Genomic DNA, 201,676 nt, shown 5'->3' with positions numbered 1-201,676 from the left:
CAACCAAAATTAGTGTGCCAATGAAGCAGAAGCGTTGCATGATGAACCCCGGCTTCTTGGAGCAAGTCTTGTTAGCTGGATTTAAGTTGGCGGCTAAATTCTAACCATTCATGCGGACGCCCTGTACATAGGCTTCTCATATAATCAGCCTTATGATGAATATAAAATGGATTTTTAATGCTTGCCGTACCGCTTCCCTTTATAGCATCTTTGCTATTTATCATTACCGCCCTATTAATGCGCCCCAAAAGTAACTGGCTAAAGTCTGGAGTATTTTGGTTCAGTATACTTTGTGCAGCGATGACCACTGTCGTCGGATTAAGGTGGACATTTGATATTGCTTTATTACGCTGCGTTCAACCTATTCTCGGTGCGATGTTACCTGTCGCAGCCTGGCTTTGCTTTTCTAAAACTCAGCACGTAAATACTAAATATCTCCACTGGCTTGGTCCTATTATTGTCGCAATTGCTTCCATCAATCCATCACGAGTTTGGTTAGTCGCTATTGATATTGTTTTGATTTGTCTTTATTTAGCCTACGGACTCTTGCTCATAAAAGAATCATTAAAAATACCAACCCATGTCCGCCTCAATCAAATTACCACGGTTTTATTTGCTCAAAGAGCTGCGGGATTTTTGTTACTAATGTCAGCTCTGATTGATGGCATGATCAGTTATGATTTAATTCGTAACAGTGCAGCGCACATCAATCTTATTTTATCCTTTAGCTATCTCGCCCTGATCGCAGGAATCGTCACAACGGTAACTATCGCTAGTCAGCATACCGTGGTTGAGGCAACAAATAACGCGATAACACAGCCCTCACTAACAGAAATAAAATCATCCTCGTTATCAATGAGTAAGCAAGAAGCAACACAGATTTGTGACAAGCTCAGCCACTTACTCACAGAAAAAGAACTGTATAAGGATGTTGATTTAACTCTAGCGCGGCTCTCAAAGCGGCTCGGAGTTCCAGCGAAGCCACTTTCTCAAGCAATCAATCAGGTGTACGGAGAAAATATATCTAGAGTGATCAATTCATTTAGAATAGAGCATGCTAAATCACTGCTCTTAACCAGTAATATGTCGATCACCGAAGTTTATTTAGCGTCAGGGTTTCAAACTAAATCCAATTTCCATCGTGAGTTTTCACGTATCACAGGGCAAACGCCCAGTGGCTACCGAAGTTCATTGTCATAATGACTCTCAAGCCGTTCTTAAACATATCAAGCTTAATCTACGGTCTTTGCCCAAGAAATAAGAAAATATCAGCAAATATGCTTTGATGAAGGGCGCTGCGCGTTATGCCTCTTCCATCTTTACAAATGATACCGTCACCTTGCACTTCTTCTTCAAGTAAATGGATTGCACCAGGCTTGCAAATGGGTAAAAAACTAAAATGCATCGCTTGCTCATACACTTTATAACGCCGTGATAGTAGCGGTATGTGTTCAGCTAAAAAACCTGACTCTTGAGTTTGAGGGAGATCACCAATATCAATGCCAGCCGCCAAAATCAAAACAGGTGTTTTTATTTTATGAAGACTAGAGGAGGAAAAACTGCGCGCCAAACCTAAATCTAAGCTGATTACTTGCTTAATACGCTCATCGTGTAACCTTGCTGACAAAGGTTCATTGGGTTGTGACTCGGCCAATCCTAGCTCTTTTGCCAACCCACAAGTTCTAGGGTTTGGGTACAAAAGACATTGCTGATGAAAAAAAGCGCGATCTACCTGAGCACCAACCAGTTGTAACACGGTCCAGCCACCTAAAGAATGGCCTATCGCAGTCACATTCGTACGATCAATCACGCCGGACCACTGCTCATCAGACAATAAATAATCAAGCAGCCGACTTAAATCCTTCGGTCTTTGCCACCATTGCGCCGCTTGTTGAGGAGATGAATCAAGTGTCGTTGTTCCAGGGTGATCAACCGCTGCAACAACATAACCCTGCTCAACCAACTTCACCGCTAGCCAATGCTGGTTTCGCCAGTTACCTCGATAACCATGAGAAAGCATCACCAAAGGGGCAGAAGCGGTATTTACTGCACCATTTTCTATCACTGGATTACCTTGAAAAACTGGATTATCAGCAATCAAAGTGATTTGATTGGACGGCTTAGCTGGGTACCAGATGGATATAGATAAGGGCCTTTCTAAAGATTGGCTGATAACCTTTTGTTGGAAGCCAATTTCTGTAGCCGCAATACTTGATGGTAACATCAGTACCAGAGTAATAAATGAACAAAACCAACGCATAATCCGCTCCTTTATAAATGATAATCTTCAGAGCTAGATTCTGATATCGCGCTTTCTAATGCGTCCTAAATCCGGTTTTAGGACCTAAAAAATAAACCAAACCTAACCAAAGTTGGCACCAGTCACACAAAAATAAACAAACAAGAAGCTTATTACATCTTGGGCGTGATTTTTATCACTTACAACAGGTAAGCATATCCTTACCATTCAGATAACGAATCAATGTGTCTTATCTGTCTGTATCGTTTAAATCGGTTTTGTTTTGATTTTGAATAGACAGTTACTCTATGGTGTGAATAATGAAAAAAATGCGACTTACTCCGACCGCTTTGCTGCTCAGTAGCGCACTGCTCTTGGGCTGTAATCAGGATATCGATACCATGGCAACACCTGAAAAAACGCTTAAAATTGCTACCTATAATCTCTCTTTTGACCGTAACACCTTTGCAGAACTGGTCACTGAAATGCAGGTCGAACCTGCTCAGCAGCAAGCTTTGGTTGAAGCTTACTTAGCGGGCAAGATTGATCAAAAAGACAAGAAATTAGCGCAAAACGTTATCCAGATCCGCAATGTCGCGGCGGTTATTCAACACAATCGCCCTGATGTATTGATGATGGCGGAATTTAATAATGATGGCACTGGTGAAGATACTTCGGCGCTGATCGGCTTTCAAAACAATTATTTATCTGTCGCGCAAAGCCGACAAGGCGCGGGAGGCGAGCCCGATCTAGAGCCAATTGATTATCCGTTTGCTAAAGCTTACGCCACTAATACCGGGCTATTGAGTGAGTTTGATTTAGATAACAATGGCCAAAAAGGTCTGTTGCCAGGCGATGCTTGGGGATTTGGTTTTTATCACGGCCAATACGCGTTTGCTTTACTGTCTAAGTACCCGATTGATGCGAGCCAAACGCGCACCTTCCAGCACTTTAAATGGAAAGATATGCCCAATGCTGACATTCCTGCCATTACTATTTGTGATGGTTCACAAAATATCCCTCAGGGCATGGTGTGCGGTGACCCTTGGTATAGTGATGCAGAGTGGCAACAGGTACGTTTATCGTCTAAAAACCATGTAGATGCGCCGATTATTATTCCAACGGCCGATGGGGAGCAAGTGATCCATTTACTGATGTCTCATCCGACGCCTCCGGTCTTTGACCCTGGTAAAAATCAGCAACAAAACGCAGCAGAAGTGCAGTTTTGGCACCATTACATACAAAATCAGCCCTATTTTTATGATGATGCTGGTAAGACTGGCGGATTAGCCAACAATGAGAAGTTTGTCATCATGGGCGATTTAAATCTCGACCCGGTCGCCGGTGATGGGCTCAGTGAAATAATGCAAGCACTGCATGCCGATCCGTTACTCAATCAAAAGGTGACTCAAGGGACGCTTTACCCAAGTAGCCTTGGTGCCGCTGAATTTGCTGCGCAGCGATCATTAACTCATCCCCATCCGCAGCGAATCACGTCCACTTTTGGCTTAGGCGTTGATTATGCTCTGCCTTCGGCCAACTTAACGGTTATTGATTCCGGTGTGTATTGGCCAGCGTCTGATCAAGTGGGCTATCGTTTAATGAATGACTCGCGTTTGGGCCGTTATGGAGACGGTAAAGATGTCTCTTCCGACCATCGCCTAATATGGGTTGAAGTGAAGTTATAGGATATCCCAATTGTTTGGGGATAAGAAAAGAGGCTCTATTTAGAGCCTCAATCAAGCGAGTTTAGCCAACCGCAGGAAAATCTAAAATGCTGGTGGCGACTGAGAAATAGATAATAACTCCGACCGCATCGGCAATAGTGGTAACCAGTGGCGCACTGGCCGATGCCGGATCAAACTTAAGTTTACTGAGAATAAATGGCAGTGACATCCCCACCAGCGATCCAACCACCACCACAATTTGCATGGTTAGCGCTACGACTAGAGCAATTTCTGGACCGCCGCGCCATAAACCAAGCAGCGAGACGGCAATCGCCATAGTGATACCCAGTAAACCGGCGATAAACAGTTCTTTAGCCAGCATTTTCGCCCAGTCTTTACCAATCACTTCACCGGTTGCGATAGCTCGAACCATCAAGGTTGCCGACTGCGCCCCGGCGTTACCACTACTACCAATCAATAATGGCAAGAAAAAGACCAGCGCAACGTAGGCTTGAATCGTATCTTCAAAATAGGCGATCCCCGCTCCGGAAAAGAGATTACCGAACACCAGCAAAACTAACCAAAACACGCGCTTACGATACATCAATCCAACGGAAGCATCTTTTAGGTTACCGGAGAAGTCAACCGCGGCAGATTTGTGAATCGAGCGATCGGCCTCTTCTTCTGCAACGTCCATCGCATCATCATAAGTCACAATACCGACCATGCGATTTTGTTGATCCAAGACCGGAAGAGCGAGTAAGTCATATTTACTGATCGCTTGCGCGGCGACATTTTGCGCTTCATCCACCCGCACGAAGATCAGCACTTGAGTCATGATTTTGCCAACCGTTAGACTTGGCTCAGAAATCATCAAATCACGCAGGGAAACCGTACCTTGCAGATGCATTTGTTCATCAACAACGTAAGCTTGATAAATGGTTTCTCGCTCACTGGCAATTTTCCGTAGTTGGTTGATGGCTTCTTCAACGGTTTGATGGGCATCGAGCGTCGCGAAATCCGAGGTCATTAATGCCCCGACGCTCTCCTCTGGATAAGAGACTAAACGCTGAATATCACGCCGATCTTCCGCATCCATTTGTTGTAAAACTTGATGCTGAAACTCGGGCTCTAATTGGGTCAGTAAATCGGCGCGTTCATCATGGGGCATGAGCTCTGTCATTTGTGCGAGCTCTTGCGCATTAAGCTCTTCGGCGAGCTTTTCTTGCCAGCGCAAGGAAAAATACCCAAATAGAGCCGCTTGTTTTTCTAACGAAATCAGCAGTAATAATTGTCCCGCTTCTTTAGCAGTTAAACTTTGATTATCCAGTAATTCGGTGAGGGCTTCTGCGCAGTCAGCCAGTGGGTGCTCTTCAACAAAGCGTTCCATAGCCTCGGCATTTTGACTGATGTGCAGCGCCATGAGGTCTTGAGTCATAATATTGATTGACATCTAAATACTCTTTTCGTTGTCATGTGAGCATGAATCAACGTCATTATTGTTTTATCTTATGACATGCTCTTTGCTCTAGCGACTAAAGATATTGAGAGATAAAATAATAATGGGATGAATAGCATGCAAATGGCTGATTTTAGCACAGTTATAAGACAACTAGAGCGAAGAGAAAGAAAAAATCAGGCTATTCTGACTGCGCGCTAAGAAAATAGACGTCGACAAAATAGCCTGATGAACGTTGTAAATGACAAAGTCGCTTCACTTATCCAGACGACAGCGAGTTAAGCTTCCACAACTTGCCAACTCGCCAGAGAAACGGTCGGCTCTAAACTTAATCGACCAATCACCCGTTCGATGTGTGAATCGGTCCGCTGTGTTGCCATCACCGAAGAGATGACACGTACCTGAGTCTGTTTATCTTGGATTAAGGTTTCACTTTCTAGCTTTTGTAATTGCAAAGCCCCCGAAGAGACGCCTTGCAATAATAAAGCTCGAACATGCGCTTCATCACTCTCTAAACAAACCACTTCCAAACGGTATTGCCACCAGCATTCCGCTTGTTGAACGGACTCGACGGGGCGATGGTTTATAAACCTGACTAACGGGCGTAATAGGGTATTGGTGGCCAAAATAACAATCGTCACCGCAACCGCGCCTGACCACTGATTGGCACCAATCATCACTCCTATCGCGGCAGAGCACCACAAAGTAGCCGCGGTATTTAAGCCGCGAATATTGGCTCCTTCTTTCATTATGACGCCGGCACCGAGAAAACCGATACCTGAGACCACCTGCGCTGCCACGCGTGTTGGACTGGCATCGCCATCAACCATCATCGACATCAGAGTAAAGCTTGCGGCTCCAAGGGACACTAAAGCATTCGTTCTTAGCCCTGCCATACGTTGATGCCATTGACGCTCAAGCCCAACCATGGCACCTAAACCTGCAGCTAACATGAGCGGCAGAATAAAATCAAACATTTCCCACATGGTTTGCTCTCCTTGCTAGGACTATGAAGCCTTGACAAACGTTAGCAATGCCAAAGCTCCCAGCCTATCAACCCACTTAAACCGTTGGTGGGAAATCCAAAATCATGGTTGCTACGGAGAAGTAAATGATGACTCCCACCGCATCAGCAATCGTAGTGATCAATGGCGCACTAGCGGAAGCAGGATCAAACTTCAGTTTGCTAAGAACAAACGGCAGTGACATACCAACAACCGAGCCAACAATCACCACAATTTGCATGGTAATTGCCACGACTAAAGCAATCTCTGGCCCGCCGCGCCATAAACCAAGCATCGACACAGCTGCGGCCATGGTTACGCCGAGTAGCCCCGCTATCATCACCTCTCTACCGAGCATTTTGGCCCAATCTTTACCAATTACTTCTCCGGTAGCCAGTGCCCGCACCATCAAGGTGGCTGACTGAGAGCCCGCATTACCGCCACTGTCGATAAGTAGCGGTAAGAAGAAGACCAACGCCACATAGGCATGGATGGTATCTTCAAAATGGGCAATCCCTGCGCCAGAAAAAAGGTTACCGAACACCAGCAAGACTAACCAAAAGACCCGTTTACGGTACATTAATCCCACTGAGGCTTCTTTTAAATTACCCGTGAAATCGACCGCTGCCGATTTGTGCATATGGCGATCAGCTTCTTCTTCAGCCACATCCATCGCATCATCATAAGTTACAATACCCACTAAGCGATTTTGTCCATCGACAACGGGTAAAGCGAGTAAATCATATTTACTGATCGCTTGTGCCGCGACGTTTTGATCTTCATCGACTCGGACAAAAATCAACACTCGGGTCATGATCTTGCCCACAGTTGAGCTGGGTTCTGAAATCACCAAATCGCGTAGTGACACCGTACCTTGTAAACGCTGCTGCTCATCGACCACATAAGCCTGATAGATGGTTTCGGTTTGCTTAGCAATGCTGCGCAATTTTTGCATCGCTTGTTCAACCGTATAATCAGCAGAGAGCACAGCAAAATCAGAGGTCATCACCGCACCGACACTCTCCTCTGGATAAGCAACCAGCCTTTGAATGTCGGAACGCTCCTCGCTATCCATTTGATCCAACACTTGCTGCTGAAGCTCGGGCTCCAACTGAGTCAATAAATCGGCTCGTTCATCGTGTGGCATCAGCTCAGCTAATTGAGTAAGAAGCTGAGCATCCATTTGCTCAGCCAACTTTTCTTGCCACGTTAAACTAAAATAACCAAACAGAGCCACTTGCTTTTCTAATGGCAGTAAAGCGAGCAGTTGGCATACCTCTTGTTCCGTTAATTGTTGCTCAGTTAATAACTGCGCAAAAGCTTCAGCACAGTCCGCCAAAGGATGTTGGTCGATAAAACGTAGCATCGCGGCTTGATTATGGCTGATGTGCAGTGCCAACAGCTCTTGAGTCATGATAGAAACAGACATCGTGCTCTTCCCTTAGTGCTTCCAAAAACGCATAAAACGCTTCCAGCCAGATGATGTTTCAGCCACACCTTGATCATTAAGTTCAAGTTGGTGACGAATGATCGCGCGGGCAGCGTTTAATTCCAATACTCCCACAACACGGTGGCGGCTATCCAAAATTGGTAGCACGGGCCATTGGCTTTTTCTCAGTTGTAATGCGGCTGGATAAGCTTCGCTTAAGGCAAAAGTATAATGATTAGCCCCTTGTACCAGCGCTGTGACAGGCTGAGTTTTATCAGCACATAATAAACGGCTAATAGACACCAAACCTTGGAACTCAGCGCGATCATTAATCAACGCAATAACATGAACGGAAGAAGAAAACAGCGGGCTCGCTTTGAGCATGGTGATCACTTCTTGCACCTGTAATTGGTCACTAACACAGAAAAAATCACGCTTAGCGTGGCTTAATACTGCGCGTTGCACTGGGGTACGGGCTTTTTTTACATCAGCGATGTAATGCGTACGAAAAACTGTCATCTTTGTCTCTCCTGAGTTGGGCTCAGGACAAAGAAACCTGGTGATCGCAACCACAAATTTTGCCTAAACGAAAAACGCTTAGCGCAACAATGGGTTTGCGAAGCACGACGTGTCGGCTCACAATATGTGAGCATCAGTCATAGGTTACGCACGGGCAAACGTTGCCTTACTGCGCAAAGTATTAACGTATGGAATTAACGATGGAAGGAAAGAGTTCGCTTTGCCAAGGGTAGTTACCGCCTGACAACAGCTAAAGAGAATTTAGCGACAGGCTAGCAAGAAACCGTTGGTATTTTCGAACCATCGAAAAGACCATACTGTGATATTCGACTACTCGACGAGTCCATAGGTTTCTATTGTACCTCGATAAATTAAAAGGGATCGGTTGTTACTCGGCTTAACGCTTAAAGTATAGCGTTAAATTGCATCAACCGGGTTATTTTTCGCGCTAAATATTATTGATCAACCAATTGAAAGTCAATTTAAAATTGAGCGCGAACGGATTTTTTTACCATTTATCTCAAACCAGCAACAACGATTCTCTTGGGAGGAAGGCCGACTAACGCAACGTCTCTTGATTGACACCGAGGTTCTCACCTAGCCACATCACTTGATGTTCACTATGATCATGCCAATCATCACCAGAAACAGGATGAATCAAGACACTCAAAGGGCCACGCGCATTATCCAGCCAATCAATAAAGGATTTTTGCTGTTCAGAAAAATGAATTTCAAACATCGGTTTGCGATGGGGGCCAACCAAACGCGGGACCAAGGGAAAGATGGCACTAATCTGCTCGCGGCATTCAGCAATGATGGTTTGCTGCAAAGCATAAGCGAATGGCTGTTGAGATAAATCAAAATAAACATGAGCGTGATACATCATTCACTCCTTTTCGAAGTAGGACAAGTTCTCACTATTATACGGGGCGTAGCGATGAAACCTAGCCTGAGTTTTTCAGCAACTTGGTTAAGATTTTTGAACGATCAGATTGATTCATCGTTACTCGCCAGTGCATATCACTACAGAGTAAGCAGCCATCGCTAATCGTATCGATTAATCAGCTCGATAAACTTGCCCTTTTAACCATTCAATGAAAATCGCCGTGGTTTCTGTTTGATTATGAACAATAAAGTAATAACCAGCGTTCGCGGCTATTGGCTCAAATGGCGTGACTAATTTGCCCTGTTCTAATTCATTACTCAGTAGAGCCAGCCTTGCCATCGCGATACCAACGCCCGCCTCAGCCGCCGACATGGCCATGTCGGTTCGATTAAAAAAATGGCCTTGATGCGTCGCCAATTCAATGCCCATTTCCGAAGCCCAGTACAACCACTCATAATCTCGCGCCGCTTTTGCCCATGGCATCGCATCATGCAACAAAACGACCTCGCGCCACGCCGATGGGCGACGTTCATGTGTGATTAAATCAGGATGAGCCGCCAGATAAGCTGGGCTCATCACTGGTAATAAATACTCTTCCAATAATAATTCTGCGTTGGCTTTAGAATAAGGAAACGGCCCGTAGTCAATCGCCAGATCAAAATCGCGCCGATCGCTATCTACCAATGCTCCTTCCGCGAAGGTTTGAATTTGAATATCAGGATGATGACGATAAAAGTCTTCCAGCCGCGGCACCAACCATTTAAAAGCAAATGATGGGGTGAGTTTTAAACGTATCTCACGTCGATTGGCTCGTTGGTTAAGATGCTCAATTGTACTGTCAATATCTTGTAAGCTACGTTGAACAACCACTAACAAGGTTTGCCCCGCTTCGGTCAACCGCACCCCTCGCGAGTGCCGTTCAAAAAGACTAAAACCTAATTGCGCTTCAAGCTGCAATAATTGTTGGCTAATCGCGCCCGTCGTAATGTGCAAACTTTTGGCCGCACTACTGAAACTGGTATGATGAGCAACCTGTACAAAGGTATGTAATCCAGCAAGGTAAGTATTCTTTAACATGGCTATGGCTTTTAGAAAAACTAAACACTGATGATAATTTTTATCGATTGTTAACAAAAGGTAAAGCAAAGAAACTACTTACGTTGTTAATTTGGAGGTTGTCATGGAAATTATTGTTTTAGGTAGTGGTGTGATTGGTTTAACCAGTGCTTGGTATTTATCACAAGCAGGACACAGTGTAACGGTTATCGACCGTCAAGCCAGAAGTGCAGAAGAAACCAGTTTTGCTAACGCAGGGCAAGTTTCCTACGGTTATTCTTCGCCTTGGGCCGCTCCTGGTGTACCGCAAAAAGCCATTAAATGGCTACTGGAGAAACACGCCCCTCTGAAAATTAAACCATCACTTGATCCAAAATTACTCAATTGGACAACCCAAATGCTGGCGAACTGCCAGTTATCTCGTTATCAAATCAATAAAGCTCGCATGTTATCGATTGCCAATCATAGCCGAGAGTGTTTGATTGAGTTGAATAAAAACTACGATATTCAATATCAAGGCCGCCAAAAAGGTACCTTGCAAGTGTTTCGGAAACAAAAACAATTGCAAGCAGTTGAAAAGGACATGCAGTTGCTGGAAGAAAGTGGTACTCGTTTCGAACTGCTGGATGTCGCTGGCTGTTTAAAACAAGAGCCAGGATTAACGCCCGTTCAAGATAAACTGGTTGGTGGCCTGTATTTACCCGATGACGAAACTGGTGACTGTTATCTGTTTTGCCAACAATTAACCGAGTTAGCAAAATCAAAAGGGGTACGCTTTGAGTTTAATACTCAAGTGCAAGGCTTACTAAGCGAAGGCAATAAGATCACTGGTGTCAAAACCGATAAGGGATTACTTAAAGCCGATGCTTATGTGGTTGCGATGGGCAGCTACTCTCCGGCGCTACTCAAACCATTTGGCATTGATCTCCCCGTTTATCCAGTAAAAGGATACTCATTAACCGTACCGATCCGTGACGCCGATTTTGCTCCGCAATCTACTGTAATGGATGAAACCTATAAGGTTGCCCTAACCCGCTTTGATGAGCGTATTCGCGTCGCTGGAACGGCTGAATTAGCGGGTTTTGACCCTTCAATTCCCGAAGCGCGTAAAGCCACGATTGAAATGGTGGTGAAGGATCTCTTCCCTCAAGGCGGTTATTTCGAACAAGCGGAATTTTGGACCGGTTTTCGCCCGATGACTCCTGATGGCACACCGATCATCGGTGCAACTAAGCTCGACAATCTTTATACTAACACTGGTCATGGCACATTAGGCTGGACGATGGCTTGTGGCTCAGCAAGTTTGCTGGCTGATATTATCAGCCAACGTCCAAGTAAAATAAAAACCAGTGAACTCAACGTGTCTCGCTACGGTCAGGCAGTATCATAAGACCATTAGCGTCTAATCAATCCGTATTTTCAGCTCCTCTCTGGCTCAACACCCTTATGGTGTATGAGCCATTTTTGTTTAGCGTCTATCACCTCCGCACGAAACATCACTAAAAATTAACATGTTAAGAATATTTATGTGATCAAAGCCACGCAAACACACAAGAAAGAAAAAACCATTTAACAAAATAGTTACAAGAGATTTAAGATGTGGATGCAAAACAAACACAACAATTCGTTAACAGGGAAACTTTCATGCAGTCATTTGTTGATTTTATTAATGGAATAATTTGGAGCCCAGCCCTAGTGTATTTATGTCTTGGCGCTGGTTTGTTCTACTCAATCAATACTCGCTTTGTACAAGTTCGTCATTTCACCGAAATGTGGCGCTTGTTACTGTCAGGTAAAAGCTCATCAAAAGGAATATCTTCTTTTCAGGCATTGGCGGTATCTTTATCCGGTCGAGTCGGGACAGGTAATATCGCTGGTGTCGCTGCTGCGATTGGTTTTGGTGGGCCAGGCGCAGTATTTTGGATGTGGATGGTGGCCTTTTTTGGTGCTGCCACCGCGTATGCAGAGTCGACCTTAGCGCAAATTTATAAAGAAGAAGACAAAGATACTGGTCAGTTCCGTGGTGGACCGGCTTATTACATTGAAAAAGCCATGGGTCAAAAATGGTATGCGTGGATCTTTGCCATTGCGACTATTTTAGCCTGTGGGGTTTTACTGCCAGGTATTCAATCGAACAGTATCGGTAATGCGGTTGAAATGGCGTTTGGCTCTGGAGACATGGTCGAAACAGCCATGGGCACCTTTAGTTTTGCGAAGATCTTTACCGGTGCATTAATCTGTATTGTGCTGGCTTTCATTATTTTCGGTGGCGTTAAGCGTATTGCTCAATTTACTCAGTTTGTCGTTCCTTTTATGGCTCTGGCTTACGTTATCCTCGCCTTTATCATCATTCTTTTAAATATCACTCAAGTTCCCGCAATCTTCATTATGATCATTGGTGATGCTTTCACTCCTATGGCTGGCTTTGGTGCTGCTATCGGTTGGGGGGTGATGCGTGGCGTATATTCTAATGAAGCAGGTCAAGGCACAGGGCCTCATGCTGCAGCTGCAGCGAGTGTCCAACACCCAGTGCAACAAGGATTAGTTCAGTCATTTTCTGTCTATATTGATACTTTACTGGTTTGTTCAGCCACTGCTTTCATGATTCTCATCACCGGTGCTTATAATGTTCACGGTGCTGAGGGGATGATACTGCAAAATTTACCAGCCGACATTGCTGCTAACAGCCCAGCCTTTACTCAAATGGCGATTGAAACCACCCTACCAGGGATTGGTAAGCCATTCGTTGCTATGGCACTGTTCTTCTTCTCGTTTACCACGATTTTAGCTTATTACTATATCGCAGAGACTAACATTGCCTACATTCGCCGTACCTTCAAAATCAGTAGTGCTATGTTTTTGCTTAAAGTGGCCATGGTTGCTGTGGTGTTCTACGGTAGTATCAACACGGCTAACCTTGCATGGGCGCTCGGCGACGTTGGTGTAGGGCTAATGGCATGGCTCAATATTGTTGGTATTTTAATTATCTTCTTTTTGGCTAAACCGACCATCGTGGCGCTAAAAGATTATGAAGAACAACAAAAGCAAGGCGTTGAAGAATTTACTTTCAACCCCGTCAAGCTTGGCATTAAAAATGCCACTTATTGGGAAGAGAAATACCTACGTAAAACCGGCCAAGCTCCCACCGCTGAGCCTGAAGGTAAAACAACCGAGCTGCCAAGTACCTAAATAATAAGGCCGCTTTGTAAACACAACTTGCTGTATATAAAAACAAAAAACAGTACCAAGGGTTAGCGATTGCTAACCCTTTTTTGATCTATGACTACAGTTTACTAAATAAAAGAAAAATCTATTATCAATAACATCGACACGGTGCCCTCTAGCTAACTAGATTAATAATTTAATTTTGAGGACAATCACAAAATTTAAAACCAAGAACAAAACAACATACTATCCAATCGTTCTGTTGATAGGGATCATCATTATTCATATCAAGTCAGGAGAAGATAAGCTCATCTTTTGATAATACAGAGCTTGACTATGACAAATCCTATCGAACATGAAAGAAAAGTAACTTGGGGAAGTTATCTAGCCCTAACGTTTGCAGTCGTTTTTTTCTCTGGACTGCTTCAGTCTAACGAATGGTACAGCGTATTTGACTTTACTACCCTCAATGGCTCATTTGGTAAAGTCGCCTATAGTGTTACGGAAACAGCAGAAGGGATGCAAACTGTATCAACTTCTTTTCGTGGCAATGGAGGAAGTGGCGCTCGAGATGGATTCATCTTTGCACTTTCACTCATTCCTACCGTGATGTTTGCCTTGGGTATGATTAATGTCCTTGAACAATACGGCGCTCTCGATGCCGCTCGAAAACTATTAACTCCCCTATTACGCCCCTTGATGAGTATTCCAGGTAATACTGGATTAGCACTCATAGCCTCCTTGCAAAGTACTGATGCTGGCGCGGCAATGACTCGTAAGTTAAAAGACGAGGGGCGAATAACTAAGCGAGAAACCGATATCTTCACGATGTTCCAATTCACAGCCGGTGCAACGATTGTTAACTTCTTTTCCTCGGGGGCGGTACTCTTCACTTTAACCCTCGCTGACGGTTCTTTGGCGGTGACCTCTTCAATTGGCTTAGCCGTTGCAGTCATGTTTATCTTTAAAATTATCGGAGCCAATGTTTTCCGAGTTTATCTCAATATTACCGAAGGCAAAGAATCACCACCGACTACCCCTCATCAAGCACAAGCGGAGAGCAAATAATGAATAATCCATCTGAAGTTCAATCATCAACCACAAAAAAACCGATGATCACTGATGTTTTCGTTGAAGGTGCTAAAAAAGGCTGGGTAATTGCGACCACATCAACCGTCCCTAATGTATTAATGGCTTTTGTGATCATCAAAGCATTACAAATAACAGGAGCACTAGATCTGATTGGTATTTTATTTTCACCCATCATGGCTATTTTCGGCTTACCAGGTGAAGCGGCAGCAGTATTAATTGGCGCTTGGATGTCTATGGGAGGAGCCGTTGGCGTTGTTATCACTCTCTTTGATCAGGGTATTTTAAATGGTGCCCACATCGCTATTTTAGCCCCAGCTATTTATTTGATGGGTTCACAAGTCCAGTATATTGGTCGAATTATGGGCCCTATTGGCACTGAAGGTCGTTACATTCCAGTGATGATTATCATCTCCATTCTTAATGCATTTGGTGCCATGTTAGTCATGAATTTATTTGTTTAGGAGACAAAAATGTCATTTTCTTTAGAAGAATATCTCAATGAACTTCGCCCACTGATAAACGTTGACTGCGGAACTTACACTCTAGATGGTATTGAATTTATAGCTGAACAATTCGAGAACAAGTTTCTACAGTTAGCCGGTTGGCAAGTGAAACGGATTGATTGTGACAGAGCTGGGGTCGGTTTAGAAATTCGTAACAAACCTGAATCAGAGCTTATCGATGTAATGCTAATTGGCCATATGGATACCGTATTCCCTCCAGGCACCGCAGCTCAACGCCCCATGACACTCGATAGTCAAAAAGCCTATGGTCCCGGCGTATCAGACATGAAGTCTGGACTACTCAATATCGTTTATGCAATACGCAACCTTAGCCAGAGCGCCTTAGATAAATTGTCTATTTGTATTTGCATGAACCCAGATGAAGAAACCGGATCTTTATATTCTCATCTATGGATACAAAATAGTGCCAAAAAAGCTCGCTATGTTTTGGTTGCTGAAGCTGCTCGTGCTGATGGTAGCCTAGTGAAAGCACGCAAAGGGATGGCACGGTATAAAATCGAGTTTTCAGGCATTGCCGCTCATGCTGGTAATGAGCCAGAAAAAGGTCGCAGTGCTATCACGGAAATGGCTCATTGGATTTTAGCAATCAATCAAATGACCAACTTATCTTCAGGAACCACTTTGAATGTCGGCGTTGTGTCTGGAGGGACAGGCGCGAATATCGTACCAGATCACGCACAAGCTATTGTTGATATCCGCTTTTGGAACAATCAAGAATACGATGATATTAATCATCAGTTAATCAGCATGATAGAGCAACCATACCTTGATGGGATTAAAATTTCTTTACATCGTGAGGCCTATAAACCCGCGATGATTCCGAGCGATGAAACCCAATCATTCATGAATATCGTCGAGCAAGTAGGAAGTGAAATCGGTCTAGTTATTAATTGGCAAGCAGTGGGTGGCGGTTCCGATGCCAATGCCACAGCAATTTTAGGCATTCCAACGTTAGATGGATTTGGTCCAATTGGTGCTGGATTCCACAGCGAAGATGAATATCTCTTACTGGACTCCATTGAACCTCGGATAAAACTCTTGATCAACCTACTGGAGAGATTAGCACAGTAACCATTGTGATAACTCAAGCCGAAATCTAGAACCTGAGATTGCCAGGAAAATAATCCCATGATCATCAATATTGATGAGCATGGCTGTCGGTTAAAAATAACAAAGAAAGGTCGCTTGTGATAAAAACCGAGCACAAGATAAACTGCCCCATAACCCCGCTTTATAAGGATTTACATGGATGTTTAAAGTACTGCTCACCGGCTTTGAGCCTTTTGGAGAGGATAGCCTTAACCCATCGCAGGCATTACTCAACGCAAAAGAACAGCTACACGTAACAGGGGTCGAGGTGATAGGTTGTGTTCTGCCCGTGGTCCGTTATCAAGCCGCTGAAGTTGCCATCAATGCAATTAAGACCCATCAACCCGATTTAGTCTTGATGTTCGGGCAAGCCAGTGGACGTGCCGCCATTACACCTGAGCGAGTAGCCATTAATCTTGATGACTACCGGATAGCCGATAATGCTGGTCATCAACCGATCGATGAAGCCATTATTGCCGATGGACCAGCGGCGTACTTTACTACCCTGCCGGTCAAAGCCATGGTGGAGGATTTACAGCAAGCAGGGATCGCCGCCGAAGTATCCTACTCGGCAGGAACCTTTGTCTGTAATCATCTATTTTATGCTGTTCAGCATTATTTAGCTCAAAAGGATATTCGCAGCGGTTTTATCCATGTTCCGCCGTTGCCAGAACAAGTTCCAGTGACTAATCCATCATTACCCAGCTTAGGATTAGAACCGCTCATAGCAGCCGTACGAGTCATGATTCAAACTTGTTATCACAGCAAACAAGACAGGCAAATCATCGGTGGAAGTGTGTGCTGATGGCCATAAAACGCAAAAAGCTGGCCTGAGCCAGCTTTGATGGACCATATTAGATTTAAGCGCTAACTGGCTCAGCGACCACCGCCGCTTTACGCTTAGCACCAATCGGTAATACGGTTCGGCCATATTCATTATTGATCACTTGCGCCATAGCAAAATAAATTGCGCTCGCACCGCAGAAAATACCTTCAAAACCAGCAATCGTACCAATCAGCTCACTACCGGTAAAATCACGCAGCGCCAGTAAAGCAAACAAGATAGTTAACGAACCAAACACCACTTGTTTAGCGACTGGGTAGCACAGTGAACCAATAAACATAAAACCAGTAAAAATGCCCCACAACGTTAAATACCAGCCCATAAAATGAGCCGGACTGGCTGGCAGTCCCATATATGGCATCACTAATAGACCGACTAAAGTTAACCAAAATAAACCGTATGAGGTAAACGCAGTGGTACCAAAAGTATCGCCACGCTTAAAACACATGATGCCAACAATCACTTGGCTAAGGCCACCATAAAAGATCCCCATTGCCAAAATCATTGAATCAATAGGAAAGAAACCAGCATTATGGATATTAAGTAGAATTGTTGTCATACCAAAACCCATCAAGCCAAGCGGCGCAGGGTTAGCAAGTTGCGTCGACATTCACATTACCTTCAAAAATGTTAATAACAATTACGCGCGAAGTTTAGTGAACAAGTCGTCAAAAAGGAAAAACCATTAATGAAAACTTAGATTACACTTATACACTTTTTGTTACATGTAAAAATAGATAGCCAAAGTCCTTGAAATAAAAGGTTATTGGGTAAGTAAGTGCGTTTCCATGAACATAGCTATACGATGTGATGTGTGATGTGATAAGTACCAACGAACGTAGCCACTTCAAGTAGTAAGGGATGATATCCCTGATTTCCCTGATTACTCAGAGACGGGCAGTCAAGGATGGAGCTGACGTCTAATCATCGACCAGTCTCCGTCCTCAATTCATGACCGAGAATAACTCAGCTTAAGTCATTTTAGCCCTCTGGTTCGGCGGCTTGAGCTGAGGATGATCCGCGAGTTAGCAAGGTAAAGCAAGCTTGTGCAATTAATACAAACGTAAACGGCAGTGCCCCTGCGATGGCTATCTGTTTATTGAGATCAACATCGTTAATCGTAACCAAGGCAATCGCTAAAGTGACCACAATCACTGACCAACTGATCTTACTGGTCAAACGTTGATCATTGGTCAGCATGCCAGCGGCATAGATAGCCGAATCAGCACTTGAAATAACAAACGTTAGTAACAATACCAGCGCCACTATCGCTAATAGATTGCTCGCAGGAAGATGAGAGAAAAACACGAATAAGCCTTTGGTGTAATCATCACTCACTGCTGTGATGACTTCTTGTAGATAAAGACTATCGAATATTGCACCAGCAAAGCCAGAGAACCACAAAACAGAAGCAAGTGTAGGGATCAGCACGGTACAACACAAAAATTGTCGAATACTTCGTCCGCGGCTAATGCGAGCAATAAATGGCCCAACAAACGGCGTCCACGCTATCCACCAAACCAGATAAATCACCGTCCAATTTTGACTCCAGCTTTTATTTTCTCCCAGAGCACCGAACGAGACTTGCGGCAGAATGTTGATATAGGTGACTAAAGAACTCAATAGGCGCTGAATAACCGCTAAGGTATCAACATAAACAAACACCACGGCAAATAAAATCAACATCAACAAAACGTTAAAACGGCTGAGTTGCTTAATACCTTTTTGTAAGCCTAACGCACTTGATGCAGTAAATAACACGCCAAGCAAGACCGTCAAGCCAATCCGCAATACGGTTAAATCCCCTTGATAACCACTAACACTACGTATCCCTTGCTCAACCAGTGCCATGGTATTAGCCAACACACCAGCAATCCCAAATAAAATCGCCAATACTGCAATTAGGTCAATGCTGGATAACCACCCCGCTTTATTGTGACCAACAAATGACGCACTGACTCGCATCGGTCTTTTTTGTACATAAGCCAGCCATGCCATCATCAAGCCAGCGAGGGCATACAAACTCCAAGCATGAATTCCCCAGTGAAAATAAGTTAAGGCTAAAGCGAGATCTTTTTGATCGCCTTGATAATCGATACTTGGCAGATGATTAAAATGGAAAATCGGCTCCGCAACGCCCCAAAAAATCAATCCCGAACCCATCCCGGTGGTAAAGAGCATGATTAACCACGTCGTAAAAGAAAACTCTGGCTGACCATCACCGAGTGTTTTTTTACCGATTGGACTAAAACAAAGTACGACACACAAGACAACAGCCAAGCTGGAAAGGAGGATAATTTGATCGTCAAACTGCTCAATACTCCATTGGGTTAATTGAGCAAGTTTAGCCACGCTGATGCTAGGAAAAGCGACAAAAAAAACCGCAATCAAAGCGGCAAAAAAAATCAGGCGGTGGGAAGGTTGTGGTAAAAAAGTCATGAATATCAGGTATCAGTCAGTCAATCGGCATAACCTAATACGCAATTAATCCGCTAATAGGTCATCAGAAACCATTGTTAAGTACGATCCCAAAACCATGCTGAGAATATACAAAAACCGTGGCATATGTTGACCTAGCTTAACACAATTTATTTTCATTTTTGCAACCTTGATGCTCCTCTCCTGCCTTTTGTCGAGAAAAGCAGCAGGCAATATGAGTTAATCTATATCACCTGCTGCTTTAAAGATAACGCTATTTATCTAGGGCTGTGTAATCGCCATCCAAGGATCACCCGCTGTTGGTACATCACCTTGCGACCACCATTTCGCCTGATACACCACTCCTTGATAAGTTACACGATCACCAGCATAGTAAACCTTACTGGCTTGCCATAGCTCAGTTCCTTCAACCGGTGGTTCATCTGGCTGTTCAGGCTCGGTTGACTCTAATTGTTCCACCACCCGCACTTTAGGCCAACTGGCGTGAGACTGATAATAGTTGGTCACACACTTTTCATAATCGCCTTCAACCAGAGCTGAATAGGCGGTTTGAAAGCCAACTAAATTACACTCAAAAGAGTAACCACCGGGACGATCAGGATAATAACGCCAATTACCATCCCAATTGGTGTAAAGGACATCCGTTGCACCATTCAAATTTAAACTGCCATAAGGCGTTTGTTGCCAACAAGTATTCAGCTCATCAGTTTCAATCGGGATCTGATAATGCTCAGCCAAACCTTCCCAATAACGAATCCGGTTAACCGGCTGACCTTTATCTTTATTTTGCTCGCCACACTCAATTCCACCATTAATGACATTGATGGTGGTACCAAATCCATAACCAATTCCTGCATCGATTTCACGTTGAGAAGGCGTCCAAGTACGGTCGATAACGTGCAACATTGCTGGTTTAGGTGCTTGAGGGGTTAAAAAGAACCAAATCGCAGAAGCAAGGTTAAGCCAAGAGTCCGCGACTAATCCGGGATTATTCAATAATACAGAAGCATCCCCATCAAACATCACTTCTGAAAAAGCACCGTAGTTAAAATGATAAGAAAGCTGTTTGGCACCGCGACCAAAATAACCTTGTCCATCACCACAAGGCCATTTCCGGTTTTGCCAGTCATTTTGTCCACATCCTGTGGTATAACCAAGTTGCCCTTCCGACCAGCCCATTTCCCGAACATGGACAAGCGCTTGCTGCCACTCTTCCAGTCCGAGTGGATTATCAGAAATATTATCTTTCGCAATATGGCCCCCGGTCTCTTGAGCAAAATGTGCAAAAGCCGTGATCACCGACTTTTTACAAATAGCATCGGCATCACGTCCATCATCATAATCACCACAAAAGGCGGGGAACTTGCCGATGGCTCTTAAAAATCGGGTATAGGTGTATTCAGGTGCGGCCATATGAGTGAGGAAATTCCACTCATGTTCAGGAAAAACCCGTTCCACCCGTTTCACATTGTCTGGATTACTCACCAACCCCGGCTCAATACTGTCGACTAAACTATTAGGTGCTGTTCGTAAAGCCTGTGACCAAATCGCATACATAGGATCCGCCGCTTTTTGCTGCTCAATGGCTTGTAACTCCACGCGAGATACCACGTATCCGGAGCTATCGAGAGGATCGACTTGAATCGTCATTGCATAGCTTGGGAGTGCACAAATAAGACTCACCCAACAGGCCGTTTTATTGAGTATGAACATGAAAAAAAATCCCTCTTATTGATAAACGCCACTTTAGGATAGAGGCTATTCATCTGCTTTTAAGCAAAAACAAACGATGATAAGAAGGTTTTGCGAGGCACTAGCGATCATCCTGCGCCTATGTTGCATGGTGACATTTTTCTTGGAAGCGCCACGACAAATGTGGCCCAATAAAAAACCTCAGGCAGAACCTGAGGTTTGATAAACAGTAAACTCAAAAAACCAATACTGGGAAATCATTCCCACTCGAATATCAATGAGCAGAAAATAAATCTATATAACAGCTAGTTAGAAAGGTGACTCTTTTCAATACCATCATCGATACCATGCGCAGAATTTTTTTGATTTTTTTCGTCTCATCGACGTTTTAGTTCAGTTTTGGCCCAGGCTGACGATTCTGCCATGTCACGACGAAGCTCTTGTTTCTCTTCATCAGTAAGCACTCGCGGGCTCGATGCAACTCTATCCACCTTGTAACTCCAACTTGTCGTTGTACATTTTAGATAGCGTATCAAAACATGAGTTACCAGCAAGGAACCTTAAGCGTATTTTTAGATTATTTTTCATACACATCTTGAAAACCATTAGCATTGACCAAATAGTGTACAGTGAGGAATGACCTCATCATAAACAAGGATAAAATTATGGGTTTGAAACCAGGGCCAAAACCAATAGCCAAGTCGACCGGCAAGCCAGATCAACGTCGACGTGATAACAAAAAAACGCCAGGCAACACTCCGGGCCTAAAGCCGAGTAAATCCTCGACCAAGTAATTCATCCCTAATGCCGAGTCAGTGTAAGTGGTACTGACTCTTGTTTTAAATATTTTTGCACCAAAACAACTTCTAACACTACAGCTTTGACGCGATACAGTTGTCGTCAGTAACCAACTTTGCGCAATAATCAATCATGCCCCAAGTCAAATAAAGGGCTTTTAATACAACCGCTTAAAAAGGGGAACCAAAAATAGATCAATAAATAAATGTCAAACTCTAGCGTCTATACGCGCTCTAACACCTATTGATTGAGAGTATGATATGCTATGTATGGAGTAGTGTATTGATTTCAAATAAGTAATATTTTGCTAAGGGGTGGCATAGTGAGCATTCTTGTTGACAGAGTTCGCATCAGCGGATTTAGAGGTATATCGAATTTAGAACTTTCATTACCGAAAACGGCTGTTCTTATTGGTATGAACAATGCCGGTAAAACTTCAGTAATCAAAGCATTACAGCTATCCCTTGGCGACTACTCTCGCTACCTTACCGATGAAGACTTCCATATAGATTCGAATGATAAACGCTCCGATGCAATTGTCATAGATATCAGGATTATTCCTGTAGATACTTCGGGAAAAAGAGAGACAATATTCGACGATATATGGTTAGAGGAATTTGGAGAGAAGATTCAACAAGAAGCAGCTGGGAATCAGTTTTTTGCAATGAGAACAATCGCTACTCAGGATACAGTACGAGGTGGTTTCCAGATCGAAAGGTACTCTTTAGAGCAATGGGTTGCAGAAAACTGGATAAATGAATCCGTTGCAAATAAAAATAAAATAAGAAACCGTATACGCTCTATGCCATATGTACCCATAGATGCTCAGCGAGATTTACATAATGAGTTGAAAGAGCGCTCTTCATTTGTTGGAAAGGTATTATCAAGCGTTGAGTACAACCCTGAGGATGTCGAAGCACTCGAGGAACTTATATCAGAAGTAAACCAACAAGCCATAGATAAAAGTCAACCGCTAACAACTTTAAAAGGACATCTAGACTCTCTGAGTCAGTCTTTTGATGGCAAAGGAAAAGCAGAACTGTCACCATTTCCTAAAAAAATTAGAGATCTATCTAAAAGATTCAGCATCCATTTCGGAGAAGAAGGCGGCAACTCATATTCAATGGAGTATCACGGCATGGGTACTCGAAGTTGGGCATCAATGCTTACAGTAAAAGCAATGGTTGAGCTGATGGCAAAAAGTCATGAAAACGAAGCCGAACCATTTTTTCCAATAATAGCAGCAGAAGAACCCGAGGCTCACCTTCATGTTAATGCTCAGAGAACACTATTTCAGCAATTATCTGAGATTGATGGTCAAGTTATCGTAAGTACACACTCACCATACCTCGCATCTATGTCTGAACTTTCTGATCTAAGAGGATTATATCGGTCAAGGGGAGCTATATATTCAACCCAATTAATTAGTGGCTTAGATAAAGAAGATATAAATATCTTACGTAGAGAGGTTATGAGAGTCCGTGGCGATATACTATTTTCCAAGGCTATAATCCTTTTCGAAGGTGTTTCCGAAGAACAACTAATACCCGCAATGTTTGAGAAATACTTTGGCTACTCACCTTTCTCTGTTGGAATAAGTTGTATAAGTGTTGCTGGGAAAAATTATAAGCCATTTTTGAAAATGGCGTGCAGTTTTGCTATACCAGTGTTTATCGTTAGTGATAATGACGGAACAACAAAAGATGAAGTTGAATCTCAATTAAATAAAGTTCGAAACGAAACATCTATAAAGCTGACCGCAGATCAATTCGGCATTAGTTACTTAAATGAAGGGAATGATATTGAGGCTGAACTTGTTAGCCTCGATATGCGCGAAGAAATTAACCGTGCAATGGTACTTGCCGAAACTAGAGGCCGTGATATACCAGGCTGGGTAGCCGCAAAAACTCAAGAAATCTCATCATTAGATTCAAATCAAATTATTGAAAAAATGAGGGGTTCAAAAGCTTCTTACGCTGGTTTTTTATCCGAAGTTATCTCTTCCAATCCAAATGGTAAGCAGTCTGAACAACTAATTCCTCAAGCAGTTATCGATGCGTTTAATAAAGTTAAGGAGTGGGCACTAAATGATTAATCTTTCATCCGCACAATCAGAAGTTGTACAAGCTCCTATTAATTCTGCACTTCAAGTTTTAGCGTCCGCAGGTTCTGGAAAAACTAGGGTTTTAACAGAAAGAGTTCGTTTTCTACTAAATAGCTCCCCCAAAGGAAGTGTAATAGCCTTAACTTTTACTAATAAAGCAGCTGAAGAAATGCAGCAACGTCTGTCAAACTGTGATTTGGCAGAGAATAGGACTTGGATATCTACAGTTCATTCAGTAGCACAGCGTATTTTAGAACAATATGGGCATACTATTGGCTTACCAAGTGAACTACATATTTATGAGAGAGATAAAGATCGTATGGAGGTCTTTCTCCAGTCATTACGTGAAGATGGCATCGATATCGATAATTACCTTAATGTTTCCGACCAAAAAGAATTGAAGAGCAGAGAGCAAGTTCTATCTAATTACATGGAAGCTTTTTCGATTATAAAAAGAGAGTTGATGACGGAGGATGAAGCCAATAATCGATTTTCAAATAACGTAAGTATATGGAAGTACTTTGAAGACTATCAACGAGCTTTGTTAAACAGTAATGGCATTGATTTTGATGATATTCTTGTTTACGCACATAGAATATTATTAACGCAAGATTGGGTTGGTAAGATATATAGAGCAAAATATAAATACGTTTGTGTTGATGAAGCTCAAGACCTTAACAGAGCTCAGTATGAGTTTATTAAGGCCTTTTGTGGCGATCAGATAAAAAGCGTGATGATGGTTGGTGACCCTCATCAAATGATTTATGGATTTAATGGTTCATCATCAGATTATTTAACAAAATACTTTGTTAACGATTTTTCTCCTCTCAGATTAGAACTAAAAGAGAACTATAGAAGTACAAAAGCTGTTATTGAAGTTGCAAATAGGCTTAAGCCAGGAACACAAACTGTAAATAATTTAGCACTGAACGGTATATTTCAAATTCAACGATTAAGTGATGAGCATGAAGAAGCTCAATGGATAGTTGATAGTATCAATAACCTATTAAACCTAAAGAACCATCCTGAGATCGAAGGCGAGATATCGCTGAATAGAATTGTAGTTATAGCTAGAAATAGATTTGTATTCAAAAAGCTTGAAGAAGTTCTTGTTGGCGAGAATATTGACTATCATCTAAGAAAGAGCGAAAGAGGGAATGAACCAACATCATTATTTGGTAAAGTTCTAGATTACTCTATAAGACTAAAATTAAACTTCAAAGATTGGGTTGATGGAAACAAGCTTTGTAAAATTTTAGACGTAGAAGCTCCTAATAACTGGGATAATAAAGAAATTCTAACATCCCTATCAGAAAAGGTAATATCTGGAAAATTAAATAATAAAGATCTACTACATCTAGTTTTGAAAGAAGTTTCTTCTCTTGATGTATCCGATCCTAATATACGAAAACTTGTCAGAGATTTGGGAGAAAAAATACAAGATATTGCAAAAAAAGAAAGTAATAATAGTGCTCAAATTGAGGATCTAAAACTAAGCATGGAGGAATTAGATGAGTTCCGACATTCTTGGACAAAATTCAAGAAAAAGGGGTTGGGAGAAACATTATTAGCATATAGAAATGCTGTATCTCTTGGACAAATAACAGAAGAACATGAAAAAATAGGATTAACATTAAGCACAGTTCATACAATGAAAGGTCTAGAGAAAGACATTGTATTTCTCATGGGAATGTGTGAAGGCGTTTTTCCCGATTACAGAGCAAACTCCGAAAAGAAAGTAAATGAAGAACGAAATAGTGCATTTGTTGCTGTAACAAGGGCTAAAAGATGGCTTTATGTAAGCTATCCTCAATATAGATTAATGCCTTGGGGAGATACAAAATACCAAGCGCCATCTAGGTTTATTACAGAAATGCAAGGATCGTGAACATATTGGCGACTGGATCTTGGTCGATGAGCTCTAGGACGGCCAGTCTGATAGCTGCCTGGTGAATTGCTTGCTGAACTTCGATATTATGTGTGGTTGCCATGTGTCACATCTCTAACAGGTAGTATGTGAAAATGCGGGCCGGTGCACCATCACCGGCCTGTGTGCTTTCTAACTACTTGTGTCGGCCAAACGGCCAGCGTCTCATTTTGTCGATTTGATCGACCGATCTCGTCATGTCCTTGCAAGCACGCCCGGCCAACCTGTTTTGGAATACCTCCATTTTGTCGGCAATAGCTTTCATCTTCGGGCCGTGTCCGATATTGTGATGCTGCCCAAAAAATAGAAGGGCAGCATCACAATGAAAACAAATAAAAATGCCAGTCAGTAATACTGACTGGCATTTTTATTTTATAAGGACTTGGTTAGTTTTTACAACTAAGCCTATTCCCACTCAATAGTCGCGGGTGGCTTACCGGAGATGTCATACACCACGCGAGAAATGCCACTCACTTCATTGATAATGCGGTTGGAAACCTTACCCAAGAAGTCATAAGGCAAGTGAGCCCAATGGGCAGTCATGAAATCGATCGTTTCTACTGCGCGTAGTGATACAACCCAGTCGTATTTACGGCCATCACCCATAACACCAACAGAGCGCACTGGTAAGAAAACGGTAAACGCTTGCGACACTTTATTGTACAAATCCGCATTGTGCAGCTCTTCAATAAAGATAGCGTCAGCACGACGTAGCAAATCGCAATACTCTTTCTTCACTTCACCGAGGACTCGCACGCCAAGACCTGGACCTGGGAATGGGTGGCGGTATAGCATGTCGTAAGGTAGACCTAACTCAAGACCAATTTTGCGCACTTCGTCTTTAAACAGTTCACGCAGTGGTTCGACTAAGCCCATTTCCATATCATCTGGTAAACCACCGACGTTATGGTGTGATTTAATCACATGCGCTTTACCGGTCTTAGAGGCGGCTGACTCAATCACATCCGGATAAATCGTGCCTTGCGCTAACCATTTAGCGTTTTTCAATTTCTTGGCTTGCTCATCAAAAACATCAACAAACACATGTCCGATCGTCTTACGCTTTTCTTCTGGATCGGCTTTGCCTTCTAAGGCGGCGAGGAAACGCTCTTCAGCATCGACTTTGATGATGTTTAGGCCAAATTTATTGCCAAACATATCCATCACTTGCTGACCTTCGTTCAAGCGCAGCAAGCCATTATCGACAAACACACAAGTCAGACGTTCACCAATCGCGCGGTGTACCAGCATAGCGACAACCGATGAGTCAACGCCACCAGATAAGCCAAGGATCACTTCATCATCACCGACTTGCTCTTTAATCCGAGCAATCGCATCTTCAATGATCGATTCAGACGTCCATAAACGTTCACAACCACAAATATCGAGTACGAAATTCTCGAGCATTTTGAGGCCATGTTTGGTGTGCGTCACTTCTGGATGGAACTGAACTCCGTAGTATTTTTTCTCTTCATTGGCCATGGCTGCGTATGGGCAGGTCTCGGTTTCACCAATTTTTACGAAGTCGGCTGGAATTTCCACCACTTTATCACCGTGGCTCATCCACACATCTTGAATCGCTTCAAGATCGTTAAATAACGCCGATTGACCAGAAACCGTAACTTGCGCATAGCCAAACTCGCGCTCGGTAGAGGTCGCTACGCGGCCACCCAACTGCTCAGCCATCGTTTGCATGCCATAGCACACACCGAATACTGGCACGCCTGAATCAAATACATATTGAGGCGCGCGTGGCGAATTAAGCTCAGTTACGCTTTCAGGACCACCAGACAGAATAATGCCGTCTGGGTTAAATTCGCGAATGTCCGCTTCTTCGACATCCCAGCTCCACAACTCACAGTAAACACCAATTTCACGTACACGGCGTGCAACTAATTGAGTGTATTGTGAACCAAAGTCTAAAATAAGGATTCGTTGATCATGAATGTTCTTGGTCATAGTTAAGCAGTCTTATCAGCTAAATTAAGAAACGGAGGCGAGTCTACTCGCCTCTCAGAATGGCATCAAGGAAAAAAGCAAACGTTTACGTTTAGCTCATTCGATAGTTAGGTGCTTCTTTAGAAATTTGTACGTCATGAACATGAGACTCTTTCATGCCGGCTCCAGAGATACGAACAAATTGTGCTTGAGTACGCAAGGTTTCAATATCTGGTGAGCCAGTTAAGCCCATGCATGAACGTAAACCGCCCATCTGCTGATGAACAATCTCTTTTAATAGACCTTTGTAAGCGATACGACCTTCAATACCCTCAGGGACTAATTTATCTGCCGCATTATCGGTTTGGAAATAACGATCAGAAGAGCCTTTTGACATCGCACCTAAAGAACCCATGCCACGATAAGCTTTGTAAGAACGGCCTTGATAGAGAATAACCTCTCCTGGGGCTTCTTCGGTGCCAGCAAACATTGAACCCACCATGACACAAGATGCGCCTGCAGCAATCGCTTTAGAAATATCGCCCGAGAAGCGAATACCACCATCAGCAATCACAGGAATGCCATATTGATTAGCCACTTCAGCAGCATCAGCAATCGCGGTGACTTGCGGAACGCCCACACCAGTAACGATACGCGTAGTACAGATAGAACCTGGGCCAATACCAACTTTAACCGCACTAACACCCGCTTCAATCAGTGCTCGGGCACCTTCGGCGGTCGCCACGTTGCCACCAATAATATCAAGATCAGGGTAAGCGGCGCGTGTTTCACGAATCCGTTGCAATACGCCTTCTGAATGGCCATGAGACGAGTCAATCAGCAGTACATCAACACCGGCTTCTACTAACGCTTTAACGCGCTCTTCATTTCCCGGAGCAGCACCAACGGCAGCGCCGACTCGTAGACGTCCTTGAGAATCTTTGCATGCATGAGGTTTACTTTCTGCTTTGTGGAAATCTTTCGCGGTGATCATGCCTTTTAATTGAAACTCATCATTAACAACCAGAATTTTCTCAACGCGCGCTTTATGCATCCGCTCTTGAACTTCTTGGCCTGAAGCACCCTCTTTCACCGTCGCCAGACGATCTTTCGGTGTCATTACATCAGAAACCAACTTGGTTAAGTCAGTAACAAAACGCACATCGCGCCCAGTAATGATCCCAACCAGTTCATTATTTTCAGACACCACTGGGAAGCCGGCAAAACCGTGTTTCTCGGTCAATGCCATGACATCAGCAATCGTTGCTTGAGGACGAACGGTGACAGGATGAGTAACCACGCCGGCTTCAAAGATTTTTACTTGGTGAACTTGTTCCGCTTGCTGTTCTATCGACATATTTTTATGAATAAAACCAAGGCCACCTTCTTGTGCAAGTGCGATTGCTAGGCGAGCTTCTGTTACTGTATCCATAGACGCAGAAATCATAGGGATGTTTAGCGTAATGTTTTTGGTAAGTCGAGTGCGAAGATCGGCTGTATTGGGGAGGACAGTAGAGTGTGCAGGGACGAGGAGAACATCGTCGAAGGTCAGAGCTTCTTTAGCAATTCTTAGCATTTGCAATATCTCACAACGTGAAGGTTAAGAGTAATAAATCGCTTTATCGTTTCGCATAATAAAGAGATTTAGATTTGATATTGCGGACGGATTATACGCCCAGAGCAATCGCTTGACCACTCATTTTTTCATTTTTAATTTGCAATCCCCCCCTTGATATGTATTATATTGCCGCTAATTTCCATACTTATGTCTGGCCAAATTAGCGGTGCCCTCCTTGACTAATCCAAATATCTACACGGTTTCTCGTCTTAATGCTGAAGTCAGATTGTTACTTGAAAATGAAATGGGCATCGTCTGGCTGATCGGTGAGATTTCTAACTTCTCTGCGCCGGTATCCGGTCATTGGTACTTGACCCTGAAAGACAGTCGCGCTCAAGTCAAATGCGCGATGTTCAAAGGTAATAACCGTTCCGTTTCTTTTAAGCCCCAAAATGGCCAACAAGTGTTAGTCAAAGCTAGGCTCTCTTTGTATGAGCCTCGTGGTGATTATCAAATTATCATTGAAAGTATGCAGCCTGAAGGCGACGGACGGCTACAACAAGAGTTTGAACAACTCAAAATGCAACTGGCCGCAGAAGGGTTATTTGCGCAATCACTCAAAAAACCACTTCCCGAACACCCGCGCTGTGTGGGCGTGATCACCTCAAAAACCGGAGCTGCTCTGCACGATATTTTGCAGGTGCTGAAACGCCGCGATCCAAGCCTACCGATCATTATTTACCCGACCATCGTCCAAGGTAATGAAGCGGCGATAAGTATCGCTCAAGCGATTGGTTGTGCGAATTCTCGCGCTGAATGTGATGTGTTGATTGTCGGCCGCGGCGGCGGTTCACTGGAAGATCTCTGGTGTTTTAACCATGAAATTGTGGCGAGAACGATAGCGGCAAGTCAAATCCCGATCATCAGTGCAGTCGGCCATGAAGTGGATGTCACTATTGCTGATTTTGTTGCCGATATGCGCGCGCCAACGCCGTCTGCTGCAGCTGAACTGGTAAGTCGAGACAATAGCAATAAAAAACAGTCATTTAATCAAAAACAACACCAACTCACCAATAGCATTCGCTATTACTTTGCCCAGCAAAAAAATCAGTTACAACAGTTGCAACACCGATTGGATAAACAACACCCAGCTCACCGTTTGCAGCGACAGCGTCAACAATTGGATGAACTCACCTTACAATTGACACAAGCGATGCAACGGCGTTTGATGTTATTAGCCAAAGGCGTCAGCCAACAGCAGTATCGCTTACAGCTTCGCTCTCCAGAAAAACAACTCAGTGCACAAAAGCATCAGTTGATGATGAGCCAACATCAGTTGCGTAAAGCAATGGAGCGTCAATTACTCGACGCACAGCATCGTTATGCCCGCTTAGTCGATAAACTCAATACCGTCAGTCCACTCGCCACCCTCTCGCGTGGCTACTCAATTACCCAAAATGAACGCGGTGAAGTGATCCACAGTAAAGACCAAGTCCAAACTGATGAAGTGATTGTTACCCGCTTAGCACAGGGTGACATTCGTTCTACTGTTAATTAATCACCATCAACAACCAGTGAGCTTGTTACTTTAGCTTTGCGAATTCAATCTGAACACGTGATTTAGACTTAAGTTCGTTGCACGAATGACAAAAATAATTCGCCGCACCACAAGCCTGAAGCTTTTCTAAAGCTGCGCTACAATCTGGGCAGTGAGCTATTTTTGTATAATTTACATCACACGACGCACAGTAATAACGACCATTCCAGACCAATTCATGCGAGCATTGTGGACAACATGTTTCCATTGCAGGTTTCCTTACTGATAACGATTACTTTACCAAGACGCTACATCACCGGCAGAGCCTAAACCGTCGATTAATCCAACGCGATACTCCGACTAGTTGACAAAAAAGGTCAACAAAGGCGGCACACACCACTGCGGCTTCAAGTAGAAAAAGGGATGGCCTAGAACAGTATAAGGCAAAAAGACACCGAGCCCCTCTTCTTCAAATCGCAAGGCCCTAGCGATCATACCGCCAAGTACTCGATAGAACAAATGGGCCATTGGTGATTTCAGCAGATCTGTCTATTTACATAAAATCACGTGAATCGTTCCACTTGCTGTGCTTTGGGATCTATCATGGATCTTTTGCTTTATCTACCTTGATCAGCGATCTACCGTAAAAAGAACATTTATATCACCACACACCGAAAGCATAAGTTACATATTCTGCATTTGGATTTTAAACAGATTAAAAATCTAAAATAAACCTCAAAAACCTAAATTTGAAAAATTTAATAAAATGATCATTATCACTAATTCGTCCTTATAAGATCCTCTTTTAAGCATAGTATAACGCCATACTCAAAGAGGAAGCGTTAACTCATCCATCAAAAAACGACAAAATACAATGACGAAAAGGGATAAAAAAAGCCCAAGCTAACAGCTTGGGCTTTTTATAATATGTCGACCTAGGTCTATTTTCGACGATCTTTCACCATGGTCATTAAACGCTTACGTTTACGTTCTTGAGATAACGTCAACTTGCTCACTTTGTTCTCAAATGGGTTTTCACTACTTTGGAACTGAATACGAATTGGCGTACCCATGATTTCTAATGATTTACGGTAATAATTCATTAGATAGCGCTTATAGGAATGGGGCAGTTCATTAACCTGGTTACCATGAATAACGATGATCGGTGGGTTATAACCACCTGCGTGAGCGTACTTCAGTTTAACGCGTCGACCACGAATCAGTGGTGGCTGGTGATCATCGGTTGCCATTTTCATGATACGAGTTAATACCGAGGTTCCCACTCGTGTCGTGGCAGAACGATACGCTTCTTGTACCGACTCAAAAAGGTGACCAACTCCGGTACCATGCAGCGCCGAGATAAAATGAATACGAGCAAAATCAACAAATCCTAAGCGGCGATCCAACTCTTTTTTCACACGCTCTTTGATATCATTGCTCAAGCCATCCCATTTGTTGATCGCAATGACCACCGAACGTCCAGCATTTAAAGTAAAACCGAGTAGGCTTAAATCTTGATCAGAGATATTTTCACGAGCATCGATCACTAATAGCACAACGTTAGCATCTTCTATCGCTTTAAGCGTTTTAACAACAGAAAATTTTTCTACCGTTTCATTGATACTTTTACGACGACGCACGCCCGCGGTATCGATCAAGACATACTCACGATCGTCACGCTGCATTGGAATATAAATCGAGTCACGTGTGGTGCCGGGCATATCATAAACCACAACCCGTTCTTCACCTAAAATACGGTTAGTGAGCGTTGATTTACCTACATTAGGTCGACCGATAATAGCCAGTTTAATCGGTTGATCTTGTAACCTTTTGAATTCTGCTTCCGCTTCTTCTTCAGTGTATTCCAACTGCTCGGGCTCATCAGTATCAACAAACTCCGTCAGATCTTCTAGATTCTGTAGCTCTTCGTTCATCTGCTCTGCGAGCGGATTCAACGCGCGATCGATAAGAACAGCAACGCCTCGACCATGAGCTGCGGCAATTTGGTACATCTGCGATCCCATCCCGAGCTGCCAAAATTCAGCGCAGGCCGCATCAGCATCAATACCATCGACTTTATTCACAACCAAAATCGCGTTTTTCTCAATACGACGCAAATGCTGAGCAATGGCTTCATCGGCAGAAGTTAACCCAGCACGACCATCAACCATGAACAAGACGACGTCCGCTTCGTCGATCGCCGCCAATGATTGCTGAGCCATTTTAGTTTCAACGCCTTCTTCTGTGCCATCAATACCACCGGTATCAATCACGATGAATTCGTTTTCACCTAATTTTGCTTGGCCATATTTTCTGTCGCGGGTTAAACCGGGGAAGTCCGCTACCAGTGCATCTCGTGTACGGGTGAGTCGGTTAAATAGCGTCGATTTACCTACATTTGGACGCCCAACAAGAGCAACAACAGGTATCATAACAACCTCAATAATAATTCTTTCTTATGTAATTATACTCAAATGATTTTGCTACTCGGTACAAAAGTTTAGTATGACAAACACATTTGGGTATACAAACTCAAGGTTTATTGCAGCAAAACGGCCCCTAGCTGTATACAGCCAGGAGCCGAATGTGAATTATATCACGATTTATTGAGTGATAGTCAGTTTCTTTATTTTACCATCTCGCGAGACAATCAAGTAGCCATCGTCAAGTGCAAGAGGACCGACTGCAAAACCGCTTTTACTGACGAATTGCTGAGCCACAAATTCGCCGCTATTGCGATCCAACCAGTGAAGGTATCCCTCACTATCACCAATAACTAGGTAACCATCAATCAATTTAGGCGCCGTTAACAGTCGGTGCTGTAGCTGATTATTCTGCCATAGTTCCGTCCCGCTACGTGCATCAACGGCAACGACATGATCTTTATCAGTAACTAAAAACAGACGGCGGCCATCGCTGACCATATCCGTCGTTGACGAATAATTGCGTTTCCATACCGCACTACCTGAACGCAAATCAATTGAAATTAACTGCCCATTAAAACCGATGGCGTACAAGTTAGCTCCAATGATCAATGGCGCAGCATCAACATCAACTAAGCGATCAATTTCGGTTGCGCCTTGCGGTTGACCTATCGGCTGTTGCCAAATTAATTGACCACGTTCAATAATCGCGGCGGCAAGACGACCGTTAGACGTTCCCCAAAAAACACCACCAGAAGCGGTAACAGGCCGACTATCACCACGTAGGGTTAAGCTGGGTACTTCGGTACTGATGGTCCATTTTTGAGCGCCATTAGTACTGTCTAACGCAAGCAATATGCCTCGACTGGTATTCACAATCACTAAGTTACTGTCTGTGGCAACCGAAGCCAGTACTTCACCGGCTACATCGACACGCCAATTCAGCTCGCCCGTTTCGGCATCTAAAGCCAGGACTTGACCGTTTTCACTGCCGATAAACAGCTGATTGTAAGCGGCAACAATGCCCCCAGATAAACGCGCTGGCATATCTTGTCTTACATTAACACGCCATAATGTTTTCCCGTCATTGGGATCAAGGGCTTTGACTTCGCCATCACGACTAGCAACAAACACTTTACCATAAGCGTATTCAGGAGTCAGATTAGAGAAAAAATGACCGACTCCCCGACCAACCGAGTTACTCCAAATGGGTTGCGGTGTAAACTCACTACTCACACTAGGTAGCGGAGCCATAATGATATTTTCTTCTTCCCCAGCACATCCGCCTAACAAACCGATTACGGCCGCAGACAAAAGCACTTTGTTGAATATTTTTTTCATCAACAGATGCCCTTATCTGGCTAGATCATCGAGTTTCAGCTGTAATGTTTGGCTAGCATTACTCGATTGTTGAGCTTGTGAATAGGCTGCATAAGCCGCGTCTTTATCTCCTTTACGGAGTGCAATATCACCACGTAATTCAGCAACACGTGCAGCCCAACTTGCCTCAGTAATCGTTGTTAATTCAGCCAGCGCGGCATCAAATTGCTGCTGCTCAGCCTGCAAACGTGCAATACGAAATGCAATGACTGGGGTTAATGCTGCGTCTTTCGTCGACTTCTTAGCCCATTCAAGTTGCGCTAACGCCTCATCTAACTGCCCGGCATCGGCTTGTGCTTTAGCAAGCTGCATCGCCGCTAAAACAGCGTATTCTGATTTCTGATGATTATCGATAAAATGCTGTAAATCTGACTCAGCTTGCGCCCCTTTAGCTGAAAAGTTAGCGATAGCTTTGCTATACGTTTCAGACGTTGTTTCTTGACCCGTCGTAGTTGAATGCTGGTAATAACGCCATCCAAACAAACCGCCAAGACCAAGTACCGCACCAAGGAGAACAGCTTTACCATTCTCTTTCCACCAATCTTTTATCGCTTCAACTTGTTGTTCTTCGGTATCGTAGAGTTCCACTTCCTGTCCTCTTAAATAAGAAATCTCAAAAACATGCGTTTAAACGAGATGAGCCAATTGGCTAGCAATATCAGTTTGAGATAACGTGATTTGTTGACCACCAAGTAAATCTTTTAGTACTACCGTCTTTTCAGCGATCTCGTTTTCACCAAGTACCAGAGCGACCGCAGCACCAACTTTATCTGCACGTTTAAATTGTTTTTTGAAGTTACCACCACCACAGTGGTTCATCACACGTAAACCCGGAACTTGCTCACGCAGTTGCTCAGCGAGTTTCATTCCAGCCATGGTGGTACCTTCACCCGCCGTGACAATATAAACGTCTACGCTACGCCGCACCTCTGTATTACCTAAGGTTTCCATCATCAATACCAGACGCTCAAGCCCCATCGCAAAACCAACTGCCGGAGTCGCTTTCCCTCCGAGCTGTTCAACTAAACCATCATAGCGGCCACCGCCACACACAGTGCCCTGAGAGCCTAAGCTTTCTGTTATCCATTCAAAAACCGTTCGATTGTAATAATCTAATCCACGCACTAAACGTTGATTAACGGTGTATTCGATACCTGCCGCGTCAAGAAGTTCACACAAACCGCTAAAATGTTGTTTCGATTCGGCATCTAAGTAATCAGCCAATTCGGGCGCATCGCCAAGTATCGCTTGAACGTCTGGATTTTTACTGTCAAGTACACGCAATGGATTGGTATACATGCGGCGTTTGCAATCTTCATCCAATACATCTTGATGTTGTTCTAAATACTCAATCAACGCGCTGCGATAATCGGCGCGAGCCGCTAATGAACCAATCGAATTCAGCTCTAGTCGCACATGCTCAGCAATACCAAGTTCACGCCATAGACGTGCTGTCATCATGATCAGCTCGGCATCAACATCTGGGCCATCGATACCAAATACTTCAACGCCACATTGGTGGAACTGACGATAGCGACCTTTCTGAGGACGCTCATGACGGAACATTGGTCCGATATACCATAAACGCTGCTCTTGGTTATACAGCAGGCCATGTTCAATTCCTGCACGAACGCAACCGGCTGTTCCTTCAGGACGAAGGCTTAAGCTATCGCCATTACGGTCAGCAAAGGTGTACATCTCTTTTTCAACCACATCGGTCACTTCACCAATAGCGCGGCTAAAAAGTGGCGTCATTTCCACGATGGGCATACGCACTTCGCTATAGCCATAGGCACTAACGACATTTTTAACTGCGTTCTCCACTTTTTGCCAAAGTGGAGATTGAGTCGGGAGGCAGTCGTTCATGCCTCGAATTGCTTGAATAGTCTTTGCCAAAATATTTACCGTAATATTATGAGGTTAATCTTGCTCGATTTGCTGAATAGCAATACGATTTTTCGTGTCTAACTGAGCTGCTTTTGAACGGATTCTAGCTTCGAGCTGAGCAACGAGATCGTCATTATCAAAGCGCTCTTTCTGACGAACACCATCTTCATAGAAAGCACTTTTTTTATTACTGCCAGCCAATCCTAAGTGGGAGACTTCTGCCTCACCAGGGCCGTTGACGACACAACCAATGATCGAGACATCCATTGGGGTTAACACATCTTCCAAACGCTGCTCAAGTGCGTTAACCGTACTGATCACATCAAATTCCTGACGAGAACAACTTGGACAAGCGATAAAGTTGATCCCACGAGAGCGAATGCGCAGTGATTTCAGAATATCAAAACCGACTTTAATCTCTTCAACAGGATCGGCCGCTAAAGAAATCCGTAGCGTATCACCGATACCTTCAGCCAACAGCATCCCTAAACCAACTGCCGATTTAACTGAACCCGCTCGGGCACCACCCGCTTCGGTGATCCCTAAATGAAGAGGTTGATCGATTTGTTTGGCCAATAATCGATAGGAATCCACTGCCAGAAAAACATCCGAAGCTTTAACACTGACTTTGAACTGATCGAAGTTTAGCCTGTCGAGAATATCGACATGGCGCATCGCAGATTCAACCAGAGCTTCAGGTGTCGGTTCACCATATTTAAGCTGAAGGTCTTTTTCTAATGAACCACCATTAACGCCGATTCGAATCGGAATGCCTTTATCACGGGCGCAATCGACTACCGAGCGGATCCGAGCTTCATTACCGATATTACCAGGGTTAATCCGTAAACAATCAACACCATACTCGGCCACTTTTAAAGCGATTCGATAGTCAAAATGAATATCTGCCACTAAAGGAATCGAGACCTGTTGCTTAATTAACTTAAATGCTTCGGCAGCATCCATAGTAGGAACCGAGACACGGACAATATCGGCCCCGACTTTCTCCAACGCTTTTATTTGAGCGACGGTCGCAGCCACATCTGTGGTTCTGGTGTTAGTCATGGATTGTACGGCGATAGGCGCGCCATCGCCAATAGGTACGTTACCCACATAAATACGTGTAGAGGGGCGACGCTTAATAGGAGACTTGTGTTGCATAATTTCGTCTAAGGTAAGGTGAATCTAGCTACTCTGCCTGAAGTATACCCAGAAAGGTCGACAGGTTCACTCGCAAATGTGACAGAAACACCTTCTGGTGCTCCAAGAATGACACTAATCGGGGTTTCACCACGCACATTGATTGATTGGCCGGCTTTTTTAACGCCGGTAGACAGCGTTTTGCCAGTGGCATCTTTAACTTGAATCCAACAATCAGCGCTAAAAGTCATGCTGAGCAAATTACTCTCGTCAGCGTTGACCGGCGTATTTTCGGTGGTAGCTGGTGTGATGGATGGCTCCGCTTCTAAGATAGGCTCAACCCGACTATCGTTGACGGGGGACTCTTCCTCTTCTGCTTGCTCAACCGCTGATACCTCATTACCAACAGTCAGGTCACTCACCGTCGGTAGCTGATCCAAAATAGGATCGGCCGACGCAGACTGCGGATTGGTTTGCTCAGTAATCAATGAACTACGCTCACTCGATGAAGTGAGATTATTGTGTTGGTTATTCTGCCACCACCACAGTGATGACATACCAATAATCACCAATACAATAACCCAAGTAATCAGCATGATACGACTATCGTGTTGAGCTCTTTTATTCTTCCTAGAAAAGCTCTGCATTCTCTGTTCTTGTGGGCCAGTAACATAATGTACTTCGTAAGATTCAACGACTTCAGCAACTGAGAGTCCGACGGCTTTAGCATAAGAACGCAGATAACCACGAGTAAAGGTTGCCACCAAATCAGAATCAAATTGGTTATCTTCAATGTTACGAATAATCGCCACCCGCAACCGTAAGCGATCAGCCACTTGCTTTTGACTCAATCCTAAAGCTTCTCGTTTGAGCTTAAGCAGTGTGCCGGGTTGTTGAACGTTCGGCGTTTCTTCAACGATGGTCTCTTGTTGTGTATTCATCCGCGCTATCAATCTCTTTTATTCGTGTTCGAGCCGAAGCCTACGCTGTTATTTTTGTCTCTATTCGTTAGTCGCGTTTAGGTTCTCAGGGCTCCAACAGGGAAAATGGTTTCATCCAATTCACTTAAGTTTCGATAATACTAACTTCCAGACTAATTTTGCTTATACAGCGAGGAAATTGCATTATCACTCATCAAGTAAGTTGGATATCACGTTTGTTCGATTCGACCGCTACATCGAATGGGCTCTAATTAAATCATTCTAATGGATCTTAGGCGGTAAACAACATTGATTTGAAAAAGAAATTACAGCTAGGTCAAGATTTTTCGTTAAATTGACATAAAAAAGCCATAATTTGCCACTGTGAGCTAAGAATCCTACTATGCATCAAAACACCTTACGCAGCCTGTTTCAGTTAATAGCATGATTCTATCAAGGTGCTCGATGACCGATAAAAACTGAGCATCTATTGGCTTATAAACTCAAAATGTAATTCGACTTGTTTAGCCGTTTTCTCTTAACAATAACGCCAGCGAAAAGGCTGGCGTTATTAAAAAGGTTTATAAGGTTTTTACGGGAATAATCTGCTCAGGCTGCTGCTTTAATTTCGTCCGTTTGGTTCTGTCTATCACATCACCAACTAACTGACCGCAGGCAGCATCAATATCATCACCACGCGTTTTACGTATTGTCACGGTATGCTCATATTGCATTAAGGTTTTCTGAAAACGATCAATGCGTGAATTACTGGGTTTTTTATACGGTGAACCTGGATAAGGATTAAACGGGATCAGGTTAATTTTACAAGGCGTCCCTTTCATCAACTGAGCCAGCTCATGCGCATGTTCAGTGCCATCATTCACATGATCCAACAAAACATATTCGACGGTTACTTTACCGCGATTGGCGTTAGAAGAGGCAATATAACGGCGCACTGAAGCAAGAAAATCTTGAATATCCCAGCGATCATTAATCGGCATAATTTCGCTGCGTAGTTTATCGTTAGGTGCATGAAGTGAAATCGCTAATGCCACGTCAATTTGCCCGGTCATTTGATCTAAACCAGAAACGACACCTGAAGTAGAGACCGTCACACGACGTTTCGACAAACCAAAACCGAGGTCATCAAGCATAAGTTCTAACGCAGGAATGAGGTTTTTCATATTGAGCAACGGCTCACCCATGCCCATCATTACCACGTTGGTGATCGGACGGCGGCCTGTTTCTTTTTCCAAACCAATTTCACGTGCTGCACGCCAAACCTGACCAATAATTTCCGAAACGCGTAAATTACGGTTAAACCCTTGCTGAGCGGTTGAACAAAACTTACATTCCAGCGCACAACCAACTTGTGAAGAGACACACAATGTGGCGCGATCTTCCTCGGGAATATAGACGGTTTCGACATCTTGATCTCCGACTCGCATTGCCCATTTAATCGTGCCATCACTGGAGTATTGAGCATCGGAAACGTAAGGCGCTCGAATCTCACAGTGAGTCTGTAATTTCTCACGTAGGTTTTTGTTAATGTTGGTCATTTTTTCGAAGTCATCACAACCGAAGTGATAAATCCACTTCATGATTTGATCAGCTCGAAACGCTTTTTCACCCAATTCTTCTGCGAAATAAGTACGTAAGCCTTTGCGATCAAAATCGAGCAGATTGACTTTTTCAGTGGTCATGTGGCCTCTCCAAGATGGAACTAGAATTAAGGGCGCGAATTGTACAGCCTTTATTCAATGACAACAAGCACAGTAAAACCCTGAATTTTTTGCGACATTATTGGGATAGGAAAGCGGTTCTAGTCGATGATTAATCCCTGATGAGGCAGGACTCATCAGGGGTCACCAATAAACACGGTGATTAACTATTTACCTTCAGCTTAACGCTTACTTTATACCGTGGTAAAAGCCATCCAGCTCTGAGTCTTGATGGTGCCATTTGGGTTATACGGCAACTCACTCACTGCGTGGGCAAATTTCAGCGTCGGGAAAAAAGAACTCAATTTCACGAGCAGCCGAAATAGGACTATCGCTGCCGTGTACAGAGTTATAACGCATACTCAGCGCGTAATCAGCGCGTATCGTGCCACATGCCGCTTCTTCCGGATTAGTTTTACCCATTAATTCACGATAACGAGCAATCGCATTTTCTCCCTCTAACACTTGGACCATGATCGGACCTGATGTCATAAAGGCTTTTAGATCATTAAAGAACGCTTTTCCTTCATGCTCAGCATAAAAACCGCTCGCTTGATCCTCGGTTAAATGAACCATTTTTGCCGCGATAATTCTCAATCCCGCTTTTTCTATACGATGGTAAATCTCGCCGATTAAGTTACGCTTTACTGCGTCAGGTTTGATAATTGAAAATGTTCTTTCAAGAGCCATAAGATGTCCTTTTTGGATTTTGATAGTAAATAGTAAGGCTAATTGATACGTACTCCAATCGCTTGCTGCTACCTTTAGCGACAGATGAGTCACTCCCTAACCACATAGATAACCATGTCATAGGAGCTACTCAACGCCGTCAATACCGCTGTAATAGCAAAAAAGAGTACAAAACGGGGCAATCAACGCTGCCCCTTGGTTACTTATTATTTGGCCTGATCTAATAAAATACGCGCAACGGTCTTAACGCCCATCGCTGTTGCCCCAGCGGCCCATTTATCACTGGCGGATTTACGATACGTTCCCGCGCAATCGACATGTAGCCAGCCTTGCTGGTAATCGTCAACAAAGTAGGATAAGAAAGCCGCTGCCGTACTTGCACCCGGTGAATAATCACCAGAACAAATATTGGAGAGATCAGCAAAGTTCGAGGGCAACATATCACGGTGAAAATCAGCTAATGGCAGTGCCCATAATCCCTCATTTTCCTCTTTAGCCGCATCGAGCGCTTGTTGACTCAAAGCTTCATCAAAACTCAGTAATGCATGATAGTCATTACCTAACGCATTTTTTGCAGCTCCCGTTAACGTTGCACAATCGATGATCAATTGTGGTTTTTGCTCTGAAGCGTAAATCAAACCATCAGCTAAGACTAACCGCCCTTCGGCGTCAGTATTCATAATTTCAACGGTTTTGCCGTTTTTATAGGTGATCACATCACCCAATTTTAATGCACGGCCAGATACCATGTTCTCAGCACAGCACAAAATGAGCTTAACGCGTTTATTCAAACCGCGCATGATAGCCAGCCCCAGGGCTCCGGTGATGGTTCCTGCTCCGCCCATATCCGCTTTCATCGAAGACATAAAATTAGACGGTTTTAAACTATAGCCACCAGAGTCAAAGGTAATGCCTTTGCCAACTAAGCAGGCAAATACAGGAGCATTATCATCGCCCGTTGGGTTGTAGTCTAATTGCAACATGGCAGAAGTGCGCTCAGAACCTCGACCTACCGCATAAATGCCTTCCCAATTTTCCGTCAATAGGTCTTTATCTTTTACAATTCGATAAGAGACGTGATCCGGAGCTAGTGACTTAATAAACTCGGCAGCCATGGTCGCTAATTGACGAGGAGCCACTTCTTCAGCACTTTTATTGATAATATCGCGTGTCCAATCCGCCGCTTTAATCCGTGCTTCAAGTTCAGTTTGATCAGCGCTGGCTAACGACTCCCACTGTAAGGTATTTTTCTTTTTAGGATCACGATAACCTTGGTGAAATGCCCAAATCGTTTCTAAGGTCCATGCTGAACCAGATAAATGTAACGAACGCAATCCTTGGCCATCTAATTTACGTGCTGCACGCTGAATGGCATTGAGATCATTCTCTTTCGATAAATGAATGGTCGCGCCCTGCTCTGAGAATGAGACGAGGGCTTTTTCTCCCCACTGAGGCTGGGCTGACTCTAGACTAATAAATACAGGCATCTGTGTAGACATGGTTTCTCCTTGTCCTATATGGTGTGGCCCTAATAGATATATTCCTTTGTTCCGTTACACTACCGCGCGATTACCGCTCTTGTAACGAGTTGAGAATAACTACTCTCGGATATATCTGAATCACAACGAATAATCAACCTAACGATGTTAACATTTTGTCGCGTAAAAATACCCACTGGATAAAAAAACGGACCATGAGGTCCGCTTATTTTGCTTAAAATTGTTAACTCAACACTGATTTGATGGCTCGCTGCCTACTATAGGCATTGAGCTTTCTTTGTGCATTTGCCACAAAGGCGACATATTACGCAATTGAGTCACTGCGCTACGAATATGTTCAATCGCATAATCTATTTCATCTTCGGTCGTAAAACGGCCAAATGAAAAACGAAGCGAGCTGTGTGCTAATTCATCATCCAAACCCAGCGCACGCAATACATAAGAAGGCTCTAAGCTAGCCGACGTACAAGCACTGCCTGAAGAGACCGCAAGATCTTTCAGGGCCATTAACAACGATTCGCCTTCGACAAAAGCAAAACCGAGATTAAGGTTATGAGGAACACGCTGCTCTAAATCACCGTTAATACTCACAGCTTCGATATCTTGTATGCCATTAAGTAAACGGTCACGTAAAGTTTTAGCATGTTGATAATCATGCTCCATCTCTTGTTTAGCGATGTTAAACGCTTCTCCCATCCCAACAATTTGATGGGTCGCCAGTGTTCCTGAGCGGAAACCGCGCTCATGACCACCACCATGCATCTGTGCTTCAAGATAAATACGCGGCTTGCGACGCACAAAGAGAGCCCCAATACCTTTAGGGCCATAAATTTTATGCGCTGAGAGTGAGATAAGATCGACTTTCATTGCTTGTACATCGATCTCAACTTTGCCCGCGGATTGAGCCGCATCAACGTGAAAGATGATATTTCGCTCACGACACAGCTCACCAATCGCAGTGATATCCTGAATCACACCAATTTCATTGTTGACATGCATCACCGACACTAGCACGGTATCATCACGCATGGCGGCTTGTAATTGATTTATATCGATCAATCCACGACGGTCAGGCTGAAGATACGTCACCTCAAAACCTTCCTGTTCTAGCTGGCGAGTAGTATCTAATACTGCTTTATGCTCAGTTTGACAGGTGATGATGTGCTTACCTTGTTTAGCATAAAAGTGCGCCGCACCTTTAATCGCCAAGTTATTCGACTCTGTTGCCCCTGAAGTAAAAACAATTTCACGCGGATCGGCATTAATAAGTTCAGCAACTTGTTCACGCGCCGTATCCACCGCTTCTTCTGCCTGCCAGCCATAACGATGCGATCGAGAAGCAGGATTACCAAACGTCCCATCCATCGTCATATGCTGAATCATCTTTTCGGCCACGCGCGGATCAACCGGACAGGTGGCCGAATAGTCTAAATAAATAGGCAGTTTCATTTTTTATTTTACTCCAGTGTAAACATTGCCGCTATGAGCGAACGTTAAGACCAAAGGAGGCTGCACCAATAGTGACAGATTGAGAATGCTTATTGCCATTCCCTTGGTTCGCCGCAAGGTTCATACCTTGACGGTCAGAAATTTGTAAGACTTCGTTATCAACCATCAACTCACCGAGTGTGATGTTATTTAAGAAGTCGCTAATACGTGAGCTGAGGTCACACCATAACGTGTGAGTAAGACAACGAGTGCCACCTTGGCAATCACCTTTACCATGGCATTTCGTCGCATCGACAGATTCATCCACCGCCGCGATAACCGTACCAATAGAAATGGTACTCGCTTCTGCGCCTAAACGATAACCACCGCCAGGACCACGAACACTAGCAACCAAGCCCGCTTTACGTAATTTAGAAAATAGCTGCTCTAGATAAGACAGGGAAATACCTTGTCGCTCTGAAATGTCCGCTAGAGGTACTGGGTTTTGCTGCGAATTTAGCGCCACATCTAACATGGCGGTTACCGCGTATCTTCCTTTAGATGTTAATCTCATATTACACCATATCCACATCGATTATGTGGTTGAGATTCTTCCATACCCGACTAATTCAGTCAAGTATTTAATTGACTGAATTAGTCGGGTATTTAACCTTAAATTAATCAGGTGATTAGCGACAATTAAGGCAGGCGCATTTTTTTCTCTACTGCAGTCAATACGCCACGTAAGATATTAATTTCTTGCGCTTCAGGGCGAGCTCGGCTGAATAATCGACGGAGCTTGTTCATTACCTGCCCTGGCTGTGAAGGGGAAATAAACTCACTTTCCAACAACACTCGCTCTAGATGCTGATAAAATCGGTCCAGTTCTTGATGACGAGGATAGTCCACCACTGTCGGTGATGAAAACTCACTCTGTTGATGTGTTAAATGAGCAACGCGAATCTCGTAACATAACGTTTGCACGGCCATCGCTAAGTTTAATGAGCTGTATTCGGGGTTAGCAGGAATGCATACATGATAATGACAAAGCTGTAACTCTTCATTGGTTAAGCCTGTTCTTTCACGACCAAATACTACCGCAACAGGATGGGTTTGACCTTCAATCGCAAATTGTTCGCCACACTGACGAGGATCAAGCATCGGCCACTCTAATGTACGTGAACGGGCGCTGCTACCAACGACTAACCCACACTCAGCAACCGCTTCACTCAGCGTGCTGACGATCTGCGCATTTAACGCAATATCACTGGCACCCGCAGCTAACGCGATTGCTTGAGCATCTACTGCGCATTCAGGTGCGACTAATACCATCTGACTTAGGCCCATCACTTTCATCGCTCTAGCCGCTGAACCAATGTTGCCTGAATGTGATGTGCCCACTAAAACGATTTTAACATTGTCTAACATGACGTTAATTTACCATCAATCTATCGCTAATCTCGCCGTCGATGATGACACTCGTTGATTCGCGTTGACGAGCGAGTCCATCTTAACTTTAACGGTATTAAATTGGCTTGAAGGGTTGGCTAAGTAACTCGAGAATAATCCATACAAAAACGGTTACTTGGCGTTCGTTGTTCGATAATAACATAAAGAAAAATGAAATGATCAGGCCCGTTGTCGGCCGAACCATTAAGCGAGCAAAAAATAACCACTTCCTTTTTGGTATGATTTTGCTATAATCCGCTCCGCTTTTTTCGTTCTTTAACATCCGTTGGGAAACTCGTATGCATCCAATGCTAAACATTGCTATTCGCGCTGCGCGAAAAGCAGGTAATCATATTGCTAAATCTCTAGAAAACGCTGACAAAATTGAATCCTTTCAAAAAGGAAGCAATGACTTTGTTACTAATGTCGACAAAGAAGCGGAAGCGCTAATCATTGCTACCATCCAAAGCTCTTACCCTGAGCACTGCATTATTGCCGAAGAAGGCGGTCTTATCGAAGGTAAAGATAAAGACGTACAATGGATCATCGACCCACTGGATGGAACCAATAACTTCGTGAAAGGTATCCCTCATTTTGCGGTATCGATTGCCGTAAGAATGAACGGTCGCACCGAAGTTGCCTGTGTTTATGACCCAATGTTAAATGAACTATTTACTGCTCAACGCGGCTCTGGTGCTCAATTAAACAATGGTCGTATTCGCGTTAAGCCATTGAAAGATCTGCAAGGGGCTATCCTTGCGACTGGTTTCCCATTTAAGCAAAAACAACATTCTGAGTCTTACCTAAAAATTATTTCTTCTTTGTTTGTTGAGTGCGCTGATTTTCGTCGTACTGGCTCAGCCGCCTTAGATTTATGTTATTTAGCGTCTAACCGTGTCGATGGCTACTTTGAGTTAGGTCTTAAACCATGGGATATGGCGGCAGGCGAACTGATCGCTCGTGAAGCAGGCGCAATTCTGGCCGATTTTGCTGGCGGTACTAATTACATGCAATCAGGCAATATTGTCGGCTCAAGCCCACGTGGTGTAAAAGCGATTTTGCAACACATCCGTGAAAACGGAAACAGTGCGATTTTTAAATAACCGTTCTATTGTCAAACAATCAGCATGGCACCAATCATCCATGCTCGCTTGATAAAAAAAACCGCTGAATATTCAGCGGTTTTTTTGTTACTGGTGAAGACGAATCTCACTGTCACCTGTCAACCTTAAGCTAAGGCAACTCATCCAACTCAGCACCCTCTTTTTCTATAGGTGCTGGAATAAGATGCTCACGGGTAATACCAAGCTTTAACGCTAACGCCGAAGCAACGTAGATAGAAGAGTAAGTACCTACCGTGATCCCCAACAGTAATGCGGTAGCAAAACCATGGATATTCGCACCACCTTGGACAAATAATGCGATCACCACAAACAAGGTCGTACCTGAAGTAATTAACGTCCGACTCAGCGTTTGCGTAATAGAGCTATTCATTACTTCCGCTGAATCGCCTTTACGCAACTTACGGAAATTCTCACGAATACGGTCAAAGACCACTATCGTATCGTTCAACGAATAGCCGACCACCGTTAGTAAAGCGGCCACGATCGTTAAATCAATTTCGATTTGCAGTAACGAGAAAATACCTAGGGTGATGATTACGTCGTGAGCTAGAGATAATACGGCTCCAGAGGCTAAACGCCATTCAAAACGCATTGAAACGTAAAGCAAAATACAGATGAGTGAGGCTAAAATTGCTAAGCCTCCCGCTTCTGCCAGCTCATCACCAACGTTAGGACCAACAAACTCGATCCGGCGCATCTCAACGCTTTCACCCGTTCCCTCTTTGATGGCATTCAGAATTTGGTTACCGAGCGTTTCTCCAGCGACCCCTTCACGAGGACGCAAACGGACCATTACATCACGTGCTGAACCAAAGTTTTGTACTGTTGCATCACCAAATCCACGCTCATCAAGAGCATGGCGAATTTTCTCCAGATTCGCAGGCTCAGCAAAACCCACTTCTATCAGTGTTCCGCCAGTGAAGTCCAATCCCCAGTTTAACCATTTGGTGGATAAGGTAAAAATTGACGCGCCAATCATCAATAGCGATAAGACAAACGTAAACTTTGACCAACGCATAAAGTCGATCGTTTTCTCTGCTTTCAGAATTTGATACATAATGATTCCTAGCCTTAGATCGACAATTTATTAATACGTTTCCCGCCATACAGCAGGTTAACCACACAACGCGTACCGATAATCGCGGTAAACATCGACGTTAAGATACCAATCGATAAAGTAACAGCGAAGCCTTTGATCGCACCAGTACCCACCGCAAACAAAATAATCGCCGTGATCAGCGTCGTGATATTCGCATCAGCAATGGTACTAAACGCATTGGCGTAACCTTGGTGGATCGCTTGTTGCGGATTACGACCTTCACGTAGCTCTTCACGAATACGTTCAAAAATCAGCACGTTAGCATCTACCGCCATACCAACTGTTAACACAATACCGGCAATGCCGGGTAAGGTCATGGTTGCTCCGGGAATCATCGACATAATGCCGATAATCAACACTAAGTTGGTCAACAAGGCTAAGTTAGCAATCAAGCCAAACGTACGATAGTAGAGTGCAGTAAAGATCATCACCGCAAACAAACCCCAGATACAAGCTTGAATACCCATGTCGATATTCTGTTGTCCCATTGACGGGCCAATCGTCCGCTCTTCAACGATCGAAATCGGTGCGATTAATGCGCCTGCACGTAGCAATAACGCTAAATTTTGAGCCTCAGCCGCCGAGTTGATGCCGGTGATTCGGAAATTACGCCCCAATGCTGACTGAATCGTCGCTTGGTTGATGACTTCTTCATGCTTTTCTAAAATCACTCGGCCATCGTCGGTTCTTTCACCACTGTCTCGATATTCAGCAAATACCGTTGCCATCAGCTTACCAATATTATTTCTTGAGAAAGCCGACATCTTACTGCCACCTTCACTATCAAGAGAAATATTGACCTGTGGGCGACCGTATTCGTCGGCACTTGAACTGGCGTCAGTAATACTTGAACCACCCAAAATGACTCGACGTTTTAAAACAACAGGACGACCATCGCGATCCAGTTTAATTTCACTACCTGCAGGCACTCGACCTGCCGCTGCGGCAGCCAGATCAGCCGTAGCGTCGACTTCACGAAACTCAAGGGTTGCCGTCGCACCTAAAATTTCTTTCGCACGTGCAGTATCCTGTACGCCAGGTAATTCAACCACAATCCGACTCGCACCTTGACGCTGCACTAAAGGTTCTGCAACCCCTAATTCATTGACACGATTGCGTAAAATAGTGATATTTTGCTCAACCGCGTAGTTGCGAATCTCTTGTAAACGGGCGTCTGTAAATTTGGCTACCAAGAGGAAGCGCCCATCACGATCAGAAGCGGTAAAATTCATATCACGATGATTCGCCTCTAATAGACGGCGAGTTTCTTCAAGCTGAGCGGCATCGCGTAAAATGATCTCGACGGAATCCGCTTGACTACGGATCGCACGGTAGCGGATCTTCTCATCGCGCAATTCACTACGAAAAGCTTCTTCTTGTTGGCTGACTAATCGCTCCATTGCCGCGTCCATGTCCACTTCCATTAAAAAGTGAACTCCGCCGCGTAAATCAAGGCCAAGTTTCATCGGCGCTGCGCCAATGGATTCTAGCCAACGAGGAGTAGAAGGCGCTAAGTTCAGCGCAACAATGGTGTCATTGCCTAAAGCTTCATTAATGATGTCACGAGCACTGATTTGGGTATCAGTGTCATTAAAACGCACCAAAATGGAGCCATTTTCGAAAGCAATGGATTTATGAGAGAGTTGCGCTTTATCGAGCGCTTCAGTGACAGCATCCAGCGTTGACATATCTACAGAGGCGCCACGCGCCCCTGTAACTTGAATAGCCGGATCTTCACCGTAAAGATTAGGAAGTGCGTATAAAGCAGAAATGGTAATGGCAAACACAACCATTAAGTACTTCCATAACGGATAACGGTTTAGCACAGCGAGGATCCTCTAGCTGTTTTACAAAGATTTAAGTGTACCTTTTGGTAACACGGCAGAAACGAAGTCTTTTTTGATCACAACTTCATTATTGTTGTTCAATTCAACAGAGATAAAATCGTTATCATCAGCGATTTTAGTGATTCTTCCCACTAAACCACCACTGGTTAAGACTTCATCACCTTTCGCCATTGAGGCCATTAGACTTTTATGCTCTTTCACTCGTTTAGACTGTGGGCGATAAATCATAAAATAGAAAATTACCGCAAACATGCCAAGCATGATCAGCATTTCGAAACCACCACCCTGTGATGCACCTTCACCTGCTGCGTGCGCTACAGAAATTAGACTCATTGAGAAACGTCCTCTAAGTTATTGTTTGTAATATTTGTAGGTATTGGGCCGCACTAAGACAAATTCAAGCCATGAATAGACCCTTCAGGATAAATCCATCTCAGTGCTTGCCATTACGCTTGTTCGATTTGTAGCGGCGGCACTTCGCGTTGACGGCGTGCGTAAAACGCTTCTACAAATTGATCAAAGCGATCTTCGTCTATCGCTTTACGAATACTTTCCATCAATCGTTGGTAATAACGTAGATTGTGAATAGTATTCAGACGAGCGCCAAGAATCTCATTACAACGATCCAAATGGTGCAAGTACGACTTAGAATAATTTTTGCAAGTGTAACAGTCACAGTGCGGATCCAGTGGTGTTGTATCTGTTTTATGTACTGCATTACGGATCTTGATCACACCACCGGTCACAAATAGGTGTCCGTTACGAGCATTTCGTGTTGGCATCACACAGTCAAACATATCGACGCCACGACGCACACCTTCTACCAAATCTTCTGGCTTACCCACGCCCATTAAGTAGCGAGGCTTATCTTCAGGCAGCTGAGGGCAGGTGTGTTCTAAAATACGATGCATATCGGGCTTGGGCTCTCCAACCGCAAGGCCACCGACCGCATAACCATCAAAACCGATTTGTGTTAGTCCTTTCACTGACTCATCACGTAAATCTTCGTATACGCCACCCTGAACAATGCCAAACAGTGAATTGGTATTGTTGAGCTTATCAAAATGGTCACGAGAGCGCTGCGCCCAACGTAATGACATTTGCATCGATTTTTTTGCTTCTTCATGCGTCGCAGGGTAAGGCGTACATTCATCGAAAATCATTACGATATCTGAACCTAAATCTTTTTGGATTTCCATCGATTTTTCAGCATCCATAAAGATTTTGTCACCATTTACAGGGTTGCGAAAATGCACGCCCTCTTCGGTGATTTTGCGAATTTCGCCCAAACTGAAGACTTGGAAACCACCAGAGTCAGTCAGAATCGGGCCTTGCCAATTCATAAAGTCGTGCAAATCACCATGCATTTTCATCACTTCTTGGCCTGGACGCAGCCAAAGATGAAAGGTGTTACCCAGCAAAATTTCAGCACCCGTTTCTTTAACTTCTTCCGGAGTCATGCCCTTTACTGTGCCATAAGTACCAACGGGCATAAAGGCCGGGGTTTGTACAGTGCCACGTTCAAAGGTCAACTGACCTCGACGCGCATTGCCATTTTTCTTTTTCAGTTCAAACGTTAACTTCACAAAGCCTCCAATGTCAGAGAAACAGTCTGACGATATTAAGGGATCAAGCTTAAGCCTGATTTTTTTCAATAAACATCGCATCACCATAGCTGAAGAAGCGATATTTCTGCTCTACCGCATGCTGATAAGCAGCCATAGTGTGCTCATAACCAGCAAAGGCACTGACTAACATAATCAGCGTCGACTCTGGTAGATGAAAATTGGTGATCAATGCATCAATCAATTGATATTGATAACCAGGGAAAATAAAAATATCCGTGTCACCAAAAAAAGGCGCTAACGCTATGCCTTTCGCAAGTGCATCTTGCGCTGCACTCTCTAAAGAACGCACCGAGGTTGTCCCAACCGCAATCACTCTGCCACCACGAGCCTTGGTCGCTGCAATTGCCGCAACCACTTCTTCTGGTACTTCAACGTATTCAGCATGCATATGGTGATCATGAATATTTTCCACGCGCACAGGTTGGAAAGTACCCGCGCCGACATGCAAAGTCACATAGGCAAACTCAACGCCTTTAGCTTGAATTTGATCCAATAATGCTTGGTCAAAATGTAGCCCTGCTGTTGGTGCGGCAACGGCGCCCGGCTTTTGATTATAAACCGTTTGATAACGCTCTTTATCGGTTTCTTCATCGGGGCGATCAATGTATGGCGGCAAAGGCATATGACCAATATGGTTTAAGATTTCCAAAACCGTTTGCTGGGCATTAAATCGAATCTCAAACAAGGCATCATGGCGTGCAACCATGGTCGCTAAATATTGGTCCTGCTCACCCAGATACAGTTCCGTCCCCGGTTTAGGCGGCTTGGAACAACGAACATGCGCTAAAATAGAGTGCTCATCGAGCATACGCTCAACCAACACTTCTAATTTACCACCACTGGCTTTACGACCAAATAAACGAGCGGGGATAACACGAGTATTGTTAAAGACTAATAAGTCTCCTGGCTCAATATAATGCAACACATCGGTAAATGTGCCATCAACCCGTTCACCGGTGGTGCCATTTAATCGCAGTAACCGACTATCAGTGCGCTGCGCTTTCGGGTAACGAGCGATTAGCTCATCTGGGAGGTCAAAGTGAAAATCTGAAACTTGCATGGCTCTTTCTTAGTTATTGATAAGGTTAGCGACGGTTCATTTCGCGGCGCAACAGTATATACCCAAGCTCCGGCAAGATACAGGATTGTCAGCAGCTAGGATACGTTCCATCGATTAAGGATTGTAATCAAAAGTGACTTAGCGGCTTCTCTGTTGCGATTACCAGTAAAAGCTGACTTAACTCTCAGATATTAACCACAAACAAACCTATACTAAATATCAACAGACCGCGCGCCACGTTACGTTCATTGGCCAGTTAAACTTGGTTACCGATCATCGAAAGGAAAAGGAGTTGGTTATGATCAAAGTTGAAGACATGATGACTCGCAACCCACATACTTTGTTGCGTACCCACACAATAGCCGACGCCCGAAATATGATGGAAGCATTAGATATTCGTCATATTCCTATTGTCGATGCCAATCGCCGGTTATTAGGCATTATTACTCATCGCGATGTATTGGCAGCACAAGAGTCGAGTCTATACAACAAAATTACCGATACCTCACATACCGAAACGACCCCTTTGTATGAGGTCATGCACACGGGCGTCATGTCGGTCGCTCCACAAGCCGGCCTAAAAGAAAGTGCTATCTACATGCAACGGCATAAAGTTGGCTGTTTACCGGTAGTCAACAAAGGCGAGTTGGTCGGGATCATTACCGATAGCGACTTCGTCGCTATTGCGATCAACTTGCTAGAATTACAAGAAAACAGCGAGCCCGACGAAGTCGATACGGATAACGACTTTGAGCAAGACGTTTTGTAACTGGTCAATAGCTAGCCGATAGAATAGATAAATAAAAAGAGCATGGTGATCAATACCCTTGCTCTTTTTAGTTTTGAGATAACTTGCTATCACTCAGACAATTGATTGATGCGATAAATTTATTAAAGTTGCAGTTGTCCCCTGCAACTTTACGTCATCAGATTATCACCATGCAGAAGTTAGAACTGCTCTTCTTCGGTTGAACCGGTTAGCGCAGTGACTGACGATTGACCACCTTGAATCGTATTGGTCATTTTATCAAAATAACCCGTGCCCACTTCTTGTTGGTGAGCCACAAACGTATAGCCTTTCTCGGCGGCGGCAAACTCTTTACGCTGAACCATTTCAACATAATGACGCATGCCTTCACCTTGAGCATAGGCATGAGCAAGTTCAAACATGTTAAACCACATGTTATGAATGCCAGCTAAAGTGATAAATTGGTATTTGTAGCCCATATTCGCTAATTCTTGCTGGAATTTGGCGATCGTTTCGGCATCCAGGTTTTTCTCCCAGTTAAACGATGGCGAGCAGTTATAAGCCAAGAGTTGATCAGGGTACTGAGCATGAATCGCTTCAGCAAACTGTCGCGCTTCTTCTAAATCGGGTTTAGCGGTTTCACACCAGATTAAGTCGGCGTAAGGAGCGTAAGCCAAACCACGAGAAATCGCTTGATCGATCCCAGCACGAACACGATAGAAACCTTCAGCGGTACGCTCACCAACAATAAAGTCAGCATCATATGGATCACAATCCGACGTTAATAGATCCGCGGCGTTAGCATCGGTTCGAGCAATCACCAGCGTGGTTGTTCCAGCAACATCAGCAGCCAGACGCGCAGCCACCAATTTTTGCACCGCTTCTTGAGAAGGAACCAGTACCTTGCCGCCCATGTGACCACATTTTTTCACCGACGCTAATTGGTCTTCAAAATGAACCCCTGCCGCACCGGCTTCAATCATCGATTTCATCAGTTCATAAGCATTCAGGACACCGCCAAACCCCGCCTCTGCGTCAGCGACTATTGGTAAAAAGTAATCGATACCCCCTTCATCTTGTGGAGATTTGCCATTTGACCATTGAATTTGATCAGCGCGACGAAACGCATTATTAATGCGTTTAATAACGCTAGGAACCGAATCGACCGGATAGAGCGATTGATCAGGATACATCGTCCCAGCGGTATTATTGTCCGCCGCGACTTGCCAACCTGAAAGGTAAATCGCTTCGATACCAGCCTTAGCTTGTTGGACGGCTTGTCCTCCCGTCAAAGCACCAAGACAGTTAACGTAGCCTTTTTTAGCACTACCGTTTACCAGTTCCCATAATTTATCTGCACCACGCTGGGCGATGGTATTGGCTGGGGTGACTGAGCCCCGTAAATTAACGACATCTTCTGCACTGTATGTCCGCTTAACGTGTTTCCAACGTGGATTCGTTGCCCAATCTTTTTCTAGTGCTTCGATTTGCTGGCGGCGAGTTAATGTCATGTTCTGTCCCTCTTATCATTGGTTTCGCGTGGCTGATGGCACACGCCGATATTGTCCTTTTCGCCACTCACTTCGATTCAGTGAGCTTTGAAGTTCGGTTTCACGTTACTGTTATTTATTATTGGTTAAGACCGTTCTACGCCAAATAGTCGTAGCCCGGGATGGTTAAAAAGTTACCGAGGTCGTCACTGGTGGTGAGACGTTCAATCAATTCAGCTGCTTCGGTAAACCGCCCCTGATCAAAGCGTGCTTGCCCAACTTCAGCTTTAACGACTTCAATTTCTTGAGCTAAGTAATCACGAAATAACGTTTTCGTGACTACTTGTCCGTTATCTAAGGTTTTACCGTGCTGAATCCATTGCCAAATTGAAGCGCGAGAGATCTCTGCGGTCGCTGCATCTTCCATCAAACCATAAATTGGTACACAGCCATTACCAGAAATCCACGCTTCGACGTATTGCAAAGCAACACGAATATTGTGTCGCATGCCTTGCTCGCTCCGCGGGCCATCACAAGGAGCAAGCAGCGCTTCTGCACGGATTGGCGCATCCGATAAGCGAGTCACATCCAATTGATTACGACGCTCACCCAGCACTTGATTGAAGACCTCCATAGCAGTATCCGCTAATCCGGGATGAGCGACCCAAGTTCCATCATGGCCATTCATCGCTTCCAGCATTTTGTCATGACGGATTTTTTCCAGTACTTGAGCGTTAAGCGCAGGATCTTTGGCAGGAATAAAGGCCGCCATGCCTCCCATGGCAAATGCGCCGCGTCGGTGGCAGGTATAGATCAATAAACGTGAGTAAGCATTCAAAAATGGCTTATCCATCGTCACGACTTGACGGTCAGGCAATACGCGATCAGGGTGTTTTTTCAACGTTTTAATGTAGCTAAAGATATAATCCCAGCGGCCACAGTTGAGCCCCACAATGTGTTCTTTAAGAGCAAAGAGGATTTCATCCATCTGAAACACCGCAGGCAGAGTCTCAATCAACACCGTCGCTTTTATCGTCCCGGTCTCTAAACCAAAATAATCTTCGGTAAAATGGAAGACATCACTCCACCATTGCGCTTCTTGATAAGCTTGGAGTTTTGGTAAATAGAAATAAGGACCACTGCCTTTTTTCAATAACGCTTTATAGTTATTGAAAAAATACAAAGCGAAATCAAATAAAGCCCCGGGAATCGCTTGCTCAGCAAATAGGACATGCTTCTCTTGTAAATGCAGCCCTCGAACTCGACAAATCAACACGGCTGGATCTTCTTTAAGTTGATAGACCTTATCGTTATCTGGATTACGATAACTGATGGTGCCATTCACCGCATCGCGCAAATTCACTTGTCCATCGAGCAGCTTATCCCAAGCGGGTGACATCGAATCTTCAAAATCGGCCATGAAGACTTTAACGTTGGCATTGAGTGCATTGATGACCATTTTACGATCCGTTGGACCGGTAATTTCTACTCTTCGATCTTGCAGATCATTAGGAATACCAAGGATTTTCCAGCTGCCTTCACGAATATCGATGGTTTGCTCTAAAAAATCAGGCAGGTGACCTTGATCAATACGCTGCTGTTGCTGTTCGCGCTCATTGAGTAACGTATTCACTCGCGACGCAAAATGACGACACAGCTCAGCTAAAAAGGTTTGGGCTTCAACAGAGAAAATGGTGCTATGTTCCGAGGATAGAGCCCCATTAACAACTAATTGATCGTGATGCTTAGCGTTTTCAATGGCTGATGACGATTTATCGGGGGTTTGAGCAAGCATGGCATCCTTCCTTAGAGGCTATCTTTACATGTCATTTGTAAATTTAGAACTACAAAAAACACAGTAAGTATATAACAATAATATTGGCGAGTTGTGTTTATAAGCCTGACTTAATCCATCAATGGGTCAAAGGTAAGTCAGCACGATACAAACCAATAAACTCAAGACAAACATTACCCTATAAGCCATTACAATTAAAGAGCGAAAGTTAACACATCGTTAAATTCAACGTTTTATTCCGTTTCAAACTATCGTTTATTATTGGCTTAAAAAATGTAATTTATTACGTAATAAAATTACATTAAAAATTAACCTTGAAAGTCGTTTAAAACAGCCGTTCGATAATTAAATCGATCAGCGATATCGTATTTTCAGGGTTCAAGCAGGATAGATAACCGAATGTTGAAACAATGGAATGGGGAAAAGATGTAAAATTAACCATGTGAAGTTTTACTATTTTATGAAAGCTTCAAAACTTTATCGCTGTAAAATTTGACAAAAAAAGATTCACTAGCAGAGTTAAACTCTGTTTAATTAATAAAAAATGGCAAATAAAACTAGAAAAACCGCAAATATACAGAACAGCCAAACGGCTTAACATCATTATGCTCTCCAAACGACTTGGCGCTATTAACCGCTAGCAAGCAAGCCACTGGCAAATTTATCTGGAAAAAACGTCACCAATGCCAATGAGAGCCAAAACTCGCTCTCACTGGCTCCATGAACATAGATAAATGATGGAGTTAGAGTAAACAAACGTCGCTAATATCACAGCAACTTCCAAAACGAAGAGTGTATCGCCGCCATCGTCCCTCCCTTATTTTGTCCTGAGAGGGCGTTATAATAGCTGCGCCACGACTTCAGCAAGCTGTTCGAAAGTTGGCTGACGAGATGAACCGGGACGCCATACCACACCAATTTCTCGATAAGCCTGCTGACCGGGAGGATCAATAATCACTAAGTTTTGATTGTCTAACAGACCATGTTCAATCGCCATTTGCGGAATAAAGGTCATACCTAATCCGTTGGCCACCATTTGTACTAAGGTATGTAAACTGGTTGCCATAAAAGGATTGATTTTTTCTTTATCGGTTAACTTACAGGCAGATACCGCATGTTCAGTTAAGCAGTGCTCATGCTCTAATAAAAATACCGATTCATTAGGCAGATCATCATAAGTGATAGGTACTCGAATACGGTCCGCCTGCTGACGGCTAATCACCATCCTAAAAGGATCTCGACCAACGATTCGACTCATCATCTGACCGATGTCCATCGGTAAGGCGAGAATTAATACATCGAGCTCTCCGACTCGCAAGGCGTTTAATAGATTAGCGGTCGTATCTTCGCGTAATAATAAGTGTAACTTAGGATAACGTTGGTTAAGCTCTTGCACCAAATCACACAATAAAAAAGGCGCGATCGTCGGAATGCAGCCTAGTTTAAGCTGTCCTTCCATTGGTCCATTTTGACACTGCTGACCTAACTCCAGCAGATCTTTACCTTTCGCCAGTAATTCACGCCCTCCCTTTACCACTTGTTCTCCGGCATAAGTAAAAACCAACGGGCTTTTTTTGTCCGATTTCTCATATAAAGGGCAACCAATCAGAGTCTGCAAATTTTGAATGCCTTTACTCAGTGTCGATTGGCTAACAAAACAGCGTTCAGCCGCTTCACTAAAATGCCGTGTTTCATATAACGTAATCAAATAATGTAGCTGCTTTAAGCTTGGCCATTTATTCATCGTATTCTCTTTATTCTCCACTCAAATAGCTTAAAGCGCGATTTCTCGTACCGAGTAAATTCAGCCACCAATTCTTATCGCTTTTTTCGATTAACTTAATCTATTTAATTCGCTTTTTTCTATGCTACATGGTGTACTATAGTTTGTCTCGTTTAAATGGACTTGATAAAACATGCTGTTTTATCAAGCATTAACCATCATCTTAGGAGCAAAAAAATGGTACTCGTAGGTCGTCAAGCCCCTGATTTTACTGCTGCAGCTGTTCTTGGTAACGGTGAAATCGTTGAAAACTTCAACTTTGCACAGTTTACAAAAGGTAAGAAAGCCGTTGTTTTCTTCTACCCTCTTGATTTCACTTTCGTTTGTCCTTCAGAGCTTATCGCTTTTGACAAGCGTTTTGAAGATTTCCAAGCTAAAGGCGTTGAAGTGATCGGTGTTTCTATCGATTCACAATTCTCACACAACGCATGGCGTAATACTCCGGTAGAAAACGGCGGTATCGGCCAAGTTAAATACCCATTGGTTGCAGATATCAAACACGAAATCGTTAAAGCTTACGATGTCGAGCATCCAGAAGCGGGTGTTGCATTCCGTGGTTCATTCCTGATTGATGAAGAAGGCCTAGTTCGTCACCAAGTGGTTAACGATCTGCCTCTAGGTCGTAACATTGATGAAATGCTACGTATGGTAGATGCACTTAACTTCCACCAAAAGCACGGTGAAGTTTGCCCTGCGCAATGGGAAGAAGGTAAAGCAGGCATGAAAGCCTCTAGTGAAGGCGTAGCTGCATTCCTATCTGAGCATGCTGGTGATCTAGGTAAGAAATAAGTTAATAGGCCACTACCGGCCTATTAATGGCTCGCGCTCAACTCGAGCCACACGGATAAAGGTTGGACACAATAAAAAGCGTTTAACGCATAAGCCAATCAGTCATAAGTAAAGTCATCAAAGCCCAAAGCCACTGGTTTTGGGCTTTTTTCATTCATGTCATCCTCAATAAACGCCAATTCCTAAGCACTCTAAATCACTCACTCACGCTATTTAAGGAAAGGTAAAAAGCTTAACTTTACCTCTATTTCAGACCTTAGGTTAACAGACGCTATCGCGGCAGACTGATAAAATCAGCATCAACAACTCAAACCGTTTAAGTGAGAGATCATCATGAATTATGAACTTGAAGTCTGCATTGATAATATCGAATCGCTGCATTATGCCATTCAAGGAGGCGCGACGCGTATCGAACTTTGCTCAGCGTTAGCGTTAGGAGGGCTAACCCCCAGCTATGGCATGATGAAGCAAAGTGCTCGTCTATCGATTATTCCGGTGTATGCCATGATACGCCCACGCCAAGGCGATTTTTTGTATGACCACGATGACATCACCATGATGTTAGATGACATTGATGCTGCAGCCGAAGCTAAGCTCCAAGGTGTCGTCATTGGGGCCTTAACCGCACAGGGGGAGATAGACGAATCACAGGTCAAACAACTGGTTACCCGTGCTCAGCAACATGGTTTAGGTGTGACGTTCCATCGAGCAATTGATCAATGTCGGGATTTTCGTCAGGCGCTTGAACTCTTAATTGATTTAGGATGTGAGCGAGTACTTACCTCAGGGCAAGCACCTCAAGTAGAACAAGGTATCTCTACATTGGCAGACATGGTCTCCCTTGCCAAAGGCAGAATTCGCATTATGGCAGGCGCAGGATTAACCGCGAATAATGTGACGCGGATTATTCAACAAACTGGGGTACAGGAAGTCCACTTATCAGGTAAAAGCGTACGGCCCAGTCACATGCAGCTCAAATCCGCTGCCGCAAAAATGGGCCAAGCGGACGTGGATGATTTTATGATCCCGGTAACGAATCCAACCGCGATTGCTCAAGTTGCTGAACAATTGAGGAGCTTGGTTTAGCGCAACGCATCGTCTATCGATTGTTTGCCCAAGTGACGAACATCTTTACCTTTTACAAAGTAAATAATGTATTCACAAATATTTTGGCAGCGATCACCGACCCGTTCAATAGCACGAGCCGACCACATTACTTGCAAAATGTGCGGTATATTTTTCGGGTCTTCCATCATATAGGTCATTAATTGACGGATCACCGCTTCGTATTCTTGGTCTAATTTATCATCTTGTTTATGCAACGCCGCCGCCGCGACCACATCCATGCGAGCGAAAGCATCTAAGACTTGATGCAGCATGGCGATGGCTTGACGGCAGAGTGGCTCTAATGAGACTTGAAAGCGACGTTCTTTATCGGCAGGGCTTTCTATTGCGATATAGGCCATTTTAGTCGCGACGTCACCAATGCGTTCTAAATCGGTAATGGTTTTAATGATGGCCATAATCAAACGCAAATCTTTGGCCGTCGGCTGGCGCTTAGCGATGATTCGCGTGCACGCTTCATCGATTGACACTTCCATTTCATTGACTTGATGGTCATCTCGAACCACTTTGCGTGCCAACTCGATATCTTCTTTGTGCAGCGCCTGCATCGCCAAAGAGAGTTGCTGTTCCACCAACCCTCCCATGGTCAGTACATGGGTTCGAATCGATTCAAGTTCGACATTAAATTGTCCTGAAATATGTCGGCCTAACTGCATCATGCCATCCTATTTTTTGCTATTTGATTAGCCATATCGACCAGTAATGTAGTCTTCGGTCTGTTTTTTCAATGGAGAAGTAAAAATAGAATCTGTATCTGCATATTCGATCAACTTTCCCATATGAATAAAAGCCGTATGGTCACTGACTCGCGCCGCTTGCTGCATATTGTGCGTCACTATCACCACGGTATATTGTTTTTTTAACTCATGAATCAATTCTTCAATGGTTAAGGTTGAAATAGGGTCCAACGCGGAGGTAGGTTCATCCAACAACAATACCTCGGGTTCAATCGCTATCGCTCTCGCAATAACCAAGCGTTGCTGCTGTCCACCGGATAATCCAAATGCATTTTCGTGCAAACGATGTTTTACCTCATCCCACAAGGCCGCCGCTCGTAATGAATACTCTGCCGCGTCATCGAGTGTCCGACTGTTTTTTATACCTTGTAAGCGTAGACCATAGACCACATTCTCATAAATGGATTTAGGAAAAGGATTGGGGCGCTGAAAGACCATCCCGACTCGGCGTCGCAACGTCGGCACATCGACATCACTGTCATAGACATTTTTACCATGCAATTTCACGGCACCTTCAACTCGACAACCATCGACTAAATCGTTCATTCGATTAATACAGCGTAATAACGTCGACTTACCACAACCTGAAGGACCAATAAATGCCGTCACCTGCCCTTTGGGAATACGCATCGAAATTCCATTTAAAGCACGAGTCTGTTGGTAATACAAACTGAGTTCTTCAATAGTAATCGCGGTTTGCTGATCCGTTAAATGATGAACATCTAAGGGAGGCTGATAACCTAATGTTTGCTCAACAGAAAACATATTTAATCTTGTCCTAAGGTTCGGTATTTTTCACGCAAGTTATTGCGAATATGAATGGCGGTTAAGTTCAACATCACGACCACGGTCACCAGTAAAAAGGCCGTGGCATACACTAAGGGGCGAGCAGCTTCAATATTGGTGGTTTGAAAACCAACATCGTAAATGTGAAATCCCAAATGCATAAACTTGCGCTCTAGATGTACAAAAGGAAACTCGCTATCGACAGGTAAATTCGAGGCTAGCTTAACCGCACCGACTAACATCAAAGGAGCCACTTCGCCAGCGGCGCGAGCAATCGCAAGAATCAGCCCAGTAATCATCGCTGGACTGGCCATCGGCAGCACTATCCGCCAAATGGTTTCAAACTGCGTTGCTCCTAAGGCTAATGAACCATAACGCACTGATGGCGGAATGCGTGTTAACCCCTCTTCGGTGGTGACGATCACCACCGGTAAGGTAAGCACCGCTAACGTTAATGCCGCCCACAATAATCCCGGCGTACCAAAGGTGGGGGCTGGTAAACTATCGGCATAAAACACATTATCAATACTTGCGCCAATCGTATACACAAAAAAGCCCAGCCCAAATACCCCATAAACAATCGATGGCACACCCGCAAGGTTGATCACCGCGACACGAATTAAACGCGTAAAGGCGTTGTCTTTAGCATATTCATGCAGGTAAACCGCAGCAATAACACCCAGTGGCATCACAATCACAGACATGATCAATACCAACAATACGGTGCCAAAAATGGCGGGAAAGACCCCACCTTCAGAATTCGAGTCGCGAGGCGAGTCGGATAAAAAATCCCACAAGTGCTTCAGCCAGCGAATCACTTTCTCGGCATGGGTCATTTCATTGGGATACCAATAATCGAGCACCTGACTCATTGGGATACCAATCGTATCACCAGCCATATCTTGCAATAAGAGTCGCTGATCATCCAATGTTGCCCTTAAGCTTTCTAATCGTTGCTCAGCTTCGGCCAGCTCACTCACCCATTGCTGCTCTTTTTGCTGGCGCTCTGTACGCTGGTTAGGGGTTTGTTTTAAAGAACTGGGATCTGAGAGACGAAGCGTCGTTAACTGATGAGCCAGTTCACGAATGCGCGGTCGAACTTGCTGCTCGATCTCCGCTCTTATCTGCTGAGTCTGCCCAAAAACGGTTGCTAACCACTGAGAGGGACTTAAAGGCTGCTCTTGACTGATGAGTGTCGATTCAAAACCAATCAGCTTACCATAAAACTGCCCATCATGGGTTCGTTGCAAGACGACCCAACCATGAGCAAGGGTCGCCGGTGACAATTTAATATCAAGAATCGACAAAAAATCAGCCTGATAAATGTCTCGATTAGCCACCTTAATGTTTAATCGTTGCACGTGGCCTTGCGCAATCGCGTCTTCAGGTAGGCTTATTCCCATCTCAAGAAGATGATTGACCGTCACCTTTTCTCGAGCATAGAGCTGCCCAACTAAAGTATGACCATCTTCAGTTTGCCATTGATAGAGCGGCGCTGGCCAAAAATAAATTAATCCTTTCCAGCCAATTAATAACAATAAGCCTAATACAGAGATCAAACTGATGCTAACGGCGCCAGCCGTCAGCCAAATCCAAGGAGAGCCAGATTGAAATTGCTGGGTCAGTTTCATTTACGTGCTCCCGATTACAATGAACGATATTTGGCGCGTAAGCGCTGACGCACCCACTCGGCAAAGGAGTTAACGATAAAAGTAAAGACAAACAACAATAACGCCGCTAAAAACAGCACTCGATAATGAGAGCTCCCCACCGCAGACTCAGGTAGTTCAATCGCAATATTCGCTGAAATGGTGCGCATGCCTTGTAAAATATTCCAATCGAGAATAGGCGTATTCCCTGTTGCCATCAGTACGATCATGGTTTCGCCAACGGCTCGCCCCAACCCCATCATGATTGCCGAAAAAATTCCTGGGCTGGCGGTCAATAACACTACATGGGTTAAGGTTTGCCATCCAGTCGCCCCAAGAGCCAATGAACCATCCGATAAATGCTTCGGAACCGAAAAAATCGCATCTTCAGCAATGGTAAAAATCGTTGGGATCACGGCAAATCCCATCGCAATCCCCACAATTAACGCATTACGCTGATCAAAACCAATGTCTCTTTGATCCAAAAAGAGCAGTACATCTCCGGCAAACAAGACTTGTTCGATGAGATGACTAAAAGAGAGCGTCAATGCCATGATAACGATCATTAATGGCACTAAGATCAGTGCTTGCCAACCGGAAATGTCATACCCCAAATAACGTTTAGGTAACCAAGACCAGATAACACCAATGATTAACGTCGAGATGGGTAAACCGATTAAAAGTGTGACTACCGCTGCTAAATTGTTTTCTACAATAGGGGCAAACCATAGCCCAGCGAGAAAGCCAATGATCACCGTCGGAAGCGCCTCCATCAATTCAATGGTCGGCTTCACCACTCGACGCATCGCGGGTTTCATAAAATAAGCGGTATAAATAGCGGCAAACACCGCTATCGGCACGGCAAATAGCATGGCATAGAAAGCCGCTTTCAATGTACCAAACGCAATCGGCACTAAACTTAATTTAGGTTCAAACTGCTCATTCGCCGCGGTTGACTGCCACACAAACTGCGGCTCTGGATAGCCTTCATACCAGACTTTTTTCCATAGTGCCGAAAAGGAAATCTCAGGATGAGGATTATCCAATTCAATGACCTGAACGATTCCATCGTCCCAAGTAGCAATATAACGCTCGTTATTCGACATCACCGCTAGCGTCGGCGCTTTAGGAAAAACCCGCTCAAACAACACCAGCTTTTCACTGGTGGTATAATGACTTTGTAGCGTGCCATTAGGATAAAAAGTATAAAAACCTTTACGCTGAGTATCCGTGAGCAAAAGCTGAATAGACGGTGCCAGCTGAAAATCACGAATCGACTGCAACTGGCGTTGACCTTGCTGTAAAACATCAAACCATTGACTGACAACGCCATTCTCGTAAGTAACCAGCAAAGAATAAGCACCGGATAACAAGGTCATATTCGTCACTAAGCGCTGCGGCTGGCCGCGACTAAGATCCACTTGTTCACGCAGACGATACGCTTCACCATCACGCTGAATAACCGCCAATTGCGAGCCGGTACGTAAGTAAATCGTCTGGCCATCTGGAGTAATAAGCAGTTGATCCAGTTGCGCGTACCGAGTCGGTAATACCGTTTCTGCCATGGCTAAAGGCGCTTGTCGCGCCAGCCAACGAATCATCACCCGTTGGTCAGCCAAATAACTGACCGTATAAAGATAGTCAGCCGTTAGCGCAAAGTTGAACTGCTCAATCACCGCTTCCTCTGGTGCTGCAACCAGCGTAGATTCGGTGCTTAATGACTCCAGCACAGGGGTAAACTCTCGTCGCTGTTGAGTTATTGAATAATCAAACCGAGGACGAAAAAGATGCACCTGATGCGCAGCATCCAAAACCGCATACCACCCGTCTTGTGCCGTACTGGCTTCTATTTTAACAGGAACAAAAGACAAAGGCTGTCGCCATAACGGCTGATCACTCGGTTGCTTTAGCGCCCAAAATTCCGCTTCACCATATTGATCGACCACGAACAGATGCTCACCATAATCATCCATCGCCAGTACCTGAGGCTGCACAGAAGAAATCGGCTGTTTAGCAAAGTTGGCATCAAGCTTGGCATCTGCAAAAAGTGGTAGGGTGACCAACGCCAAATAAACAAAAATTAAAATCAGAGCCGCTAAGACTCCAACCCCGCCACAGGTTACCGCAAAGCGAACGCAACGATCTTTCAAGCGTCGTTTATGATCTCGTTGCTGTAATGAAAATTCACTGTGGGGCATCAATTCACTCTATCCTTGTTATCTTGAGGGGGCGGCCGAGCTTAGAAAGCGGTAGTGACCAACAGCACGGAGAGTAAGAATAAGATCGCGAGCGCAAGAAGCGCATCAGAATAACCAGCCGCTTAACTATGTGAAGCGTTTCATACTTTATGGTGCTACAGGGTATACTATTTCAAATACGTGACGGTTATATTACAGCGCAGATAAGCAACTGAAAACAAAACCACTCTATATCAACTCAATTTGTAATAATTATGTCATATCATCGCTTTAGTTTGCACAATGATCATTGCGACTGGCTTATCTACAAATAACGTCAATCGTCAGATAGACGGCAGTCCGTCGCCATGAGTATAGATAAACGATGTGATTGAGATGACGTAAATTATAAACTAGGCAACAGATAAGCATGGCGGAAACAGACGCATCATCTCGTCAAGGTTTTCGAGCTTAAGCAAAAGAAAGGAATCCATGAGTACCGAAAAGTTGTACATCGACAAAGAATTAAGTTGGCTTTCGTTTAATGAGCGTGTGTTGCAAGAAGCGGCAGATAAAACGGTACCATTGATTGAAAGAATTCGTTTTTTAGGTATTTTTTCTAATAACTTAGATGAATTCTATAAAGTCCGTTTTGCCGATGTCAAACGGCGGATTTTAATCAACCGTGAACAAGGCGTAAAAGATAGCTCCAAGCATCTACTGAGTAAAATGCAGAGCAAAGCGTTTAAACTGAACCAAGATTTTGATCGTCTATACAGTGAATTGATTGTCGAAATGGCCCGGCGACGGATTTTTTTAGTCAATGAGAGCCAACTCGATCCCTTACAGCAAAAGTGGATCAGTAAATATTTTCATAAAGAGGTGTTACCCCATATTACTCCGCTATTGCTGCGTGATGATATTGATGTATTGCAATTTCTTAAAGATGAGTACGCTTACATTGCCGTTGAGCTTAAAAAAGACCAGCAATCAAGCTATGCCCTGCTCGAGATCCCAACCGATCACTTACCTCGCTTTGTCATGTTACCTGAGCAAAAAGGCAAAGGACGCAAGACCATTATTTTGCTCGACAATATTATTCGTTACTGTTTAGATGATATTTTCCGTGGCTTTTTTGATTACGACACGCTTCACGGCTACGCAATAAAAATGACTCGAGATGCAGAGTACGATTTACGCCGCGAAGTTGAGTACAGTTTACTCGAACAATTATCAGAAGGCTTAAGTCAGCGACTGACCGCGATGCCCGTGCGTTTTATCTACGAACATGATATGCCTGAAGCCATGCTGACGTTTTTATGTGAAAAACTCAAAATTTCTTATTATGATAGTCTGCTTCCCGGTGGTCGTTATCACAACTTTAAAGACTTTATCGCGTTTCCCAATGTTGGGCGCGATTACTTAGAAAACCGTACATTACCACCTCTCAAATGTGCTGATTTCGATGGTTACTTAAACGCCTTTGATGCCATTCGTAGCCAAGACATCTTACTCCACTACCCTTACCATCGCTTTGAGCATATCACCGAGTTAGTGCGCCAAGCCTCGTTTGATCCCAAAGTGATCAGCATTAAAATCAACATTTATCGGGTAGCTAAAAACTCTAAATTGATGAATTCGTTGATCGATGCAGTGCATAACGGTAAACGTGTCGTCGTGGTCGTCGAGCTGCAAGCGCGTTTTGATGAAGAAGCCAATATCGAATGGTCCCGGATCCTCACTGAAGCGGGCGTTGACGTGATTTTTGGTATCCCAGGAATGAAAATTCATGCCAAGTTACTGTTGATTACTCGTCGAGAAGAGAGTGAATTAGTGCGCTATGCACATATTGGTACCGGGAATTTCCATGAAAAAACCGCACGGATTTATACTGACTTTTCTTTACTCACCGCCGATCATGAACTCACCAATGAAGTGCGTAGTGTGTTTGCGTATATTGAAAATCCATTTCGCCCGATTAAATTTACTCACTTACTGGTTTCACCGCGAAATAGCCGTACCCAGTTGTATCGATTGATTGATAGTGAAATTGCCAATGCCCGTAACGGTAAGAAGGCTGAAATCATAGTTAAAGTGAATAATTTGGTTGATAAAGGATTGATCAATAAACTCTATGGTGCGAGCAGTGCGGGCGTTAAAATAAAAATGATCATTCGCGGTATGTGTTCATTAGTTCCCGGTGTTGCAGGAGTCAGTGATAACATTAGTATTATTAGTATTGTTGATCGTTTCTTAGAGCATCCACGAGTACTGATCACCCATAACGATGGCGACCCTTTAGTCTATATCTCTTCGGCTGACTGGATGACACGTAACCTCGATCATCGGATTGAAGTAACCACACCCATTCGTAGCCCACGTTTAAAACAACGGATCATCGATATCATTAATCTCCAGTTTACCGATACCGTCAAAGCTCGAGTTATCGATAAAGAGATGAGTAACCGTTACGTCAAACGCGGCAATCGGAAAAAAATACGTTCACAATTGGCTATTTACGACTACCTTAAACAAATAGAAAAAGAAACACGCAAACCCAAAGGAAACCTTGAGCCACATGAAAACCCACTCTGAGATCTCTTCTCCAGACAGTAGCGAATCGACCAGCCGAGAAATCGCGGCGATTGATCTTGGCTCAAATAGCTTCCATATGGTGGTCGCAAAAGTCGTTGAACAAGATTTACAACTGATCAGCCGCCATAAACAACGGGTGCATTTGGCATTAGGCTTAGATGAACAAAAAAATCTGGATCACGCCTCCATTGAGCGAGGGTTAGCCTGTTTAGCCATGTTTGCCGAGCGGCTCCAAGGGTTCAAAGTCGAGAATGTCCGTATCGCGGCCACCCACACCTTACGTCAAGCTAATAACGCTCACCTTTTCTTACAACGAGCGTTAGAGGTGATGCCTTTTCCTATCGAAATTATTCCTGGCAGTGAAGAGGCGCGATTGATTTATCTTGGTGTAGCTCATACTCAACCGCAAGCAGACTCTATGCTGGTCGTCGATATTGGCGGTGGAAGTACGGAGCTGATCATCGGTAAAGGCTTTGAAGCTGAATTGGTTAACAGCAAACAGATGGGCTGTGTCAGTTACACTGAACGCTTTTTTACCAATGATAAACTGTCCAAGAAAAAGTTTGCTCAAGCGATTTTATCGGCGGAACAAAAACTCGAGTCCATGGCCAGTAAATATCGTAAAAAAGGCTGGCAGCGTGCGTTTGGCTCATCCGGTACCGTCAAAGCTATCCATGAAGTATTGATTGGCTTAGGCTACGACGATGGCGTGATCACCCAAGAACGGCTACATAAATTAGTCGATAAGCTGTGTGAGTCTAATCAAATTGCGGATATTCAATTAACCGGACTGACTGATGATCGTAAACCGGTCTTTCCTGCCGGAGTCGCCATCTTAACCGGTGTCTTTAATGCATTAAAGATCAAGGAAATGCATTTTTCCGATGGCGCATTGCGCGAAGGCTTACTGTATGAAATGGAAGATAGGTTCAAGTACGACGATGTCCGTTTACGCACGACAGAAAACTTAGCGGTCAAACACTTCGTTGATTTAGAGCACGCGGCAAAAGTGAAGGGCTACGCTAAAGAGTTTTTGAGTCAAGTTAATGACGAATTAGGACTCAAAGCCAACAGTGATTTATTTGCGCTACTAGAATGGGCTGCGCTACTCCACGAAGTTGGCCTTAGCATCAGCTTACAAGCCTTTCATCGTCACTCCGCTTACATCTTACAGCACACCAATATGCCAGGGTTTAACAGTGAACAACAAAGGGTGCTCGCGACGCTGGTTCGCTTTCAACGTAAAGCTCTGAAGCTTGGTGAAATGAGCGATTTCTATCTCTATAAGAAAAAACACATCATCGGTCTTATCCGCGTGTTACGGTTAGCGATTGTCCTAAATGGACAGCGCAATGATGATCCACTTCCCGAGATTCGCTTAAGTGCCAAAGAAGATCGGTGGCAATTAACATGCAGTGATCCAGCTTGGCTTGAAAACAACAAACTGCTGCACATCGATTTACTCAGTGAACAAGCCTATTGGCATAAAGTTGGTTGGACGTTAACGTTTTAAATCAAGCCGGTCAAAGCCTAGATTTTACTGCTGGCATGCGCGGTAAACCCGGATCACTGAATCCCCACTTTGGCCAATTCTTGCTGCGCGACCTCAGCAGAAATGGCTAAGTAACCTTCTTTGCTAACCAGATCTTGTCCCTGCTTAGAAAAGATAAAACGCACAAATTCTCTTTCCAGCGGCATTAATGGCCGCCCTGGGTGTTTGTTAACGTACAAATACAGATAACGAGATAAAGGGTATTCACCAGACAAAATATTATCGTGTGAGGGATAAACGTAATCTCGTCCTTGGCGAGCAATCGGGACCAGTTTCACTCCAGAAACACGATAGCCTACCCCAGAATAGCCTAATGCATTAATCGATGAAGCGACCGACTGCACCACAGAGGCTGAACCCGGCTGTTGATTGACATGGGCTTTAAAATCACCGCCACACAACGCGGTTTGCTTAAAATAGCCGTACGTTCCCGATACCGAATTACGTCCAAACAACTGCATGCGTCGCTGTGCCCACGAGTAATCTAGACCTAATTGTGACCAACGGTTGATCGATTCTGTGGCCCCGCAACGTAACGTTACTGAAAAAATCTGATCGAGCTCGGTAAAATTTAACCCCTCGATGGGATTATCTCGATGAGCAAACACACCAATCGCATCAATCGCAATCCGTAACTCAGTCGGCTTGTAGCCATGGGTGCGTTCAAACGCTTCAATCTCTCGTAGACGCATTGGTCGACTCATCGGTCCAAATTGCGCTGTTTCTTCCGTTAAAGCTGGAGGTGCCGTCGATGAGCCTGATGCTTGTACTTGAGCATTAACATTAGGATACAGCTCATTAAACGCTTCTGCCCAAAGTGTTGTCAGCCCGGCAAGAGTATCCGAGCCCACAGAAAGGACACTCCCCGATATACCCGGTACGCGATGATAATCGGCGAGTGATTGCGAAGCTCCTGAGCTGAACGGAAAACTCGCCATCATCACCATCAACCAACGTCTTAATTGCATTTCACCACCAAACGTTTCGGTAACACAAACGAGAAACAGCTCCCAACGCCAACTTCACTGCGAATATCTAAATGGCTATCGTGATGGGAAAGCGCATGTTTGACAATCGCCAACCCCAGACCACTACCACCGGTATCGCGTGATCGCGCTTTATCCACTCGATAAAAACGCTCGGTTAAGCGATGCAAATGCTGAGCCGCAATCCCTTCACCACGGTCTTCCACTTCAAACAACGCCCCTTGTTCAGTATTTTGCCAGCGAACCTGAATCTCTGCGCCCGCTGGGGTATATTTCACGGCGTTATAAACTAAATTAGAAATAGCGCTACGCAGTTGGTCTTCATCGGCTAAGACTTTAAGCTGTTTATCCACAGTAAAACGAATCTGATGAGCCTGTTCACCACTTAAACTTAACGCTTCTTTTTCTAACACCTCAAGCATCGCTGGGACATCAACTTCTTCATCCAACTCATGAATGGGCGAAGCCTCAATTTTCGATAAGGTGAGCAATTGATTAACTAAACTCGACATCCGATTCAACTGCTCGGTCATCACTCCGTGGGCTTTCGGCCACATTGGACCGAGTAGCAGATCTGGGTCTTCCGTCATTTCTAAGTAACCTTGCAGAACCGTCATTGGCGTGCGTAACTCATGCGATACATTAGCAAAAAAATTTCGTCTCATGCCTTCAAGCTGCTTCACCTGAGTCACATCACGTACGACCATTAAATGTTCACCTTCGGTATACGGCACGATACGTAGCTCTAAAGATCGCTCAACATTCAATGGCGAGTGCATGGTCAACGGTTCTGAAAAATCATTTTTCTGCAGATAATTGATAAAACCTGGCGTGCGGATCAAATTGGAAATCGGTTGTCCAGCATCATCGGGCCAACGAAATCCCAACAAATACTGGGCTAAGCGGTTACACCAAACGATATTGCCTTCTGCGCGAAACACCACCACCGCATCAGGTAACGATTCTGCACCATTACGAAAACGGCGAATTAAATTGGTGAGCTCTTTGCGCTTTTTGCGTTGCCGCTGCTGCAAACGATAAATACCATTAAACAGCGACTCCCAATTCCCTGAACCAGAAGGGGGTGTTAAGCGCTTTTCATCCCACAACCAAGCCGAAAATCGCACTTGATTATGCAAATGCCAAACCAGCTGTAATGCCGTTGCCGCTAACAGCAACCAAGGCATATGCCCAAATACCCAGCCAACAATCAGCCAGGGAAGGTAAAAAAAAGCCAGCTCCCAGGCCAGCTTTTTCCAAGTTAATCGTTCAACCATAATACTCCACAACGGGCCGACTTAAGCTTTGGTTGAAAACCGGTAGCCAGCGCCACGCACGGTTTGAATCAGCTTATCATGCCCGGCATCTTCTAAAGCTTTACGCAAGCGGCGAATGTGCACATCAACCGTACGATCTTCAACATAGACATTGGTGCCCCAGATGTTATTCAGCAGTTGCTCTCGACTGTATACGCGCTCTTGGTGAGTCATAAAAAAGTGCAGCATCTTAAACTCGGTCGGTCCCATCTCTAGCGCCATATCATCAGCGGTCACTCGGTGAGATACGGGATCCAATTTTAAACCTTGCACGTCAATGACATCTTCTAATGAGGTAGGAGTAACACGGCGAATAACCGCTTTTAAACGCGCAATCAACTCTTTCGGTGAAAACGGTTTAGTGATGTAATCATCCGCTCCTACTTCTAAACCACGCACTTTATCTTCTTCTTCACCCCGAGCGGTCAGCATGACAACCGGAATGTTACGTGTTAACTCTTCACGTTTCATGTGTTTGATAAAGTTAATCCCGCTACCGCCGGGTAGCATCCAATCGAGCAAAACAAGATCGGGGAAAGGTTCAGCGAGCTTAGTCACCGCGCTATCATAATCTTCAGCTTCCACTGCTTGATAGCCTTTTTGTTCAAGCACAAAACACAACATTTCACGAATGGGTGCTTCATCCTCAACGACCAGAATCCTTCTAGACATAATTGAATAACCTTTGTTATTAATCAACGCTATGCATTATGGGAAATGATTATGACACTTTTGTGACCTTTGCAAACTAATTTTCATATAAAGTTCACGCTTGTGTACGGTTTACGAGGTGATTAGCGTGACCAAACTCCGCTAACCAATCGTCATTTCGTGTCGTAAGAGTATAAGACATTAATCGTCAATTCCCCTATCATAGACGAATTGTGAACAACCAAAAGAAGCGCACTATGTGGTTTAAAAATTGTATGGTGTATCGCGTCAATCGTGATATTCCCTTTAATGCGGATCAACTGGAAACTCAACTAACGGAATTTCGTTTTAGCCCTTGCTCTAGTCAAGACAAACAGAAGTTTGGCTGGGTGCATGCCCTTGGTAAACATGGCGATATGATGACGCATGTTAGTGATGGACGAATACTGATTTGCGCCAAAAAAGAAGAAAAAATGCTCCCAGCATCGGTGATCAAAGAGTCTTTGAATGCCAAAGTCGACACCATTGAGACGCAAGAAGGTCGACCACTCAAGAAAAAAGAGAAAGAGACCTTAAAAGAAGAAGTCATGATTGATTTGCTGCCGCGAGCCTTCACTCGTAGCCATTATACCTATGTATTGATCATGCCTAAAGAAGGGTTAATTCTGGTCGATGCTAGCAGCTATAAAAAAGCCGAAGATGTTCTGGCTCTGCTGCGCAAAACCATGGGCAGCTTACCCGTTGTACCAGCAATTCCTGAAGTCGCGGTCGAAACCACATTGACTCAATGGGTCAAGGACGGCAACGTACCACAAGGCTTTACGCTCTTAGAAGAAGCAGAGTTAAAATCCACCTTAGAAGATGGCGCAACCATCCGTTGTAAAAAGCAAGAGCTGACCAGTGATGAAATCATCAGTCATATTGCCGCTAATAAAGTGGTGACTAAGTTAGCGCTCAACTGGCAAGAGCGGATCAGTTTCATCCTCGCCGAAGATTGCAGCTTAAAGCGTTTGGCATTTAGTGATGAGCTCAAAGACCAAAACGAAGATATTCCAAGAGAAGACCAAGCGGCGCGATTCGATGCGGATTTATCGTTAATGTGTGGTGAATTTTCTGCTCTATTACCTAACTTATTTGATGTATTAGGCGGCTTACCGTCAAACGACGCCTAACGGCCTATTCAGGCTGGTATCTCCAGCCTGAATCCTTTCTCTTCATCCTTCCACGACAAGACCAAGACGCCAAGGAATAATAACCTGAAAAAGAGTATGGTCACCGCTTACCTTTTGACGTAAAATTTGCGCCCTTTCCAATACCATGAGGTGGTATTGGCCTGACTTGAAATCAGATTGAGAAGCTAATAATGAGTACAACATCCCATTTCGTCCCTGAGCTACTGTCACCTGCCGGTAGTCTAAAAAATATGCGTTATGCCTTTGCTTACGGCGCAGATGCTGTTTATGCCGGCCAACCGCGTTACAGCCTACGCGTACGTAATAACGAGTTTAACCACGAAAATCTGCAAATCGGCATTAACGAAGCGCATGCACTGGGTAAAAAATTCTATGTGGTGTGTAATATTCAGCCACACAACTCAAAATTAAAAACCTTTATTCGCGATTTAAAACCGGTTATCGACATGGGACCGGATGCATTAATTATGTCCGATCCCGGCCTGATCATGATGGTACGTGAAGCGTTTCCTGAGATGGCGATTCATTTGTCAGTACAAGCTAATGCGGTTAACTGGGCAACGGTTAAGTTTTGGTCAACCCAAGGTGTCGAACGCGTAATATTATCTCGCGAGCTGTCACTAGAAGAGATCGAAGAAATTCGCCAACAATGCCCAGAGACTGAGCTAGAGATCTTTGTTCATGGCGCACTGTGCATGGCCTATTCGGGCCGCTGTTTATTATCAGGCTACATGAATAAACGAGACCCGAACCAAGGTACTTGCACCAACGCTTGCCGCTGGGAATACAAAGTAGAGAAAGCACAAGAAGATGCCTCAGGGCAAATTGTCGAACAGTTCGATCCAAGCGCCGCCCAAGCGATTGAAGTACAAACAGAGCGTCCCGATAACACCTTAGGATTAGGTAAACCGATTGATGATGTCGTGCTGTTGTCTGAAAGCCACCGCCCTGAAGAAAAAATGGCCGCGTTTGAAGATGAACATGGTACCTATATCATGAACTCAAAAGACTTACGCGCCGTTCAACACGTTGAACGTTTAACCAAAATGGGCGTTCACTCGCTCAAAATTGAAGGTCGTACTAAGTCATTCTATTACTGCGCCCGAACGGCTCAAGTTTATCGTAAAGCGATTGATGATGCCGTCGCTGGCAGACCATTTGATGACAGCCTAATGGGCACCTTAGAAAGCCTCGCGCATCGCGGCTATACCGAAGGTTTCCTACGTCGTCATACTCATGATAGCTACCAAAACTATGACTATGGTTACTCTGTCTCCGATAGTCAGCAATTTGTCGGTGAGTTTACCGGTAAACGCCGTGGTGATTTAGTTGAAGTGGAAGTGAAGAACAAGTTCTGTGTCGGTGACAGTCTTGAGTTGATGACCCCTAAAGGCAATATCATTTTTACTCTTGAAATGATGGAAAACCGCAAGTCGCAAGCCATTGATGATGCAAAAGGTAATGGTCACTTCGTGTTTATTCCTATGCCTGAAGACTTAGATCTTGAGTACGCGTTATTAATGCGTAACCTCAATGCCGGTCAAGATACTCGCAACCCAACAGGCAAATAATCATGGCACTATTGATCACAGACAAATGCACCAACTGTGATATGTGTGAACCAGAGTGTCCAAACGGCGCCATTTCGATGGGTGAATACGTTTATGAGATTAACCCAGATTTATGTACCGAGTGCAAAGGACACTATGATCAACCGACCTGTCAGTCGGTGTGTCCGATCAATAACTGTATTATTACGGATCCTCAACACATTGAAAGCGAAGAACAACTGCTAGAAAAATTTGTTATCCTTCAAGGATTAGCTTAGCTATTTTTTTAGTGGTTGCTTGATAAAAAAATCCGCCAGTGAAGGCGGATTTTTATTACTGATTAATTCAACTTATTTACTTAGCGACGGCGACGGAACCACCCTGCCAAGCCGATTAACATCAATCCAAACAAGCCCGCGCTTCCTGCTGAACCGCCAGTACGGTCATACTCAGGGATAACGCGCTCTGGTTGTAGCCCTTGTTGACGACGAACTTCAACTGGGAAGCTAACACGGCTATTGTCTACTACCTGATTAGCTTCACCACGAACTAAATGCATATGTAATGCATAATCGTCACCAGCAGGGATACCAAACAAGCTAACGTCTACGACTTGTTGACCATCTTTACTTAGCGTTGGCTGTGGAATACGAGCCAGTTGTGGTTCACGTAAACCATCGAACTGAATCATTACTTTATCGCCTTCTTTAGCTGTTTCAGGCATTAATAAAGGCACATCAATTCGGCTGTTGTTGATGGTTAATAGTACCGGACGCTGCTGACCACGTAAACTTTCACGTTCTGCCACTTTATAATCAAGAACCAGCAACACTGGATCATGATCCGATGAGCGATAATGAGTTACCGTCATTTGACCATTATTATTATGGTGGAAGTTCTGCCAATGACTACCTTTATGTGGACGGCCATTATTTTGCTTACTGTAATCAAACAGAGGTGATTCGATACTATTAATGCGCCAGTCTATGGCATCAACCAATCGATTACGCAATGATGGCGAGATTAACGCATGGTCAAGTGAACCTAACTCATCGTTAAACGAATAACTCCAGCTCTTTGGACGCTCAAATTTAACGTCTTTATAAGGCACAGCATTGATATAACCAAAAGTACGGTCAATACGTTTACCACTTAAATCGCTAAATTGCGGACGATCACCAATATAAGTATAACGACCGGCATAAACAGCTTTATTCGTTGGGTTTTCAGTTAACACCAACATTGGGTCTTCCATCGCATACGAGTTTAAATCACCAAGAATAACTTTATCACCAGGAATTTTATCAAGCTGCTTACCAAGCTCATAAGCGGCGGCCACTCGGAAGTTCTCACATTGACCTTGGAAATCAGAATCAGGCAAGGAATCACCAGGACTGAAACTAGCAACATCTACTCCATCCCAATCATCAATACAGTTAGAACCTTTTGATTTTAGGTGGTTGGCAGAAACCGTTAACTGTTTACCTGTGTTATGCACCAAGAACGTCGCGGTTAGAGCATCGCGTTGGAAAGCACGGCCGCTACTTAGTGGACGTCCCTGGCTATCAATAAAGACCTCACCAGTTTTAGGATCGGTAATCGATGGCGCATTCTGATTTGGTAAACGAATAACTTGGCTATCCGTCAAGGTTACTCGGCTTGGGCGATAAATAATTGCGTTAGTAATGGCATCAGTACCAACATGGTCATGATGGTCAAACACTAGATCGTTATTCGAGTCAATCGCAATAAAGCTGTAACGATTTTGGATTGAATCGCGGTAAAAACGATGTGAATAACGATCGCGGGTGTACTTCTTGTTCAGCTCGTCTACTAGTTGAGCAATAGCAGAGCGAGTACCAAAGCCGTTATTTTCCATTTCTAACAAACCAACGATATCGGCATCCATACGATACAATGCTTCAACCACTTTCGCTTGCTGTAATTCGAACTCTTCCATATCAAACGCACCACGATTATTACCATGACGATTTGGATCACCACCAAATGGTGAGTTGAAATAGTTAAGTACGTTTTTCGAACCCAAGACTAATGGGAAATGTCCTTGATCATGACGCTGATAACGATGCTGACCAATGCTATTTTGATTCCCATTTTCTGGAATCTTGTTTAATTTCAATGTTTCTAGCTTACCATCAACTTCAATTTTATACTCTGGATGGCTAGTACGTCGAATATCATTACGCTTGAAGTTCTTGCTCGTTACTGAAGTATCAGATTCAGGGATCACCAGACGATATTCATCACGGGTAAACACCAGCATACCTGTGATATCCATCACTGAGTCATTCACTAAGATGACATTCTGGTTCGGTTTATCTTTAAACGCTGGGAAATAAGGAATTTCCCCATCTCGAGCACTGCGATCGCTTTCAACAAATAGACGGCGGCGCTGATTCTCTTTAGCAGCTTCTTGAGACTCTTCACTACCGGCTACATGTAACTGGTTCGGCTGCATATTCACACGCTCATAAGCCAGTACCATATTTTGTCTAAACGAGCCAAAGTCAAAAGTAAAGGTGCGGCTGACACGCATATCTTGCTTGCCATCCTGATCAGGATTAACGTCATCAGGCAGCTTAATCAACATACCTTCGTGACGCTCTAGGGTACGGCTGAAATCTAACCGGCGCTCATCCCCCTCACCCACGTAATCACTGTCATTAATTTGCAGCGGAGTAATTCTGACCGGGTTATTCTCAGAAACAACATCATATTCACTAATAAAGTTATTTGGCACACCACTGGCAAGAAGACGAGTCATTCCCCAATATTCTTGTACATGCGCTTCAAAACAGATTTCTTTACCGATGAAATTAGGTGTCATACCCGATGTATCCATACGAACAAAGATACCATCTGAACCTTTTCCATCTCCCGCGTGTTTATCTTGTAAATAAACGCCGCGCCAATCTCCCACACCTTGAGAGTATTGGGCTATTACGCCTGTTACTTTATAAGGTTTAGAGCTCCAAAAACCATTGTCAACATAAGGGGACGATTCGCCTTCACCTTGTATTTGACGAATAGTCTTTCTTTCCGCAGTAGACAGTTCACACACACCTGGTACTGGTTCTGGCTCTGGTAAATCAGCAGCATCTTCACCATATAAGGTGCGATCCCCTAGCCCTTCATAAGTAAAAGGTTGATATTCATGCCAATCTGTTGAACGGTATTCTTTTTGTGGCGTTGCATCAGGTAAACGATGGAATGTTCGACGATAACCCCAGCCATTGGTACTATTATTCTGACCTGGGACTAATTGTACTAACCCCACCACATCATGAATATTAGCGACAGCCGTATCAGCATCCGTAGTCATTATTGGCGCAATAAAGACTTTATCATCGCCATTAAACTGTAAACTATGAGTCACCGTCATCGCATTTGGATCAAGCGCATTTTTTAGATCATCGGTAGAGCCTGCATGATAAATCACCAATGACTGCCTAGGTGGTAAGGTACGACCATTCAGTACATCAGCTTGATTAAATAATGGACCTCCAGCATTGGTTGCTCCAACCGTATATAATGCCGTGTTTTCAAATGTATGAGCAGTGGTGTCACTGGTATTAAGAATCTCAATAGCCTTACTATTTCCCAACCCCATCACATAGCGGGAAATAACAATATCATTAATATCTGCCCACGCTGAAGCACTGAGAGTCAATGCAATCGAGGCAGTTAAGGTCTTTAATTTTATGTTCATTTATACTGTCCTTGTGAGCACATTAGAAGAAGACTGTCGCTTTGGCATAACTGCGATAATGCGAGTCACCAATATTGGCTTCAATTTCAATCACAGAAGAACGGGTAGGCTTATAGCGCACACCAACGGTTTGCCAAGTACGGCGTTTACCCCAGCTATCCCAACGATCAACATCGCCATCCCAAAATTCATCAAATTTGTCCCACTTTTGGTATTCTTCATAGTTCACTGAACCAATTAAATCCCATTGCGGAGTCAAACTGTATTGCAGGGAAACAAGACCACCATGGTTTTTCAGTTCTTGGTAATCATTGAATTGATAAACGGCTGGTTGGTCACCAACGGCTTCTTTGATTAGAGTGCGACGCTGAGCTTCATCTTGGTATTCAATAAAACCGTTAATGCCGAGCAAAATATCTGAAGTGATCGCGTAACGTAAGCCGATACCATATAAGGTTTTTTCACCCACTCGCGCTTCACCGCCAGAACCATTACGCTTTTCAGCGCCAAATACCACAGACAAAGGATCAGAGAAATAGCCCACATAGCCATTGACTGTGTTACCTAAAGGGGTACCAGAGGAACTTTCAGCACGATAACTGTAAGAGACACCGACACGGATCAAGTCAAAGTAGTGCCCTTCATACTTGATAGTACGAGATTGATCACCTGCTTCTTTTGTTTCCGCCCCACCTTCAATGGTTAAATCACCAAAAGCATCATAATCATCAAAGGCAGTATCATTCAGGCCTATTTCAATATTATGTTGCGGAGAAATACGGTAACCCAGCCACACTTTATCTACTTCAGTGACCATCTCACCATTACCACCAGGCCAGTTTTCACGCAAATAATCCAACTCCAGACGATAGTGAATACCCCCGACCTGACCTTTGGCTCCTAATGTAGCAAAACTATCATCAATGAAGGATTCATCAGCATTAAATTGGTTAAATTTAGCTTTATTGCCAAAATAACCACCAACACCGACTTCACCAAACACATCCATATAATCACCATTATCCGCGGTATAAACACGAGCTGCATGGCCCGAAGCTGATAATGCTAAAAACACGGCGGACAGCGCTAAAGGTAACGCTGATTTTCGAGAAACTAATACTCGCATGCCATTTTCCTTGCTGTTGTTATATAACCCATTTATAGTGAGGTAAGTCACTTAATCATTAAAATTATACATAAAGCAACATTATGATTTTGTGACATGGCACTCGATGAATCTATTGATTTTAAGTAACTTTTCTATTGCTATAAAATAATCAATGTTAATACATAAGGTTACAAAAAAAACCGCCTTAAATAGCTTGAACAGGATTTGTTAAAGATTTGAGTTAGCTCTCAAAATCACACTATTCCGTAACTAATCGCAAACGTTTGCCATTGATTGAATTGGTTTTTATCAAGGAAAAAACGAAAAAAGGAGAGTTTAGTTCAATCAATGAAACGAAGTTCAAATAAAAAGCCCCTAGGGATAAACCTAGGGGCTAAAGCATGAAGAGTAGAGGTTAACGAAAAACTCGTTTAGGGATACATGCCTTTACCAAATAAATTAAAGACTCGCGCTACACCTTGGGTGAAGATCATCGGTTCAGTGAGAATGGCTAAACATAAGCAATCTTGACCTGCATCGGTTTGTGGTGCATGACAAATAGAAGCATCACGTTGGATAAAATCCCCCACCTCGTAATGGCCTTCTTCATCGCTAAATCCACCATGTAAAACCAAGGTAGATTCGATGCCCTTGTGGGTGTGTTGTGGCACACTCACTGCCTGATTAATGTACATTAAACTCATGCGCACTTTATCTTCACTATGTAAAGGAAGTGAATAAACCTTACCACCAAAATTGCGCCATTTAGTCTCGGCTGGGATCAAACGTCGCAGAGCAGCAGGAATCGCAATCGATTTACCATTAACCTCAATGGTCACCGGTAAAGATTCTGAGACCGATACTGGCGCACTTGGCACTGGGGTCGTAATAATCTCTGCCAGCATACCAGTCCAATCATCGGTCGATAACTCTTGCTCTAGCGCAGCCAGTTGCTCGCCTTGTTGCTCTTCAAATTGTTTAACCACTTGACGACAGTGAGCACACAACTCAAGATGAGTCGCCAGAGCGATTCCATGACAAGCATCAACATTGCCTTTGGCATACGCTTCAAGTAATGATAATTCTGGATGATAACTCATAACGGCTCCGCATCGATCGAGGTTCTTAGTTTTTCTACAGCTAACCGTAGACGTGATTTGACGGTCCCAAGAGGAATATCAAACATTTCCGCGACTTGTTGGTGCGGTAAATCTTCTAAATACACAGCTCTTACGACTTTTTGCTGTGATTCTGGTAGTAAATCAAGAAACTTAACCACTTGCTCTTTCAGTCTTTCATGCTCTGGAGAATAGTGGTCGATTAAATCTGGCGGACAGTAATCGGTTGGCCAAATATCATCAGCAAGCACGTGCAACTCCCTTCCCTTTTGCTTGCGCATTAAGTCGTAGCAGAGGTTACGTGCAATCGTGTAGACCCATGTTGACAGAGAGCTTTTCTGACTATCGAACAAATGCGATTTTTGCCATAACGCCGCCATCGTTTCTTGAACAATTTCCATCGCAACCTGCTCATTACCTAACTGCTTAATCACAAACTGTTTAAGACGGGGAGAAAAAAAGTGGAACACGACACCAAAAGCGGCTTTATCCTGTTGCTGCACTTTTTCCATACAATCAGCCCAATCATCACGGGTAAAGGTTTGTGGATTTTGACTCGTCATAGGATACCTGTCCTTGCAAAACCTCGGCTTGAGATTTCTCCCCAATCACTCATATTACGTAAGTAAAGTCATCGTGGATCACTGACTGAGTAATGATGGAGATTTCAATACCTAGAGAAAGATTCATTATATACCCAAATGGCTGAGACAGGCAGAGTAGACTCGTGTTTGTCCTATGCGACTCTTATCCCTAAAAAGTTAAACGTGATTATTAAATCATCCACACAATAAAAGAAAGCGATAGCTTTGCACTATCCCTGACCAGAACAATCATCATAGATTTCAATCGTCTGTGTAAGAAAAGACAATGCCGGATAACAGCTCTCATGATCGACCAAGCCCTCCCACTGAGCTTTTGATAAGGGGAGAATCTCCAACCAACGCTGAGCGACCCAACTCGCATCATCAAAAAAACGATGTGAATACAGTTGCCCCACTTGCGGAAACTGTTGGTAAATTTGCTGTAACTGCTCACTCAATAATAAGTGGTGGTCAGACAAAGGTGTGGTGGGCCAGTTAGTTAACCAACGGACGGTAGCTTTGCGTAACCCATCCGATTCACTGCGTACTTGTTCAATAAAAAAACGTTTAATGCCAACAACGGTGACCCCTAATAAACCATCGTCTACGGTTTCAAAATCAACAATCTTAACCCAAGTACCGAGGTACGAAAGCTGGTGACGTTTGTCTGCAGATTTATTATCCAATAAACAGACACCAAATCCGCTATTGGCTTTGCTGCATTCCGCAATCATTCGTTTGTATCTAGGTTCAAAAATGCGTAACTTCATTTTACCTTCCGGCAATACAACCGAACTCAATGGAAAAAGCATAATTTCTTGCATTATTCCTCCCTCTATTTTTACTGATGCTTCTCCTGTTTACGAAATAGACAGTTAATGGATCACTTACCGACTTTGTTGCTTTTGTGAGTGGTTTAATCCTTCCGATAATAACAAGCCAAGTTCGCATTAATAATGCAAAAAAAATGAAAAAACACATTCTGGTTAATAAAAAAAAACAAAATAGTGTGACAGAAGTCAACATAACTGAGTTTTTCGCACTTTATTTCACTTTTAATTAAGAGATATATCGCTATTATGCCCAGCAATTAGCAAGGACAACATTCAGCCTTGTAAGTTCACTCAACAAAGAGAGTTCCCCTATGCGTAAATCACTTTTAGCTCTTGGCCTCATGGCTGCTACTTCTGCTCCTGTTATTGCTGCTGACTATTCTGACGGAGATATTCATAAAAACGATTATAAATGGATGCAGTTTAACTTGATGGGGGCATTCGACGAACTGCCAGGCAAATCAAGCCACGATTACTTAGAGATGGAATTTGGTGGTCGCTCAGGTATTTTTGACCTGTATGGTTATGTCGACGTATTCAATCTTGCTAGTAAATCAAACAGCGATAAAGCTGGCGCTCCAAAAATCTTTATGAAATTTGCGCCACGTATGTCTCTCGATGGATTAGCGGGTAAAGATCTCTCTTTTGGCCCAGTACAAGAGCTTTACATTGCTTCTCTATTTGAATGGGATGGAACTGATTACAAAACTAATCAATACTCTGTAAATAACCAAAAAATCGGTCTTGGTTCTGATGTGATGGTGCCATGGCTAGGTAAAGTTGGCGTTAACCTTTATGCAACTTATCAAGGTAATCAAAAAGATTGGAACGGTTTCCAAATTTCAACTAACTGGTTTAAACCTTTCTACTTTTTTGAAAATGGCTCATTTGTCTCTTACCAAGGTTACATTGATTACCAATTTGGCATGAAAGAGGAATATTCATCTTCAAGCAATGGTGGAGCAATGTTTAACGGTATTTACTGGCATTCCGATCGCTTCGCGGTTGGTTATGGTTTGAAAGGCTATAAAGATGTTTACGGTCTAAAAGACGGTGGAAACGCAGGAAAAACCACTGGCTTTGGCCACTACGTAGCCGTGACCTACAAATTCTAATCGTTTTTTATTCAATATCGTATATAGGGAGAAGCATTAGCTTCTCCCTTTTTTCATTGAGTCGTACTGATTTTTTTGACGGTATCGAGCAAAAAATAAAAAGCGGTCCTTCATCTAAAGAACCGCTTTAATAATCACAAATGTTTGCTTAACCAAGATAACGATTAATTAACTCGATTCAACGTCACGACTGGGTAATCCAACGCTTCCAATACAGGTTGTTGTTCTGCGATATACTTAACCACAGCACGCGCATCAGTATTACACACGACATTATCCGCCTTACAATTGAGTTCATGGCCTTGATAGCGTACTTGATAACGCCCAGCGGCTTCTTCAATGTGACTGACTGGGAAAGCGGTCAAATTACCATCGACATAAGCAAAATCGACTCGACCAGATTGCTCTTTTTGTGCTTCAAATAATGGTGTCCAACCATCATTACCGGTCGCGTTGTAGCTATTCATCGCCACATTGTAGATTTTATTATCCTCTAATGGGCTCCAGATTGGCTCATTCAATGTACCGGTATTAACTTCAATTAAACTGAGAGTCCCTGCTTGGTGTTGAACGGTTTCATCAAACACATAACGCAAGTTACCCCCATACGGGAATTTCCCTGCATGAGCGGTAGGCGGCAACGTTTCACTGACGGTTTTCGCGATCAACGCTTTAATTACCGAACCTTTCACTGGCACAATCGACATAAAGTTAGCAAAAGGCAACATTTCTAACGTCACGTCCCCTTCACGGTATTCCCCTTCAGCAATATTGGTGCGAATGCCACCGGCTCCGGTCAGTGCAAAGTCGGCTTTCATTCCTGTCAATCGCACGACTTCATCGCTCGCCGCCCAATAATATTGTCCCAATGCGACAATCGGTGCGACTCGCGAGCCGTGTTGATCAGAGTTATTATCGCCTGGTCGACGAGCATGGCGAATTTCCTGTGGCACATTGGCGATCACATCACCATACGCTTTCTCAACCGCAGGCTTGTATTGTCTATCGATATGAGCACGCAATGCGGCTTCTTCGGCGGCTACTGCAATGTTACGCTGACGCTCAATAAAACGGAGGGCTTTACTGCGTTCATCGTCGCTAAAGGCACTCTCTTGCTGACGATTAGCTTGATGATAAAACTCGTCGTTGGTCAGCAAAGTATTATGGCCAGCACACGAAATCAGTTCGCCGTCACTATCAAACGCGACCGTCGTTTTACCAATCGCTTGCGCAAACTCTCCGGCTTGAACGACACAAGTTTTACTGGTGCCATTCGGGTTAGTGACTAACTGAGCATAAATACCGTTATTGCCCAAACCTAGATTGGTAAAATCACCCAACAGTGAGTGAGAGTGACCACCAACAATCAAATCAATCCCATTCACTTTACTGGCAATGTCTAAATCAATCGCATTACCGACGTGGGTGACGGCAATGATGTTCTTAATACCCAGTGCTTGCAGTTCATCAACGGTCGCTTGCGCAGATTTAACCATATCAAAAAATTGAACGTCTCCAGTATTCGGAGCAATATTAGGCATATCATCCAATGCTAATCCGAAAACCCCTACCAACGGCTTATCGGTTGGTAATTGGCTCATATCATCAAAACGCTGTTTCGTATAACCATCGAACGCGTACACGACATAAGGTTTTAGATTGGTTTGATCTTTTAAATCTTTATCTAAACTAGTATCAATATTGGCAGCAAGAACGGGAAAGTTGATCCGATCTAAAAATGCATTCAGTTTTTGGTTATTTAAATCAAATTCATGGTTACCTAGCGCCATAGCGTCGATACCCATTCGGCTCAGAATATCCGCATTCATCAGCCCTTCATTCAATTTAAAGTACGCGCTACCCTGCCACGCATCACCGCCATGTAAAAACAGCATGCTTTGATTGTTTTTTTCAGCTTGTTCACGGTAGGTATTGGCTTTGGATAAAATGCGTGGATGGCCGCCAAATTCGTTGTACACACGCTGTTGATTGATATAAAAGCTTGAACGAACCGCATCAAAACTGGAGTGGGTATCATTAATATGGGCAATAGTCAGTTCAAAGGCCGCTTGTTCGGCACTCTCTTTATCTGTTTGACTGCATCCTAATAACGCCAGAGTGATAGTACTGGCGAGTATGGCATATTTAAATTGCATAAACTTATTTCCTTATTTCGCTTAAAGTCACAGAGCCGCTGTAATTTACCGGAAAAAACATTAAAATTCCGTGATATCGCAGGGATTATTTAGTTCAGCCATTCTATTCAAGGTTTGAATAAATGATTAATTGGTCCACTAGCGCTGCTTGCCGATTCGTTTTTTATCGCCATCATCGGCTACTATAAGCAAACAAGCATCATCCGCCCTAACTACAGGTAAACTTGATGAATATCGTCATACTAGGTCCCGGCTCAATAGGACGTTTATGGGCTTATCAATTACATAAAGCTGGCCATCAAGTCGCCTTATGGGGAACCCAGCCAGCGGGAGAGCGTTGCCTTATTCTGGATGATCTGCCGCCGATCACTCTCGCTTATAATCAACCAGCGACTCTTGAACAGGCTGACTTACTGCTCGTTTGTGTTAAAGCGTGGCAAGTAGAAACCGCCTTGCTTCCTTTGCTCGATAAGCTTGCTCCACAAACTATATTACTGTTTATTCATAATGGGATGGGGGCACTCGACACACTCACAGAGCCGCTCTCTGATCACCCACTATTGATGGCAACCACCACTCATGGGGCGTTAAAACAGGGCGCACATCATGTTATGCATACCGGACAAGGCACCACCCAATTAGGCGCCGTCAACGCTCAAGGCGAGCGCTGTGATTTTTTGGTTGATGTCCTCAACCATGCTTTACCGCACGTTTTATGGACAGACAATATTCGCTATGCCTTATGGCACAAGCTAGCAATTAACTGCGCGATTAATCCACTCACAGCAATCGAGAACTGTCGCAATGGGCAGTTAGCGGACGCTAACTATCGACCATTACTCAATCAGTTAATTAATGAACTGGTGAGCGTTATGCGAGCCGAACAAGTGCCAATCGAACTACAACAACTCACCGAATCTATTGATCGAGTTATTGAGGCAACAAGTCAAAATTACTCATCAATGCAACAAGATGTTGCCCATCAAAGGCCAACCGAGATAGACTTTATTACTGGTTATGTCATAAAAAAAGCGGCTCAACACAGTTTAGCCGTACCAGTCAACCAGAGCCTTTATCAACATATTCATTCACTACAACAACGTTGGATACCTTAATGACCAAACGTATATTAGTTCCTATCGCTCCCGGAACCGAAGAAATGGAAGCAATAACGATTATTGATATTTTGGTTCGAGCCAACTATGAAGTGGTCGTTGCCAGTGCCGATTTTTCTGGCCAACTGACAATGAAAGCCTCACGCGGCGTGACCTTAACCGCTGATTGTAAGTTAGTGGATGTTGCGGATGAAGAATTTGCAGCGGTGGTATTACCGGGCGGCCTTGGCGGAGCGGAGGTATTTCGCGACAGCACCTTACTGGTGGAAATCGTCAAACAGCAGAAATACGATGGCCGTTTAGTCGCGGCGATTTGTGCAACCCCTGCCGTGATGTTAGAACATCACCAACTCTATCCAAAGGCGATCATGACTTGTCATCCCAGCTTACAAGAACGTATCCCAGAGCAACGCTGGCGCAATCGTCGTGTCACCTTTGATGTTAATCACAATCTCTTAACCAGCCAAGGGCCAGGCACAGCACTGGAGTTTGCGATTGAAATTATTGCTCAACTTTCAGGCAAACAACGAGCTAAAGAAGTTGCGCTCCCCCTGATCCCACTGCCGCAATTGCATTATGATAAACAGGAAGAAGCATAGCCTTAGGCAATTTCTGTGCGTATTTTCTCGACAATCGCTTTCAGGCCATTACCACGAGAAGGGCTGAGATGGTCAAGTAATCCCAAATCGGAAAAATACGCATCCATATCAAAAGCCACTATCTGCTCACCAGTTTTGGCGTTTAATGCGGCTAAAACCACAGCAATCAAGCCACGTACGATACGCGCATCGGAATCGGCGAAAAATAACCAGCCATCCTGTTCATCTTGCTCGCTGACTAACCAGACCTGACTTTCACATCCTGCGACAACGGCTTGATCACTTTTTAAGCTCTCCTCCATAACAGGCAATTGCTTACCCCAGAGGATCAGCTGCCGATAGCGCGCTTCCCAACCTTGTAATGACCGCATAGTGGCAAGAATGTGCGCATCAGTAATAGTGAGACCAAACGGATGGTTAGGCAAACTGGACATCAATAATATCTCCGCAACGAATGATGAGTTAAAGGTCTCGACACTGCAGCAACTGACTCAATTGCTGCAGATATTTACGCTGAATGTTTCTGGATAAGTTTATCAATGATCCGGGCAACCGCGACAAAACCAAAGGTTGCGGTGACCACAGTTGCAGCGCCAAATCCAGTAGCACAATCCATACGCTTAGGCCCTTCCGCGCTTGATTTAGCGGCGCACACCGTACCATCGGCTTGAGGATATTTAAGTTGCTCGGTAGAAAAAACACACTCAATGGCAAATTTACGTGCTGGATTAGTTGGAAAATGATGATCACGACGCAAGCGATCTTTCAGCTTTTTCGCTAAAGGATCTTGAATGGTTTTCGTTAAATCAGCGACTTTAATCTGGGTCGGATCGGTCTGACCTCCAGCACCACCAATAGTAATCACTTTGATTTTATTACGGCGACAATAAGCCAACAGAGAGGCTTTAGCGGATAAACTATCAATCGCATCTAAGACATAGTCCATCTGGTTATTAAGGTACTGAGCTTGATTGTCCGAGTCGATGAAGTCATCAATCAAATTGACCTTACAGTCAGGGTTGATCAATGTCACTCGTTCAGCCATGACATCTATTTTGCTTTTGCCTATCGTGCCCGTCATTGCATGGATTTGACGATTAATATTGGTCACACAAACATCATCCATATCGATCAATGTCAGCTCGCCGATACCAGAGCGAGCCAGAGCTTCCACAGCCCATGAACCAACACCACCAATCCCAATTACGCACACATGAGCGGCACGGAGGATCTCCACTTGTCTATCACCGTACAAGCGGCGAGTTCCGCCAAAACGCTGATTGTAATTGTCTGAGGCAGGCGTATCGAGTTCACGCATAACAAGCATCCACACTGTATAAAAGAGGCAAAAAGAAAGAGTGCGATTTATACGCACTCTTGATAAAAAAGTCTAGGCTGTGTCGTGTTATTGTCGTTTTTCAGGTGGCAAAGCCCAAGGCGCTTGTGTCGCTGAGTTCTCTAACCCCAGCTTCCATACCCGGCCAAAGTGCTTGTAATGCCCCGCTTCAATACCAGCGCGATACCCCATGCCATGATACAAATCGAGGTGATTTTGTTTCACAGCGCCGCCAGTATCAAGCACGATCAATAAACGCAATTGATGCACCCCTGACCAGCTTCCATCGGCATTCAATAAAGGAACTTCAGCTAAAATAGGCGTGCCCATCGGTAAAATAGTGCGATCCCCTGCTACCGCAGCCATCGGTAATAGAGGGATACCCGCGCTACCCGTGACAGGTGCGGCAGCACTGGGGCGGAAAAAAACATAAGAAGGATTTTGCTCTAATAACTCGCGTACCGTCGGCTCATCATTCGCCAGAACCCACTCTTTAATCGCTTTTAACGACATATTGGCGCGCTCAACCAAACCTCGTTCAATTAAAATACGGCCAATACTGACATAGGCTTTATTATTTTTACCGGCATAAGCAAAGTATTCGAGCGTGTCATCATCTTCAAAATGAACAAAACCGCTGCCTTGCACTTCCATAATAAACGGATCAATCAAGTTGGCGGCATAACCAATTTCTAAGCCTTGCCCAGCGAGTGCACCAGCGTAGATTTCTGCTCGGGTTGGACAGTTATCGCTACAATCCGGTAGAGCGTACACCGGATAACGATAGACTTCATCGGCGGTATGGCGCAGTTCCATTACTGGTGAAAAATAGCCCGTAAAAAGAACATTACCTCGTTTATCGCCTCCGCCCATTTGCGCGGTTTGCACACCAAATTGCGCCAGATCAGCGGGATCGCCGCTTTGCATCGCCCACTCATTAAGCTTTTCATACAAAGGTTGATAGATCGCCGCCATAGAAGGAGAATTAATCACCACTTGCTCACTTTGTGCGGCAAACTTAGAAAAATCACGCGGGGTATTGGAATGGAGCTGCTCAACCTGATTTAAGATATGAGGAAATTGATCATCAGTATATTGTTGCGCGCGGTCGGTCGGCTGAGCACAGCCAAACAGAAGCGCTAACGTAGCACAAGAAAATAATCGTTTTATCACTGGGAGTTATCCATGTTGGGTTTCATCAAAAAGCATGACAAACTCCACAGTGAAGCGCAATGGCTGAATTGTTAACGAAGTTTTTTTTGATGCTTTCCTGACAATTGAAATGTCGGGTTATAATGCGCTTTGGAGACTAGCCGCATTTCTGTGTATTCATCATTGAGCATCCGATATTCCATCTTTTGATCGCCGATATAAAAACTCAAATGCCGCCCGTTAAAGTCATAATGGGTTGTCACCATACGTCCATCAATCATAATCGCATCCGCTTGGACATAAATTCTTTGCGCGGCATACGGCGCGACATTCTGCTCTATCCACAATCCATAAATATCACTTTTTGATGGTGAAAAAGAGTCTGCTAGGCGATTAAACACTTGGCTATACAGCAAAATAACCACCGAGACGCCCAGTACTACCGCGAGGATTAAGATTCGCTCTAACCATTTTTTATTACGGGTTGAATTCGTGTTCACTTTCTTATTCTCTCATCATCAATGAGTGATTCCAAACCTAACCAATAAGAGTCTCTCGTTCATCACTTCCCTTGGAGATGTTAGCGTAGAACTACGTAACGACACCCCAAGAGATGGCTAAATCTTTTTATTGACTAAACCCATAACAAATAATCTCCCTATTATCGATAAAACCGCTTGTTAATAGGTGAATAAAAAGTCATTATTTAGACATATTTAAACACTTCGGTATGATAAAGTGAAAATTCGTAGCACAGCCTTAGTCAAAGGATTTAGACAATCCGCGCCTTATGTTAACGCTCATCGCGGTAAAACCATGGTGGTCATGATTGGCGGCGAGGCAATAGCAGATAAAAACTTCGCTAATATTATTAGCGATTTAGCCTTACTGCATAGCCTTGGCGTTAAAATAGTATTGGTTCACGGTGCTCGTCCACAAATCAATCAAATTTTGCAGACTCACCAACGAACCACCCCCTACCATAAAGGTATTCGCGTGACTGACGAAGAAGCGTTAAGGTTGGTTATGCAAGCCGCTGGACAATTACAACTAGCGATTACTGCTCAATTATCCATGAGTCTCAACAATACGCCAATGGCTGGCACCCAACTTAACGTCGTAAGTGGTAATTTTGTTATCTCTCAACCATTAGGTATAGACGATGGTGTTGACTATTGCCACAGCGGTCGTATTCGTCGCATCGATATTGACAGTATTAATCGTACCCTTGAGCATGGATCGATTGTGTTACTGGGGCCTATCGCCAGCTCAGTCACTGGCGAATGTTTTAATCTGTTATCCGAAGAGGTCGCGACTCAAGTCGCGATTCGCCTTAAAGCCGATAAGTTAATCGGTTTTTGCTCTGAACAAGGCATTATTGATGAGCAGGGCAATGCGATTGCCGAGCTGTTACCCAATGAAGTCGAACACATTGTCGAGCGTTTAGAGTCATGTCCTGTTGCAAAAAGTGAGGACCCAACAGGGACCTTACGTTTTCTGCGCGCGGCGATTGCCGCTTGTCGAGCTGGCGTACCACGCAGCCATTTGATCAGCTACAAAGACGATGGCGCACTGATTCAAGAATTGTTCTCTTTTGATGGCATTGGAACTCAAGTAGTGATGGCGAGTGCCGAACAAGTCCGTCAGGCGAGCATTGATGATATTGGTGGTATTTTTGATTTGATTCGTCCATTGGAAGAGCAAGGCATTCTCGTGCGCCGCTCTCGCGAACAACTCGAACAAGAAGTTCATAAATTTACCATTATTGAAAAAGATCGCTTACTGATCGGCTGCGCCGCTCTTTACCCCTATCCTGATGAAAAAATGGCAGAAATGGCTTGTGTGGCTATTCACCCTGAATACCGTGATGGCAATCGAGGGTTACTGTTACTCAACCATATGAAACATCAAGCAAAACAAATGGGTATTCAACGTTTATTTGTATTAACTACCCACAGCTTACATTGGTTTAGAGAACAAGGCTTTATTGAGGTCGGGGTCGAATCCCTCCCAGTGGCTAAACAAAGTTTATATAACTACCAACGTCGCTCAAAGATTTTAGTCTTGCGTTTATAGTCCAAGAATAGCCAAGGTACGGCGCGCCCCAAAAAATAGCAACGAACTGCATATTCATTGCACAGTAAATGAACGCTTTATTTCTGTGTAGATTATGGGTAGAATCCGCCTCCTGATGAGATCTGTACAATTAATATACAGATCTCGTCCATACCCTCAATGCTTCAGGAAACCAATGCTTGAGGGTACGACCTAACCATCGGTATGCAAGGATTGCTTTTACGACCACACGTACTTAAGAGCAACAATTGATGAAAACTGTTATTTGTAACTCATTACAAAGCTTTTGGGATATGGCCGATAACCAGTTCCTTGAAGGTCACGCGGTACACTGCGTATTTCCAACCAGCGACCAACTTCGTGCTTTTATCCTGAGCTCTCAAAGCCGCTATAAAATCAAAAACATTACCTTTACTCATGCCTTTTAGCGCGTTCGGCTTACCCTTTATGATGCAGATTGTGGACGGTAAGCCTAGGGTCTATTGACCTTTCGCGATAACGGATTAAGAGACGGTTAATTTAGCCACTAAACCACTGGCACGCTCCGTTTTTAACTGAACCGCGCGTTTCATGATCGGTAAATCACTCAAGAGAATTAATCGTTTTTTCGCACGAGTTACTCCAGTGTAGATCAACTCGCGAGTTAATATCGGACTAAAATCAGGCGGTAAAATCAGTAACGTTAGGTCAAATTCACTGCCCTGGGATTTATGTATGGTCATGGCATAGGCGGTTTCATGTTCAGGGACGCGGCTCGGTAAAATCGCCTTTACACTGCCATCCGGTAATTCAAAATAGACCTTCAAACGGGGTTCGTCTTCACTCCTGTCTAATATGCATAAACCAATATCGCCATTGTATAAACCTAAGCTGTGATCATTACGAGTGACCATCACGGGTCGGCCGTGATACCAAAGCTCATCTTGCAGATCAATCAAGCGACGCGCCGCGAGTGCTCGCTCGATGCGTTGATTTAAGCCATTCACCCCAAAATCCCCTTCACGGACTGCGCACAAAACACGACACTGATTGAAACAATCCAGCGCCGCTTTCGCTTGTTGGGCCTGCGTTTCTGACGCAGCGCTAGAGGGATCAATCATAACGCGCTCAAGACGACGTAAATAGTGACCATACTCTTCAACCACTGTTTGCAACATCTGATTATACTGGTCGCTGGTGAGTGGATGATGAGTAATGTCGCCATAATTCCGTTTTAATACCTCATCGACCGCGCTCGATTGGCCACGATTGATCGCTTTAGCCAACTGACCAATACCAGAGCGTACATCAAAGCGATAGCTTTTTTGCAACATGCATAAGCTGTCAGCGATAGGGTTGACGTTCGCTTGCGAATGTCCGGTGAACCCTTGATAGCCGGTTAATGCCGACAGTTGTTCACTTTGCGAACGACTGTATCCTAAGGCCAAAAACGAACAGATATCCCCCAACACCGCCCCTGCTTCCACAGACGCTAATTGATCTTTATCGCCTAATAAAATTAAACGGGCGTGTTTAGGCAGCGCTTCGATCAGTTTCACCATCATGGGTAAGTCCACCATCGAAGCTTCATCCACCACTAAAATATCAAGATGCAGCGGGTTGCGCTGATGGTGACGAAATTCCACGCTGTGAGGGAGCGGACCGAGTAATCGATGTAACGTACTTGATTCACTAGGGATCGCGGCTTTTAGCGCCGGCTCAACCGCTAACTCAGCCACGGCTTTACCAATCGACTCTGTTAAACGTGCTGCAGCTTTGCCAGTCGGCGCAACAAGCTTAATACTAGGCATGCTACCGTTTTGCTGAGCTTGAGCGATTAACGCGGCGAGTAATTTGGTTACCGTGGTGGTTTTTCCCGTCCCCGGCCCTCCGGATATCACCGCAAAACGACGCGTAAGCGCCACCGCGGCCGCCACTTTCTGCCAATTAATACAAGCCTGTTGCGGGATCAGCGTATCTAAGTGGATCAGATCTTTCACGTGACGAGCTGCGCTGACTACAGAATCAATCGCACTCCAATCCAATTCTTGCGGACTCACCACATCCAGAAAGTCACACACCAGCTGTTGGCGAGTTAATGGGGTCGCCGTGGCGGACTGTGCCAGCAAAGCCTCAAGCAACCGATGGTATTGACGAGCAAATAAGCCATCGAGCAATGCTTTCAGCTTTTGGACATCAGTAGGCTTTAAGCTCATTGGTGACCCAAAGCTGAGTAAACGCTGCGCTAAGGTCACTTCATAGTACCAATAACGATGCAGATAAAGACGCTGACCATCAAACATTAACGGGACCGCTTCCCCTTGCTGACCAACCAAACTCGAACGCTGCAAAACCCCAAGCCAATCGATGGCTTGCAACTGCTGATTAACCACCAGCGCCGCATCACCAAATAAACCTAACTTGGCACTGAAATCAGCCGGAGTTAAGAGTAATGATTCAGTAGCGGTTGCCTGTTCACGAAACAGTGGCAAGCAAATATGCCCTTTAGCTAACTCTGCGCTGACCAGCGCGGCAATAAAACCGAGCGCTTGGCTATCTTCATCGCCTAATTGAGACCTGCTTTTTTGAGCAATAAATCGCGCAAATTGATAATCCAGTTGGCGTAGCGCCCCCTTTTCGGCTAAGGGTTCCAGTAGTGTCATTAGTGAACCAGTCATAAATCCAACTCCATTTGTCCAGCGTTCGTCGCTCGGACATGAGTGGCTTCTCCATCCATCAATCTGTCCATCTCATCCAGCAGTTCACTACTTGGTTTATTAAAGAAAATACCGTGTTCAGACTGACCATCAATACCGCGTAAAAACAGATAATACACACCGCCAAAATGACGCTGATAATCATAATCGGCGAGACGACTACGCAAAAATCGATGCAGCGCTAATGCATAAAGCTGATATTGCAGATCATAACGATGCTCGACCATCGCCGCTCTTAAACGCTCACCATGATAAGCACCGATCTCATCTCCGAGATGATTGGATTTCCAATCCAACAAATAATATTTACCTTGATGTTCAAATACCAAATCAATAAAACCTTTGAGCATGCCTTGTACAGGATAAAACCCCAGTTCCCCAGCCTTAGCGGACAAGGGATCATAGCGTTGAATTATTCGATTTAAAGCGGGAGCGCTCAGCACTTCGACCGGTAATAAAAACTCCATTTCCACCAATCGTTGTTGGGCGGTTTTTTGATTCAAGCGTAATGCTTTTCCATCGAGCGGCGTAGCTAATACGGTATCAACTAACTGTTGTAAAACCGGTAACCACTCAAGCTCAATGTGCTCTCGTTCCATCAATTCAATGATTCGTTGCTGATTCTCATCGCTGCTGGCCGATTCGGTAAACTCAACCTCTTCAAACAAACTGTGTAAAAAGGTTCCCGGTGTCGCGCCGCGGGGAAAAGTAAAAATAGAGCGTTCTGGTTCCAGTAATAGAGCTTGATGCTGTTCATCGCCCGAATCGATATCAAAACCGGATATTTCCAAGCTCGCCTCATCATAAGCCAGCTTGCTCGAATGTTTTACCAACGCCGAGTAACTGGTCAAACGCCAATGGCGATCGATATGCCTATGCAAAGTCTGAGCTTTCAAGATCGGTTTCTCGGCCATCAACGCCGTGAAAGGTTCGCTCTGTGGTGGCGGAGGAGCGGTGACCACAATAGCATCGCTTACTTGCGCGTTAAGCGCCGAATGGAGTTCGGCAATACCCGCCTCTTGACCATTTTGCAGTAAATAACCAATCGCACTTAAGTGAACGCCTGTCGGCTCTTTAGTCGAGCGGCCATTACGCAGCGGTGCCAAGCCAATAAAACAACCATACACCGCGCGAGTCAAGGCTACGTAGATCAAGCGCAGGTCTTCAGCCAGCCGTTCTTTATCCGCTTGCTCAAGCGCTGCCGAGCTGTCAGTAATATCGAGCACGGTTTGATCGTTGACTGAATCATAATACTTACCTTCGCTGGCCTCTCGATAGCCAGCCACAAATGGCAAAAAGACTAAGTCATACTCCAATCCCTTCGATTTATGAATGGTGACGATTTGTACTAAGTTTTGTTCCGACTCTAAACGTTGAATCTGTTCATCTCGACCGCCGATCCCTTGCTCGGCATCACTGATCGACTGAGCCAACCAACGCAACAGGCCGTGATCACTCTCTATCTCTTGTCGTGCCTGCTGAAGTAGCTCACCGATGTGCATGAAATCCGTCAGTAAACGATCGCCATTCTGCTCTTCCAACCAACGTTCGGCGAGATGACGCTTACTCATCACACTGCGCAGCATCGGCAATACACCACGTTCAATCCACAGTTGTCGATAGGCTTTAAACTCATTGACTGCGTTTTCCCAAACCACTTCGTCATTGTTGAGTGCATCTAGGCTGGCAGCATCGAAAGCAAATAAGGGCGATGCTAAACAGGCGCGTAAAGTACGATCATCGTCTGGGGTTAATACCGCTTGCAATAGGCGTTGGAGATCCTGCGCGACATCACTGCTAAAAACGCTATCACGATTTGAAAGATAAACACTGGCAATCCCTTGTTCGGCGAGCGCTTGTTTGATCATCCGCCCTTCGTTACCCGTACGCACTAACACAGCAATATCGCCAGCTTGAACTATTTTTTGGCCTTTGCCCGTTTCAAAATACGCTTGATGGTGCTGCGCCGCACTCAAAATGGTTTGAATGTGACTCGCACACGCTTTAGCCATACAGGATAGATATTCATTTTTTGGAAGTGGCTTATCGGCCTCTTGCAGCCAGTAAGTTAATGCCGGTTGACTCTGCCCGTTAAGTAACCATTGTCGCTTATCCGCATTCGGGCTAGCGGCAACAGGCAAAAACGGAATGTCTTGATCATACATAAAAGGGCTAGCAGATGAGCTAAATAACTGGTTAACCGCGCTCACCATCTGCGCACTAGAGCGCCAGTTAGTGCCTAACGTGTAATGCGCACTGACCTGCTGACGAGCTTTGATGTACGTGAAAATATCCGCCCCCCGAAAACCATAAATTGCCTGTTTCGGGTCGCCAATCATCAATAAACCACACTCTGCTTTGGGGAGATAAATTCGGCTGAAAATGCTGTATTGCAGCGGATCGGTATCTTGAAACTCATCAATCATCGCCACTGGATAAAGTGTGCGAATCCGCTCAGTCAGTAAACCAAGCTGATCGTGATCAATCGCCGCCGATAACTGAGTTAACAGATCATCAAACGATAACCACTGTTTTTGCGCTTTGGCTTCAGCGAGCCGATCTCGACAATGGAGGATCGCGTGGGCCAATAATGGCGCAGCTAAACTGATCGGCGTTTGTAAAAACTGCTCAATAATCGTAAACAGAGCATGTTGGGGGGGATTGCCTTTTTTAGCTTTAGCCTCCAGCGCACTTTGAGCAAAGTCTGATAATTCACTGGGTAAATCGAACTGATGGTGAGGCTGATTTGCCCACACATTCAACAACTCTAGCCGTGTTAATAGCGCTTTTTTAGTCGCGGCATGTAAATCAGAGTCTTGAATCGATGAAGGGAGATCGCGACATGACGCCAACCATTGCTGTTTCAAATCAGCAATCCGTGATAAGCCATCGTGATAAAGTGCCGTTAAATCACCCTTCATGGCTTCAACCGATAGCGTTAGCGGAGCCCCCGTTAAATAACCACCAATTTTATCCAATAAGGCTTGTGGCGAAGGCCACAAACGACGGACTTCGGCCACCAGGTTCAATGGTAATGGATAAAACTGACGACGCCAATAATCGGCCACGACTTGCGCTTTCAACTGGCTTTCATCGGTGACAAATTCGTTACTAAATCGGCTTCCTGATTCAAAGGCATTTTGCGTCAGCATCCGCTGACAAAAACCATGAATCGTATAAACGGCGGCTTCATCCATTTGTCGTTCGGCTTGCAGTAATACTTTTGCGACCCCAGGTCGATCGGCATAATCGGCCAACAAACCTTGAATGACGGGATCATCACTAGCACCACGTAAAAAAGCGATTCGCGCCTGATGGATCCGCTGACGAATGCGATCGCGCAATTCAGCGGTTGCCGCTTCGGTAAACGTCACCACCAAAATTTGATCAACCGTCAGCGGCGTTGGATGACGAGTGTCTGCATTGCCATGGCCCAGCAGCAAACGTAAATATAAAGCCGCAATGGTAAAGGTTTTTCCAGTTCCCGCCGATGCTTCAATCAATCGCGCGCCATGCAATGGAAAAGTAAGCGGATCTAACGGTGTCACCACCGCTGGTGAAGAGATACTCATAACTCGTTAACCTTTGAATGCACAGGTGTGTACCAGCACACCGATGTAAGACGAAACCCCAATAACGATCTAAACGTAAGCTGGCTTTGCATCATCCGATTAATGCTCAACATCTGCCGCTTGCTGAGCCGCAAGTCTGGGTCCTTGAATGACTAAACTGGCCAATAACCGGACTTGCTCAGCTAACTCTTCATGCCATTGTGGCCAAATACGCGCAATATAAACATTACTGCCTTCACCACGAGTCATATAGCCATCATGAAAAGTCTCCGCCATTTTTTTCAATGATTTTTCGCGATCATCGACCCACTTTCCACGGCTAAACCCCGCTTCAATACTGGCTAATGCGGTATTAGGAAAATACGCCAACGGTTCGGTCATGCCTTGATAAAATAAACGCACTAACTCCGTCAGTAATGCCTTGGCGTGATCGGCATCCGCGATGGGGGGATAAACCCAATGCTGCACGCCTTGTTTGCGATCGTAACCAATCACATGAGTCGGTTTATTGATTCCCATTGCGGCAAGAGCAAGATGATCGATCCACGCCGCGAGATAATGCTGAGCACGAATCGCACCACTGCGATAACGCATTAATCCAGCTTGATAATTCTTAGTCAGCCAGCCAGTCAGTTGAACCGATTTGCCCTCACCGAATAAATCAAAACGCAGATTGATCTCTTGATCATCAAGTGGTGAGTGACATAAGAAACCGATTTTCTCCGCTAGCGCTTGAGCTTGAGCACGATTGGTCTCAAATTCTAACTCGCCAAAGGCACCGATCGGTAATTTACCCTGCGCCCGCTGCTCAACCAATACACGTTCAATCGCATGATCAGAATTCGGCTGCTCAAGAAAAACATCAAGGAGTTGATCGCGTAATTGATAACTCTCTAGCCCATCCAAAGTAAAAGGCTCTGCATCTTCCATCACTGGCTGCGGTGCTTCAAAGGTGACTTTCAGTCGGCGATTAAAAAAGTATTGCACTGGCAAACGCCAAAAACGTTGTAGCTCTACAAGCTCTAAATTCAGAGGATATGTTGCCTCAATTAAGTAATCACTGAGCGCACGATTAAATTCACCACGGGATTGTCCCTGACGATTAGCCGCAGGTAGCCACTCTTTAGCGTAACTGCCGGGTTGGGTCAAAAATGCGTCTGGACTGAACGGGACCATGGCATGAGTTGTGGTTAACGCATCAACCAATCGTTCCGCCGACCGATCACTGCTCAACGATTGATCGCCCTGCAAGCAGTAATTTTGTTGGCAATACTCCATTAACTCTGCGACTAAAACTGAAGGGACACGTTCAGTATTGTCTTGAATCGAACGACCAACGTAACTGATGTACAACGTTTTTTGTGCCGAGAGCAACGCCTCTAAAAATAGGTAGCGATCATCATCTCTCCGCGAGCGATCCCCCGCTCGGGGACGTCCATTGATTAAATCAAAACCATCTTTCGGCATGGTTCGCGGATACACGCCATCGTTCATGCCCAATAAACACACCGTTTTAAAGGGGATCGATCGCATCGGCATTAAGGTACAAAAGTTCACTTGTCCTGCCAAAAAGCGCTGGCTGACTCGTGTACCTAATAATTTGTTGCGTAGATACTGGATGATGATACTCGGTGCCAGTGCTTGATCGTATTTAGCATCCGCCAGTTGTTGTTTTAATTGCGCTAAGGTATCGCGAATCGATTTCAGCGCCAGCTCACCTTGCAGATCAACCACAAAAAAGTCGTCCAGTAGAGCCCCTAACAGCGCTCGCCACTGTTCAATACTCTGAGTGTTGGCGAGCCGCTCACGGTAATCACTCACTCGCTGAATAAAATGCGCCAATTTGCCCGCCAGCTCCGCATTCAATCCTTGCACTTCATTGTAAGGCGCTAAAGCCAGTTCGCCTTGCTCAAATAAGCCCGCAGAGGGCGGCATGGCATAACCGAGTAACATCCGCTCAACGCCAAATTGCCAAGTATTTTGTTCGGTTGGCGGCAGTTCAAATTGATCTGCCGTGCGAGCATTTAGCCCCCAGCGAATCCCAGACGCTTCTACCCATAATTTTGCTTGCGCGAACTCTTGCTCATTAAGCGCAAACTTAGCCATCATCGCTGGCGTTTCGAGTAACTCCAGTAACTCTGAGGCTAAGCAACGTGATTCTGGCAAACTAACCAAATGCATAAATGCACTTAAGATAGGACTTTCTTGATCGGCTGTGCGATCTGAAATGGCATAAGGGATATAACGCTCACCAGGCGCATTGCCAAATACGGCGCTAATCGCTGGACTATAGGCATTGATATCCGCCACCATAACAATAATGTCACGCGGTTTTAAATCTGGATCAGCATCAAACATGGCCAGCAGTTGATCGTGCAAGACTTCCACTTCTCGCATTGGACTATGGCAGACATGAAGCGAGAGAGAAAAATCATCAACCTCGATGACCTGTTTGTGCAGGCTATTATCAAGTTGCTGATCATCTTGATGTTCTTCTAAATGCAAAATATCCGCTTGCAGATGATGCAGTAAACTATCCCGAGCAGGGGCCATAAACAGCTCCAGCTCTTCGCAATCCAATAGCGACAGCAAATAGAGATTATCACGGCCCAATTTGCCCATCGAGGCTAATAAACCATTGCCGACCGAAGCTTCGTTATGCTGCTCATCAACAAGATTCGCTTCAATGCCTCCTTTCAGTGGCGATCGCTGACTTTCAACGTGGATTGCATTGGCTTGTAACGCTAAAGTTTTACGCTGTCGACTGTCCAGCTTAGCGAGGGTTTTTCGATCGCGAATATCCCCCCAATAGTGCTGACAAGGGTTGGTAAACATTAGGTGGACATCTATCTGCTCACCTAATGCCTTTAGTGCATCAAGATAACGGGGAGGAAGAGAGGCGATACCAAAAATAAATAACCGCTTGGGTAGCAGACGGGTATCTAATGCCCCCTCTGCCAATTGCTCAATAAAGCTTTGATACAGATTGCCACGATGATAATGGGACTGACCTTGATAGACAGTGTCTTGATATAAGGCTTGCCACAATATTGGCTGCCAAGGATGCTCGTCATCGAGTTCTTTAACGACCTCCCCCGCTTCCCACTGAGCGATCCAATCTGGGCGATACACCAAATAACCATCAAAAATATCGGCAATTTTCTCTGCCAATTGGTATAGCTTAGAGTGATCGTCGTCTTGCTCAAGATAGCGTTGCAGGGCAGTGAATTGTGGATGAGTGAGTAGGTTTGGCAGCAGACGCATTAACTTCCACGTCATTGCTTCTTTATTAAATGCACTGCGCTGTGGTACCTCAGGCAAGACTTGGGTAAACATCTCCCAAATAAAACTGGCCGGTAATGGAAACTCAAGATTCGCAGCCACTCCCAGCTCTTTGGCTAACGCCATCTTTAGCCATTGCGACATGCCCGAGCTTTGTACCAAGATTTTTTCTTTGTCAAACGGGTGCGCTAACGGGTCGTTTTTGATCAACTGCACTAACAGCGTTTTGAGGATTTCAACGTTATTCGAATGATAAACGGTAAACACAATGCACTCACACTACTCTGCCCTTAATAAGGGTTGAGAGTAGCATAAGTGCCGTTAACTAGATAATTTTCCTCGGGTCTGTTAACCCTAATGCATGACGATTATCCCGCCTGACCAGCCAATGAACGAGCTGGAAAATAGAACATCAGATAACGCAGCGCTACGTATCCAACCACCACGGTCGCCACAATCAGTTCAAAGCTGGCAAGCGCATGTATCTGCTGTACATAGTGAGGATCGAGATTGACGCTTTCCATCCAATGGGCGGTTTTAAACAGCGCCGTGGCACCAATCACCATTGGAAAGGTAAACGCGGCATAACCTGGGCTAAAAGGTAAACGCAGTAATTGAGTGAACGCGAGGTAAATAATCGCCGTCATCAACACCGCAATACCAAACAGTAAAGCAATGATCACCGGGGAAGGCTCAGCGGTAACCGTTAAATAACCCGCCAAAGAGAGACTCGCTGGCGCTGCCAAGATCGCTAAGGTGGGTTTAGCCGCATCTGGCACTTGATGGGTAAACATAAAACGATAAATCATCATCGGTAGCATCACCGCGTAAGCCAACATACCAAAGATTAAGGTTGCATGAGCAATCGGAGCCAATAGCGGGTTACCAGAAAATGACACGTCAGCCACAATGATCCCCACGGGTGGCACGAACCAACTCGGCACCATATGATGCAGTTCAAACGCTTTAGCACGATGATAAACAAAGCTCACCAAGAAAATGACATGCAGCAACACCGCCAGTAACCACAGTCCATCACCGAAAAATGGTGAAAATTGGCCTACCGAATGAGACACCACCATACACGCCATGGCAAAAGTCGGCACGACGCTGCCCACCACTGGGTGCGCCAAATCTTGGCGGAGTAAATGATTATGCAAGAGAAACTTAAACGCTAAAACAATCAATAACACACTGGCTAGCGCAGCGCCAAGCCACTGACCGTAGCCTTGTAAATTGGCAAGGTTTTCCCAGCTCCAACCTAAACTGGCAATACCTAATGCCAATCCTGCCATGGGAGTGGGCGCTCCCATCACTTTTGTTTTTGCTGCTTGAATCATACTCACCTCAACACGGCTTATTATCGCAATACGCGCATGATACCCTTGCTTAATGTTTGAATATATCTGATTATTTATAACCCGCGTTCGATAAAACTAAACAACCTATGGCCAGCCCGATTTCGCTCAAACAACTCAATGTGTTTATGACCATCACCCAACACAAAACGCTAACCGAAGCCGCAGACGCTCTGTTTCTCTCTAAAGCAGCGGTGAGTTCAGCTTTAGCGGAATTGGAGAAACACTTAGGACATGCGCTGTTTGATCGAGTCAACAACCGGTTAATCCTTAATCAAGAAGGACAAAAACTATTGCCTTTGGCCGATGAATTGCTGGGACGCGCCAAAGATCTGCATCATCTGTTTGATCAGCAAAATACCCTCGCTGGGCAATTACGAATTGGAGCCAGTGATACGATTGGTAACCAGTTAGCGCCTTATTTAATTAGCGCCTTTCGCTCACAATACGATCATCATGCACAAAGCCTATTTATTTCTAATTCAGCACTGATTTGTCAAAAACTGGTCGATTATGAGTTAGACGTTGCTTTAATCGAGGGCAAAACCTTGCATCCTCAATTGATTTCGCGTCAATTTGGTCAAGATGAAATGTGTATTATCTGCGCCCCTGATCATCCGCTCGCCAAAAAATCAACGTTAACGCTCAGCGATTTTGAACAGAGCCAGTGGGTGCTAAGAGAGGCCGGTTCGGGGTCTCGAGAATTTTTTATGCGCGTCGTTGCGCCGCGCATTGAGCAATGGCAAGAGAGTTTTGAGCTCAATACCACCGAAGCATTGATTAACAGTGTCTCAGCTGGATTAGGCCTCGGTTGTTTGTCACAGCTGGCGGCCCACTGCGCGTTACAAGATGGGCGAATCAAGCAACTGACTGTCCCTCTCGATATGCAACGGCGTTTTTGGGTGTTGGTGCATAAAGAAAAGTACCAAAGTCCGCTGTTGAAAAGCTTTATCGCCTTTTGTCATCAATCCAATGCCTAGCCTCTCAGTTTGGTGGCTTCATCTAGACTTTATTGAATAAAAACTGTATAAAAAGCCAGTAATTATTTAGCACAACATAGAGGATGAACCATGGCCGTCATCGTTAAGTACGTGGTGGAGCGCAACGGAGAAGAGAAAATGACTTTTACCTCGAAAGCCGAAGCTGATGCTTATGACAAAATGCTCGATATGGCAGATGAGCTGTTCGAATTATTAGGTAAAAGCGCTCTGATTGAAGATGAAAGTAAACAAGAAGAGTTAGCGCTGTTCTTGGCACAGAACAAAGAAGACGTGCTGGTCGCGCTCGGTGCCAAGCGCAAGCCTACGCCACCGAAAAAACCGAAAGCGGTCGAGAGTGATGACTCTGTCGACGATGCTGCTTAACTGACTCTGACCGCTGCCTAGCAGCGGTTTTTTATCCTAGAAAGGATATCTATCGCTAAAAAGACAGACGATATCGTTCGATGGACGGATAACGTATTGCACCTTTCCTCTGAATAAAACTCTCTTTAAGATAACAATCATCTTACGGTCATTGACCACGAAATTGACACCACCAAAATGGAGAACTCATAATGGCGAATTTTGCCCTAGGCTTTGGTACGGCCACACTCAATCGTGACGGAAAAATCATTGAGGCATTTTTCCCTCATCCAGTTCTAAATCCCAGTGATGATTTAATCAAAGTATTGGCTGATATTTGCAATTATCAATCGGGGAATCAAGTAGTTGAGATCTTACCAGAGCAATGCAGTCAACTGGCTCATGCCTTTGCGACTCATGGTCAAGCGGACAATGCCGCTTTTGCCAGCAAAGCCGCGCTGTCTACTCAACCACTGATTTTGGTGGTGCTCGCTACCGATCAACAACCAAGCTCAATCGCTGAAGGCTTTTTAAAACTACAGCTTATCTCTCATCGTCTCGTGCAACCACACGGCACAGTACTGGATGGTATTTTTGGTCTATTGCATAACATTGCTTGGACCAATGAAGGCCCGATTGATTTACCAGAGCTTGCCGAGCGTCAAATCGAAGCTCGCCTTGCCGGACGTCAATTGAGCGTCGATTGTGTCGATAAGTTTCCGAAAATGGTTGATTACATTGTCCCAACGGGTGTACGTATTGCTGATACTGCTCGCGTTCGCCTTGGCGCACATGTTGGCGAAGGGACGACTGTCATGCATGAAGGTTTTATCAACTTTAATGCGGGTACCACAGGCATCAGCATGGTGGAAGGACGAATTTCCGCTGGGGTTGTTGTCGGCAATGGCTCTGATATTGGTGGTGGTGCGTCAATCATGGGCACCTTATCTGGCGGCGGCAAAGTGGTGGTTTCGATTGGGGAGAACTCACTACTTGGCGCCAACGCCGGTCTTGGTTTCCCACTTGGCGATCGCTGCACGGTAGAGTCAGGGTTGTATGTCACTGCTGGCACCAAAGTCCGCATGCTCGATAACCAAGGTCAAGAAGTTGAGATCATCAAAGCACGCGAGCTAGCAGGTGTCTCTGACCTGTTATTCCGCCGTAATTCGATCACTGGTCAAATCGAGTGTTTAGCCAATAAATCAGCGGTTGAGCTAAACAGTGAGTTGCATAGCAATAACTAAGTCTCATCCAATGAGTTCAACGGCTTAACCCGTTCGATTATCAAAACAAAGGCTAGCGTCAGCTAGCCTTTGTTATTGTACTATTGTTCGCTTATGAACCGAATTAACGGGCAACATTGGCTGGGCTAATCACCACACAAGCGGTTTGCTTTTGCTTACCAAAACCGATGATCTGAGACAGGGCTTTTTTACCAACCGGAACATACGCCGAAGCCATCGCATGCTGTTCAGATTCCGCATGAGGATCGTGGAAAAAGAAAAACTTTTCACTCATGCCACTTAAAATGATCCAGTGAGGTTCTTTTTTACCATCAAATCGATAGGTGCTAATCAACAATAGTACGCAAGCCCCTTGCGTCACCCACGCTTCAAGTTGATCCTGAGTGGGTGGAGCATCAATCATCGCCACATCTTGATGAGCCAGTTGCTCACAAAAATCCAGATGCACTAACTCAATCACCTGTTTTTTATTGAGGTCTCGGACACTATCAATGAAAGGGGTACTTTGTGATTGGCTCCATAACTCGACATGAAAACCTCGTTTCGCTGCTGCTAACGCTAGGCCTTGGCCACTACAGCCACCGTGCCCCGCCGCCATGAAAATCGTCGTCGCTTCTCGCCATAACTGAAGCTCTTGGGTGCGACTCAGTTCAAAAGAGGGTCGTAAACAAGAGAAACTCATCAATAAGCAAGCGGCACCACAGGTGAAGGGTGTGGTTTGTACATAAAGGGGCATCGGTAGCAAAATTTTAGGTCCATGAGGAGTCAAACGTTTTTGCATCCGACGACCATCACATAAATCGTCGTAATAGTGGATCAAACACTTCAAAGTGCGATAACCCATTTTTTCATATAATTTTATTGCTGTTATATTGTCTTCACGAACTTCTAGCCGTAATGTAGTGAAACCTTGATCAAGAGCAGCACGCTCGCATTGTTCAACTAACGTTTGAGCAATCCTCCGTCCTCTGAAATCAGGTTTTACGGCAATCGAATACAACCTTGAGAGCTGTGTACCTTGATGAAATAGTAGCAATGCATATCCAGCTAACTCCGTACCGGAATCGGCGACAAAAATCACCGAATGGCTAGAATGTAAAAAACGCTTCATTTGACGAGGAGAAATTTTATCTCCATCAAACAGCTGTTGTTCTAACGCATTAAGCGCAGCGAGATCAGTACTTTTCGCAAGACGAAAGTCCATACGACGTCCTTACAGGATGAAAAGAGTGGTTGGCAAGATTGTGACTCAATAATAGACCTATTGATTTAGGAAGAATATAGCGATGGCAAACCTTTTAATCGTGACCGATCAGGCCAGTGACTGGCAACAGTATTTCCCTTCAGAACAAGTCGTCAGCGTTGATCAATATTTAGATGCTGACTGGAAAGCTTCACAGCGCAGCGTACAGGTGGTGAACCTTTGTCGCGATTATGATTACATGAGTACGGGATATTACTGCTCTCTGTTAGCTGAAGCCCGTGGACATCGAGTGATCCCACGCGTGATGGCAATTAACGATATTAACCAGCCGTTTTTACTGTCCTCTGGACTCTTAAAACTTAACAAGCTGTGCAAAAATATCGACTCTATCCACTGTAAAATCTACTTTGGACGCACACCAGAAGCTGGTCTAGAAAAACTGGCTCAGCGCCTGTTCGAACAGTTTATGGTGCCAGTAATTGAACTGAAAATGACCAAAATTCAGGGACAATGGCAAATTCACAGTATTGCACCATTCCCTTTTCAAGATCTGCAAGACAGTGAACAAGATTTCTTCATTGAGTCATTAGAGCTGTTCTCAAGTAAAATCTGGCGCAGACCGAAACAAGAGAAGAAGTATCGCTACGATATCGCGATGTTGGTCGATGAAGAGGAGAAAATGCCGCCTTCCGATCCTTCTGCATTGAAGCGTTTTCGCCGCGCCGCCAATCGCTTAGGTATGAACTTAGAATTGATCTCCCCTGATGATTTGTCGCGTTTGGGCGAGTTTGATGGCCTATTCATTCGCGCCACCACTAATATTAGCAACTACACCTATCGCTTTGCGAAAACAGCGGAGAAAATGGGCCTGATCGTGATGGATGATTCAGAATCGATCATGAAATGTACCAATAAGGTATTTTTGACCGAGTTACTGCAACGTAATAAAGTTCCTGCGCCTAAGAGTGTTATCGTACAAGGATTTGATAACGATTGGAAAAGCTACTTGATGGGACAACTGGATTTCCCTATGGTGCTGAAAATCCCCGATGGCGCTTTTTCTCGTGGGGTAGTCAAGGTTCGTAATGAACAAGAGCTTGAAAAAGAAGCCAATGCGCTATTTAGCAAAAGTGCGCTGATCCTAGCTCAAGCTTTTATGCCGACTGATTTTGATTGGCGAATTGGCGTCATGAACCGCCAAGCGATTTATGCCTGTAAATACATGATGAGTCGTGGACACTGGCAAATTTATCAGCACCACAGCAGTGGCCGAGTCTCATCGGGTGGGTTTGAAACCTTCGATTTAAAGCAGGTGCCTAAATCGGTGGTGGATGTGGCGGTAAAAGCGGCAAACTTGATCGGTAGTGGTCTGTATGGCGTCGATCTTAAAGAGATCGATGGACAGGTTTATGTGATTGAAGTCAATGATAACCCGAGCATTGATCATCAAGTTGAAGATGCGATTCTCGGCGATCTGCTCTACGATCGTATCATGACAGAGTTCTTACGCCGTATTCAGATGCGTGGTTTTTAGTTTATTCTGATTCGATGAACACTTTTCCCCAAGTGATGTAGATAACTCATCACTTGGGTTTATTTTATCAAGGACAAGGATTCTCAATGGATTTTCTTCTCGATCATTGGTCTTTTGCCACAACTCCTACGATACAACTCTCTCTGCATCCCCAAAAAATTGAAGCGGACCACTGGTACCACTGCCAACGAGATAAAGCTGGGTTGCGTGAATGGCTAATCGATAATGCTATTCCTCTCTCTATCGTCGATAGTTTACTCGCCGAAGATACTCGACCTCTATTTGAACAGTACGACGAACAGCATTTTCTGCTGATTCTACGAGGGGTTAACCTGAATGATAATGCCGACCCTTCTGATATGCTCAGTGTGCGTATTCTTTATTATCATGGTGCTTTAATCAGCAGCCGTAAAATTTCTTCAAAAACCATCAACTTAATTAGCAATGCTCTACAACAAGGCAATGGACCGAAAAGTCTTGCTGATGTGTTGGTCACTATTATTGATGGCTTAAGCAAAAACATTGATGACTATCTTGATAGCGTCGAAGAGAAAATCACTAGATTCGAAAGTGAGACCGAATTAAGCGATCCCTTAATCCAAACCCATAAAGCACTGTTAAAAATCAAACGCTTTATTAAACCTCAGCAATACGCGCTTGAGGATTATCAAAACTCCAATCTATTGATGGCAAATCATAAGCAATTAAACTTACGACATAGCGTAAATACCATTACTCGGATTAATGAAACCTTAGATTTTTTCCTGAGTGAGTTGGATATTATTAAAGGGGAATTGCGTCAGTATCACGCTGAAAAAATGAATCAAAACACTTACTTATTTTCAGTCATTACGGCAATTTTTCTACCTGCGACATTCCTGACTGGCTTACTTGGGGTCAATGTCGGGGGTATACCAGGCACCGACTCTCCTATCGCTTTTGGGGTCTTTTGTGCTGGTCTGCTTGCTATTTTTGTGATGGAATTTTGGATATTGCGCCGTTTGCGTTTTTTAACCAATTAAATGGGGACTCACTATGTATATTTTCGGTTACGGAAGCTTAATGAACTCAGCTTCGCGTCAACTGACAGGCCAAACCGGACAAGCGATTCCAGCGATTGTTCATGGTTTAGTGCGTTATTGGGGAAAAGTGGATGATAGCTATCTGATTTCACCTTTAGTGGTTAACCCGGGACAAGGCCAAGTGAATGGCGTACTGCTCGAAATCGATGAGGCTGGATTGGCTGAATTTGATCGCCGAGAACGTGGATATCAACGTATCGCACTTTCTCATCAACACATAGACTGTCAGCATCCTCTTAAAACCGATCAAGCGATTTGGGTCTATGTCACCGAACAATATCAGCCCCCTTGTCCACGCAGTCCGATTGTCCAAACTTACGTTGATACCGTGCTCGCCGGGTGTTTGGAAGTTTCTGAGGCGTTTGCTCGCCATTTTGTCGAACATACCTTAGGCTGGCAAGCACCATGGGAAAATGATCGGTCCATGCCTAAATATGGCAACTTAGCCGGTGTCAACGCCACTGACCTTGAACACATCGATCAACTGATTGCTCAGGTTCGTTAAATATTCAATTCGCGCTTGGGACGATGAACAAAATGTGGGAAATATTCATACGCTTTTTTACGCTCGGTTGGATAAGTTTTGGCGGCCCAGCGGCGCATATTGGCTACTTTCGACACACGTTTGTTGAAAAATTGAAGTGGATGAGCGATCAACAATATGGACAGATCGTCGCTTTAAGTCAGTTTTTACCCGGCCCAGGTTCAAGTCAAGTTGGCTTCGCGATCGGCTATCAGAGAGGCGGATTACTGGGCGCTGGTTTAGCCTTTATTGGCTTTACTCTCCCTTCGATCATACTAATGGTATTACTCGCCACTTTCAGCCGCTATTGGCTTGATACATCACAATATGCACTACTGATCCATGGATTAAAACTGCTCGCTGTCGTGGTCGTTGCCGAGGCAACATGGGGGATGTATCAAAACTTTTGCCGAACAAAAACTACCGCCAGCTTAGGTCTGTTTAGTGCGGTCATTTTGTTGTGTTTTCCCGGTATCTTAGCGCAAATCTTGGTCATAATCCTTGCTGCCATCATCGGCATTAAGTGGCTAAAAAATCCTCATCCTACAACCACGTTGACCCCATTTCGTCCAACGTGGTGGCCTTTAGTTTTATTTGTAGCGATTTTATTTGGCCTACCATGGCTAGTCAGCTCCAGTGCGAGTTTAATGTTATTCGAACAATTTTTTCATGCTGGTAGCTTAGTATTTGGTGGCGGCCATGTCGTCATGCCTCTGTTGCAAAATTTGTTAGCCGATCAAATAAGCAGCGATACTTTCCTTACTGGTTATGCCGCCGCTCAAGCGGTACCGGGGCCAATGTTTACACTAGCAACGTATCTGGGTTACTACTTGCTACCCGCATCGCCGATCACCGGTGCCATCATCGCTACCATCGGCGTCTTTTTACCGGGATTTTTACTGCTTTTAGGCGTGCTCAAACACTGGCAAAATCTTGCTAATATTCCCTCCGTTTCAGGTGCTCTCACCGGAGTCAACGCATCTGTAGTCGGATTATTACTCGCTGCTCTTTATCAACCAGTGTTTATCAGTGCAGTATTCAACGCTTGGGACGTTGCTTTACTACTGATCGGTTTATGGTTACTTAAAATTATGAAGTGGCCCATTCTTGGTTTAGTCATGTTCTATTTGTTAACGGCACTTATTCGTGGCGTTTTGTAACAAAAAGAAGTGATTTTTTGCACATCAAACAAGGTGAATTCTAAGGGATCGCCTAGACTTACTAGAGACGATGATGACACCACCGCAAGGAGGGCGCATGAACACGCACCATGAAGGAGAAAAACCCAGCTTCTTTGCTAAAGTGGGCACACTCAACCAACAGTTAACCGATATCCATCAACGGATGCTAACGGTAGAGCCAAATATCGCTCGTATCTCCTTCGCTCTATTCGATGAAGAGAGCAACGAGTTAAAAACTTATGCTCATAGTGATAATCAAGGGAGTGAGCTACTCCATTACTCACTCTCGCTCGATAATCTGCCAAGTTTAAAAGCGTGTGCACAATCTGCTGAAGTTCGCTATCTCAATGATATTTCAGTCGAAGTTAATCATACCACTCCACATAGCCAATGGTTATTTGAACAAGGTTTTCAATCCTCAATGACCTTACCGGTTTACCATGATCAAACGTTCATTGGTTTTATTTTTTTAAATTCAAAACAAAAAAATACCTTTAGTCCAGAAAAATACGCACAACTCAAATCGTTTATCGATATTGTACGTTTTGTCGTCAGTTCAGAATACGATTTGGTTCAATCGCTGCTCAATGCAACCAAAGCCATTAACGCTAAATCACCTGAACACTGGTTAGATTCAAAAGAACATAAAGAACGAATTAGTCGTTATGCGCGTGTCATAGCTCTAGAAGTAGCATCGGTCTACCAATTGGATGATGAAGTAATAGAGAATATTAGCCAGTTTTCTAAATGCCATGATATTGGCAAACTGGCCATTCCGGCAGAATTACTGAATAAACCTTGCTCACTCGGTCAAGATGAAAGGCAGCAGCTCAATCAACACATCGAAAAAGGCATTGAGATCATCAACGATATTATTGATGACATTGGCTCACCAGAACATCCAAGTATCGCCGTACTCAAAGAGATTGTTGCCTACCACCATGAATTTCTTGATGGCAGTGGTTATCCTTATGGCTTAACCCAAGAAGCCATTCCTATCTCCGCTCGTATTATTGCTGTCGCAAATATTTTCGATGCACTAACGAGCCATCGCCCCTACAAACAAGCTTGGTCTGTTCCATTTGCCTTGTTGGAACTAGAAAAAATGGTCGTATCCGGTAAGCTAGATAAACACTGCGTTAACGCGCTGCGTTATCATCAAGATTATTTAAAGCGGGTTAGCGAGACTTATCCAGAACTCGATCCGAAAGATAGAGAACCCCCAGCTTCTTAATTTGAGTAATTTTTGTGAGGTATCACTCTGTTGTCATTAACAAATGTGAGTTAATTAACCTTCATCACTCCTATAGCCATGCTACTATTTACAAAATTTTAACATAAATAGAATAGCCATTGCCTCATACATGGAGTTAGAGAATGAATCCGTTAACAAATCTAAGTCAAACTAAGTGCGCTCTCCCCCCCCCTAATGAAATGATCTTAACTTGGGCGCAAACTCGCCCCAACGACGTTTACTTGAAACAAATTATTAATCGGCAGTTTGTTGAATACACCTTCGCTCAAGTCGCTGATCAAGCACTACGTCTCGTTTCAGCACTACGCGCCTTAGGGGCTGAACCTGGTGATAAAGTGGCGCTTATATCAAAAAACTGCGCCGAGTGGTTTATATGTGATTTAGCAATCATGCTCGGTGACTATGTCAGTGTGCCCATTTTCCCTACTGCCGGCGCTGACACCATTGAATATTGTGCGAGTCATAGTGAAAGTAAAATAATCATTGTCGGTAAATTAGACGACAGTAAAGCCACCGCCCAAGTTTTAGCTAAAATGCCAGAGCTGATCAGTATCGCTCTACCTTACGCTTCAGCACCAGCGTGCCACCATCAATATCTAGACTTAATTGCTCAGTATCCCCCAAGTGAAGAACGGCCTGAACATTATGATGATAAACTGATGTCGATTGTTTATACCTCAGGAACCTCAGGCGTACCAAAAGGTGCCATGCTAACCTACGGTGCTTTTGCTTGGGCAGTACAACAATTGATTGCTCAAATCGGTATTCAAAAAGATGATCGCCTGTTTTCTTATTTGCCTCTCGCACACATCACCGAACGTGTTTACATTCTTGGCACGTCAATTCAAGGTGGTGTTTTAACCGCTTTTCCTGAGTCACTTGATACGTTTATTGAAGATGTGAAAATGCATCGCCCAACGTTGTTTATCTCAGTACCAAGGCTATGGACTTTGTTCCAACAGCGTATTCAAGACAAGCTTCCGCAGAAAAAGCTGAATATTCTGCTCAAAATCCCTTTTATAAATAGCTTAATTAAACGCAAATTAGCGGATGGTTTAGGGTTAGATCAAGCACGAGTCCTTGGTTGTGGCTCAGCCCCAGTCTCTCCTGCCTTGTTAGAGTGGTACCACAGCCTTGGCTTAAATATTACTGAAGCATGGGGAATGACCGAATCATTTGCCTACAGTACGATCAATTACCCCTTCCGGGCCGATAAAATAGGAACGGTTGGCCATGCTGGACCAGGAGTTCGCTTAAAAATTACCGATGACGGTGAGATACTCGTTCATAGTAAAGGGGTATTTTCTGGGTACTACAAAAATGACATTGCTTCCAAAGACGCTTTTGATGCTCAAGGTTGGTTACACACTGGAGATTTAGGTTCAATTGACTCTGATGGTTATCTTACGATCCAAGGACGAATCAAAGATACGTTTAAAACAGCCAAGGGTAAGTTTGTTTCTCCCGTCCCCATTGAGAAAAAATTGTATGAATACAGCCGAGTAGAAATGCTGTGTTTAATTGGCTTAGGGCTGCCAGCGCCGATACTTTTGGTTGTACCGCATAATTTCTCTGATTTTGATCGAGAGCGTTATGAACGCACGACGAAACGCGTTATCGAAAAAATGAATACTAAACTCGAATCTCATGAGCAGATAAAAGGCGTATTGATGATCAAAGATCCGTGGAGCATCGATAATGGTATTCTTACGCCAACACTAAAGATAAAGCGTCATGTCTTAGAGCAAAAATATCATGACGTAGGCCAGAATTGGCCTAAAGACAAACTCGTCGTTTGGGAAGAATAATCACGATATTCTCCCTTTTAGGCCAGTGAAAAACGAGAATAAGAGATTCCAATCCCTCATCTTATCTCTGAAGACTTTGCCCCCAGCACCATTAGTTATGGTTGGGGGTATTTTAGTTCTTCACTTATTTCTTACCCTTTATAATATAAAAACCATAAACAAAACGCCCCGAACAGCATTCACTGTTCGGGGCGTTTTTAGCGCTTAAAGTGAAGAATTATTTCTTCTCTTTTTTCGCTTTAGCTTCAGCAATAACGGTTTCTGCTACGTTAGCTGGACATGGTGCATAGTGTGAGAACTCCATAGAGAACTGACCACGACCAGATGTCATTGTACGTAGAGAACCGATATAACCAAACATTTCAGATAGTGGGATATCCGCTTTAACACGAACACCAGTCACACCAGCTTCTTGGTCTTTGATCATACCACGACGACGGTTCAAGTCACCGATAACGTCACCAACGTGATCGTCTGGAGTGAACACGTCAACTTTCATGATTGGCTCAAGAAGTTGTGGGCCAGCTTTAGGCATTGATTGACGGAATGCACCTTTCGCTGCGATTTCAAATGCAATTGCAGATGAGTCAACGGCGTGGAAGCCACCATCAAACAGTTCAACTTCGACGTCTAAGGTTGGGAAACCAGCAAGAACACCTTCTTGCATCATACCTGCAAAACCTTTCTCAATCGCTGGCCAGAATTCCTTAGGAACGTTACCACCAACAACAGTTGAAGTGAATTTGAAGCCTGAGTTTGGCTCGCCTGGTTTGATACGGTAATCGATCTTACCAAACTGACCAGAACCACCAGACTGTTTCTTATGCGTGTAGCTATCTTCAACAGCTTTCGTGATTGTTTCACGGTAAGCAACTTGAGGAGCACCAACAATAAGATCGATACCGTGCGTACGCTTAAGGATATCTACTTTGATATCTAGGTGAAGTTCACCCATCCCTTTCAGGATAGTTTCGCCAGTCTCTTCGTCTGACTCAACTTGGAATGATGGATCTTCAGAAACCATTTTACCAAGTGCAACACCTAACTTCTCAGAACCACCTTTATCTTTAGGCGCAACCGCGATAGAGATAACTGGGATTGGGAAGATCATTGGCTCAAGAGTACATTCGTGTTTAGGATCACACAGGGTATGACCAGTTTTCACGTTCTTCATACCAACGATAGCAATGATGTCACCCGCTTGCGCAGAGTCGATTTCATTACGGTCATCAGCGTGCATTTCTACCATGCGGCCAATACGTTCAGTTTTACCTGTCGCACTGTTCAAAATGGTATCGCCTTTCTTCAGTTTACCTGAGTAAACACGAACGAAGGTTAATGCACCAAAACGGTCATCCATGATCTTAAACGCAAGAGCACGGAATGGTTCATCAACAGAAACTTTAGCGACTTCGCCAGTGGCTTCACCAGTATCTGGATCAGTTAGCTCTTGTTCATGAACTTCTGTTGGGTTTGGTAGGTAATCTACAACCGCATCAAGGATAAGTTGCATACCTTTGTTTTTGTATGCAGAACCACAGTAAGTTGGGAAGAAAGCAAGTTCACGAGTACCTTTACGGATACAACGTTTGATGTCTTCTAGAGAAGGCTCTTCACCTTCCATGTAAGCCATCATTAGCTCGTCGTCTTGTTCAACAGCCGCTTCAATCAACATTTCACGGTATTCTTCCGCTTGGTCAACTAAATCAGCTGGGATATCCGTTACTTCGTAGTTCTCTGGAAGACCTGAGTCATCCCAGATGTACGCTTTTTGGCTCAGTACGTCAACAACACCTGTGAACTCATCTTCACGACCGATTGGTAGTGTCATGACTAGTGGTGTAGCGCCAAGTACATTTTTGATTTGGCCAACAACGCGGAAGAAGTCTGCGCCCATGCGGTCAAGCTTGTTGACGAAAATCAGACGAGATACTTCTGAATCGTTCGCGTAACGCCAGTTGGTTTCTGATTGAGGTTCAACACCGCCTGAACCACAGAATACACCGATACCGCCGTCAAGAACTTTTAGAGAACGGTATACTTCAACTGTAAAGTCAACGTGCCCAGGAGTATCGATGATGTTAAAACGGTGGTCTTTCCAGAAACAGGTAGTCGCAGCAGACTGGATTGTGATACCACGTTCAGCTTCTTGATCCATGAAGTCCATGGTTGTAGTACCATCGTGGCTGTCGCCCATTTTATGGATTTTACCAGTCAGCTTAAGGATACGCTCCGTGGTAGTGGTTTTACCCGCATCAACGTGCGCGAAAATACCAATATTTCTGTATTTTGATAAATCTGCCATTGTCTTACTCTGTTAATAAGGTATAAAGTGCGCGCAGAGTATAGCATAATCTGTCAAGACTGATACCCCTGCGATCGCTTGCTGAAAAAAAATAGTCAAGGACTACCTGTTGCTGATGAAATATAGGTGATGCCCACACAAGACGCGAGCAAATATCGACAAAACTCTCCGTTTCATCACACCTAATCTTTCGAAAAACACATACGCATTGTTTATTTTGCTATCACAGCTCATCAAAAGCGGCAATCGCTTCGGAAAGTTTTCGCACGCCATGAATTTGCATACCAGAAATCCCGCCCTTGGGCATATTGGCCATTGGAACAATTGCGCGGCTAAATCCATGTTTGAGCGCCTCGTTAAGACGCTCTTGCCCACTCGGCACCGGACGAATTTCCCCAGCTAATCCCACTTCGCCAAAAACCACCACATCTTTAGGTAACGGCTTATCACGAAAGCTAGACAGTAGGGCCATTAACAGGGCGAGGTCTGCACTGGTTTCGGTAACTTTTACGCCGCCAACGACATTGACAAAGACATCTTGGTCGGCCATTTGCAAACCACCATGCTTATGCAATACAGCCAGTAACAAAGAGAGCCTATTTTGCTCTAAGCCAACCGCAACACGACGTGGATTGGCCAATTGAGAGTAATCGACCAATGCTTGAATTTCGACTAAAAGCGGACGGGTACCTTCCCAAACCACCATAACCGAACTGCCTGAGGTCGCTTCTTCACCACGCGACAGGAATATCGCCGAAGGGTTACTGACCTCTTTTAGTCCCTGTCCAGTCATTGCAAACACACCCAGTTCGTTCACCGCACCAAAACGGTTTTTATGACTACGAAGGGTACGAAAACGACTATCAGCGCCCCCATCAAGCAACACCGAACAGTCAATAATATGCTCAAGCACTTTAGGACCAGCAAGAGTACCGTCTTTGGTCACATGACCAACGATAAACACCGCAACATTATTTTGTTTGGCATAGCGAGTTAAGGCCGTCGCCGATTCGCGAACCTGAGCGACACTGCCCGGAGAGGATTGCACATCGGCGACGTGCATAACTTGAATCGAGTCGATAACCATTATTCTCGGTTGCTCTTGCTCGGCAATTTGGCAAATACGATCGACGTTAGTTTCGGAAAGCATTTTCAGGTGTTCTTTGGGTAACCCTAAACGAGCGGCACGCATCGCAACTTGCTGTAATGACTCTTCTCCAGTGACGTATAAAGTTGGCATCTGCGCAGAAAGCAAACACATGGTCTGCAGAAGTAACGTCGATTTACCAGCCCCAGGGCTGCCGCCAATCAGAATAGCAGCCCCTGGTACCACACCTCCGCCTAGTACTCGGTCAAACTCTTTAAAGCCACTGCTAAAACGAGGCACTTCTTGTAAGTTGATTTCGGCTAACGTTTGTACACTCGTTTGCGTAGCATTTCCCGCATAACCGGATAATCGTTCATGGCGAGCAACTTGAGGGGAAGCGGCTAAACGAACTTCAGAAATGGTGTTCCAAGCCCCACATGCATTACATTGACCTTGCCAGCGCGGAAAATCTGCCCCACACTCATTACATACATAGGCTCGTTTTGCTTTAACCATGAATCCTCAATACTTAATTAAAAATGGTAACTTAGCCGCTTGCGCTATCTTAACGAAACGGACAACTGTGCCTACATTTTACTTCGGTTATCGTTAAAGATTAACTGCATGATGCCGATATCATTCAAGAACCTAACTTTAACAGAAAAGTATGCAGCAATCTGACATTCTCTCTTTCACTGAAAAACTCATTCCGGTCTATCGCTCTCCGGACTTTGAGTTCATCCTCTCTCAGATCACGGATGGGCAGCCTGCCTCTGCTAAACTATTGATAAAAATGGAACTCAATCGACTGATGGCGCCGTGTAAAAAAACCATTGATTTACGCAGCCGAGTTGATACTGAGTGTCGAGAATATGAAATCGACGGTTTTAAACACTGGTTAGATGATATTGCATTAAATGATTACCAAAAAGGGGTAAAAAAGTTTTCTGGTTATACTGAAGGGGTTTGGGAAACGGTTTGCAAAGCGCGAATCAGCCAACGGGATAACACCAAAACCGATCAAGCCACTAATAAAGCATCCAAAAGCTTCCAAGCTGAGATCATTAAACTGGGCTATGATTTAAAACGCAAAGAAAATCGCCTCAGCCTAAATAGCCAAGTCTTGATCACTCTTAATAATCAAACCATTCATGCAGTAACACTGGATCTCTCTCCTTCAGGCGCAAAATTTAAAGTACCCGCGGCATTTAACTATAAATCTGGACAAACGTTTAAAGCACAATTTACTGAACTGGAAAAATCGCTCGATATTCCTGGCTTAAATCAACCGATTGAATACCGCATACTGGCTATTGATGATTCCTATGAAAACAATGCGGTGAAATACTTGCGGGCATTACGTATTACTGAGACGACATTAATCGATAACGTGATTGCCGAGTCACTAGCTAGTAATATTAAGAAAAACCGTCACGATAACCAAGATAAAATCATTCGCGCTCGCACCCGTGGCTATGAGCACGTCTATCTCAAACACACAGGCCATTTACCGCTGTTTTTTAGTGGCAACCAACTGAAATTGGTACTGCTGACGGAAAACAATCGTCCTATTTGGCAATACTGGCATGATGAACGAAATCAGCAGAGTTTGGGCAGCTTATTTAATGCTGAACGGATGGGGCTGCTCACACAACCGGGCGTGAAAAATTGCAGTAACGTACTGTACTCGTTTAAACATGAGTATCAGGATAAAACGTTGTTTTTCTCGATGTTCATGCCCGAAGCCTCAGCAGAGCAACGAAAACTGTTCTGGCATATTGGCGCAAAAAAAGACAGTTGGAAAGCGTTCCGTTTATCGGTTTTTGAATTGTCAGCCGAAGAGCGAGCCGAGCTAGCCAACCATTCCGAAGAATTATTAGAGCACTCCAGTCAGCTAACGCATTGTGGGATTTTACAAGAAATTGCCGATATCAGTTCAGCACAAGATTATCTACTGGTAGCAAAACCCCCTCTACCTGGCAGTGAGTTGAATCCTTTTCGTCATAGCCGCCAAGTGATCGGTCAACCGTTAGGAGTGTATTTTGATGCTTGCTCTCGACGTAAAGAACTTCGCTACCGCTTTCGAACGCCCTTACAGCTAAAAGATCAACAGCAAGTATTAGGGGAAGGATTGAGTGTTGATCTCTCTAAACGTGGATTAAATCTGATTCTTAATGCTCCAGTGGCACTCAAAGCTGGTGATAAACTGCAGGTGAATTTTACTGAACTACAACGCTACGATGAAAAGTTACCCTTGGATGCCCTACCTTATCAAGTGGTTCGGATTAGTCCTGAAGGGCGACGTTTACAATTAAAGATTGAAGAGACATCCGCAACCATCAAAAGCATTGCGTTTTTTAATTCTCTTATCGAGCATAATCAAGACAAATTGTTACCGCAAAAAGAGCAGTTACCGAGCCCCTCTCTCTTAGAGGGCTTGCATGATCTGTTGTTAGACAAAATGGTTTGTTCACCGATTTTCGTTGATAAACCTGGCGCGAATTTGCGACCACGAGTGATTGGCGTTAATTTTCCACTACCCGCTCACCTCATGTTATTGGCTAAACTCGGACAAGATGGTTGTTTTTCCCTTGAACCTATCTTTAAAAATCATACCAATACTCTACTCGCTTCGCCGATGAGACGGATTGATGGTGCCGAACCTCAGCATCATGAAATCTATATTGCAGTGGTCAAGTTTGCTGACCGTATTCAGTCGGTAGAATCTTGTTTGAAAAGTGAATTTAGTAGTATCAAAGAACGCATTCAATTTATTCGTAGAGCAAGAGAAACGGGCGAGTTTTATGCATTACGTATTTCTAGCTCGCCGGTATTTGAACCGATGACCACCTTACTGCGCGAAGATCTCAATCAATTACTATTAGTTAGCTTAAACGATGCCAAAGCCTTAGAAAAAGAACTCAGTGCGATTGTCGGTTATTGCGAATTAACCGATATCACGCAAGAGGTGATCACTCGACTGGAACTCACGGACTAAGTCAGAACCCCTGCTCTCTCAGCAAAGCGTGAGTGGGAATCCATCACTCATAGTAAAAATAGATTCCCACTCTGCACTTAAGGCTGACTTTTCCAACTGATCTTTTGCTGTCTAATCAGACCCGCCGAAAGAATACACAATACACCACCTAAGCTTGCAAAACGTACCGCCGTTTGTGCTTTCGCTTCTACTTTGGGTTTCGCATGATAGGCAATCCCGAGTCCGGCCACCTCCATCATCACTAAGTCATTCGCCCCATCTCCTACTGCAACGGTATTATGCAATTCAATCTCAAACTGCTGAGCAAGTTTTAAAACAATCTCTGCTTTAGTTTGCGCTCCTACAATCTCGCCCTTAACTTCGCCACTCAGTTGATTATTGATGATTTCTAATTGATTGGACTGCGCATAATCTAGCGATAACAACTGTTGCAGGTGATCCGAAAAATAGGTAAAGCCACCGGAGGCTATCGCGGTTTTCCAGCCCATCGTTTGTAGGGTGGTGAGTAACTCCGGCAATTCAGGCATCAAGGGTAAATCGTTGCGTACCTTTTCAAGGATTGCCGCATCTGCGCCTTTAAGCTTCGCGACTCGCTGACGTAAACTCTGCTCGAAATCCAGCTCACCTTGCATGGCTCGCTCCGTTACCTGAGCGACCTCATCACCCACCCCCGCTAATTTGGCAATTTCATCAATACACTCAATTTGAATCGCTGTGGAGTCCATATCCAAGACGATCAAGCCGGGTTTGGACAGATCAGGCACTTCATCGATTCGAGCATAATCCAAGTGTAATTGTTGTAGAATAGGTTCTAGCGCAGCGTCGAGCTCTCCCGCCATTAAAGCGACATCATAATTGCCGACTTTCCATGTATCGACTATCACTAATCCTTGACCACTCCATTGCTCAATATCCATAAAATGAGCAGGAGTCAGTGGCTGAGCAAAAATAATCCAATTAGCGTGGGCCTTATCAAGAGCGCTACTCTCTCGCGTTTCTGGGTAGCGATTCAGCAGCGTCGTATGTTTTCTAATTGAGAGGGGTTTTACAGCATCCATGTTTCGCTTCCTTAACTATGATTCCCTGACGTTACCCTATTGCAATTTAAAAACGCAAGTCTCAATATGAGCGAAATGTCATTTTTTAGGTTTACGATCTATGGATAGCTCACTGTTTTCATTTCGTGTCGTCGTGCGCAGCTTAACCGTTGTGCTATTGATGGGCATGTCGGTGTTCACGATTCAAAATAGCGTTGTGATCAGTAAAGGCAATGAGCGCATTCAAGCCAATCAATTAGAAACCTTAACGAAAGTGTTAATCAATCAAGCCTCCCTGTCGGCCAGCAGCATGCTCGCAGAACAAGATCAAGAGCGATTACTGGCACTCACCAATCAACTTGCTCAAGAACGTTTAGTGTTTGATGCGACAATCTATGATGCTGAAGGCGTTAAGCTAGCCGCAAGTGACGGAGCACTCAGTGTTCGAGAGATATTAGGGCTAGATACACCACTACAAACGGCCAGTATTGGCCGTCAACAACTGGTTGAGCCAGTCTTGTATGATGGCAGCGTTATTGGTTTTGTTCGCTTAACGTTTGAAACGGGCCGAGTAACGGCAATTTCTGATCATCACTATCGAAAAAGCGATCGATACATGTATTTAATGTTATTGATGAGCTTTACTGGTGGGGTTTTGATCACTCTCTTGTTGCGTCGTCAATTTAGACCGAAAGAGCAGAAAGTAGAAAATGTGCTGCTTAAGCACGTTTAGCGATTAAACGATCACAATCACCAAAGCGCGAAGATCCCGATGAGTAAAGATAGACTTAACTCATCGGGACAAATGACGCAGAATATAACGTTTAACTGTCTCTATCGAAGCGGTATAACGGGCGTCAAAATCAAGATTAATTAATACCCGGCTTGATCACCAATTAAAATGGAATCTAACGCAATTTCAATCATTTCATTAAAGGTATTTTGACGCTCTTCAGAGGTGGTTTGCTCACCGGTTTTAATATGATCAGAAACCGTGCAGATAGCCAGTGCTTTTGCGCCGTATTCAGCGGCAACGCCATAGATACCAGCCGCTTCCATCTCAACGCCAAGGATGCCATATTTATCCATCACATCGAACATGCTTGGATCTGGAGTGTAAAATAGTTCAGCCGAGAACAGGTTACCGACTTTCACATCAACACCACGAGCTTTCGCCGCTTCTTCTGCCGCTTTAACCATTTTATAATCAGCAATCGCAGCAAAATCATGATCTTTAAAGCGGATACGATTCACTTTTGAATCCGTGCAAGCGCCCATACCAATCACAACATCGCGTAATTTGATCTCTTCATTCACAGCGCCACAGCTACCGACACGAATGATCTTTTTCACACCGTAATCTTTGATGAGTTCAGTCACATAAATCGAGCATGAGGGAATACCCATACCGTGGCCCATCACTGAAACTTTACGACCCTTATAGCTGCCTGTGTAGCCGAACATGTTACGCACATCACATACCTGTACGACATCATCTAAAAAAGTCTCTGCGATGTATTTAGCGCGTAGTGGATCACCTGGCATCAATACAACGTCAGCGAAATCACCCAGTTGAGCATTAATGTGTGGAGTTGCCATGTCTTTTCCTCTTCATCTTGGTGATTGTGTTGCTCAGTCAGTCGAGCAACACAATTGAACAATAGGCTTAGCCTTGCTAATAGCAAGACCAATCATAAAATACAGTCTTCTATTCCAGCACTGCAGGTGATGTTACAAAAATGATTTTCCGTAATCCATTGGTGAGGTCGCAAAATAACTCGCTAAACTCTGACCAATATCAGCAAAGGTTTCACGGCGGCCAAGGCTACCCGGCGCTACTTTTTGACCATAAACGATCACTGGAATGAATTCGCGTGTATGATCGGTGCCAGGCCAAGTAGGATCGCAGCCATGGTCAGCGGTTAAAATCAGTACATCTTGCTCTTGCATCTGCTCTAGAATTTCAGGCAGACGCTGATCAAAATACTCTAATGCTGCCGCGTAACCGGCGACATCTCGGCGGTGACCGTAAGCAGAGTCAAAATCAACAAAGTTAGTGAAGACTATCGTGTTATCACCCGCTTGTTCAATTTGATCTAATGTCGCATCAAACAAGGCAGGAATGCCGTTGGCTTTCACTTTTTTACTGATCCCACAGTTAGCATAAATATCAGCTATCTTACCAATCGAAACCACTTCACCTTGTCGCTCTTCAAGCAGTTTTTGCAATACGGTAGTTGCAGGTGGCTCTAAAGATAAATCACGGCGGTTACCAGTACGAGCAAATTGTCCTTTACCAGGACCGGTAAATGGACGGGCGATCACTCGACCAATGTTATAATCTTCTAACTCTTCACGAGCAATCTGGCACAGTTCAAGCAGGCGGTCTAAGCCGAAAGTCTCTTCATGACAGGCAATCTGAAACACTGAATCCGCTGACGTGTAGAAAATTGGCTTACCTGTCGCCATATGCTCTTCACCCAAATCATCAAGCACTTGAGTACCAGAGGCATGACAATTGCCAAGGAAACCATCCAAACCGGCACGCTTTAAAATGCGGTCGGTTAGCTCAGTAGGAAAACTGTTTTCTTTGTCACTGAAATAGCCCCATTCAAATAGCACTGGTACACCAGCAATTTCCCAGTGTCCCGATGGTGTATCTTTACCAGAAGAAAGTTCAGCAGCGTGTCCGTAAGCGCCAATAATATCTGCGTTTTGATCTAAGCCTGGCGCAAATTGTCCTGTGGCTTCTTTGTGCGCCATTGCTAAGCCTAACTTAGAAAGATTAGGCAAATGTAAAGGCCCTTGGCGATCCGCATTATCCGCTTTACCTTGTTGGCACTGCTGTGCAATGTGACCTAAGGTATCAGCGCCAACATCACCAAACTTTTCAGCGTCTGGAGCGGCGCCAATACCAAATGAATCTAATACTAAAACAAATGCTCTTTTCATTACTTTTCCTCACCGGAGTTACACATCTTCAGGTCGAATTTGACGATAGATTTCCGGAGTTTCTTGATAATTGCCGCCAATCTTAACGGCTTGTTGAAGTGCTTTCGCAGCAATCTCCCACTGTTCTTCATTGCGGGCATGAATCACCGCCAGTGGTTTATTGCTATCAGCTATTTCACCTAAACGAATGAATTGATCAAATCCGACCGCATAGTCAATCGTATCGGTCGCCACTCGGCGTCCGCCGCCCATACTGACGACCGCCATACCAATCGCGCGCGTGTCCATGGCAGAAACTACGCCGGCTTGCTGCGCATAAACGGGTTTTACCACCTCGGCTTTTTCTAAATAACGGTCGTAGTGTTCAACAAAGTCATTAGGGCCACCCAGTCCTGCGACCATTTTACCAAACCGCTCTGCCGCTTGACCGTTATCGAGCACGGTTTGTAATTTAGTGCGCGCTTCTTGAGGATCTTTGGCTAATTTGGCTAACAATAACATCTCGATGCACGAGGCCATGGTCACTTCTAATAAACGCGGGTTGCGATATTCACCGGTTAAGAAACGAACCGCTTCACGAACCTCGAGAGCATTACCGGCTGATGAAGCCAATACTTGATTCATATCGGTTAAAATAGCCGTGGTATTGGTGCCAGCACCGTTCGCCACCGCAACAATCGATTTCGCTAACTCTTCAGACGCTTGATAGGTTGGCATAAATGCGCCTGAACCGACTTTGACGTCCATCACTAAAGCATCTAGGCCTGCTGCGAGCTTTTTCGATAAAATCGATGCGGTAATCAACGAGATATTGTCCACCGTGGCGGTGATATCACGGGTCGCATATACCCGCTTATCCGCTGGTGCTAAATTGCCGGTTTGACCAATGATCGCCACGCCAGCGTGTTTGGTCACCTCACCAAACAGCTCATTACTGGGCATAATGTTGTAGCCGGGGATCGCTTCTAGCTTATCTAGCGTACCGCCGGTGTGCCCCAAGCCTCGCCCAGAGATCATAGGAACGTAGCCACCACAAGCGGCCACCATAGGGCCGAGCATTAATGACGTCACATCGCCAACGCCACCGGTAGAGTGTTTATCCACGATCGGGCCATCAAAATTCATGTGCGCCCAGTCGATAACCATTCCCGAGTCACGCATCGCACAAGTCAATGCGATACGCTCTGGCATGGTCATTTCTTGAAAATAAATGGCCATCGCAAAGGCAGCAATTTGCCCTTCTGAAACGCTATTATCAGCCACACCTTGGATGAAAAAATAAATTTCATCGCGCGTTAAAACTTCACCATCGCGTTTTCTACGAATAATTTCTTGTGGTAAAAATACATTAGATGTAGACATATAAGCCTCCTAGATGCTTTTGCTCATCTTTCAGGCCCTCTTTAAAATCGCATGCCTTAATGGTTAGCACCATTGTTAATTGGACTCACACTTCGCTGTATGAAGTCTTCTGCTTAGTACTTTGCAGATGCTGAAATTATCGAGGGAAAAACAAAGTAAGTAATGCTTAGCACTACTTACTTGCTCGTTAATGATTAATAAGCGCTAGGATCGGCTTGTTGATCGGTCACCTCTAACGCATTTAATAAGTTAGTTAACAGACTCGAAGCGCCGAAGCGATAATGGCGGCTATCAGCCCAACCTTGGCCAAGAATGTCATCCGCCATGGCTAAATATTGCGCAGCATCTTCTGCGGTACGTACGCCACCGGCAGGTTTAAAACCTACCTGTTTCGCAACGCCTAAATCACGGATCACTTCAAGCATCATGCGCGCATACTCAGGTGTCGCATTGACAGGCACTTTACCGGTTGAGGTTTTAATAAAATCCGCACCCGCTTCGATACTGATTTGTGAAGCTTTCTTGATTAAGGCTTCTTGTTTTAACTCACCCGTTTCGATGATGACTTTCAGTAAAATATCACCGCAAGCTTGTTTGCACTGCTTAACCAGTTCAAAACCGACTTGTTCATTGCCAGCAATCAAAGCTCGGTATGGGAATACGACGTCAACCTCATCAGCACCATAAGCAACCGCGGCTTTGGTTTCAGCCACCGCGATGTCAATATCATCATTACCGTGTGGGAAATTGGTGACCGTGGCAATACGAATCTCTGGAGTTCCTTGCTCACGAAGGGTCTTCTTAGCAATAGGAATAAAACGTGGGTAGATACAGATCGCCGCCGTATTACCTACTGGGCTTTTTGCATCATGACAGAGCTGGATCACTTTGGCGTCCGTATCGTCATCATTTAATGTGGTTAAATCCATCAATTTCAGTGCGCGTAGCGCTGCGGCTTTTAAATCGCTCATTTCTATCTCCGATCAATATATTCAATTCATTGACTAGTGAGTAAGACGTCACTCGACATAGTCACAAAATGAACGGACTTGGTTCCTTGAAGACTCGGTGTTTTGCACCAATTGCTATCCCTGTCACCGCACAATGCCAATAAGCTTCATGGCACAACCGTCTGTGATTGCGGTACACAATATTGCTCAAGCAACCACTTGTTGGAAGTTGATGGTTATGCCACAAGCTTCCATTACAATCGATCGCTCTGATGCTCTGCTTCACCCTTGTTCGATAATAAAAACCGTGAATCCATCACTCGTTTTATTGTCACAATATTCGGGGCATATAAAGGCGAACAAGCTGTGATCTACAGTATAACTCTTCGCAACAAAACCCTAGCACAACACTCAGAGCAAACGGTTTGTATCTCAAAATAATCGTTATCATCCATCATGGACAATTCATTTATTAAACTTTCTTAGCGAACCTTATCGTGTGAAAGACAAGGAACTGTGTTTTCTTGGTCAACAAAACAGAAAAACCCCGCAGCAATCTCTTGCTACGGGGTTGTGTTAAATGGCGTCTATATCGTTTTCTTTACTAAATTAGAAAGAAAGGAATAGGCCAGCAATGGTTGCTGCCATCAAGTTAGATAGCGTACCAGCAACCACAGCCTTGATACCCATACGAGCGATATCACCACGGCGTGAAGGAGCCAAGCTACCTAAACCACCCAACAAAATCGCAATTGAAGATAAGTTAGCAAAACCACACAATGCAAAGGAGATGATCGCTTTGGTTTTCTCAGTCAGTACAACTGGTGCTGCATCACTTAGGTACGGTGCAAATTGAGAGTAAGCTACGAATTCGTTAGCAACGGTTTTTAGACCGATAAACTCACCAGCGATAGTCGCTTCCGCCCATGGCACACCCAATAGGAATGCAAGAGGAGCAAAAACAAGACCTAGAATCATCTCTAGTGTCAGCTCTGGCATACCGAACCAACCACCGATACCACCAAGCATACCGTTGATAAGAGCGATCAAACCGATGAAAGCAATCAACATCGCACCAACGTTTAGTGCTAGTTGCAGACCAGCTGAAGCACCGCCTGCCGCCGCATCAATCACGTTAGCTGGTTTATCAGCTTCAGCCGCTTCGATACCTTCGATTTGATCAACCGGTTTATCGGTTTCAGGCATGATGATTTTAGCAAACAGTAGACCACCTGGTGCCGCCATGAATGATGCCGCAACTAAGTATTCAATTGGCACGCCCATTGATGCGTAACCCGCTAGAACACCACCAGCAATAGAAGCTAGACCACCACACATCACCGCAAACAGTTCAGATTGTGTCATCTTAGGTACAAACGGACGTACCACAAGTGGTGCTTCGGTTTGACCAACGAAAATGTTCGCAGCCGCTGACATTGATTCTGCGCGAGAAGTGCCTAATGCTTTCTGTAACGCACCACCTAAAATTCGGATAACCCATTGCATAACGCCGAGGTAATACAGAACTGAGATTAATGCAGAGAAGAAAATAAGTGTTGGTAGTACGCGAAAAGCAAAGATGAAGCCTCCGCCACCAAATACTTCAAACATTTTACCAGAAACTAGGCCACCAAACATAAACTCAGTACCGTTATTACCATAGTTGATAACATTCGACACTGCGTCAGAGAGACCACGAAGGAGTTCTTGACCCCATGGTACATACAAAATGAATGCGCCAAGGGAAAATTGGATAGCAAAAGCACCACCCACGGTTCTGATATTGATAGCTTTACGGTTTGATGAGAGTAATACTGCGATTCCCAGTAATACAACCATTCCGATTAGGCTCATAAACAGGCTCATAGTTTATGGCTTCCTTATAAGTTAGAAGTTAATTAGGTGTTGGCGTGTGGCAAAATAGAGCTCAAAAGCGAAGCGATTATACTTATCTCAACCACAATAAAATAATGCCTTCCTCACACTTTCTTATAAGATTAATAATCCATTCACACACTTATGTGACACGAATCACTATTGATAAACTTATTTGTTACTCTCATCACGCTCATCGGCGGTAGAAAGACCAAACAACCTATGGCTGGTTTGCCAAATAATGGGCGCAATCTGCTCAGGCTCTGTTTGATGTAACCTGGCCAACTCCCGCAGCACCAAAGGCAGTCGTAAAGGACAATTAGCTTGACCTTGATAGCCCAATAGCGGCATATCCGGTGCATCGGTTTCAAGCACTAAGTCTTCAATCGATACCGAAGCAATAGCTTGACGCGTTTTATTGGCTCTTGGATAAGTAATCACACCGCCTACGCCTAATTTAAACCCTAAATCAATAAACTGCTTCGCCTCTTGCCTACTGCCTGAAAACGCGTGTAAAACACCACCTTGGGTAAATTTCATCTGCTTTATCATCTGTATGAGCCGCTGATGGGTTTTACGACTATGAAGAATGACTGGCTTCTGAAAAGCTTGAGCGATGGAAAGCTGTCCAATCAGGAGTGCTTCTTGACGCTCTGCGGGTTGATCAATCAGCGCATCCAAACCACATTCGCCAATCGCCACACAGGCGTGCTGAGCAACCGAAAGCTTATGCTCTAATTGTTGTAATAATTGGGCAGGAGTTGATAAAGGAATAAAATGAGGGTGAATGCCAAGCGCATAGAAAATACAATCTGAGTCGCGTGACACTAACTGCTCAATTCTCGCCCAGCTCTCCGGACTTGTCGATGGAATGAGAAAACGCTCAACGCCTTGCGTTTTAGCTTGAGCTAAGTCGCTGGCTAATGTCGATTCAAAAACAGGTAAGTCCAAGTGACAGTGGGTATCAAATAATTGCACAGTACCATACCTTAAGCGCGCGAATCGGATGAACCATCACGCTCAGTACGACGCGCTGGATCCGCTCGATAAGCCACACAACTGCGCTTTTGTTCGGGCGTTAACCCCATCTGTTGACACCATGCATCGTAGCGAGCCAGTGTCTGTTTTAGCCATTGCCACATGGTTTTTCCCTCTCCAGCGTCTGTGGTTAATGCCATCTATTATTCCACAAGATCATCGTGGCGTTATTGCTCTTCACGCTTAAAGACCAGCTCGGTAGGGCTCGACTCTTGAGGTACAAAGTAATAGCCAGCGATGGTGAAATGGGTCAGCTCTTCAACCGAGGTGACTTGATTATCAATAATATAACGCGCCATCATGCCGCGAGCTTTTTTAGCATAAAAACTGATCACTTTATATTGTCCGTTTTTGGCGTCTTTAAAAATTGGCGTGATCACTTGTGCATCAAGCTGATTGATTTTCACCGCTTTAAAATATTCGTTCGAGGCCAAATTGATCAGCACATTATCGCCTTGTACCTCAATCGCCTGATTGAGCTTTTCAGTAATGATAGAACCCCAAAATTGATACAAATTACTACCACGAGGATTGGCTAATTTGGTGCCCATTTCTAAACGATAAGGCTGCATTAAATCGAGCGGCTTAAGTAAACCATATAAGCCTGATAACATCCGTAGATGCTGCTGAGCAAAACGCAAACTCTCTTCAGATAAGCTTTGCGCATCAAGACCGGTATATACATCACCTTTAAAAGCGAAAATCGCTTGGCGGGCGTTGTCTAAGCTAAACTGCTCACTCCACTGTGCAAAACGAGCGACGTTTAATCCAGCAATCGTATCACTGACTTTCATTAATGCTGAAATATCGTCGGGAGTTAATTGACGACAGACGTCAATCAGCAGCTTGGAGTGCTCGATCAGTTCCGGTTGAGTGTGCTCTTGACTTGGTAAAGGCGATTCATAATCCAGAGTTTTAGCAGGAGAAACCACAATCAGCATTGTTCTATCCTAATATCGTTTTACTTAGAGAGTTGAGCCGTTAGATTAACAAAAAAAGCCACACATTGTCTGCATGGCTTTTTCTATCTTATCCATTGAGCCTAACGATAGGCTTAACTGGCTACCAGCAAAGATGACCCCTCATAACAGGTCATCCTCGGCGATTATTTGCTTTTGCTGTCCCAAATACCATCTTCTAACTGAGATTTCAGCTCTGGGTAATCGTTGGCATCAAAGGTTGGTAACTTACCGGCTTTCAGTTGACGGTTGTAGTCTTTCGCCAATTTAACCACCGTTCCTGAGAGCAGCAAAATCGCAATTAAGTTGACAATCGCCATCAAGCCCATCGTAACATCAGCCATCGACCAAACGGTAGGTAATGTCGCAAGCGAACCGAACATCACCATGCCCAGCACGATCATTCGAAAAACCACCAAGCCTTTTTTATTATTATGCTCAAGGAAAATCAGGTTGGTTTCAGCATAAGAGTAATTGGCAATAATGGAGGTAAAGGCGAAGAAGAAAATCGCTAAGGCAATAAAAATACTTCCCCAATCACCAACTTGTGAACTCAGTGCACGCTGGGTAAGCTCAATACCGGTAATTTCACCGTGAGGAACATACTCTCCAGACATAAGAATGATCGCAACGGTCGCCGAACAGATGACAATCGTATCAACGAAAACCCCAAGCATCTGTACGTATCCTTGTGAGGCTGGATGCGGAGGATAAGGCGTGGCAGAAGCTGCCGCGTTAGGTGCCGAGCCCATGCCCGCTTCGTTCGAAAATAACCCGCGTTTAACACCATGAATCATTGCTTGAGCAATCGCATAGCCTAAGCCACCTGCCGCCGCTTGCTCTAAACCAAACGCGCTTCTAAACACTAAGCTTAGTACTGACGGTAACTTTTCGATGTTTAGGATCACCACGACCATAGCAATCAAAATATAGGCCAAGGCCATGATCGGTACAATCAACTCAGCGGTACGTGCGATCTTACGAATTCCACCAAAAATCACAAACGAAGAGATTAAAACAATCGCGATGCCAACATAAAGCGGATCAAAACCAAAAGCGGTGTGCATCGCACTGGAAATCGAATTGGCTTGCACTGCATTGAACACTAAACCGAAAGCGATGATAAGGAAGATAGAAAACAGCACGCCCATCCAACGCATGCCTAAGCCTTTTTCCATGTAATAAGCGGGACCACCACGATAGTTTCCATCTCTATCACGGGTTTTATACAGCTGAGCTAGAGTACTTTCCGCGAAAGACGTCGCCATACCAAGCATCGCCGTCATCCACATCCAAAAAATGGCACCAGGACCACCTAATGTCAAAGCGACCGCAACCCCCGCCATATTACCGGTACCAACACGAGCCGCTAAGCTGGTGCATAAGGCTTGGAAAGAAGAGATACCAGATTGGTCTGATTTTCGGCTGTTTCTCAATACACTGAACATATGACCGAAATGACGAAACTGGATAAATCCTAAACGGACCGTGAAATAAATCCCTACCCCGACTAAAAGATAAACCAGAATCGATCCCCAAAGCAGGTCGTTCATTAAATTAATTAAGTCTGTCACAAGAACCTCTCTTAGAATGTGTGTTGAGTTGACCAGCCGATCAGCACGAAAAGGTGAATGAGCATCCCAGAAAATAATTCGTATTACGGGAGCCATTAAGCGTGATTCAACACTTTTTAGGTCGTTAAAATAATGCAGTAAATTTTTTGACGGGCGGATAATGCTACCTCAACCAGCAAAAATCAATATGCAACATAACTCATCTTTATGTTATTTTTTACTATAAAGTCACCATTTATTAACACAAACGCGACCATTAAACCCCAAATAAACCAATAAAAAACAAACAAAACACTAACAAAACAGAATAAAAAAACCGCACAAACCTCATGTTGCATAATCCTAATCTCATTGGCTGAGAATCTAGCTATCACAGTGCATGACTGAATTTTTTGTCAGTAAAATGTCATAAAACACAACCAAGCGAGCAATAAATCATCAAGCAGTCAATTGCCAGCGTTAAATGTAACGTTTTATTAACAAGGTTTTTCTGGCAATAAAAACGTTTGCGCGAATCGATTGCGTATTTTTTGTACAGAAAAAAGTTCAAAAATGTGAAAGAACAACGAAAAAAAAGCCGTTCAATCGATAAAAAGTCATAAATGAGAAATGAATCATGGCTAAGATTAAGTTTCATATGCTATACCCAAATCGCAATGAGATGCAGCGCGGACTTACATCATAAAACAAGCTGGTTGATGTAAGATCTTAACTTAAGTGCTGTAACTTCAAGTAGGAAGGGAATATCTAGCATGATGTTTACGATGTAGACCCAACCCACAGGATACCTGCGATAGATGCCGTCCGTTGTGCTCTTTAATGAACGAGTATCTCATCAGCGAAGCTATGGCGGTATGCAGTGGAGAGGGAGAATGACTTATGACAATGAGGCTTGCTTATGGATGACTTGCACTTTGATCAACTACTAGACATGGAAATGACCAAGATTCGCGCTAGCCGCAGTAAACCAGTGAAACGAATGTGGAGAGAAATTGAAGCAATACGGGATAAAAAACGCTTAGAGAAAGAGCTACTTGATATGGATGTCTGCTTGGATCTCGACAGCATAAAACTGTAACTATGTAATAAGGCGCACTGAGCTATTCGGTGCGCCTTATTATTGATGGTCATCTTATTATCTAAATGCACTCTGACTCACTTTTCCTGACTCGCCGAGCCAACTGGGTGAATCGATCAGCGATGGTTTCGCCAAAGACAGGATCATCTTCGTGGCCACTCCAGATAGATTCAACCTGCTGCCAATCTGAAATACTAAAAGCATCTTCAATCAATGGAAAAACCGACTGCTCTTCTAACTCTAGGTGACGCTGCTGCTGTTCAATAAAATCGGTCAATTTTTCGACAAAGACATCTTGAGGCACGACAGCATCTTGCAAAATCATTTCTACGATCAACAAAAATGCTTGCGTCTGCTCAGCCAGCAACTCATGTTCTTGCTCCAAGTTTTCGACCATCGGAGTCGTGGGGTAGTTCTGCTGATAGTAGTGATAAAGCACATTCTCTTTCGGGTGATGAACAGATTGAGAATGAGAGCCTAAATAATCAACAATTTCTTTAATCAGACTATAGTTGATCAGCTGCTCTGTATTGAGCAACTGTAACTTTTCGCGCAGTATGGTGAGTAGACGAGCCATGTACTCATGTTCGCGACGGATCCTTTCTAACATCATGATGAGCCTCCCTGACAGATCGTAAACCAATCGTATTCTTTGGTTTGATTGTTCAGTATAGCTCAAAAAACAGCCAACCCTTCAAGATCTCGCGCTCTCAGACATCCAATTTCGGTTGCCAATCGATAGCTTGCTTACCTTGCTGTTCAAGCAATTGATTCGTCATTGAAAAGTGTTTGCAGCCTAAAAAACCACGATGGGCAGAGAGGGGGGAAGGATGCGGGGCCTCTAAAACATGATGACGCTGACGATCGATCATCTTGCCTTTTTTTTGTGCATGAGCTCCCCATAATAAAAAAACAATCCCTTGTCCGTGTTGATTTAATGCTTCAATAACACGATCAGTAAACATTTCCCAGCCACTGTTGGCATGAGAGTGAGCCTTACCCTGCTCGACAGTTAATACCGTATTGAGTAGAAGAACGCCTTGATCGGCCCAACTTTTTAGGTAGCCATGGGTCGGGATGCTAAACCCTCTGATATCTTGTGCCAGCTCTTTATATATATTCACTAATGAAGGCGGCGTCTTAACTTGTGGTAACACCGAAAAACAAAGACCATGAGCTTGGTTTGGCCCATGGTAAGGATCCTGACCAAGAATCACTACCTTAACATCATGAAATTCCGTTAAACGAAAAGCGTTAAAAACCTCTGTTGCCGGAGGATAAATTACCTTTCCAGACCGTCTTTCTTGTTCAACAAAGGCTAGCGTATTTTTAAAATAGCCTTGCTGTTTTTCATGACCAATAACCTCATGCCAAGTCAATGATTGCCCCATAAAAAAGCCCTATAATATGAATAGTCAGCCCATTGTATACTCAAACGACCTCCGATTGCAGATAGGCAGATCGACTAGATTAATCAAACCGACAACGCTTGGTGATGATAATCCCGTAGTGTTTGAATTTCTTGCGCCCAGATATCAGGATCAATCGTTTCTAAAATCAAAGGGATACCATTAAATCGGCTATCTTGAGCGATATACTCAAAGCATGCCCATCCAATCTCACCTTGCCCTAATGAGTGATGACGATCGACTCGGCTACCCAAGGGGGATTTTGAATCATTAATATGCATGGCACGCAAATAATGCATACCAACGATCTGATCAAAAAGTGCGAAAGTCTGCTCACAATCGGCTTTAGTTCGTAAATCATAACCCGCGGCAAAGGTATGACATGTATCAAGGCAAACACCGACTCTCGATTGATCATCCACTTGTTCGATGATTTCGGCAAGCTGCTCAAAACGCCAACCTAAATTGCTCCCCTGACCGGCCGTGTTTTCAATCACCGCAACAACGTCAGGAACGGCCTGATGAGCTAAGTTTATCGATTGAGCAATATAACGAAGGCATTCACTTTCAGAGATTTGCTTCAAATGACTACCCGGATGAAAATTGAGTAGCGATAATCCTAATTGTCGGCAACGTTGCATCTCATCAATAAACGCCGCTCTTGATTTGGCAAGCTTATCCGCCTCTGGTGCGCCTAAATTAATCAAATAAGAATCATGCGGCAAAATGTGGTCATGGTTAAAACCTAATCGTGCGCAATTGGCTTTAAACACTTTTATCGTCTCGATATCTAAAGGCTTAGCCGCCCATTGGCGCTGATTTTTAGTAAATAAGGCAAAAGCATTCGCTCCTATTTGGTGAGCGCGGATCGGCGCTTGATCAACACCACCAGCAGCAGAGACATGAGCACCAAAATATTTGGTTTTTGAAGGTTCTATCGTACTTGTCATTGAGTCACTTTTTTACTTTCAGTTTTATTTAGATAACTGTCTGATGCTACGTAATACAGGCTAAAAACACACCTAAAAATGTAGTAATTTTACAAGAAAACAAGATTAAAATTTATTTTAAACATTCAAAAAATAAATGAACTCATTGTTTATTATCGACTTATTGATTGAGATCAATTCTACAGCCGATTCAAAAACAAGCAACATTGATGTTTTTTGACCCAAATCAATACTTAAAGTGGGGATATAAGCTATATAATACCCAGCTCAACACGTATTGAAAATTAACACCAATAATGCCACATTCAGTGGGCAAGGAGACAGTAATGATCCAAGGTATCCAAATCACTAAAGCCGCCAATGACGACCTGCTTAATTCTATCTGGCTGATCGATAGCCAAACCAATCAAGCACGCTGCGTTGCGGCAGTCAAAGGCTATGAAGCAGACCAAGTCGTTGCGCTGAGCGAATTTGGCGATTATGAAAGTCGTGAAGTGGCTGTTGAAACCACTCCTCGTATTGAAGGTGGTCAACACCTAAACGTTAACGTACTAAAACGTGAAACGTTAGAAGATGCCGTCGCTAACCCAGAAAAATACCCACAATTAACCATTCGTGTTTCTGGTTATGCGGTGCGTTTTAACTCACTGACGACCGAACAACAACGCGATGTGATTGCACGTACTTTTACTGAATCACTATAATCGTGAGTTGAGTGGTTATCTTGATATGATAACCCTGAATATAAAAACGGCGTTTATGACTATAGACGCCGTTTTCTATTTATTCCGACACGACTTCGCATGACAGTTCAAGCGTAAACTCAATATTACAAAGCCACTAAGCGCGCTTTCAATTGCGCAAAATCCGCATCAAGCTGTTCAGAAAGCAAAGTCATCACGGCATGTTTAGCAAGCGGGGCAGGAAGATCAATATCGCTACCTAAAATATCATCGACCACTTCTTTAAACTTCGCAGGATGCGCGGTACATAAAAATAACCCGGTTTCACCTGGTTGTAATTGCTGAGTTAAGAGGCGATAACCAATCGCGCCATGTGGCTCACACAAATAGCCAAGCTCATTGAGTTCTTGTACCGCTTGAGCGCTTTCATTATCCGAGACTGAGCCTTTACCTAACGTATCTAAACCCCAGCTTTGTAATCGACATAGCTCTTCAATACGTGGCCAGTTGTTCGGCTGACTCACATCCATCGCATTGGCGGTGGTGGCGACGGTTGGTTTCGGATCCCATTTTCCCGTCTCAAGATAACGTGGCACGGTATCATTGGCATTAGTTGCGGCGATAAAACGTTTGACCGGTAACCCCATGGCTTTAGCAAATAAGCCAGCCGTCAAGTTACCAAAATTGCCGCTAGGGACACTGATGACTAAGTTTTCTCGCTCCGCTTTACTAAGCTGAGCAACCGCTTCAAAGTAATAACAAATTTGCGCCATTAAGCGACTAATATTAATCGAGTTGGCTGAATTAAGGCCGATTTGCTGACGCAGATCGGCATCATCAAAGGCTTGCTTGACTAGTGCTTGGCAAGCATCAAAGTCACCGTTTACCGCAATGGTATGAATGTTGCCGCCTAGGGTACAAAATAGCTTTTCTTGTAACGGACTAATTTTTCCTTTCGGGTACAAAATCACCACATTAATGTTAGGCATACCATAAAAAGCATGGGCAACAGCCGCTCCTGTATCACCGGATGTCGCAGTGAGAATAGTAATTTTACCACCATCAGAGACCGCCGCGAGAGATTGAGCCATGAAGCGGCCACCAAAATCTTTAAACGCTAGCGTCGGTCCATGAAAAAGCTCTAATGCATAAATACCTTGGTTGATCGCTTTAATCGGCGCGGGAAATTGGAACGCCTGATTGACCATCTCAGTCACTTTTTCCGCGGCCAGTTCATCACCAATTAACGCAGATAAAATCTTACTGCTACGCGAGATAAAATCTTCATCTAATAGCGCGTCAATATCACTAAATTTAGGTAACTCAGCAGGGAAAAACAACCCCTGATTACGACCTAAGCCTTGGCGAACGGCTTGGGCAAAAGAGACTTGTTGATCATTTTCTTTGATGTTGTACAGCTTCATAATTGACTTCCTGTTACTTGTGATCCTTGCTTGTCTAGACGACAAATATGCACGAATCCTTGTTCATTTTGTAAATAATTTTTTTCAAGCCACTTCGCAACGCGCTCGGCAACGTCTTGCTGCTGACAAATACTAAATAAAGTTGGCCCGCTACCTGAGATCCCCGTGACCAGAGCCCCGGCAGATTTGGCATACTCGCGGGCTTGGCTAAAACCAGGTAACAGTTTTTCACGATATGGCTCAGCAATCACATCTTTGATCATCGTGGCAGCCAATTCCGGTTGCTGAGTATGGCAGGCATGGATAAAGCCAGCCAGATGACGGCCATGAGCAATCACATCTTGACGACGATATTGAGCGGGTAAAATAGCCCGAGCTTCAGCGGTTGAAACTTTGATCCCAGGGTAAGCCATGACCCAAAACCACTGATCAAAACCCGGTACAGGTTGGCTGATTATGCCTTGCTCCTCAATCATCAACTGCAAGCCACCTAAGTAGCATGGTGCGACATTATCATAATGAATGCCACCGGAGATTTTTCCTTCCATTTCCCCCATTAATGCCAGTAATTCAGTCTCGTTCAATGGTTGGCCATGAAAGCGATTTAAGGCATCGAGCGCGGCAACAATTGAACAAGCGCTAGAACCAAGTCCAGATCCAATCGGCATGTTTTTCTCTAGGGTCATCACGAGAGGCTTTACGGCGATCTGCTTGATGGTTAATTCACGAACAAATACCGTCCAACAGTCATAAACAATATTTTGCTCAGGATCGCTAGGCAGTTTATCGACAAAGCGCCCCGCGGTTTTGAGTTCAAAAGGCAGGCTTCCCGCTTGAACGCACACTCGGTCGCCTAATAAACTGCCATCAATCGGAGAGACGGCGGCACCCAGAACATCAAAACCGACGCTCACATTCCCAATCGAGGCTGGCGCGTAAACTACTACACTCATATCACTTGAACTCATCGCTTAAACCCCTAACTTCCAGCCTAATGTCCGCATCACATCGGCAAAAACACCCGCAGCTGTGACCTCAGTACCAGCACCATAGCCACGAAGTACCAACGGGATCGGCTGATAATAACGGCTGTAAAATGCCAGTGCATTCTCACCATCTTTGACCTTAAACATCGGGTCGTTTTCATCAACCATTGCGAGACGAACTTGACAACGCCCAGCGCAAATTTCTGCTACGTAGCGAAGTACATGGCCTTGCTGACGCGCTTGATCAACTAACTGTGCAAAATAGTGGTCAGCTTGGGGTAAACGAGCAATAAACGCTTCGACACTGCCTGAAGTATCAAAACCCGGTGGTAAAGCTGGCTCAACCTCGACATCATTCAGTTCAAGCGCTAAACCAGATTCACGAGCCAAAATTAGTAACTTACGCGCTACATCAATCCCAGACAAATCATCTCGGGGATCCGGCTCAGTAAAGCCTTTCTCTTTGGCTAATAACGTCGCCTGACTAAAAGTCAGTCCCTCATCCAATTTACCAAAAATAAACGAGAGAGAACCGGATAAAATACCGTTAAATTGCTCAAGTTCATCCCCTGCGGCAATCAAGTTTTGTAAATTTTCAATAACCGGTAGACCAGCACCGACGGTAGTTTCATACATTAATTTACGGCGCGACTGACGAGCTACATTACGTAATTGCTGATAGTAAGCCATGCTACCTGTATTGGCTTTTTTATTAGGCGTCACCACATGAAAGCCTGCGGCAAGAAAATCGGCATATTGACTAGCAATCACTTCGCTAGACGTACAATCGACTAATACTGGATTAATAATATGATTGCGTTGAACCAGAGCGGTTAAATTGGCTAAAGAGAAAGCCTCCGTCGCGGCGCTCATTCTGTCTCGCCAATGCTCTAATGGCAGGCCGTCAGCATCGAGTAATAACCCTTTACTATTCGCTAAACCACAGACGCGGATCACGATACCTTTGGCAGCAAGTTTGGTTTGTTGACGATAAATTTGATCCACCAGTTCACCGCCAACACCACCGATGCCAACCACAAACACATCAAGAAAATGTTTTGAGTTAAACAAGTTTTCATGACACGCTTTAATGGCAGGTGAGACTTTATCTTCTGGGATCACTGCAGAAATCGCTCGTTCGGAAGAGCCTTGAGCAATGGCAACAATGTTGACATGTGCTTCGGTTAACGAAGCAAAAAACTGCGCCGCCACGCCACGTGAGGTGCGCATGCCATCACCAACCAATGTAATGATCGACAAATCGTTCATAAACTCAACCGGCTCCAACAAGCCTTCTTTTAGTTCCAACTCAAATGCTTCGGCTAATGCTTGTTGAGCTAACCGTTTATCTTGGGCTTCAATACAAAAGCTAATGCTGTATTCAGAAGACGACTGAGTGATCAAGACAATGGATACCCCAGCAGTAGACATTGCACCGAATACACGACTCGCCATACCAACCATGCCCTTCATACCCGGTCCGGATACGTTAACCATGGTCAAATGATTCAAGGTCGTGATGCCTTTGATCGCCAGTTGATCTTCACCCGTATCTTGACCAATTAATGTCCCCGCCCCTTGCGGATTAAAGCTGTTTTTGATCAAACATGGGATATGGAATTGAGCGATTGGGGCGATAGTTTTGGGGTGCAACACCGAAGCACCAAAATAAGACAACTCCATTGCTTCTTGATAGCTAAGCGACTTGAGTAAGCGAGCATCAGCAACCAAACGAGGGTCACAGTTATACACACCATCAACGTCGGTCCAGATTTCACAACATTCTGCGCGTAAACACGCCGCCAATACTGCCGCAGAATAATCCGATCCATTACGCCCTAAACAAACCAGCTCACCTTTTTTATTACCTGCGGTGAAACCAGGCATGATATGGACATGTTGCTTGGGTAATGGGGACTGTAAAAAGTTTTGTGTCGAAAGTTCAACATCGACCATGGCTTCCAGATAATCACCTTTAGCGATGAGATACTGAACTGGATCAATTAAATTGACCGCTAAACCTTTGGCTTGGATGACCGCTTTCATTAGCTGTATAGAAATACGCTCACCTTTACTGATGATCCGCGCATTCACATTATCAGGACACATGCCTAACAGATGAATACCATGCACAAACTGACGTAGTTGAGTCATAGATTGATCTACTTGTCGATGATAAGCAGCGCCGTCTATCTTGGGGAGCTGAGCTTGAATATCATTAAACAAACGTTGGAATGACTGTTCCAGTTCAAGCACTTGCCTTTCAACATCACCATGACGTAACGCCGTATCGATAATCGCCACTAGCTTATTGGTGGTTTTACCCGGTGCTGAAAGCACAATGGCCACGTCTTCTTGTTGAGCATTGTTAACGATAATATCGGCCGCTCTCAATAGACGTTCAGCATCCGCTAATGATGAACCTCCAAATTTTAATACTCGCATCCCTTTCTCCAAACTCGTCAAAATAATAGGTATAAAAAAAGGCCTGTATCGGTGGGGATACAGGCCTTTTTCTTGTGAAATTTTACGCTCAGCAGCCCGCCCCAACATGCGTAGTGTCGGTGGTAATAATGGTGGTGGTCATTACTAGGCTGAACAATGTCATCACGATGATAAATCACTTTCTGTGGGCGTTTATCTACGTTTACCTTATTTCTTGTTGCAGAGTCAATAAAAAGTTTAACATTCTATGCATTTTAAATAATCATTCGCTCAATAAAGATAAACAAAACCGAGCTTTATCACCCATCCATTAATCATAGAGATAAATTCAAGATAATTTCTCTCTGCAAAGCGGGGAATTTTATGCTTAAATAGTGTTCAACGTGAAACAAAGCTCGGTAACAAGGAGGATACCATGCGCATACTGATCGCTCTATCTGGCTTATGGCTAGCATTAAGCGCCCACGCGGTAACGCTCCCCTCCTTACCTTCTGAGCCCTCCCGCTCTGCGCACACCGTTTTTCTCTACAGTGACCCCAATAGCCAAACTTTCGATAGTTGGGTAATTGATAGTGGCTACGCTTACAATGTCTTTCGTAACGTTGATCTTTATGTCGGTGCGAGGATTAACTCATCAAGCGCCTCAATCAATGGCGCTAGTAATGGCTTTTTAAGCGGTGTGAGTTACAAAGTTAACGAGCGAATCTCGGTTAAGAGTACCCTTTATTCATCGACAAAATACGATGACCAAAAACGTCGCTATGACGCCTTTTCAGCAGAGCTATCAAGTCGCCTACGTCTATCGGAAAACTTAGATTTACACGCCACCCTTGACTATCAAGAATGGCAACAGGGTATTGAGTTCGGTATCGGCTTTCGGTTTTAAGCCAACGTTAGCGATTGCTCAGAGAGTAAAATACCATTCCAATCGGCATACAGATAATCCCCAGGTTGAACCATTTGGTTGTGCAAAGTTAGAGTCACATTGACCTCTCCTGCACCACGCTTGTCAGTTTTAAAGGGCGAGGTACCTAACGCTTTAATCCCTAAATCCATTTGTGACATCGCCACGACATCGCGGATGGCACCATTAATGATCACACCTTCCCAGCCGTTTTCAATTGCCATGATCGCAACTTGATCGCCCATTAAGGCTTTTTGGCAAGAACCATTACCATCAACAACCAAAACTTTACCTTTACCTGGTTGACTGAGAATCTCTTTGACTTTTGAGTTATCATGATAGCAACGTACAGTGACTATCTCTCCCCAAAATGCACTACGCATGCCAAAATTTTGTAGTGGTAGATTAAGTAGCGTAACTTGTGATGGGTACTTATCACACAGATCCGGTGTTATATCGTTCATTGTTCCTCCATGATTCTAATCGCCCAACGACAAGAAGTGGTAACATCGCGAGTAAGTGTATGTGTCTTAATCAGCGCCAATAATAATCAACTTGCTGATCGAGTACTCACACCCACCGCTACCGTTTCAAATCGCAAGGAATAAGTAAATCTGTTACATGACTCGGTTTAAGGTGATGTGATTTTGCTTGATAATGACCCTAAATCGAATCGTTGATGATCAAGGCAAGATTGCAAAATAAGTTGTCCATCTTGTACGTAATAAAGCGCATTTTGCGCAAACTGGCCAGCTAAAACCACCGCGTCAGCGAGAGGCATCACGACCGCAAAACTCTCTTCATACCAACTAAAATCATCATTACCAACGATAACATCGGTCAAATCATAGCCGATTAAAGTTTGCTGTAAACGTCGATTATTTCGCCGATTCTCATCTTCTGACAAGCGAACACTTCGTGGGTTCCATGCGGTAATAATCGCAAAATTCCCTTCAATACTCCTTGTTGGGAACAGCAGCGTGACTTGAGTGTAAGCGTACCATAGGTTTTCATTGATCATCTCTTTTTACATCTCGTTATTACTATTCATATCTGTTACATTGCAACTCTTGATATAAATCAACAAAGTGATTGGAATTAACATTTGGGCGTTGTTAGCATGCTGTTAACATTATAGAATCCGCTCAAAGGCTAATAGAAGTGAAAGGTGATGGATCTTTATAGCAAATACACCAAGGACGGCGGCAGTTGAGGTGATTTTTCAAGATACTTTGATTTATTATCAACATAAAGTTTCTTGTATGTTATGTTTTTGCCTAGAATAAGTTCTATTAGTACAATTTTTTCACAAGTTTAGGTACCGCCAAATGCAAACCCCGCAGATTCTTATCGTTGAAGACGAGCAAGTCACTCGCAACACATTAAAAAGTATTTTTGAAGCAGAGGGATACGCTGTTTTTGAAGCCAGTAACGGTGAAGAGATGCACCAAATACTGTCGGATAATCCCATTAACTTAGTCATCATGGACATTAACCTACCGGGTAAAAACGGCTTACTGCTTGCTCGTGAGCTTCGTGAACAAGCTGATGTTGCGTTAATGTTTTTAACCGGCCGTGATAATGAAGTTGATAAAATTCTAGGCCTTGAAATTGGTGCTGACGATTACATCACCAAACCTTTTAACCCTCGTGAATTGACCATTCGTGCGCGTAACTTATTGAGCCGTTCAATGAATGCCAACGTTGCTCACGAAGAAAAGCGTTCGGTTGAAAAGTATCAATTTAATGGCTGGGTATTGGATATCAATAGTCGTTCTTTGATCAGCCCACATGGTGAAGGTTACAAGCTGCCACGTTCAGAATTCCGTGCTCTGCTTCATTTCTGTGAGAATCCGGGGAAAATTCAAACTCGTGCCGATCTATTGAAGAAAATGACCGGTCGTGAACTTAAGCCTCATGATCGCACCGTTGACGTTACCATCCGTCGTATTCGTAAGCATTTTGAATCGATCTCTGGTACACCAGAAATCATCGCGACCATTCATGGTGAAGGCTATCGCTTCTGTGGCGATATCACTGAGTAAGCGAGTATGTGATTAAAAAAGCCTCGACAGATGATCGAGGCTTTTTTATGGTCATCATACCGAAATCACTGGGTCTACAGGTGCTCGCGAATTTTTTAGAGCAGCCGTTAAGCGAGACATGTATCAATCGCCATATGTATAGATGACGAGATGTTCGAAGCGAAAGACCGCTAGTTTTAAAGTCGACTTTAAAGTCAACAGACCCTAGGTATTCGTTAATAGACTTTATCAATCGAGACTTGATGCTCGACTAACCACGTCTCACCCAAACTGTCTCGTATCCCCAACGCTACACTCACTGAACGGTTAATATCCACCGATAGCGTGCTGTTAAATACCACTTCCCAATTATTTTCACTTGGTGTGCGAAGTTCTAACTCAGAGCCCTCAAGCGACCAGATCTCATCTCCTTGTCTGAACACTAATTGAAACAGGGTTAAATCTGCTGGCAATTGACCTGAAGTTTCTAGCACTAGAGTACCGTTTAAATTGTCGGTGAAATCGAGTTCAGTGGCCCCCTCAGTTAAGGCTATTTTGGGCATCCGATCGGTCCATAAATTACTTTTTAGCTGAATAGCGGTCTGAGAAAATAATGCCGCATTACTTGCCTGCCAATTGACTTGCGGCGACGCTGCACACGCTGACAATAAAAAAGTGAGTATCATTAAGCCATATTTTTTCATGTTATCTCCTTTGCTCTAACCACTGTTTTAACACTTGAATATCATTACGGTATTCATTTTTTATTTCATCGACCCAATCGGTAATATTTTCCCACCATGCTGGCGCATCCGGAGACTGAGCTTTTTGTGCAACACTTTGAATTCGTTTTAAGCCGATTGAGCCTGCTGCACCTTTAATTTTATGAGCCTCAGAGACAATGCCAGCTTGATCTTTCGCCACCATATTAGAATCCAAGACCTCTAAATAACTCGGCATCATTTTTTCAAGCATCTCAACGCTTTCTAACATGGGTTGAGGCCCAACAATATCGAGATAAGAATTTAACATGTCGAGATCGAGCAAACGACCACATAACTCTTGATAGCAAGGCTCTGCAGGATCAACATCAGGGATATTCGTAGCCTCGGCCTGAAATGGCTGCTGAGCAATGACTTTACTGATCACCGCTTGCACCGCTTGCACCGAAAGCGGCTTACTTATCGCATCATCTAATCCTTGGGTTTGATACTGCTGCTTATCTTTCAAGACATTGGCGGTCAACGCAACGAGTGGTGGTAATGAGGAGTAAGTCTCTCGATAAAACTGCGCCACATCAAACCCGGTCATATCCGGCAGTTGGATATCTAAGAAAACCAAATCAAACTGATCGGGCATAAATCGTTGTTTAGCTTCTTCACCGGTCATAGCGACCGTAACCTGATGGCCTAAGCTCTCTAACAGTGAGCGAGCAACCGTGACATTAAGCTCAATATCTTCCACCATAAAGATACGTAAACTTTTTTGTGGAGTTAGGCTTAATTGCGGCTTATCAGGAGGACTCACTAAGGGCACTCGGATAGTCACCGTAAAGGTACTGCCGAAGCCCTCTTCGCTGCTTACCTCGATATCACCAGCCATTAAATTAATTAATTGGCGCGAAACCGCAAGACCAATGCCCGTTCCTACAGCATGGAGGTTATCTTTGCCAGATTTAACCTGGTAATACATGGCAAAGATCTTATCTAATTCATCTTCAGGGATGCCAATACCGGTATCTTCTATTTCCATGGTGATGTCAGCAGAACCTGGATGAATATCCGCACTGACACTCATCACTACGCCACCTTCTTTGGTGAACTTCATGGCGTTACTCATTAAATTCCACAGCACTTGACGCAAGCGTGTTGCATCGACTTCAATCCAAGTCGGCAGCTCGGTTAAACGCTCCAAATCAAAACGCAGTCCTTTTTGCTCTGCCATTAAAGCAGACAGGCTCTCTAGCTCGGCGACAAATTCGACAAAGTTTAAAGGGGCGGGTAACAGCTCTAACTTACGTCGGTCGAATTTATCCATATCAATAATATCGTTAAAAATATGACCCAGCGTAATCGCACTGACTTGAATGGTTTGCATATGCTTACGCTGTTCATCCGTTAGTTGGGTATCAAGTAACATTCGACTTAAACCGACAATACCATTGAGTGGCGTGCGTAATTCATGACTGATGGTCGAAATAAAGGTGGTTTTATCACGGCTGGCTTTTTCTAGCGATTCTTGATGACGCTTACGTTCAGTAATGTCTCGTCCAAAACCCACTAAACCTAGATGACGGCCCTCTTTACTATAAAAAGGCACTTTACGCAGTTCAAAGAAGTGTTTACGTCCATCGGGATATTCAAGCCATTGCTCATAGGTAATGGCTTGATTATTCTTAAATACTTGCTGATCGGTTTCAACTATCGATTGAGCAATCTCCTTACGATACACATCCCAAGGTGTCAGACCGACTAATTGACTTTCCCGTTTCCCGGTTAGCTCTTCCATTGCTCGGTTACAGCCGGAAAATTCACCTTTCGCATTACGGTAATAAATTAAGTCCGGTGAGGCATCGATGAACGAGCGTAATAGTGCGGTACGTTCGGCCAATTCCAACTGCGTTTTCTCTCGTTGATACACTTCGTTTTCCAAATCAACCATCGCCTCTTCACGGGCTTCTTCGGCTTTAATTCGCTCTTCTATCTCCTGATTGAGTTTGACAATATTCTGCTGTAACTGTTGGTTAAGTTCTTGATCTCGCGAGCGCATATCTTTGAGCTTGGAGACTAACTTAGAGAGACGTTGTCGAGACTCTTCCAACTGATCGACCACGACTGATAAGAAATATACCGCCCACGGGGTGATCAATAGTCCAAAAAATACCGAACGTACAATATCAATGTCATCGACAAAACCTTTCAAAACCAGCGTAATTCCGACTTGGACTACCACCGCTAAGGCAACCAACGCTAAAGCCAGTAAAATTGAAAAACGTAAAATACCCAATTTAACAAGTAGATCGACATAGTATTGAGCTAAGTTTTTTATCGGTTTCATTGCAGGTTCCGCATAGATAATGGCCGTGACGCTAAGTGAGTTTCAAAACTGCGGCTCAGCGCTAATCCAACAGCGCTTTCAGATAAAAAGCCTGTGATTAAAAAGACTTAAAGGATAAAGATACCAGCTTCTCAAATCAGGATCTGCAACTATTCTAAGAGTTTGCCTAGCATAACGCAGTAAATTGCGTTTAAAAGTGAGCGGCTTATTTTTTGTTGGTCGGATTAATGTATTGGAAAGGACGCCCAATTAATGAACCTTGCGCGCCATCTTTTGCTAATCGCCGGCCAATCTCAGTCATCGCCAGCCAACGATTCTCACACCAGAGAGGAGCCAACAACGTAGGACGGCGAGCGGCAGAAGAGACTCGATGATAAACCACTTCAGGTGGCGTTAAGCGAATGAGGTGGCTGGCAATCGTGACGTACTCTTCTAATGTTGGCGCAACTAACTTCCCTGCCCGCCACGCTTTGGCCATCGTACTCCCATCAACAATATGCAAACCATGCAACTTGATACCATCTGTTCCCACTTCAACGACTTGCTGTAATGTCGCCACATTATCGCTTGCCGTTTCTTTAGGTAGCCCAACGATTAAATGAGTACAGATTTTAATACCAAGCGCTCTTGCTCTTTGAGCGATCGATTGATAACAATCAAAATCATGACCGCGATTAATGCGCTTTAAAGTACTATTGTTTGCGGTCTGCAAACCCAACTCTAACCAAACTTCAAACCCTTGCTGCACATAATCATGCAACAGTTCCAATACCGCATCCGGGACGCAATCAGGGCGAGTGCCCACACACAAACCGACAATATTGGCACTTTGCAACGCTTGTTGATACATGGCTTTTAACACCTGAACTTCGGCATAAGTGCTGGTATAGGCTTGGAAATAAGCTAAGTATTTATTGGCACGCTGAACTTCACCCGCTCTTTCTTTTAGCTGATCAGCAATACTTTGCTTTTGGGTATGTTCATCTACAAAAGAGGCAACATTACAAAATGTGCATCCGCCTCGACCAATGGTGCCATCTCGATTAGGACAACTAAAGCCACCATGCAACGTCAGTTTATGGACTTTCTCACCATAGCGGCGTTGAAGATCTTGCCCTAATGTGTTTACTAATTGATGCAGTTGCATAACGAATACCCAAGCTGTGAATACAAATAACTCTCACTTCGATCTATGTAATTAAATTACATCGAAAGGAATAAATAGTAAGCGTATGAGATAGATACCGCGTGGTGCAAAATCAATAAACATTCATTAAATCTGCATTTAGCTAACTTTGTTTGAAAAATGTTGCGCTGATTATGCAGAGACTGAGAAAAAGGCGCAAAAAAGACCGAGTTTTTCATTGCATTTACGGCTAACAAAATTGTAGGATAGTTACAGTTTCATGATGATTTTTGTTTGTTTTATTACAAATAAGCTCAAGAAACGTCGGCGATATTCCATTCCTACCTATATAAACCACTATAAAATGTGGTTAAACAGAGGAATATCACTAAGGATTGTTTTTCTCACACTATATATTTCCTGTGAGAGACGGAAGGGATGCGAGTCGGTCAGCATAGATCGATTTAAATGGATAACAATAAGGATAGATGCAGTGCTGGGGCTTGCCTTGGCTTGCTTGTGTCCAACTGAACTGGAAGGATGTATCTATGGTTAATAGAGAACAAAGTTCGCAAGGTCTGTATACGCCAGAACTCGAGCATGACGCTTGCGGCATCGGTTTTGTTGCTCACCTCAAAAACCGTAAATCACACCATGTCGTGACTCAAGCCCTAGATATGCTAGCGCGCATGGAACATCGTGGCGGACAAGGTTGTGACCCCTGTAGCGGTGACGGAGCGGGTATTTTACTGCAGAAACCTCACGAATTCCTCTTAGAGGAAGCGGTAAAACTGGGAATTAAACTACCGTCATTTGACCAATACGGCGTCGGCGTCGTCTTGTTTCCAAGGGATGAGCACAAACGCGCTCAATGTCGTGATATTTTAGAGCGTAATGCTAAGCGCCTTGATCTTGATGTCCTCGGTTATCGTAAACTGCCAACCGACAACAGCATGCTCGGTGCCGATCCACTCAGTACTGAGCCTTATTTTGAACATGTTTTCATCTCAGCCGGTCCAGGAAGTACGCCGCAAGAATTGGAACGCAAACTCTACGTTCTGCGTAACTATACCGTTCGCGTTTGTCTCGAAAGCGTTTCTAATATTGGCGATGATTTTTATATCAACTCGCTCTCCTATAAAACGCTGGTTTATAAAGGTCAGTTAACCACTGAGCAAGTTCCGCAATATTTTCTCGATTTACAAAACCCAACCATGGTTACCGCCTTGGCTCTGGTGCATTCACGTTTTTCCACCAATACCTTCCCAAGATGGCGTTTAGCGCAGCCGTTTCGTTACATTGCCCATAACGGCGAAATCAATACCGTACGCGGTAACTTGAACTGGATGAAAGCACGCGAAGCTATTTTACAATCCAATCTCTTTACCCAAACAGAAATTGATATGCTGCTGCCGGTTTGTCAGGAAGGCGCGTCAGACTCTGCTAACTTTGATATGGTGTTAGAGTTATTGGTGCTATCGGGCCGAACTCTGCCGCACGCATTGATGATGATGATCCCCGAAGCGTGGCAAGAAAATAAAACCATGGATCCCAAGCGTCGTGCCTTTTATCAATATCATGCCAATATCATGGAACCATGGGATGGCCCAGCCTCAGTGTGCTTTACCGATGGCGTACAAGTAGGCGCAACCTTAGATAGAAACGGCCTACGCCCCTCTCGTTATACCGTCACTAAAGACGATTTTTTGATCATGGCCTCTGAATCTGGTGTGGTAGAAATCGATCCCGCTAATGTCGAATATCGTGGTCGCTTACAACCCGGACGCATTTTTGTCGCCGACCTTGAACAAGGGCGAATCATCTCTGATGAAGAAGTCAAAGATGGCATCGCTAACGCGCAGCCTTATGAAAAATGGGTAGAAGATAACTTACTGAGCCTAAAAAAGTTGCCTGAGGCCGATAACGTTCACAGCCAACCGTCACCGGAGCGTCTGCTCCATCGTCAGCAAGCGTTTGGGGTCAGCAGTGAAGAAGTCAACGACATTATCTTTACCTTAGCGGAAACCGGCTATGAGCCTCTTGGCTCAATGGGAGCCGACTGGCCAGTGGCGGTGCTGTCGCATCAGTCTCAGCATCTATCAAACTACTTTAAACAGTTGTTTGCGCAGGTAACCAACCCGCCGATCGATCCGATCCGCGAACGGATGGTCATGTCGCTCAATACCTATATTGGTCGTGATCAAAACCTACTCGCTGAATCTCCGGTTCATTGTCGTAAAGTCGAGCTAGAATCACCGGTGATTTCTAATGCCGAATTAGAAAAACTGCGCGCGATTGATAATGAGCACCTGCAAGCTAAAACACTGGATATTGTTTTTCAAGCCAGTGAAGAGCCAGGCAAACTTGAGCGAGCACTCAAACGCATCTGCCAATACGCTGAAGATGCGGTGATCGATGGCTATTCCATCATTCTCCTTACTGACCGCGCGGTAAATTCTAACCATGCCGCGATTCCAGCGATGCTGGCTGTCGGCGCTGTCCATCATCATCTGATCCGTAAAGGACTACGCTCTAAGTGCGGTATTGTGGTTGAAACTGGGGATGCGCGCGAAACTCACCATTTTGCTACCTTAGTCGGCTATGGTGCCAATGCGGTGAACCCGTATTTAGTGGTCGAAACCATTGTCGATTTGCAGCGTCGCAATAAGCTGGATACTGACGTTGAGGTGAATAAATACTTCGAAAACTATCGTAAAGGGATCAATGCTGGCCTATTGAAAATTTTCTCAAAAATGGGCATCTCAACTTTACAGTCCTACCATGGAGCACAAATCTTTGAAGCCTTAGGGATCAGTAAATCGGTGGTAGACAAATACTTTACTGGTACTGTTACTCGTATTCAGGGCCTAACGTTAGACGATATCGCCAAAGAAGTGGTGGTTCGTCACCGTATTGGCTATCCGATTCGTGAAATCCCGTTACAAATGCTCGATGTCGGCGGTGTCTATCAGTGGAAACAGCGTGGTGAAAAACACCTGTTTAACCCAGAAACCATCCATTTACTGCAACACTCTACCCGTAATAAAGATTATCAACAGTTCAAGCAGTATGCTGCTGCTGTCGATAGCCAAGGGGATAAAGCGGTGACCCTGCGTAGTCAGCTAGATTTTATTAAAAATCCAGCGGGTTCAGTTGCGATTGAAGACGTCGAGCCGGTGTCGAGTATTGTGAAACGCTTTGCCACTGGCGCAATGTCGTTCGGATCGATTTCTCATGAGGCGCACTCAACATTAGCAGTCGCCATGAACCGCCTGGGCGCACGTTCCAATTCTGGTGAAGGGGGTGAAGATCCCGCGCGTTTCGTTCGTAAAGAGAATGGCGATTGGGAACGCTCAGCCATCAAGCAAGTCGCCTCTGGACGCTTTGGGGTTACCTCTTACTATTTGACCAACTGCGACGAAATTCAGATCAAAATGGCACAAGGAGCCAAGCCGGGTGAAGGCGGCCAGCTACCAGGAGATAAAGTCGATGATTGGATTGGCGCAACTCGTCACTCAACGCCAGGGGTCGGCTTAATTTCGCCGCCACCGCATCACGACATCTACTCCATTGAAGATTTGGCGCAGCTGATTTTTGACTTGAAAAACGCCAACCGTAAAGGGCGAGTCAACGTTAAACTGGTCTCTGAAGCCGGCGTGGGCACTATCGCTTCTGGTGTTGCTAAAGCGAAAGCGGATGTAGTGCTGATTGCAGGCCATGACGGCGGCACCGGCGCGTCGCCTATTTCATCGATTCGCCATACCGGCCTACCTTGGGAACTTGGTCTGGCTGAAACTCATCAGACACTACTTAAAAACGGTTTACGTAACCGCATCGTGGTGCAAGCGGATGGGCAGATGAAAACCCCACGCGATATCGCTATCGCCACCTTACTTGGTGCCGAAGAATGGGGCGTTGCTACCGCCGCCTTAGTCGTGGAAGGTTGTATCATGATGCGTAAGTGTCATAAAAACACCTGCCCAGTCGGTATCGCAACTCAAAACAAAACCTTACGTGAACGCTTTGATGGCCGCGTGGAAGATGTGGTTACCTTCTTCCAATATATGGCACAAGGCCTACGGGAAATCATGGCTGAGCTTGGTTTTCGCACCATTGATGAGATGGTAGGGCAAGCGCAAAAACTCAAATTACGTGATGATGTGGGCCACTGGAAGTATAAGAACCTCGACCTTTCTCCCCTACTCTATCTTGAGCCAGCCCGTGAAGGTGATGGTATTTATTGCCAAAGCGCACAAAACCATAACTTGGAGCATGTCCTCGACCGTCAATTAATCCAGTTAGCGAAACCTGCGCTTGAACAAGGCTTAGCGGTTAATGCCAACCTGCCGATCATCAATACCGATCGCAGTACTGGCACCATGCTGTCGAACGAAATTTGTAAAGTCTACCAAGATCAAGGGCTACCTCAGCCTATGACGGTTAAATTTAACGGTAGTGCTGGGCAATCCTTTGGCGCTTTCTTGACCAAAGGAGTCCATTTTGAAGTCGAAGGTGATGCCAACGACTATTGGGGTAAAGGCTTATCAGGCGGTACGTTAGTACTCTATCCTAACCGCAATGCCAGCTTAATTGCCGAAGATAATATCGTGGTTGGTAACGTCTGTTTCTATGGCGCTACCTCTGGTGAGTCTTATATTCGAGGCTTAGCGGGCGAACGCTTCTGCGTGCGTAACTCTGGCGCTAAAGTGGTCGTAGAAGGTGTCGGCGATCATGGCTGTGAGTATATGACGGGCGGTATTGCGGTGATCCTTGGTTCAACCGGACGTAACTTTGCCGCAGGCATGAGTGGCGGTATCGCTTACGTGTGGGATAAAGCCGGTGATTTTTCACAAAAACTCAATCCTGAGCTGGTCGATCTCGACCCTATCGAAGCGGAAGATAAAGCGCTGTTAAAAGATATGCTGACTAAACACGTTCAATTCACAGGAAGTGAAGTGGCACAAACATTCCTCAACAATTTTGAGCAAAGCTTAGCGACAATGATGAAAGTCATGCCTCGTGACTATAAAGCCGTACTTGAAAAACGTAAGGAAGCCGCAGCGGCAATGGAAAAAGCGGAGGCTGTATAATGGGTAAAGCAACTGGATTTTTAGAGTTTGGTCGAGAACTGCCAAAAAAAATCGACCCTGCAGAGCGAATTAAACACAATCATGAGTTTGTGCTCAATAAAGAATTTGGTCACAAAATTAACCAACAAGCAGCTCGCTGTATGGATTGTGGGGTGCCGTTTTGTCATAGCGGCTGCCCGATTGGTAACATCATTCCAGAATTTAATGATGCGGTTTATCGCGATAGTTGGCAAGAAGCCTGGCAAATCTTAAGCTCGACCAATAACTTCCCTGAGTTTACTGGTCGAGTATGCCCAGCGCCTTGTGAAACCTCATGCGTGCTTGGTATTAATCAAGATCCCATCACCATTTGTAATATTGAGAAAACCATTGTTGAACGTGCTTATCAAGAAGGCTATGCCAAGCCCAAAACCCCTCGTGCTCGTACAGGCAAAAAAGTGGCTATTATCGGCTCTGGGCCGGCGGGATTAGCCGCAGCTGAGCAATTAAATAGCGCTGGACATCAGGTGACTGTGTTTGAGCGGGATGAAAAAGTTGGCGGTTTGCTGCGTTTCGGGATCCCTGATTTTAAACTCAGCATGGCCGTGATTGATCGCAAACTCGATCTTATGGCTCAAGCTGGGGTTGAATTTGTGGTTAATGCTCATGTGGGGGTTGATATTAACGCGCAACAGCTACGCCAAGAGTTCGATGCGATTTTGCTGACTGGCGGCTCCACCGTACCACGTGATTTACCGATCCCGGGACGTGATTTGCAAGGCGTTTACTTTGCGATGCAGTTCCTTGGACAAAATAATCGCCGCGCTAACAATATGGATCTTAAAGGTGAAGAGATTCATGCCAAAGGCAAACATGTGGTGGTCATTGGTGGTGGCGATACCGGTTCAGACTGTGTCGGTACGTCCAATCGTCATGGCGCGGCAAGCATTACGCAAGTCGAGATCATGCCAATGCCACCAGAAAAACGTCCAGCCAATATGCCATGGCCACAGTATCCGATGATTTTACGCACATCGACCTCCCATGAAGAAGGCTGCGAAAGACATTGGAATATTCTGACCAAAGAATTTATTGGCAACGAGCAAGGTCAAGTGACTGGGCTACGAATTGCCGATATTGTTTGGCAAGAGGCAGCACCAGGACAACGCCCTGAGTTTCGCGAAGTGGCTGGCACTGAGCGAGTGATAGCTTGTGATATGGCGTTTCTCGCGATGGGCTTTTTACATCCAGAACCACATGGTGTACTCGCGCAATTAGCGATAAAACTTGATGATCGCGGTAACGTGGCAACGGATAATTTTGCCACCAATCAAAAAGGGGTCTTTGCTGCTGGCGACATGCGCACTGGCCAATCACTGGTTGTACGCTGCATCAATGAAGGTCGTGAATCAGCCAGAGCGATTGATGCTTACTTGATGGGCAACACGCATCTTGAATCGATCAATGATTCTTTAATGTTATCGGCGTAAGCGCTTTATCTATACCCAAACAACTTAGCGTTGCAGGTAGGAAAGGGATATCTTAAACGGCTAACACCTTGTGTTAGCCTTTTTTATTGCTAAAAACATCGTCTCATTACTCAACCTTAACGGCCTTAGTCGTCAAACTAGAAAAATCATGACCTTAATAAATCAAAGATCGTCAATCAATCGTATAATTGGTTATCCTCAGCGACAAATATCAGCTATGCTCAAATTTTATTCGCTATAGGAAAATGTCGTGAAGCCATTCATTATTATTGGGTTATCACTCCTTATCATTGCTTGTAGCCGAGGCGTTGCATCGAATATGACCGACCGAACAACCGACCTTTGTGGGAATAAACCCAACTGTGTCTCGACGGAAGAGTCGAGAGAAAAATTTTCTGTGGCACCGTTTATCCTGCGCCCAGGAGTGACCCTTAGCCAAATTGAACGTATTGCATTAACCTTACCCGGCGCTGAAGTCGTTGAAAAAGAAGAGAATTACTTACGAGTGGAATGCACTACACGTGTATTACGCTTTGTCGATGACTTGGAACTTAAACTGCAGCATGATCAGTTAAAAGTTCGTTCAGAGTCTCGAGTTGGCTATAGCGATTTTGGCGTTAATCGCCGTCGAGTTGAAACACTACGTGATAAAATGACGGCTGCTGGTTTGCTACAATAGTCTATTCAGCGGTTTACCTTTCTGCTTCATCTCGATCAAACCTAGCCGAGCATGATAAACTGCAGTGATTTTTATCCAATGAAAAGAGACATGACATGAAAATTGGCATCATCGGCGCGATGCAACAAGAAGTCGCCATCTTAAAAGACGCTCTCGAACAACGCCAAGAAGTCAGTCAAGGTGGCTGCACCTATTACAGCGGTAAGCTGCATGGTGTTGAGGTTATCTTGCTTCAATCTGGGATCGGTAAAGTATCTGCGGCGGTTGGCACCGCATTATTGCTTAATCAATATCAACCAGATGTGGTCATCAACACGGGTTCAGCTGGTGGTTTTGATCCTAGTTTAACCATGGGCGATGTAGTGATCTCTACTGAAGTCCGTCATCATGACGCCGATGTAACCGCTTTTGGTTACGAAATCGGGCAAATGGCTGGTCAGCCCGCTTCATTTCAAGCAGATGAGAAACTCATGTCAATCGCTGAACAAGCTCTGCAAACCATGGACAACAAACATGCGGTTCGTGGCCTAATTTGCACTGGTGATGCCTTTGTCTGCAGCGAAGAAAAACAAAACTTTATCCGTCAACATTTCCCAACCGCAGTAGCGGTCGAAATGGAAGCGGCGGCGATTGCCCAAACCTGCCATCAATTTGGTGTACCTTTTGTCGTGGTACGAGCCATCTCTGATGTCGCTGATAAAGCTTCACCGCTCTCTTTTGATGAGTTTTTGCCGCTAGCCGCGCAAAGCTCTTCAGCGATGGTGCTAAAAATGGTTGAACTACTAAAGTAGCCTGTTGTTCATGGATGAATTATTCAAACCCTTTTATGCCAATGGTGCCCTACTCGTAATGTGGGGCGCTTTGTTATTTCATTGGCTATTGCCGATACCTCACGCTGCCCATCCGATTACCTTATGGCATAAATTTGCCGAAATATTGGCTGACAAAGTTAATAAACCGAGCAATTACCAACAAAGCTTAATTTCCGGCACGCTGGCTTGGCTGCTGATGATTATCCCTACCATTATGCTGTGCGTTGCTTTGCAGCCTTTGGTTTGGCATCCACAACTGTTTGAATTAGCGCTATTGCTGTTAGCTCTCGATTGGCGCAGTGCAGATAAACTTAGCCAGCAGATGAGTCAAGCACTGGCACAACCGGATAAACCGTTAGCTCGCCGTTTATTGGTGCCGTTTGTTAATCGTGAAACGGCGACGCTTTCCCCGGTCGGTTTAGGTAAAGCCAGTGTCGAAACCATCACTATGGGTATTGGCCGTAACCTGATTGGGGTTCTTTTTTGGTATGGATTACTCGGGGGGATCGGCGCATTTATTTATCGTTTAATGGTCGAATTGGCCCGTTGTTGGTCTCCTTCTCGTACTCAATTTCAGCCGTTTGGTTTACCGATCATTCGCGCTGTCGCGTTACTCGATCTTATTCCTCTGCGTTTATTTAGTTTACTGATCCTGATGGGCGATAATGTTAAATATAATTTGACGCAAACGCTCAACCAAAGTCGCTCTTGGCCGTTACCGGGGCCGGGATGGCTACTGTGTGCAGTCGGTAATAAATTACACTTAGCATTGGGCGGGCCAGCGATCTATGGTCAGCAAAAAGCGGTGCGCGCCAAAATTGGCGGGCGCATAGTGCCAGCAAGCCTTCATTTAGCTCAGTTACGCCAACTACTTACCCGTAGATTATGGCTTTGGCTTATTTTACAAAGCGTTATGTTACTGCTCGTTTATCAAGGCGTATAAACATGCCACACCGATTCTTTCTCTTACTTCTGCTCTCTTGGCCTTTTTGCACTCTTTCTGCTGCGGAAAGGATCATTAGCTTAGCTCCCCATGCCACCGAGCTGGTTTTCGCGGCCGGACTAGGGGATAAGCTGATCGCGGTCAGTGACTATAGTGATTATCCTGAATCCGCCAAAACTCTACCTCGAGTCGCCAATTATCAAGGGATCAATATTGAACGGATTCTGACCTTACAACCTGACTTGGTGATCGTTTGGCCTGAAGGCAATGCCATGCGTGAAGTGGAAAAATTGGCTCGTTTAGGCATTCCTTTGTTTTATTCTCATCCTAAAACACTGACTGATATTGCAGATGATATAGAGAAACTCAGTCAATACGCCAGCGATCCAACAAGAGGCATGCAAGCGGCCAATCAGTTTCGTCAGCAGCTTGCTCAACTCGGACAGAAATACGCTCACCTTGATAATGTGCATTATTTTTATCAATTAAGTGAGAAGCCCATCATCACCTTAGCGCAAGGCAGTTGGCCAAGTGAGATTTTCGCTTTTTGTGGGGGGGTGAATATTTTCCAACATAGCCCGTCCCCCTACCCTCAAGTCAGTATTGAACAGGTGCTACTCGCCAAACCAGAAGTCATCTTTACTTCAGAACAAGCGATGGCTCAAGGCACTATGTGGCAGCGCTGGAAAAACCAAATTCCCGCGGTAAAAAAAGGACAGATTACTAGCCTTAATGCTGATTGGCTCAACCGCCAAACCCCAAGATCACTGCTCGCCATTGAGCAAGTTTGCAATTATTTTGCCCAAATAGAAAAGTATTAACTAAAACAGCAAAAGTTGCATACAATGTGCTCCCATTCACTCATCCCAAATTAACAGGGAATGTTAAGCGAGCGACTCAACTTTGGATACTTCACTGCTCTACTTGATTGATATGTTTGGCACTGCGGTGTTTGCGATTTCAGGCGTACTACTTGCGGGGCGATTAAAGATGGACCCTTTCGGTGCGGTGGTTCTAGCCAGTGTCACTGCCATTGGTGGTGGAACCATTCGCGATATGGCGCTAGGCGCGACGCCGGTTTTTTGGATCACTGAGACCACTTATTTATGGGTGATCTTCGCGACCTGCTTATTAACCATGTTGATTGTCCGTCGCCCTAAACGAGTCGCTTGGTGGATACTGCCCGTCTGTGATGCGGTTGGCCTAGCTGTATTTGTCGCTATTGGGGTTGAAAAAGCACTGATCTTCCAAGAATCAGCGTTAATCGCCATCATTATGGGGGTAATCACCGGCTGCGGTGGTGGCATCATCCGTGATGTGCTTGCTCGTGAGATCCCGATGGTATTAAGAAGTGAAGTCTATGCCACCGCCTGTATTGTCGGCGGCATGGTACATACCACCGCACTCGCTTTAGATTATAACAGTTCGAGCGCTTTCCTATGCGGGGTGATTTCAACTCTCGTCATCCGCTTATGCGCCATTCGTTGGCACTTATCACTGCCGACTTTTGCATTGACTAAATAATCCCTCCATCACCAGTCATCATGGCTGGTGATGCTCCATACGCAAGCTTTGTGACTTTAGTAGACGACACCGCGATGGTTCAAGGTTACCATTAGCGACATCTATTCCCATTTGTCATCAACCTATGTTACTCGAAGGCATTGAAACCTTACTGGTGCTCAGCAAAGAAAAAACCATGAGCCGTACCGGTAGCCAACTCTATATCAGCCAATCGGCAGTCAGTAAGCGCATTGCTAACTTAGAAAAAAAACTCGGCAAAAAACTGATTGTTCCCGCGGGCCGACACATCAAATTGACTGCAGATGCCGAGCAATTAATTGCCAGCATTGGCCCTACGTTTAATGAGTTGCATGGTTTAATTTTCGAGCAGAAAACATTGGAAGACAATACGCTGCTGCGCATGGATTGCTCAGAGACTTTAGTCGCGGGTTATCTTGGCCAGACTATGGGGCAACATCGAAAACACGACCCACATTGGGTGATCACCACCAACCACACACCGCGAATTGTCGAAAATGTTCAGTCTGGCAAAGCCACCTTGGGCTTTTGTGCGGGGTATCTGCCCGCCAATCACGGTTTGCTGACTTTTCATTTAGGCGATGAGCCATTTACCGTGATTAGCCAAGCACCTCTGTTCTCACTGCCAAGCGAGCTGATCACTAATGATTTAGCCAATCCCGCCAATACCTACCAAGCGGCCATGCTGCACAAACAAGGTATTCGACCCGCGATGGAGATGGACTCTTACACCGCCGCTGCGCAGCTCGCACTCGGCGGTATGTTACCAGCCCTAGTACCACGTTCGATTGTCAGCACTCTAAAAATTGAGCCCGAGCACTGCTTTGATTTCGCTGAACTTACCGATCTGACTCGGCCAATTCATATTTGTCTGCGCGCCAGCCGCTATCGCAGCATTAGAGTCCAAGCATTGATAACAGCGCTGCATGATGCTGTTCCCAAAGCAGTTTTAACGCCATCAACATAGACATGGTGATCACTAGCGGGCGGATCCAACGCTGACCTTGGCTGATCACCACTTTTGCCCCCATGCGAGCACCGATAAACCCGCCGACCGCCATGGTTAAACCTATCTGCCAAATCGGTAAACCAGCGATTAAGAAGAAGGTCAACGCGGCAATGTTGGAAGTGAAATTGAGTACTTTAGTGCGCGCGGTGGCTTCCACCAATCCAAAATGGCCTAAAGCGACAAAACAGACGGTAAAGATTGAACCTGTACCGGGGCCAAAAAAGCCATCATAAAACCCAACCCCAAACCCGACCGTGAAAGCAAAAGCCGTTTCCGATAAGGGAGCGGAACCGGTATGATTTTTTGTTGCTGGAGCAAGTAGGAAATAGAGCGAGATGGCAATCAATAACACGGGTATTAAACTGGTCAACAAAGAGGCATCAATATATTGCACCGCTTCTGCGCCAAGTGCCGCACCGACAAAAGTACACGCAATCGCCAGGCGCATCGCTTTTAGACTCACTAAGCCTTGGCGGACAAAATAGAAAGTGGCCGAAAAGCTTCCAAAGGAGCTTTGCAGTTTATTGGTCGCCAAGGCTTGAGTCGGAGGAACCCCAGCCGCCAGCAAGGCTGGTAACGTTAGCAAACCACCACCACCAGCCATGGCATCAATAAATCCCGCAACGCCCGCCACTAAAAACAGCAGACCCAATACTTCCAGTGAAAGTTCCATTTCTAATCAACATCTTGAATGACAAAGCTTAACAGTATCACTACTCAAAATATCAAAACAGCGAAACACAAGACAACAACCTATTCCATTTATTCATCGATATAAGCTTGGGAGATCTCTGGGTATTGTAGCTGATAAAAAAGCCCGCTTAATTCAGCGGGCAATGAGGTTGTCTGATAAGCCTTAACGACTTACCTTAATTGTTATTAGGCTAAGCTGGCTTTGACTTGCTCGTGTAACTCTTGCACAGAGATGACCGATGCTTTCGCGTCAGCGGTATGTGACATACAGGTTGCAAATGCCGCATTTAACGTCGTGGTGTAGTTAACTTTTTCAGCTAGAGCACCACGGCGCAATACCTTTGAATCTTCAATCGCTTGACGACCTGCCGCGGTATTGACGATATAGGTGTACTCATTGTTTTTGATTCGATCCAAGATATGCGGACGCCCTTCATGCACCTTATTAACTAGGCGAGGGTTAATCCCTGCTTCACCGAGAATCACCGCCGTACCATGAGTTGCATCTAGCTGATAGCCAAGTTTGATCAACTTAGAAGCTAAATCGACCACGCGCTCTTTATCTTCTTCACGTACCGACAATAACGCACGACCACCATCAGGATACACATTACCACAGCCGAGCTCTGCTTTAGCGTAAGCTTCAGCAAACGTTGCTCCAACACCCATCACTTCGCCAGTGGAGCGCATTTCAGGGCCAAGCAATGGGTCAACACCAGGAAACTTATTAAAGGGCAACACGACTTCTTTGACCGAATAATAAGGAGGAATGATCTCTTTGGTAAAGCCTTGCGACTCAAGTGACTGACCAGCCATAACACGTGCGGCAATTTTTGCCAGCGGTGCGCCGGTAGCTTTGGATACAAACGGAACCGTTCGTGCAGCGCGAGGGTTAACTTCAATCAGGTAAACTTGATTATCTTTCACCGCAAATTGGGTGTTCATCAAACCACGCACGCCCAATTCAAAGGCTAACTTCTCAACTTGTTCACGCATCACATCTTGGATTTCTTGGCTTAGGGTGTAAGCCGGCAGTGAACAAGCAGAATCACCGGAGTGAACACCCGCCTGTTCAATGTGCTCCATGATGCCGCCAATCACGACTCGCTCGCCATCACAAATCGCATCGATATCGACTTCAACCGCATCGTCTAAAAAGCGATCGAGCAGAACCGGTGACTCATTCGATACGCTGACCGCTTCGTTAAAGTAACGACGCAGATCTTGCTCATCATAGACGATTTCCATCGCCCGACCACCAAGCACATAAGAAGGACGCACTACCAACGGGAAGCCAATCTCTCTTGATTTTTCAATCGCCTGTTCCATTGTGGTCACTGTTGCGTTTTCTGGTTGCAGCAACCCTAAACGCTCTACCGCTTGCTGGAAGCGTTCACGATCTTCCGCGCGGTCAATGGCATCTGGGCTAGTACCGATAATCGGCACTCCGGCCGCTTCCAAGGCGCGCGCCAGTTTTAATGGCGTTTGGCCGCCATATTGGACAATAACCCCTTTCGGTTTTTCGACGCGAACAATGGCTAACACATCTTCCAGTGTTACTGGCTCAAAGTAGAGGCGATCTGAGGTATCGTAGTCAGTAGATACAGTTTCAGGGTTACAGTTAACCATGATGGTTTCATAACCATCTTCACGCAGTGCAAGTGAAGCATGAACACAGCAGTAATCAAATTCGATACCTTGACCGATACGGTTTGGACCACCACCGAGCACCATGATTTTTTCTCTGTCGGTCGGCTGCGCTTCACACTCTTCATCATAGGTTGAGTACATGTACGCAGTATCGGATGAGAATTCCGCTGCGCAGGTGTCAACTCGTTTGTAGACCGGATGAATGTTGTATTGATCGCGCAAGCGACGAATTTCACTTTCAGCCACGCCTAATAAAGCCGAGAGACGCGCATCTGCAAAACCTTTGCGTTTCATTTTACGCAGTACATCGGCGTTTAGCCCAGCAAAACCGCCCGCTTTGACGTCTTGTTCCATCTTGACCAGTTCTTCAATTTGCACCAAGAACCAGCGGTCGATATTGGTCAAGTTAAACACTCCATCGACCGATAAACCGGCACGAAATGCATCGGCGATATACCAAATACGCTCAGCGCCCGCTTCTTTCAGTTCATGGCGAATTTTGGTCAATGCGTCAGGTGCATCAAGATCGACCATTTCATCTAAGCCATTCACACCAACTTCTAAGCCACGCAATGCTTTTTGCAGCGATTCTTGTTGGTTACGACCAATCGCCATCACTTCACCGACCGACTTCATCTGTGTGGTTAAGCGATCATTAGCACCAGCGAATTTTTCAAAGTTAAAGCGAGGGATTTTCGTCACAACATAATCAATAGTTGGTTCAAACGACGCTGGGGTCGCACCGCCAGTGATGTCGTTCATCAGCTCATCAAGCGTAAAGCCAACCGCCAATTTAGCCGCTACTTTAGCAATTGGGAAACCGGTGGCTTTTGAAGCCAAAGCCGAAGAGCGAGAAACACGTGGGTTCATCTCGATGATCACCATGCGGCCATCTTTCGGGTTGATACCAAACTGTACGTTCGAACCACCCGTTTCTACACCAATTTCACGCAGTACGGCTAGCGATGCGTTACGCATGATCTGATATTCTTTGTCAGTTAGCGTTTGCGCTGGTGCTACTGTGATCGAGTCACCCGTGTGAATGCCCATTGGGTCAAAGTTTTCAATCGCACAAACGATGATGCAGTTATCGTTTTTATCACGCACCACTTCCATTTCGTACTCTTTCCAACCGATCAGTGATTCATCAATCAACAGCTCGTTGGTTGGCGATAAGTCGAGGCCACGGCGACAAATTTCTTCAAACTCTTCTTTATTGTACGCAATACCACCGCCCGTTCCACCCATGGTAAAAGAAGGGCGAATAATACAAGGAAAGCCGACCATCTCTTGAACGCGGTAAGCTTCTTCCATCGTTTTTGCCGTATCAGCACGAGGACAAGCTAAGCCGATCGATTTCATTGCTTTATCAAAACGAGAGCGGTCTTCGGCTTTATCAATCGCATCAGCGGTTGCGCCAATCATTTCTACGCCGAATTCAGCTAATACGCCGTGTTTTTCTAGCTCCAGCGCACAATTCAATGCAGTTTGACCACCCATGGTTGGTAATACCGCGTCTGGGCGCTCTTTTTCAATGATTTTACGTACCACTTCCCAGTGAATAGGCTCAATGTAAGTCGCATCGGCCATCTCTGGATCAGTCATGATCGTCGCCGGGTTCGAGTTGACGAGAATCACTCGATAGCCTTCTTCACGCAAAGCTTTACAGGCTTGGGCACCAGAGTAGTCAAACTCACAAGCCTGACCAATCACAATCGGGCCTGCACCTAAAATTAGAATACTGTTAATGTCAGTACGTTTTGGCATCGTCTACTACTCCGAATTAGGCTGTGTGCTGTTTAATTAATTCAATGAAATGATCGAAAAGAGGTGCGGCATCGTGGGGACCAGGGCTTGCTTCTGGGTGACCTTGGAAGCTAAACGCAGGTTTATCAATACGATGAATGCCTTGTAAAGAACCATCAAACAGTGATTTGTGTGTTGCGCGCAGCGTATCTGGTAAGCTTGCTTCATCGACAGCAAAGCCATGATTTTGTGCAGTAATCATCACTACGTCACGCTGTAAGTCTTTAACTGGATGGTTGGCACCATGGTGGCCAAATTTCATTTTTACTGTCTGCGCACCAGAAGCCAAGGCTAGAATTTGGTGTCCTAAACAGATCCCAAATACCGGTAATCCCTTCTCTAAGAACACTTTAGTGGCTTCAATTGCATAAGTACACGGAGCTGGGTCACCAGGGCCATTGGATAAGAAAACACCATCAGGCTTCAGTGCCAATACCTCTTCGGCTGAAGTTTGAGCCGGAACAACGGTTAAGCGGCATCCTCGGTCAACCAGCATACGCAGGATGTTACGCTTGGCTCCGAAATCGTAGGCAACGACGTGATAAGGCAGTTCGCTGTGGTCTTTTGCTTCAGGAAGTCCACCTTCCAACGTCCACGAACCTTGTTGCCATGCATACGCTTCTTGTGTTGTAACCTCTTTCGCAAGATCCATTCCTTTTAAGCCAGGGAAATCTTTCGCTTTCGCTAACGCGAACGCTTCATCACAATGCTCACCAGCCATAATGCAGCCATTTTGCGCACCTTTTTCACGTAAAATGCGTGTCAGTTTACGCGTATCAATATCCGCAATACCGAGAATATTTTGTGATTTAAGATAGTCAGAAAGAGAAAGTAGATTACGGAAGTTAGAGGCGATAAGAGGGAGATCGCGAATCACAAGGCCTTGTGCATGAATAGAAGAGGATTCTTCGTCTTCAGAGTTGGTTCCGGTATTACCAATGTGGGGATAAGTGAGAGTAACAATTTGTTGAGAATAGGAAGGATCAGTGAGAATTTCTTGGTACCCCGTCATCGAAGTATTAAAAACAACTTCACCAACGGAAAAACCCTCTGCCCCAATGGACACTCCGTGGAACACTGTCCCATCTTCTAGGACCAACAGTGCTGGTTTACTCAAGACAACCTCCAGAATAAAAATGCATTAAATATAAATTAAATCGCAAATCTGCCTTCCTGTTCGCAGCGATACGTTGCTTGAGGCTATATTAGACAAATTGGCGGTATTCTAAAGTTCACACTAACCCCTGTCAACAATCGTTGATAAATTAAATTTTTATTTATCAGCTTGCCAACAAAACCAACACCAAAGCCATCAAAACAACACTTTTCTCTCCACTTTATGGCTAATAATGATGAAATAAATAAAAACCGTGGAAAATACGCCGTATAAAAAATCACTAAAAAACCAAAAACAAAAGCAAACGATAAACAAAGGACAAAACAAACAAAAATGGAGCCTACAAAACAAAAACCAATCAAAACCTTCATTTTTAGACACTAACAATCAATAAAAAGGCTTTTAGAAAAAGGGAAACACGGGCGTTTAACTTGGGTAAAAAAAATGCGCCAACCTAAGTTAGCGCATAATTATGTAATTAAAGCTCATTCAAATTGAGCACATCGGTCATCGAATAAAGTCCAGCGGGCTTATCGGCTAACCAGATAGCCGCTTTGACGGCCCCATTAGCAAAGGTCATGCGATCGGTCGCTTTATGAGTGATTTCTACTCGCTCACCGATATCGGCAAACATTGCTGTATGTTCACCGACAATATCTCCGGCACGAATTGTGGCAAAACCGATTTCATGACGAGCCCTCTCGCCAGTGATCCCTTCACGTGCATAAACCGCAACATCACTGAGATTATTTCCCATCGCGTGAGCAATCGCTTCTCCCATACCAATCGCCGTTCCAGAGGGAGCATCCACTTTATAGCGATGATGAGCTTCAATGATCTCGATATCGCAATAATCCCCCATCACTTGGGCCGCTTTTTCCAATAACTTAAACACCAAGTTAACCCCAACGCTGTAGTTCGGAGCCATGACTATTGAGACCTGTTGCGCGGCAAGCTTAATTTGCGCTAACTGAGACTCATCAAATCCAGTTGTACCAATGACTAATTTTTTATGGTGTTTTTCGCACAGTTCAATATTGGCTAACGTACTAGAGGGAGCAGTAAAATCAATGATCACATCGAAATCATTCACGGCTTGCTCTAAGTTATCAACTAAAGCAACATCAAAGCGTCCTTCTCCACACAACTCTCCAATATCAACACCGACGAGTGAAGATTCTGGACGCTCAGAACCTGCACCGACGATAGTATTGGGGTTATAATAACTTGCCTTGACGAGATTGCGTCCCATACGACCAGCTGCACCTGCAATCGCAATTCTTATCATTGCTTCTTTCTCCATTTCTCATTCCATGGTTCGCGATAGACGATTTATCCATTGCCCTTAAACTAACAACTATCTTCGATGCTGGCTAGCACTTAGAGTAACTCTTTCATCACTCGCTCAACAATCCCCACATTAGCTTCAGGGAAGGAATGGCAAGCTAATTCATTGATCGCTACCCATTTACCTTGTTGACCTTCTTTACCAAAAGGCTGTCCCTCGAAATGGGTCACCAGCATAAAATCGAACATTAAGGCTTTATCAGGGTAATCAAACTCAAGGTGTTCAAACAAGGCCTGCTCGGTAACTGTGATACCAATCTCTTCATGCAATTCACGACCTAAGGCTTGCTCGATACTTTCACCGGCTTCAACCTTTCCTCCGGGAAACTCCCATAAACCACCTTGATGTTTATCATCAGGACGTTTCGTTATATAAATCTGTGAGCCTTCAGAATTAACAATAATCCCAGCAACGATATGAATGCGTTTCATGCGTTTTCCCATACGATATAGATTTAAAAAAAGAGTCGCCTAAGCGACTCTTTTTACTGGATTAAATAAAATTAATCAATTTTACCGTGGCACTGTTTGTATTTTTTACCACTGCCACAAGGACAAGGTTCGTTACGTCCCACTTTACGCTCTTCACGCACCATCGGATGATGCCCATCGTCTTTGTTTTGGTTATCGCTACTTGCATGTTGCGCTTGAGCACGACGAGCAACTTCTTCTGCTTGAGCAATACGTTGAGCTTCCATACGTTCCACTTCATCTTGCTGTTGCACGCGAACTTTCGACAAAATAGCAATCACATCGGATTTTAGCGAATCAAGCAAACCTTCAAACAGTTCAAACGATTCACGCTTATATTCCTGTTTTGGGTTTTTCTGCGCATAACCACGTAAATGGATCCCTTGACGTAGATGGTCCATAGCTGCGAGATGCTCTTTCCATAACGTGTCCAGTGTTTGCAACATGACTGATTTTTCAAAGTTACGCATGACTGAAACGCCAACCGCTTGCTCTTTCTCTTTGTACACGGTAGCCGCTTGTTCCAGAATCCGTTCACGCAACGCTTCTTCATAAAGCTTATCATCTTCATCTAACCAAGTTTGAATCGGTAGAGAAAGATCAAAGTCATTTTTCAAGCGCTCTTGCAAACCTTCGATATCCCACATTTCTTCTAACGATTGTGGTGGGATGTAGGTATCAATCACCGAGTTAAATACATCAACACGATTGTGTTCAATCATGTCACTGATATCATCGACTTTCATTAGCTCATCACGAAGCTCATAAACCACTTTACGCTGATCATTGGCTACGTCATCGTATTCCAGTAGCTGTTTACGTATATCAAAGTTACGACCTTCAACTTTACGTTGCGCCTTTTCAATTGAGCGAGAGAGCATTTTACTTTCAATCGCTTCGCCTTCATCCATGCCACTCTGAATTAAGCTCGCCATACGATCTGAAGTAAAGATGCGCAGCAAACTGTCTTCCATTGAGAGATAGAAACGCGAAGAACCCGCATCACCTTGACGCCCAGAACGACCACGCAACTGGTTATCAATACGACGAGATTCATGACGCTCGGTACCAATAATATGTAAACCGCCGGAGGCTAAGACTTGATCATGTACTTTCTTCCACTCAGCCTTGATTTGATCAATCTGCTCTTGAGTTGGGTTATCTAACATCTCAACCTGTGCTTGCCAACTCCCACCGAGGACAATATCCGTACCTCGCCCCGCCATGTTGGTTGCAATGGTGACCGCGCCAGGTTTACCTGCATCGGCAACAATTTCTGCTTCTTTCTCATGAAACTTCGCATTCAGCACGTTGTGCTTGATCTTGGCTTTTTTCAGTGCATTAGAAAGTAGCTCTGATTTTTCAATCGAGACCGTACCAACCAGTACCGGCTGACCCTTTTCTACTCGATATTTAATATCTTCAATGATAGCGGCAAACTTTTCTGCTTCGGTGCGATACACTACATCCGGCATATCGTCACGAACCATTGGTTTATTGGTTGGAATAACCACCGTTTCCAAACCATAAATCGACTGAAACTCGAAAGCTTCTGTGTCAGCAGTTCCCGTCATACCAGATAATTTTTCATAGAGACGGAAGTAGTTCTGGAAAGTAATCGAGGCTAAGGTTTGGTTCTCATTTTGAATTTTGACCCCTTCTTTCGCTTCAACGGCTTGATGTAAGCCATCAGACCAACGACGTCCTGGCATCGTTCGTCCGGTATGCTCATCAACAATAACCACTTCACCATCATCGGTAACAATATAATCGACGTTTTTCTCAAATAAGACATGTGCGCGCAGTGCCGCATTCACATGATGCAATAAGCTAATATTGGTCGGAGAATATAAGGTATCCCCTTCTTCCATTAAGCCATTACGAATTAACAACTCCTCAACAAACTCCTGTCCAGTTTCGGTCAGATAAACCTGCTTGGATTTTTCATCCACGGTATAGTGACCATCACCACGATAATCTTCAGAGTCTTCTTTATCTTGCTGTTGGAGATTAGGAATCAGTGTATTAATTCGTGTATATAATTCAGAGCTATCTTCAGCAGGACCAGAGATGATCAATGGCGTACGCGCCTCATCGATTAAGATCGAGTCCACCTCATCCACTACCGCAAAAAAGCGTTCACGTTGAACTCGGTCTTCCATACGGAAAGCCATGTTATCGCGCAAGTAGTCAAAACCGAATTCATTGTTGGTGCCGTAAAGAATATCGGCAAGATAGGCTTGTTTTTTCTCATGAGGTGGCATATTCGGAACGTTAATCCCAACGGTCATGCCCAAAAACTCAAATAAAGCACGGTTGGTTTCCGCATCACGTTTAGCTAAGTAGTCATTGACGGTAACGATATGTACGCCCTTACCCGCTAACGCATTAAGATAAGCGGGTAATGTTGCGGTGAGTGTTTTACCTTCACCAGTACGCATTTCGGCGATTTGACCAGCATTGAGTACCATACCACCAATTAATTGCACATCGAAATGACGCATGCCAAACACACGCTTAGAGGCTTCACGTACCGTAGCAAAGGCTTCGGGTAACAGTTGATCTAACGATTCTCCCTGCTCAATACGCTGACGAAACTCGATAGTTTTCGCTTTTAGCTCATCATCAGAAAGCGCCGTAAATGCAGGTTCAAAGTTATTGATCTCTTTAACAATTTTTCTTAAACGGCGCAAGGTTCGGTCGTTGCGACTGCCAACCACCTTTGTCAGTAGCTTAGTTATCATTTTTTATGTATCTCTCTTTACTTGGATCGTCCCGATCTGCTTTAAATATTTCCAGTCTCTCTCTATCTTCAACTAAGGATACTGAGATAAATCATGTCCCTTGGATATTGTGCTGAAGATGTTTATTTTCAAGACACTAAGCCAATTAAGTCATACTCAGTGTAAGGATTTTTCTCGATAATCATCGATGGTCATAGTACCAAAGGCGTAAGATACCATTTTACTTAATCAGAACGAAGTCTGTTATGGCAACTAAACGCCATTAACATTGTCATCGTGATTCCAATCTCAAGCGGCAAAATGTGATTAAGTCCCCTAGAGGCAACTTATTACCGCCGCTCTTCTAATAGATTGCCGCTTTAGATAACCATAAAACAGGTAGGATACTGTTCAAGATGAGTAAACGACGAATAAATAAAAAAGCCAGACTGAGTCTGGCTTTTTTATTTATTCGTCGTTTATGCGATAACCATATTCGGCTCAGCGAAAGCAACCGGAGATCCTGCTTCTTCTTCGAATGTTGCCCATTCCCACGCTTCTTGGTCAGCCAATAGCGCACGAAGTAACTGGTTATTTAGACCATGTCCTGATTTGTAAGCTCTGAACTCACCGACAATCGCATGGCCACACATGTAAAGATCACCAATGGCATCCAACACTTTATGGGTGACAAATTCGTTAGCAAAACGCAAACCTTCTTCGTTCAGAATACGGTAATCATCAAGCACGATAGCACAATCAAAACTCCCACCGAGGCAGAGGTTTTGAGATTGTAAATATTCGATGTCACGCATAAAACCAAACGTTCGAGCGCGAGAAATCTCTTTTACAAAACCTTGTGAAGAGAAATCAAACACGAGATGTTGCTCGTCACCATCAATCGCTGGATGATTAAACTCGATCTCAAAATCCATTTTAAAGCCATTGTGGGGACGTAACTCTGCCCATTTGTCTTCATCTTGGAAACGTATTGGCTTTTTGATACGAATGAAACGCTTAGGCGCATTCAGTTTTTCAATACCAGCCTGCTGCAATAAATATACAAACGGGCTAGCACTGCCGTCCATAATAGGAATTTCCGGAGCATCTACTTCAACAATAACATTGTCGATTCCCATGCCAGCCAAAGCCGCATTGAGATGCTCAACGGTTGAGATACGAATACCATCGTCATTCACTAATGCTGTACATAGCATAGTATCTCGGACTGATGCTGGATCAGCCGGAAAATCAACAGGTGGATTAATATCAGTACGGCGATAAATAATACCCGTGTTTGCAGCAGCAGGGCGAAGAGTAAGCGTGACTTTACGACCAGAGTGAAGGCCCACTCCAGTTGTTTTCACTATTTCTTTCAGAGTACGTTGTCTGATCATCTACTTGCCTCTATTTCGATGCCACAAAGCTCGACCGATAAAAACCGACCGACATCTTACCAAAATTTTGAACGGTGTCAAATTGTGGCGCTATTTTAATCAGCCTGACGACGTAAAAAAGCCGGAATATCCAAATAACCGCTCTCTTTTTCTGGCTTAGGTGCCGTACTTTGGCCTGCAGAAGAAGCACTACTCGTCGTTGATGCTGACTGAGTTTTCACTTCTACCTTTTCCTGCAAAGGCTGTGCCATTCTCTCTTCCACTTTAGCCGCCGAAGCAACGTTCTGTGGTTGAGCAATGGCGGTGGTTTTCGGTTTGCTACCACCAGCAACCAATGTGATATCTGGCTTTCTCTCGTTACCGATACCGGTTGCTACGACTGTTACACGAATTTCATCGGCCATGTCTGGATCAAGTGAAGTACCAATCACGACTGTCGCATTGTCTGATGCAAAAGCTTTAACCGTGTTACCCACCGTTTCAAACTCATCAAGACGCATATCCAAGCCAGCCGTAATATTAACCAGTACGCCACGAGCTCCTGCTAGATCGATGTCTTCTAGAAGCGGACTTGAGATGGCCATTTCTGCCGCCTCTTCTGCTCTATCTTCACCTCTAGCCACACCGCTCCCCATCATGGCATGACCCATTTCAGACATTACTGTTCTTACATCAGCAAAGTCGACGTTAATCATACCTGGACGAGTAATTAACTCAGCGATGCCTTGTACGGCATTTTTAAGTACGTCGTTCGCGCTGGCAAAGGCTTCAAGTAGGGTAATACCACGACCCAATACTTTGAGCAGCTTCTCGTTAGGGATGGTAATTAAAGAATCAACATGTTTCGATAGTTCTTCAATCCCTTGCTCCGCAAACGCGAGGCGCTTTTTACCTTCAAAGCTAAATGGCTTGGTCACTACAGCAACCGTTAGAATGCCGAGTTCTTTTGCCACTTCTGCAATCACCGGAGCAGCACCAGTTCCAGTACCACCACCCATACCAGCGGCGACAAATACCATATCGGCGCCAGAGAGAATTTCTTTAATTCTTTCTCGATCTTCAAGAGCAGCATCACGACCCACCTGCGGGTTAGCACCCGCGCCGAGTCCTTTAGTAATGTCACCACCAATTTGGATAACCGTACTGACATTGCTTTTACGAAGTGCTTGCGCATCTGTATTGATACTGATGAATTCCACGCCTTCGATGGACTCACGCACCATGTGTTCTACAGCGTTACCGCCACCACCACCCACTCCAACGACTTTGATTACCGCATCGTCAGACATTTCCATCATCGGTTCAAACATGTGTTATCTCCGTTTTTCCTGCTTATCAGGTTAAAACTCTTTTTGTATCCAATTACGCAAGCGGCTGAATAAACTCGATACTGATTGGCGCTTAGGCTCTTGATAATCAGTATCATCACTTATTTGGCTATCTCTTGCGTAATGAAGTAAACCCACCGCCGTAGAATGATACGGCTCTTTTACATAATCGGTTAGACCACTCACTTCGAGCGGTTTCCCCACCCTAACTTGATTACGGAATACTCGCTCTGCACAGTCGACTAATCCTTCAATTTGCGCGGCACCGCCAGTCAATACCACTCCGGCAGCGAGATGGTGTTTAATACCATCTTTGCGCAACTTATCTTGCACCGTGTCGATGATCTGATTCACTAACCCCATTAACTCAGTGTAGCGAGGCTCTATCACTTCCGACAAGGTTTGTCTTTGTAAACTTCGTGAGGGACGTCCACCAACACTCGGAACGTTAACCGTATCATCCTTGCTCACCAGTTCACTTAATGCGCAACCATATTTTACTTTGATCTCTTCAGCATCGCTCACCGGCGTACCAAAAGCAAACGCAATGTCACTCGTCACCGCATTACCAGCATAAGAGAGCACTTCAGTATGTCGTAACGCCCCACCCGTCCAGATAGCAATATCCATGGTACCGGCGCCAATATCGATCACACAGACACCAAGTTCACGCTCATCTTCGGTGATCACCGCATGACTAGCGGCTAATCCTGAATACACTAACTGTTCAACTTTCAGTCCACAACGTTCCACGGCTTTAATAATGTTTCGAGCCATATCGTTGTGACAGGTGATCAGGTGGACGCTCACTTCCATACGAACCCCTGATAATCCTAGTGGATTTTTAATCCCTTCTTGATAATCAATGGTAAATTCTTGAGGAATAACATGTAAAATCCGTTGTTCTTCGCCAATTTTAATCGATTTGGCAGTATGGATTGCTCGATCCATATCGTCTTGGGAGACTTCTTCATCAGAGATGGTTCCCATGCCTTTCTCTATACGGCTTGCAATATGTCGGCCAGATATAGATAAAAAAACGTGACTTATTTGGCATTCTGCCATTAATTCAGCTTGATCGACGGCGCGTTGTACCGATTTGACGACAGATTCCAGATCGTTAACGCCGCCTTTATCCATACCTCGTGATGGGCTACTGCCCGCACCGATGATATTAATTTGACCGTCAGGTAGGATCTCACCGACCAACGCGGACACCGTTGCGGTACCAATATCTAATCCAACTACAATGCTATCATTGGCCGATTTCGTCATTTAAACTCTCTTTGTCACTCTTGCTCTGAGAACCAACCTACTGCGGCACCTGTATCGTATCTGAGATCGATATAACTGACTCGCTCAGCATCTTGACCTAATCGCTTATAAAGTAGGAAAAAACGGGCAATACGCTCATCTAATGACTCTTTACCTAATTCTAAGCGGATACCATTATCCAAAATAATTTGCCAAGCACGGCGCTCATTCAATAGTAGGGAAGAAATATTTAACCCTAACGCTTGAAACTGTGGATTATATTGTCGCCACACAGCGAGTACTTGCGGGCCACTGTCATCGGGGCCATACAATTTAACATACTCTTGTTTTACCGCGGCGATATCGCCATTGAAAACCTTACCTTTATCGTTGAGCAGTGCATTACCATTCCAAATCGCAGCCACTTGATGTTCGGTTAAAAAAACCTTAATGGTGTCTGGCCATTGTTTACGAATAGAAGCATGCGCAACCCAAGGGATCGCTTGTGCTCGGCTCTGTAAAACATCAATATCTTGCGACATAAATGTGCCAATATGGTCTAACTCAGCAAAGGCGCGCTGGACATCGAGTGTCGAAACATAATGTAAATCGCCCTGCAAGACTAATTGGGAAAGGGGCAGACGATGCTCATCCCACATCCAACTGATCGTTGAGTACAACAAAGCGCCTATCAACAGCAGCACCATCAGGAAAAAGCACCCTGAAGCGGTATGCTGTTTCACTTGAGATGAAGTGGATAAGCGACGACTTTCGGTTAACACATGGTTAATCAAAGTCCGATGATCCTGATGTCGACTAGCAATGTGATTCCCTATATCGTTGCTCAATAAAGGTAAAAGCACTGACGTTAACCCTCGAATTATACTGAGCCGATGAAAAGTATCAAATACTCAAGTAAAGAAATCGGTGCTTAATGGTCATTTATTTGCCATAAGTGCTCAGTTATGCAACTTATAGACACTGTTGCATCTGCTCAATATCCAATTTCAGTGCAGCAAGTTGTTTGGCTATTTTACCAATATCACCCGCACCTTGCGTCAATACTAAGTCACCATCTTGCAGAATATTGGCTAAAACTGCAGGTAATGCAGCACTATCTGGAATAAAGATCGGATCTATTTTTCCACGGCGGCGAATCGTTCGGCACAATGAGCGTCCATCAGCTCCAGCGATCGGCTTCTCTCCTGCAGAATAGACATCCAACATCAGTAAAACATCGACCTGCTCAAGTACATGAGCAAAGTCATCGTACAGATCGCGCGTACGGGTGTAACGATGAGGTTGGAAAATCATCACTAAACGTTTTTCTGTCCAACCATTACGAGCAGCCTTAATGGTTACATCAACTTCAGTAGGGTGATGACCATAATCATCCACTAACATAACATGGCCATTACCTGTGGCAAACTCACCTAAGTGGTCAAAACGACGCCCAGTGCCTTGAGTACTCGCCATCGCACGTAAAATCGCATCATCGTCAATATCATCTTCACTGGCAACGGCGATCGCGGCAGCCGCATTTAATGCATTATGTCGACCAGGAATATTTAAGGTAATCGCCAGATCCGCCTTATCTTGGCGCAGCACGGTAAAATGACCTTGCTGACCTTGTTGGTGGTAATCGGCAATCCGCACATCAGCGTCCTCCGAAAATCCATAAGTAATCACATGGCGACAGATACGAGGGATAAGCTCTCTGACTACCGGATCGTCAATGCATAATACCGCTTGGCCATAAAAAGGCAGATTATGTAAAAAATCGACAAACGTCTGCTTAAGGGTTTCAAAATCACCACCATAGGTATCCATATGGTCAGCTTCAATATTAGTAACAATCGTCACCATCGGTTGCAGATGTAAAAACGAAGCATCACTTTCATCCGCTTCAGCAATTAATATCCGACTCGACCCCAAACGTGCATTAGTTCCTGCACTTTTTACCAATCCACCGTTGACAAAAGTCGGGTCCAGACCCGCTTCAGAGTAGATTTGCGTGACTAAAGCCGTCGTCGTAGTTTTGCCATGCGTTCCAGCCACAGCAATACCGTGTCGAAAACGCATTAATTCAGCGAGCATTTCTGCGCGTCGTACGACAGGAATTCGCTTTTCTCGAGCAGCAATGATTTCAGGGTTTTGCTCATTAATTGCCGTTGACACGACAACCACACTTGCTTGCGATACATGTTGTGCTTGATGACCAAGATAAATCGTTGCCCCTTTGTTGGCTAAACGCTCAGTCACCGCATTACTCGATAAATCAGAACCAGTTATATGATAGCCTTCATTGAGTAGCACTTCTGCGATGCCACTCATTCCCGCGCCGCCAATGCCAATAAAATGAATACACTTTACTCGACGCATTTCTGGAACAAGGGCACGAATTTGCGCCAAGTCTTGAGTATGTTTAATTGTCATTGATCATTTCTCATGTTTATCTGCAGTGATGGCGATAATCGCCTCGGCAACCACTTTATCCGCATTCAGCTTAGCCGCTTGTCTGGCTTGCTTAGCCATCGTCAACAATTGTGATCGGTCGAGATTGGCGATGGTACTCGCTAATCGTTCGCTGGTCAGTTCAGGTTGTTCGATCATTAACGCCGCGCCACTTGAAACAAGATGATCCGCATTAAGCGCTTGCTGACGATCTTTATGCATAAAAGGAATAAAAATAGCCGCCACTCCCGCGGCTGACACTTCGGAAACGGTTAACGCACCAGAGCGACAAACGACTAAATCAGCCCATTGATAGGCATCTGCGACATCATCAATAAATTCCGTCACCTCAAACTGAGTACAACCTAAATCTGTGTAAGCTTGCTCGACTTCAGAATGATGATGTTTACCCGCTTGATGGCGTATGTGGTAACCGTCACCCAAGATTGCCATGACCTCTGGCAGGGTTTGATTTAAGACCTGTGCACCTTGACTTCCACCCATGACCAAAATCCGAATCGGACCTTGTCGTTCCGCTAAGCGCTCTGTTGGTTCAGCAATTTGAGTGACATCCGTTCGCACAGGGTTACCCACTACCGAAGCATCACTGAACGCACCAGGAAAAGCTTGGAATACCTTAGTGGCTATTTTCGCTAGCCATTGATTGGTTAAGCCTGCGACAGCATTTTGTTCATGGAGAATCACCGGAATACCCAGCAACCAAGCAGCAATCCCACCAGGTCCACTGACGTAGCCTCCCATTCCCAATACCGCATCAGGCTGCCACGCTTGCAAATGACGGCGCGCTTGGCAAACAGCATTTAAGATTTGCCATGGCGCTTTTAGTAAACGCAATACACCTTGGCCGCGTAACCCTTTAACGCGAATAAAGTCAATCGCAATGCCATGCTTGGGAACCAGTTCAGCTTCCATGCGATCAGCAGTACCTAACCAACGAATCTCCCAACCTTGTTGTTGGAGCTGTTTTGCCACCGCCAAGCCGGGGAACACATGTCCCCCAGTGCCACCAGCCATGACCATTAAACGTTTATTTTTCTTCATGATGTCTATCTTTTCTTCTATCTTGCAAACGACATTCGTGATCAATTCTTAATAAAATCGATACCGCGACGGACATAACAATCAAGCTTGAACCGCCGTAACTGATCAATGGTAGCGTTAGCCCTTTGGTAGGCACCATGCCTGAAGCGGCGCCGACGTTAACTAAGGTTTGAAAAGCAAACCAAATACCAATCCCAAACGCCAAATAACCACCAAATTGCTGATCATGTTCAAAGGCTTTTCGACCAATCAACATCGCCTTAAGTACCAAACTAAAAATCAACATCAGTACTAAACTAACGCCAACAAATCCTAACTCTTCGCCCATTACCGCAAAAACAAAGTCGGTATGGGCTTCCGGTAAATATTCTAATTTTTGAATCGAGTTACCCAGACCTTGGCCCCACCATTCGCCACGACCAAAGGCCATTAAGGATTGAGTGAGCTGATAGCCACTGCCAAAAGGGTCTTCCCACGGGTCAAGAAACGAGGTAACACGACGAATACGATAAGGCTCTGCCGCAATCAAACCAACCACGACTAACACGCCTGCGACGACTAATGCCAAAAATTGAGATAATTTAGCGCCAGCAATAAACAACATGCCAAATAACGTAACTAGCATGACAATCACTGTACCTAAATCTGGTTGCAACAGCAGCAGCACCGCTAACGCGGCAAAGACCATGATCGGTTTCATGAAGCCACCAAAAAAAGTGGCGCGCACTTCATCTTGTTTGCGAACCAAATAGCTAGACATAAAAATAAATAGCGCTAGCTTAGCCACCTCTGCAGGCTGGAGATTAAACAAACCAAGTGGGATCCAGCGTGAGGCCCCATTAACCGATTTACCCGCGACCAAAACCACAATCAGCAATACAAAGGCGAGGGCAAGAAACACCGAGCTATAACGCATCCAACGCTCAACCGGGATCTGCAAAATAATCGCCGATGTCCCCAGAGCTAAAATCAAAAAAATCCCATGCCGAAACATAAAGTGAAAGGGTTGCTCGGTTAAACGAGAGCTGATCGGAAAAGAAGCCGACGTTACCATGACAAGGCCAATCAACATCAATCCTAACGCAAGCCAAACTAACTGCCGATCAAACAGCGCTGTCGGTGACGGTGTTTTTAGCCAATGAACGAAAGCGCTTAGCGTGCTTGAGATGGACACAGAGATTACCTTTTTGTATAGGCGTAGTGTTTAGCTAGCGCCGCGAAAGCGTCTCCCCTAGCCATAAAGTTGTTAAACTGATCAAAGCTGGCACAAGCCGGAGAGAGTAAGACCATATCCCCCGCTTTCAATTGCGGATGAATCTCTTCAAGGATCGCGGATAAACTTGGGTAGTACCGCGCTGAAGGGTGTAATGGCATAAATTGTTGCCCATCAACACCAAAACAGCATAATTTAACGGGTAACGTCGCCAAAATAGGCTTCAAAGGAGTGAAGTCAGCACCTTTTCCTACGCCACCAACCAGCAAATAAAGATCACCGTCTACCGTAAGGCCCGATAAGGCGGCCAAGGTACTGGCTAAATTAGTCGCTTTAGAATCATTGACCCAGCGAATGCCATCATACTCTACAACCAGTTGGCAACGGTGTGTCAATCCAGTGTAAGACTTTAACGCCTCTAATGCGTGGGTATACTCTATATTTAGGGCGTCTAAGAGTGCGAGAGCCGTTAAGGCATTAGCGATATTATGTCGCCCAACAAGGCTCAGTTGAGAAACCGCCAGCACAGGCGTACCTTTAACCGATAAATATTCCTCACCCTGATGTATCTCTAGCGAGTAATCGGCAGAATTTGCTAAACCAACACTGAGTATTGGCCCTGAAAAGTCATCCGGTGACGTTTGTCGATCATCAGCATTAATCACCGCGGTTTTGGCATGATTAAAAATACGTAGCTTGGCTTGGCGATACTCTGCCATTCCAGAGTAGCGATCCATATGATCTTCGGACAAATTTAAAAATGCCGCCGCAGCTATTGATAAATGATCCGTCGTTTCCAACTGAAAGCTCGATAACTCTAAAACATAGAGATCAGCCGCTTCCGCTAATAGATCGAGTGCGGGCACACCAATGTTGCCCCCTACCGCCGTTTTCACGCCCGCCGCTTTCGCCATTACTCCAGTTAAGTCGGTCACCGTACTTTTACCGTTCGATCCAGTAATGGCAATCACTGGCTTATCAACATGCCAAGCAAATAGCTCAATATCACCAACAACAGGAATGCCAGCAGCAAGCGCTTGCTGTATTTCAGGCGTCGCCAATGCAATACCCGGATTGGTGACAATCAAATCCGCGTCGAGTAGCCAGTCCATATGCCAGCCACCACAGTGCAAAGCGACGTCCGGTTGCAAAGACTCTTGACCTGGAGGCGAGAGTCGAGTGTCAATAACCTTAACCTGAAGCGCGGGGTGATAGCGACGTAAATAATTGACCACTGAAAGGCCAGTAATGCCTAGCCCAACCACCACAACTTGCTGAATGTCTTGCCAACGATCCATGACTCTTGCCTCTACGGATTAGCGTACTTTTAAGGTCGCTAGACCAATCAAAACTAGCACAATAGAAATAATCCAAAAACGCACAATCACTCGCGGCTCTGGCCAGCCTTTCAATTCATAGTGATGGTGAATGGGTGCCATTCTAAAAATACGCTGACCACGCAATTTATAGGAACCGACCTGCAAGATAACCGAGATGGTTTCCATCACAAATACCCCGCCCATGATCACCAATAACAGCTCTTGTCTGACCAAAACTGCGATAATACCGAGGGCCCCACCCAAAGCTAATGAGCCGACATCGCCCATAAAAACTTGCGCTGGATAAGTGTTAAACCATAAAAAGCCAAGGCCTGCGCCAACAATGGCGGTACAAACGACAACCAGCTCTGAGGTATAAGGAATATGGGGGATATGCAAATAATTGGCAAAATTGACATTACCGGTTGCCCAAGCAATGACCGCAAAAGCAGCAGCGACTAAGATGGTCGGCATAATCGCTAATCCATCTAATCCATCCGTTAAATTTACCGCGTTACTGGTACCGACAATCACAAAGTAAGTTAATACGATATACAGTAAGCCAAGCTGTGGCATCACATCTTTGAAGAAAGGCACAACTAACTGAGTGGCTGCGGTATCGTGACCATGGGCATAAAGAGCAAAAGCGACCACGAGAGCAATAACCGATTGCCAAAAATACTTCCAACGCGCAATCAAACCATCGCTATTTTTACGTACCACCTTACGATAATCATCAATAAAGCCAATGACTCCAAAACCTAACAGTACCGCCAATACGGCCCAGACATAAGGATTACTTAAATTGGCCCACAGTAACACCGTGATACTGATCGAGGCTAGAATCATCACACCGCCCATGGTTGGCGTACCACGTTTGCTAAAATGCGACTCAGGACCATCATTACGAACCACTTGACCAATTTGCAGCACCTGAAGACGCTTAATTAATCTTGGTCCCATCCAAAGAGATAAACTCAATGCGGTCAAAATACTTACAATGGCCCGAAAGGATAAATATTCAAACAAACGAAAGAATGAAAAATAGGGCTGGAGTAACTCCGCAAGCCAAATAATCATGAGAATTTCTCCTTAAGTGCAGCAACAATCTTACTCATACCTGAACTGTTCGCTCCTTTCACTAACAACACATGAGATTGAGAAGCGCGAACTTCGAGTTGCTGCTCAATAAACGTCAGCATGTCTTGATGCGTTGAGAAGTGCTGTCCCTGACACTGTTGGCTGATCACTCGCGCATCCTCTCCATACGTCAAAACATAGTCAAATTGGAATGGGGCAGCATGTTCACCGACTTGTTGGTGAAGTGCAAGACTTTCTGTACCTAATTCCGCCATATTACCTAAAATTAACCAACGGCAACCGGAGAAAGAGGCCAGCAGTTCAATCGCCGCTTTCATGGCCGGAACGCTTGCGTTATAGCTGTCGTCAATCAGGCGAATCATCGGTGTTAACAGGCTAACGTCAACTCGCCCCTTCACGGCAGATAACTGGGCAAGTCCAACGGCTACCTCTTGTATACTCGCGCCCATCTCCATCGCTAATGCGCTAGCAGCTAGCGCATTACTAACATTATGTTGACCTATAATGCCTAATGTTACGGGCTGTTCACCTTGCGGAGTATGCAAGGTGAAACTGGCTTCTCCCGCTTGATTTAACGCTATTTGCGAGGCAAAAAAGTCAGCGTTCTGCTGGTTAACGGAAAAGGTTTTGACTTGTTTATCGGCCAGTACCTTACTCCATAACTCACCGCCATGGCTATCCAAGTTAACCAGTGCCGTTTTCCCTGGAGCGAGACCTTGATAAATCTCTCCTTTGGCTTGTTTCACGCCATCAATCGAGCCAAAACCTTCCAAATGAGCTGCAGCAACATTATTAACTAACGCGACATATGGCTTAACCAACTGGGTCGTATAGGCAATTTCACCAATATGATTGGCACCCAATTCAATCACTGCAAAATCATCTTCTCGGCTCGAGCGAAGTAAGGTGAGTGGCACACCGATATCATTGTTAAAATTACCGGCGGTATACAACACCTGACCTTTAGCACTTAAAATACTAGCGACCATCTCTTTGACCGTGGTTTTTCCACAGCTTCCAGTAATCGCGATGGTTGGCGTTTGACACTGTTGATGAACCCAACACCCCAGTTGACCTAACGCTTGTTTGGTATTGCTGACGACGATTTGCGCAACGTCCACCGCGAGAGCACGCTCAACCAGCAATGCTTTAGCGCCCGCATCTATCGCTTGCTGCGCAAACTGATGAGCATCAAAACGTTCACCGACTAAAGCGATGAAAAGCCCTTCAGGCTCAATCCGACGCGTGTCGGTTGAAACAGACGAAATAATGCTATCCGCGCCCAGTAATTGACCTTGTACTACGTGGCTGATCGTCGATAATTGAGTGCTGATCATACGGTTAACCCTAAAAGTTGTTGAGCTGACTCTCTGTCAGAATAATGAACGGTTTGATCGGCCAGTACTTGGTAATCCTCATGCCCTTTGCCCGCTAACAAAATAATATCATCGGCATTGGCATGAGTCAGAGCATACTGCAGGGCCTGATAACGATTATGCTCAATGTGCGCTTGAGCATGGCTTAATCCTGCGAGCATATCCTGTACGATAGCGTGCGCAGACTCACTGCGCGGATTATCGTCAGTAAAAATGATTTCATCGGCAAATTGTTCGGCGATCGCGGCCATCATTGGGCGCTTACCGGTATCACGATCACCACCACAACCAAAAATAACCCACAGTTGCCCCGAACAATGAACACGCAAAGCGCAAAGCGCTTTCTCTAACGCATCAGGCGTATGTGCATAATCGACAACCACTTTCGCTTTGCCCGGTGCGCTAAATAGCTCCATCCGTCCTAAGACAGGCGTTAACTGCGGCGCAGTATCCAGCAAAGCTGGCTTGCTAAACCCTAAACTTAATAACGTGGCCAACGAAAGTAGCAGATTACTGGCATTAAACTCACCGATTAAAGGGGCGTGTAAGTGGCCTACTCCCCAACTGCCATCAAAGGCTAAGTGAATACCTTGCTCGGAATAGCTGACCGACGTCGCCCATAAGCAACGTTCTGTCTCCGGCTGTTGATACAATGATACCCCAACTAGCCCCGGCCATTGATGAGTCGCCCATTGTGCACCGACCGGATCATCAACATTCAAGATCGCTTGCTGACAATCATGTTCAGTAAATAATGATTGCTTCGCTTTGGCGTACTCTTGCATCGTACCGTGGTAATCAAGATGGTCGCGACTTAGGTTTGAAAAAACCCCTGCGATAAAGGGGAGAGCTTTGACTCGTCCTTGAACCAAACCATGAGAAGAGACTTCCATGGCGGTATACTCGGCCCCTTGCTCCGCCAGTTGACGTAACGTAGCCTGTACTTCCAATGCATTGCCAGTGGTATTGAGCGCTGGCTGTAATTGATTTAAAAAACCATTGCCTGTGGTGCCCATCACGGCGGCACGCTCTCCCATCAATTCGAGCCATTGAGTGATTAATTGACTGATGGTCGTCTTACCATTGGTTCCGGTTACGGCGATTACTCGGTTAGTATGATCGGCATAGAAACGACCCGCTAATGCCGATAAATGCTCATCCAACGACGCTAAATAGATGATCGGTTTGCTATCGATATCGCTCACCGTACCATGAGGATGCTTTTCATCGGCTTGGGCTAATACGAGATTAGCGCCACGAGCCAACGCATCGGCGATGAACTGTCGCCCATCAACAGCATGTCCGGCAACCGCCACAAACGTATCGCCTGGTTGTATTTTCCGACTATCGAGCTGCAAGTGCTGAATGGTTAACGAATTGAGTTGCGGATCATCAATCTTCATCCATGGTGCAAGCAATGTGGGTAAACCTTGAGTTATCTTCATGTCGATTTCATTTTTTCATTTTGATTTGAATAAACATTAGCGTTGAAAACGATTCTCATCAGGTGCGACATTTAAGATTTGTAACGCCCCTTTGATTATTTCAGCAAACACTGGACCAGCAACAGCGCCACCATAGTAAGTATCCCCTTGCGGCTCATTAACCATGACCACTAGAGCAATACGAGGGTTACTGACAGGAGCGACACCAGCGGTGTAAGCGAAATACTCATCACTGTATCCTCCAGCGACGGCTTTACGTGATGTCCCCGATTTAGCGGCAATCCGATATCCCGGAACGGCAGAACGAACCGCGGTTCCTCCCGGTTGAGTGACGGTTTCAAGCATCTCTAATACTTGTCTGGCGTATTTTTCGTCTACGACTCGCTGAGATAAGTCTTGACGATTACTATCAATCAGATAAATCGGCTGATAGACACCAAGATTGCCTAATGTCGCATAGGCATGCGCCAATTGGATCGGCGTCACCGATAAACCATAACCATAAGCTAATGTGGCAATTTCAAAAGGAGACCAGCGGCGGCGATTAGGGAAAATACCACTGCTTTCTCCGACAAGATTGAGCCCAGAAACCTCACCAAGCCCAACCGCACGATACATATCTAAGGTATCTTCTAAAGGCATATCCAACGCCAGTTTAGCCACACCGATATTACTCGACTTTTGTAAAATCACCTGCAAACTGGCTTTTCCAACCCGAGAAACATCTCGCACTCGGCTCCCACCGACTTGCATGATGCCATTACCCGTATCGATAATGGTATTTTCATCGGCCGTTCCATTCGCTAACGCTGCAAGGACGACAAACGGTTTAACGGTTGACCCTGGCTCAAACGCATCAGTAATCACTCGATTGCGCATTTGAAAACTTTGCCAATCGCTACGATTATTCGGGTTATAAGAGGGTGCATTCACCATCGCTAGCACCGCTCCGGTTTTTACATCAAGCATCACCGCGGAAGCGGAAGTGGCACGATAATCGGCCATTGCTTGTTTTACCGCACGAAACGCAATAGCTTGCAAACGCTGATCAATGGTCAATTGCAGGGGTTTACCTTCTTCCCGCTGTTCGAGGGCAATATTTTCAACCACGCGACCATAACGATCTCTGCGGATAATGCTCTTGCCTGCCTCACCGGTCAGCCATTTATCATAGCTACGTTCAACCCCTTCCAAACCATGACCATCAATCCCGGTCACGCCGATCAGATGTGCACTGACTTCTCCTGCCGGATAGTAACGACGTGATTCTGATTTGAGGCCAACCCCAACCAGTTTAAGCTCGCGAATGTACTTAGCCATTGCCGGACTGACTTGGCGCTGCAAGTAAACAAAACGTCGCGTGCTGTTATCTTGAATTTTTTGCAGCATGGCTTGCCTATCTAGGCCCAACACATCGGCTAATGCGTGCCAACGTTCAAGTTCGTTAAAGCCACCCTCTCTAAAAATCACTAACGGATCCGCCCAGACCGCTTCGACCGGTACGCTCACCGCGAGCGCCTCACCATTTCGATCAGAAATAATCCCACGTGCTGAATGTAAGGTCAGCGCACGAATCGAGCGTAAATCACCTTGTCGGATCAAATTGTCCGGTTCAATCACTTGAATAAATGCGAGCCGAGCAATCAATAAACCAAATATCAGCACCACAAACGAGAGTAATAAATATAAACGCCAGTGGATCAAAACTGGCGGAGTTGACTTGGTCGGTGAGCTAGCGGCTAGCGCTTTTTTGGTCGGCTGTTTACTCATTTAAGCTTAATCACTACTTCTTTATCAGCATCTGGACGCTTCATCTCTAATTCACGGCTGGCGACATCTTGCACTCGACTATGCTCAGACAGCGCTGTCTCTTCTAAAATCAAATTACGCCACTCATTATCCAGATAGTCACGTTGCTGCATGGCCTCATTTTTTTCGGCAATCGCTTGACGAGTATGATGAGTGGTAAATACCACTCCCATCGCAGTGGCAAAAATCATTAATAACAAACACAGAGGCCATCGACCGACGGTAAACAGGTCAATCACAATTAACTTGGCAAGGTTTGGCTTAGAGACAGACATAGTGAATAATTACAACTTTTCTGCAATCCGTAGCACTGAGCTACGAGAACGCGGATTAAGCGCCACTTCGTGATCGCTTGGCTTAATCGCTTTACCGATCGCTTTTAACTTCGCACTACCTAAGGCTTTAATTTGATCTTGCGTGAGTGGTAAACCATGTGGGACATCGGGCCCTTTACTCTCTTTGCGGATAAAGCGCTTAACCATACGATCTTCTAATGAATGGAAACTGATCACCGATAAACGTCCTTGCGACGCTAAAATCGAAGCGGCTCCTTGCAAAGCAATATCAATTTCTTCTAATTCACTGTTAATGTAAATACGGAAAGCTTGAAAAGTCCGGGTCGCGGGGTGTTTTTTTTCTTTAAAACTTTTTGGTGCCGCTTCCGAAATTAACTTCGCTAACTGACTGGTTCGAGTCAGAGGCTCGTTGTCTGGATTGTCACGATGAGCAACGATCGCTTTAGCAATCCGTCTTGCATGCTTATCTTCGCCAAATTCACGAATCACCCAAGTAATATCATCCAATTCTGCGGTTAATAGCCACTGCGCGACCGAAACTCCTGAATTGGGGTCCATACGCATATCCAACGGACCATCTTTCATAAAACTGAATCCGCGTTCAGCATCATCGAGTTGTGGTGATGACACCCCTAAATCAAATAACACGCCATCAACCTGACCCTGCAGGTTATAACGCTGTGCGTATTCTGCAATACCAGAAAAAGGGCCATGAATAATCGTAAACCGTGGATCATCAATTTTACTCGCCTCAGCGATGGCCTGAGGATCACGATCAATACTGTATAAGCGCCCTTCTGGACCTAATTGAGCTAATATAGTGCGGCTATGACCACCTCGGCCAAAAGTCCCATCGATATAAATACCATCCGGTTTGATCGCTAACCCATCGATGGATTCATGAAGCAGTACAGATACGTGTTGGAAAGATTCAGTCATAATATTCTCGTTTCGCTGAACAAAGCGCGATTGATGCTTAGTTAGTGTACCGTTTTCACACTCGACCGCTACCCATAAGCATAGACAGGACGTGACATTGCGCTAAGTTTAATGGTTTTGCTATCAGCTAAGTCAATAAAAAGCAAAAAACCCATCATAACCGCGAAGCTATGATGGGCCTGAAAAGGTGGAGTCGACATATAAGCCGGGTTCTGTTCCGCTTGCGCGGCGGTAGCCATTCCTCTAGGCCAGCAATCGCTCACTGGCTCAAGCAACCTACCCGCCTCCTAACGCGAGCAACGTTATGTGGAAGCCTATTTGGTCTTGCTCCGGGTGGAGTTTACCTTGCTACGAACTGTTGCCAGACGCACGGTGCGCTCTTACCGCACCCTTTCACCCTTACCTGATCCCCAAAGGGCCATCGGCGGTCTTCTCTCTGTTGCACTTGTCGTAGGCTTGCGCCCCCCAGGCATTACCTGGCACCCTGCTCTATGGAGCCCGGACTTTCCTCCCCCTTATCAGTCTCCCTAACACAAGGTTAAGGGACGTCAATAAGGCAGCGGCTACCCAGTCAACTCCGGTCACGGATTCTATAGATAAGCGTAGAGGCTGTCTAGCAACAATCTCTAACCCGTCTATAATTCGACGCAACCGCTCAAAAAGCCAGCATTAACTTAAGTTTTCAAGGCCCCATTTGTACAAGGCATTTTTCTTGACGTTATAGATTTCAGCCGCCAAGGCCGCCGCTTTCTTTAAGGGTAACTCTTTACTTAAAATAGCTAAGCTTCTTAATGCCTCTTCCGGTAACGCTTGATTCGATGTTTCCCTCACACCATGAATCAATAGAACCATCTCTCCGCGTTTGCGGTTTTCATCTTGATTAATCCATTCAATTAACTCACCAAGTGGTAACCCTTGGATGGTTTCAAAGGTTTTGGTCAGCTCACGAGCCAAAACCACCTGGCGATCCGGACCTAAAATTTCCAGCATGTCCTGCAACGATTCGTTGATTCGATGCGGTGATTCATAAAAAATACACGTTCGCTCAACTTTGGCTATTTCTAAAAATTTATCTTTACGCCCTTTGCTTTTCGCCGGCAAAAAACCTTCAAAACTAAACCGATCTGAAGGTAAACCAGAAGCACTCAGTGCCGTAATAACCGCACAAGCACCAGGAAGAGGGACAACTTTAACACCCGCTTGACGACATTGATTGACTAAATGGTAACCTGGATCGCTGATCAGCGGTGTGCCCGCATCTGAAACGAGCGCTATCGACTGACCCGATAATAATTTATCAACTAATGCTTGAGCTTTGTGCTGTTCATTGTGATCATGCAAAGCGAACGTTTTAGTTTGGATATTGAAGTGAGCAAGCAGTTTACCTGTGTGGCGTGTATCTTCAGCGGCGATAACATCGACCTGAGCAAGCACATCAAGGGCACGTTGGGTGATATCACCTAGATTGCCAATTGGCGTCGGGACAATATAGAGGGTTGCTCCCTCTGCGGACACGGTTTTGTTATCTGTCATTTGTTTACCATCACTTCAACGATTAATATAGAGACAATTTTACACGGAATAATGAAAGAACCCATGGCTATGAAAAACCATCAGAGATGCAGTGTAACACGCTTACTCACTCCCGTTGCATTGGCAATCATGCTAGCGGCTTGTTCAACCACACCGTCAGTACCAACGTCTGTACAGATCACCGATAAACCACAGCTATCGGCACAAACCTATTTAATGCGTGCAGATAGCAGCCAAGGCAGCTTACAAAATGATTGGCTCATTATGGCACTCAAAGCTGCCGTTGCCGACAATGATTCCGCACAGGCAGAATTATTGATTCGCCGTATCTCAAAACAAACCTTGAGTGAGACTCAACAGGCAGAGTGGCAACTTGCTCGCGCTCAGTTATCTTTTAATCAACAGCAATACCAAACGGTCTTATCGCGGCTCAGTTTCCCTACGGATTGGCGGTTAGACCCGCGACAATGGCAGAAGTACTATCAGCTGAGGGCTGACAGTTTGCTCGCGCTGGAACGTGCCTTTGACGCGAATCGAGAACTCGTTGGGTTGTATGAACATTCGACGCCTGACCAGCAATCGATGATTGCACAACAAATTTGGCAGAATTTTGATGGGTACTCTAGCTCAACCATTACAACGCTAAGTACTGGAGCGGATGAAGAGATTCTCGATGGTTGGTTACAACTGGCTATCTATGTCAAAACGCTCGGTAGCGATTTACCGCAATTAAAAAATACTTTAGAAAAATGGCTAAAAGAAAACGCCTCACATCCTGCGGCTCGTTACACCCCTCAAACGATCAGTGATATTTTAGCGTTAGATCTCGTTCAACCTACTCACACCGCCTTACTACTGCCACTCAGTGGTCGCTTTGCTAAGCAAGCGGAGCTGATTCGTGACGGCTTTATCATGGCAATGATGAACGATCCTCTGCGCGATCCTAACGCCACCCTGACCATTTTGGACACCAATACTGAAAGCTTAGAAAATGTTGATGCGATTTTGGCAGAAAAACAGGTCGATTTTGTCGTTGGCCCACTGATTAAAAGCGATATCGAAAAGTTACAAGCTTTTCAGAAAAAACGCGGCCAAGCGATCCCAACCTTAGCGCTGAATATTCCGGACAAGATTGAGCCGTCCAGTACAACTTGCTATCTCACACTCTCTCCTGAGCAAGAAGTTGCTCAAGCCGCCAAGTATTTGTTCAGTCAAGGCTACCGATACCCATTAATTTTAGCACCACAGGGTAGCTACGGCGATCGTGTGGTTGAAGCCTTCAATCAAGAATGGCGTCAATACAGTACCAATAAGGTCGCGGTGAACTTATTTGGTGACAAACGACAATTACAACGCAATATCAACAACGTTTTCGGTCTTCAAGCAAGCCAACAGAATATTGCCCAAATGAACTCATTATTGGGTATCAGCTTAGAGAGCCAGCCTCGTAGCCGACGCGATATTGATGCGGTATACATTGCAGCGGGTATTGCTGACCTCACGTTGATCAAACCTTTTATTGAGGTCGCCATTAATCCAGATACCCGTCCTCCTAAGCTGTTTTCTAATTCAAACAGCAACAGCGGAGGTCGTCAATTTGAAGATCTCACCGGGATCACTTATAGCGATATTCCACTGTTGATCGAGTCGGGTAACCCAGTTGCCACTCAAGCGGCTGAACTTTGGCCACGAACGTCCAATGCCGATCGTCGTTTGCAAGCGCTCGGGATGGATGCCTATCAACTGATGTTGGAACTCCCACAGATGAAAGCCGTCAAAGGATATACCATTTCTGGCCAAACTGGTGTGCTTGGTATTGATCAAAACTGTATAGTACAGCGTGAAATTAGTTGGGCGGAGCATGGAGCTCTTTAGTCGCCGAAATACGGGACTGCATTATGAACAAGTGGCGGCAGATTACCTCAGCCGCCACGCACTACGCTTACTGGAAAAAAACTTTACCACTCGCGTTGGCGAAATTGATCTGGTGATGCGCGATGGCTCTTGCTTAGTCTTTGTTGAAGTAAAATATCGTAAAAATCAATCTTACGGCCATGCCGCCGAGATGGTCACTTCGCATAAAAAAACTCGCTTGATCAAAGCTGCGAATTGGTGGATGCTCAAGCACGGACTCAGTGTCGATAATACCGATTTTCGTTTCGATGTCGTGGCCATTCATGACAACGGTCAGCACATTGAGTGGATAAAAAACGCAATAACCCAAGGATAATCAATCAATGCTCGATAGCATTAAAGATAGCTTTACTGAAAGTATTCAAATTCAAATCGCCGCCGCCGAGGCCTTACCAGATGCGATTATGCATGCCGCGCAAGCGATGGTCGTCACGCTACTCAATGGTCAGAAAATCCTCTGCTGTGGTAATGGAGGATCGGCCGCCAATGCTCAGCAGTTTGTCTCTTGTTTACTGAATCGTTTTGAAACTGAGCGCCCCAGCTTACCCGCGATGGCACTCACCGCCGACAATACGACTTTGACCGCTGTCGCCAATGACTACCATTACCAAGAGATTTTCTCTAAACAAGTCCGAGCATTTGGTCAAGCGGGTGATGTACTGCTAGCCATATCTACCAGTGGTAATAGTAAAAACATCATCAAAGCGATGGAGGCCGCGGTGACACGCGATATGACCATTATTGCCTTAACGGGTAAAGATGGTGGAGAAATGGCAGGGTTACTTGGGGAGAATGATGTCGAGATTCGTATTCCTTCCCATCGCACCGCCCGTATTCACGAAGTGCACATGGTCACTTTACACTGTTTATGTGACTTAATTGACCAAGTGTTGTTTCCAGCTCACGAAGAGTAACCCATGAAAAACGCCCGGTTCAACTTATTCGCTCTACTTGCCCTACTGTTTATCTTACCGCTGTCTGGCTGTGCTGGTTTTTTAGTCGCAGGAGCGGCAGCAACGGTTAACATTGCGACAGATCCTCGTTCAACGACTGAACAATGGCAAGATAAAAACCTTGAATTAGAAATCACAGGGTTAAGTAATAAACCGCCTTTCCGTAGTCAAATGCGTATCACGGCCAGCTCATTTCGAGGCACGGTAGTCTTGATTGGTCAATCGCAAACCAATGAGTTACTCGAGCAATTTATTGGCCAAATCGAGCAACTTAAAGGGGTGAACCACTTACACAATCAAGTCAAAATACAAGCGCCGTTAACCGTCGGTCAAGTCAGTAATGACAGTTGGATCACCACCAAGGTCAAATCAGCCTTGTTGGCTAAATCAGAGCTGCGCGGCGTGAAAGTCTCAGTGATCACTGAAAATAGAGAAGTATTTTTGCTCGGTTACGTTACTCAAGAACATGCAGAAATAGCGACTGATGTTGCACGTCATGTATCAGGAGTTAAGCAAGTCATCAAAGCGTTTGAATACGCCGATTAAGCTTAATCAAATAATAAATCGCGCCAATAAAAAAAGCAGCGTCATCGCTGCTTTTTTTATTATCGTATTTTATCATCGAAGGTTATTTGACCACTCGAAGGCTTGGTCTACCTTGAGGTTTTGATGGTTCAGTATCGGTAGGTTGCTCATCAGCACCACTGTCTTGAGCAGCAATAGCACTCTCAGTCACCTGAGTCAGCGTTTGCTGATAAGCCGGCTCTGGTTCAAACATGGTGCCAGCCCCGTTTTCACGGGCATAAATGGCTTGCACCGCATAAAGAGGAACAATCACTAAGTGAGGGCGTCCACCAAAGCGAGCACTGAACGTGACCTCATCATCACCTAACTCTAAATTACCCACCGCGCGAGGAGCGATATTGAGGATGAGCTGTCCATCTTGGACGAACTCCATCGGTACTCGTACCCCTTGCAGAGTCGCATCAACCACAAGGTGTGGTGTTAATTCATTGTCTAACAACCAATCATAAAACGCACGTAGCATGAAAGGTCGACGAGGTGTCATTTTTTCAATATCCATAACACACCGATTAACGCGACAGGCGCATCTCACGCTCAGCTTCTGTCAAAGAGGCTAAGAATGAATCACGCTCAAATACACGATTCATGTAGACTTTTAATTCTTTAGAACCAGGACCAATTAATTCAATACCTAAGACTGGTAAACGCCATAGCAATGGCGCGAGATAGCAGTCAATTAAGCTGAACTCTTCGCTCATGAAGTATTCGTATTCGGCAAATACCGGCGCAAGCGTTAATAAGTCGTTACGCAGTTTATTACGAGCCGCTTCCGCTTCGCTAGCATTACCACGAATCACTTTATCCGCTAATGAATACCAGTTTCTTTCGATACGATAGATCATTAAACGACTATTACCACGAGCGACCGGATAAACTGGCATCAAAGGTGGATGAGGAAAACGCTCATCTAGGTATTCCATAATGATTTTTGAATCGTACAGCGCAAGCTCACGATCAATCAGCGTTGGGACCGACTTATAGGGATTCAGTTCGATAAGTTCAGCAGGCAGATTATCTTCATCAACCAGTTCAACTTCAACACTGACACCTTTTTCAGCCAGCACAATACGTACCTGATGGCTATACATATCAGACGCACTCGAAAATAGAGTCATCACAGAACGTTTATTGGCAGCTACAGCCATGGAGCCCTCCAGCACACACTTACAAGTATAAAAACAATGGAGGCTTAGCCTCCATTGATGATTCGAATAATCAAAAATTAGCATGGCATAATAGCATATTTCGTGCTCATCACGCTAATGTTCTTTCTTAAGCGTAATAACACTCGCCATGTAACCCGCTATTACCGATACAAAAAAGCCCAGCAAATGCTGAGCTTTTCGAACCACAATCCAGCCGAAGCTGAAGGATAATCTTTGAAAAAGATTAACGCTTAGAGAATTGAGGTTTACGACGTGCTTTACGTAGACCAACTTTCTTACGTTCAACGCAACGAGCGTCGCGAGTAACGTAGCCAGCAGCACGTAGTGCAGGACGTAGTGATTCATCGTACTCCATAAGAGCGCGAGTGATACCGTGACGGATAGCACCAGCTTGACCAGAAATACCACCACCTTTAACAGTGATGTATAGGTCAAATTTCTCTGTCATTTCAACAAGCTCAAGTGGTTGTTTAACCACCATGCGCGAAGTTGGACGACCGAAGTATTCATCAAGACTGCGCTTGTTGATTACGATGTTGCCGCTGCCTGGTTTAATAAAAACACGTGCAGCTGAGCTTTTGCGACGGCCAGTGCCGTAGTATTGATTCTCTGCCATTTCCGAAATCCCCAATTAGATGTCTAGTACTTTTGGTTGTTGAGCAGCATGGTTGTGCTCAGCGCCAGCGTAAACTTTCAGCTTACGGTACATAGCACGGCCTAGAGGACCACGTGGAAGCATACCTTTAACCGCTAGTTCAAGAACCATTTCTGGCTTACGATCGATCAGCTTTTCAAAGCTGATTGATTTCAGGCCGCCAGGGAACTCAGTGTGACGGTGGTAGATTTTACCTTTAGCCTTGTTACCAGTTACAGTAACTTTCTCCGCGTTTACAACGATGATGTAATCACCAGTGTCAACGTGTGGAGTATATTCAGCTTTATGTTTGCCACGTAGGCGAGATGCAATTTCACTTGCAAGACGGCCAAGAGTTTTACCTTCAGCGTCTACAACGTACCAGTCGCGTTTTACAGTTTCTGGTTTAGCAACGAAAGTTTTCATGCTAACAATAACCCGTTAATTAAAATTTACACTTAAAGGAGCATTTGCTCCCACTGTCTAAGAGCCCAGACATCACCCCTTCGAGTGGATGGCACTCTGGCCTAAAAGGCCGCAGTAACGGTGGGTTGCAGGATTATAGAGAAGAGAGCGGAAAAAATCACCTTTTTTTGCTTAAAATCACAAAAAACTCTGCCAATCACTATCTCGCTTCGAAAATCAGTCAATAAACAATAAATAGCATTACATAAAGTGAATTAATGAAGGTTCATCGGCATCGGGAATAGTCACCATCAATTTCAATCAACATAATCGCGCAGCGTTTTGGGCTCTTTTTAAGGTAAATGTGCTTTCGCCAAATACTCATGGCTTTGCATTTCAATCAATCTTGACTGACAGCGTTTAAACTCAAAACTTAACCGCTCTCCAGCATAGAGCTCTTCTAACTTCACCTGCGCCGAAATAATCAGTTTGACATGACGCTCATAAAACTCATCCACTAAAGCGATAAATCGACGAGCAGCATCCTCAGTGAGTGGTCCCATCTGAATTACCTCAGCCAGTAAGACGGTATGATAAACACGAGACAGTTCAATATAGTCATTTTGACTACGAGCCGTTTGGCACAATTGAGCAAACGTCGCATACAATACGCCATCACTGGCTTTGACCACTGTTAATTGGCGATGATTGATGGCAATTTGCGTCTGGCACTCTTTATCACTACTCACCAACTGAGCGTAATACTTGTCTAAATTATGCTGCGCTTGTTCATCTAATGGCGAATGATAAATTTCGGCTTGCTGTAGCGTTCGCAAGCGATAATCCACACCACTATCAACATTCAAAATGTGGCAATGCTGCTCAATCAGTGCAATAGCGGGTAAGAAACGAGCCCGCTGCAAACCATTACGATAGAGCTCTGCTGGCGGAATATTCGAGGTTGCAACCAAAACCACACCGCGAGCGAATAGTCCTTGCAATAAAGTGGCTAAGATCATCGCATCGGTAATGTCTGAGACAAAAAATTCATCAAAGCAGATCACGACGGCTTCTTGGCTAAATTTTTCAGCGACCGATTCAAGAGGATCGCTGATTTCGCCCAATTGCTTTAATTCATCATGCACACGATACATAAAACGATGGAAATGGACGCGCATTTTCTTCTCGGTCGGTAAAGCATCAAAAAAGGTATCCATAAGATAGGTTTTCCCTCGCCCGACGCCTCCCCAAAAATACAGCCCCTGAGGTACGGTCATCGTCGGTGATGTAATACCCAGCCATTTTTTCCAACGCGAAGGTCGAACCACCGGTTGATTAATAAATTCACATAACTGATGATGGAGCGCATCCAACGCCTCGACGGCGAGAGCTTGCGCGGCATCGTGTTGAAATCCTGAGCGTTTTAAATCTTGTTCGTATCGCTGTTTCGGTGTCATGATTACTTACTGTATCTCTAAGGAATAAAAACTGCCATCAGGCGCACATGCATTTTGCTTTATCGAATATCACTCTCATAGTAACATGTCACTACAGCATGTGTAACCAACCCGTAAAAAACATGTTAAATAACAACAATAAGGAGTCGTTATGCCTTGGATTTATGCCGTTGTAGGCCTAATAGTGGGGATGGTTGTCGGAGTCGTTATTGCACGCTTGACCGCTGACAACTACAAAAACCAAAAGTCTCTGCAAAAAGAGCTGGATAACGCAAAATTTGCCATGGACCAACAGCGCCAAGAGCTGGCTGATCATTTTGCTCAAACCGCAGAAATGCTTGATACACTCGGCAAAGATTATACCAAGCTCTATCAACATATGGCGAAAACAGCCACGGAGCTACAGCCTAATCTTCCAGAACAAGATAATCCGTTTATGAAAAAAATGGCTCAACATAAAGACAACGAGCCAAAACAAGAACTCGTTGAGCAGCCGCCTAAAGATTATGCACAAGGGGCGACCGGGTTATTAAAAAATGAACCGAAAACCATCCTACGTTCTTCAGATGTTATTCACAGTAAAGTGAATTAAACCTTTTGCTCCCTCCAATAGATTGATCAGGGAGCATGCAATGGGTACTGAAGACTCAATTCGCAACACAATGATGAACTTTGTAAAGGTTTTTAAGTCATAACTTTCACTCAGCCTATTGAAGTTTTTTTGTTCAAGACAAATATTACTTTCATGAAGCATTTATTTACGAGGATTGTTACGATGAAAAAACCTTTGCTTGTTTTAACGGCTCTCTCTTTAAGCTTAAGTTCCCTCATCACACCATTGCAGGTTAATGCGGCATTACCCATCGCAGTACAAGGCCAAACACTGCCTAGCCTGGCTCCGATGCTAGAAACGGTGACACCCGCCGTAGTCAGTATCGCGGTAGAGGGGACTCAAGTTGCTCGCCAGCGTATCCCTGATCAATTTCGTTTCTTTTTTGGTCCGAATTTCCCAACGGAACAGTTTCAAGAACGCCCTTTTCGAGGGCTCGGTTCTGGGGTCATTATTAATGCCAGTAAAGGTTATATTGTTACCAACTATCACGTAATTAATGATGCAGAAAAAATTCGCGTCAAGCTCTATGACGGCAGAGAATTTAGTGCAGAATTGGTTGGCGGTGATCAGATGTCTGATGTGGCTTTACTGAAAATCAACACCACCACAAATCTTACTGAAATGCCAATCGCCGATTCCGATCAATTACGCGTCGGTGACTTTGCGGTCGCGATTGGTAATCCCTTCGGTCTTGGACAAACGGTGACTTCTGGCATTATCTCGGCGCTGGGCCGTAGCGGCTTAAATTTAGAAAATTTTGAAAACTTTATTCAAACCGATGCAGCGATCAACAGTGGTAATTCTGGTGGTGCATTAGTGAATCTCAATGGCGAATTGATCGGTATTAATACCGCTATTTTAGGTCCTAATGGGGGTAATGTAGGGATTGGCTTTGCGATCCCATCCAATATGATGAAAAACCTCACCGATCAAATCATTGAGTTTGGAGAAGTCAAACGCGGCATGCTTGGTGTACAAGGGGGAGAGATTTCTTCTGAACTGGCGGAAGCTTTAGGCTATACCTCAAGCAAAGGGGCGTTTGTGAGTCAAGTCGTCGCAGACAGCGCAGCGGATAAAGCCGGAATTAAAGCTGGTGATATCATCGTCTCAATCAATGGCCGGAAAATCGATACTTTCTCCGAATTGCGAGCCAATGTCGCCACACTGGGACCGGGTAAAAAAGTGAAGCTAGGTGTGGTTCGTGATGGTAAAGACAAAACCTTCACCGTGACCTTAGAAGAGCAAGTGGTTAATAAAACCAAAGCGGATAATCTGCATCAAGGATTGACCGGTGCAGAGCTGTCCAACACAACCGCAAGTGATAGCATTCAAGGGGTTAAAATCACTCAGGTAGAAAAAGGCTCGACCGCTGAAGCTTATCAACTACAACAAGATGACATCATCATTGGGGTTAACCGTAAGCGAGTCAGAAATATCGCCGAGTTCAGAGCAGTATTAGAGCAATCACCAGCGATACTGGCGCTGAATATACAGCGCGGTGATAGAACACTCTATCTTGTTATACGTTAATCACTCAACAACGAGTATCTCTCTTTCAAAGGCAGCGATCAGTACGCTGCCTTTTGTTATTTCGGCTGGTGATGGTATCCTTGAAACACGCCTCTCATTACACCTCAACCCACATTACTGGAAGGTACCAATCAGCGGCAAATACTGTCAGCCTCCTGAGACTATCTCATTAGGTCTGATGAAGTTAATCAAGATAGTGCATCATTAATGCCGCATTGTCAGGTTTCTTAGTTAGCGACATCGTATCCATGTTAAGTTCAGTGGCATGAATATATTTGGGGAAAACATGCTGATTTATCTGATTCGCTCTATTGGGCTTGGGTTGGTTATCGCACTCGCGGTGATTGTAGTCACGCCTTCATTACGAGCTCATCTGGTCGTTAAACCGAGCGCTCAACCCGCTCATATTGCCTCGTTACAAATTTCATTTAATGATGCGGTACGCCGAGCAGCTCCAGCCGTAGTCAATATCTACAGTCGAAAATATTCAGAAAACGATCGCAGCAAATTATCAACACAAGGCCTCGGCTCCGGCGTTATTGTCAGTGAAAAAGGTTATATCATCACCAATTACCATGTGATCGCTCAGGCCGATCAAATTATTGTCGCCTTGCAAGATGGTCGAGTGGCGGCGGCACAATTGGTGGGCCAAGATCGACGCACCGATATCGCTATTTTACAAATTGAAGGTAATAACTTACCCGTCATTCCTCAAAATCCTAACTATCATGCCAAAGTGGGAGATGTGGTACTCGCCATTGGCAATCCCTATAACTTAGGCCAAACCACTACCTTCGGCATTATCTCTGCAACCGGTCGATCATCGATCAGTGCTGATGGTCGACAAGCCTTTATTCAGACCGATGCGGCAATTAATGAAGGTAATTCAGGGGGGGCTTTAGTCAACACGCAAGGTGAGTTAGTCGGCATTAATACCGCCTCTTTTCAACAGGCGACTGAATTAGAGACCTATGGAATTTCTTTTGCGATTCCGTTTGTTCTGGCTAATAAAATCATGGAAAAAATCATCGCCGATGGGCGAGTAATTCGGGGCTATATCGGCGTTGATGGACAAGATATTAATGCCGTGACTTCCCGTCTACTGGGTAGTGATCATATCGGTGGTATTGTGGTTCTCGGGGTTGATCCTAATGGGCCTGCCGCCCAAGCCGGATTTATGGTTCGTGACATTATTTTAAAAATCGACGGGCAAAAAATTAACGGTCGGCAGAGCGTCATGGATATGGTTACCGATCTGCGCCCTGGCAGTGTGATTGAGTTTACCCTGCTACGTAAAGGGCAAGAGATGATTGTGCCAGTGACGATTGCCGAAGATAGCCGAGAATAAGCTCACTGTTTGATTGATTCTCCTACAGCAAAAACAGATAAAAAAACGGAGCCGTTAGGCTCCGTTTTTTCAATGAGAACGCGAGTTCTAGCATTATTTCTTAGTAAGCTTCTCTTTAATACGAGCTGCTTTACCAGATAGATCGCGTAGGTAGTACAATTTGGCACGACGTACTGCACCACGGCGCTTCACTTCAATGCTAGCGATGATTGGAGAGTGAGTTTGGAACGTACGCTCAACACCTTCACCGTTAGAAATCTTACGTACAGTGAAAGCTGAGTGTAGACCACGGTTACGGATAGCGATTACAATGCCTTCATAAGCCTGTAGACGCTCACGATCACCTTCTTTTACCTTAACTTGAACCACAACAGTGTCACCTGGTGCGAATTTAGGTAGGTCTTGTTTCATTTGCTCTTGTTCTAGAGCCTTGATGATATTACTCATGTTTTTAAATTCCTAGAATAAACTGATACTAAATTTAATAGGTTACTGTTGAGTCTCTTTAATGTACTCAGCCAGTAATTGTTCCTGTTCGTCAGTCAGAGCTAGGTTTTCCAGGAGCTCTGGTCTTCTTAGCCAAGTGCGGCCTAACGACTGTTTCAATCGCCAGCGACGAATTTCCTGATGATTACCAGACATCAATACCGCAGGTACGGTTTTTCCATCCAATACTTCAGGGCGCGTGTAGTGTGGGCAATCTAATAAGCCATTAGCAAAAGAATCTTCTTCTGCTGACGCGAAATCACCTAATACACCCGGAATAAAACGGGAGACGGTATCAATCAACGTCATGGCTGGAATTTCACCCCCAGTCATTACAAAATCACCGATTGACCATTCTTCATCAACCTCTGATTGTATAACGCGCTCATCTATCCCTTCGTAGCGGCCACAAATGAGCAATAAATTGTCATTCTTCGCCAGCTCTTCTACCCCTTGCTGATCGAGTTTACGACCTTGAGGAGAGAGATAAATCACTTTCGTCTTGCCCGGTGCGGCTGCTTTGGCTGTATGTATGGCGTCACGCAAAGGTTGCACCATCATTAACATACCAGGACCACCACCGTAAGGCTTATCATCGACCGTATGACGTTTGTCGTGAGCGAAATCGCGTGGATTCCAGCTCTGTACGGATAATAACCCTTTTTTTACCGCTTGGCCTGTGACTCCAAAATCCGTTACGCTACGGAACATTTCAGGAAATAGGCTAATAATGCCAACCCACATGTGTTCTTCGCCTTATCGATTTAGAGTTAAAACGCAGGATCCCAGTCAACTTCGATCCGTTGAGCGGTGCGATCAATCTGTTTGATCACTTGCTCTTCAAGAAACGGAATTAATCGTTCCTTTTGCCCAAAAGCATCTTTAAGATTCGCTTTCACTACGAGAACATCGTTGGAGCCAGTTTCTAACATATCGACAACTTCACCAAGGTCATAACCTTGCGTTGTCACCACTCGCATTCCAAACAATTCACGCCAGTAGAATTCATCTTCTGACAGCTCGGGTAATGAAGCTGGGTCAATTGAAATTTCAAAGTTAGTCAATAGATGAGCATCTTCACGCACATCAAGACCTTCAAGTTTTGCCACCAAACCTTTGTTATGGCGCTTCCAACTTTCTACTTTGTACTCAACCCATTCGCCATTTTGGTTTACCAACCAAGGGCTATAATCGAAAATGCTTTCAGCATTGTCTGTGTAGGACAAAACTTTAAGCCAGCCACGAATGCCATAAGAAGCACCAAACTTGCCTACAACAATTTTCTCGCCTTGCTCGCTCATTGTCTGTTTGCCTTTCATCGACATAAACTAGTTGCTACTGGTCATTAAGCCGCTTTTTGAGCGTCTTTAACTAGTTTAGCTACGCGATCAGATAGAGATGCGCCTTGTGATACCCAATGGTTCACGCGATCTAGATCAACACGTAGGCCTTCTTCTTTGCCCGCTGCTGTTGGGTTGAAGAAGCCAACTTTCTCAATGAAACGGCCAGTTGCTGAGTTGCGGCTATCAGCTACAACGATTTGATAAAATGGACGCTTTTTAGCGCCGTGACGTGCCAAACGAATGGTTACCATGTCGTCCTCTTTGCTTTCTCAAAAATAAAATTAACCCCAGAAACTATTTACTTAAAACAGTTTGGGGTCTCGTGCCAAAATAAAGCCTCGGAATTTTACTCTTATTCCGAGGCTTTGCAAGGGGTTTAGCTACTTTTTCACCAGCATAAATTGCATTTTAACTTTGTGATTTAGGTAACAGCTTTAAAAAGAGACAAAAAAACAAACCGGCTTACAGAAAACTCAAGCCTCGCTTTTTTAGCGACCAAACGGGTTAAAACCACCGCCGCCCATCATGCCTTGCATATTACGCATCATGCCTTTCATGCCACCTTTTTGCATTTTTTTCATCATTTTTTGCATTTGGGTAAACTGTTTTAGCAACCGGTTAATATCTTGTACTTGTGTTCCTGAGCCTGCCGCAATGCGCTTTTTACGAGAGCCTTTGATTAAATCGGGATTTTGTCTCTCTTTCATGGTCATCGAATTGATGATGGCTTCCATTTGTTTGAACATGCGGTCATCGACTTTATCTTTTACCCCCGCAGGAAGCTGTGACATTCCGGGAAGCTTATCCAGCATTCCCATCATGCCACCCATATTTTTCATTTGACCTAATTGTTCGCGGAAATCTTCTAAATCAAAGCCTTTTTTCTCTTTGAATTTTTTGGCCAACTTCTCAGCTTTGTCTTGATCAACATTACGCTGCAAATCTTCAATTAATGATA

At 44.7% G+C, this 201,676-nt stretch carries 164 protein-coding genes, 1 other RNA gene, 3 pseudogenes and 1 other annotated feature (1 of these 169 only partly in view); of the genes and pseudogenes, 55 read left to right on the top strand and 113 right to left on the bottom strand.

From position 1 onward, the window contains the following. Positions 1–177: 177 nt before the first annotated feature. A complete protein-coding gene (locus tag FKN88_RS07760; RefSeq protein WP_306687392.1) occupies positions 178–1,200 on the top strand; it encodes an AraC family transcriptional regulator in 1,023 nt (340 codons plus the stop codon). A 37-nt stretch (positions 1,201–1,237) separates the two neighbouring features. Here FKN88_RS07760 and FKN88_RS07755 read toward each other — a convergent pair whose 3' ends face one another. Beyond that, positions 1,238–2,260 carry an alpha/beta fold hydrolase gene (locus FKN88_RS07755; RefSeq protein WP_158144180.1) on the bottom strand — a complete coding sequence of 341 codons (1,023 nt, stop codon included), beginning with the start codon at positions 2,258–2,260 and terminating at the stop codon, positions 1,238–1,240. A 299-nt stretch (positions 2,261–2,559) separates the two neighbouring features. Here FKN88_RS07755 and FKN88_RS07750 point away from each other — a divergent pair, with 299 nt between their 5' ends. Continuing rightward, the gene (locus FKN88_RS07750) at positions 2,560–3,927 is read left to right on the top strand and encodes an endonuclease/exonuclease/phosphatase family protein (RefSeq protein ID WP_306687391.1); all 1,368 of its coding nucleotides are present in this window, start codon (positions 2,560–2,562) and stop codon (positions 3,925–3,927) included. A 61-nt stretch (positions 3,928–3,988) separates the two neighbouring features. On the opposite strand, the gene mgtE (FKN88_RS07745) is transcribed toward FKN88_RS07750, so the two are convergent. The 6 genes from mgtE (FKN88_RS07745) to FKN88_RS07720 form a co-directional block, all read right to left on the bottom strand. Then, the gene (gene mgtE, locus FKN88_RS07745) at positions 3,989–5,359 is read right to left on the bottom strand and encodes a magnesium transporter (RefSeq protein ID WP_154168936.1); all 1,371 of its coding nucleotides are present in this window, start codon (positions 5,357–5,359) and stop codon (positions 3,989–3,991) included. A gap of 284 nt (positions 5,360–5,643) precedes the next feature. Continuing rightward, positions 5,644–6,351, bottom strand: coding sequence for an MgtC/SapB family protein (locus FKN88_RS07740; protein ID WP_158137975.1), 708 nt, complete (start codon positions 6,349–6,351; stop codon positions 5,644–5,646). 76 nt (positions 6,352–6,427) lie between these two features. After that, entirely contained in the window at positions 6,428–7,798 is a 1,371-nt protein-coding gene (gene mgtE / locus FKN88_RS07735; protein WP_158137973.1) for a magnesium transporter, read from the bottom strand. Between the two features lie 12 nt (positions 7,799–7,810). Continuing rightward, positions 7,811–8,317, bottom strand: a complete 507-nt coding sequence (locus FKN88_RS07730; RefSeq protein WP_306687390.1) for a magnesium transporter — start codon at positions 8,315–8,317, stop codon at positions 7,811–7,813. A 559-nt stretch (positions 8,318–8,876) separates the two neighbouring features. Beyond that, entirely contained in the window at positions 8,877–9,200 is a 324-nt protein-coding gene (locus FKN88_RS07725; protein WP_158139017.1) for a DOPA 4,5-dioxygenase family protein, read from the bottom strand. A 174-nt stretch (positions 9,201–9,374) separates the two neighbouring features. After that, positions 9,375–10,280, bottom strand: a complete 906-nt coding sequence (locus tag FKN88_RS07720; RefSeq protein WP_158137971.1) for a LysR substrate-binding domain-containing protein — start codon at positions 10,278–10,280, stop codon at positions 9,375–9,377. Positions 10,281–10,383: 103 nt separating this feature from the next. Here FKN88_RS07720 and FKN88_RS07715 point away from each other — a divergent pair, with 103 nt between their 5' ends. From FKN88_RS07715 to pcp, 6 genes are all read left to right on the top strand, one after another. Beyond that, a complete protein-coding gene (locus tag FKN88_RS07715) occupies positions 10,384–11,649 on the top strand; it encodes a D-amino acid dehydrogenase (protein ID WP_158144185.1) in 1,266 nt (421 codons plus the stop codon). A 254-nt stretch (positions 11,650–11,903) separates the two neighbouring features. Beyond that, positions 11,904–13,448, top strand: a complete 1,545-nt coding sequence (locus tag FKN88_RS07710; protein ID WP_154168946.1) for a sodium:alanine symporter family protein — start codon at positions 11,904–11,906, stop codon at positions 13,446–13,448. A gap of 312 nt (positions 13,449–13,760) precedes the next feature. Further along, positions 13,761–14,492 carry a nucleoside recognition domain-containing protein gene (locus FKN88_RS07705; RefSeq protein ID WP_306687389.1) on the top strand — a complete coding sequence of 244 codons (732 nt, stop codon included), beginning with the start codon at positions 13,761–13,763 and terminating at the stop codon, positions 14,490–14,492. Further along, the gene (locus tag FKN88_RS07700) at positions 14,492–14,977 is read left to right on the top strand and encodes a YjiG family protein (protein ID WP_154168948.1); all 486 of its coding nucleotides are present in this window, start codon (positions 14,492–14,494) and stop codon (positions 14,975–14,977) included. Before FKN88_RS07705 ends, FKN88_RS07700 begins: the two co-directional genes overlap by 1 nt. Before the next feature lie 9 nt (positions 14,978–14,986). Beyond that, positions 14,987–16,111 carry a M20 family metallopeptidase gene (locus FKN88_RS07695; protein ID WP_306687388.1) on the top strand — a complete coding sequence of 375 codons (1,125 nt, stop codon included), beginning with the start codon at positions 14,987–14,989 and terminating at the stop codon, positions 16,109–16,111. A 178-nt stretch (positions 16,112–16,289) separates the two neighbouring features. Then, positions 16,290–16,934, top strand: a complete 645-nt coding sequence (pcp, locus tag FKN88_RS07690; RefSeq protein ID WP_306687387.1) for a pyroglutamyl-peptidase I — start codon at positions 16,290–16,292, stop codon at positions 16,932–16,934. 55 nt (positions 16,935–16,989) lie between these two features. Here pcp and FKN88_RS07685 read toward each other — a convergent pair whose 3' ends face one another. The 3 genes from FKN88_RS07685 to FKN88_RS07675 all read right to left on the bottom strand — a co-directional run bounded on the left by FKN88_RS07685 (position 16,990) and on the right by FKN88_RS07675 (position 21,125). After that, on the bottom strand, positions 16,990–17,583 hold the full coding sequence (locus FKN88_RS07685) for a GPR1/FUN34/YaaH family transporter (RefSeq protein ID WP_154168954.1): 594 nt from the start codon (positions 17,581–17,583) through the stop codon (positions 16,990–16,992). A gap of 371 nt (positions 17,584–17,954) precedes the next feature. After that, positions 17,955–19,412 carry a BCCT family transporter gene (locus FKN88_RS07680; protein ID WP_217515050.1) on the bottom strand — a complete coding sequence of 486 codons (1,458 nt, stop codon included), beginning with the start codon at positions 19,410–19,412 and terminating at the stop codon, positions 17,955–17,957. A gap of 261 nt (positions 19,413–19,673) precedes the next feature. Further along, the gene (locus tag FKN88_RS07675; RefSeq protein WP_306687386.1) at positions 19,674–21,125 is read right to left on the bottom strand and encodes a chitinase; all 1,452 of its coding nucleotides are present in this window, start codon (positions 21,123–21,125) and stop codon (positions 19,674–19,676) included. A gap of 1,099 nt (positions 21,126–22,224) precedes the next feature. Between FKN88_RS07675 and FKN88_RS07670 the strand changes: the two genes are divergently transcribed. Continuing rightward, positions 22,225–23,997: an ATP-dependent endonuclease gene (locus FKN88_RS07670; protein ID WP_154168960.1), complete on the top strand. Its 1,773-nt coding sequence runs from the start codon at positions 22,225–22,227 to the stop codon at positions 23,995–23,997. Next, complete coding sequence (locus tag FKN88_RS07665) at positions 23,990–25,894, top strand: ATP-dependent helicase (protein ID WP_154168962.1); 1,905 nt, start codon at positions 23,990–23,992, stop codon at positions 25,892–25,894. The genes FKN88_RS07670 and FKN88_RS07665 overlap by 8 nt, the downstream gene beginning before the upstream one ends. Here FKN88_RS07665 and FKN88_RS07660 read toward each other — a convergent pair. From FKN88_RS07660 to guaB, 4 genes and pseudogenes are all read right to left on the bottom strand, one after another. Continuing rightward, positions 25,872–25,997 carry a type I toxin-antitoxin system ptaRNA1 family toxin gene (locus FKN88_RS07660; protein WP_154168964.1) on the bottom strand — a complete coding sequence of 42 codons (126 nt, stop codon included), beginning with the start codon at positions 25,995–25,997 and terminating at the stop codon, positions 25,872–25,874. The two genes, FKN88_RS07665 and FKN88_RS07660, sit on opposite strands and share 23 nt — an antisense overlap. Before the next feature lie 72 nt (positions 25,998–26,069). Beyond that, positions 26,070–26,278 (bottom strand): annotated as a pseudogene (locus tag FKN88_RS07655) (hypothetical protein). A 60-nt stretch (positions 26,279–26,338) separates the two neighbouring features. Next, entirely contained in the window at positions 26,339–27,892 is a 1,554-nt protein-coding gene (gene guaA, locus FKN88_RS07650; RefSeq protein WP_154168966.1) for a glutamine-hydrolyzing GMP synthase, read from the bottom strand. Between the two features lie 91 nt (positions 27,893–27,983). Further along, complete coding sequence (guaB, locus tag FKN88_RS07645; RefSeq protein WP_040904637.1) at positions 27,984–29,447, bottom strand: IMP dehydrogenase; 1,464 nt, start codon at positions 29,445–29,447, stop codon at positions 27,984–27,986. A 208-nt stretch (positions 29,448–29,655) separates the two neighbouring features. Between guaB and xseA the strand changes: the two genes are divergently transcribed. Beyond that, positions 29,656–30,987, top strand: a complete 1,332-nt coding sequence (xseA, locus tag FKN88_RS07640) for an exodeoxyribonuclease VII large subunit (RefSeq protein WP_154168968.1) — start codon at positions 29,656–29,658, stop codon at positions 30,985–30,987. A gap of 25 nt (positions 30,988–31,012) precedes the next feature. Here the strand turns inward: xseA and FKN88_RS07635 are convergent, their stop codons facing one another. The 13 genes from FKN88_RS07635 to trmJ all read right to left on the bottom strand — a co-directional run bounded on the left by FKN88_RS07635 (position 31,013) and on the right by trmJ (position 45,479). Further along, positions 31,013–31,234 carry a zinc ribbon domain-containing protein gene (locus FKN88_RS07635; RefSeq protein ID WP_154168970.1) on the bottom strand — a complete coding sequence of 74 codons (222 nt, stop codon included), beginning with the start codon at positions 31,232–31,234 and terminating at the stop codon, positions 31,013–31,015. A gap of 673 nt (positions 31,235–31,907) precedes the next feature. After that, positions 31,908–33,398, bottom strand: a complete 1,491-nt coding sequence (der, locus tag FKN88_RS07630) for a ribosome biogenesis GTPase Der (protein ID WP_004395837.1) — start codon at positions 33,396–33,398, stop codon at positions 31,908–31,910. 171 nt (positions 33,399–33,569) lie between these two features. Continuing rightward, positions 33,570–34,730 (bottom strand): outer membrane protein assembly factor BamB, encoded by a 1,161-nt coding sequence (gene bamB / locus FKN88_RS07625; RefSeq protein ID WP_154168972.1) that lies wholly within the window; start codon positions 34,728–34,730, stop codon positions 33,570–33,572. A gap of 12 nt (positions 34,731–34,742) precedes the next feature. Then, a complete protein-coding gene (locus FKN88_RS07620; RefSeq protein WP_004395839.1) occupies positions 34,743–35,357 on the bottom strand; it encodes a tetratricopeptide repeat protein in 615 nt (204 codons plus the stop codon). A gap of 39 nt (positions 35,358–35,396) precedes the next feature. Then, a complete protein-coding gene (gene hisS, locus FKN88_RS07615; RefSeq protein ID WP_154168974.1) occupies positions 35,397–36,665 on the bottom strand; it encodes a histidine--tRNA ligase in 1,269 nt (422 codons plus the stop codon). Positions 36,666–36,689: 24 nt separating this feature from the next. Continuing rightward, a complete protein-coding gene (ispG, locus tag FKN88_RS07610) occupies positions 36,690–37,814 on the bottom strand; it encodes a flavodoxin-dependent (E)-4-hydroxy-3-methylbut-2-enyl-diphosphate synthase (protein WP_004395841.1) in 1,125 nt (374 codons plus the stop codon). Between the two features lie 8 nt (positions 37,815–37,822). Further along, on the bottom strand, positions 37,823–38,734 hold the full coding sequence (locus FKN88_RS07605; protein WP_154168976.1) for a RodZ domain-containing protein: 912 nt from the start codon (positions 38,732–38,734) through the stop codon (positions 37,823–37,825). A 560-nt stretch (positions 38,735–39,294) separates the two neighbouring features. Then, a complete protein-coding gene (locus FKN88_RS07600) occupies positions 39,295–40,416 on the bottom strand; it encodes a bifunctional tRNA (adenosine(37)-C2)-methyltransferase TrmG/ribosomal RNA large subunit methyltransferase RlmN (RefSeq protein WP_004395843.1) in 1,122 nt (373 codons plus the stop codon). 276 nt (positions 40,417–40,692) lie between these two features. Then, positions 40,693–41,124: a nucleoside-diphosphate kinase gene (ndk, locus tag FKN88_RS07595; protein ID WP_154168978.1), complete on the bottom strand. Its 432-nt coding sequence runs from the start codon at positions 41,122–41,124 to the stop codon at positions 40,693–40,695. 206 nt (positions 41,125–41,330) lie between these two features. Next, complete coding sequence (pepB, locus tag FKN88_RS07590) at positions 41,331–42,623, bottom strand: aminopeptidase PepB (protein WP_154168980.1); 1,293 nt, start codon at positions 42,621–42,623, stop codon at positions 41,331–41,333. Positions 42,624–42,851: 228 nt separating this feature from the next. Continuing rightward, positions 42,852–44,072 carry an IscS subfamily cysteine desulfurase gene (locus FKN88_RS07585; protein WP_154168982.1) on the bottom strand — a complete coding sequence of 407 codons (1,221 nt, stop codon included), beginning with the start codon at positions 44,070–44,072 and terminating at the stop codon, positions 42,852–42,854. A 31-nt stretch (positions 44,073–44,103) separates the two neighbouring features. Then, positions 44,104–44,625 carry a Fe-S cluster assembly transcriptional regulator IscR gene (iscR, locus tag FKN88_RS07580; RefSeq protein ID WP_154168984.1) on the bottom strand — a complete coding sequence of 174 codons (522 nt, stop codon included), beginning with the start codon at positions 44,623–44,625 and terminating at the stop codon, positions 44,104–44,106. A gap of 125 nt (positions 44,626–44,750) precedes the next feature. Further along, complete coding sequence (gene trmJ, locus FKN88_RS07575) at positions 44,751–45,479, bottom strand: tRNA (cytosine(32)/uridine(32)-2'-O)-methyltransferase TrmJ (protein WP_154168985.1); 729 nt, start codon at positions 45,477–45,479, stop codon at positions 44,751–44,753. 320 nt (positions 45,480–45,799) lie between these two features. Here trmJ and suhB point away from each other — a divergent pair, with 320 nt between their 5' ends. Next, positions 45,800–46,603 (top strand): inositol-1-monophosphatase, encoded by an 804-nt coding sequence (gene suhB, locus FKN88_RS07570; protein ID WP_158137942.1) that lies wholly within the window; start codon positions 45,800–45,802, stop codon positions 46,601–46,603. Between the two features lie 130 nt (positions 46,604–46,733). Here suhB and secF read toward each other — a convergent pair whose 3' ends face one another. From secF to queA, 5 genes are all read right to left on the bottom strand, one after another. Further along, on the bottom strand, positions 46,734–47,681 hold the full coding sequence (gene secF / locus FKN88_RS07565) for a protein translocase subunit SecF (RefSeq protein WP_154168987.1): 948 nt from the start codon (positions 47,679–47,681) through the stop codon (positions 46,734–46,736). 14 nt (positions 47,682–47,695) lie between these two features. Then, complete coding sequence (secD, locus tag FKN88_RS07560; protein ID WP_083797767.1) at positions 47,696–49,549, bottom strand: protein translocase subunit SecD; 1,854 nt, start codon at positions 49,547–49,549, stop codon at positions 47,696–47,698. Between the two features lie 21 nt (positions 49,550–49,570). Then, positions 49,571–49,903 (bottom strand): preprotein translocase subunit YajC, encoded by a 333-nt coding sequence (gene yajC, locus FKN88_RS07555; RefSeq protein WP_072668776.1) that lies wholly within the window; start codon positions 49,901–49,903, stop codon positions 49,571–49,573. 113 nt (positions 49,904–50,016) lie between these two features. Continuing rightward, complete coding sequence (gene tgt / locus FKN88_RS07550; protein ID WP_154168989.1) at positions 50,017–51,156, bottom strand: tRNA guanosine(34) transglycosylase Tgt; 1,140 nt, start codon at positions 51,154–51,156, stop codon at positions 50,017–50,019. Between the two features lie 49 nt (positions 51,157–51,205). Beyond that, positions 51,206–52,258, bottom strand: coding sequence for a tRNA preQ1(34) S-adenosylmethionine ribosyltransferase-isomerase QueA (queA, locus tag FKN88_RS07545; RefSeq protein WP_154168991.1), 1,053 nt, complete (start codon positions 52,256–52,258; stop codon positions 51,206–51,208). Positions 52,259–52,556: 298 nt separating this feature from the next. Between queA and FKN88_RS07540 the strand changes: the two genes are divergently transcribed. After that, entirely contained in the window at positions 52,557–53,027 is a 471-nt protein-coding gene (locus FKN88_RS07540) for a CBS domain-containing protein (protein ID WP_154168993.1), read from the top strand. A gap of 179 nt (positions 53,028–53,206) precedes the next feature. Here FKN88_RS07540 and aceA read toward each other — a convergent pair whose 3' ends face one another. The 3 genes from aceA to FKN88_RS07525 form a co-directional block, all read right to left on the bottom strand. Next, a complete protein-coding gene (gene aceA, locus FKN88_RS07535; protein WP_154168995.1) occupies positions 53,207–54,517 on the bottom strand; it encodes an isocitrate lyase in 1,311 nt (436 codons plus the stop codon). A 136-nt stretch (positions 54,518–54,653) separates the two neighbouring features. Beyond that, positions 54,654–56,291 (bottom strand): malate synthase A, encoded by a 1,638-nt coding sequence (aceB, locus tag FKN88_RS07530; protein WP_154168997.1) that lies wholly within the window; start codon positions 56,289–56,291, stop codon positions 54,654–54,656. 838 nt (positions 56,292–57,129) lie between these two features. Next, on the bottom strand, positions 57,130–58,035 hold the full coding sequence (locus FKN88_RS07525; protein WP_154168999.1) for a hydrogen peroxide-inducible genes activator: 906 nt from the start codon (positions 58,033–58,035) through the stop codon (positions 57,130–57,132). Positions 58,036–58,251: 216 nt separating this feature from the next. Between FKN88_RS07525 and FKN88_RS07520 the strand changes: the two genes are divergently transcribed. Together FKN88_RS07520 and FKN88_RS07515 are read left to right on the top strand one after the other, a co-directional pair. Then, positions 58,252–58,863 (top strand): peroxiredoxin C, encoded by a 612-nt coding sequence (locus FKN88_RS07520; protein WP_154169001.1) that lies wholly within the window; start codon positions 58,252–58,254, stop codon positions 58,861–58,863. Between the two features lie 333 nt (positions 58,864–59,196). After that, positions 59,197–59,949, top strand: coding sequence for a copper homeostasis protein CutC (locus FKN88_RS07515; RefSeq protein ID WP_154169003.1), 753 nt, complete (start codon positions 59,197–59,199; stop codon positions 59,947–59,949). Here FKN88_RS07515 and phoU read toward each other — a convergent pair. The 5 genes and pseudogenes from phoU to FKN88_RS07495 form a co-directional block, all read right to left on the bottom strand. After that, a complete protein-coding gene (gene phoU / locus FKN88_RS07510) occupies positions 59,946–60,644 on the bottom strand; it encodes a phosphate signaling complex protein PhoU (RefSeq protein WP_040904645.1) in 699 nt (232 codons plus the stop codon). The two genes, FKN88_RS07515 and phoU, sit on opposite strands and share 4 nt — an antisense overlap. A 27-nt stretch (positions 60,645–60,671) precedes the next feature. Then, positions 60,672–61,490 carry a phosphate ABC transporter ATP-binding protein PstB gene (pstB, locus tag FKN88_RS07505; RefSeq protein ID WP_004395863.1) on the bottom strand — a complete coding sequence of 273 codons (819 nt, stop codon included), beginning with the start codon at positions 61,488–61,490 and terminating at the stop codon, positions 60,672–60,674. Between the two features lie 2 nt (positions 61,491–61,492). After that, a pseudogene (gene pstA / locus FKN88_RS17505) lies at positions 61,493–62,461 on the bottom strand (phosphate ABC transporter permease PstA); the annotation flags it as partial. A 356-nt stretch (positions 62,462–62,817) separates the two neighbouring features. Beyond that, positions 62,818–63,142 (bottom strand): annotated as a pseudogene (locus FKN88_RS17500) (phosphate ABC transporter, permease protein PstA); the annotation flags it as partial. A 14-nt stretch (positions 63,143–63,156) separates the two neighbouring features. Beyond that, positions 63,157–65,358: an ABC transporter permease subunit gene (locus FKN88_RS07495; RefSeq protein WP_154169005.1), complete on the bottom strand. Its 2,202-nt coding sequence runs from the start codon at positions 65,356–65,358 to the stop codon at positions 63,157–63,159. 471 nt (positions 65,359–65,829) lie between these two features. Here FKN88_RS07495 and ppk1 point away from each other — a divergent pair, with 471 nt between their 5' ends. Further along, entirely contained in the window at positions 65,830–67,932 is a 2,103-nt protein-coding gene (gene ppk1 / locus FKN88_RS07490; protein WP_154169007.1) for a polyphosphate kinase 1, read from the top strand. Next, positions 67,916–69,445 carry an exopolyphosphatase gene (gene ppx, locus FKN88_RS07485; RefSeq protein ID WP_170905238.1) on the top strand — a complete coding sequence of 510 codons (1,530 nt, stop codon included), beginning with the start codon at positions 67,916–67,918 and terminating at the stop codon, positions 69,443–69,445. The genes ppk1 and ppx overlap by 17 nt, the downstream gene beginning before the upstream one ends. Positions 69,446–69,498: 53 nt before the next feature. On the opposite strand, the gene FKN88_RS07480 is transcribed toward ppx, so the two are convergent. The 3 genes from FKN88_RS07480 to phoB are packed head-to-tail and all read right to left on the bottom strand — an operon-like array spanning position 69,499 to position 72,458. After that, positions 69,499–70,425: a PstS family phosphate ABC transporter substrate-binding protein gene (locus FKN88_RS07480; RefSeq protein ID WP_306687393.1), complete on the bottom strand. Its 927-nt coding sequence runs from the start codon at positions 70,423–70,425 to the stop codon at positions 69,499–69,501. Between the two features lie 17 nt (positions 70,426–70,442). After that, a complete protein-coding gene (gene phoR, locus FKN88_RS07475) occupies positions 70,443–71,747 on the bottom strand; it encodes a phosphate regulon sensor histidine kinase PhoR (RefSeq protein ID WP_004395870.1) in 1,305 nt (434 codons plus the stop codon). A 21-nt stretch (positions 71,748–71,768) separates the two neighbouring features. Then, positions 71,769–72,458: a phosphate regulon transcriptional regulator PhoB gene (gene phoB, locus FKN88_RS07470; protein WP_158137929.1), complete on the bottom strand. Its 690-nt coding sequence runs from the start codon at positions 72,456–72,458 to the stop codon at positions 71,769–71,771. A 236-nt stretch (positions 72,459–72,694) separates the two neighbouring features. On the opposite strand from phoB, the gene rdgC reads away from it, so the two are divergent. From rdgC to FKN88_RS07455, 3 genes are all read left to right on the top strand, one after another. After that, on the top strand, positions 72,695–73,609 hold the full coding sequence (rdgC, locus tag FKN88_RS07465; protein WP_306687385.1) for a recombination-associated protein RdgC: 915 nt from the start codon (positions 72,695–72,697) through the stop codon (positions 73,607–73,609). A 191-nt stretch (positions 73,610–73,800) separates the two neighbouring features. Beyond that, entirely contained in the window at positions 73,801–75,201 is a 1,401-nt protein-coding gene (gene yegQ / locus FKN88_RS07460; RefSeq protein ID WP_306687384.1) for a tRNA 5-hydroxyuridine modification protein YegQ, read from the top strand. Positions 75,202–75,203: 2 nt separating this feature from the next. Continuing rightward, positions 75,204–75,458, top strand: a complete 255-nt coding sequence (locus FKN88_RS07455) for a YfhL family 4Fe-4S dicluster ferredoxin (RefSeq protein WP_040904656.1) — start codon at positions 75,204–75,206, stop codon at positions 75,456–75,458. Positions 75,459–75,538: 80 nt separating this feature from the next. Here FKN88_RS07455 and FKN88_RS07450 read toward each other — a convergent pair whose 3' ends face one another. The 5 genes from FKN88_RS07450 to FKN88_RS07430 form a co-directional block, all read right to left on the bottom strand. Next, the gene (locus FKN88_RS07450; RefSeq protein WP_154169017.1) at positions 75,539–78,910 is read right to left on the bottom strand and encodes an ExeM/NucH family extracellular endonuclease; all 3,372 of its coding nucleotides are present in this window, start codon (positions 78,908–78,910) and stop codon (positions 75,539–75,541) included. Between the two features lie 22 nt (positions 78,911–78,932). After that, complete coding sequence (locus FKN88_RS07445; RefSeq protein WP_154169019.1) at positions 78,933–80,036, bottom strand: porin; 1,104 nt, start codon at positions 80,034–80,036, stop codon at positions 78,933–78,935. Positions 80,037–80,449: 413 nt separating this feature from the next. Then, on the bottom strand, positions 80,450–81,118 hold the full coding sequence (locus tag FKN88_RS07440) for a ChrR family anti-sigma-E factor (protein ID WP_004395878.1): 669 nt from the start codon (positions 81,116–81,118) through the stop codon (positions 80,450–80,452). After that, a complete protein-coding gene (locus tag FKN88_RS07435; RefSeq protein ID WP_004395879.1) occupies positions 81,115–81,699 on the bottom strand; it encodes an RNA polymerase sigma factor in 585 nt (194 codons plus the stop codon). The genes FKN88_RS07440 and FKN88_RS07435 overlap by 4 nt, the downstream gene beginning before the upstream one ends. Positions 81,700–81,950: 251 nt before the next feature. Continuing rightward, positions 81,951–82,544, bottom strand: coding sequence for an LON peptidase substrate-binding domain-containing protein (locus tag FKN88_RS07430; protein ID WP_004395880.1), 594 nt, complete (start codon positions 82,542–82,544; stop codon positions 81,951–81,953). Positions 82,545–82,864: 320 nt separating this feature from the next. Here FKN88_RS07430 and FKN88_RS07425 point away from each other — a divergent pair, with 320 nt between their 5' ends. Then, positions 82,865–83,668: an outer membrane protein OmpK gene (locus tag FKN88_RS07425; RefSeq protein ID WP_004395881.1), complete on the top strand. Its 804-nt coding sequence runs from the start codon at positions 82,865–82,867 to the stop codon at positions 83,666–83,668. A 164-nt stretch (positions 83,669–83,832) separates the two neighbouring features. Here FKN88_RS07425 and FKN88_RS07420 read toward each other — a convergent pair whose 3' ends face one another. Then, complete coding sequence (locus tag FKN88_RS07420) at positions 83,833–85,824, bottom strand: bifunctional UDP-sugar hydrolase/5'-nucleotidase (RefSeq protein WP_154169021.1); 1,992 nt, start codon at positions 85,822–85,824, stop codon at positions 83,833–83,835. A gap of 227 nt (positions 85,825–86,051) precedes the next feature. On the opposite strand from FKN88_RS07420, the gene panE reads away from it, so the two are divergent. Both panE and FKN88_RS07410 read left to right on the top strand, forming a co-directional pair. Beyond that, positions 86,052–86,939 carry a 2-dehydropantoate 2-reductase gene (gene panE, locus FKN88_RS07415; RefSeq protein ID WP_154169023.1) on the top strand — a complete coding sequence of 296 codons (888 nt, stop codon included), beginning with the start codon at positions 86,052–86,054 and terminating at the stop codon, positions 86,937–86,939. After that, on the top strand, positions 86,939–87,538 hold the full coding sequence (locus tag FKN88_RS07410; protein WP_154169025.1) for a DJ-1 family glyoxalase III: 600 nt from the start codon (positions 86,939–86,941) through the stop codon (positions 87,536–87,538). The genes panE and FKN88_RS07410 overlap by 1 nt, the downstream gene beginning before the upstream one ends. A gap of 2 nt (positions 87,539–87,540) precedes the next feature. On the opposite strand, the gene csdE is transcribed toward FKN88_RS07410, so the two are convergent. The 4 genes from csdE to FKN88_RS07390 form a co-directional block, all read right to left on the bottom strand. Then, complete coding sequence (gene csdE, locus FKN88_RS07405; RefSeq protein ID WP_154169027.1) at positions 87,541–87,972, bottom strand: cysteine desulfurase sulfur acceptor subunit CsdE; 432 nt, start codon at positions 87,970–87,972, stop codon at positions 87,541–87,543. Between the two features lie 74 nt (positions 87,973–88,046). Beyond that, complete coding sequence (gene tcdA, locus FKN88_RS07400; protein WP_154169029.1) at positions 88,047–88,856, bottom strand: tRNA cyclic N6-threonylcarbamoyladenosine(37) synthase TcdA; 810 nt, start codon at positions 88,854–88,856, stop codon at positions 88,047–88,049. Positions 88,857–88,943: 87 nt separating this feature from the next. Continuing rightward, entirely contained in the window at positions 88,944–90,047 is a 1,104-nt protein-coding gene (gene mltA, locus FKN88_RS07395) for a murein transglycosylase A (protein ID WP_154169031.1), read from the bottom strand. Between the two features lie 71 nt (positions 90,048–90,118). Further along, positions 90,119–90,526, bottom strand: a complete 408-nt coding sequence (locus tag FKN88_RS07390) for a DUF2850 domain-containing protein (protein ID WP_154169033.1) — start codon at positions 90,524–90,526, stop codon at positions 90,119–90,121. A 238-nt stretch (positions 90,527–90,764) separates the two neighbouring features. Here FKN88_RS07390 and argA point away from each other — a divergent pair, with 238 nt between their 5' ends. Further along, positions 90,765–92,102 (top strand): amino-acid N-acetyltransferase, encoded by a 1,338-nt coding sequence (argA, locus tag FKN88_RS07385; RefSeq protein ID WP_040904660.1) that lies wholly within the window; start codon positions 90,765–90,767, stop codon positions 92,100–92,102. Positions 92,103–92,353: 251 nt separating this feature from the next. Then, on the top strand, positions 92,354–92,530 hold the full coding sequence (locus FKN88_RS07380; protein WP_004395889.1) for a hypothetical protein: 177 nt from the start codon (positions 92,354–92,356) through the stop codon (positions 92,528–92,530). A gap of 75 nt (positions 92,531–92,605) precedes the next feature. On the opposite strand, the gene recD is transcribed toward FKN88_RS07380, so the two are convergent. The 4 genes from recD to FKN88_RS07360 form a co-directional block, all read right to left on the bottom strand. Further along, positions 92,606–94,759 carry an exodeoxyribonuclease V subunit alpha gene (gene recD, locus FKN88_RS07375; protein WP_187985507.1) on the bottom strand — a complete coding sequence of 718 codons (2,154 nt, stop codon included), beginning with the start codon at positions 94,757–94,759 and terminating at the stop codon, positions 92,606–92,608. After that, the gene (recB, locus tag FKN88_RS07370; RefSeq protein WP_306687383.1) at positions 94,756–98,370 is read right to left on the bottom strand and encodes an exodeoxyribonuclease V subunit beta; all 3,615 of its coding nucleotides are present in this window, start codon (positions 98,368–98,370) and stop codon (positions 94,756–94,758) included. The genes recD and recB overlap by 4 nt, the downstream gene beginning before the upstream one ends. A gap of 99 nt (positions 98,371–98,469) precedes the next feature. Then, the gene (recC, locus tag FKN88_RS07365; RefSeq protein WP_306687382.1) at positions 98,470–101,919 is read right to left on the bottom strand and encodes an exodeoxyribonuclease V subunit gamma; all 3,450 of its coding nucleotides are present in this window, start codon (positions 101,917–101,919) and stop codon (positions 98,470–98,472) included. Positions 101,920–102,020: 101 nt separating this feature from the next. Next, the gene (locus FKN88_RS07360; protein WP_154169037.1) at positions 102,021–102,992 is read right to left on the bottom strand and encodes a TDT family transporter; all 972 of its coding nucleotides are present in this window, start codon (positions 102,990–102,992) and stop codon (positions 102,021–102,023) included. 107 nt (positions 102,993–103,099) lie between these two features. Between FKN88_RS07360 and FKN88_RS07355 the strand changes: the two genes are divergently transcribed. The 3 genes from FKN88_RS07355 (at position 103,100) to dapD (ending at position 105,597) form a co-directional block, all read left to right on the top strand. Then, a complete protein-coding gene (locus tag FKN88_RS07355; protein WP_040904663.1) occupies positions 103,100–103,990 on the top strand; it encodes a LysR family transcriptional regulator in 891 nt (296 codons plus the stop codon). 90 nt (positions 103,991–104,080) lie between these two features. After that, positions 104,081–104,374, top strand: coding sequence for a YebG family protein (locus FKN88_RS07350; RefSeq protein ID WP_004395895.1), 294 nt, complete (start codon positions 104,081–104,083; stop codon positions 104,372–104,374). A gap of 191 nt (positions 104,375–104,565) precedes the next feature. Further along, on the top strand, positions 104,566–105,597 hold the full coding sequence (dapD, locus tag FKN88_RS07345; protein WP_154169039.1) for a 2,3,4,5-tetrahydropyridine-2,6-dicarboxylate N-succinyltransferase: 1,032 nt from the start codon (positions 104,566–104,568) through the stop codon (positions 105,595–105,597). 103 nt (positions 105,598–105,700) lie between these two features. Here dapD and FKN88_RS07340 read toward each other — a convergent pair whose 3' ends face one another. Then, a complete protein-coding gene (locus tag FKN88_RS07340; protein WP_154169041.1) occupies positions 105,701–106,801 on the bottom strand; it encodes a GNAT family N-acetyltransferase/peptidase C39 family protein in 1,101 nt (366 codons plus the stop codon). 82 nt (positions 106,802–106,883) lie between these two features. Here FKN88_RS07340 and FKN88_RS07335 point away from each other — a divergent pair, with 82 nt between their 5' ends. The 6 genes from FKN88_RS07335 to FKN88_RS07310 all read left to right on the top strand — a co-directional run bounded on the left by FKN88_RS07335 (position 106,884) and on the right by FKN88_RS07310 (position 114,184). Further along, positions 106,884–108,335, top strand: coding sequence for a RimK family protein (locus FKN88_RS07335; RefSeq protein ID WP_004395898.1), 1,452 nt, complete (start codon positions 106,884–106,886; stop codon positions 108,333–108,335). A gap of 86 nt (positions 108,336–108,421) precedes the next feature. After that, positions 108,422–109,357, top strand: coding sequence for a zinc transporter ZntB (locus FKN88_RS07330; RefSeq protein WP_154169043.1), 936 nt, complete (start codon positions 108,422–108,424; stop codon positions 109,355–109,357). Between the two features lie 13 nt (positions 109,358–109,370). Continuing rightward, entirely contained in the window at positions 109,371–109,922 is a 552-nt protein-coding gene (locus tag FKN88_RS07325; protein ID WP_154169045.1) for a gamma-glutamylcyclotransferase family protein, read from the top strand. A gap of 32 nt (positions 109,923–109,954) precedes the next feature. Further along, entirely contained in the window at positions 109,955–111,100 is a 1,146-nt protein-coding gene (chrA, locus tag FKN88_RS07320) for a chromate efflux transporter (protein ID WP_154169047.1), read from the top strand. A 97-nt stretch (positions 111,101–111,197) separates the two neighbouring features. Further along, a complete protein-coding gene (locus FKN88_RS07315) occupies positions 111,198–112,355 on the top strand; it encodes an HD domain-containing phosphohydrolase (protein ID WP_154169049.1) in 1,158 nt (385 codons plus the stop codon). A gap of 143 nt (positions 112,356–112,498) precedes the next feature. Continuing rightward, the gene (locus FKN88_RS07310; RefSeq protein ID WP_187003676.1) at positions 112,499–114,184 is read left to right on the top strand and encodes an AMP-binding protein; all 1,686 of its coding nucleotides are present in this window, start codon (positions 112,499–112,501) and stop codon (positions 114,182–114,184) included. 217 nt (positions 114,185–114,401) lie between these two features. On the opposite strand, the gene fusA is transcribed toward FKN88_RS07310, so the two are convergent. Beyond that, positions 114,402–116,489, bottom strand: coding sequence for an elongation factor G (gene fusA / locus FKN88_RS07305; RefSeq protein ID WP_004395904.1), 2,088 nt, complete (start codon positions 116,487–116,489; stop codon positions 114,402–114,404). A 223-nt stretch (positions 116,490–116,712) separates the two neighbouring features. Next, positions 116,713–118,092, bottom strand: a complete 1,380-nt coding sequence (gene radA / locus FKN88_RS07300; RefSeq protein WP_004395905.1) for a DNA repair protein RadA — start codon at positions 118,090–118,092, stop codon at positions 116,713–116,715. Between the two features lie 151 nt (positions 118,093–118,243). Here radA and FKN88_RS07295 point away from each other — a divergent pair, with 151 nt between their 5' ends. Next, the gene (locus FKN88_RS07295; protein ID WP_154169051.1) at positions 118,244–120,574 is read left to right on the top strand and encodes a PilZ domain-containing protein; all 2,331 of its coding nucleotides are present in this window, start codon (positions 118,244–118,246) and stop codon (positions 120,572–120,574) included. A 77-nt stretch (positions 120,575–120,651) separates the two neighbouring features. On the opposite strand, the gene serB is transcribed toward FKN88_RS07295, so the two are convergent. Further along, positions 120,652–121,632, bottom strand: a complete 981-nt coding sequence (serB, locus tag FKN88_RS07290) for a phosphoserine phosphatase (protein WP_154169053.1) — start codon at positions 121,630–121,632, stop codon at positions 120,652–120,654. A 100-nt stretch (positions 121,633–121,732) separates the two neighbouring features. Here serB and FKN88_RS07285 point away from each other — a divergent pair, with 100 nt between their 5' ends. After that, the gene (locus FKN88_RS07285; protein WP_004395907.1) at positions 121,733–122,344 is read left to right on the top strand and encodes a YtjB family periplasmic protein; all 612 of its coding nucleotides are present in this window, start codon (positions 121,733–121,735) and stop codon (positions 122,342–122,344) included. 140 nt (positions 122,345–122,484) lie between these two features. Here FKN88_RS07285 and deoD read toward each other — a convergent pair whose 3' ends face one another. The 9 genes from deoD to FKN88_RS07240 form a co-directional block, all read right to left on the bottom strand. Further along, the gene (deoD, locus tag FKN88_RS07280) at positions 122,485–123,210 is read right to left on the bottom strand and encodes a purine-nucleoside phosphorylase (RefSeq protein ID WP_004395908.1); all 726 of its coding nucleotides are present in this window, start codon (positions 123,208–123,210) and stop codon (positions 122,485–122,487) included. A 132-nt stretch (positions 123,211–123,342) separates the two neighbouring features. Next, positions 123,343–124,563, bottom strand: coding sequence for a phosphopentomutase (locus tag FKN88_RS07275; RefSeq protein WP_154169055.1), 1,221 nt, complete (start codon positions 124,561–124,563; stop codon positions 123,343–123,345). Positions 124,564–124,581: 18 nt separating this feature from the next. Beyond that, complete coding sequence (gene deoA / locus FKN88_RS07270) at positions 124,582–125,925, bottom strand: thymidine phosphorylase (protein ID WP_154169057.1); 1,344 nt, start codon at positions 125,923–125,925, stop codon at positions 124,582–124,584. A gap of 194 nt (positions 125,926–126,119) precedes the next feature. Continuing rightward, positions 126,120–126,896, bottom strand: a complete 777-nt coding sequence (gene deoC / locus FKN88_RS07265) for a deoxyribose-phosphate aldolase (RefSeq protein WP_154169059.1) — start codon at positions 126,894–126,896, stop codon at positions 126,120–126,122. Between the two features lie 588 nt (positions 126,897–127,484). Next, positions 127,485–128,741, bottom strand: coding sequence for a NupC/NupG family nucleoside CNT transporter (locus tag FKN88_RS07260; protein ID WP_004395912.1), 1,257 nt, complete (start codon positions 128,739–128,741; stop codon positions 127,485–127,487). A 180-nt stretch (positions 128,742–128,921) separates the two neighbouring features. Then, entirely contained in the window at positions 128,922–129,728 is an 807-nt protein-coding gene (locus FKN88_RS07255; RefSeq protein ID WP_154169061.1) for a TatD family hydrolase, read from the bottom strand. An 11-nt stretch (positions 129,729–129,739) separates the two neighbouring features. Beyond that, on the bottom strand, positions 129,740–129,928 hold the full coding sequence (locus FKN88_RS07250; protein WP_040904665.1) for a hypothetical protein: 189 nt from the start codon (positions 129,926–129,928) through the stop codon (positions 129,740–129,742). 27 nt (positions 129,929–129,955) lie between these two features. After that, on the bottom strand, positions 129,956–130,729 hold the full coding sequence (gene yaaA, locus FKN88_RS07245; protein ID WP_154169063.1) for a peroxide stress protein YaaA: 774 nt from the start codon (positions 130,727–130,729) through the stop codon (positions 129,956–129,958). A gap of 164 nt (positions 130,730–130,893) precedes the next feature. Continuing rightward, positions 130,894–132,321 (bottom strand): sodium:alanine symporter family protein, encoded by a 1,428-nt coding sequence (locus FKN88_RS07240; protein ID WP_040904666.1) that lies wholly within the window; start codon positions 132,319–132,321, stop codon positions 130,894–130,896. Positions 132,322–133,219: 898 nt separating this feature from the next. Between FKN88_RS07240 and FKN88_RS07235 the strand changes: the two genes are divergently transcribed. After that, on the top strand, positions 133,220–133,399 hold the full coding sequence (locus tag FKN88_RS07235; RefSeq protein WP_004395917.1) for a DUF3545 family protein: 180 nt from the start codon (positions 133,220–133,222) through the stop codon (positions 133,397–133,399). 61 nt (positions 133,400–133,460) lie between these two features. Here the strand turns inward: FKN88_RS07235 and FKN88_RS07230 are convergent, their stop codons facing one another. From FKN88_RS07230 to nfo, 3 genes are all read right to left on the bottom strand, one after another. Next, positions 133,461–134,012, bottom strand: a complete 552-nt coding sequence (locus tag FKN88_RS07230; RefSeq protein ID WP_154169065.1) for a hemerythrin domain-containing protein — start codon at positions 134,010–134,012, stop codon at positions 133,461–133,463. A gap of 97 nt (positions 134,013–134,109) precedes the next feature. Continuing rightward, positions 134,110–134,790: a uracil-DNA glycosylase gene (gene ung, locus FKN88_RS07225; RefSeq protein WP_154169067.1), complete on the bottom strand. Its 681-nt coding sequence runs from the start codon at positions 134,788–134,790 to the stop codon at positions 134,110–134,112. 83 nt (positions 134,791–134,873) lie between these two features. Beyond that, a complete protein-coding gene (gene nfo, locus FKN88_RS07220; protein ID WP_154169070.1) occupies positions 134,874–135,758 on the bottom strand; it encodes a deoxyribonuclease IV in 885 nt (294 codons plus the stop codon). A gap of 326 nt (positions 135,759–136,084) precedes the next feature. Between nfo and grcA the strand changes: the two genes are divergently transcribed. Further along, a complete protein-coding gene (gene grcA / locus FKN88_RS07215; RefSeq protein WP_004395921.1) occupies positions 136,085–136,462 on the top strand; it encodes an autonomous glycyl radical cofactor GrcA in 378 nt (125 codons plus the stop codon). A 125-nt stretch (positions 136,463–136,587) separates the two neighbouring features. On the opposite strand, the gene thrC is transcribed toward grcA, so the two are convergent. From thrC to thrA, 3 genes are read right to left on the bottom strand one after another with little or no spacing between them, the layout of a single operon-like run. Further along, a complete protein-coding gene (thrC, locus tag FKN88_RS07210; protein WP_154169072.1) occupies positions 136,588–137,865 on the bottom strand; it encodes a threonine synthase in 1,278 nt (425 codons plus the stop codon). Continuing rightward, entirely contained in the window at positions 137,862–138,818 is a 957-nt protein-coding gene (gene thrB / locus FKN88_RS07205; RefSeq protein WP_154169075.1) for a homoserine kinase, read from the bottom strand. The genes thrC and thrB overlap by 4 nt, the downstream gene beginning before the upstream one ends. Before the next feature lie 18 nt (positions 138,819–138,836). Then, positions 138,837–141,296, bottom strand: a complete 2,460-nt coding sequence (thrA, locus tag FKN88_RS07200; protein ID WP_170906508.1) for a bifunctional aspartate kinase/homoserine dehydrogenase I — start codon at positions 141,294–141,296, stop codon at positions 138,837–138,839. 32 nt (positions 141,297–141,328) lie between these two features. After that, positions 141,329–141,450: a sequence feature (Thr leader region), on the bottom strand. 261 nt (positions 141,451–141,711) lie between these two features. Between thrA and FKN88_RS07195 the strand changes: the two genes are divergently transcribed. Continuing rightward, entirely contained in the window at positions 141,712–142,182 is a 471-nt protein-coding gene (locus FKN88_RS07195; protein ID WP_154169079.1) for a hypothetical protein, read from the top strand. On the opposite strand, the gene FKN88_RS07190 is transcribed toward FKN88_RS07195, so the two are convergent. Beyond that, entirely contained in the window at positions 142,179–142,664 is a 486-nt protein-coding gene (locus FKN88_RS07190; RefSeq protein WP_040904670.1) for a putative 4-hydroxy-4-methyl-2-oxoglutarate aldolase, read from the bottom strand. The two genes, FKN88_RS07195 and FKN88_RS07190, sit on opposite strands and share 4 nt — an antisense overlap. Positions 142,665–142,831: 167 nt before the next feature. Continuing rightward, positions 142,832–143,221 (bottom strand): DUF3293 domain-containing protein, encoded by a 390-nt coding sequence (locus FKN88_RS07185; protein ID WP_154169081.1) that lies wholly within the window; start codon positions 143,219–143,221, stop codon positions 142,832–142,834. Between the two features lie 307 nt (positions 143,222–143,528). Here FKN88_RS07185 and arcA point away from each other — a divergent pair, with 307 nt between their 5' ends. Then, positions 143,529–144,245, top strand: coding sequence for a two-component system response regulator ArcA (arcA, locus tag FKN88_RS07180; RefSeq protein ID WP_004395926.1), 717 nt, complete (start codon positions 143,529–143,531; stop codon positions 144,243–144,245). A 215-nt stretch (positions 144,246–144,460) separates the two neighbouring features. Here arcA and FKN88_RS07175 read toward each other — a convergent pair whose 3' ends face one another. The 3 genes from FKN88_RS07175 to FKN88_RS07165 all read right to left on the bottom strand — a co-directional run bounded on the left by FKN88_RS07175 (position 144,461) and on the right by FKN88_RS07165 (position 148,428). After that, positions 144,461–144,928, bottom strand: coding sequence for a hypothetical protein (locus FKN88_RS07175; protein ID WP_154169083.1), 468 nt, complete (start codon positions 144,926–144,928; stop codon positions 144,461–144,463). Between the two features lies 1 nt (position 144,929). After that, positions 144,930–147,281 (bottom strand): aerobic respiration two-component sensor histidine kinase ArcB, encoded by a 2,352-nt coding sequence (arcB, locus tag FKN88_RS07170; protein WP_154169085.1) that lies wholly within the window; start codon positions 147,279–147,281, stop codon positions 144,930–144,932. A gap of 205 nt (positions 147,282–147,486) precedes the next feature. Continuing rightward, on the bottom strand, positions 147,487–148,428 hold the full coding sequence (locus tag FKN88_RS07165; RefSeq protein ID WP_154169087.1) for a TIGR01212 family radical SAM protein: 942 nt from the start codon (positions 148,426–148,428) through the stop codon (positions 147,487–147,489). A 527-nt stretch (positions 148,429–148,955) separates the two neighbouring features. Here FKN88_RS07165 and gltB point away from each other — a divergent pair. The 8 genes from gltB (at position 148,956) to FKN88_RS07125 (ending at position 159,909) form a co-directional block, all read left to right on the top strand. Then, positions 148,956–153,497: a glutamate synthase large subunit gene (gltB, locus tag FKN88_RS07160; RefSeq protein WP_306687381.1), complete on the top strand. Its 4,542-nt coding sequence runs from the start codon at positions 148,956–148,958 to the stop codon at positions 153,495–153,497. After that, a complete protein-coding gene (locus FKN88_RS07155) occupies positions 153,497–154,966 on the top strand; it encodes a glutamate synthase subunit beta (protein WP_154169089.1) in 1,470 nt (489 codons plus the stop codon). The genes gltB and FKN88_RS07155 overlap by 1 nt, the downstream gene beginning before the upstream one ends. 319 nt (positions 154,967–155,285) lie before the next feature. Further along, positions 155,286–155,645: a DUF1499 domain-containing protein gene (locus tag FKN88_RS07150; RefSeq protein WP_040904910.1), complete on the top strand. Its 360-nt coding sequence runs from the start codon at positions 155,286–155,288 to the stop codon at positions 155,643–155,645. A gap of 95 nt (positions 155,646–155,740) precedes the next feature. Then, entirely contained in the window at positions 155,741–156,436 is a 696-nt protein-coding gene (gene mtnN, locus FKN88_RS07145; protein ID WP_154169091.1) for a 5'-methylthioadenosine/S-adenosylhomocysteine nucleosidase, read from the top strand. Positions 156,437–156,446: 10 nt separating this feature from the next. After that, positions 156,447–157,400, top strand: a complete 954-nt coding sequence (locus FKN88_RS07140; protein ID WP_306687380.1) for a cobalamin biosynthesis family protein — start codon at positions 156,447–156,449, stop codon at positions 157,398–157,400. 2 nt (positions 157,401–157,402) lie between these two features. Continuing rightward, positions 157,403–158,221 (top strand): vitamin B12 ABC transporter substrate-binding protein BtuF, encoded by an 819-nt coding sequence (gene btuF / locus FKN88_RS07135; RefSeq protein ID WP_217540925.1) that lies wholly within the window; start codon positions 157,403–157,405, stop codon positions 158,219–158,221. 82 nt (positions 158,222–158,303) lie between these two features. Further along, entirely contained in the window at positions 158,304–158,924 is a 621-nt protein-coding gene (locus tag FKN88_RS07130; RefSeq protein WP_154169093.1) for a TRIC cation channel family protein, read from the top strand. A 124-nt stretch (positions 158,925–159,048) separates the two neighbouring features. After that, entirely contained in the window at positions 159,049–159,909 is an 861-nt protein-coding gene (locus tag FKN88_RS07125) for a LysR family transcriptional regulator (RefSeq protein ID WP_154169095.1), read from the top strand. Here FKN88_RS07125 and FKN88_RS07120 read toward each other — a convergent pair. From FKN88_RS07120 to rsmI, 22 genes are all read right to left on the bottom strand, one after another. Then, positions 159,839–160,624 carry a TSUP family transporter gene (locus FKN88_RS07120; protein WP_154169097.1) on the bottom strand — a complete coding sequence of 262 codons (786 nt, stop codon included), beginning with the start codon at positions 160,622–160,624 and terminating at the stop codon, positions 159,839–159,841. The two genes, FKN88_RS07125 and FKN88_RS07120, sit on opposite strands and share 71 nt — an antisense overlap. Before the next feature lie 206 nt (positions 160,625–160,830). After that, positions 160,831–164,061: a carbamoyl-phosphate synthase large subunit gene (gene carB, locus FKN88_RS07115; RefSeq protein ID WP_154169099.1), complete on the bottom strand. Its 3,231-nt coding sequence runs from the start codon at positions 164,059–164,061 to the stop codon at positions 160,831–160,833. Between the two features lie 16 nt (positions 164,062–164,077). Further along, positions 164,078–165,217 carry a glutamine-hydrolyzing carbamoyl-phosphate synthase small subunit gene (gene carA / locus FKN88_RS07110; RefSeq protein ID WP_306687378.1) on the bottom strand — a complete coding sequence of 380 codons (1,140 nt, stop codon included), beginning with the start codon at positions 165,215–165,217 and terminating at the stop codon, positions 164,078–164,080. Positions 165,218–165,695: 478 nt separating this feature from the next. Further along, positions 165,696–166,505 (bottom strand): 4-hydroxy-tetrahydrodipicolinate reductase, encoded by an 810-nt coding sequence (gene dapB, locus FKN88_RS07105; protein WP_040904912.1) that lies wholly within the window; start codon positions 166,503–166,505, stop codon positions 165,696–165,698. A 92-nt stretch (positions 166,506–166,597) separates the two neighbouring features. After that, positions 166,598–166,996 carry an 8-oxo-dGTP diphosphatase MutT gene (gene mutT / locus FKN88_RS07100; RefSeq protein ID WP_306687377.1) on the bottom strand — a complete coding sequence of 133 codons (399 nt, stop codon included), beginning with the start codon at positions 166,994–166,996 and terminating at the stop codon, positions 166,598–166,600. Positions 166,997–167,067: 71 nt separating this feature from the next. Beyond that, positions 167,068–169,779 carry a preprotein translocase subunit SecA gene (gene secA / locus FKN88_RS07095; RefSeq protein ID WP_306687376.1) on the bottom strand — a complete coding sequence of 904 codons (2,712 nt, stop codon included), beginning with the start codon at positions 169,777–169,779 and terminating at the stop codon, positions 167,068–167,070. Between the two features lie 458 nt (positions 169,780–170,237). Next, entirely contained in the window at positions 170,238–171,155 is a 918-nt protein-coding gene (gene lpxC, locus FKN88_RS07090; protein ID WP_004395944.1) for a UDP-3-O-acyl-N-acetylglucosamine deacetylase, read from the bottom strand. Between the two features lie 95 nt (positions 171,156–171,250). Next, positions 171,251–172,465 carry a cell division protein FtsZ gene (ftsZ, locus tag FKN88_RS07085; protein WP_154169105.1) on the bottom strand — a complete coding sequence of 405 codons (1,215 nt, stop codon included), beginning with the start codon at positions 172,463–172,465 and terminating at the stop codon, positions 171,251–171,253. 30 nt (positions 172,466–172,495) lie between these two features. Further along, entirely contained in the window at positions 172,496–173,758 is a 1,263-nt protein-coding gene (ftsA, locus tag FKN88_RS07080) for a cell division protein FtsA (protein WP_004395946.1), read from the bottom strand. Between the two features lie 14 nt (positions 173,759–173,772). Beyond that, a complete protein-coding gene (locus FKN88_RS07075) occupies positions 173,773–174,531 on the bottom strand; it encodes a cell division protein FtsQ/DivIB (RefSeq protein ID WP_040904680.1) in 759 nt (252 codons plus the stop codon). Positions 174,532–174,709: 178 nt separating this feature from the next. Then, positions 174,710–176,173: a UDP-N-acetylmuramate--L-alanine ligase gene (murC, locus tag FKN88_RS07070; RefSeq protein WP_306687375.1), complete on the bottom strand. Its 1,464-nt coding sequence runs from the start codon at positions 176,171–176,173 to the stop codon at positions 174,710–174,712. Between the two features lie 3 nt (positions 176,174–176,176). Continuing rightward, positions 176,177–177,253, bottom strand: coding sequence for an undecaprenyldiphospho-muramoylpentapeptide beta-N-acetylglucosaminyltransferase (gene murG, locus FKN88_RS07065; RefSeq protein ID WP_170904555.1), 1,077 nt, complete (start codon positions 177,251–177,253; stop codon positions 176,177–176,179). Further along, complete coding sequence (ftsW, locus tag FKN88_RS07060) at positions 177,240–178,427, bottom strand: cell division protein FtsW (protein WP_154169107.1); 1,188 nt, start codon at positions 178,425–178,427, stop codon at positions 177,240–177,242. The genes murG and ftsW overlap by 14 nt, the downstream gene beginning before the upstream one ends. A 5-nt stretch (positions 178,428–178,432) precedes the next feature. Beyond that, positions 178,433–179,764, bottom strand: coding sequence for a UDP-N-acetylmuramoyl-L-alanine--D-glutamate ligase (gene murD, locus FKN88_RS07055; protein WP_154169109.1), 1,332 nt, complete (start codon positions 179,762–179,764; stop codon positions 178,433–178,435). 18 nt (positions 179,765–179,782) lie between these two features. Further along, positions 179,783–180,865 carry a phospho-N-acetylmuramoyl-pentapeptide-transferase gene (gene mraY, locus FKN88_RS07050; RefSeq protein WP_004395952.1) on the bottom strand — a complete coding sequence of 361 codons (1,083 nt, stop codon included), beginning with the start codon at positions 180,863–180,865 and terminating at the stop codon, positions 179,783–179,785. Beyond that, positions 180,862–182,223: a UDP-N-acetylmuramoyl-tripeptide--D-alanyl-D-alanine ligase gene (gene murF, locus FKN88_RS07045; RefSeq protein WP_306687374.1), complete on the bottom strand. Its 1,362-nt coding sequence runs from the start codon at positions 182,221–182,223 to the stop codon at positions 180,862–180,864. Before murF ends, mraY begins: the two co-directional genes overlap by 4 nt. Beyond that, positions 182,220–183,707 carry a UDP-N-acetylmuramoyl-L-alanyl-D-glutamate--2,6-diaminopimelate ligase gene (murE, locus tag FKN88_RS07040; RefSeq protein WP_154169113.1) on the bottom strand — a complete coding sequence of 496 codons (1,488 nt, stop codon included), beginning with the start codon at positions 183,705–183,707 and terminating at the stop codon, positions 182,220–182,222. Before murE ends, murF begins: the two co-directional genes overlap by 4 nt. Positions 183,708–183,743: 36 nt before the next feature. Next, on the bottom strand, positions 183,744–185,477 hold the full coding sequence (locus FKN88_RS07035; protein ID WP_154169115.1) for a penicillin-binding transpeptidase domain-containing protein: 1,734 nt from the start codon (positions 185,475–185,477) through the stop codon (positions 183,744–183,746). Continuing rightward, positions 185,474–185,791 carry a cell division protein FtsL gene (ftsL, locus tag FKN88_RS07030; protein ID WP_154169117.1) on the bottom strand — a complete coding sequence of 106 codons (318 nt, stop codon included), beginning with the start codon at positions 185,789–185,791 and terminating at the stop codon, positions 185,474–185,476. The genes FKN88_RS07035 and ftsL overlap by 4 nt, the downstream gene beginning before the upstream one ends. Positions 185,792–185,800: 9 nt before the next feature. Continuing rightward, the gene (gene rsmH, locus FKN88_RS07025) at positions 185,801–186,751 is read right to left on the bottom strand and encodes a 16S rRNA (cytosine(1402)-N(4))-methyltransferase RsmH (RefSeq protein ID WP_154169119.1); all 951 of its coding nucleotides are present in this window, start codon (positions 186,749–186,751) and stop codon (positions 185,801–185,803) included. Positions 186,752–186,936: 185 nt separating this feature from the next. After that, positions 186,937–187,330: RNase P RNA component class A (gene rnpB / locus FKN88_RS07020), an RNA gene on the bottom strand. Between the two features lie 90 nt (positions 187,331–187,420). Then, positions 187,421–188,284: a 16S rRNA (cytidine(1402)-2'-O)-methyltransferase gene (rsmI, locus tag FKN88_RS07015; protein ID WP_004395959.1), complete on the bottom strand. Its 864-nt coding sequence runs from the start codon at positions 188,282–188,284 to the stop codon at positions 187,421–187,423. Between the two features lie 69 nt (positions 188,285–188,353). Here rsmI and FKN88_RS07010 point away from each other — a divergent pair, with 69 nt between their 5' ends. The 4 genes from FKN88_RS07010 to FKN88_RS06995 are packed head-to-tail and all read left to right on the top strand — an operon-like array spanning position 188,354 to position 191,697. Next, a complete protein-coding gene (locus tag FKN88_RS07010) occupies positions 188,354–190,159 on the top strand; it encodes a penicillin-binding protein activator (protein ID WP_154170698.1) in 1,806 nt (601 codons plus the stop codon). Continuing rightward, on the top strand, positions 190,146–190,514 hold the full coding sequence (locus FKN88_RS07005) for a YraN family protein (protein ID WP_154169121.1): 369 nt from the start codon (positions 190,146–190,148) through the stop codon (positions 190,512–190,514). Before FKN88_RS07010 ends, FKN88_RS07005 begins: the two co-directional genes overlap by 14 nt. Positions 190,515–190,521: 7 nt before the next feature. Continuing rightward, positions 190,522–191,112, top strand: coding sequence for a phosphoheptose isomerase (locus tag FKN88_RS07000; RefSeq protein ID WP_004395962.1), 591 nt, complete (start codon positions 190,522–190,524; stop codon positions 191,110–191,112). Between the two features lie 3 nt (positions 191,113–191,115). After that, the gene (locus tag FKN88_RS06995) at positions 191,116–191,697 is read left to right on the top strand and encodes a BON domain-containing protein (RefSeq protein ID WP_004395963.1); all 582 of its coding nucleotides are present in this window, start codon (positions 191,116–191,118) and stop codon (positions 191,695–191,697) included. Between the two features lie 82 nt (positions 191,698–191,779). On the opposite strand, the gene sspB is transcribed toward FKN88_RS06995, so the two are convergent. The 5 genes from sspB to zapE form a co-directional block, all read right to left on the bottom strand. Continuing rightward, positions 191,780–192,235: a ClpXP protease specificity-enhancing factor gene (gene sspB, locus FKN88_RS06990; protein ID WP_154169123.1), complete on the bottom strand. Its 456-nt coding sequence runs from the start codon at positions 192,233–192,235 to the stop codon at positions 191,780–191,782. 10 nt (positions 192,236–192,245) lie between these two features. Continuing rightward, complete coding sequence (gene sspA / locus FKN88_RS06985; RefSeq protein WP_004395965.1) at positions 192,246–192,881, bottom strand: stringent starvation protein SspA; 636 nt, start codon at positions 192,879–192,881, stop codon at positions 192,246–192,248. 244 nt (positions 192,882–193,125) lie between these two features. Further along, on the bottom strand, positions 193,126–193,518 hold the full coding sequence (gene rpsI, locus FKN88_RS06980; RefSeq protein ID WP_004395968.1) for a 30S ribosomal protein S9: 393 nt from the start codon (positions 193,516–193,518) through the stop codon (positions 193,126–193,128). A 15-nt stretch (positions 193,519–193,533) separates the two neighbouring features. Then, positions 193,534–193,962 carry a 50S ribosomal protein L13 gene (gene rplM / locus FKN88_RS06975; protein WP_004395969.1) on the bottom strand — a complete coding sequence of 143 codons (429 nt, stop codon included), beginning with the start codon at positions 193,960–193,962 and terminating at the stop codon, positions 193,534–193,536. Positions 193,963–194,294: 332 nt separating this feature from the next. Then, positions 194,295–195,398: a cell division protein ZapE gene (gene zapE, locus FKN88_RS06970; RefSeq protein WP_154169125.1), complete on the bottom strand. Its 1,104-nt coding sequence runs from the start codon at positions 195,396–195,398 to the stop codon at positions 194,295–194,297. A 151-nt stretch (positions 195,399–195,549) separates the two neighbouring features. Between zapE and zapG the strand changes: the two genes are divergently transcribed. From zapG to degS, 3 genes are all read left to right on the top strand, one after another. Further along, complete coding sequence (zapG, locus tag FKN88_RS06965) at positions 195,550–195,990, top strand: Z-ring associated protein ZapG (RefSeq protein ID WP_004395971.1); 441 nt, start codon at positions 195,550–195,552, stop codon at positions 195,988–195,990. Positions 195,991–196,173: 183 nt separating this feature from the next. Further along, complete coding sequence (locus FKN88_RS06960) at positions 196,174–197,541, top strand: DegQ family serine endoprotease (protein WP_154169127.1); 1,368 nt, start codon at positions 196,174–196,176, stop codon at positions 197,539–197,541. A gap of 286 nt (positions 197,542–197,827) precedes the next feature. Next, positions 197,828–198,889: an outer membrane-stress sensor serine endopeptidase DegS gene (degS, locus tag FKN88_RS06955; protein WP_161425087.1), complete on the top strand. Its 1,062-nt coding sequence runs from the start codon at positions 197,828–197,830 to the stop codon at positions 198,887–198,889. 93 nt (positions 198,890–198,982) lie between these two features. Here the strand turns inward: degS and rplS are convergent, their stop codons facing one another. From rplS to ffh, 5 genes are all read right to left on the bottom strand, one after another. Then, a complete protein-coding gene (rplS, locus tag FKN88_RS06950) occupies positions 198,983–199,336 on the bottom strand; it encodes a 50S ribosomal protein L19 (protein WP_004395974.1) in 354 nt (117 codons plus the stop codon). A 42-nt stretch (positions 199,337–199,378) separates the two neighbouring features. Then, complete coding sequence (trmD, locus tag FKN88_RS06945) at positions 199,379–200,119, bottom strand: tRNA (guanosine(37)-N1)-methyltransferase TrmD (protein WP_154169129.1); 741 nt, start codon at positions 200,117–200,119, stop codon at positions 199,379–199,381. 26 nt (positions 200,120–200,145) lie between these two features. Next, the gene (gene rimM / locus FKN88_RS06940; RefSeq protein WP_040904685.1) at positions 200,146–200,700 is read right to left on the bottom strand and encodes a ribosome maturation factor RimM; all 555 of its coding nucleotides are present in this window, start codon (positions 200,698–200,700) and stop codon (positions 200,146–200,148) included. Positions 200,701–200,720: 20 nt separating this feature from the next. Beyond that, the gene (gene rpsP / locus FKN88_RS06935) at positions 200,721–200,969 is read right to left on the bottom strand and encodes a 30S ribosomal protein S16 (protein WP_004395977.1); all 249 of its coding nucleotides are present in this window, start codon (positions 200,967–200,969) and stop codon (positions 200,721–200,723) included. Between the two features lie 237 nt (positions 200,970–201,206). Further along, positions 201,207–201,676, bottom strand: partial view of a signal recognition particle protein gene (ffh, locus tag FKN88_RS06930; protein ID WP_004395978.1) — the end only. 901 nt of this gene lie beyond the right edge of the window; 470 of the gene's 1,371 nt are visible here — the last part of the coding sequence; its start codon lies off the right edge, out of view — the gene reads right to left on this strand; the stop codon is at positions 201,207–201,209.

Source organism: Vibrio sp. 2017_1457_13, assembly GCF_030851525.1.
GTDB classification, from domain to species: domain Bacteria; phylum Pseudomonadota; class Gammaproteobacteria; order Enterobacterales; family Vibrionaceae; genus Vibrio; species Vibrio metschnikovii.
Note: the sequence above shows the minus strand (reverse complement) of the source record. Positions and strands in the feature narration are given on the sequence as shown.

What these genes read in the sequence shown, in the direction of transcription:
- FKN88_RS07760 (WP_306687392.1), top strand. Translation starts at nt 178, where the DNA reads ATGCTTGCCGTACCGCTTCCCTTTATAGCATCTTTGCTATTTATCATT.
- FKN88_RS07755 (WP_158144180.1), bottom strand. Translation starts at nt 2,260, where the DNA reads ATGCGTTGGTTTTGTTCATTTATTACTCTGGTACTGATGTTACCATCA.
- FKN88_RS07750 (WP_306687391.1), top strand. Translation starts at nt 2,560, where the DNA reads ATGAAAAAAATGCGACTTACTCCGACCGCTTTGCTGCTCAGTAGCGCA.
- mgtE (WP_154168936.1), bottom strand. Translation starts at nt 5,359, where the DNA reads ATGTCAATCAATATTATGACTCAAGACCTCATGGCGCTGCACATCAGT.
- FKN88_RS07740 (WP_158137975.1), bottom strand. Translation starts at nt 6,351, where the DNA reads ATGTGGGAAATGTTTGATTTTATTCTGCCGCTCATGTTAGCTGCAGGT.
- mgtE (WP_158137973.1), bottom strand. Translation starts at nt 7,798, where the DNA reads ATGTCTGTTTCTATCATGACTCAAGAGCTGTTGGCACTGCACATCAGC.
- FKN88_RS07730 (WP_306687390.1), bottom strand. Translation starts at nt 8,317, where the DNA reads ATGACAGTTTTTCGTACGCATTACATCGCTGATGTAAAAAAAGCCCGT.
- FKN88_RS07725 (WP_158139017.1), bottom strand. Translation starts at nt 9,200, where the DNA reads ATGTATCACGCTCATGTTTATTTTGATTTATCTCAACAGCCATTCGCT.
- FKN88_RS07720 (WP_158137971.1), bottom strand. Translation starts at nt 10,280, where the DNA reads ATGTTAAAGAATACTTACCTTGCTGGATTACATACCTTTGTACAGGTT.
- FKN88_RS07715 (WP_158144185.1), top strand. Translation starts at nt 10,384, where the DNA reads ATGGAAATTATTGTTTTAGGTAGTGGTGTGATTGGTTTAACCAGTGCT.
- FKN88_RS07710 (WP_154168946.1), top strand. Translation starts at nt 11,904, where the DNA reads ATGCAGTCATTTGTTGATTTTATTAATGGAATAATTTGGAGCCCAGCC.
- FKN88_RS07705 (WP_306687389.1), top strand. Translation starts at nt 13,761, where the DNA reads ATGACAAATCCTATCGAACATGAAAGAAAAGTAACTTGGGGAAGTTAT.
- FKN88_RS07700 (WP_154168948.1), top strand. Translation starts at nt 14,492, where the DNA reads ATGAATAATCCATCTGAAGTTCAATCATCAACCACAAAAAAACCGATG.
- FKN88_RS07695 (WP_306687388.1), top strand. Translation starts at nt 14,987, where the DNA reads ATGTCATTTTCTTTAGAAGAATATCTCAATGAACTTCGCCCACTGATA.
- pcp (WP_306687387.1), top strand. Translation starts at nt 16,290, where the DNA reads ATGTTTAAAGTACTGCTCACCGGCTTTGAGCCTTTTGGAGAGGATAGC.
- FKN88_RS07685 (WP_154168954.1), bottom strand. Translation starts at nt 17,583, where the DNA reads ATGTCGACGCAACTTGCTAACCCTGCGCCGCTTGGCTTGATGGGTTTT.
- FKN88_RS07680 (WP_217515050.1), bottom strand. Translation starts at nt 19,412, where the DNA reads ATGACTTTTTTACCACAACCTTCCCACCGCCTGATTTTTTTTGCCGCT.
- FKN88_RS07675 (WP_306687386.1), bottom strand. Translation starts at nt 21,125, where the DNA reads ATGTTCATACTCAATAAAACGGCCTGTTGGGTGAGTCTTATTTGTGCA.
- FKN88_RS07665 (WP_154168962.1), top strand. Translation starts at nt 23,990, where the DNA reads ATGATTAATCTTTCATCCGCACAATCAGAAGTTGTACAAGCTCCTATT.
- FKN88_RS07660 (WP_154168964.1), bottom strand. Translation starts at nt 25,997, where the DNA reads ATGGCAACCACACATAATATCGAAGTTCAGCAAGCAATTCACCAGGCA.
- guaA (WP_154168966.1), bottom strand. Translation starts at nt 27,892, where the DNA reads ATGACCAAGAACATTCATGATCAACGAATCCTTATTTTAGACTTTGGT.
- guaB (WP_040904637.1), bottom strand. Translation starts at nt 29,447, where the DNA reads ATGCTAAGAATTGCTAAAGAAGCTCTGACCTTCGACGATGTTCTCCTC.
- FKN88_RS07635 (WP_154168970.1), bottom strand. Translation starts at nt 31,234, where the DNA reads ATGGAAACATGTTGTCCACAATGCTCGCATGAATTGGTCTGGAATGGT.
- der (WP_004395837.1), bottom strand. Translation starts at nt 33,398, where the DNA reads ATGATACCTGTTGTTGCTCTTGTTGGGCGTCCAAATGTAGGTAAATCG.
- bamB (WP_154168972.1), bottom strand. Translation starts at nt 34,730, where the DNA reads ATGAAAAAAATATTCAACAAAGTGCTTTTGTCTGCGGCCGTAATCGGT.
- ispG (WP_004395841.1), bottom strand. Translation starts at nt 37,814, where the DNA reads ATGCAACACAAGTCTCCTATTAAGCGTCGCCCCTCTACACGTATTTAT.
- FKN88_RS07605 (WP_154168976.1), bottom strand. Translation starts at nt 38,734, where the DNA reads ATGAATACACAACAAGAGACCATCGTTGAAGAAACGCCGAACGTTCAA.
- FKN88_RS07600 (WP_004395843.1), bottom strand. Translation starts at nt 40,416, where the DNA reads ATGACCACTGAAAAAGTCAATCTGCTCGATTTTGATCGCAAAGGCTTA.
- ndk (WP_154168978.1), bottom strand. Translation starts at nt 41,124, where the DNA reads ATGGCTCTTGAAAGAACATTTTCAATTATCAAACCTGACGCAGTAAAG.
- pepB (WP_154168980.1), bottom strand. Translation starts at nt 42,623, where the DNA reads ATGTCTACACAGATGCCTGTATTTATTAGTCTAGAGTCAGCCCAGCCT.
- FKN88_RS07585 (WP_154168982.1), bottom strand. Translation starts at nt 44,072, where the DNA reads ATGAAACTGCCTATTTATTTAGACTATTCGGCCACCTGTCCGGTTGAT.
- iscR (WP_154168984.1), bottom strand. Translation starts at nt 44,625, where the DNA reads ATGAGATTAACATCTAAAGGAAGATACGCGGTAACCGCCATGTTAGAT.
- trmJ (WP_154168985.1), bottom strand. Translation starts at nt 45,479, where the DNA reads ATGTTAGACAATGTTAAAATCGTTTTAGTGGGCACATCACATTCAGGC.
- suhB (WP_158137942.1), top strand. Translation starts at nt 45,800, where the DNA reads ATGCATCCAATGCTAAACATTGCTATTCGCGCTGCGCGAAAAGCAGGT.
- secF (WP_154168987.1), bottom strand. Translation starts at nt 47,681, where the DNA reads ATGTATCAAATTCTGAAAGCAGAGAAAACGATCGACTTTATGCGTTGG.
- yajC (WP_072668776.1), bottom strand. Translation starts at nt 49,903, where the DNA reads ATGAGTCTAATTTCTGTAGCGCACGCAGCAGGTGAAGGTGCATCACAG.
- queA (WP_154168991.1), bottom strand. Translation starts at nt 52,258, where the DNA reads ATGCAAGTTTCAGATTTTCACTTTGACCTCCCAGATGAGCTAATCGCT.
- FKN88_RS07540 (WP_154168993.1), top strand. Translation starts at nt 52,557, where the DNA reads ATGATCAAAGTTGAAGACATGATGACTCGCAACCCACATACTTTGTTG.
- aceA (WP_154168995.1), bottom strand. Translation starts at nt 54,517, where the DNA reads ATGACATTAACTCGCCGCCAGCAAATCGAAGCACTAGAAAAAGATTGG.
- aceB (WP_154168997.1), bottom strand. Translation starts at nt 56,291, where the DNA reads ATGCTTGCTCAAACCCCCGATAAATCGTCATCAGCCATTGAAAACGCT.
- FKN88_RS07525 (WP_154168999.1), bottom strand. Translation starts at nt 58,035, where the DNA reads ATGAATAAATGGCCAAGCTTAAAGCAGCTACATTATTTGATTACGTTA.
- FKN88_RS07520 (WP_154169001.1), top strand. Translation starts at nt 58,252, where the DNA reads ATGGTACTCGTAGGTCGTCAAGCCCCTGATTTTACTGCTGCAGCTGTT.
- FKN88_RS07515 (WP_154169003.1), top strand. Translation starts at nt 59,197, where the DNA reads ATGAATTATGAACTTGAAGTCTGCATTGATAATATCGAATCGCTGCAT.
- phoU (WP_040904645.1), bottom strand. Translation starts at nt 60,644, where the DNA reads ATGCAGTTAGGCCGACATATTTCAGGACAATTTAATGTCGAACTTGAA.
- pstB (WP_004395863.1), bottom strand. Translation starts at nt 61,490, where the DNA reads ATGTTTTCTGTTGAGCAAACATTAGGTTATCAGCCTCCCTTAGATGTT.
- FKN88_RS07495 (WP_154169005.1), bottom strand. Translation starts at nt 65,358, where the DNA reads ATGCCCCACAGTGAATTTTCATTACAGCAACGAGATCATAAACGACGC.
- ppk1 (WP_154169007.1), top strand. Translation starts at nt 65,830, where the DNA reads ATGAGTACCGAAAAGTTGTACATCGACAAAGAATTAAGTTGGCTTTCG.
- ppx (WP_170905238.1), top strand. Translation starts at nt 67,916, where the DNA reads ATGAAAACCCACTCTGAGATCTCTTCTCCAGACAGTAGCGAATCGACC.
- FKN88_RS07480 (WP_306687393.1), bottom strand. Translation starts at nt 70,425, where the DNA reads ATGATGGCGAGTTTTCCGTTCAGCTCAGGAGCTTCGCAATCACTCGCC.
- phoR (WP_004395870.1), bottom strand. Translation starts at nt 71,747, where the DNA reads ATGGTTGAACGATTAACTTGGAAAAAGCTGGCCTGGGAGCTGGCTTTT.
- phoB (WP_158137929.1), bottom strand. Translation starts at nt 72,458, where the DNA reads ATGTCTAGAAGGATTCTGGTCGTTGAGGATGAAGCACCCATTCGTGAA.
- rdgC (WP_306687385.1), top strand. Translation starts at nt 72,695, where the DNA reads ATGTGGTTTAAAAATTGTATGGTGTATCGCGTCAATCGTGATATTCCC.
- yegQ (WP_306687384.1), top strand. Translation starts at nt 73,801, where the DNA reads ATGAGTACAACATCCCATTTCGTCCCTGAGCTACTGTCACCTGCCGGT.
- FKN88_RS07455 (WP_040904656.1), top strand. Translation starts at nt 75,204, where the DNA reads ATGGCACTATTGATCACAGACAAATGCACCAACTGTGATATGTGTGAA.
- FKN88_RS07450 (WP_154169017.1), bottom strand. Translation starts at nt 78,910, where the DNA reads ATGAACATAAAATTAAAGACCTTAACTGCCTCGATTGCATTGACTCTC.
- FKN88_RS07445 (WP_154169019.1), bottom strand. Translation starts at nt 80,036, where the DNA reads ATGCGAGTATTAGTTTCTCGAAAATCAGCGTTACCTTTAGCGCTGTCC.
- FKN88_RS07440 (WP_004395878.1), bottom strand. Translation starts at nt 81,118, where the DNA reads ATGAGTTATCATCCAGAATTATCATTACTTGAAGCGTATGCCAAAGGC.
- FKN88_RS07435 (WP_004395879.1), bottom strand. Translation starts at nt 81,699, where the DNA reads ATGACGAGTCAAAATCCACAAACCTTTACCCGTGATGATTGGGCTGAT.
- FKN88_RS07430 (WP_004395880.1), bottom strand. Translation starts at nt 82,544, where the DNA reads ATGCAAGAAATTATGCTTTTTCCATTGAGTTCGGTTGTATTGCCGGAA.
- FKN88_RS07425 (WP_004395881.1), top strand. Translation starts at nt 82,865, where the DNA reads ATGCGTAAATCACTTTTAGCTCTTGGCCTCATGGCTGCTACTTCTGCT.
- FKN88_RS07420 (WP_154169021.1), bottom strand. Translation starts at nt 85,824, where the DNA reads ATGCAATTTAAATATGCCATACTCGCCAGTACTATCACTCTGGCGTTA.
- panE (WP_154169023.1), top strand. Translation starts at nt 86,052, where the DNA reads ATGAATATCGTCATACTAGGTCCCGGCTCAATAGGACGTTTATGGGCT.
- FKN88_RS07410 (WP_154169025.1), top strand. Translation starts at nt 86,939, where the DNA reads ATGACCAAACGTATATTAGTTCCTATCGCTCCCGGAACCGAAGAAATG.
- csdE (WP_154169027.1), bottom strand. Translation starts at nt 87,972, where the DNA reads ATGTCCAGTTTGCCTAACCATCCGTTTGGTCTCACTATTACTGATGCG.
- tcdA (WP_154169029.1), bottom strand. Translation starts at nt 88,856, where the DNA reads ATGCGTGAACTCGATACGCCTGCCTCAGACAATTACAATCAGCGTTTT.
- FKN88_RS07380 (WP_004395889.1), top strand. Translation starts at nt 92,354, where the DNA reads ATGAAAACTGTTATTTGTAACTCATTACAAAGCTTTTGGGATATGGCC.
- recD (WP_187985507.1), bottom strand. Translation starts at nt 94,759, where the DNA reads ATGACTGGTTCACTAATGACACTACTGGAACCCTTAGCCGAAAAGGGG.
- recB (WP_306687383.1), bottom strand. Translation starts at nt 98,370, where the DNA reads ATGAGTATCTCTTCACCAGCGGTGGTGACACCGTTAGATCCGCTTACT.
- FKN88_RS07360 (WP_154169037.1), bottom strand. Translation starts at nt 102,992, where the DNA reads ATGATTCAAGCAGCAAAAACAAAAGTGATGGGAGCGCCCACTCCCATG.
- FKN88_RS07355 (WP_040904663.1), top strand. Translation starts at nt 103,100, where the DNA reads ATGGCCAGCCCGATTTCGCTCAAACAACTCAATGTGTTTATGACCATC.
- FKN88_RS07350 (WP_004395895.1), top strand. Translation starts at nt 104,081, where the DNA reads ATGGCCGTCATCGTTAAGTACGTGGTGGAGCGCAACGGAGAAGAGAAA.
- dapD (WP_154169039.1), top strand. Translation starts at nt 104,566, where the DNA reads ATGGCGAATTTTGCCCTAGGCTTTGGTACGGCCACACTCAATCGTGAC.
- FKN88_RS07340 (WP_154169041.1), bottom strand. Translation starts at nt 106,801, where the DNA reads ATGGACTTTCGTCTTGCGAAAAGTACTGATCTCGCTGCGCTTAATGCG.
- FKN88_RS07335 (WP_004395898.1), top strand. Translation starts at nt 106,884, where the DNA reads ATGGCAAACCTTTTAATCGTGACCGATCAGGCCAGTGACTGGCAACAG.
- FKN88_RS07330 (WP_154169043.1), top strand. Translation starts at nt 108,422, where the DNA reads ATGGATTTTCTTCTCGATCATTGGTCTTTTGCCACAACTCCTACGATA.
- FKN88_RS07325 (WP_154169045.1), top strand. Translation starts at nt 109,371, where the DNA reads ATGTATATTTTCGGTTACGGAAGCTTAATGAACTCAGCTTCGCGTCAA.
- chrA (WP_154169047.1), top strand. Translation starts at nt 109,955, where the DNA reads ATGTGGGAAATATTCATACGCTTTTTTACGCTCGGTTGGATAAGTTTT.
- FKN88_RS07315 (WP_154169049.1), top strand. Translation starts at nt 111,198, where the DNA reads ATGAACACGCACCATGAAGGAGAAAAACCCAGCTTCTTTGCTAAAGTG.
- FKN88_RS07310 (WP_187003676.1), top strand. Translation starts at nt 112,499, where the DNA reads ATGAATCCGTTAACAAATCTAAGTCAAACTAAGTGCGCTCTCCCCCCC.
- fusA (WP_004395904.1), bottom strand. Translation starts at nt 116,489, where the DNA reads ATGGCAGATTTATCAAAATACAGAAATATTGGTATTTTCGCGCACGTT.
- radA (WP_004395905.1), bottom strand. Translation starts at nt 118,092, where the DNA reads ATGGTTAAAGCAAAACGAGCCTATGTATGTAATGAGTGTGGGGCAGAT.
- FKN88_RS07295 (WP_154169051.1), top strand. Translation starts at nt 118,244, where the DNA reads ATGCAGCAATCTGACATTCTCTCTTTCACTGAAAAACTCATTCCGGTC.
- serB (WP_154169053.1), bottom strand. Translation starts at nt 121,632, where the DNA reads ATGGATGCTGTAAAACCCCTCTCAATTAGAAAACATACGACGCTGCTG.
- FKN88_RS07285 (WP_004395907.1), top strand. Translation starts at nt 121,733, where the DNA reads ATGGATAGCTCACTGTTTTCATTTCGTGTCGTCGTGCGCAGCTTAACC.
- deoD (WP_004395908.1), bottom strand. Translation starts at nt 123,210, where the DNA reads ATGGCAACTCCACACATTAATGCTCAACTGGGTGATTTCGCTGACGTT.
- FKN88_RS07275 (WP_154169055.1), bottom strand. Translation starts at nt 124,563, where the DNA reads ATGAAAAGAGCATTTGTTTTAGTATTAGATTCATTTGGTATTGGCGCC.
- deoA (WP_154169057.1), bottom strand. Translation starts at nt 125,925, where the DNA reads ATGTCTACATCTAATGTATTTTTACCACAAGAAATTATTCGTAGAAAA.
- deoC (WP_154169059.1), bottom strand. Translation starts at nt 126,896, where the DNA reads ATGAGCGATTTAAAAGCCGCAGCGCTACGCGCACTGAAATTGATGGAT.
- FKN88_RS07260 (WP_004395912.1), bottom strand. Translation starts at nt 128,741, where the DNA reads ATGAGCCTGTTTATGAGCCTAATCGGAATGGTTGTATTACTGGGAATC.
- FKN88_RS07250 (WP_040904665.1), bottom strand. Translation starts at nt 129,928, where the DNA reads ATGGCATTAACCACAGACGCTGGAGAGGGAAAAACCATGTGGCAATGG.
- yaaA (WP_154169063.1), bottom strand. Translation starts at nt 130,729, where the DNA reads ATGCTGATTGTGGTTTCTCCTGCTAAAACTCTGGATTATGAATCGCCT.
- FKN88_RS07235 (WP_004395917.1), top strand. Translation starts at nt 133,220, where the DNA reads ATGGATGACTTGCACTTTGATCAACTACTAGACATGGAAATGACCAAG.
- FKN88_RS07230 (WP_154169065.1), bottom strand. Translation starts at nt 134,012, where the DNA reads ATGATGTTAGAAAGGATCCGTCGCGAACATGAGTACATGGCTCGTCTA.
- ung (WP_154169067.1), bottom strand. Translation starts at nt 134,790, where the DNA reads ATGGGGCAATCATTGACTTGGCATGAGGTTATTGGTCATGAAAAACAG.
- nfo (WP_154169070.1), bottom strand. Translation starts at nt 135,758, where the DNA reads ATGACAAGTACGATAGAACCTTCAAAAACCAAATATTTTGGTGCTCAT.
- grcA (WP_004395921.1), top strand. Translation starts at nt 136,085, where the DNA reads ATGATCCAAGGTATCCAAATCACTAAAGCCGCCAATGACGACCTGCTT.
- thrC (WP_154169072.1), bottom strand. Translation starts at nt 137,865, where the DNA reads ATGAAGCTGTACAACATCAAAGAAAATGATCAACAAGTCTCTTTTGCC.
- thrB (WP_154169075.1), bottom strand. Translation starts at nt 138,818, where the DNA reads ATGAGTGTAGTAGTTTACGCGCCAGCCTCGATTGGGAATGTGAGCGTC.
- thrA (WP_170906508.1), bottom strand. Translation starts at nt 141,296, where the DNA reads ATGCGAGTATTAAAATTTGGAGGTTCATCATTAGCGGATGCTGAACGT.
- FKN88_RS07195 (WP_154169079.1), top strand. Translation starts at nt 141,712, where the DNA reads ATGCGCATACTGATCGCTCTATCTGGCTTATGGCTAGCATTAAGCGCC.
- FKN88_RS07190 (WP_040904670.1), bottom strand. Translation starts at nt 142,664, where the DNA reads ATGAACGATATAACACCGGATCTGTGTGATAAGTACCCATCACAAGTT.
- FKN88_RS07185 (WP_154169081.1), bottom strand. Translation starts at nt 143,221, where the DNA reads ATGATCAATGAAAACCTATGGTACGCTTACACTCAAGTCACGCTGCTG.
- arcA (WP_004395926.1), top strand. Translation starts at nt 143,529, where the DNA reads ATGCAAACCCCGCAGATTCTTATCGTTGAAGACGAGCAAGTCACTCGC.
- FKN88_RS07175 (WP_154169083.1), bottom strand. Translation starts at nt 144,928, where the DNA reads ATGAAAAAATATGGCTTAATGATACTCACTTTTTTATTGTCAGCGTGT.
- arcB (WP_154169085.1), bottom strand. Translation starts at nt 147,281, where the DNA reads ATGAAACCGATAAAAAACTTAGCTCAATACTATGTCGATCTACTTGTT.
- FKN88_RS07165 (WP_154169087.1), bottom strand. Translation starts at nt 148,428, where the DNA reads ATGCAACTGCATCAATTAGTAAACACATTAGGGCAAGATCTTCAACGC.
- gltB (WP_306687381.1), top strand. Translation starts at nt 148,956, where the DNA reads ATGGTTAATAGAGAACAAAGTTCGCAAGGTCTGTATACGCCAGAACTC.
- FKN88_RS07155 (WP_154169089.1), top strand. Translation starts at nt 153,497, where the DNA reads ATGGGTAAAGCAACTGGATTTTTAGAGTTTGGTCGAGAACTGCCAAAA.
- FKN88_RS07150 (WP_040904910.1), top strand. Translation starts at nt 155,286, where the DNA reads ATGACCGACCGAACAACCGACCTTTGTGGGAATAAACCCAACTGTGTC.
- mtnN (WP_154169091.1), top strand. Translation starts at nt 155,741, where the DNA reads ATGAAAATTGGCATCATCGGCGCGATGCAACAAGAAGTCGCCATCTTA.
- FKN88_RS07140 (WP_306687380.1), top strand. Translation starts at nt 156,447, where the DNA reads ATGGATGAATTATTCAAACCCTTTTATGCCAATGGTGCCCTACTCGTA.
- btuF (WP_217540925.1), top strand. Translation starts at nt 157,403, where the DNA reads ATGCCACACCGATTCTTTCTCTTACTTCTGCTCTCTTGGCCTTTTTGC.
- FKN88_RS07125 (WP_154169095.1), top strand. Translation starts at nt 159,049, where the DNA reads ATGTTACTCGAAGGCATTGAAACCTTACTGGTGCTCAGCAAAGAAAAA.
- FKN88_RS07120 (WP_154169097.1), bottom strand. Translation starts at nt 160,624, where the DNA reads ATGGAACTTTCACTGGAAGTATTGGGTCTGCTGTTTTTAGTGGCGGGC.
- carB (WP_154169099.1), bottom strand. Translation starts at nt 164,061, where the DNA reads ATGCCAAAACGTACTGACATTAACAGTATTCTAATTTTAGGTGCAGGC.
- dapB (WP_040904912.1), bottom strand. Translation starts at nt 166,505, where the DNA reads ATGATAAGAATTGCGATTGCAGGTGCAGCTGGTCGTATGGGACGCAAT.
- mutT (WP_306687377.1), bottom strand. Translation starts at nt 166,996, where the DNA reads ATGAAACGCATTCATATCGTTGCTGGGATTATTGTTAATTCTGAAGGC.
- secA (WP_306687376.1), bottom strand. Translation starts at nt 169,779, where the DNA reads ATGATAACTAAGCTACTGACAAAGGTGGTTGGCAGTCGCAACGACCGA.
- lpxC (WP_004395944.1), bottom strand. Translation starts at nt 171,155, where the DNA reads ATGATCAGACAACGTACTCTGAAAGAAATAGTGAAAACAACTGGAGTG.
- ftsZ (WP_154169105.1), bottom strand. Translation starts at nt 172,465, where the DNA reads ATGTTTGAACCGATGATGGAAATGTCTGACGATGCGGTAATCAAAGTC.
- ftsA (WP_004395946.1), bottom strand. Translation starts at nt 173,758, where the DNA reads ATGACGAAATCGGCCAATGATAGCATTGTAGTTGGATTAGATATTGGT.
- murC (WP_306687375.1), bottom strand. Translation starts at nt 176,173, where the DNA reads ATGACAATTAAACATACTCAAGACTTGGCGCAAATTCGTGCCCTTGTT.
- murG (WP_170904555.1), bottom strand. Translation starts at nt 177,253, where the DNA reads ATGAAGAAAAATAAACGTTTAATGGTCATGGCTGGTGGCACTGGGGGA.
- murD (WP_154169109.1), bottom strand. Translation starts at nt 179,764, where the DNA reads ATGGATCGTTGGCAAGACATTCAGCAAGTTGTGGTGGTTGGGCTAGGC.
- mraY (WP_004395952.1), bottom strand. Translation starts at nt 180,865, where the DNA reads ATGATTATTTGGCTTGCGGAGTTACTCCAGCCCTATTTTTCATTCTTT.
- murF (WP_306687374.1), bottom strand. Translation starts at nt 182,223, where the DNA reads ATGATCAGCACTCAATTATCGACGATCAGCCACGTAGTACAAGGTCAA.
- murE (WP_154169113.1), bottom strand. Translation starts at nt 183,707, where the DNA reads ATGAAGATAACTCAAGGTTTACCCACATTGCTTGCACCATGGATGAAG.
- FKN88_RS07035 (WP_154169115.1), bottom strand. Translation starts at nt 185,477, where the DNA reads ATGAGTAAACAGCCGACCAAAAAAGCGCTAGCCGCTAGCTCACCGACC.
- ftsL (WP_154169117.1), bottom strand. Translation starts at nt 185,791, where the DNA reads ATGTCTGTCTCTAAGCCAAACCTTGCCAAGTTAATTGTGATTGACCTG.
- rsmH (WP_154169119.1), bottom strand. Translation starts at nt 186,751, where the DNA reads ATGACTGAATCTTTCCAACACGTATCTGTACTGCTTCATGAATCCATC.
- rsmI (WP_004395959.1), bottom strand. Translation starts at nt 188,284, where the DNA reads ATGACAGATAACAAAACCGTGTCCGCAGAGGGAGCAACCCTCTATATT.
- FKN88_RS07010 (WP_154170698.1), top strand. Translation starts at nt 188,354, where the DNA reads ATGAAAAACCATCAGAGATGCAGTGTAACACGCTTACTCACTCCCGTT.
- FKN88_RS07005 (WP_154169121.1), top strand. Translation starts at nt 190,146, where the DNA reads ATGGAGCTCTTTAGTCGCCGAAATACGGGACTGCATTATGAACAAGTG.
- FKN88_RS07000 (WP_004395962.1), top strand. Translation starts at nt 190,522, where the DNA reads ATGCTCGATAGCATTAAAGATAGCTTTACTGAAAGTATTCAAATTCAA.
- FKN88_RS06995 (WP_004395963.1), top strand. Translation starts at nt 191,116, where the DNA reads ATGAAAAACGCCCGGTTCAACTTATTCGCTCTACTTGCCCTACTGTTT.
- sspB (WP_154169123.1), bottom strand. Translation starts at nt 192,235, where the DNA reads ATGGATATTGAAAAAATGACACCTCGTCGACCTTTCATGCTACGTGCG.
- sspA (WP_004395965.1), bottom strand. Translation starts at nt 192,881, where the DNA reads ATGGCTGTAGCTGCCAATAAACGTTCTGTGATGACTCTATTTTCGAGT.
- rpsI (WP_004395968.1), bottom strand. Translation starts at nt 193,518, where the DNA reads ATGGCAGAGAATCAATACTACGGCACTGGCCGTCGCAAAAGCTCAGCT.
- rplM (WP_004395969.1), bottom strand. Translation starts at nt 193,962, where the DNA reads ATGAAAACTTTCGTTGCTAAACCAGAAACTGTAAAACGCGACTGGTAC.
- zapE (WP_154169125.1), bottom strand. Translation starts at nt 195,398, where the DNA reads ATGACACCGAAACAGCGATACGAACAAGATTTAAAACGCTCAGGATTT.
- zapG (WP_004395971.1), top strand. Translation starts at nt 195,550, where the DNA reads ATGCCTTGGATTTATGCCGTTGTAGGCCTAATAGTGGGGATGGTTGTC.
- FKN88_RS06960 (WP_154169127.1), top strand. Translation starts at nt 196,174, where the DNA reads ATGAAAAAACCTTTGCTTGTTTTAACGGCTCTCTCTTTAAGCTTAAGT.
- degS (WP_161425087.1), top strand. Translation starts at nt 197,828, where the DNA reads ATGCTGATTTATCTGATTCGCTCTATTGGGCTTGGGTTGGTTATCGCA.
- rplS (WP_004395974.1), bottom strand. Translation starts at nt 199,336, where the DNA reads ATGAGTAATATCATCAAGGCTCTAGAACAAGAGCAAATGAAACAAGAC.
- trmD (WP_154169129.1), bottom strand. Translation starts at nt 200,119, where the DNA reads ATGTGGGTTGGCATTATTAGCCTATTTCCTGAAATGTTCCGTAGCGTA.
- rimM (WP_040904685.1), bottom strand. Translation starts at nt 200,700, where the DNA reads ATGTCGATGAAAGGCAAACAGACAATGAGCGAGCAAGGCGAGAAAATT.
- rpsP (WP_004395977.1), bottom strand. Translation starts at nt 200,969, where the DNA reads ATGGTAACCATTCGTTTGGCACGTCACGGCGCTAAAAAGCGTCCATTT.